At 71.5% G+C, this 230686-nt stretch carries 199 protein-coding genes and 15 pseudogenes (1 of these 214 running past the window's edge); 114 read left to right on the top strand and 100 right to left on the bottom strand.

Annotated elements, in window-relative coordinates:
- Positions 1–33 precede the first annotated feature (33 nt).
- From GWK25_RS22875 to GWK25_RS22910, 8 genes are all read left to right on the top strand, one after another.
- Entirely contained in the window at positions 34–1119 is a 1086-nt protein-coding gene (locus GWK25_RS22875; RefSeq protein WP_215452519.1) for an S-(hydroxymethyl)mycothiol dehydrogenase, read from the top strand.
- Positions 1116–1748 carry an MBL fold metallo-hydrolase gene (locus GWK25_RS22880; RefSeq protein WP_215452521.1) on the top strand — a complete coding sequence of 211 codons (633 nt, stop codon included), beginning with the start codon at positions 1116–1118 and terminating at the stop codon, positions 1746–1748. Before GWK25_RS22875 ends, GWK25_RS22880 begins: the two co-directional genes overlap by 4 nt.
- A gap of 40 nt (positions 1749–1788) precedes the next feature.
- Positions 1789–2922 (top strand): aromatic ring-hydroxylating dioxygenase subunit alpha, encoded by a 1134-nt coding sequence (locus tag GWK25_RS22885; protein WP_215452523.1) that lies wholly within the window; start codon positions 1789–1791, stop codon positions 2920–2922.
- A gap of 101 nt (positions 2923–3023) precedes the next feature.
- Positions 3024–4205, top strand: a complete 1182-nt coding sequence (locus GWK25_RS22890; protein ID WP_215452525.1) for an NAD(P)/FAD-dependent oxidoreductase — start codon at positions 3024–3026, stop codon at positions 4203–4205.
- A gap of 79 nt (positions 4206–4284) precedes the next feature.
- On the top strand, positions 4285–5541 hold the full coding sequence (glyA, locus tag GWK25_RS22895; protein ID WP_215452527.1) for a serine hydroxymethyltransferase: 1257 nt from the start codon (positions 4285–4287) through the stop codon (positions 5539–5541).
- Positions 5542–5609: 68 nt separating this feature from the next.
- The gene (locus GWK25_RS22900) at positions 5610–6992 is read left to right on the top strand and encodes an L-serine ammonia-lyase (protein ID WP_215452530.1); all 1383 of its coding nucleotides are present in this window, start codon (positions 5610–5612) and stop codon (positions 6990–6992) included.
- A gap of 68 nt (positions 6993–7060) precedes the next feature.
- Positions 7061–7918, top strand: coding sequence for a formate dehydrogenase accessory sulfurtransferase FdhD (gene fdhD, locus GWK25_RS22905; protein ID WP_215452532.1), 858 nt, complete (start codon positions 7061–7063; stop codon positions 7916–7918).
- 156 nt (positions 7919–8074) lie between these two features.
- Positions 8075–11188 (top strand): glycoside hydrolase N-terminal domain-containing protein, encoded by a 3114-nt coding sequence (locus GWK25_RS22910; RefSeq protein WP_215452534.1) that lies wholly within the window; start codon positions 8075–8077, stop codon positions 11186–11188.
- A gap of 102 nt (positions 11189–11290) precedes the next feature.
- On the opposite strand, the gene GWK25_RS22915 is transcribed toward GWK25_RS22910, so the two are convergent.
- Entirely contained in the window at positions 11291–11581 is a 291-nt protein-coding gene (locus GWK25_RS22915) for a hypothetical protein (protein WP_215452536.1), read from the bottom strand.
- A gap of 773 nt (positions 11582–12354) precedes the next feature.
- On the opposite strand from GWK25_RS22915, the gene GWK25_RS22920 reads away from it, so the two are divergent.
- The 4 genes and pseudogenes from GWK25_RS22920 to GWK25_RS22940 all read left to right on the top strand — a co-directional run bounded on the left by GWK25_RS22920 (position 12355) and on the right by GWK25_RS22940 (position 17770).
- Positions 12355–13800 carry a glycoside hydrolase family 43 protein gene (locus tag GWK25_RS22920; RefSeq protein WP_215452538.1) on the top strand — a complete coding sequence of 482 codons (1446 nt, stop codon included), beginning with the start codon at positions 12355–12357 and terminating at the stop codon, positions 13798–13800.
- 374 nt (positions 13801–14174) lie between these two features.
- Positions 14175–14637: pseudogene (locus GWK25_RS22925) on the top strand (SDR family NAD(P)-dependent oxidoreductase); the annotation flags it as partial.
- Positions 14638–15222: 585 nt separating this feature from the next.
- Positions 15223–15777 (top strand): GtrA family protein, encoded by a 555-nt coding sequence (locus GWK25_RS22935; protein WP_215452540.1) that lies wholly within the window; start codon positions 15223–15225, stop codon positions 15775–15777.
- Positions 15734–17770: a DUF11 domain-containing protein gene (locus GWK25_RS22940; RefSeq protein WP_215452541.1), complete on the top strand. Its 2037-nt coding sequence runs from the start codon at positions 15734–15736 to the stop codon at positions 17768–17770. The genes GWK25_RS22935 and GWK25_RS22940 overlap by 44 nt, the downstream gene beginning before the upstream one ends.
- Here GWK25_RS22940 and GWK25_RS22945 read toward each other — a convergent pair.
- Positions 17757–18326 (bottom strand): annotated as a pseudogene (locus tag GWK25_RS22945) (protein kinase family protein); the annotation flags it as partial. The gene GWK25_RS22940 and the pseudogene GWK25_RS22945 overlap by 14 nt on opposite strands.
- A 20-nt stretch (positions 18327–18346) precedes the next feature.
- Positions 18347–19030 (bottom strand): hypothetical protein, encoded by a 684-nt coding sequence (locus GWK25_RS22950; protein ID WP_251828994.1) that lies wholly within the window; start codon positions 19028–19030, stop codon positions 18347–18349.
- Positions 19031–19214: 184 nt separating this feature from the next.
- Here GWK25_RS22950 and GWK25_RS22955 point away from each other — a divergent pair, with 184 nt between their 5' ends.
- On the top strand, positions 19215–19778 hold the full coding sequence (locus GWK25_RS22955) for a snapalysin family zinc-dependent metalloprotease (protein ID WP_215452542.1): 564 nt from the start codon (positions 19215–19217) through the stop codon (positions 19776–19778).
- A gap of 216 nt (positions 19779–19994) precedes the next feature.
- Positions 19995–20429, top strand: coding sequence for a cupin domain-containing protein (locus tag GWK25_RS22960; RefSeq protein WP_215452543.1), 435 nt, complete (start codon positions 19995–19997; stop codon positions 20427–20429).
- A gap of 6 nt (positions 20430–20435) precedes the next feature.
- On the opposite strand, the gene GWK25_RS22965 is transcribed toward GWK25_RS22960, so the two are convergent.
- Positions 20436–21230, bottom strand: a complete 795-nt coding sequence (locus GWK25_RS22965; RefSeq protein ID WP_215452544.1) for a methyltransferase domain-containing protein — start codon at positions 21228–21230, stop codon at positions 20436–20438.
- Between the two features lie 228 nt (positions 21231–21458).
- On the opposite strand from GWK25_RS22965, the gene GWK25_RS22970 reads away from it, so the two are divergent.
- Entirely contained in the window at positions 21459–22343 is an 885-nt protein-coding gene (locus GWK25_RS22970) for an LLM class flavin-dependent oxidoreductase (protein WP_215452546.1), read from the top strand.
- Between the two features lie 49 nt (positions 22344–22392).
- A complete protein-coding gene (locus GWK25_RS22975) occupies positions 22393–23364 on the top strand; it encodes an LLM class F420-dependent oxidoreductase (protein WP_215452548.1) in 972 nt (323 codons plus the stop codon).
- A gap of 34 nt (positions 23365–23398) precedes the next feature.
- Here the strand turns inward: GWK25_RS22975 and GWK25_RS22980 are convergent, their stop codons facing one another.
- Positions 23399–24604, bottom strand: coding sequence for a hypothetical protein (locus GWK25_RS22980; protein WP_251828995.1), 1206 nt, complete (start codon positions 24602–24604; stop codon positions 23399–23401).
- Between the two features lie 218 nt (positions 24605–24822).
- On the opposite strand from GWK25_RS22980, the gene GWK25_RS22985 reads away from it, so the two are divergent.
- Positions 24823–25938, top strand: coding sequence for a hypothetical protein (locus GWK25_RS22985; protein WP_215452550.1), 1116 nt, complete (start codon positions 24823–24825; stop codon positions 25936–25938).
- A 33-nt stretch (positions 25939–25971) separates the two neighbouring features.
- Here GWK25_RS22985 and GWK25_RS22990 read toward each other — a convergent pair whose 3' ends face one another.
- Positions 25972–26352 carry a hypothetical protein gene (locus GWK25_RS22990; protein ID WP_215452552.1) on the bottom strand — a complete coding sequence of 127 codons (381 nt, stop codon included), beginning with the start codon at positions 26350–26352 and terminating at the stop codon, positions 25972–25974.
- A gap of 130 nt (positions 26353–26482) precedes the next feature.
- On the opposite strand from GWK25_RS22990, the gene sigJ reads away from it, so the two are divergent.
- On the top strand, positions 26483–27400 hold the full coding sequence (gene sigJ, locus GWK25_RS22995) for an RNA polymerase sigma factor SigJ (RefSeq protein WP_215457524.1): 918 nt from the start codon (positions 26483–26485) through the stop codon (positions 27398–27400).
- A 25-nt stretch (positions 27401–27425) separates the two neighbouring features.
- On the opposite strand, the gene GWK25_RS23000 is transcribed toward sigJ, so the two are convergent.
- A complete protein-coding gene (locus tag GWK25_RS23000; RefSeq protein ID WP_215452555.1) occupies positions 27426–27860 on the bottom strand; it encodes a VOC family protein in 435 nt (144 codons plus the stop codon).
- A gap of 73 nt (positions 27861–27933) precedes the next feature.
- On the opposite strand from GWK25_RS23000, the pseudogene GWK25_RS23005 reads away from it, so the two are divergent.
- Positions 27934–28123, top strand: a pseudogene (locus GWK25_RS23005) (pyridoxamine 5'-phosphate oxidase family protein); the annotation flags it as partial.
- Between the two features lie 63 nt (positions 28124–28186).
- Positions 28187–29026, top strand: a complete 840-nt coding sequence (locus GWK25_RS23010; protein ID WP_215452557.1) for an endonuclease/exonuclease/phosphatase family protein — start codon at positions 28187–28189, stop codon at positions 29024–29026.
- A gap of 33 nt (positions 29027–29059) precedes the next feature.
- Here the strand turns inward: GWK25_RS23010 and GWK25_RS23015 are convergent.
- The 10 genes and pseudogenes from GWK25_RS23015 to GWK25_RS23060 form a co-directional block, all read right to left on the bottom strand.
- Positions 29060–29215: pseudogene (locus tag GWK25_RS23015) on the bottom strand (AraC family transcriptional regulator); the annotation flags it as partial.
- A gap of 1 nt (position 29216) precedes the next feature.
- A complete protein-coding gene (locus tag GWK25_RS23020) occupies positions 29217–29744 on the bottom strand; it encodes an ATP-binding protein (protein ID WP_215452560.1) in 528 nt (175 codons plus the stop codon).
- 168 nt (positions 29745–29912) lie between these two features.
- A complete protein-coding gene (locus GWK25_RS23025) occupies positions 29913–31091 on the bottom strand; it encodes a thiolase family protein (RefSeq protein ID WP_215452562.1) in 1179 nt (392 codons plus the stop codon).
- 29 nt (positions 31092–31120) lie between these two features.
- Positions 31121–32773, bottom strand: a complete 1653-nt coding sequence (locus GWK25_RS23030) for a long-chain fatty acid--CoA ligase (RefSeq protein ID WP_251828996.1) — start codon at positions 32771–32773, stop codon at positions 31121–31123.
- A complete protein-coding gene (gene fabG / locus GWK25_RS23035) occupies positions 32767–33525 on the bottom strand; it encodes a 3-oxoacyl-ACP reductase FabG (protein WP_215452564.1) in 759 nt (252 codons plus the stop codon). Before fabG ends, GWK25_RS23030 begins: the two co-directional genes overlap by 7 nt.
- A 66-nt stretch (positions 33526–33591) precedes the next feature.
- Positions 33592–34455: an SMP-30/gluconolactonase/LRE family protein gene (locus GWK25_RS23040; RefSeq protein ID WP_215452566.1), complete on the bottom strand. Its 864-nt coding sequence runs from the start codon at positions 34453–34455 to the stop codon at positions 33592–33594.
- Complete coding sequence (locus GWK25_RS23045) at positions 34452–35492, bottom strand: ABC transporter permease (protein ID WP_215452567.1); 1041 nt, start codon at positions 35490–35492, stop codon at positions 34452–34454. The genes GWK25_RS23040 and GWK25_RS23045 overlap by 4 nt, the downstream gene beginning before the upstream one ends.
- Positions 35492–36472 (bottom strand): ABC transporter permease, encoded by a 981-nt coding sequence (locus tag GWK25_RS23050; RefSeq protein WP_215452568.1) that lies wholly within the window; start codon positions 36470–36472, stop codon positions 35492–35494. The genes GWK25_RS23045 and GWK25_RS23050 overlap by 1 nt, the downstream gene beginning before the upstream one ends.
- On the bottom strand, positions 36469–38004 hold the full coding sequence (locus GWK25_RS23055) for a sugar ABC transporter ATP-binding protein (RefSeq protein WP_215452569.1): 1536 nt from the start codon (positions 38002–38004) through the stop codon (positions 36469–36471). Before GWK25_RS23055 ends, GWK25_RS23050 begins: the two co-directional genes overlap by 4 nt.
- Entirely contained in the window at positions 38001–39077 is a 1077-nt protein-coding gene (locus tag GWK25_RS23060; RefSeq protein WP_215452570.1) for a sugar ABC transporter substrate-binding protein, read from the bottom strand. Before GWK25_RS23060 ends, GWK25_RS23055 begins: the two co-directional genes overlap by 4 nt.
- Positions 39078–39236: 159 nt before the next feature.
- On the opposite strand from GWK25_RS23060, the gene GWK25_RS23065 reads away from it, so the two are divergent.
- Positions 39237–41048 carry a GAF domain-containing protein gene (locus GWK25_RS23065; RefSeq protein ID WP_215452571.1) on the top strand — a complete coding sequence of 604 codons (1812 nt, stop codon included), beginning with the start codon at positions 39237–39239 and terminating at the stop codon, positions 41046–41048.
- 231 nt (positions 41049–41279) lie between these two features.
- Here GWK25_RS23065 and GWK25_RS23070 read toward each other — a convergent pair.
- Positions 41280–41998, bottom strand: a pseudogene (locus tag GWK25_RS23070) (IS6 family transposase).
- Positions 41999–42067: 69 nt separating this feature from the next.
- On the opposite strand from GWK25_RS23070, the pseudogene GWK25_RS23075 reads away from it, so the two are divergent.
- Positions 42068–42413, top strand: a pseudogene (locus tag GWK25_RS23075) (MFS transporter); the annotation flags it as partial.
- Positions 42414–42776: 363 nt separating this feature from the next.
- Here the strand turns inward: GWK25_RS23075 and GWK25_RS23080 are convergent.
- On the bottom strand, positions 42777–43811 hold the full coding sequence (locus tag GWK25_RS23080; protein WP_251828997.1) for an SMP-30/gluconolactonase/LRE family protein: 1035 nt from the start codon (positions 43809–43811) through the stop codon (positions 42777–42779).
- Between the two features lie 163 nt (positions 43812–43974).
- Positions 43975–45153, bottom strand: a complete 1179-nt coding sequence (locus GWK25_RS23085) for a cytochrome P450 (protein WP_251828998.1) — start codon at positions 45151–45153, stop codon at positions 43975–43977.
- Between the two features lie 789 nt (positions 45154–45942).
- Here GWK25_RS23085 and GWK25_RS23090 point away from each other — a divergent pair.
- From GWK25_RS23090 to GWK25_RS23110, 5 genes and pseudogenes are all read left to right on the top strand, one after another.
- Positions 45943–47425 (top strand): annotated as a pseudogene (locus tag GWK25_RS23090) (aldehyde dehydrogenase family protein).
- Between the two features lie 75 nt (positions 47426–47500).
- The gene (locus GWK25_RS23095; protein WP_215452573.1) at positions 47501–48691 is read left to right on the top strand and encodes a cytochrome P450; all 1191 of its coding nucleotides are present in this window, start codon (positions 47501–47503) and stop codon (positions 48689–48691) included.
- A 2-nt stretch (positions 48692–48693) separates the two neighbouring features.
- Complete coding sequence (locus GWK25_RS23100; RefSeq protein ID WP_308404292.1) at positions 48694–48879, top strand: ferredoxin; 186 nt, start codon at positions 48694–48696, stop codon at positions 48877–48879.
- Positions 48876–49976: an NAD(P)/FAD-dependent oxidoreductase gene (locus GWK25_RS23105; RefSeq protein WP_215452577.1), complete on the top strand. Its 1101-nt coding sequence runs from the start codon at positions 48876–48878 to the stop codon at positions 49974–49976. The genes GWK25_RS23100 and GWK25_RS23105 overlap by 4 nt, the downstream gene beginning before the upstream one ends.
- An 856-nt stretch (positions 49977–50832) precedes the next feature.
- The gene (locus GWK25_RS23110; RefSeq protein ID WP_215452580.1) at positions 50833–52656 is read left to right on the top strand and encodes an alpha-L-fucosidase; all 1824 of its coding nucleotides are present in this window, start codon (positions 50833–50835) and stop codon (positions 52654–52656) included.
- Positions 52657–52762: 106 nt separating this feature from the next.
- On the opposite strand, the gene GWK25_RS44560 is transcribed toward GWK25_RS23110, so the two are convergent.
- A complete protein-coding gene (locus GWK25_RS44560) occupies positions 52763–54028 on the bottom strand; it encodes a helix-turn-helix domain-containing protein (protein WP_215452583.1) in 1266 nt (421 codons plus the stop codon).
- Between the two features lie 57 nt (positions 54029–54085).
- Positions 54086–55039: a LysR family transcriptional regulator gene (locus GWK25_RS23120; RefSeq protein ID WP_251828999.1), complete on the bottom strand. Its 954-nt coding sequence runs from the start codon at positions 55037–55039 to the stop codon at positions 54086–54088.
- Between the two features lie 196 nt (positions 55040–55235).
- Here GWK25_RS23120 and GWK25_RS23125 point away from each other — a divergent pair, with 196 nt between their 5' ends.
- From GWK25_RS23125 to GWK25_RS23165, 9 genes are read left to right on the top strand one after another with little or no spacing between them, the layout of a single operon-like run.
- Entirely contained in the window at positions 55236–56771 is a 1536-nt protein-coding gene (locus tag GWK25_RS23125) for a carotenoid oxygenase family protein (protein ID WP_215452584.1), read from the top strand.
- A gap of 8 nt (positions 56772–56779) precedes the next feature.
- On the top strand, positions 56780–57433 hold the full coding sequence (locus GWK25_RS23130; protein WP_215452585.1) for an MBL fold metallo-hydrolase: 654 nt from the start codon (positions 56780–56782) through the stop codon (positions 57431–57433).
- The gene (locus GWK25_RS23135) at positions 57433–58215 is read left to right on the top strand and encodes an SDR family NAD(P)-dependent oxidoreductase (RefSeq protein ID WP_215452587.1); all 783 of its coding nucleotides are present in this window, start codon (positions 57433–57435) and stop codon (positions 58213–58215) included. The genes GWK25_RS23130 and GWK25_RS23135 overlap by 1 nt, the downstream gene beginning before the upstream one ends.
- Positions 58216–58273: 58 nt before the next feature.
- Entirely contained in the window at positions 58274–58894 is a 621-nt protein-coding gene (locus GWK25_RS23140) for a carboxymuconolactone decarboxylase family protein (protein WP_215452588.1), read from the top strand.
- A complete protein-coding gene (locus tag GWK25_RS23145) occupies positions 58891–59763 on the top strand; it encodes a fumarylacetoacetate hydrolase family protein (protein WP_215452589.1) in 873 nt (290 codons plus the stop codon). Before GWK25_RS23140 ends, GWK25_RS23145 begins: the two co-directional genes overlap by 4 nt.
- Positions 59760–60608, top strand: coding sequence for a fumarylacetoacetate hydrolase family protein (locus GWK25_RS23150; protein ID WP_215452590.1), 849 nt, complete (start codon positions 59760–59762; stop codon positions 60606–60608). Before GWK25_RS23145 ends, GWK25_RS23150 begins: the two co-directional genes overlap by 4 nt.
- 11 nt (positions 60609–60619) lie before the next feature.
- Positions 60620–61405: an SDR family NAD(P)-dependent oxidoreductase gene (locus GWK25_RS23155; RefSeq protein ID WP_215452591.1), complete on the top strand. Its 786-nt coding sequence runs from the start codon at positions 60620–60622 to the stop codon at positions 61403–61405.
- 43 nt (positions 61406–61448) lie between these two features.
- Entirely contained in the window at positions 61449–62909 is a 1461-nt protein-coding gene (locus GWK25_RS23160; RefSeq protein WP_215452595.1) for an aldehyde dehydrogenase family protein, read from the top strand.
- Between the two features lie 56 nt (positions 62910–62965).
- A complete protein-coding gene (locus GWK25_RS23165) occupies positions 62966–63361 on the top strand; it encodes an SRPBCC family protein (protein WP_215452598.1) in 396 nt (131 codons plus the stop codon).
- 72 nt (positions 63362–63433) lie between these two features.
- On the opposite strand, the gene GWK25_RS23170 is transcribed toward GWK25_RS23165, so the two are convergent.
- From GWK25_RS23170 to GWK25_RS23180, 3 genes and pseudogenes are all read right to left on the bottom strand, one after another.
- On the bottom strand, positions 63434–63601 hold the full coding sequence (locus GWK25_RS23170) for a hypothetical protein (protein WP_215452601.1): 168 nt from the start codon (positions 63599–63601) through the stop codon (positions 63434–63436).
- Entirely contained in the window at positions 63598–63759 is a 162-nt protein-coding gene (locus GWK25_RS23175) for a hypothetical protein (RefSeq protein ID WP_215452603.1), read from the bottom strand. The genes GWK25_RS23170 and GWK25_RS23175 overlap by 4 nt, the downstream gene beginning before the upstream one ends.
- A 128-nt stretch (positions 63760–63887) precedes the next feature.
- A pseudogene (locus GWK25_RS23180) lies at positions 63888–64304 on the bottom strand (TetR/AcrR family transcriptional regulator); the annotation flags it as partial.
- On the opposite strand from GWK25_RS23180, the gene GWK25_RS23185 reads away from it, so the two are divergent.
- Positions 64224–64928, top strand: a complete 705-nt coding sequence (locus tag GWK25_RS23185) for an FAD-dependent oxidoreductase (RefSeq protein ID WP_308404491.1) — start codon at positions 64224–64226, stop codon at positions 64926–64928. The pseudogene GWK25_RS23180 and the gene GWK25_RS23185 sit on opposite strands and share 81 nt — an antisense overlap.
- 469 nt (positions 64929–65397) lie before the next feature.
- On the opposite strand, the gene GWK25_RS23190 is transcribed toward GWK25_RS23185, so the two are convergent.
- The 3 genes from GWK25_RS23190 to GWK25_RS23200 form a co-directional block, all read right to left on the bottom strand.
- Positions 65398–66138, bottom strand: coding sequence for an EthD domain-containing protein (locus GWK25_RS23190; protein WP_215452605.1), 741 nt, complete (start codon positions 66136–66138; stop codon positions 65398–65400).
- A 99-nt stretch (positions 66139–66237) separates the two neighbouring features.
- Entirely contained in the window at positions 66238–67527 is a 1290-nt protein-coding gene (locus GWK25_RS23195; RefSeq protein ID WP_215452607.1) for an MFS transporter, read from the bottom strand.
- A 290-nt stretch (positions 67528–67817) separates the two neighbouring features.
- Positions 67818–68759, bottom strand: coding sequence for a LysR family transcriptional regulator (locus tag GWK25_RS23200; protein WP_215452610.1), 942 nt, complete (start codon positions 68757–68759; stop codon positions 67818–67820).
- Between the two features lie 124 nt (positions 68760–68883).
- Between GWK25_RS23200 and GWK25_RS23205 the strand changes: the two genes are divergently transcribed.
- From GWK25_RS23205 to GWK25_RS23215, 3 genes and pseudogenes are all read left to right on the top strand, one after another.
- Positions 68884–69882 (top strand): fumarylacetoacetate hydrolase family protein, encoded by a 999-nt coding sequence (locus GWK25_RS23205; RefSeq protein ID WP_215452612.1) that lies wholly within the window; start codon positions 68884–68886, stop codon positions 69880–69882.
- The gene (locus GWK25_RS23210; RefSeq protein WP_215452614.1) at positions 69879–70850 is read left to right on the top strand and encodes a cyclase family protein; all 972 of its coding nucleotides are present in this window, start codon (positions 69879–69881) and stop codon (positions 70848–70850) included. The genes GWK25_RS23205 and GWK25_RS23210 overlap by 4 nt, the downstream gene beginning before the upstream one ends.
- A 34-nt stretch (positions 70851–70884) precedes the next feature.
- A pseudogene (locus GWK25_RS23215) lies at positions 70885–71721 on the top strand (FAD-dependent monooxygenase); the annotation flags it as partial.
- On the opposite strand, the gene GWK25_RS44800 reads toward GWK25_RS23215, so the two are convergent.
- The 6 genes and pseudogenes from GWK25_RS44800 to GWK25_RS23240 all read right to left on the bottom strand — a co-directional run bounded on the left by GWK25_RS44800 (position 71654) and on the right by GWK25_RS23240 (position 77244).
- Positions 71654–71866 carry a hypothetical protein gene (locus GWK25_RS44800; RefSeq protein ID WP_374200696.1) on the bottom strand — a complete coding sequence of 71 codons (213 nt, stop codon included), beginning with the start codon at positions 71864–71866 and terminating at the stop codon, positions 71654–71656. The pseudogene GWK25_RS23215 and the gene GWK25_RS44800 sit on opposite strands and share 68 nt — an antisense overlap.
- Positions 71867–72034: 168 nt before the next feature.
- A pseudogene (locus tag GWK25_RS43640) lies at positions 72035–72380 on the bottom strand (alpha-L-fucosidase); the annotation flags it as partial.
- Between the two features lie 259 nt (positions 72381–72639).
- Positions 72640–73374, bottom strand: a complete 735-nt coding sequence (locus GWK25_RS23225; RefSeq protein WP_215457529.1) for a FadR/GntR family transcriptional regulator — start codon at positions 73372–73374, stop codon at positions 72640–72642.
- 85 nt (positions 73375–73459) lie between these two features.
- Complete coding sequence (locus GWK25_RS23230; RefSeq protein WP_215452618.1) at positions 73460–74503, bottom strand: ABC transporter permease; 1044 nt, start codon at positions 74501–74503, stop codon at positions 73460–73462.
- Between the two features lie 2 nt (positions 74504–74505).
- Positions 74506–76086, bottom strand: coding sequence for a sugar ABC transporter ATP-binding protein (locus GWK25_RS23235; RefSeq protein WP_215452619.1), 1581 nt, complete (start codon positions 76084–76086; stop codon positions 74506–74508).
- Between the two features lie 108 nt (positions 76087–76194).
- Entirely contained in the window at positions 76195–77244 is a 1050-nt protein-coding gene (locus GWK25_RS23240; protein ID WP_215452620.1) for a sugar ABC transporter substrate-binding protein, read from the bottom strand.
- Positions 77245–78103: 859 nt separating this feature from the next.
- Between GWK25_RS23240 and GWK25_RS23245 the strand changes: the two genes are divergently transcribed.
- The 7 genes and pseudogenes from GWK25_RS23245 to GWK25_RS23275 form a co-directional block, all read left to right on the top strand.
- Entirely contained in the window at positions 78104–78955 is an 852-nt protein-coding gene (locus GWK25_RS23245; protein ID WP_215452621.1) for a fumarylacetoacetate hydrolase family protein, read from the top strand.
- 11 nt (positions 78956–78966) lie between these two features.
- On the top strand, positions 78967–80304 hold the full coding sequence (locus GWK25_RS23250; protein WP_215452622.1) for an L-fuconate dehydratase: 1338 nt from the start codon (positions 78967–78969) through the stop codon (positions 80302–80304).
- Complete coding sequence (locus GWK25_RS23255) at positions 80301–81059, top strand: SDR family NAD(P)-dependent oxidoreductase (RefSeq protein WP_215452623.1); 759 nt, start codon at positions 80301–80303, stop codon at positions 81057–81059. Before GWK25_RS23250 ends, GWK25_RS23255 begins: the two co-directional genes overlap by 4 nt.
- Complete coding sequence (locus GWK25_RS23260) at positions 81056–82102, top strand: aldo/keto reductase (protein WP_215452624.1); 1047 nt, start codon at positions 81056–81058, stop codon at positions 82100–82102. Before GWK25_RS23255 ends, GWK25_RS23260 begins: the two co-directional genes overlap by 4 nt.
- A pseudogene (locus tag GWK25_RS23265) lies at positions 82099–82406 on the top strand (L-rhamnose mutarotase). Before GWK25_RS23260 ends, GWK25_RS23265 begins: the two are co-directional and overlap by 4 nt.
- Positions 82403–83329: an amidohydrolase family protein gene (locus GWK25_RS23270; RefSeq protein WP_308404293.1), complete on the top strand. Its 927-nt coding sequence runs from the start codon at positions 82403–82405 to the stop codon at positions 83327–83329. Before GWK25_RS23265 ends, GWK25_RS23270 begins: the two are co-directional and overlap by 4 nt.
- A 64-nt stretch (positions 83330–83393) precedes the next feature.
- Positions 83394–84306: pseudogene (locus tag GWK25_RS23275) on the top strand (IS256 family transposase); the annotation flags it as partial.
- Here the strand turns inward: GWK25_RS23275 and GWK25_RS23280 are convergent.
- Positions 84306–84818: a cysteine hydrolase family protein gene (locus GWK25_RS23280; RefSeq protein ID WP_215452626.1), complete on the bottom strand. Its 513-nt coding sequence runs from the start codon at positions 84816–84818 to the stop codon at positions 84306–84308. The pseudogene GWK25_RS23275 and the gene GWK25_RS23280 sit on opposite strands and share 1 nt — an antisense overlap.
- Positions 84819–85073: 255 nt before the next feature.
- Between GWK25_RS23280 and GWK25_RS23285 the strand changes: the two genes are divergently transcribed.
- From GWK25_RS23285 to GWK25_RS23300, 4 genes are all read left to right on the top strand, one after another.
- Entirely contained in the window at positions 85074–85448 is a 375-nt protein-coding gene (locus GWK25_RS23285; RefSeq protein WP_215452627.1) for a hypothetical protein, read from the top strand.
- Between the two features lie 192 nt (positions 85449–85640).
- Positions 85641–86051, top strand: coding sequence for a helix-turn-helix transcriptional regulator (locus GWK25_RS23290; protein WP_215452628.1), 411 nt, complete (start codon positions 85641–85643; stop codon positions 86049–86051).
- A gap of 14 nt (positions 86052–86065) precedes the next feature.
- The gene (locus GWK25_RS23295; RefSeq protein WP_045561349.1) at positions 86066–86305 is read left to right on the top strand and encodes a hypothetical protein; all 240 of its coding nucleotides are present in this window, start codon (positions 86066–86068) and stop codon (positions 86303–86305) included.
- The gene (locus GWK25_RS23300) at positions 86305–86688 is read left to right on the top strand and encodes a toxin Doc (protein WP_215452629.1); all 384 of its coding nucleotides are present in this window, start codon (positions 86305–86307) and stop codon (positions 86686–86688) included. Before GWK25_RS23295 ends, GWK25_RS23300 begins: the two co-directional genes overlap by 1 nt.
- A 177-nt stretch (positions 86689–86865) precedes the next feature.
- Here GWK25_RS23300 and GWK25_RS23305 read toward each other — a convergent pair whose 3' ends face one another.
- From GWK25_RS23305 to GWK25_RS23315, 3 genes are all read right to left on the bottom strand, one after another.
- Positions 86866–87999, bottom strand: coding sequence for a cellulose binding domain-containing protein (locus GWK25_RS23305; RefSeq protein WP_215452630.1), 1134 nt, complete (start codon positions 87997–87999; stop codon positions 86866–86868).
- 224 nt (positions 88000–88223) lie between these two features.
- Positions 88224–89561: a ferric reductase-like transmembrane domain-containing protein gene (locus GWK25_RS23310; protein ID WP_374200632.1), complete on the bottom strand. Its 1338-nt coding sequence runs from the start codon at positions 89559–89561 to the stop codon at positions 88224–88226.
- A gap of 153 nt (positions 89562–89714) precedes the next feature.
- Positions 89715–89918, bottom strand: coding sequence for a hypothetical protein (locus GWK25_RS23315; protein WP_215452631.1), 204 nt, complete (start codon positions 89916–89918; stop codon positions 89715–89717).
- A 316-nt stretch (positions 89919–90234) separates the two neighbouring features.
- Here GWK25_RS23315 and GWK25_RS23320 point away from each other — a divergent pair, with 316 nt between their 5' ends.
- The 3 genes from GWK25_RS23320 to GWK25_RS23330 all read left to right on the top strand — a co-directional run bounded on the left by GWK25_RS23320 (position 90235) and on the right by GWK25_RS23330 (position 92928).
- Complete coding sequence (locus tag GWK25_RS23320; RefSeq protein ID WP_215452634.1) at positions 90235–91395, top strand: PP2C family protein-serine/threonine phosphatase; 1161 nt, start codon at positions 90235–90237, stop codon at positions 91393–91395.
- A 98-nt stretch (positions 91396–91493) separates the two neighbouring features.
- The gene (locus GWK25_RS23325) at positions 91494–91664 is read left to right on the top strand and encodes a hydrophobic protein (RefSeq protein WP_215457531.1); all 171 of its coding nucleotides are present in this window, start codon (positions 91494–91496) and stop codon (positions 91662–91664) included.
- Positions 91665–91686: 22 nt separating this feature from the next.
- Positions 91687–92928, top strand: a complete 1242-nt coding sequence (locus GWK25_RS23330) for a phosphatidylserine/phosphatidylglycerophosphate/cardiolipin synthase family protein (protein WP_215452636.1) — start codon at positions 91687–91689, stop codon at positions 92926–92928.
- Between the two features lie 126 nt (positions 92929–93054).
- On the opposite strand, the gene GWK25_RS23335 is transcribed toward GWK25_RS23330, so the two are convergent.
- From GWK25_RS23335 to GWK25_RS23345, 3 genes are read right to left on the bottom strand one after another with little or no spacing between them, the layout of a single operon-like run.
- Positions 93055–95364: an FtsX-like permease family protein gene (locus GWK25_RS23335; protein WP_215452637.1), complete on the bottom strand. Its 2310-nt coding sequence runs from the start codon at positions 95362–95364 to the stop codon at positions 93055–93057.
- Positions 95365–95367: 3 nt separating this feature from the next.
- Positions 95368–96117, bottom strand: a complete 750-nt coding sequence (locus GWK25_RS23340) for an ABC transporter ATP-binding protein (RefSeq protein WP_215452640.1) — start codon at positions 96115–96117, stop codon at positions 95368–95370.
- On the bottom strand, positions 96114–96632 hold the full coding sequence (locus tag GWK25_RS23345; protein ID WP_215452644.1) for a PadR family transcriptional regulator: 519 nt from the start codon (positions 96630–96632) through the stop codon (positions 96114–96116). Before GWK25_RS23345 ends, GWK25_RS23340 begins: the two co-directional genes overlap by 4 nt.
- A gap of 124 nt (positions 96633–96756) precedes the next feature.
- Here GWK25_RS23345 and GWK25_RS23350 point away from each other — a divergent pair, with 124 nt between their 5' ends.
- The 9 genes from GWK25_RS23350 to GWK25_RS23390 all read left to right on the top strand — a co-directional run bounded on the left by GWK25_RS23350 (position 96757) and on the right by GWK25_RS23390 (position 106340).
- Positions 96757–98022: an ABC transporter substrate-binding protein gene (locus GWK25_RS23350; protein WP_215452646.1), complete on the top strand. Its 1266-nt coding sequence runs from the start codon at positions 96757–96759 to the stop codon at positions 98020–98022.
- Positions 98023–98219: 197 nt separating this feature from the next.
- Positions 98220–99866, top strand: coding sequence for a glycoside hydrolase family 13 protein (locus tag GWK25_RS23355; protein WP_374200633.1), 1647 nt, complete (start codon positions 98220–98222; stop codon positions 99864–99866).
- A gap of 103 nt (positions 99867–99969) precedes the next feature.
- Positions 99970–101304 carry an ABC transporter substrate-binding protein gene (locus GWK25_RS23360; protein ID WP_215452647.1) on the top strand — a complete coding sequence of 445 codons (1335 nt, stop codon included), beginning with the start codon at positions 99970–99972 and terminating at the stop codon, positions 101302–101304.
- A gap of 5 nt (positions 101305–101309) precedes the next feature.
- Positions 101310–102665: an ABC transporter permease subunit gene (locus GWK25_RS23365; protein ID WP_215452648.1), complete on the top strand. Its 1356-nt coding sequence runs from the start codon at positions 101310–101312 to the stop codon at positions 102663–102665.
- Positions 102662–103507 carry a carbohydrate ABC transporter permease gene (locus GWK25_RS23370; protein WP_215452649.1) on the top strand — a complete coding sequence of 282 codons (846 nt, stop codon included), beginning with the start codon at positions 102662–102664 and terminating at the stop codon, positions 103505–103507. The genes GWK25_RS23365 and GWK25_RS23370 overlap by 4 nt, the downstream gene beginning before the upstream one ends.
- A gap of 157 nt (positions 103508–103664) precedes the next feature.
- Complete coding sequence (locus tag GWK25_RS23375) at positions 103665–104165, top strand: hypothetical protein (RefSeq protein ID WP_215457533.1); 501 nt, start codon at positions 103665–103667, stop codon at positions 104163–104165.
- The gene (locus GWK25_RS23380; protein WP_215452651.1) at positions 104162–104515 is read left to right on the top strand and encodes a transcriptional regulator; all 354 of its coding nucleotides are present in this window, start codon (positions 104162–104164) and stop codon (positions 104513–104515) included. Before GWK25_RS23375 ends, GWK25_RS23380 begins: the two co-directional genes overlap by 4 nt.
- On the top strand, positions 104512–105465 hold the full coding sequence (locus tag GWK25_RS23385) for an ABC transporter ATP-binding protein (RefSeq protein WP_215452653.1): 954 nt from the start codon (positions 104512–104514) through the stop codon (positions 105463–105465). The genes GWK25_RS23380 and GWK25_RS23385 overlap by 4 nt, the downstream gene beginning before the upstream one ends.
- Positions 105466–105476: 11 nt before the next feature.
- Entirely contained in the window at positions 105477–106340 is an 864-nt protein-coding gene (locus GWK25_RS23390) for an ABC transporter permease (protein WP_215452656.1), read from the top strand.
- A 423-nt stretch (positions 106341–106763) separates the two neighbouring features.
- Here GWK25_RS23390 and GWK25_RS43645 read toward each other — a convergent pair.
- A pseudogene (locus GWK25_RS43645) lies at positions 106764–107034 on the bottom strand (IS5/IS1182 family transposase); the annotation flags it as partial.
- Between the two features lie 135 nt (positions 107035–107169).
- Here GWK25_RS43645 and galU point away from each other — a divergent pair.
- Complete coding sequence (galU, locus tag GWK25_RS23405; protein ID WP_215452662.1) at positions 107170–108138, top strand: UTP--glucose-1-phosphate uridylyltransferase GalU; 969 nt, start codon at positions 107170–107172, stop codon at positions 108136–108138.
- A gap of 68 nt (positions 108139–108206) precedes the next feature.
- Here the strand turns inward: galU and GWK25_RS23410 are convergent, their stop codons facing one another.
- Positions 108207–109259 carry an MFS transporter gene (locus tag GWK25_RS23410; RefSeq protein WP_251829002.1) on the bottom strand — a complete coding sequence of 351 codons (1053 nt, stop codon included), beginning with the start codon at positions 109257–109259 and terminating at the stop codon, positions 108207–108209.
- Here GWK25_RS23410 and GWK25_RS23415 point away from each other — a divergent pair.
- The 4 genes from GWK25_RS23415 to GWK25_RS23430 all read left to right on the top strand — a co-directional run bounded on the left by GWK25_RS23415 (position 109258) and on the right by GWK25_RS23430 (position 113785).
- A complete protein-coding gene (locus GWK25_RS23415; protein ID WP_215452665.1) occupies positions 109258–110040 on the top strand; it encodes a class I SAM-dependent methyltransferase in 783 nt (260 codons plus the stop codon). The genes GWK25_RS23410 and GWK25_RS23415 overlap by 2 nt on opposite strands.
- Positions 110041–110206: 166 nt before the next feature.
- Positions 110207–111397, top strand: a complete 1191-nt coding sequence (locus GWK25_RS23420) for an alginate lyase family protein (protein WP_215452667.1) — start codon at positions 110207–110209, stop codon at positions 111395–111397.
- Positions 111398–111575: 178 nt separating this feature from the next.
- A complete protein-coding gene (locus GWK25_RS23425; protein WP_251830111.1) occupies positions 111576–112751 on the top strand; it encodes a tetratricopeptide repeat protein in 1176 nt (391 codons plus the stop codon).
- Entirely contained in the window at positions 112748–113785 is a 1038-nt protein-coding gene (locus tag GWK25_RS23430; protein WP_215452669.1) for a polyprenyl synthetase family protein, read from the top strand. Before GWK25_RS23425 ends, GWK25_RS23430 begins: the two co-directional genes overlap by 4 nt.
- 354 nt (positions 113786–114139) lie before the next feature.
- Here GWK25_RS23430 and GWK25_RS23435 read toward each other — a convergent pair whose 3' ends face one another.
- The 4 genes from GWK25_RS23435 to GWK25_RS23450 all read right to left on the bottom strand — a co-directional run bounded on the left by GWK25_RS23435 (position 114140) and on the right by GWK25_RS23450 (position 118477).
- A complete protein-coding gene (locus GWK25_RS23435) occupies positions 114140–115705 on the bottom strand; it encodes an FAD-dependent oxidoreductase (RefSeq protein WP_215452671.1) in 1566 nt (521 codons plus the stop codon).
- Positions 115702–116430, bottom strand: coding sequence for a methyltransferase domain-containing protein (locus GWK25_RS23440; protein WP_215452673.1), 729 nt, complete (start codon positions 116428–116430; stop codon positions 115702–115704). Before GWK25_RS23440 ends, GWK25_RS23435 begins: the two co-directional genes overlap by 4 nt.
- The gene (locus GWK25_RS23445; protein WP_215452676.1) at positions 116427–117650 is read right to left on the bottom strand and encodes a lycopene cyclase family protein; all 1224 of its coding nucleotides are present in this window, start codon (positions 117648–117650) and stop codon (positions 116427–116429) included. Before GWK25_RS23445 ends, GWK25_RS23440 begins: the two co-directional genes overlap by 4 nt.
- Before the next feature lie 191 nt (positions 117651–117841).
- Entirely contained in the window at positions 117842–118477 is a 636-nt protein-coding gene (locus GWK25_RS23450; protein WP_215457534.1) for an RNA polymerase sigma factor, read from the bottom strand.
- Between the two features lie 389 nt (positions 118478–118866).
- Between GWK25_RS23450 and GWK25_RS23455 the strand changes: the two genes are divergently transcribed.
- From GWK25_RS23455 to GWK25_RS23490, 8 genes are all read left to right on the top strand, one after another.
- Positions 118867–120174 carry a polyprenyl synthetase family protein gene (locus GWK25_RS23455; RefSeq protein ID WP_215452678.1) on the top strand — a complete coding sequence of 436 codons (1308 nt, stop codon included), beginning with the start codon at positions 118867–118869 and terminating at the stop codon, positions 120172–120174.
- Complete coding sequence (gene crtI / locus GWK25_RS23460) at positions 120171–121715, top strand: phytoene desaturase family protein (protein ID WP_215452679.1); 1545 nt, start codon at positions 120171–120173, stop codon at positions 121713–121715. The genes GWK25_RS23455 and crtI overlap by 4 nt, the downstream gene beginning before the upstream one ends.
- The gene (locus GWK25_RS23465) at positions 121712–122938 is read left to right on the top strand and encodes a phytoene/squalene synthase family protein (RefSeq protein WP_251829003.1); all 1227 of its coding nucleotides are present in this window, start codon (positions 121712–121714) and stop codon (positions 122936–122938) included. The genes crtI and GWK25_RS23465 overlap by 4 nt, the downstream gene beginning before the upstream one ends.
- Positions 122935–123942, top strand: coding sequence for a DUF5914 domain-containing protein (locus GWK25_RS23470; RefSeq protein ID WP_215452680.1), 1008 nt, complete (start codon positions 122935–122937; stop codon positions 123940–123942). The genes GWK25_RS23465 and GWK25_RS23470 overlap by 4 nt, the downstream gene beginning before the upstream one ends.
- Before the next feature lie 214 nt (positions 123943–124156).
- Positions 124157–125230, top strand: coding sequence for a MerR family transcriptional regulator (locus tag GWK25_RS23475; protein ID WP_215452689.1), 1074 nt, complete (start codon positions 124157–124159; stop codon positions 125228–125230).
- A gap of 358 nt (positions 125231–125588) precedes the next feature.
- Positions 125589–127229: a phosphoglucomutase (alpha-D-glucose-1,6-bisphosphate-dependent) gene (gene pgm, locus GWK25_RS23480; protein WP_215452692.1), complete on the top strand. Its 1641-nt coding sequence runs from the start codon at positions 125589–125591 to the stop codon at positions 127227–127229.
- 579 nt (positions 127230–127808) lie between these two features.
- The gene (locus GWK25_RS23485) at positions 127809–128837 is read left to right on the top strand and encodes a serine protease (protein ID WP_215452694.1); all 1029 of its coding nucleotides are present in this window, start codon (positions 127809–127811) and stop codon (positions 128835–128837) included.
- Between the two features lie 56 nt (positions 128838–128893).
- Positions 128894–129124 carry a hypothetical protein gene (locus GWK25_RS23490; RefSeq protein WP_215452695.1) on the top strand — a complete coding sequence of 77 codons (231 nt, stop codon included), beginning with the start codon at positions 128894–128896 and terminating at the stop codon, positions 129122–129124.
- Between the two features lie 68 nt (positions 129125–129192).
- Here GWK25_RS23490 and GWK25_RS23495 read toward each other — a convergent pair whose 3' ends face one another.
- Together GWK25_RS23495 and GWK25_RS23500 are read right to left on the bottom strand one after the other, a co-directional pair.
- Positions 129193–131028, bottom strand: coding sequence for a serine/threonine-protein kinase (locus GWK25_RS23495; protein WP_215452696.1), 1836 nt, complete (start codon positions 131026–131028; stop codon positions 129193–129195).
- A gap of 81 nt (positions 131029–131109) precedes the next feature.
- Complete coding sequence (locus GWK25_RS23500; protein WP_215452697.1) at positions 131110–131679, bottom strand: TetR/AcrR family transcriptional regulator; 570 nt, start codon at positions 131677–131679, stop codon at positions 131110–131112.
- A 155-nt stretch (positions 131680–131834) separates the two neighbouring features.
- Here GWK25_RS23500 and GWK25_RS23505 point away from each other — a divergent pair, with 155 nt between their 5' ends.
- Positions 131835–132536, top strand: coding sequence for an SDR family oxidoreductase (locus tag GWK25_RS23505; protein ID WP_215452698.1), 702 nt, complete (start codon positions 131835–131837; stop codon positions 132534–132536).
- A gap of 16 nt (positions 132537–132552) precedes the next feature.
- Positions 132553–133431 (top strand): alpha/beta fold hydrolase, encoded by an 879-nt coding sequence (locus GWK25_RS23510; RefSeq protein ID WP_215452699.1) that lies wholly within the window; start codon positions 132553–132555, stop codon positions 133429–133431.
- A gap of 87 nt (positions 133432–133518) precedes the next feature.
- On the opposite strand, the gene GWK25_RS23515 is transcribed toward GWK25_RS23510, so the two are convergent.
- Both GWK25_RS23515 and GWK25_RS23520 read right to left on the bottom strand, forming a co-directional pair.
- Positions 133519–134202 carry a CBS domain-containing protein gene (locus GWK25_RS23515; RefSeq protein ID WP_215452701.1) on the bottom strand — a complete coding sequence of 228 codons (684 nt, stop codon included), beginning with the start codon at positions 134200–134202 and terminating at the stop codon, positions 133519–133521.
- Positions 134203–134249: 47 nt separating this feature from the next.
- Positions 134250–134714, bottom strand: coding sequence for a cyclic nucleotide-binding domain-containing protein (locus GWK25_RS23520; protein ID WP_215452704.1), 465 nt, complete (start codon positions 134712–134714; stop codon positions 134250–134252).
- Positions 134715–134909: 195 nt separating this feature from the next.
- Between GWK25_RS23520 and GWK25_RS23525 the strand changes: the two genes are divergently transcribed.
- The 8 genes from GWK25_RS23525 (at position 134910) to GWK25_RS23560 (ending at position 143264) form a co-directional block, all read left to right on the top strand.
- Complete coding sequence (locus GWK25_RS23525) at positions 134910–135215, top strand: hypothetical protein (RefSeq protein ID WP_215457975.1); 306 nt, start codon at positions 134910–134912, stop codon at positions 135213–135215.
- 168 nt (positions 135216–135383) lie between these two features.
- On the top strand, positions 135384–136307 hold the full coding sequence (locus GWK25_RS23530; protein WP_215452705.1) for a carbamate kinase: 924 nt from the start codon (positions 135384–135386) through the stop codon (positions 136305–136307).
- Positions 136308–136461: 154 nt separating this feature from the next.
- Positions 136462–138720, top strand: coding sequence for a formate C-acetyltransferase (gene pflB / locus GWK25_RS23535; RefSeq protein ID WP_215452706.1), 2259 nt, complete (start codon positions 136462–136464; stop codon positions 138718–138720).
- 5 nt (positions 138721–138725) lie between these two features.
- Positions 138726–139460, top strand: a complete 735-nt coding sequence (gene pflA / locus GWK25_RS23540; RefSeq protein WP_215452707.1) for a pyruvate formate-lyase-activating protein — start codon at positions 138726–138728, stop codon at positions 139458–139460.
- A 146-nt stretch (positions 139461–139606) separates the two neighbouring features.
- Complete coding sequence (locus tag GWK25_RS23545) at positions 139607–140236, top strand: DoxX family membrane protein (protein ID WP_215452708.1); 630 nt, start codon at positions 139607–139609, stop codon at positions 140234–140236.
- Between the two features lie 190 nt (positions 140237–140426).
- Positions 140427–141332: a universal stress protein gene (locus tag GWK25_RS23550; protein ID WP_215452710.1), complete on the top strand. Its 906-nt coding sequence runs from the start codon at positions 140427–140429 to the stop codon at positions 141330–141332.
- Between the two features lie 25 nt (positions 141333–141357).
- Positions 141358–142380 carry an alcohol dehydrogenase AdhP gene (gene adhP / locus GWK25_RS23555; RefSeq protein ID WP_215452712.1) on the top strand — a complete coding sequence of 341 codons (1023 nt, stop codon included), beginning with the start codon at positions 141358–141360 and terminating at the stop codon, positions 142378–142380.
- Positions 142381–142385: 5 nt separating this feature from the next.
- A complete protein-coding gene (locus tag GWK25_RS23560) occupies positions 142386–143264 on the top strand; it encodes a universal stress protein (protein WP_215452714.1) in 879 nt (292 codons plus the stop codon).
- Positions 143265–143281: 17 nt separating this feature from the next.
- Here GWK25_RS23560 and ppk2 read toward each other — a convergent pair whose 3' ends face one another.
- Positions 143282–144085: a polyphosphate kinase 2 gene (gene ppk2, locus GWK25_RS23565; protein ID WP_215452715.1), complete on the bottom strand. Its 804-nt coding sequence runs from the start codon at positions 144083–144085 to the stop codon at positions 143282–143284.
- A gap of 49 nt (positions 144086–144134) precedes the next feature.
- Here ppk2 and GWK25_RS23570 point away from each other — a divergent pair, with 49 nt between their 5' ends.
- Positions 144135–146513 carry a phosphoketolase gene (locus GWK25_RS23570; RefSeq protein ID WP_215452716.1) on the top strand — a complete coding sequence of 793 codons (2379 nt, stop codon included), beginning with the start codon at positions 144135–144137 and terminating at the stop codon, positions 146511–146513.
- A gap of 18 nt (positions 146514–146531) precedes the next feature.
- Here GWK25_RS23570 and GWK25_RS23575 read toward each other — a convergent pair whose 3' ends face one another.
- Positions 146532–146924, bottom strand: coding sequence for an STAS domain-containing protein (locus tag GWK25_RS23575; protein WP_215452717.1), 393 nt, complete (start codon positions 146922–146924; stop codon positions 146532–146534).
- A gap of 267 nt (positions 146925–147191) precedes the next feature.
- Between GWK25_RS23575 and GWK25_RS23580 the strand changes: the two genes are divergently transcribed.
- A complete protein-coding gene (locus tag GWK25_RS23580) occupies positions 147192–148022 on the top strand; it encodes a universal stress protein (protein ID WP_215452718.1) in 831 nt (276 codons plus the stop codon).
- 26 nt (positions 148023–148048) lie between these two features.
- Entirely contained in the window at positions 148049–148945 is an 897-nt protein-coding gene (locus tag GWK25_RS23585) for a universal stress protein (RefSeq protein ID WP_215452719.1), read from the top strand.
- A 187-nt stretch (positions 148946–149132) separates the two neighbouring features.
- On the opposite strand, the gene ppdK is transcribed toward GWK25_RS23585, so the two are convergent.
- Complete coding sequence (ppdK, locus tag GWK25_RS23590) at positions 149133–151820, bottom strand: pyruvate, phosphate dikinase (protein WP_215452722.1); 2688 nt, start codon at positions 151818–151820, stop codon at positions 149133–149135.
- A gap of 204 nt (positions 151821–152024) precedes the next feature.
- Here ppdK and GWK25_RS23595 point away from each other — a divergent pair, with 204 nt between their 5' ends.
- The 3 genes from GWK25_RS23595 to GWK25_RS23605 all read left to right on the top strand — a co-directional run bounded on the left by GWK25_RS23595 (position 152025) and on the right by GWK25_RS23605 (position 155414).
- Positions 152025–153743, top strand: coding sequence for a GAF domain-containing protein (locus GWK25_RS23595; RefSeq protein WP_215452724.1), 1719 nt, complete (start codon positions 152025–152027; stop codon positions 153741–153743).
- A gap of 107 nt (positions 153744–153850) precedes the next feature.
- Positions 153851–154567 carry a CBS domain-containing protein gene (locus GWK25_RS23600; protein WP_215452726.1) on the top strand — a complete coding sequence of 239 codons (717 nt, stop codon included), beginning with the start codon at positions 153851–153853 and terminating at the stop codon, positions 154565–154567.
- Positions 154568–154655: 88 nt separating this feature from the next.
- Complete coding sequence (locus GWK25_RS23605) at positions 154656–155414, top strand: HAD family phosphatase (protein ID WP_215452727.1); 759 nt, start codon at positions 154656–154658, stop codon at positions 155412–155414.
- Positions 155415–155536: 122 nt separating this feature from the next.
- Here the strand turns inward: GWK25_RS23605 and GWK25_RS23610 are convergent, their stop codons facing one another.
- Positions 155537–156127 (bottom strand): hypothetical protein, encoded by a 591-nt coding sequence (locus GWK25_RS23610; protein WP_215452728.1) that lies wholly within the window; start codon positions 156125–156127, stop codon positions 155537–155539.
- 309 nt (positions 156128–156436) lie between these two features.
- Here GWK25_RS23610 and GWK25_RS23615 point away from each other — a divergent pair, with 309 nt between their 5' ends.
- Both GWK25_RS23615 and GWK25_RS23620 read left to right on the top strand, forming a co-directional pair.
- A complete protein-coding gene (locus GWK25_RS23615; RefSeq protein WP_215452729.1) occupies positions 156437–157504 on the top strand; it encodes a zinc-dependent alcohol dehydrogenase family protein in 1068 nt (355 codons plus the stop codon).
- 175 nt (positions 157505–157679) lie between these two features.
- Positions 157680–158120, top strand: coding sequence for a pyridoxamine 5'-phosphate oxidase family protein (locus GWK25_RS23620; protein ID WP_215452730.1), 441 nt, complete (start codon positions 157680–157682; stop codon positions 158118–158120).
- 240 nt (positions 158121–158360) lie between these two features.
- On the opposite strand, the gene adhE is transcribed toward GWK25_RS23620, so the two are convergent.
- On the bottom strand, positions 158361–161063 hold the full coding sequence (adhE, locus tag GWK25_RS23625; protein WP_215452733.1) for a bifunctional acetaldehyde-CoA/alcohol dehydrogenase: 2703 nt from the start codon (positions 161061–161063) through the stop codon (positions 158361–158363).
- A 358-nt stretch (positions 161064–161421) separates the two neighbouring features.
- Here adhE and GWK25_RS23630 point away from each other — a divergent pair, with 358 nt between their 5' ends.
- On the top strand, positions 161422–162114 hold the full coding sequence (locus GWK25_RS23630; RefSeq protein WP_215452735.1) for a response regulator transcription factor: 693 nt from the start codon (positions 161422–161424) through the stop codon (positions 162112–162114).
- A gap of 196 nt (positions 162115–162310) precedes the next feature.
- Positions 162311–164038: a GAF domain-containing sensor histidine kinase gene (locus tag GWK25_RS23635; RefSeq protein WP_215452737.1), complete on the top strand. Its 1728-nt coding sequence runs from the start codon at positions 162311–162313 to the stop codon at positions 164036–164038.
- 66 nt (positions 164039–164104) lie between these two features.
- Here the strand turns inward: GWK25_RS23635 and GWK25_RS23640 are convergent, their stop codons facing one another.
- The 4 genes from GWK25_RS23640 to GWK25_RS23655 all read right to left on the bottom strand — a co-directional run bounded on the left by GWK25_RS23640 (position 164105) and on the right by GWK25_RS23655 (position 168355).
- The gene (locus GWK25_RS23640) at positions 164105–165127 is read right to left on the bottom strand and encodes a LacI family DNA-binding transcriptional regulator (RefSeq protein ID WP_215452739.1); all 1023 of its coding nucleotides are present in this window, start codon (positions 165125–165127) and stop codon (positions 164105–164107) included.
- 75 nt (positions 165128–165202) lie between these two features.
- On the bottom strand, positions 165203–166033 hold the full coding sequence (locus GWK25_RS23645; protein WP_184903144.1) for an ATP-binding cassette domain-containing protein: 831 nt from the start codon (positions 166031–166033) through the stop codon (positions 165203–165205).
- Positions 166030–167043: an ABC transporter permease gene (locus tag GWK25_RS23650; RefSeq protein ID WP_184903146.1), complete on the bottom strand. Its 1014-nt coding sequence runs from the start codon at positions 167041–167043 to the stop codon at positions 166030–166032. The genes GWK25_RS23645 and GWK25_RS23650 overlap by 4 nt, the downstream gene beginning before the upstream one ends.
- Positions 167044–167326: 283 nt before the next feature.
- Positions 167327–168355 carry a sugar ABC transporter substrate-binding protein gene (locus GWK25_RS23655; RefSeq protein ID WP_215452744.1) on the bottom strand — a complete coding sequence of 343 codons (1029 nt, stop codon included), beginning with the start codon at positions 168353–168355 and terminating at the stop codon, positions 167327–167329.
- Positions 168356–168605: 250 nt separating this feature from the next.
- Here GWK25_RS23655 and GWK25_RS23660 point away from each other — a divergent pair, with 250 nt between their 5' ends.
- Both GWK25_RS23660 and GWK25_RS23665 read left to right on the top strand, forming a co-directional pair.
- Positions 168606–169568 (top strand): carbohydrate kinase, encoded by a 963-nt coding sequence (locus GWK25_RS23660; protein ID WP_215452745.1) that lies wholly within the window; start codon positions 168606–168608, stop codon positions 169566–169568.
- Positions 169569–169664: 96 nt separating this feature from the next.
- Complete coding sequence (locus GWK25_RS23665) at positions 169665–169967, top strand: putative quinol monooxygenase (RefSeq protein ID WP_215452747.1); 303 nt, start codon at positions 169665–169667, stop codon at positions 169965–169967.
- A 195-nt stretch (positions 169968–170162) separates the two neighbouring features.
- Here GWK25_RS23665 and GWK25_RS23670 read toward each other — a convergent pair whose 3' ends face one another.
- The 4 genes from GWK25_RS23670 to GWK25_RS23685 form a co-directional block, all read right to left on the bottom strand.
- Positions 170163–172121, bottom strand: coding sequence for a PAS domain S-box protein (locus GWK25_RS23670; protein WP_215452749.1), 1959 nt, complete (start codon positions 172119–172121; stop codon positions 170163–170165).
- 509 nt (positions 172122–172630) lie between these two features.
- Positions 172631–173143, bottom strand: coding sequence for a universal stress protein (locus GWK25_RS23675; RefSeq protein ID WP_215452751.1), 513 nt, complete (start codon positions 173141–173143; stop codon positions 172631–172633).
- Positions 173144–173283: 140 nt separating this feature from the next.
- Positions 173284–173544: a DUF1876 domain-containing protein gene (locus GWK25_RS23680; RefSeq protein ID WP_308010742.1), complete on the bottom strand. Its 261-nt coding sequence runs from the start codon at positions 173542–173544 to the stop codon at positions 173284–173286.
- Positions 173545–173701: 157 nt separating this feature from the next.
- Entirely contained in the window at positions 173702–175150 is a 1449-nt protein-coding gene (locus tag GWK25_RS23685) for a phosphoribosyltransferase (protein ID WP_215452756.1), read from the bottom strand.
- A 252-nt stretch (positions 175151–175402) separates the two neighbouring features.
- Between GWK25_RS23685 and GWK25_RS23690 the strand changes: the two genes are divergently transcribed.
- Positions 175403–176413, top strand: a complete 1011-nt coding sequence (locus GWK25_RS23690) for a nitroreductase family protein (RefSeq protein WP_215452758.1) — start codon at positions 175403–175405, stop codon at positions 176411–176413.
- A gap of 191 nt (positions 176414–176604) precedes the next feature.
- On the opposite strand, the gene GWK25_RS23695 is transcribed toward GWK25_RS23690, so the two are convergent.
- Positions 176605–177603: a hypothetical protein gene (locus tag GWK25_RS23695; protein WP_215452760.1), complete on the bottom strand. Its 999-nt coding sequence runs from the start codon at positions 177601–177603 to the stop codon at positions 176605–176607.
- 260 nt (positions 177604–177863) lie between these two features.
- Between GWK25_RS23695 and GWK25_RS23700 the strand changes: the two genes are divergently transcribed.
- Positions 177864–178778 carry a universal stress protein gene (locus tag GWK25_RS23700; RefSeq protein WP_215452762.1) on the top strand — a complete coding sequence of 305 codons (915 nt, stop codon included), beginning with the start codon at positions 177864–177866 and terminating at the stop codon, positions 178776–178778.
- Positions 178779–178921: 143 nt separating this feature from the next.
- On the opposite strand, the gene GWK25_RS23705 is transcribed toward GWK25_RS23700, so the two are convergent.
- A complete protein-coding gene (locus GWK25_RS23705) occupies positions 178922–179377 on the bottom strand; it encodes a pyridoxamine 5'-phosphate oxidase family protein (RefSeq protein WP_215452764.1) in 456 nt (151 codons plus the stop codon).
- A gap of 155 nt (positions 179378–179532) precedes the next feature.
- A complete protein-coding gene (locus tag GWK25_RS23710; RefSeq protein WP_215452766.1) occupies positions 179533–180240 on the bottom strand; it encodes a CBS domain-containing protein in 708 nt (235 codons plus the stop codon).
- Positions 180241–180529: 289 nt separating this feature from the next.
- Here GWK25_RS23710 and gap point away from each other — a divergent pair, with 289 nt between their 5' ends.
- From gap to GWK25_RS23750, 8 genes and pseudogenes are all read left to right on the top strand, one after another.
- Positions 180530–181543, top strand: a complete 1014-nt coding sequence (gene gap / locus GWK25_RS23715; RefSeq protein WP_215452767.1) for a type I glyceraldehyde-3-phosphate dehydrogenase — start codon at positions 180530–180532, stop codon at positions 181541–181543.
- A gap of 182 nt (positions 181544–181725) precedes the next feature.
- On the top strand, positions 181726–184101 hold the full coding sequence (locus tag GWK25_RS23720) for a glycoside hydrolase family 65 protein (RefSeq protein WP_215452768.1): 2376 nt from the start codon (positions 181726–181728) through the stop codon (positions 184099–184101).
- A gap of 279 nt (positions 184102–184380) precedes the next feature.
- On the top strand, positions 184381–185283 hold the full coding sequence (locus GWK25_RS23725; RefSeq protein WP_215452769.1) for a hypothetical protein: 903 nt from the start codon (positions 184381–184383) through the stop codon (positions 185281–185283).
- The gene (locus GWK25_RS23730; protein WP_215452770.1) at positions 185283–187427 is read left to right on the top strand and encodes a bifunctional serine/threonine-protein kinase/ABC transporter substrate-binding protein; all 2145 of its coding nucleotides are present in this window, start codon (positions 185283–185285) and stop codon (positions 187425–187427) included. Before GWK25_RS23725 ends, GWK25_RS23730 begins: the two co-directional genes overlap by 1 nt.
- A 69-nt stretch (positions 187428–187496) precedes the next feature.
- Positions 187497–189740, top strand: coding sequence for a bifunctional serine/threonine-protein kinase/ABC transporter substrate-binding protein (locus GWK25_RS23735; RefSeq protein ID WP_215452771.1), 2244 nt, complete (start codon positions 187497–187499; stop codon positions 189738–189740).
- Positions 189741–190002: 262 nt separating this feature from the next.
- Positions 190003–192695 (top strand): annotated as a pseudogene (locus GWK25_RS23740) (GNAT family N-acetyltransferase).
- 13 nt (positions 192696–192708) lie between these two features.
- Positions 192709–193440, top strand: a complete 732-nt coding sequence (locus GWK25_RS23745) for a CBS domain-containing protein (protein ID WP_215452773.1) — start codon at positions 192709–192711, stop codon at positions 193438–193440.
- A 71-nt stretch (positions 193441–193511) separates the two neighbouring features.
- On the top strand, positions 193512–194027 hold the full coding sequence (locus tag GWK25_RS23750; RefSeq protein WP_215452775.1) for a flavodoxin domain-containing protein: 516 nt from the start codon (positions 193512–193514) through the stop codon (positions 194025–194027).
- A gap of 111 nt (positions 194028–194138) precedes the next feature.
- Here the strand turns inward: GWK25_RS23750 and GWK25_RS23755 are convergent, their stop codons facing one another.
- On the bottom strand, positions 194139–196433 hold the full coding sequence (locus GWK25_RS23755; protein ID WP_215452777.1) for a heavy metal translocating P-type ATPase: 2295 nt from the start codon (positions 196431–196433) through the stop codon (positions 194139–194141).
- A 331-nt stretch (positions 196434–196764) separates the two neighbouring features.
- Between GWK25_RS23755 and GWK25_RS23760 the strand changes: the two genes are divergently transcribed.
- Positions 196765–197355, top strand: a complete 591-nt coding sequence (locus GWK25_RS23760; protein WP_215452778.1) for a hypothetical protein — start codon at positions 196765–196767, stop codon at positions 197353–197355.
- A 54-nt stretch (positions 197356–197409) separates the two neighbouring features.
- On the opposite strand, the gene GWK25_RS23765 is transcribed toward GWK25_RS23760, so the two are convergent.
- Positions 197410–198441, bottom strand: a complete 1032-nt coding sequence (locus tag GWK25_RS23765; RefSeq protein WP_251829004.1) for an NAD(P)-dependent alcohol dehydrogenase — start codon at positions 198439–198441, stop codon at positions 197410–197412.
- A gap of 118 nt (positions 198442–198559) precedes the next feature.
- On the opposite strand from GWK25_RS23765, the gene GWK25_RS23770 reads away from it, so the two are divergent.
- Positions 198560–199225, top strand: coding sequence for a TetR/AcrR family transcriptional regulator (locus tag GWK25_RS23770; RefSeq protein ID WP_215452779.1), 666 nt, complete (start codon positions 198560–198562; stop codon positions 199223–199225).
- A gap of 61 nt (positions 199226–199286) precedes the next feature.
- Here GWK25_RS23770 and hypE read toward each other — a convergent pair whose 3' ends face one another.
- The 11 genes from hypE to GWK25_RS23825 form a co-directional block, all read right to left on the bottom strand.
- Positions 199287–200321, bottom strand: coding sequence for a hydrogenase expression/formation protein HypE (gene hypE / locus GWK25_RS23775; RefSeq protein WP_215452781.1), 1035 nt, complete (start codon positions 200319–200321; stop codon positions 199287–199289).
- Complete coding sequence (gene hypD / locus GWK25_RS23780) at positions 200318–201439, bottom strand: hydrogenase formation protein HypD (RefSeq protein WP_215452782.1); 1122 nt, start codon at positions 201437–201439, stop codon at positions 200318–200320. The genes hypE and hypD overlap by 4 nt, the downstream gene beginning before the upstream one ends.
- 38 nt (positions 201440–201477) lie before the next feature.
- Complete coding sequence (locus GWK25_RS23785) at positions 201478–202104, bottom strand: CBS domain-containing protein (protein ID WP_215452783.1); 627 nt, start codon at positions 202102–202104, stop codon at positions 201478–201480.
- A gap of 11 nt (positions 202105–202115) precedes the next feature.
- Positions 202116–203447, bottom strand: a complete 1332-nt coding sequence (locus GWK25_RS23790) for a Ni/Fe hydrogenase subunit alpha (RefSeq protein ID WP_215452784.1) — start codon at positions 203445–203447, stop codon at positions 202116–202118.
- Positions 203444–204199, bottom strand: a complete 756-nt coding sequence (locus GWK25_RS23795; protein WP_215452785.1) for an oxidoreductase — start codon at positions 204197–204199, stop codon at positions 203444–203446. Before GWK25_RS23795 ends, GWK25_RS23790 begins: the two co-directional genes overlap by 4 nt.
- 1 nt (position 204200) lies before the next feature.
- Positions 204201–205007: an FAD/NAD(P)-binding protein gene (locus tag GWK25_RS23800; protein ID WP_215452786.1), complete on the bottom strand. Its 807-nt coding sequence runs from the start codon at positions 205005–205007 to the stop codon at positions 204201–204203.
- Complete coding sequence (locus tag GWK25_RS23805) at positions 205007–205468, bottom strand: Crp/Fnr family transcriptional regulator (protein WP_215452787.1); 462 nt, start codon at positions 205466–205468, stop codon at positions 205007–205009. Before GWK25_RS23805 ends, GWK25_RS23800 begins: the two co-directional genes overlap by 1 nt.
- Positions 205469–205471: 3 nt before the next feature.
- Complete coding sequence (locus GWK25_RS23810) at positions 205472–206626, bottom strand: 4Fe-4S dicluster domain-containing protein (protein ID WP_215452790.1); 1155 nt, start codon at positions 206624–206626, stop codon at positions 205472–205474.
- A gap of 208 nt (positions 206627–206834) precedes the next feature.
- Positions 206835–207341, bottom strand: a complete 507-nt coding sequence (locus tag GWK25_RS23815; protein ID WP_215452791.1) for a hydrogenase maturation protease — start codon at positions 207339–207341, stop codon at positions 206835–206837.
- A gap of 22 nt (positions 207342–207363) precedes the next feature.
- Entirely contained in the window at positions 207364–208032 is a 669-nt protein-coding gene (locus GWK25_RS23820; protein WP_215452792.1) for a DUF4389 domain-containing protein, read from the bottom strand.
- A 51-nt stretch (positions 208033–208083) separates the two neighbouring features.
- Entirely contained in the window at positions 208084–208308 is a 225-nt protein-coding gene (locus GWK25_RS23825; protein ID WP_215452793.1) for a hypothetical protein, read from the bottom strand.
- 414 nt (positions 208309–208722) lie between these two features.
- On the opposite strand from GWK25_RS23825, the gene GWK25_RS23830 reads away from it, so the two are divergent.
- Positions 208723–209625 (top strand): universal stress protein, encoded by a 903-nt coding sequence (locus GWK25_RS23830; RefSeq protein ID WP_215452794.1) that lies wholly within the window; start codon positions 208723–208725, stop codon positions 209623–209625.
- Positions 209626–209656: 31 nt separating this feature from the next.
- Here the strand turns inward: GWK25_RS23830 and GWK25_RS23835 are convergent, their stop codons facing one another.
- The 4 genes from GWK25_RS23835 to GWK25_RS23850 all read right to left on the bottom strand — a co-directional run bounded on the left by GWK25_RS23835 (position 209657) and on the right by GWK25_RS23850 (position 212908).
- Positions 209657–210061, bottom strand: coding sequence for a DUF302 domain-containing protein (locus tag GWK25_RS23835; RefSeq protein WP_215452796.1), 405 nt, complete (start codon positions 210059–210061; stop codon positions 209657–209659).
- A 385-nt stretch (positions 210062–210446) separates the two neighbouring features.
- Positions 210447–210734 (bottom strand): metal-sensitive transcriptional regulator, encoded by a 288-nt coding sequence (locus GWK25_RS23840; RefSeq protein ID WP_215452798.1) that lies wholly within the window; start codon positions 210732–210734, stop codon positions 210447–210449.
- A gap of 364 nt (positions 210735–211098) precedes the next feature.
- Positions 211099–211761, bottom strand: a complete 663-nt coding sequence (locus tag GWK25_RS23845; protein WP_215452800.1) for a response regulator transcription factor — start codon at positions 211759–211761, stop codon at positions 211099–211101.
- Positions 211736–212908, bottom strand: coding sequence for a histidine kinase (locus GWK25_RS23850; protein ID WP_215452802.1), 1173 nt, complete (start codon positions 212906–212908; stop codon positions 211736–211738). The genes GWK25_RS23845 and GWK25_RS23850 overlap by 26 nt, the downstream gene beginning before the upstream one ends.
- Before the next feature lie 175 nt (positions 212909–213083).
- Here GWK25_RS23850 and GWK25_RS23855 point away from each other — a divergent pair, with 175 nt between their 5' ends.
- On the top strand, positions 213084–215372 hold the full coding sequence (locus GWK25_RS23855) for an MMPL family transporter (RefSeq protein WP_215452804.1): 2289 nt from the start codon (positions 213084–213086) through the stop codon (positions 215370–215372).
- A 1-nt stretch (position 215373) separates the two neighbouring features.
- Here GWK25_RS23855 and GWK25_RS23860 read toward each other — a convergent pair whose 3' ends face one another.
- The 5 genes from GWK25_RS23860 to GWK25_RS23880 all read right to left on the bottom strand — a co-directional run bounded on the left by GWK25_RS23860 (position 215374) and on the right by GWK25_RS23880 (position 219431).
- Entirely contained in the window at positions 215374–215622 is a 249-nt protein-coding gene (locus tag GWK25_RS23860; RefSeq protein ID WP_215452806.1) for a hypothetical protein, read from the bottom strand.
- A 206-nt stretch (positions 215623–215828) separates the two neighbouring features.
- Complete coding sequence (locus GWK25_RS23865; RefSeq protein ID WP_215452808.1) at positions 215829–216803, bottom strand: sulfite exporter TauE/SafE family protein; 975 nt, start codon at positions 216801–216803, stop codon at positions 215829–215831.
- A complete protein-coding gene (locus GWK25_RS23870) occupies positions 216800–217381 on the bottom strand; it encodes a rhodanese-like domain-containing protein (RefSeq protein WP_215452810.1) in 582 nt (193 codons plus the stop codon). Before GWK25_RS23870 ends, GWK25_RS23865 begins: the two co-directional genes overlap by 4 nt.
- A gap of 77 nt (positions 217382–217458) precedes the next feature.
- On the bottom strand, positions 217459–218910 hold the full coding sequence (locus GWK25_RS23875) for a rhodanese-like domain-containing protein (protein ID WP_251829005.1): 1452 nt from the start codon (positions 218908–218910) through the stop codon (positions 217459–217461).
- Between the two features lie 194 nt (positions 218911–219104).
- Entirely contained in the window at positions 219105–219431 is a 327-nt protein-coding gene (locus GWK25_RS23880) for a rhodanese-like domain-containing protein (RefSeq protein ID WP_215452812.1), read from the bottom strand.
- A gap of 308 nt (positions 219432–219739) precedes the next feature.
- On the opposite strand from GWK25_RS23880, the pseudogene GWK25_RS23885 reads away from it, so the two are divergent.
- Positions 219740–219994: pseudogene (locus GWK25_RS23885) on the top strand (BON domain-containing protein); the annotation flags it as partial.
- A 27-nt stretch (positions 219995–220021) separates the two neighbouring features.
- On the opposite strand, the gene GWK25_RS23890 reads toward GWK25_RS23885, so the two are convergent.
- From GWK25_RS23890 to GWK25_RS23905, 4 genes are all read right to left on the bottom strand, one after another.
- A complete protein-coding gene (locus GWK25_RS23890; protein ID WP_215452814.1) occupies positions 220022–220933 on the bottom strand; it encodes a DUF1918 domain-containing protein in 912 nt (303 codons plus the stop codon).
- A 157-nt stretch (positions 220934–221090) separates the two neighbouring features.
- Entirely contained in the window at positions 221091–221384 is a 294-nt protein-coding gene (locus tag GWK25_RS23895) for a DUF1876 domain-containing protein (RefSeq protein ID WP_215452816.1), read from the bottom strand.
- A gap of 11 nt (positions 221385–221395) precedes the next feature.
- Positions 221396–222751 (bottom strand): nicotinate phosphoribosyltransferase, encoded by a 1356-nt coding sequence (locus tag GWK25_RS23900; protein WP_215452818.1) that lies wholly within the window; start codon positions 222749–222751, stop codon positions 221396–221398.
- A 48-nt stretch (positions 222752–222799) separates the two neighbouring features.
- Positions 222800–223408 carry a hypothetical protein gene (locus tag GWK25_RS23905; RefSeq protein WP_215452820.1) on the bottom strand — a complete coding sequence of 203 codons (609 nt, stop codon included), beginning with the start codon at positions 223406–223408 and terminating at the stop codon, positions 222800–222802.
- Between the two features lie 333 nt (positions 223409–223741).
- On the opposite strand from GWK25_RS23905, the gene GWK25_RS23910 reads away from it, so the two are divergent.
- On the top strand, positions 223742–224611 hold the full coding sequence (locus GWK25_RS23910) for a universal stress protein (RefSeq protein WP_215452822.1): 870 nt from the start codon (positions 223742–223744) through the stop codon (positions 224609–224611).
- A 93-nt stretch (positions 224612–224704) separates the two neighbouring features.
- Here the strand turns inward: GWK25_RS23910 and GWK25_RS23915 are convergent, their stop codons facing one another.
- The 7 genes from GWK25_RS23915 to GWK25_RS23945 form a co-directional block, all read right to left on the bottom strand.
- Positions 224705–225055 carry a helix-turn-helix transcriptional regulator gene (locus GWK25_RS23915; protein WP_215457537.1) on the bottom strand — a complete coding sequence of 117 codons (351 nt, stop codon included), beginning with the start codon at positions 225053–225055 and terminating at the stop codon, positions 224705–224707.
- Between the two features lie 172 nt (positions 225056–225227).
- Positions 225228–225629 (bottom strand): pyridoxamine 5'-phosphate oxidase family protein, encoded by a 402-nt coding sequence (locus GWK25_RS23920; RefSeq protein ID WP_215452824.1) that lies wholly within the window; start codon positions 225627–225629, stop codon positions 225228–225230.
- Positions 225626–227389 carry a SulP family inorganic anion transporter gene (locus GWK25_RS23925; protein WP_374200635.1) on the bottom strand — a complete coding sequence of 588 codons (1764 nt, stop codon included), beginning with the start codon at positions 227387–227389 and terminating at the stop codon, positions 225626–225628. Before GWK25_RS23925 ends, GWK25_RS23920 begins: the two co-directional genes overlap by 4 nt.
- A gap of 238 nt (positions 227390–227627) precedes the next feature.
- Positions 227628–228254, bottom strand: a complete 627-nt coding sequence (locus GWK25_RS23930; RefSeq protein WP_251829007.1) for an ATP/GTP-binding protein — start codon at positions 228252–228254, stop codon at positions 227628–227630.
- Entirely contained in the window at positions 228202–228582 is a 381-nt protein-coding gene (locus GWK25_RS23935; RefSeq protein WP_215457538.1) for a DUF742 domain-containing protein, read from the bottom strand. Before GWK25_RS23935 ends, GWK25_RS23930 begins: the two co-directional genes overlap by 53 nt.
- Before the next feature lie 176 nt (positions 228583–228758).
- Positions 228759–229235, bottom strand: a complete 477-nt coding sequence (locus GWK25_RS23940; protein WP_215452831.1) for a roadblock/LC7 domain-containing protein — start codon at positions 229233–229235, stop codon at positions 228759–228761.
- Positions 229216–230686: the 3' portion of a HAMP domain-containing sensor histidine kinase gene (locus GWK25_RS23945; protein ID WP_215452834.1), read on the bottom strand. Its footprint extends 989 nt past the window's final position; 1471 of the gene's 2460 nt are visible here — the last part of the coding sequence; its start codon lies beyond the right edge, outside the window — the gene reads right to left on this strand; it ends in the stop codon at positions 229216–229218. The genes GWK25_RS23940 and GWK25_RS23945 overlap by 20 nt, the downstream gene beginning before the upstream one ends.

Here is a 230686-nt window from a genome sequence, read left to right on the forward strand (position 1 = left end):
CCTTCCCTCCCTCCCCCGACGAGGAGATCGACCGTGACACACGAGGTACGCGCCGTCGTCGCCCGCAAGAAGGGCGCCCCGGTCTCGGTGGAGACCGTGCTGGTGCCGGACCCCGGCCCCGGTGAGGCGCTGGTGCGGGTGCAGGCCTGCGGTGTCTGCCACACCGACCTGCACTACCGGGAGGGCGGAATCAACGACGAGTTCCCGTTCCTGCTCGGCCACGAGGCGGCGGGCGTGGTGGAGTCGGTCGGAGAGGGCGTCACCGACATCGCCCCCGGCGACTTCGTCATCCTCAACTGGCGCGCCGTCTGCGGCGCCTGCCGCGCCTGTCGCAGAGGCAGGCCCTGGTACTGCTTCGCCACGCACAACGCCACCCAGCCGATGACCCTCGCGGACGGCACCCCGCTCTCCCCGGCCCTCGGCATCGGCGCCTTCGCCGAGAAGACCCTGGTCGCCGCCGGGCAGTGCACCAAGGTGGACTCCATGGCCTCCCCGGCCGCCGCCGGACTCCTCGGCTGCGGTGTGATGGCCGGATTCGGCGCCGCGGTCAACACCGGTGGCGTGGGACGCGGTGACTCCATCGCCGTGATCGGCTGCGGCGGAGTGGGCATGGCCGCGATCGCGGGCGCCAAGGTCGCCGGAGCGGGCCGCATCATCGCCGTCGACGTCGACGAGCGGAAGCTGAAGTGGGCCGAGCGGTTCGGCGCCACCGACACCGTCGACTCCTCGAAGACCGACGCCGTGGAGGCGATCCGCGAGCTCACCGGCGGGTTCGGCGCCGATGTCGTCGTGGACGCGGTCGGCCGCCCCGAGACCTTCGAGCAGGCCTTCTACGCCCGCGACCTGGCCGGCACCGCCGTCCTGGTGGGTGTCCCCACGCCCGAGCTGAAGCTCGAACTGCCCCTCCTCGACGTCTTCGGCCGCGGCGGCGCCCTGAAGTCGTCCTGGTACGGAGACTGCCTGCCCTCCCGTGACTTCCCGGCCCTGATCGACCTCTACCTCCAGGGCCGTTTCGACCTCGGCGAGTTCGTCACCGAGACCATCGGCCTGGACGACGTCGAGGCCGCGTTCGCCAAGATGCACCACGGCGACGTCCTGCGTTCGGTGGTGGTCCTGTGAGCGCCCGCGTCGAGCGCCTCGTCACCTCCGGCACGTTCGAACTGGACGGCGGCACCTGGGAGGTCGACAACAACGTCTGGCTGATCGGCGACGACGAGGAGGTGCTCGTCGTCGACGCGGCCCACGACGTGGACGTCATCTCCACCGCCGTCGGCGACCGCCGTCTGGTCGCCATCGTGTGCACCCACGCGCACAACGACCACGTCAACGCCGCCCCGGCCCTGGCCGCCCGGCACGGCGCGCCCATTCTGCTCCACCCCGCCGACACCGTCCTGTGGAAGATGGCCCACGGCGAGGGAGCGCCCGAGTTCCGTGAACTGGCCGCGGGCGAGACCCTGGGCGTCGCCGGCGTCGAGCTGACGGTGCTGCACACCCCCGGCCACTCGCCCGGCGCGGTCTGTCTCCACGCGCCCGCGCTGAACGCCCTGTTCTCCGGCGACACCCTCTTCCAGGGCGGCCCCGGCGCGACCGGACGCTCCTTCTCGGACTTCGGCACCATCATCGCCTCCATCCGGGACCGGCTGCTGGCGCTCCCCGCCGACACCACCGTCCACACCGGTCACGGCGACACCACCACGATCGGGGCCGAGGCGCCCCACCTCGACGAGTGGATCACCCGCGGCCACTGAACCGCCCGCCCCGCTTCCCGAATCTTCCGAAGGTGACTCGATGACCCTCACGAATCTGCCGCCCAGCCTGATCCCCACGCTGTCCGGCGAGTACTACACGGACCCCGGAGTCTTCGCCCAGGAGCAGGAGCGGGTCTTCGAGGCCATGTGGTTCTGTGTGGCCCGTGCCTCCGAACTGGCCAAGCCCGGCGCCTTCCGCACCTACCAGGTCGGCCGCGAGAGCGTGCTCGTCTCCCGCTCCCGGGACGGCTCGGTCAAGGCATTCCTCAACATCTGCCGGCACCGCGGGGCCAAGCTCTGCCTGGAGGAGTCGGGCGAGGTCAAGCGGGCCTTCCAGTGCCCGTACCACGCTTGGACGTACGGCCTGGACGGCAAGCTGATCGCCGCGCCGAACCTGACCTCGATGCCGGACATCGACCGCACCGAGTACGGCCTGGTCGGCGTCCATGTGCGGGAGTGGCTCGGCTATGTGTGGGTGTGCCTGGCCGACGAGCCGCCGTCCTTCGAGGCCGACGTGCTGGGCGCGGTCGTCGAGCGGCTCGGCGACCTGGAGTCGATCGAGCGGTACGACATCGACAACCTGTCGGTGGGGCGCCGGATCACGTACGACGTGAAGGCGAACTGGAAGCTCATCATCGAGAACTTCATGGAGTGCTACCACTGCGCCACGATCCACCCCGAACTGACCGAGGTGCTGCCGGAGTTCGCTGACGGGTATGCCGCCCAGTACTACGTGGGCCACGGCGCGGAGTTCGGTGAGGAGGTGCAGGGGTTCACCGTCGACGGCTCCGAAGGGCTGGACCGCATCCCGGGCGTGGCCGAGGACCAGGACCGCCGCTACTACGCGATCACCGTGCGGCCGCAGGTGTTCATCAACCTCGTGCCCGACCATGTGATCTTCCACCGGATGTACCCGATGGCCGCCGACCGCACGATCGTCGAGTGCGACTGGCTCTACCTGCCGCACGTCGTCGAGAGCGGCAAGGACGTGGAGCGTTCGGTGGAACTCTTCCACCGCGTGAACCAGCAGGACTTCGACGCCTGCGAACGCACCCAGCCGGCGATGAGTTCGAAGGCCTACGCCAACGGCGGTGTGCTGGTGCCCAGCGAGCACCACATCGGCGAGTTCCACACCTGGCTGCAGAACAAGCTCGACGTGGGCCCCGCGCACTGACCCCGCGCCGTCCCCTTGACACCCCGGAAATCCACCGAAACCATGTTGCACATAACGCGCGTCGTTGTGCCATGTGAGACATCCCCTCGTCTGGAGCCCGCATGAGGAGCATCACCGTCGTCGGAGCGTCGCTGGCGGGCCTGAGCACGATCCGCGCGCTGCGCGCAGAGGGCTACGACGGCGAGATCGTCGTCGTGGGGGAGGAGCGCCATGCTCCCTACGACCGTCCGCCGCTGTCCAAGGACTTCCTCAAGGGCGAACTCGACGCCGACGCGCTCGCCCTCGGCGACCCCGACGAGTACGACGACCTGGACGTGCACTGGCTGCTCGGGGAACGGGCGGTGCGCCTCGACCCCGCCACCCGGACCGTCACCCTGACCGGGGGCCGCCAGGTGCGCACCCACGGCGTGGTCGTGGCCACCGGCGCGAGCCCGCGCACCCTCCCCGGCTCCGACGGACTGGCCGGCGTCCACACCCTGCGCACCCTGGACGACGCCCTGGCCCTGCGGTCGGAGCTGCTGAACGGCCTGCCCCGGCTGGTCGTCATCGGCGCCGGTTTCATCGGCGCCGAGGTGGCCTCCACCGCCCACCGGCTGGGATTGCACGTCACGGTCGTCGAGGCGGCCGAGGTACCGCTGGAGCGGCAACTCGGCCGCGAGATGGGCCTGGTCTGCTCCGCCCTGCACACCGACCACGGCGTCGACCTGCTGTGCGGCACCGGCGTGGCCGAACTCCTCGGCGAGGACCGGGTCACCGGTGTCCGGCTGGCCGACGGACGGGTGCTGCCCGCCGACATCGTGGTGGTCGGCGTGGGCGTCCGGCCCAACACCGACTGGCTCGCCGGCTCCGGAGTGCTGGTGGACGACGGCGTGGTGTGCGACACCGGCTGCGCGACCACCGTCCCCGGTGTCGTCGCCGTCGGCGATGTGGCCCGCTGCCCCCACCCGTTCACCGGACGGCACGCCCGCGTCGAGCACTGGAGCAACGCCACCGAGCAGGCGAAGACCGCCGCCCGCACGCTGCTGACCGGCGTGCCCGCGCCCGCCCCGCTCACCGCCCCCTACTTCTGGTCCGACCAGTACCGCACCCGCATCCAGCTCGCCGGGTACGTCGCCCCGGGCGCCGTGCCCGAGGTCGTCGAGGGCGATCTGGACAGCCGTACCTTCACAGCCGTCTACCGCCACCAGGGCGAGCCGGTGGCCGTGCTCTCGCTCAACCAGCCGAAGTTCTTCAACCGGCTCCGCCGCGCCCTCGTCCCCGTCGCCGCGGTCGCCGTGTCCTGAGCGCCCCGCTCGGGAGCGTCCCGTTCGGGAGCGTCCCGCCCTCACCTCCTCCCTCCGGAACCCGCCCAGGAGACCGCTGATGACCCTGTTCAACCAGTCCCTGCACGACCTCGACCCCGAGGTCGCCGCCGCCGTCGACGCCGAGCTGAACCGTCAGCAGTCGACCCTGGAGATGATCGCCTCGGAGAACTTCGCTCCGGTGGCGGTACTGGAGGCACAGGGCTCGGTCCTGACCAACAAGTACGCCGAGGGCTACCCGGGCCGCCGCTACTACGGCGGCTGCGAGCACGTCGACGTGGCCGAGCAGGTCGCCATCGACCGGGTGAAGGAACTGTTCGGCGCCGAGTACGCCAACGTCCAGCCGCACTCGGGCGCCTCGGCCAACCAGGCGGCGCTGTTCGCCCTCGCCCAGCCCGGCGACACGATCCTCGGGCTGGACCTGGCGCACGGCGGCCACCTCACCCACGGCATGCGGATCAACTTCTCGGGCAAGCAGTTCAACGTCGTTCCCTACCACGTCGACGACTCCGGGCTGGTCGACATGGACGAGGTCGAGCAGCTCGCCAAGGCCCACAACCCGAAGGTGATCATCGCGGGCTGGTCGGCGTACCCCCGTCAGCTGGACTTCGCGGAGTTCCGCCGGATCGCCGACGAGGTCGGTGCCCGTCTGTGGGTGGACATGGCGCACTTCGCGGGTCTGGTCGCGGCCGGGCTGCACCCCAACCCGGTGCCCCACGCCGACGTGGTCACCTCGACCACCCACAAGACGCTCGGCGGACCGCGCGGCGGCATCATCCTGGCGAAGAAGGAGTTCGCGAAGAAGCTGAACTCCTCGGTGTTCCCCGGCTTCCAGGGCGGTCCGCTGGAGCATGTCATCGCCGCGAAGGCGGTGTCCTTCAAGGTCGCCGCGTCGGAGGAGTTCAAGGAGCGCCAGCGGCGCACGGTCGAGGGCGCGAAGATCCTCGCCGAGCGGCTGACGGCCCCGGACGCCCGCGAGGCCGGTGTCGACGTGCTCTCCGGCGGCACCGACGTGCACCTGATCCTGGTCGACCTGCGCAACTCCGAGTTGGACGGACAGCAGGCCGAGGACCGCCTCCACGAGGTCGGCATCACCGTCAACCGCAACGCCGTCCCCAACGACCCGCGTCCGCCGATGGTGACCTCCGGCCTGCGCATCGGCACGCCCGCCCTGGCCACCCGCGGCTTCACCGCCGAGGACTTCACCGAGGTCGCCGACGTCATCGCCGAGGCGCTCAAGCCGGCCTACGACGCCGAGGCGCTCAGGACCCGGGTCAAGGCACTCGCCGACAAGCACCCGCTCTACCCCGGCCTGTAAGAGACAACCTCCCGCAGGGGGCGTGCCGGAACCGATCGGCACGCCCCCTCCAACCCACGGAGCGTGGCGTGGCAATCAGCGTCTTCGACCTGTTCTCCATAGGCATCGGCCCGTCCAGCTCGCACACCGTGGGCCCGATGCGCGCCGCCGGGATGTTCGTCAGGCGGCTGAAGCAGGACGGAGCGCTGGCCCAGACCGCCGCCGTGCGGGCGGAGTTGTTCGGTTCCCTCGGTGCCACCGGCCACGGGCACGGCACTCCCAAGGCGGTGCTGCTCGGCCTGGAGGGCAACGAGCCTCACACGGTCGACGTCGCCGGGGCCGACTCGGACGTCGAACGGATCCGCGCCACCGGGCGCCTCCGTCTCCTCGGCGCCGAGATCGGCCCCGCGCACGAGATCGGCTTCGACACCTCGGCCGACCTGGTCCTGCACCGCCGGCGCTCCCTGCCGTACCACGCCAACGGCATGATCCTCTTCGCGTACGACGCCGACGGTGCACCCCTGCTGGAGAAGACGTACTACTCCGTCGGCGGCGGTTTCGTGGTCGACGAGGAAGCGGCCGGCACGGACCGGATCAAAGTCGACGACACCGTGCTGCCCCACCCGTTCGGCACCGGCGACGAACTGCTCCGGCTCACCCGGGAGACCGGCCTGTCCATCTCCGCGCTGATGCTGGAGAACGAGAAGGCATGGCGCACCGAGGAGGAGATCCGCGCGGGCCTGCTGGAGATCTGGCACGTCATGGAGGCATGCATCGCACGCGGCCTGGGCCGCGAGGGTATCCTCCCCGGCGGTCTGAAGGTGCGTCGCCGGGCTGCCGCGGCCGCCCGAGCCCTGCGCAGCGAGGGCGACCCGTCGGCCCGCGCCATGGAGTGGATCACGCTCTACGCGATGGCCGTGAACGAGGAGAACGCCGCCGGCGGCCGGGTCGTCACCGCCCCGACGAACGGCGCGGCCGGCATCATCCCCGCCGTCCTCCACTACTTCCTGGAGTTCGTGCCGGGCGCCGACGACGACGGCATCGTCCGCTTCCTGCTCGCCGCCGGGGCCATCGGCCTCCTCTTCAAGGAGAACGCCTCCATCTCCGGCGCCGAGGTCGGGTGCCAGGGCGAGGTCGGCTCCGCCTGCTCCATGGCAGCCGGCGGACTCGCCGAAGTCCTCGGCGGCAGCCCCGAACAGGTCGAGAACGCCGCCGAGATCGGCATGGAGCACAACCTCGGCCTCACCTGCGACCCCGTCGGCGGCCTCGTCCAGATCCCCTGCATCGAACGCAACGGCATGGCGGCGGTGAAGGCCGTCACCGCCGCCCGTATGGCGATGCGCGGCGACGGCCGTCATCACGTCTCCCTCGACAAGGTCATCAAGACCATGAAGGAGACCGGCGCCGACATGAAGGTCAAGTACAAGGAGACCGCCCGCGGCGGCCTCGCCGTCAACGTCATCGAGTGCTGAGCGCCGTCGAGTGCTGAGCGCGGCGGCGCACCGGCCGCGGCTCCGACGACAGATCTGGGAGTGAGGTCATGGGACGGGTCACCGAACGACGGCGCGTGCTGCGGATCCGGGACGGGGCACCGAGCACCCGACCGGACACCCTGGTCGCCGAGGAGCCGATGGAGATCCGCCTCAACGGCAGACCTCTGGCCATCACCATGCGCACACCCGGCGACGACTTCGCCCTCGCCGCCGGATTCCTGGTGAGCGAGGGCGTCGTGAGCCGGGCCTCGGACGTGGCGAACATCGTGTACTGCGCGGGCGCCCACCAGGACGGCCGGAACACCTACAACGTCGTCGACGTGCGACTCGCCCCCGGCGTGCCGCTGCCGGACATCACGCTGGAACGCAACGTGTACACCACGTCCTCGTGCGGCCTGTGCGGCAAGGCCAGTCTCGACGCCGTACGGACCATCGCGGCCTGGCCCCTCGCCGACACCCCTCCGGTCCGCGTCACCCCCGAGCTGCTGGCCCTCCTGCCCGACCGACTGCGGGCCGAGCAACGGGTGTTCGACCGGACCGGCGGCCTGCATGCGGCCGGGCTGTTCTCGCCCGAGGGCGACCTGCTGGACCTGCGGGAGGACGTCGGCCGGCACAACGCCGTCGACAAGCTGGTCGGCCGCGCCCTCCGGTCCGGTCGACTGCCGCTGTCCGGGAGCATCCTGCTGGTCTCCGGCCGGGCGTCCTTCGAGCTCGCCCAGAAGGCCGTCATGGCGGGCATCCCCGTGTTGGCGTCCGTCTCCGCGCCGTCCTCCCTCGCGGTGGACCTCGCCACGGAGACCGGGCTGACGCTGGTCGGCTTCCTGCGCGGTGGCTCCATGAACGTGTACGCGGGCGAGCACCGCATCGACCTGAGGGCCGGCGTCAGGGCCGTAACCGGCACATGAACGGGTGGAACGGACTCCACCGTGTCGTCATGCTCCTTCGCGCACCCCTAGACATCCGATGTATTTCCGGCAACGATGAGCGAGTCCCGAGATCGAGGTCGATGTGGCGCCGAAGCCTCAGTGAGAGAGCCGATGAATGGGCCGGGAGTCCTCACCGTGATCGATGCATCCCCACCGCGGCGACGAGGCCTTCTCAAGTTCGGCGGTGCCCTCGCCCGCGACGCCCTGGGCTACACCGTCCCCGCCATGAGCTGGGAGGCGCAGGCCCTGCCGATCGGCAACGGCCGGCTCGGCGCCATGCTCTTCGCCGACCCTCAGGAGGAGCGCGTCCAGTTCAACGAACAGAGCCTGTGGGGCGGGGCGAACGACTACGACAACGCCCTCGCCGGCAGACCGGACAGCGACTTCGACACCGGCATGAACGGCTTCGGTTCGTACCGGGACTTCGGCGACCTCGTGATCACCTTCGCCGCCGTGCCCCGGGCCGAGGTCACGGCTCCGGGGGGCCCGTACAGCAGTTCTCCGTCCGAGGGCGTCGACAAGACGTACGACGGCGAGAGGGCCACCAAGTGGTGCGTCGAGGGCCCCGGGGCGAAGGTGCTGTGGCAGGTCGAGCTCCCCGCCCCCGTGGAGGTCGCCTCGTATCGCCTGACGAGTGCTGACGACGTGCCGCAGCGCGACCCGCAGGAGTGGACGCTCTCCGGTTCCGCCGACGGCGCCGCCTGGACCGTGCTGGACAGCCGCACGCTCGCGGCGCCCTTCGAGAACCGCTTCCAGACGAAGCGGTTCACCTGCGCGAACCCGGGGGCCTACCGCTTCTACCGGTTCGACTTCGTGCCCAAGGCCGGTGCCGGCCACTTCCAGATCGGCGGGATCGGTCTGACCGGCGTCGACCTCGGCGCGTCCGGGGCGGTGTACCTGTCGTCGCCGAGCGGTCAGGCCGAGGAGTCCTCCCAGGGGTCCGGCTCCGGCGCCCGGTCCACGGACATCTCACGTTCCGTGGACGGCGACCCGGCCACGGTCTGGCGGGTCGCGGGGACCTCACCCGCGCTGGTCTGGCAGGCCGACCTGCCCCGCGCGGTCGCCGTCACCTCGTACACCCTGACGGCGGCCCCGGACCGCCCCCAGGAGGACCCCCGGCACTGGACGCTGGAGGCGTCGAAGGACGGGAGCACCTGGGTGACCCTCGACACGCGGCGGCCCGGCGGGCCGTTCGCCGACCGGGGCGAGACGCGCACCTGCCGGTTCACCAACACCACGGCCTACCGCGTCTACCGGCTCACCCTGACCCCCGACGCCTCCGCCGGAGCCTGCAGCATCGCCGAGATCGCCCTCGCGGGCGAGGACTTCGACACCCGCACCCGGCAGACGGTCGTCGACTACCGGCGCGCCCTCGACTTCGTCGACGGCGTCCACGTCACCCGCTTCGGCGCACCCGGGCGGCGCGTCGTCCGGGAGGCCTTCGCCGGCCGCGCCGCCGACGTCATGGTCTTCCACTACACGACGGAGGCACCCGAGGGACTCTCCGGAGCGATCTCGCTGACCTCCGGTCAGGAACGGGCCCCGACCACCGTGGACGCCGACGCCCGCCGGATCGCCTTCAAGGGCGTCATGGGCAACGGCCTCAAGCACGCGTGCACGGTCCGGGCCGTGCACACCGACGGAGACTTCAGCGCCGACGGGTCGGTCCTCCGGTTCAGCGGATGCACGACGCTGACCCTGCTCCTGGACGCCCGTACCGACTACCGGCTCGACGCCGCCGCCGGGTGGCGCGGAGCCGATCCGCAGGCTGCCGTCGACCGGGCGCTCGACAAGGCCGCCGCCCGTTCCTACGCCGCACTGCGCAAGCGGCACACCACCGACACCCGCGCCCTCATGCAGCGCGTCTCGGTCCACTGGGGCACCTCCGAGGACGCCGTCCTCGCCCTGCCGACCGACGCCCGGCTCGCACGCTACGCGGCGGGCGGGGAGGACCCGACCCTCGAACAGACGATGTTCGACTACGGCCGCTACCTGCTGATCAGTTCCTCCCGCCCGAAAGGCCTGCCCGCCAACCTCCAGGGCCTGTGGAACGACAGCAATCAGCCGGCCTGGGCCGCCGACTACCACACCAACATCAACATCCAGATGAACTACTGGGGAGCCGAGACGACGAACCTGGCGGAGTGCCACGAGGCGCTCGTCGGATTCATCGAGCAGGTGGCGGTGCCCAGCCGGGTGGCCACCCGCAACGCCTTCGGCGCGGACACCCGTGGGTGGACCGCCCGCACCAGCCAGAGCGTCTTCGGCGGCAACGCCTGGGAGTGGAACACTGTCGCGAGCGCCTGGTACGCCCAACACCTCTATGAACACTGGGCGTTCACCCAGGACCTGACCTACCTCCGCACCCTTGCGTACCCGATGATCAAGGAGATCTGCGCGTTCTGGGAGGACCAGCTCAAGGAGCGCGCGGACGGACTCCTCGTCGCGCCGAACGGCTGGTCCCCGGAGCACGGGCCCCGCGAGGACGGCGTCATGTACGACCAGCAGATCATCTGGGACCTGTTCCAGAACTACCTCGACTGCGAGGCGGTCCTCGACGCGGACCCCGAGTACCGGGCCGAGGTCGCGGACATGCAGGCCCGTCTGGCGCCCAACAAGGTCGGCAGATGGGGGCAGTTGCAGGAGTGGCAGGAGGACATCGACAGCCCCACCGACATCCACCGCCACACCTCGCACCTCTTCGCGGTCTACCCGGGCCGCCAGATCACCCCGAGGACACCCGACTTCGCGGCCGCGGCACTCGTCTCCCTCAAAGCGCGCTGCGGAGAGAAGGACGGGGTGCCGTTCACGGCCGCGACCGTGTCGGGCGACAGCCGCCGCTCATGGACCTGGCCGTGGCGCGCGGCCCTCTTCGCCCGCCTCGGCGACGGGCATCGCGCCGGGATCATGCTGCGCGGCCTGCTGAGCCACAACACACTGCCCAACCTGTTCTGCAACCATCCACCGTTCCAGATGGACGGCAACTTCGGCATCTCGGGGGCCGTCGCGGAGATGCTTCTGCAGAGCCACGACGGGAGCATCCATCTGCTGCCCGCCCTGCCGGAGGCGTGGAAGGCCGAGGGCTCCTTCTTCGGTCTGCGCGCCCGGGGCGGTTACGAGGTCGGCTGCGAGTGGCGCGACGGCAAGATCACGTCGTACGGGATCGTGGCCGACCGGGCGCGGAGCCGGGGCAGGGTCACCGTCCGGGTGAACGGCACCGACGTCAGGGTGCGACCGCGCCGGCCCTGACGGCGACGCGGGCCCCGAACTCGGCGGCGATGCGGACCCCGGACTCGGCGGCGGTGCGGGCTCGGGACTCGGCGGGACTCGGGACCGGACGGCGACGCCCGCTCAGGACTTGGCCGTAGCCTCGGCCGGGGTGTCGGCGTCGCCCGCCTCGCTGCGTGCCATGTGCAGAAAACGCCGGATCGCCTCGACCGACATGTCGAGCGCGTCGGACGCCGACTGCTCGTCCCCGAACACCTGCACCGCCTCGGTGACGGCCACGGCGAGCTCGGCCTCGGCCTTGCGGACCTTGCCCTCCGCCTTGTCCACGGTGTCGACGACCGACAGCTGGCGGCGCTGCTTCTCCTGAAGCCGCTGTTTACGGGAGAGGGTTCTGTCAACGTTCTGCACAGTCATGCCCAAGATCATAAGGGGCCGGGCGCGCACCCACCGAACCGTCAACTCCTGGCGATCGCGGCTGTGTTCGACTCGCTCGGCGGTGTCGGCATGGTCCTCGTGGGCGTGCGACGCCACCCCGGTCACCTCTGAACCGGCGGGGCCACCCGCCGGGGCCGGCCTCCACACCGAAAGGGGAACACTTTCTCTGCCCTTCGTCTTCGGTACGGGGGCGCAGCGGCTCGATGGCGCTGTCACGCATTTCGAACGGATGTTCGTGAGCTCATTCCGCTGCGTGCACATGGCCCAGCTGGGTGAGGTCGAGTCCGGGACGTGAGCTTCCGGTCTGGCCGTGTGGGTGCCGGCGTGCCGCCGAGTGGATTCTCGGGCTTTGTGTGGGCCGCTTCTCAGGCGCCGCCGCAGGCCTTCGTCCGTCGCGTGTTTTCCGTTATTGGGCGAGGAACCGGTGCGTCTCCTAGGGCAGGGCTTCCGAGGCCGGGGGACGGAGATACCGGAGAGACCGACGCTGTTTGCGGTCTCCACCCCTCTTGACGCCTGCCTTTACCAAGCCCTAACTTTTGCCGAACTCACGAACAATGTCCGACATGTCGAACGAATTGTCACCCGCCAGAACTGCCCGGCTCGCCCTCACTTCGGCTCCGCGACGTGAAACAGCCCACCTACTCGCACGACGCACGACCGGCACAGCCTGTGGCTTGCGTGGTCACGCGTCCCGCACCCCGCACCCCGCTTCCACCCCGTCCCGGCACCCGCAACAAAGACAGGACACGCACATGGCAAGGCTGTTCACCCGGCTCGCGGCGATATTCCTCGCCGTGGGCCTCTTCTTCACCTCCCAGTCGCTGGCCGCACCTCAGCGGGCGGAGGCCGCCGACCCGGGCTATCTGATGCTGCACTTCACCGGTGAGGGGTCTGGCGGTCAGCAGATGTACCTCGCTCACAGCGCGGACGGCCTGCGCTGGAACGACCTCAACGGCGGAGCACCGATCCTGCGCTCCACGGTCGGCACGAAGGGGGTGCGCGACCCCGCACTCGTGAGATCCCCAGACGGCAGCAAGTACTGGATCATCGCGACCGACCTGTGCATCAGCTGCGGCCAGTCGTGGTCGGACTCCATCAACAACGGCAGTCGCAACCTGGTGGTGTGGGAGTCGTCGGACCTGGTGTCCTGGTCGGAGCCGTGGCTGCTCAACGTCGCCGGCGCGATCCCCGACGGCCGCAACGCCTGGGCCCCCGAAGCTATCTGGGACCCCCAGAGCAACGACTACGTCCTGTACTGGTCGACGAACGTGCCCCTCAACGGCAGGACCAAGCACCGCGTCTTCTACGCCCGCACCAGCGACTTCCGCACCATCACGACCCCGCAGATCTACATCGACCGCCCCGGCACCCAGGAACTCATCGACACGCAGATCGTCGAGGTGCCCTCAGGCGTCGGCGACTACCGCTATGTTCGCGCCTCCGGCGACGGCCAGATCACCCTTGAGGGCAGCAACTCGATCCTCGGCACCTGGACGGCCCTCGGCAACCTCTTGGGCATCGGCGTGACCGGTACGCAGGGACCCGGCAACACGGTCGAGGGCCCGATGTGGATGAAGTTCCGCGACCGCAACGAGTGGGCGCTCTACCTCGACCAGTACGCCACAGGACGCGGCTACATGCCGGTCACGACGACCAACCCCTCCGCCACCGGCACCTACCAGCTCCCGGCATCGGGCAGCTACAGCATGGGCGTCAACAAGAAGCGGCACGGCTCGATCATGAACCTCACCGCCGCCGAGGAGACCCGGGTCCTCGCCCGGTACGCCAACACCCCCGCCCAGCGGCTCCAGTCGTTCAACTTCCAGGACCGCTACGTACGGCACGCCAACTTCGACGTGCTCATCGACCAGAACGTCACCAGCGACGACGCCAAGTTCCGGCTGCGGCCCGGCCTTGCGGGCACCGGCACCGTCTCCTTCGAGTCCGTGAACAACCCCGGATACTTCCTGCGCCACGCCAACTACGACTTCCAGCTGGTCCGCAACGACGGCACCGCCCAGTTCGCCGCCGACGCCACCTTCCGCAAGGTCGGCGGCCTCGCCGACTCCACCTGGTCCTCCTTCCAGTCCTACAACCACCCCGACCGCTACATCCGCCACTACGCCTACAAACTGAGGCTCGACCCGATCACCACCGCCACCGGACGCGGCGACGCCACCTTCCGCGTCACGAACTGACCCGCACGGAACAGGGAAGCCGGTGCCGGCGCGGGCGGTGCCGGCTTCCCCTGCCACGAGCCTTCCCGATGCACCTCCACTCATTAAGCCGTCCGACACATCGAACCTTGTTCGAACTCATAGGGATGTGAACCCCTTGCGCAGCCTGAGACCTCAGGTCCGCAGGGGGTTCCGGCCGGGCGCTCTCGCCGCCGTGACCGCCGCCTCGTTCCTGGTGGGCGTCGCCGGCCCAGCGGCCCCGCCCAGGCAGCAGAGATCACCGATGGTCTGGCTCTCTGGTACCGGCCGTGCGGACCGGAGCCGCAGCCTGTGAACAAAGCCATCCGCCCAATTGCCTTGCCCTGGAGCGCAGTTCAGCACCCAGCGTCTCCGTCATGACGACACTCCAGCACAAGATCGGATCGGGCTTCGGCGCCCGCAGCACCGCTGACGACGTTCTGAGCGGGATCGACCTGTCCGGCAGCACCGCGATCGTCACTGGTGGCTTCGGGACTCGGTCTGGAGACGACCCGCGCACTGGCGGATGCCGGAGCCCGCGTCATCGTCCCCGCGCGGCGACGGACGGCCGCGCGGAAGGCGGTCAGCGGCATCGACAGTGTGGAGACCGATGACCTCGACCTGTCCGACCTCGAAAGCGTCCAGAGCTTCGCCGACCGTTTCCTGGACACCGGCCGCACGATCGACATGGTGATCAACAACGCTGGGGTCATGGCCTGCCCCGAGACGCGGGTCGGTCCGGGTTGGGAGGCGCAGTTCACCACCAACCACCTCGGTCACTACGCGCTGGTCAACCGTCTCTGGCCAGCGATCGCCCGCGGTGGCGCGCGCGTGGTCTCCGGGCGGCAGCCTAGAGCGCGTCGCAGCCGGCCTCGACGGCGGCGGCCAGGGCCGTGCGGATGGTGGTCAGGCCGGCGGTCTTCGCGTCGCGATGGCACGGCACGGTCCAGCAGGGGTGGCGGCGGGACCAACCCCGACGTTCCGCCACTGGCCTGTGCCAACGCAAGGCGGGACCGGGTTTCTTCACGAGTCGGTACGTGACGGGCTTCGACCCGTCCCTCGTGCGCGACCGGCACATCCCCCTGCGGACCTTCGGCACCCTGTGGTCCGAACTCGCTGCACGCCGGAGCCGCTCTGCTCAAGCATGGCCGGCGCGGCTCCGCCGCCACTCTGCCCGCCGCTGAGCGGGCCGCCCTGCGGGACACCTGCGCCCCGGGTGCGCGCGCCCTGGAGTCATAGCGTTCACCTGCACTGGTTGCAACGGCACTGGCCGGAATCGTTGCGTTGATTGTAAGTCCGTTGCAATGAATTACAGCTTGTGAGCTGCTCTTATTACCTCCCTGTGCATTGCTTCCGTTGCAAAAAATATAAACGCAACGTAGCGTTTCCGTATTGAGAAACGACAGGGCTATCTGGGGGCAGGCCATGGAGACAGCACACAGCCGACGGCAGGCGACCCCTGCCGCCCGCACCGCGTTCGCCCGCTTCGTGCTGTGCGGCGGGGGAGTGGGGCTCGGCTCCAGCTTCGCCGTCGCGGCCCTGGCCTCCTGGGTCCCCTGGGCCCTGGCCAACGCCCTGATCACGGTCGCCTCCACGCTGCTCGCCACCGAACTGCACGCGCGCTTCACCTTCGGGGCGGGCGGGCGTGCGACCTGGCGTCAGCACGCACAGTCGGCCGGTTCCGCGGCGGCCGCGTACGCGGTGACCTGCGGCGCGATGCTCGTCCTGCACCAACTGGCCGCGGCGCCCGGGCCGGCGCTCGAACAGGCCGTCTACCTGTCCGCCTCGGCCCTCACCGGCGTCGCACGCTTCGCGCTGCTGCGCCTGGTCGTCTTCGCCCGTACTCGCCCAGCCGGATGGAATCGCCGCAGCCGGGCGGGTGCAATGCCGCAGCGGGCGTCCGTCCGCGTGTGCGAAGGGCGGAAGGCTGTCGCACATGCTCACACCTCTTGCGCGACCGGCGTGGCGGCGATCTGGTGAACGCCCCCGCCGGTCCTCCCGGGCCCGGGCCGGCACCGTCGCCGCCACCGTCCTGGCACTCCTGCTGTCCTTCCCCGGCACCGCCGCCGCGGCCCCGGGCGACCTGGACCCCAGCTTCAGCGGCGACGGCAGGGTGCTCACCGGCTTCGCCGACGACGATCACGCGGGCGACGTGGCGGTACAGTCCGACGGGAAGATCGTGTCGGTCGGTGCCTCCGCCGACTATTCCGTGACGGAGAGCCACTTCGCCCTGACCAGGCACAACCCCGACGGCACCCTGGACACCGGGTTCGACGGCGACGGCAGGGTCACCACCCCGATCAACAACATGGGCCCGAACTTCCAGTGGAGCGAGGCCAACGCCGTGACGCTGCAGCCCGACGGCAAGATCGTCGTGGCGGGCATGAGCTGGCGGGAGTACGAGGACTGCTGCTGGTTCGTCGTGGCCCGCTACAACCCCGACGGCTCCCTGGACGACACCTTCAGCGACGACGGCAGGGTCTTCGCCGAGATCAGCGGTCCGACCGAGGCCCTCGACGTGGCGATCGACGCCGACGACAGGATCGTGGCGGCCGGCTACAGCGGCGGCTTCATCGCGCTGGCCCGCTTCGACGACCAGGGCACCCCCGACCCATCGTTCGGCGGTGACGGGGTGGTGACCGTCGACCCGAACCCGAACACCCAGGAGGCGGGGGGTGACGCCCGCAGCCTGGCGCTGCAACCTGACGGGAAGATCGTCGTCGGCGGCGAGGTGGGATCGACCAGCTTCGACTTCGTGCTGATGCGCCTCAACGCCGACGGCACCGTGGACAACGGGTTCGGCACCGCCGGTATCGTCCGCACCGACTTCGGCGGCTACGACGGCGTGCGGGCACTGGCGATCCAGCCCGACGGCAGGATCGTCGCCGGCGGCTCCAGCGACGCCCGGGTCGCCCTGGCCCGGTACACCGCAAGCGGCACCCTGGACCCGAGCTTCGACGGTGACGGCAGGGTCCTCACGCCCGGTGCCTTCGCCTCCGACATGCTCCTCCAGCCGGACGGACGGATCGTCAGCGCCGGCGGGACGAACGGTGACTTCGCCGTGCTGCGCCACAACCCCGACGGCGGCCTGGACACCGGCTTCGGCACCGGGGGCGTCGCGACCGCGGACTTCGGCGGCAGCGACAGCGCTCGGGGCCTGGCCCTGCAGTCCGGCGGCGGGATCGTCGCCGCGGGTGGGGGAGGGCCGAACGCCGACTTCGCCCTGGCCCGTTTCGAGGGCGGTGGCAGCGTCCCGCCGCCTCCCACCGGAGTGGACCTGTCGGTGACGAAGACCGGTCCGGCCACGGCCGCCATCGGTGACCGGCCCACCTACACCGTGCGGGTGACCAACAACAGCACCACGACCTCCGCCGCCGACGTGAACCTCTCCGACACGTTCAGCGGGGTCGCCGCCTCGGTCGTCTCGGCGACCACCACCTCCGGCACCTGCACCACGACCGCGACCGGCGCGACCTGTTCCCTGGGCACCCTCGCCCCGGGAGCCGCCGCCACGGTCACCATCGCCGCCGAGCCCCGGGCCACCGGCACCCTCACCGACCGGGTGACGGTCGGGGCGACCCAGACCGATCCGAACACCGGCGACAACACCGCCACCGCGACCACCACGGTCAACAACTCCCGTGGCTGCACCCGCATCGGCACCAGCGGCAACGACACCCTCACCGGCACCTTCGGCAACGACGTGATCTGCGCCCTCGGCGGTGACGACACCGTGAACGCGGGTTCCGGCAACGACACCGTGCACGGCGGTCACGGCAACGACCGCGTCGACGGCGGCAACGGCAACGACACCCTCAACGCCGGGCCCGGCACGGACAACCTGATCGGCAACTTCGGCACCGACAACCTCAACACGGTCGACCAGGTCTCCGGCAACGACACCGCCAACGGCGGCCCCCACACGGACACCTGCACCACGGACGCCGGCGACACCCGCCTCAGCTGCCCCTGACCCGCCCACCCGACCCCGGGCCCCGCGCGTCCCCGTGCGGGGCCCGGCTCAGTGCCTCCAGCGGGTACGGGGTGGTCCGGCTCTCGTGGCGAAAGCGCTGGTGGAAGTCGCCCAGCACCACGGCGACCGGCGCGTGACGACGGAGGATCGCCGCGATCGCCGGGGGCATGCCTGCCGGGAACTCGCCCCGGGCGCAGGCCCGCACGAACTCCTGACGTTCCTCCGGTGCGCACCCGTACAGGGCGACGACCAGCCAGTTCACCAGATGGGTGGCGGTGTAGTACCGGTCGTAGGAGCGGTGCGCGTCGTAGAAGTCCGCCTCGGCCCGGGTGAGTTCGAAGCTCGACGCGAGGGAGAGGCCGTAGTCGGCGAAGTAGAGCCGTCGGCCGTCGGTGAGGATGTTCTGGAAGTGCGCGTCGAAGTGCAGCAGCCCGTGGTCGTTCATGAACGACACGCCCGCTTCCAGCTCCTCCTCCACCATAGCGCAGGCCCCCTCGGCCGCCTCGTCACCGGCTCCGATCCGAACGCCCAGCCAGTCGTGCAGGTTGTGGGCCAACCGGGCGGCACGGGACATGTCTACGTCCGGTCCAGGCCCGCCAGACGCAGGGCCCTGGTCATCGCGGGCCGGTCCAGCTCGCGCCAGTCCGTTTCGTTGACGAGCGACATCAGCAGGTCCGGCGTCAGCCGGTAGTTCTCGGCGTGCTCCAAGAGGGTCTCGGCGTCCTGCGTGGACATGGCGCCGTGGTCCTCGTCGGCGATCGTCCTGAGCACGTCCTTCCGGTCGACGAAGCGGCTCATGCCGCAGTCGAGTCCGTCGTCGCCGAGGCTCGCCGGATAGGGGGCGCGGGCCCAGCCGCCGTTCTCGAACCAGTAGACACAGCCCAGTTGATCACCCGACAGCAGATCCCGCAGCTGGTCGTGGGGGAGCCAGTCGGGCGCGCCGACGAACATGTCGACCGGCGGCTCGTGCCACTTGACCCCGCTCGACTCGTCCTCGCCGTAGAGCACGTACCGGCTCTCACCGCGCGGGGCGAAGCCCCACCACGTACAGCCGCAGTCGTCCAGATGGAGTCCCTGATCGTCCACCCAGGTCCCCGTGCGGTGGATGCCCTCTCCCTCGTCCTCGGTGGTCGCCTCCAGCACGGCGATCAGGGCCCACCGCGCCCACAACACCTCCGCCGACGGCAGATCCTCGCCCAGCCCCGGCCGGTTGATCGCCATGTCCTGTCCTCCGGCCTCGACACCGATCGATCCATCCATGATCGGAGCAAGGCTCTCACGGACCGGGCGACCCCGGTGCACCGCCCGCCCCTCCCGTCCGCCTGACGCGCCACGCGGCAACTCCACCTCCGGGCGGGCGGATCGACGGATTCATCGCCGTCCCCGGCGGGCAGCTCAGTAGTGTCATGAGCACGACTAACCTTCCCCCACAAGGAGGTCGATCATGCACATCCGTACGCTGACCGGCGGCCTGACAGCAGCCCTGTTGGTACCCCTGTCCCTCGTCGGCGGCCAAGCGGTGGCCGCCGCCCCCGACACGGCCGCAGCCCCCGTGGCCGCCCGGGTCCTCACCTACGACGCGGGTGGCTCCGCGGAGTTCAGGAGCGCCGTCGACCGGGGCGCCGCCATCTGGAACGAGAGCGTCGACACCGTCGAGCTGCGGCCGGCCGCGGCCGGTCAACGCGCGAACATCCGGGTCCTCGCGGACAACGGCTGGCCGCGCGCCCTGCCCACCACCCTGGGCAGCGGCACCGTCTACATCGGACGCCAGGCCGTCGACCAGGGCTACGACACGATCCGGATCTCCGCCCACGAACTCGGCCACATCCTGGGCCTGCCCGACCGCAAGCCGGGACCGTGCTCCAGCCTGATGTCCGGCTCCACCGCCGGCACCGCGTGCAAGAACCCGTATCCGAACGCGGCGGAGAAGGCGGAGGTCGAGGGCAACTTCGGCGGACTGCTCGTCGGACGGACCCCGGAGGCGCTCCCGGACGTGATCGTGGACTGACGCGCCCGCTCGCCGCCCGGCCGAGTCCGCTCGGCCGGGCGACCCCGCGTGGCCGACGGGCCGTCGACGAGAACGCGTCGACTTTCGCCAGGACGTGTGCGGATTCACCGAAGGAGGGTCCAACAGCCCCTGAAACAGCCCATGTTCACGGCGACGACCATGTCCTCACCGTCTTCCTCGCCCTCACCGTGCTCACTCGCCTTGCAGGAGGCCCGCATGCGCCGCACGTTCCGTACCGCTGTCGCCGGGGCGGTGGCGGCCACCGCCCTCGTATGGGGCGGCACCGCGCATGCCACGCCGGCGGGACCGGGCGTCAGCGGCCGGGTCCTCAGCCGGACCACCGTGAACGGCACCGACTACGTCCTGCGGGAGGTCACGATCCCGCCCGGCCAGGCCACCGGCTGGCACTACCACGACGGACCGCTGTACGGCGTCGTCAAGCAGGGCACCCTCAGCCACTACGACTCCACCTGCGAGACCGACGGCGTCTACCGCACCGGCGACCGTATCCAGGAACCGGCAGGCCCCGACTACGTCCACATCGGCCGCAACCTGGGCGACACCGCGCTCGTCCTGGTCGTCCTGTACGTCCTGCCCCACGGCTCCCCGTTCTCCGAGGACGCCCCGAACCCGGGCTGCTCCTTCGAGTGACCCCCCTCAGGCGCGGCGGCCGACGGCGACATAGGTGTTGCCGAAGAACCGCAGGCCGCTGAGGTCCTGTCCGATGTCGGCGAACGCGTCGTCCCAGCGGGCGATGTCGTCCGCGGTGACCAGCCCCTCGGAGAGCAGGGCGTCACGGGCCGCCCAGGCGGGACCGCGCATACCGGGCGGGGGAGTCATCACGTTGATGTGGCCCTCGTAGGCGATCACGTCGAGTCCGGCCGAGGCGAGGAGTTCGTCGAGCCTGGTCCCGACCGCGAGATCGTTGCCCCGGCGCCGGTGCAGTTCGCGGTAGCGCTCGTGCATCTCGTCGTACGCGGCGGGCGCGCCCCGCAGCCGGAAACCGGTCGCGTCGACGTCGACGAGGTACACCATGCCGCCGCCGGGCCTGGCCAGCTCGGCGAGATGGTCCACGATCGCCTGCTCCCGGCCGCCGTTGTGGGCCAGCACATGACGGAGCATCACCACGTCGAAGGTGCCCTCGGCCAGGCCGGTGGCGTCGGCGGATCCGGTGCCGGTGTGCACGCGGACGCCCGTGCGCTCGGCGAGCGCGGAGGCGACGGCCAGCGCGTCGGCGTCGCGGTCCACCGCCCACACGCCACCCTCGGGCCCGACGATGTCCGCCAACCGCACGGACAGCGCACCCGGCCCGCATCCGACGTCCGCGATCCGCGCCCCGGGCGCCACCCCGGCGGCCGCCCACAACTCGCGTTCGCGCCGCTCGGCGATGTCGGCCATGAGCCGGTAGCGCGCGATCTCCGAGTCGTCGAGGGTCAGTGAGTAGTCGGCCACTGCGGTTCCTCCCAGGTTCGTCGGTGGCTCATTGTGTGCGGTGGGACGCCTCCGCGGACCCAGTAGGACGCACACGGCGTTTCGCCGGTTGTCGGTGTCGGTGTCGGTCGGTGTGGGTGTGGGTGTGGGTGTGGGTGTGGGTGTGGGTTGGACGTTGCCGTCCACGGTCCGGGCGCGGGGCGGATACGCCGTTGATCCGCTCGCCTGACGCCACGTAGGTTCGCCCGTATGACGAACGTACGGATCGGTGTGATGTACGACCGCGACTGGGCCCCGGAAGGGTTGCCGGAGTTCGCGCGGCGGGCCGAGTCGCTCGGCGTGGACGACCTGTGGGTGGTGGAGGACCTCGGCTGGAACGGCGGCGTCACGGCGGCGGCCGTGGCTCTGGGCGCGACACGGCGTCTGCGGGTGGGAATCGGCATCACTCCGGCCCCGCTGCGCAGCCCGGTGCTGCTGGCGATGGAACTGGCCACGCTGGCCCGGGTGTTCCCCGGCCGGTTGGTGGCCGGCATCGGGCACGGCGTACGGGAATGGATGGCCCAGGTCGGTGTCGCGCCCCGCTCCCCGCTCGCGCTCCTGGAGGAGACGATCACCTCCGTGCGCGCGCTGCTGCGCGGTGAGCGCGTAGCACTGGCGGGGCGTGAAGTGCAGCTGGACGGAGTCGAGTTGGTGCACGCGCCGACCGAGGTCCCGCCGGTCGTCGCGGGCGTGGTGCGGCCCCGTTCCCTCGAACTGTCCGGCCGCGTCGCCGACGGCACGCTGATCGCCGAGGGCCACGGGCCGCGCGACCTGGAGCACACCCGTGAGCTCGTAGCCAAGGGAGGCGCTACAGCCGACCACACACTGACCGTCTTCGCCTTCGCGTGCGTCGGTGACGACCCCGGCGAGGTCGCCCGTACCCTCCACCCCCGCACCGAGGGGCACGGCGCCTGGCTGGGCCGTCCCCAGGAGGAGGTCTTCACCGTCTCCGGCGACGCCGCCGGGGCCTCCGGCGCCGTCCGGGCGCTCGCGGACGCCGGCGCCGACACGGTCGTCCTGCGCTTCGTGGGCGATGACCCGCTGCGGCAGCTGGAGGCCGTGCTCGAAGCGTGGCGGGCGGCTCCCACCACCTGACCTTCCTGTCGGCTGTTTCTGATCCGCTCAGGCGGGGACCCGGCCGATTATGGTGCAAATCGGCTACACGATGATGACCGAGCAGGCGGGCCCCCGCGACCTCGTCGACCACGTGGTGCGGGCGGAGGGCGCGGGGTTCGACTTCTCGGTGACCTCCGACCACTACTTCCCGTGGCTGCGCTCGCAGGGTCACTCACCGTACGCGTGGAGTGTGCTCGGCGCGGCCGCCCAGGCCACGTCACGCATTCCGCTGATGACCTACGTGACCTGCCCCTCGTTCCGCTACCACCCGGCAGTGGTGGCGCAGAAGGCGGCGACGATGCAGTTGCTGTCCGAGGGGCGGTTCCGGCTGGGGCTCGGCTCCGGGGAGAACCTCAACGAACACGTGGTGGGCGGCGGTTGGCCGTCCGTGAACGTCCGGCACGAGATGCTGGAAGAGGCCGTGGAGATCATCCGGGCGCTCTTCGGCGGCGGCCATGTGAACCACCACGGCACGCACTACGACGTCGAGTCCGCCCGCCTCTGGGACCTGCCGGACGACCCGCCGCCCCTTGGCATCGCCGTCTCCGGCGAGCAGTCGTGCTCCCTCGCGGGCAGGCTCGGCGACCTGGTCATCGCCACGGAGCCCGAGGCCGGGCTGCTCCAGGCGTTCGACCGGCACGGCGGCACGGGCAAGCCGCGCGTGGGCCAGCTCCCCGTCTGCTACGACCCCGACCGCGACACGGCCGTGCGGCGCGCGCACGACCAGTTCCGCTGGTTCGGCGGCGGCTGGAAGGTCAACTCGGAACTGCCGCACCCGGATTCCTTCGACGCGGCCACGCAGTACGTCACGCCCGACGACGTCGCCGCGTCCATCCCGTGCGGCGACGATCCCGACGCGTTCGTCGAGGCCGTACGCCCGTACGCCGAGGCCGGGTTCACCGAGATCGCCCTGGTCCAGATCGGCGGCGAGTCCCAGCCCGCGTACCTGGACTGGTCGGAGAAGACCCTGCTGCCCGCCCTGCGCGAAGCCTTCGCCTGACAGACGTCACCGGGGTCCCGCCGGGACCCCGGGGCTACGCCCTGTCCCTGCCCCGCCGCTCCGCGCCCGGTTCCGAGCCGGCGGCCGGGCCGGTGGACGGGCCGCGCTCCGCGGATTCCTCCGCGGATTCCTCTCCCTGACCAGTGGGGGCGGGACCCGCGGAGGTCTTGGGGCCGCCCTTGAAACGCTCCAGCGTGCGCGCCAGTTGTCGGAACGGGGACACCGCCGGCTTCCCGGACGGCGACGGCGCGGCGGGGGCGGCCTCGGCGGACTCACGGTAGGCGGCGAGCGCCTCATGGGCGCGCTCGGTCGCCTCCCGGTACAGGTCCCTGGACGCCGTCATGGCCTCCAGGGCCTCCGCGTACATCGCCACCCGCTTGCGCTCCCGAGCGAGTTCCTCCTCGAGAGTGAGCAGGTGCCAGTCGTCCCGCAGCGCCGTGAGGGCATGGTCGGCGCCCTCGGGCAGCGGGCGCGACAGCGCGGCGAACCGCGTGACCGCCGCGACGAGGTCGACCGGCTCCGAACCGTCCAGGAACACCGTGCGTACGGTGTAGTCCTCGGCGTCGTAGCCGGAGGGGGCCGGAGTGCCGGGCAGCACCACGGCACCGCCGCGCGGCACCTCAGCGTCGAACTCCCGCAGCGCCCAGTTCACGACCCGTACCTGGTGCGGGGCGGCACGGTGTTCGACCACGCGGTGGCGCAGACTCGGCGACAGCCAGCGCGCCAGGGGCAACCGCCCGCGCTCGTCCGTGGTCATCGCCTCGTGGACGACGACGTGGACGCACCACCCTCCGCGCCCCGCGTCCCGGAGCACGCGCCGTACGTCCTTGTCGTCCTCGGGGAGGGCGTTGATCCTGCTCAGCGACAGGCCGGAGACGGCGTCGTGGTCCCAGTCGCCGTACTCCGGCCAGAACCGGGTGACGGGGGAGGGCCACGCCGGATCCCACGGCTCTTCCGCCTCCGCGAGGAGGGTCCATTCCCGGCCGCCGCCCTGGTCGGGCGCGAGGGCGAGCCGGGCACGCACGGTCACGTCGTCGGCGACCCGCCAACGGGCCTCGAAGACCCGCTCCGGGGACTCGCCCCCGGGGTCGGGCACTTCGAGGAAGTCGTCGATGACCTGACTGTCCTTGAGCTGCCGCAGAGTACGACGGAGGACGTCCTCCGCGTCGGGTCCGATGTGGCGGCCGCGAGCCGGCCACACCGTCGGGGGAGTGGGACGAGCTGTGGGGGAGGTCGGCATGAGTCCATCGGGAAGCAGGGGCACGTGCATCCACCAGTATCCCCGCCGCACCCACCCGCAGCTCACGCGGGGGTCCCGCCGCGGCCACAACCCGCCGAAATTCTGCTGTCCCGGGGCGCCAGGGCGGCGCGCTTGCGTACCGCCGCCAACGGAAAACACGTTGGTCCGTCGTCGCCGTACTGCGACGATGCCGTTCTGAATTTCCCAGCGGAGGACGGTTGTTCGTTTTTGAGTGTGTGGGGTGCGGTGCCGCGCTGACCGCCCCACTGTCCCGGGTCACCCTGCCGGTTCACGCCCATCAGAAGTACGGGAACGGAATTCAGTTGCCGGTGCTCATGGAGTCGGGGACCTTCGCCGTGGAGGCGGAGCCCAGCGGTCCACCGTGGCGGTTGTGGGAGGCGGTCGATCCGGAGGAGGCGGCGGCCCGAGGTGTCCACGCCCCGGTCCCTGCCCTGTCCGACGGCCCGCCCGGCGCGGTCGTCATCGCCCCCGGAGACGCCCGCGGCACCCTGCTGATCCCGCAGAAGGCCGGCGGCTACTGCTGTGGTCTCGACGGGGCCGACGGCCCCAACATGGCCTGCGAGGCGTGCGGCCTGCCCGTGGCGAGCCGGATCGACGACTGCTCGCTCTGGCAGGCGGTGTGGCTCTCCCCGAACGCCGTGCGCCGCCGCCGCGTGGGCGACAGCCCGCCGCTGTCCTGGCCGGAGCTGATGGAGACGGCGCAGATCACGCCGCCGTTCGAGCCGATCGCCGCATGGGGTTCGATCTCGGGCACGTACCACTGGTGGTCGTGGAGCCCGCAGTGGGAGGCGGCGGCCGGCCGGGCGCTCGCGCACCTGCTGGCGGCCTCGGAGGGTCGGCCGGTGACCGTCCCGGACGGCCTGACGGCGGAGGTCTTCCGACGCGCCCTCGACGCGTTCCTGCCGGCCGGCCCGATGCGGCCGCCCGCCGACCCGCCGACGCTACGAGCCGTCCTCGCAGGGCCAGAGTGCCCCGACCCCCACCCCGGCGCCGACTTCCTTCTCGTACCGGTCCATCCGCAGACGGGGGAGCTGTGGACACCTCCTGGCGGCCGGTCCCGCCCGGTGCCGCTGCCGTTCGGGGTGTGGCGGTGGCTGGTCTTCCCCGAACCGTGGCCGCCCCTCCTCGTATCGGGCGGAAGGCACGCCGACATCCTCCGCGACGATCCGCCCCTACAGCGGCCCAGCCATTCGTTCCGGATGGACCCGGGCGCCTTTCGGCACACCCTGGCCCGGTTGCCGGCCGCCCGCAGCCCGTGGCTCCGCGAGATCCTGGCCGACCTCGTACGCCACATGCAGGCCGGCATCTTCTAGCCGGTTGGCGGAGGCAGGGGCGCCATCCGCGTCTCAGCGCCGCGCCAGTGCCAGCACGCTCAGGCCGAACATCAGCACTCCCAGGGGCAGATGGACCGCCGGGACATGGGCGATGCCGACCACGACCTGCACCGAGGCGAGGGCGAGGAAGCCGGCCGCGTGCAGGACGGGCCGGGGCGAGCCGCCGCCCGGCTTCCACGCCAGCACCGCCGCGAGCACGTAGAGCATCGACGCCCCGTACATCACCCGCGCACCGACACTGTGCAGCGTGGCGCCGTACGTCGAGGTCAGCAGCAGCCCGGCGGAGACCGCCTGGAGGAAGATCGTCAGGGTCTGCAGCGCGATCGCGGTCCGCAGGAATGAGGAAGTGCGCTGGGTGTTCGCCGTCGCCGTCGTCGTCACCTGGGTGGCCATGTCGCGGTCTCCTTCACGCCCTCGGGCAGTGGATCGATAAGGTCTCACCAGTCCGACGACGTGGGCCGGCGAAAGGTAAGGCGAGTTGGGCGAGGGGGCGGCGGTGGACGGATCGACGGGCGTGCGGGCGATGGACGGGGAGCGGCGTCAACTGCTCAATGTCGCCTACCGGTTGCTCGGCTCGGCGACGGAGGCCGAGGACGCCGTACAGGATGCCTACGCGCGCTGGTACGGGCTGCCGAGCCACAGGCGTCAGGAGATCGAGTCCCCCGGCGCGTGGCTGACGACCGTCACCGGCCGTATCTGCCTGGACCTGCTGCGCTCGGCGCGGGCCCGCCGCGAGGCTTACGTCGGCGTGTGGTTGCCCGAGCCGCTGCCGGACCGCACCGAGTGGGAGCACGCGGCCGGTGGCATCCACGCCGGGGGCCCCGCCGACCCGGTCGGCCCCACGCGTCCCGCTGATCCGGCCGACCAGATCGTGCTGGACGAATCCGTGGGCATGGCCTTCCTCGTCGTCCTGGAGGCCATGACGCCGGCCGAGAGGGTGGCGTTCGTGCTGCACGACGTCTTCCGGTATCCGTTCGCCGAGATCGCCGACGTTCTCGGGCGCAGTCCCGGGGCCTGCAAGCAACTGGCCGCCTCCGCCCGGCGACGGGCGGGCGCCGCACGTCCCCCGGAGCCGACGGCCGACCGCGCGGAGGTCGTCAGACACGTGAAGCAGGCGTGGGAGAGCAAGGACATCGCCGCCCTCGTCGGCCTCCTCGACCCGGCCGCCGTGATGACCGCCGACGGCGGCGGTGCGGTCGGCGCCGTGCCGCACCCCGTCGAGGGCGGCGCGCGGATCGCCCGGTACATGGTCGCCATCGCCGACAGGGCGCCCGGCCTCGAACTCCTGGAGCGGTCGGTCAACGGTGCGCCGGGCCTGGTGGCCCGGCGCGACGGCGTCGTCATGACCGTGGCCGCGTTCGACGTCGCCGACGGCCACGTCACCCGCGTCTGGGCGATCCGCAACCCGGAGAAGCTGCACCCGTGGGCGAGGATGTGCTAGACCCGGTCGACCGGATCGGCCGAACTCAGTCGAGGCAGAACTCGTTGCCCTCGATGTCCTGCATCACCAGGCACGACTCGTTGTACTCGTCGGCGCGCAGCAGGCGCAGACGCACCGCGCCGAGCGCGACCAGCCGTGCGCACTCGGCCTCGAGCGCGGCGACCCGCTCGTCCCCCACGAGCCCCGTGCCCACCCGCACATCGAGGTGCACCCGGTTCTTGACGACCTTTCCCTCGGGAACGCGCTGGAAGTACATCCGGGGCCCGACCCCGGAGGGATCCATGCACACGAACCCCGCGCCCTGACGCTCGGGCGGCAGGGAACGGTCGTACTCGTCCCAGGAGGCGAACCCCTCCGGCGGCGGCGGTACGACGTACCCCAGCACCTCGCACCAGAAACGAGCCACACGCTCGGGCTCCGCACAGTCGAAGGTGATCTGGACCGTCTTGATCGATGACATCGGCGCACCATAGCAAGGGCGTCGGACCCTCTGCCCGGGAAATATCGGCGGGCCTCGGGAAGTTGATCAGAGCATGACTCAAGGACCGGCCCCGCGCCCGCTGTCCGACGAGGCCCTCTCCGGTCTCCTCGGCACACACCAGTTCGCTGGCCACCGTCAAGCGCGACGGCCGGCCCCACCTGACCACCATGGTGTACAGCTGGGATCCCGAGGCCCGCGTCCTGCGGTTCTCCACGACCGCCGACCGGATCAAGGCCGCTCACAGCCTTCTCCCATAACCTCGTGCACGGACAAGCAGGTTGCCGCCGAAACCGCCCAGGGAGGCGATGGTGTTCGGAAAGGGAACGCGGTTGCTCACGGGCGCCGTCGCCGTGACCTGTGTGGTGATGCTGGTCTCCAGCGAGCCCGGCGACGGCCTCTTCGCCCGGTCGCAGCCCGTCGACCCCGTCAAGGACGTCGTACCGAACCGGGTGATGACCTGGAACATGTGCAACCCCTGCAAGGAGAGCAACGTCGACCGGGCGGCGGAGATCGCCAAGTACGCGCCGCAGGTCATCGGGTTGCAGGAGGCGTGCGCGCGTGACGTCGAGCGGATCCGGGAGTACCTGGAGAGCCTGCACGGGCTGGTCTACCACGTCGAGTACGGGACCGTGCTGCGGAACTGGAACCGTTGCGGGGGAGTCCCGTGGAGCCCGGGCGGCTACGGCCAGGCGATCCTCTCGGCGGCACCGATGACGGACCGCGTCAACGTGGAGTACCCCGACGGTGGATCCGAGGACCGGGGCTACATGGCGGTCACCACGAAGATCGACGGCCGGTCCGTCCGGGTCTTCAACACGCACCTCGCCCAACGGCAGCAGCCGGAGGTCCGCGCGCAGCAGATCCGCGTGCTCGCCCCGGTCGTGGCCCGGTACGACCGTGCCGTCGTCGTCGGCGACCTCAACGCGGTGCCGGACGCCCCCGAACTCGCCCCGCTGTGGAAGCTCGCCACGGACACCGATCCCGAGTGCCGTCCCGCACCGGTCGGCGACTGCGAGGTGACCACCGACTGGCAGAGCAAGTTCGACTACGTCTTCCTGCGCGGCATCACTGCGCTCCGGCACGAGGTACGGCTCTCGGACGTCTCGGACCACCACCTGTTGCACACCGACCTGGACGTCGGCTGAAGCCGCCGCCCCGACGCCCTGCCCAGCCCCACGCTAGGGCGTCCTCCACGTGCGGGCGCGCAGGCGGCGCAGCATGCGGGCGTCCTCGAAGCCGACCGAGCGGGCGGCAGCGTCGACCGTCGCCCCGTGGCTGATGAGGTGCTCGGCGCGCTCCAGACGCAGGGTCTGCTGGTAGCGCAGCGGGGTGAGCTCAGACACCCCACGATGGCAGGAGCAACAGCCTTGGCGTAATCCCTGCGATCGGGCCGGAAGGAGCTCCTGCAGCGGGCGAGTCCGGCGGTGCTGTCAGCTCGGCCCACCGCACGCTCCTACTGCGGTGGGCGCGGCTGCCGCACCGCGTGGAAAGGGCGTTGACGATTTCCAGGCCGCGGCCATGTTCCTCAGGGTCCTTGTGGCCCAAGGACAGGTGGGGACGACAGGCCAGGCCCGAGTCGGTGACCTCGATCCGCACGATTCGGCACCGATCAGCGACTGGAACAGACAAGCGGAGATAGGCGGGCGGCAGTGCGTGGCAGAGAGCGTTCGTGGTGAGTTCGGAAATCACCAGGAGCGCGTCATGGACGGTGTCCTCGGGCAGGTCCTCCGCTTCGAGGACCGTGCGCGCGCGGTGGCGCATCGATCGAACGGCCTCGGGCGTGGGCAGCAGCACGAAGACGTGTTCGACGGTGGTGGGAGGGTCAAGCGTCGTGGGCCTTCGCTCTTCGGCCGAAGCATTCATGATGGGCCACTCCTGGCGTGGTGTGCTGGTTTGCGTTGCGCGGGAACGCATGGAACAAGTGCTGACACCGGCCACCGGTGCCTTGTGGGTAGTCACGAAACTGGTGGCCGACGTTGTGTGGCGGTAATCGCAGCCCAGCAGGAGTCACTGGTCTGGGGCGTCGGCCCGTTACAACCGGCGGAACATAGCGGCAAGGGCTTGCCCGCCGCCGATGCACAGTGTGACGACGCCGAGCTCGAGGTCGCGGCGAACCAGATCCTGCGCAATCCGCAAAGTCAAGATCGCACCGGTGGCGCCGACCGGATGACCGAGCGCGATCGCACCGCCGTGGGGGTTGACCCGTCCTGGGTCCAGCTTCGCGTCACGGATGCAGGCGACAGCTTGCGCTGCGAAGGCCTCGTTGACCTCGAATACGTCGATGTCGGAGGGGGCTGTGCCGGTTTTCTCGAATAGCTTGCGCAGCGCCAGTACAGGCGCGTAGCCCATCAGTTCGGGTTCCAGTGCCGCAGTCGCGACGGCTTCCAGTGTGACCAGGGGGCGTATGCCGCGTGTGATCGCCGCAGTTTCGCGGGCGACGACCAGCACGGCGGCACCGTCGTTGATGCCTGAAGAATTACCCGCAGTGACGGTGCCGCCGGTACGGAAGGCCGGCCGGAGTGCTTGCAGGGTCTCGAGAGACGTTCCGGGCCGAGGGTGCTCGTCATGGTTGACGATCTGTGTCCTGCGGCCTGCGATCTCGACCGGAACGATCTCGTCGGCGAAGATGCCGGCCGTAGAGGCCAAGGCGCATCGACGCTGCGACTCCACGGCGAACTCGTCTTGCTCCTGCCGGGACACGTGGTACTTCTCGGCTACGTTCTCGGCGGTGATTCCCATGGGGATGTCGCGAAACGGGTCAGTCAGCATCATGAGCGTGCCGTCGGTGAGTTCACGGTGGCTCAGCCGGTAGCCGCTGCGGGCGCCGAAGTCGTAGAACGGCATACGAGACATCGACTCATCCCCGCCCGCGAGCGCGATCTCGGCGTCGCCGCAGCGCAACTGCATCGCAGCCGACCACACTGCCTGCAACCCCGAGCCGCACAGGCGGTTGACTGTGTACGCCGGCACGTGAACGGGCAGGCCGGCGGCCATGGCGACACGGCGGGCGTTGAAGGTGTCGGCGCCGACCTGGCCGACGCAGCCCATGACGACCTCGTCGACCTCGGCGGGATCGACGCCGCTGCGACGCAGCGCCTCGCGAGCGGCCGCTGCTCCGAGCTCGTGTGCGGGGACTGGGCTCAGGGCACCGCCGAAACTTCCGATGGGCGTGCGTGCGCCATCGAGGATGACGATCCGCTCGTTCTGCATGGCGCCTCCTTTCCGGGGACCGATCCGATTCATGCGATGCGGGTCGAGGCTCGAAGGGCAGTCTTCGACAGCTTGCCCGTGCCGGTTTTTGGCAGGGTGGTCATGAAGACGAACTCATCGGGCAGCCACCACTTCGCCACCATGGGAGAAATGTGCTGCAGGAGGTCCTCAGGGCTGGTGGCGCTGCCCTCGCACAGGGCGACGTAGGCGACAGGTCTCTCCGTCCAGCGCGGGTCCGGCCGGGCGATCACAGCGACTTCGACGACGTCGGGGTGAGAGGCGATCGCGGTCTCGAGCTCGACCGAGGAGATCCACTCGCCTCCGGACTTGATCAGATCCTTCATCCGGTCCACGAGCCGGACGTAGCCGTCGGCATCGATGGTGGCCAGATCGCCGGTGCGCAACCATCCGTCGTCGGTGAAGCTGTCGTCTGCCTCCAGACGGAAGTAGCCATGTGCCACCCAGGGGCCGGCGACCTGCAGCTCGCCGACGGAGTGGCCGTCACGGGGCAGCTTCTCACCGGTCTCGATGTCCAGGAGCCGCATGCTCACCAGCGGCAGCGGCTGGCCCTGAGCGGCGCGCACAGCGATTTGTTCCTTGGCGCTGAGCGACCGGTGCTGGCTGCGAGTGCCGCCGATGGCGCCGACGGGGCTGACCTCGGTCATGCCCCATGAGTGTGTGATGGGCACGCCGACCGCAGTGCGATATGCCTCTGACAGCGAGTCCGGGACTGCGGAGCCGCCACCCAGTAGGAACCGCACGGCGCTCAGGTCGTGAGCCGAGAGCTCAGGAGTCAGGCTGGTCCACACGGTGGGCACTGCCGCGGCGATGCTCACCCGTTCGGTCTCCATGAGCCGGAGCAGATGCCCGGGTTCAGCCGACAGTCCCGGCAGCACGAGCGAGGCCCCGGCCATCATTGCGCCGTAGGGCAGACCCCAGGCGTTGGCGTGGAACATCGGCACGATCGGCATGACGACATCGTTCTCGCTCAGGCCGATGAAGCCGGCCGCGAGGGTGCCCAGGCAGTGCAGGACCGTCGAACGGTGGCTGTAGAGAACGCCCTTGGGCGGTCCGGTCGTACCGGAGGTGTAGCACAGGCCCGAGGCGAGGTGCTCGTCTGCGAGCGTGAAGGCCTCCTCGAACGACCCCGAGAAGGCATCAGCACGGGAGATCAGTTCGTCGTAGTCACAGATGCGCGGATCTGAGGGGATCGCGACGTCGCTGCCGTCCGGGAGCACGACCCAGTGCCGCACCCTTGGCATCCGTTCGACGCTGGGCCAGATCCGTGGCAGGAGCCCCCGGTCGACGAAGATCACGTCGTCCCCGGCATGGTTGACGATGAACTCGATGTGTTCCGCGCTGAGCCGGATGTTGATGGTGTGCAGGACCCGCTTGCTGGCCGGCACCGCGAGATAGAGCTCGAGATGGCGTCGGTTGTTGCTCGCGAAGGTTGCCACCCGGGCGCCGCGGGGCACTTCCAGCTTTTCCAGCGCGGTGGCGAGGCGCCGAGCATGGTCGGTGACGTCGGCGTAGGTGAGTTGCTCGGTGCCTGCGCTGGCGACGAGCTTGTGGGAGTAGAGCAGCTCGGCGCGTTCCAGGATGTGTGCGATGGTCAGTGGGCGCGGCTGCATGAGTCCCGTCATGGCGTCGCTGAGGCCGATGTTGTCGTCTGGGCTCAGCATCGGGGACCACCCGCGACATAAAGGGTCTGACCGGTGGTGAAGGATGCCTCGTCCTTGACGAAGAAGGACGCTGCCGCGGCGATGTCCTCGACCGTGCCCGTGCGGCCGACCGGGATGTCGCCGGCGAACTCGGCGAGCAGTTCGTCGTACGACTTGCCCATGCGTGCGGCGGTGGCCTCGAGCATGTCGGTGGCGATGAAGCCGGGGGCGATCGCGTTGACGGTGATCCCGAAAGGCCCGAGTTCGATGGCGAGGGTCTTGGTGAAGCCCTGCAGACCGGCTTTGGCCGCCGCGTAATTGGCCTGACCGCGGTTGCCGAGGGCCGAGGTGCTCGACATGGAAACGATCCGTCCCCATCGCTCCTGGACCATCCAGCGCTGTACCGCCCGGCTCATCAGGAAGCTTCCACGGAGGTGGACGCTCATCACGCTGTCCCAGTCCGCGGTGGTCATTTTGAACAGGAGGCTGTCGCGGGTGATGCCGGCGTTGTTGATCAGGATCGTGGGTGCACCGAGCCTCTCGGCACACTCCTCGACCGCCGCGTTGACAGCCGCTTCTTCACTGATGTCGGCTCCCAGCCCGATGGCGGAGCCGCCGGCAGCGACGATGGCGTCGACAACCGGTGCGCAGGAGGCGGCATCGAGGTCGACCACGGCTACGCGGTGGCCGTCATGGGCGAGGCGTCGGGCAACAGCTGCCCCGATACCGCGGGCGGCTCCGGTCACGATCGCGACGCGGGACTGGTCAGGCATGGGTGTCTCTTTCGGTCAACGGATACTCCCGGACACGGCACGGATCGACAGGCAGTCGGGGAGTGATCAGGGATATGAGGGCTGCTGGGGGCCGGGGACGTCGACGCGGACGGTCTCGATCCAGCCCTGCCGCTCCTCGGTTTCCGCGGGCTGCCAGCTGTTGGAGGTGAGCAGATAGAGGCTGCGCCCGTCGAGGCCGCCGAGTACGCAGTCAGTCGCGCAACGGCCTGGCACGTCGACGACATCGGTGACCTCGCCGCCGGCCAGGACGCGGATGAAGCGACCGTTCACGATGCACGAGACCCACACACCGCCCTCGGCATCGACGCACAGGCCGTCGGGCGTGGAGCCGGCGGGTAGCGGGGCCCACAGACGCTTCCCGCTCAACTCGCCGTCCTCGCCGATGTCGAAGGCTGTCAGACGTGCCGCCCAGGTCTCGGCCACCACCAGAGTCCTGGTGCCGGGGAGGATCACCACGCCGTTGGGGAAGACCATGTCGGAGTCCGCCACGCGCACCTCCCCCGTTGGCGGGATCGCGAAGACGGGGCCGTTCTCCTGTGGCGCGCCGGCATACAGGTCGTAGCCGAAGCCTCCGAGGTAGGCGGCACCGGACTCGTCGACCACCATGTCGTTGATGGGCGCGTCCGTCATCGCGGACAGATCGGCGTGGACGCTCTGGCTGCCGTCCGGGGCGTGCTTGAGCACGACCCGGCGCAGCATCGAGCTGATCAGCAGTGATCCGTCAGCCAGCCAGCCGAGGCCGGAGGGCTGGTCGTCGATGCGGGTGACGACTTCCGGCAGCTGGTCGCCGTCCGGATCCACGCGGAAGACCTCTCCGGTGTGCATGTCGGAGAACCAGAGCCGGCCGTCATGCCAGCGGCCTCCTTCGGGGAAGCGGAAGCCCGTGTAGAGCCGGGTGGGTGTGCTCACGATGCGACCTTTCTCGAGTCGATCGGCCTGGCGAGGTCCGCTGAGCGGCGTGAGTGCAGCCGGACGGAAAAACGGGTCCAGGCCCGGTGCAGACCCGGCGCTTCGACGGCGACGATGAGGAGCAGCAATGCGGCGTAGAAGAGCTGGGCGAGGTAGCCCTGCAGGCCGGCGGTGGTGACGATCTGAGCGAGCAGGGACACCGTCAGTGCCCCGGCCAGGAGGCCGGCGACACTGCCGCGTCCGCCTGCCAGCGAGACCCCGCCGAGCAGCGCGCCGACAGCGGCCAGGATCAGCGGCTGGGTTCCAGGATCGGGGTTGGCCGCGCCCAGGCTGAAGTTGAGCAGGGCGCCGGATGCCGCGGCCAGCACACCCGAGGTGGCGAACAGGCCGATGAGCAGGCGGTCGGCGCGTACCCCGGAGACCCGGCTGGCCCGGCGGTCCGATCCGATGGCGCGGATCTCTCGTCCCCAGCGTGAGCAGCCGAGGGTCAAGCCGACGACCACGAAGGCAGCGAGCACGAGCAGGCTTCGGGGCGAAAGGACCGCGGCGAACTGCCTGTCGACCCACAGGGTCACCGAGATGTTGTCGTAGGTCTTGCTCAGCCCGCCGGAGATCGCCTTGGTCAGGCCCAGGAGCGCGATGTAGGTCCCCAGGGTGACCGGCATCGAGGGGATGTTGAACCGGGCGACGATGGTGCCTTGGACAGTGCCGATCACTGCGCCGGCCGTGAGGGCGACAGCCATGCCGATGACCCAGTGGGCGCCGCCGTACTGCACCGCGAGCATGCCACCCAGGGCGTACGTACCGACGATCGAGAGGTCGAACTCTCCGGCGAACATCGTGAGCCCCAGGCCCAGCACCAGTGGGGCGAGGCGGGCGAAGAACTGCAGTGCGTTGAAGGTGTCGAAGGCCAGTAGCGGCTCGCCCGAGTAGAGGGGCAGCGCCAGGTAGGCCAGCAAGGCGATGCCCAGCGCGCTGGTCGGCAGCAGGCGCTGAGGTCTGCTCAGGAAGGCCCGGACGAAACGGGTTTGGGACATCATCGGGCTCCTTTGCGGGACCGGAGGTGGACCACGACCACGACGGCGAGCACGATCAGTCCCTTGACCAGGACCTGTGCCCCGGTGCTGTAGCCGCGCAGCAGCAGGACATCGGAGAGGGCGGCGATCAGCACGGCTCCGCACAGCGTGCGAACCGCTGAGCCGCTTCCTCCGGCGATCGGGGTCCCGCCGACGAGGACGGCGGCGATCGCGTCGAACGTCAGGGTGCCTCCGAGGTTGATGTTCGTGGTGGTGTTGAAAGCGCCGCTGAAGGAGGCCGCTACCGCGAACAGGGCGCCGGCCAGAAGCCAGGCGATGGTGATGGTGCGTCCGACGGCAAGGCCGGCCGCAGTGGCCGCGCGCCGGTTCTCACCCGTGAGATAGAGGGTCCTGCCGAAGCCTGACCGGCGGAGCAGGAGTTCGAGCAGGACGGTGAAGACGACGAGTACGTACACACTCAGCGCGATGCCGCCCGGCGTCGCATTGAGGTGGATGTAACCGGCGCCCTGAGGGGCGACCGAGGTTCCTCCGGTGACCCAGGTCGCCACACCGACCAGAGCGAAACCGGCAGCGATACTCAGGACGATGGGGTTCGCCTCGCCGTATCCGACTGCCAGGCCCTGCAGCGCGGTGATGGCCGCGCCGACGGCGAGGGTGGCCAGCAGTGAGGGAACCAGACCCCACGACTGGGTCACGAGGAACACCATGGCGCACACCGAGGCGGTCTCGGAGATCGCAAGGGAGACCGACGTCCCGGCGATCACGATGAGGGTCAGCCCGAGAGCGGCGATGCCGACGAGGCTGGCAGAGGTGAAGACAGCGCGTAGGTTGTCGAAGGTGTAGAAGCGGTCCGTCACCGCGCCGAGTACCAGCAGGGCGACGAGAGCGAGGGCGGCGACAGCATCGCTCCAGGCGATGGCGCGCCGGGTGCCACCGCTGGCTGTGGTCGCTGTGTCCAGGGGTGTCTGCACAGTGTTCACCGGGCGCCTCCCGCCTCGTGCACGGCGGTACCGTGAGTCATCTCGAAGAGCAGCGCGTCCCCGGACGTGACGCTGTCATGCCGGGCGACGACCTCTCCCTTGTGGAACGTGACGACGACGTCGGCGAGTTCGACGAGCTCGTCGAGCTCGGTGGACGCGAACAGGACCGTCATCCCATCGGCCGCGGCCTTGCGGACGAGCCGGTGGATGGCCGCCCGCCCGCCCACGTCCACGCCGCGGGTGGGTTCGTCCAGGAGCAGCACCTTCACGTCCGGGCGTCCCAGCGCCCGTGCGACGAAGACCTTCTGCTGGTTGCCACCGCTGAGGTCACCGACCGCGACCCCCAGGCGGTCCCGCAGTCCGCAGGACGCCGCAAGCTGTTGCTCGCATGTCCGCCACGCCCTGCTACGGACCGCGCCGGCTCGGGTGAAGGCCGGGATCCTCGTGGCCATGAGGTTCGTGCCGACGGGGCGGCGCAGGAACAGGCCTTCGGACTTGCGGTCGTTGGAGGCGAACGCGATGCCGCCGCTCGATGCCGCGATGGGATCGCCGGCGGTCAGATGCCGTCCGCCGACGCTGACGCGCCCGCGCATCGCAGGCTCGAGACCGGCTATGCCGCGCAACACCTCGGAAGCACCTGAGCCCACTTGGCCGGCCAGGGCGTAGACAGCCCCGGCACGAGCGTCGAGGGACAGTCTCCCGAACCGTCCGGGCACAGCGATCGCGTGGAGTTGCAGAGCCACCTCGCCGACGTTCGCCGGCCGCTTGAGGCTGCTCTGCGGTGTCTCGCCGAGGATGTGCCTGATCAGGCTCTGGACGGTGAGTTTCGCTGTGTCGGCCACGGTCACGACGCGGCCGTCGCGCATGACCGTCACCCGGTCGCACAGCTGGAGCACCTCGCCGAGCCTGTGGGAGACGAAGAGCACGGAGCAGCCGGCGGCGGCTACGCGGCGTACGGCGGCATAGACCCGCTCACTTTCGACATCGCTCAGTGTCGCGGTCGGCTCGTCGAGGATGACCACGCGGGCACGCTGGCCCATGGCCCTGGCGATTTCGACCAGTTGGCGCTCGCCGAGCCCCAGCGAGCGCAGCGGCTGGTCGGGGTGGACGTGCGCGAGCCCCATCTCGACGAGCATGTCGCGAGCGCGAGCTCGTTCGTGCCGACGCCGGTAAACCCATCCGGTGCTGCGGTCGCCGAGGAAGAGGTTCTCGGCGACCGTCAGGGCGGGCACGACGCTGAGCTCCTGGTCGACCAGAGCTATGCCGGCCAGCTGAGCGCTGCCCCTGTTGCGCAGCTCGACGACCTCGCCTGCGATGCTGATGGTGCCGGCCTCGGGGCTCTCCTGTCCCGAGAGCATCTTGACGACCGTGCTCTTGCCTGCGCCGTTGTGCCCGCACAAGGCGTGGACCTCACCTGCCCGAAGCGTGAGGTCGGCGCCGTGGACGGCCACCGTGTCGCCGTAGGTCTTGCGCAGGCCGGTGAGGCTCACCAGCGGCGGGCCGGCCGGAGAGTCGTAAGGCTGGGTGCTCATGCGTGGCTGCACTGTGCGGCGTACTGGTCGACGTTGGCGGCGGTGATCCGCTCTTCCTTGACGGTCTGCTTCCGCGGAGGGTTCTGGCCGCTGAGGTACTTCAGGACGTAGTCCGCCGTCTGGTTCGCGATCGTGCCTGGATCCTCGGTCGCCGTGCCGTAGAGGGTGCCCTTCTTGATCGCTTCGATGCCGGCCTTGAAGCAGTTGCTGCTGGTGACGACCAGGCCCTTCTTCCCACCGACCTCGCAGCCCGCCTGCTTGGCCGAGGCGATGATCGGCAGTGCCATGTAGTCCGCCATACCGTAGGCAGCCTGGATCCCGTCGCAGCCGTGCTTCGCCAGCAGCTGGGTCGCGATCTGGCCCGACAGCGTGGGGTCCCAGTTGCCGTCCTGGGTCTCGATCACCTTGTAGCCGGGAGCGGTCGCCATCTCGGCGTTGAAGCCCTTCATACGGTCCTGGGTCACCAGCGAGGAAGCGGTGCCGGTGACGACGACCACGTTGCCGGACTTGCGCCCTTGGGCCTTGAGGCCCTCGATGATGTTCTCGGCAGCGGCCTTGCCGAGTGCGACGTTGTCGCTCAAGACCTGAAGCACGTCACCGTCGACCTTCGGATCGGGGCGGCCGTCGAAGACCAGCACCGGCACACCGGCCTGCTTCGCCTTGGCGATCGGAACCGCCATCGACTTCGTGTCGAGCAGTGCGGTCACGATGAGGTCGGGCTTGTCCGCGATCGCCTGGTTGAAGTTCTGGACCGCTGTCCCCGCGTCCATGGTGGTCAGGTCCTTGAGCTTGACGTCGGCGGCCTTGAGTCTCTTCTCGAAGACGCTGTTGTAGTACGCAGCCCACTGGTTGGTGTTGCCGTAGCCGATGAAGTGGACGGTCTTCCCCGAGGCGCTGCCGCTGTTGCCCGTGCCCGACGATCCTGCGGCTGTTGACGACGAACCGGTGCAACCGGCGGCCAGTGCCGCCACGGCAACCAGAGATCCAGCCAGAGCGATCTTGTTGACCCGCTGGCGGCCGGTCTTTCCGAGGGTGGTCTTCCCGCCTGTGGCCAGGCGTGTTTCAGGCTTCATGGGGTCCTCGCAGGCACCTCGATGTGTCTTCCGTCATGCGTCACATTAGGTACAGTTCCTTCAGTGGGAGAGGTATGAAAAGTCCACTCCTATGCGCCCTGGGGTGCATGTTTCCAACACCAGTCCATGACGGTGGCGTGACGGGAGGATGTGAAGGAGATGACGTCGACAGCGTCGCCACTTCCCGCCGACGAGAGCTCGCAGGCCTATCACCGCCGGCGCAAGCGCGAGCTGTCATCGCTCTATGCGACCGCCAGGTCACTGACTGCGCTGGGTGAGCTCGATGACGTCCTGCGGTCGATCGTGCGTCATGCTCACGGACTCATCGGCACGGACTTCACGTACCTGTCCCTGCTCGGCCCGGACGATGCGCTGTCGGTCCGTGCCTCGGAAGGCACCATCTCCGCCGACTTCCTGGCCGCCGGCATTCCTCCCGGCACCGGACTCGGAGGGCAGGTGATCGAACGGCGCAAGCCGATCTGGGTCAGCAACTACCTCGTCGCCGACGAGCTCAATCACGTCCACGACTTCGACAGGCTCGTCGCACGAGAAGGCCTGGTCGCGCTCCTCGGGGTGCCCTTGCTCGTCCGCGGCCAGGCGGTCGGCGCGCTCTTCGCCGCCGACCGCTCGGAGAGGTCGTTCAGCTCGGAAGAGATCGCACTCTTCAGCGCATTCGCAGATCACGCCGCGATCGCACTCGACAACGCTCGTCTGTACGACCAAAGCCGCACCGCCCTCGAGGAGCTGCAGTCCGCCTACCGTGTCATCGAAGAGCACGTTGCCACGATCGAACGCTCGCAAGCCGTTCACGAGGCGCTCACTGACGTCGTCCTCACCGGCGGTGGACCGAAGGACGTCGCCTCCCACCTAGCCGATCAGATGGGTGGAGCGGTGGTCTTCCTCGGTCGCGACAAAACGCTGTTGGCGAGCGCGGGCGTCGACCAGATGCTCCATGACAGCAATAGTCCGGCGTGGCCCGGGATCATGCATGCCCTCGAGGGCGCGCGTCGCACGGGACGATGCATGACCCAGAAGGACGCGTCCGCCACGCACAGCGTCGCCGTCGTCCAGGCTGGAGACAGTTACCTCGGAGCTCTCGTTTGGAGTCAGCCTGCCAGCCCGAGTTCGGCTGACCTGCGCATGCTCGAGAGAGCCACACACATTGTCGCTCTGATGATTCTGAAGGAGAACGCGGTCGCCGACGCGGCCGAGCGGCTCAGCGGCGAGCTGATGACCGAGTTGCTGGTCAACAGCCCCGCCGTCAGCGCGGCGCAGCGGGCGCGAACACGCGCGCGCGGCATCGATGTCGACGCGCTCAACCTCCTCGTGGTCGCCGACTCCACGACGGTTGCCACTCTTGAGCTGTCACGCCAACTCCACGTGTACGCACGTAAACACGCGGGCCTGGCCGGTGAATACCTCGGTCGAGCCACTATGCTCCTGCACGCTGAAGACGTCGATGAGGCTGTCGCGGACGGACACCGTGCCATACGCCAGCAGCTCGACCGGGACATCAATCTCATAGGCGAACAGGTTCAGGACCGCGACTGGGCCCGAGCATTCACGACGGCGAGCAGGTGCCTCGACCTGGCACTCGCTCTGGGCAAGACCGACCACGGCGCCACAACAAGTGACTATGCCCTCTACTCGCTCCTGTTCGCCCCTGACCGCATCAACGAATTGGACCGCTTCATCTCAGCCACCATAGGTCCCCTCCTCGCATACGATGCACAGCGCTCAACTGACCTCGTCACCACTGCCGCGACCTACTTCGCCAACCGTGGGAGCCTGGCTCAGACCGCACGGGCCCTCCAAGTCCATCCCAACACGCTGCTCAAGCGACTGGACCGCATCGACCTCGTACTCGGCAGCGGTTGGCGGGAGTCGGAGGCGCTTGACTCCCAACTCGCGCTCCGTATGCACCAACTGCGCGGGACGGTAAATCGTTCGGGTCTTACAAGATTTTCGTAGCCGCTGATCGGGCCAACTGGCCTGTGGTGTCGGCCGGTTGGCAGCGCCATCCTGGTGGTGTGTGCGATACGGCTGGAAGACCTGTCACCGCAGCTGGCCGCGGTACGGGTCGATCGTGTGGAGGCCAGCGGTGATCTGCTGCGGATCGCGGCCCGGGGCGCTGTCACGTTGTTGGGTGTGAGATGTCTGATGGTGCGTCGTGGCGCGGTGGAGCCCGGTTCCGGGTTGTGCTCAGGCCGTGGTAGAGGGGCCGGCGACTCCGGTGATGTGCTCCCAGATTGCGAAGCGGACGGGCATCTCGGCTCGGTAGTCGTGTGCGGACAGCCTGTGGCGTCGGGGCCGGAAGTGGGGTGAGATGCCGCTGAACGCGGACAGGAACCGCTGTGCTCCGCCCACGGAGCGGAAGCCTTTCATCGCCCATTCGCGCTGCCTTGTTGGCTGGTGGCTGTTCTCCGCCCGGTTGTTCAGCCCCTTGTGGGAGCGGTGCTCGACGGAGGGCATGACCTCGCGATGGGCCGCCCCGTAGGAGCGGAGCTTGTCGGTGACGATCACCCGCGGCACCATGCGGGTCTTCTCCATCAGCCTGCGCAAGAAGCGCCTTGCCGCGGCCTTGTCCCGGCGGCTCTGCACGAGGATGTCCAGGACGTTGCCGTCCTGGTCGACCGCCCGCCACAGATACTTCTGCTCCCCATTGATCTTGATGAAGACCTCGTCCAAGTGCCACTTCTCACCAGGCCGGGGCCTGCGGCGGCGCAGCGAATCGGCGTACCGCTGCCCGAACTTGCCGCACCAGCGGCGGATCGTCTCGTAGGAGAGGACGATCCCGCGCTCGAGCATCAGCTCCTCGACCCCGCGGAACGACAGCGGAAGCGGTGATACAGCCACACGCAGTGGGAGATGACCTCGACCGGGTACCGGTGCCCCTTGTACGACGGCGACACGGCCCCCACGGAACAACCCCCTCCAACACGATCAACCAGAAGATCATCCCACCCGCTCAGCCAATGTGACAGCGCCCCCCCGTCCAGGACGGCGGGGTCGCGGGCGGCCTGCAGTCCACCTTGCTCCAGGTCGGCGCTCGGCACCTCGGTGCTCGTCTCGCTCATCAGCAGCCGCGTCGGCTCCACGCTCACCGACTCGCTGACCGAGGCGGGCGTGCCCCACGCGGTCGCCGGTCGCCTCCAGGAGGCGAAGGACGCGGTGGCCATGGGCGTCGCCCCGGTCTCCGACACGATGACCGCGCAGCTCAGGGCCGACGTGACGGAGGGCAGCCACACCGCTTTCATGAACGGCGTCCACACCGCTGTTCTCGTCACAGGCATCCTCGCCCTCATCGGCGCCGTCCTTTCGGCGCTCGGCCTTCGCGGCCGCAAGGACGGGCACGACGAGAACGACACGGAGGTGCCGAACCCGGACGCTGTCCCGGACGCGCCGACCACAGTCACCGCGCCCGTCCCGGCGGCGACCGCGAGTGCCGCGGCCGTGGCCCCGTCCTCCGGCGGCACCCCAGTCAGCGGCCACGTCCGTGGCTCCGAGGTGCCGTAGGCAGGACCGGAAGTGTGCACGCGGAAAGTGCCTTCCCCCGTGAGACGACAGAAGCTTTAGACAAGCCCTGTCGTCCCAGGTCAGAAGGCACTTTCGCTTTGCCGTTCATGATCCGGACGCAACCCCGAGTGAAACGCGCAGGCTGGTCGTCCACGCACTGCTGCCGGGGGCCCGGCGGCAGGTTCAGCCGGCCTTGCCGTAGTTCAGCAAACGGGGGTTGATCGTTCCGCGCTGCAGCTTCGAGTCGTGGGGCTCGACGAAGCCGGCGTCGGTGATGTAGAGCCTGTTTCCGCGTACCGCGACGGAGGTGGGCGAGGCGAGGCCGTCCGAGACCGTCAGGACGGTCTTGGTGGTCCCGCCGGGGTGGACGACCGCTACCTGGTTGAGACTGTTCTGCGCGGCGAACGCCACGTTGGAGTCGTCGCGGAGGAAGGCGAAGTCGTCGACACCGGCGAGGCTGCTGGTCACGGTGTGGATTCGGCCGGGGGCGCCGGTGGCGGTGACCGGGATCCGCAGCAGGGTGCCCTGCGCGGTGTTGGAGACCCAGACGGCACCCCTGTGGAAGCGGAGCCCGTTCGCGCCGAGCCAGAAGGACGCGTCGGGCGCGAGGGCGGGGTCGGTCAGCCAGGCGGTCGCCGTTCCGCCGGAGGCCGGGACGGTCCAGACGGTGCTCTTGGTGCTGTCGGCCACGTACACGGTGCGCCCGGCGGGGTCGAGGGCTATGCCGTTGGGGATTCCGTCGGTGGGCAGGGCGGCGATGCGGCGAGGGGTACCGCCCGGGGGCAACTTCCATACGCCTACCCGGGAGGCGTCATCAGAGACCACGTTGTAATAGATGGTGCCGTGGCGGTCGCGCGTGGTGCCGGTGAACGCGTTGCCCTGTTGCCCGACTACGATCGCCGTGCTGTTTCCGGACGGGTCGATCCGCAACAGGGCCGGACGCTGCCCCGCCACAGCACGCCCGCCCAGCGTGGAGACGGTCAGTGAGTTGTCCGGGTTGACAGTGATGCTCTCCAGGGCGTCGCCCGCGGTGAAGTCGAATGTGGCAAGGGTCCTCACGTGGGTGACGACCGGCTTCGGGGATGCCTGCTGTGTCGCCGCGGATGCGTACGGCGCCGAGGCGAGGACGACCGCCGCGGCGATCACCGCCGCGAGTCCTGACCGCTTCTTCAGGAGGGTTGCCGCAGGGGCTGCTGTGGAGATTTCCATGTGGGTCATCACACTTTCTCGAAAGGGCGCAGCGGCCGACGGTCGCGGGGTGGTCAGCCTCGCCGGATCCCGTCTACCGGCCGATCTGGCCGAGAGTGTCTGTACGGCCGCCACGTCCGATCTCGGCGGTAACGATCAGCAGCCTGAGAGGGGATGCGTCCTCGCGGCTCGTTCAGGTGACGATGCGACAGGGCAGCTTGCCCAGCCCGTGCAGGGTGTTGTTCACGATGAACTCGGGCTTGCCGATCTCGAACCGGCGCACCCGTGCCAGCAGTGCTGTGAGGAGGGCGTGTGCCTCCAGCTTGGCCAGGTTCTGGCCGACACAGGCGTGGATGCCGACGCCGAAGGTCAGGTGGTCGGAGGGCTTCCGCGTGATGTCGAAGCGCTCCGGGTCGGCCCACTTGCGCTCGTCGCGGTTGGCGGAGGCGTACATGACGGCGACACGATCGCCCGCGGGGATGGTGACGCCGTCGCACTCCCAGGCCCTGGTGGTCACCCTGCTGAAAACGGTGACCGGAGACGCGATGCGCAGAACCTCGAGATAGGCGGCCGGCACCAGGGACGGGTCGGCCCTCAGCGCGTCCCACTGGTTGGGGTGTTCGGCGAACAGCCGGACGGCGGCCGCCAAGGAGAGGATCGTGGTGTCCATGCCCGTGGCGAGGAACGCCATCATGAGGGTGGTCGCGGCGAACTCGTCGATCTCGCCCGAATCGACCGCCTCCCAGACGCGGGCGCCGAGACCGCCTTCGGCAAGCCGGTCCTTGGCGGCGGTGGTGGTGACGTACTGCAGCAGAGCCTGCTGCTGTCGCATCGCGGCAGGTGTCCGCTCGCCGGAGGGACCCAGACCCTCAAACGTGGAGGCGCCGAACTCAAGGAGCTGGTCGCGGCCTTCCTCGGGAAGACCGATGAGATCGGCGACGAACCTCGGAGTGAATGCCTCTGCGAGGTCGGACACGGCGTCGAACTCCTCACCGTCCGCGAAGCGGTCGACGATTTCTTCCGCCGCAGCGGTCACCGAGGGACCGAGGTCGCGCAGCGCCCGGGGCATCAGCATGCGGGAGAGGATGACGCGCAGGGTGGTGTGGTGAGGCGGGTCGGAGGCCAGCACGCCGCCGGCCATGAGCTCGTTCATCTCGGCCGTGAAGCCCACTCCGGACGCGGAGCTGAACGTCTCGTGATCACGCAACGCGGCGCTGACCTGCTCGTAGCGCGGCAACGCCCACGCGTTGAACCGGCTGAGCCGGACCACCGGTCCCGCATCCCGTAGGCGCGCATACACCGGATAGGGATCGAGAAGTGTGTCCGTGGCGAAAAGGTCGACGTCGCTTGAGGGCAGGGTCGTGGAGGGCATCATTGGCTCCAAGGTCGAGGCCGCCGGGTCGGCCGGTGCGGCTGTCACGGTGCGCATCCGCTGTGAGTGCCGTGCTTTGTCGAGAAGTCCGCGTCATCCTGGGCTCGTGCGGTCAACCGTCCCGTCGTCGCACCGGCCGCTCCCGCTGGCCTGGCGGCGGGAAAGCACCGGCCGATTCGCCCATGACGCTAGCTGTGCCCTCGATGATGACCATCGGCCCGGACCAGGGTCCAACACTGAATCGCGCACGCAATGATCGAAGAATTCGATTCGCCTATGTTTTTGTCGCCTGGCACGGACTCCGCGGCATGACCGTGCCTCCTGCCGGGCGGGGTCGGGCAGGGTGAGAACGCGGGACGCACCAGTGCTGATCAATCGTCATCTTCGATGGCTGTGTGCCGGCATCCGCGTTGGACTTCATGGCCCGCTGAGCAGCATCCTCAGCGAGGGACAGCAACAACAGACAGTCGGCCCGCGAGATCCGAAGACAACACATCCACCTCATTCCGTATGGGCATCGAGTCCTGCTGTTACAGGACGGGCGAGGGCATCGACCGCTCCGGCGGCCCAGGGCCCGGCAGTCTCTCGCCGTCCACGACACAGGCATCGGCGCGGCTCGAGATGTCCTCGCGGATGGCGTCGCCACCAGCACCTGGCCCCGGCCGTGCCGTGCCGACGTGCCGACGGTCTCCCGTGGGCGCGGGAGACCGATCTGTAGACCGACCTGTGGATCGACGAACCCCGCATCGTGCCCGAGCAGCGACCTTCCACGGCAAAGGAGCCGCCCAGATGGTCATCACCCGTGAACTGCTGATCGACGGCAAAGAGAAGGGTGCGCAATCAGGGCGCACCACGCCCGTCATCAACCCCTCCATCGGACAGATGTACGCCACCGTGGCCGCGGCCGGCGTCGAGGACGTCAACAGCGCCGTCGACGCCGCCCAAGCCGCGTTCGAGGACTGGGCGAGGCTGGCCCCGTTCACCCGTCGCGCGATCTTCGCCAACGCCGCCGACCTGTTGGAGCAGCGGCGCGAACACATCGTGGACGTGATGGTCGGTGAGGTGGGCGCGACCCGGTTGTGGGCCTCGTTCAACGTGACACTGGCCGCCGCGATGCTGCGCGAGGCAGCCGCTCTGATCACCGCCCCGCGGGGCGAAGTGCTCACCACCCAGCACGACGGCGCCCTCAGCCTCGCGGTGCGTGAACCCTTGGGTGTGGTCGCCGCGTTCTCCCCGTGGAACGCCCCCGTCCCTTCTCGGGACCCGGGCGGTCGCCGCCGCTCTTGCCGCCGGTAACACGGTCGTGCTGAAGCCGAGCGAAGTGGCTCCTCTGTCCGCCGGACTGCTCATCGGGGAACTGCTGCGTGATGCCGGACTGCCTGACGGGGTCCTCAACGTGATCACGAACGACCCCGCCGACGCTCCGCACATCGCCGAAGCCCTCATCGCCCACACGGCGGTACGCGCGGTGAACTTCACCGGCTCGACGCGTGTCGGCCGGACCATCGGCGAGCAGGCCGCGCGCCACCTCAAGCCCGCGCTCCTGGAACTGGGCGGCAAGAACGCGGTCATCGTCCTGGACGACGCCGACGTCGACTACGCGGTCGACGCCGCCGCCTTCGCGGCGTTGATGCACTCCGGACAGATCTGCATGTCCGCCGACCGGATCCTGGTGCACGAATCGCTCGCCGAGGAGTTCACCGCCAAGTTCACGGCCAAGGTCGCCGCACTGCCGCTCGGCGATCCCAGCGACCCCGCCACGGTGATCGGCCCGCTGGTCAACACGGACCCCGACCAGCGGTGCGGGCTCTTCGCGGCACAGCGGATCGCCGCCCTGGTCGAGGATGCGGTCGCCAAGGGCGCCACCGTACTCGTCGGCGGTGCGGTTCAGGATGCCTCTCACCCGGCGACCGTCCTCACCGCGGTCCCCGCCCACGCCGACTTGCGCGGCGCGGAGACGGTCGGGCCGCTCTGCGTCATCGACACCTTCGCCACCGATGACGAGGCCGTCGCGATGGCCAACGACACGGACCAGGGCCTGACCGCCGGCATCATCACCGAGAACGGCACGCACGGCCTCCGGGTGGCCCGAAGGCTGCGGACCGGCATGGTCCACATCAACGACCAGTCCGTCGCCGACGATCCCCAGGCGCCGTTCGGTGGTGTCCAGTCCTCCGGCTACGGCCGTTTCGGAGGCCGCTGGGGCATCGAGGCCTTCAGCAACACCCGTTGGATCACTCTGGCCACCGAGCACGCCACCTACCCCTTCTGAAGGTTCGGCGACGGGCCGGCCTCGTGGGCCGGCCCGGGGCCGGCGCGCTGACCACACAGCGGACAGGAACCAAGGATGATCTCGACCACCACACCCGTCTTTGACGTGGACATCTTCGATGACGAGGTGCTCAACGATCCGTACCCCGTGTACGAAGACCTGCGCGATCTCGGGGCGGCGGTCTACTTGTCGCGCCACGATTGCTGGGTACTTCCGCGGTATGCGCAGGTGCGCGCGGCGTTGGGCGATCACGGGCGGTTCTCCTCGGTCGACAGTGTCGGTCTCGACCCGGCTCTGAACGAGCGGCGCCGCGGCGGGGTCCTCGCGTCGGACTCGCCGGAACACGAGGTGCTGCGCGGTGTCCTGTCCGAGAGCCTGGCGCCGCGCGCCCTCGCCAGGCTGCGGACGGACATCGGCCGCCGGGCCGCAGAGCTCGTCGCCCCGCTCGTGGAGCGCGAAACCTTCGACGTGGTCCGGGACTTGGCCCGCGTGTTCCCCGTGAGCGTCGTCGCCGACCTGATCGGGATGCCCTTGGCGGCAAGGGAGCAGGTGCTGCGGTTCGCCGACGCCTTCTTCAACACCTTCGGCCCGCTCAACGACCGCACCAGACAATCCCTGCCGGTCGCCGAGACGCTGTTCGACGAACTCACCGCGATGATGAGCCGCGACAACCTCGAACCGGGCGGCTGGGGCGAGGCCGTCCACCGCGCTGCCGACCGAGGAGTGATCGGCAGGTATCAGGTTGTACCGCTGCTGCGGGCCTACCTCGTGGCGAGCATGGACACCACCATCAACGCGATCGGCAGCGGTCTGTGGCTGCTCGCGGAGAGACCCGAGGCCTGGCGGGCACTGCGGAAGGACCGGAGCCTCGTGCCGTTGGTGTTCGAAGAGATCCTGCGCTACGAATCGCCCGTACAGATGTTCTTCCGCAGAGCCACCTGCCCCGTCGCGTACGAGGACGTGGTGATCCCGGAGCAGGCACAGGTATGCCTGTTGTTCGGATCGGCGAACCGGGATCCCCGCAAGTGGACCGACCCCGACCGCTTCCAGGTCGACCGGGCGCCGATGGACCACGTCGGCTTCGGATACGGCGTCCACGGTTGCGCCGGTCAGGGCTTGGCCCGCATCGAGGCGCAAGCGATCTTCTCCGCCCTCCTTGATCGTGTCGACCGCATCGAACTCGCCGGCCCGCCGCGCCGGCACCTGAACAACGTGATCCGCGGGCTGGACAGCCTGCCGGTCACCGTTACCACCGGAAGGGTGTGACCGTGAGCATCGAACTCGTTCCCGGCCGTTGTGAGGGCCACGCTGTGTGCGAGGCCATCGCACCTGAGGTGTTCCGGGTGGACGACGACGGAATGGTGCAACTGGTCCCCGGCGGTGACCACGGCGACGCAACCGCCCTCGCGGCGGTGCGTTCCTGCCCGGTCGCGGCCCTGCGGGCCACGTCATGAAGCGCATCGTCGTCGTGGGTGGCTCGATCGCGGCGGTGACGGCCGCGAGCTGGCTGCGCGTACGGGGCTTCGACGGGACGGTCACGCTCCTGAGCGCGGAGACGGAGCAGCCCTACACCAGGGTCCCCCTGTCCAAGACCGTGCTGTCCGGCGAGGCGACGGACGCCTCCACCGCGCTGCCGCCCCTCGACGACAGCGTCGAGCTGCGGCTCGGAGCCCGGGCCGTCTCGCTGGACACCGGGGCACGCCGGGTGATCCTCGAGAGCGGCGAGCCGGTGCCCTACGACGGTCTGGTGATCGCCACCGGAGGGCGGGCCCGGCGGCTGAGCCCGCCCGGTATGTCGGGGGAGCGGGTGCTGCGCACGCTCGCCGACTGCGCGGCGCTGCGCGAGGACCTGACCCGCGCTCGCAGCGTCCTGGTCGTCGGAGCGGGGCTGCTGGGCATGGAGATCGCATCGACGTGCCGCACCCTGGGCCTGCAGGTCACGGTGGTCGACCGGGATCCGCCGCTGCGCCGGGTGCTCGGGCCGGTGCTCGCCGAGGTGGTCACGAGTGCCGCGCGTGAGCACGGAGTGATGCTCAGGACGGTGCCCGGCGGCGTCCGGCTGGTCGGATCCGACACGCTGGAGGGCGTCGACGCCGGCGGTGACCTTCTGACCGCCGACGTGATCGTGTCGGCGGTCGGGGACGTACCCGCTGTCGACTGGCTCACCGGTTCCGGTCTGACACTCGACCACGGTGTGGTCACCGACTCCCGCGGCCGCGTCGCGGACGGCATCGTCGCGGCCGGGGATGCGGCGGTGGTCCGTGGGGCCAGCCGTCGTCCGCACTGGACCAACGCGGTGGAGCAGGCGCGGGTGGCGGCGGCCGCGCTGCTGGGGGAGGACGTGGCCGGGGCGGCGCTTCCCTCGTACTTCTGGACCAACCAGTTCGGCGTCGAGGTGAAGATCGCCGGGGAACCGGCCGGACTCGGCACACCGGATCTGGTCGATGTGGACGGCAACTCGATGCTTCTGCGCTGGTCGGGGGGCGCGGCGGCGACGGTGGACCACACGATGCCGGTCCGCAAGCTCCGACAGCTCGCCTCCGCCCCGTGACAGGTCGTGCACGTGGTAGCAGAGCCGAGGGATGCAGCAGATCCACCCCTGGCGGGCGGAGACTGGCCCGCGCTGTCCACACCGCTGTGGCGGTCACTCAGTGACCGCCACAGCCCACCTCGGTGCACGCCTGGCAGGCGGAACCCCGACGGCGTGGATTTCGGGGCCCCAGGCGGCTCCGCTGCCGCGCACCAGCCAAGCTGGTGCGGCCTTTCGCGGACGCCGACGCCCCTCTCCGTACTGGCCGCAGGACGTCGACCGACACCAGCGGCAGTACGCGCGGGACGCGGCCGGACCGGGGCTGATCCATTGCGATGGCCTGGGCCGGACGTCTCGTAGTCGCGAGTCGGACGGCGGTGGCGCATCGGCCAGCCGTAGGGCCGCTCGGCATGTCGATGCCAAGCGCGGCGGCGTGCTGGACCCACTGCTCGCGGTAGCCGCCGTCGACGCATGCGGCACCCGCGGGGCCGCGAGTCGCTCCGTCGTCGAAGGCGGTGGTGCCCGCGACGACTTTCCCCGCGTCGGCACCCCTTCCTCCGTCCACACCCGCACAGAACTGGAGGAGCACTACCCGAGGCTGCTGACCCCCGCCTCATCAGGAGTCGCCATACCTCCTATGTATAAGGGTATCCCCTCATCTGTATGTGGGCGTCAAATCATCGAAGATCGCGAGAATGTGACGGTCATCGGATTGAACCGGCCGGAACTCTGGACAAGCGGGGCGGAGATGGCCGTTAATACATCCGATGTCCAACGAGGTTGCTTCGAGCTCGGCGGACATGAGCCGCCGTAGTCCGCTGTCGGTGTTGTGTACAGACGAGCGGCCGGCATCCCCTCGCTTCACCAGGAGCCGCACATGTCTTCCGCACCCCTCAGCCGACGCTCGCTGATCAAGGCCGCCGCGCTCGCCGGCGGTACCATGGCATTCGGTCTGCCGCAGGCCCTGTGGCCCGCCACCGCCGAGGCCTACTCCATTTCCTCGAAGCTGGACTGGTGGTACCAGGCTCGCTTCGGGATGTTCATCCACTTCGGGTCCTACGCCCACAACCGGAAGGGCGAGTGGGCGTTCAGCGTCAACAACTGGAGCAAGTCCGCCTGGCAGACGCAGGTCACCCAGGGGTTCAACCCGGTCAGCTTCGACGCCAACCAGATCGCCGATCTGGCCAAGAACGCCGGCATGAAGTACATCGTGATCACTGCCAAGCATCACGAGGGCTTCGCCATGTGGGACTCCAACGTCCCCAGCTTCACCGACACCACCGGCACCAAGCTGTACAACCTGCGCGACTACATCGGCTTCCAGCGCGACCTGCTGGGCGAGTTGAAGGCCGCGTGCGACGCCCGGGGCCTCAAGTTCTGCCTCTACTACTCGATCCTCGACTGGTGCCACCCCTCGCAGACGCACTACAACGGCTGGTCCACCATGTCGTCGATGACTGCCCGCACCAACTACATCAACGACATGAAGGCCCAGCTGACTGAGCTGATGAACGCCTACAACCCGGCCCTGCTGTGGTTCGACGGCGACTGGTGCGGCAACCCCTCCACGCCCACCCTCGTCGACTGGTGGACCCAGGCCGACGGCCAGAGCCTGTACAACTGGCTGACCCAGACCTGGCCGAACGTCATCGTCAACGAACGCGTCAAGCGGGACCACGGCATGGGCGACTACGCGGTCGCGGAGTTCGGTTTCCCCACCGAGCCGATGGACCGCCCGTGGGAGTACTGCGCCACCATGAACGACGCATGGGGCTACAACGTGGACAAGGAAACCTGGTACAAGTCGCCCCAGTACTTCATCCGGGAGATGGTCACCTGCATCTCCCGGGACGGCAACTACCTGCTGAACATCGGCCCCGACGGTGGCCTCAACGCCGACGGCACCGCGAACGACGGCCACGTCCCACAGCAGCAGGTGAACATCCTGAACGGCCTGGCCTCCTGGATGGCGACCTACTCCGACAGCGTCCACGGCACCAGCGGCAGCCCCTTCGCCACCGAGCCGTCCTGGGGCAGGATCACCAAGAAGAGCGGCAAGCTCTTCGCCCACGTCTTCACCTGGCCCACGAACGGCACCCTGCAGATCCCCGCGGTGCACAACACGATCAACCGCGTCTACCTGATGAACAACCCCTCCGCCTCGCTCAACTACTCGGTCAGCGGCGGCCAGATCAACGTCCAGGTGCCGACCACCGCGCCCAACGCGAACGACTCCGTGGTCTGCGTGGAGGTCACCGGCATGCCGGCCGTCCTCCCGGGCGGCGTCTACACGTTCGTCTGCGCCCAGAGCGGCAAGGCCCTCGACAACTCCAACACCACCGCCGAGGGCAACCAGTGCGTCCAGTGGACGCCCAATGGCGGCCCCCCGCAGCAGTGGACGGTCACCGACCTGGGCCACGGCTATTACAAGTTGGTCTCCGTCCGCAGCGGCAAGGCACTCGACAACAACAACAGCACCTCCGACCAGTCGATTGTGGTGCAGCGGACCGACAACAGCAGCTGGCAGCGGCAGCAGCAGTGGGCCATCACCTCGGTCGGCAACGGCAGGTACCAGCTCGTCAACCGGGCCAGCGGCAAGGCACTGGACAACGCCAACACCACCTTGGACGGCAACCCGGTCATCCAGTGGACCAAGGGCACCGGCCCCACCCAGCAGTGGACCGCGACCAAGGTCGGCTGAGCACCCGGTGAACGGATGACGGAGCCGGTCGGGGCCGCGAGACGGCCGTGACCGGCTCCGTCGGTGCGCGCACGCGGTGGCCCCGGCACCAACAGAGTCACGGCGTCTAAATGCCCACCGAGACGCGCAGTTGGTGCATACGGAGCGCGAGTTGGACGTCAAGCGCCTCAGGCCCCCGCCAACCGTCGCCGAGCACGGAGTCGATGCGGTCCAGCCGCTTGAGCAGCGTGTTGAGATGGACTTGGAGGGCCCGTGCGGTCTGAGCCAGGCTTCCACGGTTCGCGAAGTAGGCCGCAGCAGTGGTGACGAGGTCGGTTGAGCGCTGAGCGTCGTAGGCGAGGAGTGGTCCTAGCGTGGCTGAGATGAAGCGGTCCAGTTCGTTGATCCGGTCAGGAGCGAAGAGGAGCGAGTAGAGGGCATAGTCACTTGTCGTGGCGCCGTGGTCGGTCCTGCCCAGAGCGAGTGTGAGGTCGAGGCACCGGCTCGCCGTCGCCAACGCGCGTGCCCAGTCGTGGCCCTGAACGTGTTCGCCAATGAGATTGACGTCGCGGTCGAGCTGCTTGCGTATGGCACGGTGTCCGTCGGCGACAGCCGCATCGACGTCTTCGGCATGCAGGAGCATGGTGGCTCGGCCGAGGTATTCACCTGCCAGGCCCGCGTGGTTCTGCGCGTACACGTGGAGTTGGCGTGACAGCTCGATGGTGGCAGCCGTGGTGGAGTCGGCGACCACGAGGAGGTTGAGCGCGTCGGCATCGATGCCGCGCGCGCGAGTACGTGCCCGCTGCGCTGCGCTGACATGGGGGCTGTTGACCAGCAGCTCTGTCATCAGCTCACCGCTGAGCCGCTCGGCCGCGTCGGCGACCGCGTTCTCCTTAAGGATCATCAGAGCGGCAATGTGTGTGGCTCTCTCGAGCATGCGCAGGTCAGCCGGGCTCGGGCTGGCAGGCTGACTCCACACGAGGGCCCCGAGGTAGCTGTCTCCGGCCTGGACGACTGCGACACTGTGCGAGGTGGCGGATGCGTCCTGCTGGGTCATGCAGCGTCCCGTGCGATGCGCGCCCTCGAGGGCTTGCCTGATCCCGGGCCACGCCGGATTGCCGCTGTCATGGAGTGTCTGGTCGACGCCCGCACTCGCCAACAGCGTGTTGTCGCGACCTAGGAAGATCACCGCTCCGCCCATCTGATCGGCCAGGTGGCGGGCGACGTCCTTCGGTCCGCCGCCGGTGAGGACGACATCGGTGAGCGCCTCGTGAAGTCCGATCGCAGGGGTCAGGCCAAGGCTGTCGCTCCTGCCATCGTGCGGTGGCTGAGCACAGAGTGCGTGAGTGGGTGGCAGTCGAGGACTGCCGTCGTAGTGCGGACGAGCGGACACCGCTGCCTACGGCACACTGCCGCCGGGGCCCCGTCCGAATGCCCGGACAGCAGCCAGTCACCTCTCGCCGGACACGGCCGAACCCGGCACCTCCTCCAACCCAGGTGCTCCCGGTCCGGGCAGGCGGGTGAGCGCGAGACGCAGGAACGCCTGCGCGGCCGGTGAGGCCGGAGCAGGATCGCGATGAGCGAGGGCCAGCGGCTGGAGCGCCTGCGGGTCGTCGAGGCGCAGGACGCAGTCGGCGTGGTCGCCCGGGATGATCGCGTCGGTCACCGGTCGGGGCACGAGGGTCACCCCGATGCCCTCCAACGCCAGTGAGGCGAGGTCTCCCGCGCTGCGCAACGCGCAGACACTCCGGCGGCGGGCGCGCGCCCGGTCGAACGCGGCGTCCACCTGCATGCGCAGTCCGGTGTCCGGACTGCATTCGAGGAAGCGCTCGTCGGCCAGGTCGCCCAGATCCACGACGCCGGTTCCGCGCAGCCGGTGCCTGCGGCCCACGACGGCCACGAGCGGCGTCAGACGCAGCAGGTGGTACGCGATGCCCTGGGGCAACTGGTGTTCGTGCAGGGCGATCACGGCGACTTCGAGCTCGCCGGTCAGGAGCTGCGTGGTGGCTTCCACGCCGTCCGCGTCGGAGAGGATCACCTCGACCGCGGGGTAGGCCTCCTGATACTCCCTCAGCAGGCCGAGATGGTCGATCTTCCCAGCCGTGAGCGTCAGCGAACCGATGCGCAACCGTCCGCGCACAGGCCCGTCGAGCGAGGCGACCTCGGCCTGCATCTCCTGGACCGCCTGGAGCACCCGTCGCGCGCAGGCGACGAAGGTCTGGCCGGCCTGGGTCACGCGGACGCTGCGGCTCGTCCGCTCGAAAAGCCGGGCACCGACCTCCCGCTCAAGCTGGGTGATCTGGTGGCTGAGCCCGGACTGCCCGATGCGGCAGCGCGCCGCGGCCCGGGTGAAGTTGAGCTCGTCGGCGATGGCCACCGCGTACTCCATCTGCCGCAGATCCATCGCATTCTCCGATCATTTCGTGCGTGTTTCAGTGTTGGACGCCGAAGGCGTCCCGAGGACATGATGGTCGGCACCAGCCCATCGGCTCGGTTTCACCAGGATTCCACTGCGCCCCTCCTCGCAACAGCGCGCTGCCAGCCAAACGGAATCAATCACATTCTTCGCTTGATCTGACCTTGCCACAAGGGAGAGAGCCATGGCCATCGCAACGACGCAGGCCGACGGGACCCCCGGGCAGCAGCCCGTGGGCACCCAGCCGCCTCCGGAAACCATGCAGTTCCCGGACACGCCGAAGTTCCGGGGGTTCTTCGCCCCGTCGCGGATCGAGGCGGACGTCTACGACCTTGAGGTCGAGGGCCGTATACCTCCCGAGCTGAGCGGTGCGTTCTACCGTGCCGCCGCGGACACCCAGTACCCGCCGCGGTTCCCGAACGACGTGTACATCAACGGCGACGGCATGATCCACATGGTGCGGTTCGACAACGGCCACGCGGATCTGAAGACGCGCTATGTCCGCACCCAGCGCTTCGAGCTCGAACGCACCGCCCGCCAGGCCCTGTTCGGCGCCTACCGCAACCCCTACACCGACGATCCGTCGGTCGCCGGCATCGACGACGGCAACGCCAACACCTCGATCATCTGGCACGCGGGCAAGCTTCTCGCACTCAAGGAGGCGGCGCTCCCGTACGAGCTGGATCCGGCCACGTTGGAGACCAAGGGCGTCTACGACTTCTCCGGCCAGATCCCGGGCCGGACCTTCACCGCGCACCCCAAGCACGACCCGCGCACCGGTGAGCTGATCGCCTTCGCGTACAACGCCAGCGGTCTGCCGGACAAGCAGATCCACATCTACGAGATCTCCGCGGACGGCAAGGTCACCCGTTCCCAGACCTTCGAGGTCCCGTACTCGTCGATGGTGCACGACTGGCTGGTCACCCGGGACCACTTCGTCTTCACGATCTCGCCCATGGTCGCCGATCCGGAGCAGATGAAGACCGAGGAACAGTACTTCGTCTGGGACCCGAACCAGGGGACCTACGTCGCGATCATCCCGCGCGACCAGGGGGTGAGCGGCATCAAGTGGTTCCGCAGTGAGCAGCTCATGGAGACCCACACCCTGAACGCCTGGACGGACGGCGACACCCTGGTCGGCGACCACTTCGTCACCAAGTCCGGCTGGTTCTCCCAGTTCCCGAAGACGACCGTCGGCCTGCTGCCCGAACTGCCGCCGATCCTGCACCGCTGGACGTTCGACCTCACCCAGGGCGCCGCCCACTGGGACGACGCCGCCGACACCTACCGCAGCGAGCAACTCCTCGCCTCGCCCGGTGACATGCCCCGGGTCGACCCCCGTGTGCTGATGGAGAAGAACCGCCACTCCTGGGTCGGCGGCATGCACCCCGATCTGCCCATGCCCGAGTTCGGTCCCATGGGCCCGCCGTTCAACTCCCTCATCCACCGCGACGACAGCACCGGTGCGACGGCCATCTGGGCCGCCGGCGAGCACGCCGCGCCCGAGGAGCCGGTGTTCATTCCCAAGTCCGCGGACGCCGACGAGGGCGAGGGCTATCTGCTGGCGCTGGTCGGCCGGCGCGACCAGATGCGGCACGACCTGGTCGTCCTGGACGCCCTCGACATCGCCGCCGGCCCGATCGCCACCGTGAAGATCCCCTTCCGCCTACGGTACGGCTTCCACGGCACCTGGGTGCCCGCTGCCGAACTGGGAAAGTGAGCACATCCATGCGACTCACCAGGTGCGGCCACGCCTGCGTCCGGCTGGAGCAGGACGGCGTCGTCATCGTCATCGACCCCGGCAGTTACTCCGACCCCCGGGCTCTCGACGGGGCCGACGCGGTCCTCGTGACGCACGAGCACGTGGACCACTTCGCCGAGCCCGTACTGCGCGCGGCAGCCGAAGCCGATCCCCGCCTGCGGATCTGGGCCAACCGGTCCGTGGCGGACCAGCTCACCGGGCTCGGCGCCGACAGGGTCACCGTGGTCGGCGACGGGGACGCCTTCGACATCGAAGGCGTGGGCGTCGAGGTGCACGGAGAGCTTCATGCCGTGGTTCATCCGGACCTGCCGCAGGTCACCAACGTCGGCTTCCTCGTGGGGGGCGGTGGCGCCACCGTTTTCCACCCGGGCGACGCTTTCACCGTGCCCGCGCGCCCGGTGGACACGCTGCTGCTGCCCGTACACGGCCCATGGTCCAAGACGGGCGAAGTCGTCGACTACGCCCGTGAGATCAAGCCGCGCAGTGCCGTGTCGATCCACGACGGCGGTCTCAGCGACAGCGGGAACGCGCTGGCGGACCACATGCTGCAGGTGTGCCTGCGGGACATCGGGACCGACTATCAGCGGGTGGCGGCCGAGGCCGGAACGGAGCTCACCTGATGGCTGCGTCGAGACAGAAGCCGCCCGGGGGGTGGCTGGGCCTTGAGGGGCGTGACGCGCTCGTCATCGGGGCCGGAGGACTGGGCACCGCCTGCGTCCGTGCCCTGGCGGAAGCCGGAGCACGGCTGACGGTCGTCGACGCGGACGAGGCCCGCCTCAAGGCCCTGCGCGACGATCCGGCCTGCGCGGCCGCCGTCGTACGGACCCTCACCGCGGACCTGACCTCGTCCGAGGCATGCGAGCGGGCGGTCGCCACGGCAGCCCGCGAGCTCGGTGGCCTGGATGTGCTGGTGCACGCCGTCGGCATGAACGACCGCCGTCCCGTGGTGGACACACCCGACGAGGTGTGGGACCACATCATCACCTTGAACCTGTCGACCGCGTTCTGGACCGGACGCGCCGCGGGCCGACTGATGCGCGCGGCCGGACACGGCAGCATGGTGTTCTTCTCCTCCGTCTCCTCCCTGCTCGCCCACCGCCACCACGGCCCGTACGCCGCCTCGAAGGGCGGCCTGGACCAGCTGGTGAAGGTGATGGCCCGCGAGTGGGCCGCCGAGGGCGTCACCGTCAACGCCGTCGCCCCGGGTTACTCGGAGACCGAGCTGACCCGCGAGTACCTGGCAAAGCCCGGCATGCGCGAGGAGTTGACCGCTCTGGTCCCCGCCGGGCGTCTGGGACAGCCGGAGGACGTGGTCGGAGCCGTCCTGTTCCTCGCCTCCGCCCGCGCTTCGTACATCACCGGCCAGGTGCTCTACATCGACGGCGGCCGCACGCTCGTCTGAGCCCCCGCCCCGTCGCACTCGCCTGGACATTGCCGGAACCGCCTCGAAGGGAGCGCGGATGACGACCGCACGCCTTGCCGGACTGCTGCCCGGCGAGCTGGACGAGCAGCAGAGCGAGGTCTACCGGACCATCACCGCAGGCCCCCGGGCCGCCGGACCACAGGCGTTTCCCCTCGTCGACGAGGAGGGCCGGCTGCGCGGCCCGTTCAACGCCATGCTGCTCAGCCCGCCCGTCGGGCTGGCAGTCCAGGCGGTCGGGGCGGCAGTGCGCTATCAGTCGGTCCTGAGCGACCGTGTGCGCGAGATGGCCGTCCTGGTCGTCGCCGCCCACTGGGGGAGTGCCTTCGAGCAGGCGGCCCACGAGGCCGTCGGCCGGACGCACGGCCTCACCGAAACCGAGCTGGACGCCCTGCGCGCCGGCGGACTGCCGGACCTGCCGGACCCGGCCGAGCGGGCGGCGCTGCTCGCGACGGCAGCGCTGACCCGAACCGGTGCGCTCAGTGACGGCGAGTACTACGACACGGTGGCCGCGTGGGGAGAGCGAGGTCTGTTCGAACTCACTGCCCTGGTGGGCTACTACGCGCTGCTGGCCCTTCAGTTGCGGGTTTTCGCGGGGGAAGGCCCGGCGGAGCAGGCGGAGCACCGCGACACATCACACACCGAAAGTGGGACACCATGAAACTGATCACCTTCGACGACGGTCGCGTCGGCCGGCTGGAGCTGGAGGAGCGGCTCGTCATTCCCCTGGAAGTGGGCTCGACGCGAGAGTACTTCGAGCGCGACGGCCGGGTCGCGGAGAGCGGGGAACGCCTCGCCCTGGACGACGTGACGCTGCGCGCGCCGATCGTGCCGAAGAAGTTCTTCCACACCTCCGGCAACTTCCGTGAGCACGAGGACGAGTCGAAGAACGTCGACTGGTCCCACCCGATGCACAAGGGCATCGTCTTCTTCCAGAACGTCGACGCGATCGTCGGCCCCGACGAGCCGGTGATCTACCCCGAGCACCTGACCAGCGAACTCGACTACGAGCTGGAGGTCGCCGTCGTCATCGGCAAGCCCGGCAAGTTCTTCGGCGTCGACGACGCGCCCGACCACATCGCCGGATACGTGGTCTTCAACGACATCAGCGCGCGCGACATCCAGCGCCGGGAGATGGAGTCCGGCGTCTTCTCCTTCTGCAAGGCCATCGACACGTTCTGCCCGGTGGGTCCGTACATCGTGACCGCCGACGAGATCCCCGATGCGCAGAACCTCGACATGGAGCTGCGGGTCAACGGCGTGGTGCGGCAGAAGTCGAACACCAACCGCATGTCCGTCTCCATCCCGCACTTGGTCGCCTACCACTCCCCGCAGGGCTACAGCGCGGGGGACCTGATCACCACCGGAACCGTGCAGGGCGTCGCCGGCTTCAGCGGCGACCCGGAGATGTACCTCAAGCCCGGTGACGTCGTGGAGGCGGAGGTCGAACGCCTCGGGGTGCTGCGCAATCCCATAGTCGGCTGGGAGCAGGGCCACGGCACGCCCGTACCGCAGAAGGTGGACTGGTGAGACTCGGCGTCATCGAGGGCCGGGCCGTCGTGGTCCGTGGTGAGCGGGCCGCGGATGTCGGCTGGGCCTCGCAAGGGCGGCTGTCGACCGACCCGATGGCCCTGCTGGAGCAGTGGCAGGCCTTCCGCGACTGGGCCGCCGGTCTGGCCGACGAGGCGTACGACATCGAGGTGGACCCGGCTGCTCTTCAGGCCCCGGTGCCCCGGCCCCGGCAGGTCTTCGCCCTCGCCCTCAACTACCCCCCGCACGCCGCCGAGGCCGGATTCACCCCGCCCGAAGAGCCGTTGGTGTTCACCAAGTTCCCGAGCTGCGTCACGGGCCCACGGACCACGGTCGGGCTTCCCGTCGGCAAGGTGGACTGGGAGGTCGAGCTGGTCGCGGTGATCGGTGTGTCCGCCCACCGCGTGCCCGTCCACCGTGCCTGGGAAACGGTCGCCGGGCTCACCGTAGGACAGGACCTGTCCGAGCGTGTCTCCCAACTCCGGGGAAAGCCAGCACAGTTCAGCCTGGGCAAGTCCTTTCCGGGCTTCGGGCCGACCGGTCCGGTCCTCGTCACACCGGACGAGTTCGACGACCCCGACGATCTGGAGATCACCGGCCTGCTCAACGGCGAGATCGTCCAGCACGACCGCACCAAGTCCATGATCTTCTCGGTGCCGGAACTGGTCGCCCGCCTGTCGGCCGTGGTGCCGCTGTTCCCGGGCGACCTGATCTTCACCGGCACCCCGGCCGGGGTCGGCAACCGGATGGACCCGCCCCGCTATCTCGCCGAGGGCGACGAACTCGTCAGCCGTGTCGAGGGCATCGGAGAGATCCGCCAGCGCTTCACGGCCGTACACCCCTGAAGGGACGTCCCATGACAGAGCAGAGCATGCCCCGCCGCTTCGAAGGCCGTACCGTCCTGGTCACCGGTGCCGGCACCGGATACGGTGCCGAGATCGCCGTACGCGCCGCCCAGGAGTGCGCCCGGGTCGCCGTCCACTACCGCAGCTCCGTGGCCGGAGCCGAGAAGACGGTCGCCCGGATCAGGGAAGTCGGCGGCGAGGCGTTCACCGTGCAGGCCGACATCGCCGTCCACGCCGACGTCATCCGCATGGCCGAGGAGGTGTTCGCCCGTTTCGGCGGCCTGGACGTGCTGGTGAACAACGTCGGTGACACGGCGGCCGAGCAGATGTCCTGGCGCGAGCTCACCGAGGAGTCCATCGACCACATCCTCGCGGTGGACGTCAAGGGAACGATGCTGTGCGTCCACGAGTTCGGCTCCCGGATGCTGGAGCAGGGCCACGGCGCGATCGTCAACATCGGCTCCACCGTGATCGTGCGGGGCAGCGCCCGGGCTCCGCAGTACGCGGCCGCGAAGTACGGCCTCCTCGGCATCACCAAGTCCTACGCCCAGGCGTTCGCCCCCGCCGTGCGGGTCAACACCTTCGCCCCCGGTTTCATGGAGACCGAGATGCTCCTCAACCGTGCGGACTGGAAGTCCGGCCGCCGCGAGGAGTTGATCGCCAAGACCCCGATGGGCCGCATCCCGGGCCCCGCCGAACTCGCGGGCACCGCCCTCTTCCTCGCCACCGACGACGCCGCCCACATGACCGGCGCCTACCTCAACGCCGACGGCGGCTTCAACATGATCGGCGCCTGACCCACAGGATGCACGCCGCCCGAGCAACCAAGGAGACGACCTCGTGCCACTTGACCGTGACCTTCTGATCGGCGGCAAGGAGACCCCGGCCGTCTCCGGGCGGACCGCCGCCGACATCAGTCCTTGGACCGGCGAGCCCTGCGCCAGGGTCGCCGCGGCCGGCCCCGAGGACGTGCGCGCCGCGGTGGACGCGGCGGATGCCGCCTTCGCCGGATGGGCTGCGCTCGCACCCTTCGCCCGGCGGAAGATCCTCCTGCGCGCGGCGGACCTCATGGAAGAACGCCGTGAACAAGCCGTCGCTTTGATGGCCGCCGAGACGGGCGGGACCCGTGGATGGGCGCTGTTCAACGTCGCGGTGGCCGCCGGCATGCTGCGCGAGGCCGCCGCCGCGATCACCGCCCCGCGCGGGGACGTGCTCACCACCCAGGAGCCGGGCGGACTCAGCCTCGCCGTCCGCGAACCCCTCGGTGTCGTGGCCGCGTTCGCGCCGTGGAACGCGCCGGTCATCCTCGGCACCCGGGCGGTCGCCGCCCCGCTCGCGGCGGGCAACACCGTCGTGGTCAAGGCGAGCGAGGACGCCCCGATCGCGTGCGGCCTGTTCGTCGCCGACGTGCTGCGCGACGCGGGACTGCCCGACGGCGTCCTCAACGTCATCACCAACGACAGGGCGGACGCCGCGGACATCGGGCGGGAACTGGTCGCGGATCCGCGTGTCCGTGCCGTCAACTTCACCGGCTCCACCGGCGTCGGGCGGATCATCGGTACCCTCGCCGCCCAGCACCTCAAGCCGGCCGTGCTCGAACTCGGCGGCAAGAACTCCGTGATCGTGCTGGAGGACGCCGACCTCGACCACGCCGTGAACGCCGCCGCGTTCGCCGCGTTCATGAACTCCGGCCAGATCTGCATGTGCGCCGACCGCATCCTGGTGCACACCTCACTCGTCGGCGAGTTCACCCGGCGGTTCACCGCGAAGGTCGCCGATCTGCCGAGCGGCGACCCCGGTCTGCCCGGTACCGTCATCGGCCCACTGGTGGACGAAGCCGCCGCACGGCGGGTCGCCGCCCTGGTCACGGACGCGGTCGGTAAGGGCGCGCGCGTCCTGACCGGCGGTGGCACGCCAAAGGGGGCCCTGTATCCGGCGACCGTGCTGACCGACCTGCCCGAGAGCGCGGAACTGCACCACGCCGAGGCCTTCGGACCCGTCGTCGCCATCAGGGCCTTCGCGGACGACGACGAGGCGGTGGCCCTGGCCAACGACACCGAGCACGGCCTCAGTTGCGGCATCCTCACCGAGAACGGCACCCACGGACTGAAGGTGGCACGCCGCATCCGCACCGGCATCGCGCACGTGAACGATCAGTCGGTGGGGGACGAACCGCAGGCACCCTTCGGCGGGTTCGCGGCCTCCGGTTACGGCCGCTTCGGCGGACGCTGGGGCATCGAGTCCTTCTCGAACACCCGCTGGTTCACCCTCTCCACCGAGCACTCCCACTACCCCTTCTGATCCTGCCGCGTACGGCGCCTGCCCGGAGCCGTCATCACCACAACCAGGGAGGACCTATGGCAACGTTCCGCTTCGACACCCGAGTCGCACAGGACCCCGACCGCGTCTGGGCCGTCCTCACCGACGTGAACACGATTCCGCAGTGGTTCCCGGCCATACAGGAGGCACACTTCGACGGCACGCACCGCCACCTGACCACGGCCCAGGGCACGATGAAGGCCCTCGTGGTGACGAAGGACGACGCGCTGCGCCGCTTCCAGTACCGGTTCGTCGAGGGCATGCCCCAGCCCATCGACTTCCACCTGGGCACCATCGACGTGCTGCCCGACGGGGACGGTTCACGTGTGGTCTACAGCCAGGAGATCCTTCCCGAGGCCCTGGCACCCATCGTCGAGGGAGCCGTGGGCGAGGGGATCGCGGGCATCGCCCGGTACTTCGCCCAACACCCCTGACCCGTCAGGTGCGCACGAGGTGAGAGCTGGGGCCACGTGGTAACGCAGCGAGGCACCTCGGTGCGGGCCGGGTCAGGTGAGCGGGTCCGCCTTCATGTACGAAGCGGGTCCTTCGCACGGGTTGGCGGTGAGTCCGCCGAGTACGGCCACCACGAGCAGGCCGATCGCGGGTTGGGCCGCAGAGAGCGTCGGCTCTGATGCCGCGCAGACCGCGCCGGACAGTGCACTTGCGGTGATCACCGGCCTACGGCCGTGGAAGCCCATCCCCGGCGAGTGCGCCCGGCGACGCCCTTGGTGAACGTCTGGCTGACCACGACGGCGAGGAGGCAGAAGCCGCCGACGAGCACGGTCCTGCCGAGCGGAGTGCCGCGCCGCCTCGGCGGTGCCGGAAACCGCATCGCCTCCACGGATCCGTAGTGTCCGGGGTGAGCTACTCACTTCGCTGAAGGCGGCCGGACAAGGACATCGCAGGCTCTCTCCCGCTGCGGACCTCCTGAGGGCCGCTCGGTCACCTCCGGCCGAGTCGTCACTCCCCGCGTGGCGTTGACCCGGGCCCGGGGTCGGGAAGGGGGCGGCGGGCGGCCTTGTGGGCGTCGTCCGGTGGGACGCCCAGCATGCGCAGGACCATCTCGGCCAGGTTCACGGCGGCTTCGTCGCCGTTGAGGTCGGGGCGGGCGAATCGCATCTCCACGAGGGACAGCAGGGTTCCGCCGAGTGCGGTCAGGGCGACCACCGGGTCGACGGGGGTGAAGCGGCCGGACGCCAGGCCGGCCTCAAGGTCTCGCAGCGCCCGACGGGCCAGGCCGTTGTCCGAGTGGATGTGCCCGAGGCCGCGTCGGCGCAGGATCTGCATCAGTTCGGGGTGGGAGTCGGCCATGAGGGCGCTGAGCCGGAAGCCCGCCGCAACGAGTTCCGCCGGATCGTCGATCCCCGTAAGACACTCGCACGCGCCGCGGCGTACGGCATTCGCTTCCTGCGGGCCACCGGCTTCGCCACCCTGACCGGCGACCCCGTGAGCGGCGTTGTGCTCCCCGACGGCACCGAGCTCACCGCGGACCTGGTGGTCACCTGCGCCGGAGAAGCACCTTGCGTCGACTGGCTGGCAGGGACCGGCCTCGCCGACCGCCTCGGCGTGGGCATCGACGATGCCTGCGCCACCACCGTGCCCGGCGTGTTCGCCGCCGGCGACGTCACCTACCTCCGCGGCGACGGCGCACGGCCCGACCGGCGTGCGCCCTTCTGGTCCAACGCCGTCGCCCAGGGCAGGACCGCGGCGGCCTCCGCCCTCGGTCTCCCACCGCCGGGACCAGCGCAGGACGACTACTTCTGGACCGAGGTCGCCGGGCTCACCGTCAAGATCGTCGGCCGCCTGCCGCTCCTCGGTGAACCGACCACGGTGCAGGGCTCCGTGGCCGACGGACGCGCGCTGCTGACCTGGAGCCACGCAGACGGAACGTCGACGGCAGTCGCCTACGGACGGCGCAAACCGGCCGCCGCGCTACGGGCGTTGGCCGCGACGCCATTGCCGCCGTCACCTGACGGCGGCGAGATGAGCGTCGCGACGTAAGGAAGCCATGGGGCGGAGGCGTGGCCGGGGTGCTCTTCCGCGGCGCACCCGGCCGAACGCCCCGGTCCCTGCGGACAAGCCGTGCCTGATCGAGTACCAGGCCTGCCTCGGCGAGTCGAACGCTGCGCTCAGCGGCCCGGCCAGCACGGAAGTTCCACCTCCATCCATCCAGAGAGCCGCGCATCATAAGGCGGCGTGGAACCGCAGTGCGTGCTGTGCCCTGTCGAGTGTTCGCGTCATTCAGTGACCCCGCGTGGCCCACGAGCCCGTTGCCAGGAATCGGAGAAACCGACGCGTCCACCTGCAGGGGGAGCCGCCTCCGTTTCAGTGGCAGAGACTTCGGCGCCCGAATGGCACCGTGGTACCACTCGGGCGCCGATCAGCGGTACGCCTCAGGGGGTGACACAACTGAAGGGGCATGACTGGTGAGGCGGTCGGACGCACCGGGACCCGCGGAGCGCGGGAAGGCTCAGAAGATGGTCACCTCGCTGCTGTAGAGGACGAACGAGCGACAGGGGTCGTAGAAGCCGCCCGTCGCGGCCGACCGCTCGCGCAGTGAACGCTCGTACGCGGGGAAGTGCGCCAGCGCTTCTTCCCGGGAGTCGTAGTACAGAGCGGCGACGCCCGCGAATCGGGGTGCGCCCTCGCCCCCGAAGTGACGCAGTGCCCGCTCGGCCCCTGGCACCTGCCGGTGCTGTACGTATCCGCGCAGCGCCTTGACCTGAGGCTCCTGTTCGGCCAGAACCTCCTCATGGGCGGTCTGCCACCGCTCGGCGACGTCGACCGGGGCCGGTTCTTCGGGCCTGCGGACGAAATGGAGCACCTTGACCAGACCCTCGCGCTCGTCGGGTGCCGGCAGCGGCATGAGCGCCACCGGGCGGGTGAGCAGGGCCAGGGCGCTGGGCAGGTCGTTGAAGTGGGCGCCATCGGGGCCGATGACCTCGCGTGAGTACGGGTCGGACATGGTGGCGGCCAGCGCCTCCATGTTCTCGAAGTGCAGCTCGGTGACGGAGTCCCGGCCGAACTCGGTCAGGTATGCGGGGTCCCCCTCGCTGCCGAAGGACGCGTCGAACACGTGGTTCTGGATGTACCTCCCGATCCCGAGGGGGTTCGCGGCGGCCAGAGATCCGTGCACGTGCTGGAGGTAGTGCAGAAACGCCTGGTGGGTCATGCCCGGCTTGCGGCGGATGGCGGCGATCAGGGTGAGCATGTCTCTCCTGCGGCGAGTGGTGATCGGCTGCGCGGGCGTGCCCGCGCAGCCGATCACGACAGGTGTGTGCTTCTGACGGCGGATCGGCACGGCGGCAGGTCAGCCCGCCATCTGCCGGACAGGTTCCGGAGCGGTGCCGATCCGGCGGCGCCGGGCGGCGAGGCCGAGCGCGCCGGTTGCGACGGCCCCCGCGAGGGCGATCACGCCCATGGCGCCCGCGAGGGTGCCGACGGCGGAGGCGAGTGCGAGTGCCACGAGCGGGCAGATGAACTGGCCGAGGAAGAAGGAACCCGTCCACAGGCCGATGCCGCGACCGCGGTCGGCATAGTGGAGCTTGGACATGGCGAAGGTGAGCAGGCTCGGCAGCATGAGGCCACCGCCCAGCCCGTTGACCACGGCTCCGAGAGTCACTACGACGGGATTGGGGGCGAGCCAGACCACCGCGAAGCCGACGGTACAGATTCCGAAGGCGGTGGGCAGCCAGTCCTGAGGGATGCGGCCGGTCTTGGTGAAGACGATGGCGCCGACCACGATCGCGGCACTGGCCGAGGCGGTGGCCAGCCCGATGATGCCGGACGCGGTCACGCCCATGTCGTCCAGGAGGAACGCCATCTGCACCTGGAGCGTGTAGAAGAGGATGGCGCCGAAGACCGTCAGCGCGCACGTGCCCGCGAGGGGACGCCAGGGGAAGGGCCGCCGAGCCGTCGGGTCCGAGACGGTGTGGGAGGAGGCGTCCGCGTGGTCGTCCGGTCGGGGCTGGGGGAGGAAGGCGGCCATGGCGGGCGCGAGCAGCAGGCTGACGGCGTAGGCCCAGAACGGTACGCGCCAACCGGCGGATCCGGCCAGGCCGCCGAGCACGAAGAAGGCCGTCGCCGAGATCGAGGCGCACATCGTCTGCATCGCGAGATAGCGGTCGCGTTGCCGCCCGCTGTAGTAGTCGCCGATGAGCGTGGTGCAGCAGGTCATGATGGCGGCCTCGGTGACACCGACGAGGGCGCGGCTGGCGACGATGGCGCCGAGGGAGTCCAGCCACAGGGGGGCGGTGCCGAGGATCGCGTACAGCACGGTCGCCACGACGAGCAGGCGTTTGCGGCCCAGCCGGTCGACGACGACTCCGGCGAAGGGGGCCAGCAGCGCCAGTGCCAGGGCCGGGATGGTCAGGGCCATGGGGACGAGCGCCTCGACGCCCGGTACATCCGCGAAGTGGTCCTGCATCTGCGGCAGGACAGGGGCGATGAGCACGGCGCCGAGGATCGGCAGACAGGCGCCGGCCATCAGCAGCGTGAGACGAAGCCGGTGGCCGGGGCCGGACACGATCTGCTCGGACGGGGGGTCCGCGACAGTGTCGGGCGTCGAAGGGGACGGGAGCGGGGGCACGGGTGTGGGCATGCGGGAACTCCACGTGGCAGGTCGGGAAGGGGACGGGGTGGTGCCGCCGTCATGGTCGGACTACCCGGTACCCGTGGCAGGGTCGGAGCAGGGCGGCCGATAGCTGCCGGCGTCGCGGCGAGCCGGCTCTTCGGGCGCCTGTGTGGCCCCGGCAGCGGGTGATGGTGCGGCTCCGGCGCCGGGTTGAGACGACTATGGGCCAACGGGCATGCCCTGCCTAGCCCTCGTCCGATCGATATCGACGATGTGGATCATCCAGGATCTGGATACACGGCACGTGGGGGAGCCCGCTATCTCGGTGGGAGGGCGACGATACGGCCGGGCTCGGAAGCGGCCAGCTCCGCTCCCACGCGGGCCGCGGTCTCGCGCAGCCAGATGTGGGCCGCGTCGTGGGTGTGCACCGGGTGCCACCACAGTGCCTCCTGGAGAGGGACAGCCCCGTAGGGCGGTTCCATGAGGCGTACGGCCGCCACGCCGCGCAGCAGCTCGGCCAGGCGCTGCTGTACCAGGGCGATCCGGCGGGTGCCTGCGACCAGGAAGGGCAGCGACTGGAAGCTGTCGACGGAGATCTCCACGTGCGGATCGACACCGAGCATGCTCAGCTGCCGGGCCGCCGGAGCGTCGTAGGCACGCTGGTAGATGACCCAGGGCAGCCGTGCCAGGTCCTCCATGGTCAGCTGGTCGCCGACCTCGTCGTTCGTCTCGGCCACCAGGAAGGCCCAGCGGTCGGTGAACAGGTCGACGGCGGGGAACCCGCTGATGATGCCGCGCGGCATCAGCAGCCCGTCGGCCGTGCTGAGCAGCGGTGCGGTGTCCTCCGTGACGTCGATGGGCGTCCGCTGGAAGCGCAGCCGCACCCCCGGGGCCTCGGCGTGCACGGTCCGGGCGAGTGCGGCGCCGAACACGGCGAGGGCGTAGTCGGAGCTGAGCAGGGTGAACTCGTGCTCCTCGCGGCCCGGGGCGAAGTCTGCCCTGCTGCTGAAGACCCGTTCCAGCAGGTCGCAGGCGGTCGAGGTGCGGTCCAGCAGAGCGCGGCCGAGGGCGGTCAGCTCGTACTGCTTGCCGACGCGCGAGAGCAGGTCGTCGTCGAAGTGGCGGCGCAGGCGGGCCAGGGCCGCGCTCATCGCCGGCTGACTGAGCCCGACGCGCTGCCCGGCACGGGTGACGTTGCGCTCCTCCAGCATGGCCCGCAAAGACAGGACCAGATTGAGATCGAGACCGGAGAGGGACACGGCGCCTCCAGAGCAAGGCTGCTCGCAGTATCTACGCAGCGGATGATCAGCATCCAAAGAATCTATTTCCCAGATTGTGAGATGAGCGTCAGATTGGTCCCACCGCAATCTGGAGGACATTCCCGTGAAACCCGCAGCCGCTTCCCCGTCCTTCTCCGGCCCCTTGGCCCTTGGCGCCTTCTCCGCCCCCGGCCAGGTGTCGTTTCCCGGCCTGGTGAGCCCTCGGGGGCTCGTGCTGGACCTGCGTACGGCCCTCGGCGCGCCCGCCCTGACGACCCGGAAGATTTTCGAGCAGTGGGAGCAGACGCTCCCTCGCCTGCACGAGCTCGCGGCCGACGAGACGGCGGACTGGCGGCCGGTGGAGGGCCTGCGGGTGCACGCGCCGGTCGAGCCCCGCCAGGTCTTCCAGTCCGGCGCCAACTACCGGCAGCACGTGATCGACCTGGAGGTCGCCCACCGCTCCCCCGACGACCCCCGCACGGTCGAGGAGGCGCGCGCGGAGATCGCCGCGATCATGGACCGGCGGGCGGTCGAGGACCTGCCGTACGTGTTCATCGGCCTGCCGAGCACGATCACCGGCCCCTTCGACGACGTCGTACTCCCGGACTGGGCGCGGCAGCCCGACTGGGAGCTGGAGTTGGCGGCCGTCATCGCCAGGCCCGCCTACCGGGTCTCCGTCGAGGAGGCCCTGGAGTGCGTGGCCGGGTACACCATCGCCAACGACCTCACCGACCGCGCCACCGTCTTCCGCCGGGACATGCCCGCCATCGGTACCGACTGGCTGCGCTGCAAGAACGCCCCGGGCTTCACCCCGCTCGGCCCGTGGATCGTGCCCGCCGAGTCGATCGCCGACCCGGGTGACCTGCGGGTCACGCTGAAGCTCAACGGCCGGACCATGCAGGACGAGTCCACGAAGGACATGCTCTTCGGCATCGCACGGCTGGTGTCGTACATCTCGCAGACGGCTCAACTCCTTCCCGGTGACCTGGTGTTGACCGGCAGCCCGGCCGGCAACGGCATGCACTGGGGACGGCTGCTGCAGGGCGGCGACGTCATGGAGGGCTCCGTCACGGGGCTGGGCGCGCAGCGCACCCGCTGCGTCGCCGAGGGGACCGCGTCGTGACGGCCCCGCTCGACCCCACGGACGCCGAGGGCGCGATCGCCGAGGCCGCCAAGCGGTGTTCCAACTGGGGGCGTTGGGGCGAGGACGACGTGCTCGGCACGCTGAACCTCCTCGACGAGGCCAAGCGCCGCGAGGGTGCGGCACTGGTCCGCCGGGGCGCGAGTTTCTCGCTGTCGCAGCGGTTCGACATGAACGGGCCGCAGAAGGGCTGGCGCCGCCGCACCAACCCCGTCCACACCATGCTGGACACGGGAACGGACGCGGCGCTCGGCAACCAGGGCTTCCCGCACGGCATCGGCGGCGCCGACGACGTGATCACGATGCCCTTGCAGTGCTCCACCCAGTGGGACGGGCTCGGGCACATCTTCGACCACGGCAAGGCGTGGAACGGGCGGGCGGCCGAGAAGGTCGTCACCTCCGACGGCGATCTGGTCACCGGCGTCGAGCACATGGCCCCGTACGTCGCCGGACGCGGAGTCCTCCTCGATGTCGGCCGGGTGATCGGCGACGAACGCGGAGAACTGCCGGACGGTTTCGCGATCACCGAGGAACACCTGACCGCGACGGCCGAGGCGCACGGCGTGGCCGTCGGCCGCGGGGACATCGTCGTCGTCCGGACCGGGCGGCTGGCGCGCGCCCGCCGCGAGGGCTGGGGCGACTACGCGGGCGGAGACTCTCCCGGTCTGTCCTTCACCACCGCCGGCTGGCTGCACACGAGCGAGATCGCCGCGATCGCCACCGACACGTGGGGTTTCGAGGTACGGCCGAACGAATTCGACGGCGCCTTCCAGCCGCTGCACCAGGTCGTCATCCCCCACATGGGCCTGCTGATCGGCGAGATGTGGGACCCCGACGCCCTCGCGGACGACTGCGCCCGCGACGGCGTGTACGCGTTCTGGCTCACCGCCGCGCCCCTGCCCATCACCGGAGCCGTCGGCTCCCCCGTCAACCCCGTCGCCGTCAAGTGACCTGCCCGACGAAGGAGTTGGCCATGGAAGAAGCGTGAACAGAAAGAGAGTCCTGGTCGTCGGGGGCGGCACCTCCGGCAACGTCGTGATGGTGCTGCTGCGGAGGGCGGGCATCGACGTCGACCTCGTCGAGGTCAGGCCGGACTGGAACGTACGCGGCTCCGGCATCACCCTGCAGGGCAACGCCCTGCGCGTGCTGCGCGAGATCGGCGTCTGGGACGAGGTCCGCGAGCACGGCTGCGGCTTCGACTCCCTGGGGCTGACCGCTCCTGACGGCACCTTGCTCCACGTCGGCGAGGTCCTGCGCGCCGGCGGAGACGATCTCCCCGCCACCCTGGGGATGCTGCGACCGGTGCTCCAGCGCATCCTCGTCGACGCCGTCCGGGCCTCCGGCGCGAACGTCCGGCTCGGCACCACCGCCGAGATCGTCACCCAGGACGACACGTCCGTGACCGTCCGCCTCAGCGACGGCACCGAGGGCCGCTACGACCTCGTCGTGGCCGCCGACGGACTCAACTCCACGACCCGCGCCGCCATCGGCATCGACGTCCGACCCGAGCCGACCGGCATGTCGATCTGGCGTGTCCCGGCACCCCGCCCGGACGGAGTGGAGCGCAGCGACCTGGCCCACGGCGGCCCCTGCTACATCGCCGGCTACACCCCCACCAGCAAGGACACGGTCTACGCCTATCTGGTCGAGCCCAGCCGCGACCGCTCCACCATCCCACCCGAGTCCTACGCGAAGGAGATGCGCCGGCTCTCCGAGGACTACGGCGGTGCCTGGGACGAGATCCGCGAGTCGATCACCGACTCGACGCAGGTGAACTACACCTCGTTCGACCGGATGCTGGTCGAGGGGTCATGGCACCGGCCAGCACCCGCGCGTTGCCGCGCAGGCTGAACCCGGCCGCCTTCAGCAGGGCCGCGACGGTGTCGCGGCCCATTTTCCTGCCCTGGGCGGCGAGTTCGTCCACGAGGCGGCGCAACGACTTCGTCGTCCACGTCAGCGGCTTCATCGGATCGCCCTGCGTATGCTCCTCGACCAGCTCCAGCAGGGCCGGCACCAGACCCGGGTCCCGGTCTGCCAGGGCCGGGCGCCCTGCCCCCGGTCGCCGTACTCGCCCGTCCGGCTCCGTGTCGGCGTCGAGTTCGGCCAGGCCGCGGCTGACGCAGCCCTTCGAGACTCCTGCGGCCCGCGCTACCGCGGCGAAGCCGTCGTGGTGCTTGGTTGGTCAGGATGCCGTAACTCATCTTCGCGGCAGCCGCCGCGTCGGCCCACTGCCCGCAGTTGACACTCGGAGGAGCGAAGAGGGTGGAACTCTGGTTGGGTTCGGCCCGTTCCTGGTTGGTGAAAGTGCCCCGGCTGAAGTGGTTGAACATGCCGAACCGCATGTCGACCATCCTGCTCAGGTTGGTCTGGGTGTCCGCGGCGGACTCCTGCGGCAGAAGGCCGGAGAAGCCCGGGACGAGCGGCAGGGCGGTCGCGGCGGTCGCCGCACCCGCCGCGCCGAGCAGCGTACGGCGGGTCATTCTTTGTGAGACATGGTTCAGCCCCTGTGACTGGTTGTGTGCGGAGAGGTCACTTGCTGTGGACTGTCTGTGGGGGCAACGTCTCGGAAGGCATTCGACGTCGGCCGGTGTGTCGTGGCGCCGGTGTCCATCGGGCTGGGAAAGGTGCTCCGATGGAGACCGCGGCACCGAGTCACCGAGGACGTGAGTGGCTTGGGCGGCCGGCTGTTGGAACTGACCGGGGGCCGGTCGTCGATCCTGTTCGCCGCCCTCGCCGGGTTCAGCGGGATTGCCCGAAGGGGCACCGGGGCGGTCCGTCCTCGACGTCTCGTGAGGGGGCGTCGGTCAGACTGGTTGCGAGCCATTGCTCGACGGCCGTGATGTGGACGGTCGCGGCAGAGGCGGCCAGCAGGGCATCGCGTGCCTGCAGCGCGTCGAGGATCTGCTCGTGGTCGTGGTGGGCGTTGTCCAGGGCGTGACGGGTCCGGCTGCCGCGGACGATACGGACCCGTTGGGTGCGGGTGGAGAGGACTTGCAGCAGCATCGACAGCACGGGGTTCCCGACGGCTTCGACGATCCTGAGGTGGAAGGCGGTGTCGTGGGCGACGAACTCCTCCACGGTGGTGACGGTCCGGGACCGGTCGAGGATGTTGCGCAGTTCCTGGAGGTCCTTCGGTTTCAGGAGCGCGGCGGCCAGCCCTGTCGCCTGCGGTTCGAGCAGCCGGCGTACCTGGAGCAGTTGCAGAGCCGTGTGGCCCTGGGAGACGTCCGCGGCGAAGGAGAGGCTTTCCAGCAGGAGGTGGGGCTCCAGACTGGAGACGTACGTGCCGTCGCCCTGACGGGTGACCAGGATCCGCATGGCGGTCAGCGCCCGCACGGCCTCGCGCAGGGAATTCCGGGACAAGCCCAGTTGTCCGGCGAGGATCTCCTCCTTGGGCAGCCGGGAACCGGGCGCGAGTTCACCCTCGACGATCATCGTCTTGATCTTGTCGATCGCGTCGTCCGTCAGTGCCACGAGCATGCCTCTCCGTGCCGGGGATGAGTGGGACGGGCTCTGCCGGGCCCGGTTCGAGGCCGACAGAGCCGTTTGCGGTTTGTGGCTATTCCTGCTTCTCGCCGGAGGCGAAGCGGGAGATGATCAGGGCGACGATGATGATCGCGCCGTTGAGGAACTGGTTCCACAGCGGCGGTACACCCGCCAGAGTCATGACGTTGACGACGAGCTGGAGGGTGAGGACACCGGTGAGCGCGCCGAAGACGGATCCCTTGCCGCCGTTGAGGCTCACCCCGCCGATGACGGTCGCGGCGAAGACCTGGAAGATCCAGCCGCTGCCCTGGGTGGCGGAGATGGAGCCGTAGTGTCCGCTGTAGAGGATGCCGGCGAACGCGGCGAGCACGCTACCGGTGATCAGCACCGCCCAGACGATCCGGTCGACGCGGATACCCGCGGTGCGGGCCGCCTCCGCGTTGCCGCCGATCGCGTACAGCGCGCGGCCGTGCCGCAGCCACGCCAGTGCGCTGCCGCCCGCCGCGAACAGCACCGCGCAGATCCAGATCGCTGCCGGGACGCCCAGCCAGGATGCCTTGCCCAGGTAGGTGAAGGAGGAAGGGAGCTCGACGATGGACTGGCCCTCGGAGAGGGCCACCTGAAGGCCGCGGAGCATGGTCAGGGCGCCGAGGGTGACGATGAAGCCGTTGAGCCGCAGTTTGAGGATGAGGAAGCCGTTGACGGCGCCGATCACCGCGCCGACCAGCAGACAGAGCGGTACCGCCGTCCACTCGGGGAACAGCCCGAGGCCCATGAACCGCCCGCCGCTGGAGGGCAGCACGAGCCACACGGCGATGACGGGGGCCACGCCGATGGTGGACTCCAGGGACAGGTCCATCCGTCCGCAGATCAGGACGAAGGTCAGCGCGAGGACGAGCAGGCTCAGCTCGGTGGACTGCTGCAGCACGCCGATGAGGTTGTCGGCGGTGAGGAAGGCCGGCGAGACGATGAACCCGATCAGCATGAGGACGAGGATGGCCGGGACCAGGGACAGTTCGCGGAAGCGGCCGAGGTCGACCCGGCGCCGTGCGGTGTCCGCGGTGGCCGGCTCCGCTGTGCTCGCTGCGGGCTCGGTGATATCTGTGGTGGCGGACATGGCTACCTTCCGTGCTCGTCGGTGCCGGTTGCGGTGGATGCGGTGGTGTCGACGCCCTCCATGGCGGCGACGAGATGGTCGTCCTTCCAGCCGCGGGCGAACTCGGCGACGACCCGGCCGTGGAACATGACGACGACCCGGTCGCACACTTTGAGGTCGTCGAGTTCGTCGGAGACGATCAGCGCGGCCTTGCCGCTGTCGGCGACCTGCCGGATCCTGCCGAGCAGGAACTCCTTGGATTTGACGTCGACGCCGTTGGTGGGGCGGATGGCCACCAGTAGGTGGGGGTCGGTGGCCAGGGCACGGGCGACGACGACCTTCTGCTGGTTGCCGCCGGAGAGGGCGGAGACCGGGGTGGCGGCTCCCGGGGTCTTGATGTCGAGGTCGTGGATCATGCGGCGGGCGAAGGTTCTGGTCCGGGCGGGCAGGACGGTGCCGAACGGGCCGAGCTGGTCGGTGACGGTCAGGGTGGTGTTCTCCGCCACGCTGCGGTTGTTGACCAGTCCCTGGAGATGGCGGTCCTCGGGGACCAGACCGACGCCGGCGGTCAGCGCGGACGGCACACTGCCGGTGCGCACGGCCTTGCCGCCGACCGAGACGCGGCCGGCCCCGGCGCGGTGCAGACCGGCGATCGCCTCACCCACCTGCACATTGCCGCTGGCCGTGGCCCCGGCGAGCCCGACGACCTCGCCGGAACGGACCGTGAGGGAGATGTCCTCGCAGACGCCGGGCAGGGTCAGTCCCTCGAGCGTCAGCACTTCCGTGGCGTCTTCCCGCGCGACGGCGGGCCGGCCGGCAGTGGCCGTGACCGTGGAGGCGGACTCGCCGGTCATGGCCTCCACCAGGGCCTGGTGGCCGAGTTCGGCCACGAGTGCGGTGAGGATGTGGGCCGCGTCACGGTAGACCGTGACCGTGCTGCAGAGGTCGTACACCTCTTGCAGGTGGTGGGAGATGAACAGGAAGGCGACGCCCTGGTCCTGGAGGTCGCGAAGCTTGTCGAAGAGGCGGCCGATGCCGCGGGCGTCGAGCTTCGCGGTGGGCTCGTCGAGGATGATGAAACGGGCGCCGAAGGACAGCGCCCGGGCGATCTCGACGAACTGCCGCTGCTCGACCGTCAGGTCCTTGGCCCGTGCGGTGGGGTCGACGGCCACCCCGTACTCGCCGAGCAACTCCTCAGCATGCCGACGCAGTCGCTTCCAGCGGATCGGGCGCACCGCGCCGGCGCTCTGCCGGTTCAGGAAGAGGTTCTCGGCGACGGTCAGGTCACCGATGATGGTGGAGCGCTGGTAGACACAGGCGACGCGGGAGCGCCAGGCGTCGATGTCGCCGAAGGCGGGTGCCGGCTCGCCCGAGAAGCGCAAGGAACCGGTGTCGGGCTGCTGGAGACCGGTGAGGATGGACACGAGTGTCGACTTGCCGGCGCCGTTGCGCCCGACCAGGGCGTGCGACTCGCCCGCGGCGATGCTGATACGTGCGTCGCGCAGGGCGACGGTCGCCCCGAACTGTTTGCTGATGCCGGTCGCCTCAGCCACCGGCGCCGGATGCCCGGGGCCGGTCGCTGGGGCGGTCGCGGTGTCCGCCATGGTGGATTCCGTCCTTCGACGTCGGATGCTGGGAGCGGGAGGGCGCGGTGGGGACGGAGGCGGAGGCGGGTGCCGTCCCTCCCCACTGCGGGCGTGAGCTGCCGGTGATCAGCCGACGTTGTTGCCCCAGAGGGACTTGTCGTCCACGTTGTCCTTGGTCACCAGCGGGGCGGGCAGCTGGTCCTCCAGGCCGTTCGGGATCTTGACGATGGTGGAGTCGTGGTCGGTCTTGCCCGGCTTGAAAGTCTTGCCCTCGGCCGCGGCCTGGGCGTAGTAGAGGGCGTACTTGGCGTAGAGGTCGGCGGGCTGGGAGACGGTGGCGTCGATCTGGCCCTTGCGGATGGCGTCGAACTCCTGCGGGATGCCGTCGTTGGAGATGATCGTGATGTGGCCCTTCTCGCCCGCCGGCTTGAGCAGCTTCTTCTGTTCCAGCAGTGCCAGGGTGGGCTGGAGGAAGACACCGCCGGCCTGCATGTAGATGCCGTTCAGGTCCGGGTGCTGGGCCAGCAGCGACTGGAGCTTGGCGGAGGCCACGTCGCCCTTCCAGTCGGTGGGCAGCTCGAAGACCTTGATCTTGGGGAACTTCGTCTTCATGCACTCGGCGAACGCCTCGGAGCGGTCGCGTCCGTTGATGGAGTCCAGGGCGCCCTGCAGCTCGGCGACCTTGCCCTTGCCGCCGAGCTGCTTGCCGAGGAACTCGCACGCCTTGGTGCCGTACGCGCGGTTGTCGGCGCGGACCACCATGTAGACGTCGCCCTTGTCGGGCCGGGTGTCGACGCTGACCACGGGGATCTTCTTCGACGCGAGGGTGTCGAGGGTGGAGGCGATGGCGCCGGTGTCCTGGGGGGCCATGACGACGGCCTTGGCGCCGGTGTTCTGGAACACCTGCACGTTGGCGACGAGCTTGGTGACGTCGTTCTGCGAGTTGCTCAGCGGCAGGGCGTTGACGCCGTCGGACTTGATGTCCTTCTTCAGGTACTGCGCGTAGGAGTTCCAGAAATCGGAGTCGGAACGCGGCAGGTCGATGCCGATGGCGGGCTTGTCGCCGCCCGAGGCGCCCGAGGCGGTGCTCTCGCGGTTGCACGCGGTGGCGAGGGACAGGACCGCGAGGACAGCAGTGACGGCTGCGGCGGTGGAGCGGGTGCGAGCGAGCTTCATGGCCGTGTTCTCTCCTTAGCCAGGGGCGCTGGGCCGCAGGGCGACGGTGGGAGGGGTGGGCGGACCCGCCTGCCGGAAAGCGGCGGGGCATCGGCCGGGCAGGAGTCGGTCCGGGCGTCAGCGTGCGCGGACCGTGCCCGAAGAGGGGCGGAATGAGGGTGGGTGGCTGACCGAGGACGCGGAGGCGGAGCGGCCGCACGGCAGGAACCGAGCTGCGCACCGAGTGATGCGGATCATTCCTCCGATGTCTCTCGGACGCCGAGACGTTACGACGACGTTGCCGAGATTGACAAGAGTCCGCCGCCCACGACCTTGCGGGGGAATCGCCGCTCGGGGCGACGAGGTACGCCCCCGGTTCCGGAACTGTCGGCCATCACCTCATCCGACCTGCGATTTCAAGCGCTCAGAAGTGTCGGGCGATCCACTGCGACAGTTCACGATTCGGCAACGACGTCGCCCGCCACCGATCAGGAACCGGTCGGGACCGCTCCTCCGAGAAGGGGTGCGCTCTTCCGGGCGGTCGGGTGGCGCGCCTGCTGATCCTGCGCCATCACGGGAGACGACCCAGTGGCTCCGGCTCCTGATTCATCGGACGGAAGTCGTGTGCCGTCCTCGTGGCCGTTCGGTGGCCAAGGGAGAGACGTGCTGGCGGATGCTGGGCATCCAAGGCCGAGCAAATACATCGGAGGAATCCATTGTCAGCTGCGGGTTCCGCACCTTAAGGTCACGGTGCCGCCATACATCCGATGACTGTCCTCGTGGTTGCAATCCCGCGGAACGACCGGCTCAGGACACGGGCGGCCCGGTCCCACGGCCGACCACGTCTCAGATGAAGCCCACATGACAAGGAAGCTGCCCAGTGAAACTGCTACGTGTCGGCGCGCCCGGCGAGGAGCGGCCCGCTGTCCGCACCGACGACGGCCGGCTGCTGGAGCTGTCCTACGTGGCCTTGGACATCGACGGCGCCTTCCTCGCCGGGGACGGTGTCGGCCGGGCCCGTGCGGCGGTCGCGTCGGGCGGGCTGCGCGAACTGGACGCGGAGGGTCCGCGGGTCGGCGCACCTGTCGCCCGTCCTGGCAAGATCGTCTGCGTCGGCCTGAACTACCGGGACCACGCTGCCGAGACCGGCGCGCCGATCCTGCCGCGTCCGGTGGTGTTCATGAAGGACCCCGGCACGGTCGTGGGCCCCTACGACGAGGTGCTGATCCCGCGCGGCTCGGTGAAGACCGACTGGGAGGTCGAGCTCGCGGTGGTCATCGGCCGCCGGGCGCGGTACCTCGAAGGCCCCGAGGCGGCAGGTGACGTGATCGCGGGATACGCGATCAGCCACGACGTCTCCGAGCACGAGTTCCAGCTCGAATACTCACCGCAGTGGGACCTCGGCAAGTCCTGCGAGACCTTCAACCCCCTGGGCCCGTGGCTGGTCACCGCCGACGAGATCGGCGACCCCCAGGATCTCGGCCTGCACCTGAGCTTCAACGGCGTGAAGCGGCAGGACGGCCACACCAGCGACATGATCTTCCCGGTCGACCACATCGTGTCCTACCTGAGCCGGTACATGGTTCTCGAACCGGGCGACGTGATCAACACCGGGACACCCGCGGGCGTGGCCCTGGGCCTTCCCAGCACGCCGTTCCTGCGTCCCGGTGACACCGTCGAGCTGTCCGTGGACGGGCTCGGCAGCCAGCGCCAGACCTTCGGCCAAGCGTGAAAGGCACCCCCGTGACTGCAACCACCGCCCGGATCACCGCGGTCGACACCTACGACGTCCGCTTCCCGACCTCACGGGAGCTGGACGGCTCGGACGCGATGAACCCGGACCCCGACTACTCCGCCGCCTATGTCGTGATGCGCACCGACGCCGGTGACGGGCTCGAGGGCCACGGCTTCACCTTCACCATCGGACGCGGCAACGACGTACAGGTCGCGGCGATCGGGGCGCTGCGCCCCCACATCGTCGGCCGGTCCGTGGACGAGTTGTGCGCCGATCCGGGCTCGCTCAGCCGCGACCTGATCGGCGACAGCCAGCTGCGCTGGCTCGGCCCCGAGAAGGGCGTGATGCACATGGCGATCGGAGCCGTCGTCAACGCCGTGTGGGACCTGGCCGCCAAGCGGGAGGCCAAGCCGCTGTGGCAAATGCTCGCGCACGCCGACCCCGAGTGGCTGGTCTCCCAGGTCGACTTCCGGCACATCGCCGACGTCCTCGCCCCTGAGGAGGCCCTCACCCTCCTGCGTGAGGGCCGGACGGGCCTCGCCGAACGCGAGGCGATCCTGCTCGAGCGCGGCTACCCCGGCTACACCACCTCTCCGGGCTGGCTCGGCTACTCGGACGACAAGCTCACCCGGCTCGCCAAGCAGGCCGTCGCCGACGGCTTCACCCAGATCAAGCTCAAGGTCGGCGCCGACCTCGACGACGACATCCGCCGTCTGCGCACCGCACGGGCCGCCGTCGGCGACGGCATCCGCATCGCCATCGACGCCAACCAGCGCTGGAACGTCGACGAGGCGATCGAGTGGACCAACGCGCTCGCCGAGTTCGACCCGTACTGGATCGAGGAGCCCACCAGCCCCGACGACATCCTCGGCCACGCGGCGATCCGCAAGGCTGTCGCCCCGGTGAAGGTCGCCACCGGCGAACACGTGCAGAACCGCATCGTCTTCAAGCAGCTCCTCCAGGCCGGCGCCATCGACGTCCTGCAGATCGACGCGGCCCGGGTCGGCGGCGTCAACGAGAACCTCGCCATCCTGCTGCTCGCCGCGAAGTTCGGGGTGCCCGTCTGCCCGCACGCCGGGGGAGTGGGGCTGTGCGAGCTGGTGCAGCACCTGTCGATGTTCGACTACCTGGCGCTCTCGGGCACCACCGAGAACCGCGTCATCGAGTACGTCGACCACCTCCACCAGCACTTCACCGCACCCGTCGTGATGCGCGACGGCCACTACACCGCACCGCTCACCCCCGGTTTCTCCGCCACCATGCGAGGGGAGTCCATCGCCGAATACCGCTACCCGGACGGCACATTCTGGGTGGCCGACCGCGTTGCACAGGGAGGCGCCGCATGACCGATCTCTCGGGACTCCGAGCCGTAGTCACCGGCGGCGCCTCCGGCATCGGGCTCGCCACAGCCCGCGCACTGGCGGGATGCGGCGCGGCGGTCGCCGTGTTCGACCTCGACCCGGACCAACTCCCCGCACCGCTGCTCGGCCTCACGGCCGACGTCAGAGACGACGCCTCGGTACGCGCCGCCGTGGAACAGGCCGCCGATCGGCTCGGCGGCCTGGACATCCTCGTGAACAACGCCGGCATCGGCGCCATCGGCACCATCGAAGACAACCCCGACGAAGACTGGCACCGGGTCCTGGACGTCAACGTCCTCGGCATGGTGCGCACCTCCCGCGCCGCCCTGCCCCATCTGCGGCGCTCGTCCCACGCGGCCATCGTCAACACCTGCTCGATCGGTGCCACCGCCGGCCTGCCGCAGCGCGCCCTGTACTGCGCCAGCAAGGGCGCCGTGCTCTCCCTGACCCTGGCCATGGCCGCCGACCACGTCCGTGAGGGCATCCGCGTCAACTGCGTCAACCCCGGCACCGCCGACACACCCTGGGTGAGCCGGCTGCTGGACGCCGCCGACGACCCCGAGGCCGAGCGCGCCGCGCTCAACGCCCGCCAGCCCCTGGGACGCCTGGTCACCGCTGACGAGGTGGCAGCCGCCATCGTCTACCTCGCGAGTCCCGCCGCGGCCAGCGTCACGGGCACGGCGCTGGCGGTGGACGGCGGCATGCAGGGACTGCGGCTGCGCCCGGTGGCCCCCTCATGAGGACCACCACACTGGGCGGCGGCGCGGTAGCGGTCTCGGAACTGGCACTGGGCTGCGCCGCCCTCGGCAACCTCTACCAGCCGGTCACCGACGAAGCCGCCCACGCCACGGTGGACGCGGCCTGGGACGCCGGCATCCGTACCTTCGACACCGCACCCCACTACGGCCTCGGCCTGTCCGAACGACGGCTCGGCGCCGCCCTGCGCGACCGCCCCCGTGACACCTACACCCTCTCCTCCAAGGTGGGCCGGCTGCTCGTGCCGGATCCTGACGACGGCGCCGGTGACGACCTCGCCCATGGCTTCGCCGTCCCGGCCACCCACCGCCGCGTCTGGGACTTCACCGCCGACGGAGTGCTGCGCTCGCTGGAGGCGAGCCTGGACCGCCTCGGCCTCGACCGGATCGACGTGGCCCTGCTGCACGACCCCGACGACCACGCCGACCAGGCGTTGCGCGAGGCCTACCCGGCACTGGAGCGCCTGCGCGCCGAAGGCGTGGTCGGGGCGATCGGCATCGGCATGAACCAGTCCGCGCTGCCTGCCCGGTTCCTGCGCGAGACCGACATCGACGTGGTGCTGCTCGCCGGCCGGTACACCCTGCTGGACCAGGACGGGCTCACCGAACTGCTCCCGGAGGCAGCCGCCCGCGGCCGGAGCGTCGTCATCGGCGGCGTGTTCAACTCCGGGCTGCTCACCGCGCCCCGGCCCGGCGCCACCTACGACTACGCCCCCGCTCCGCAGCCCGTGCTCGACCGGGCACTGCGGCTGCAGGCGGTCTGCGAACACCACGGCGTGCCCCTGCGGGCCGCCGCCCTGCGCTTCCCCTTCGGCCATCCCGCCGTCGCGAGCGTCCTGACCGGCGCGCGCTCGCCGCAGGAGGTGCGCGACACGGTCGAGCAGCTGCGACGCCCCCTCCCGCAGGCCCTGTGGGACGAGCTGCGCACCGAGGCACTGCTCGACGTGGACACCCCCGTCCCACCGGCCACGTCGACCGGGCACGCCGAACCGGTGGAGGAAGCCGCGCCGCCGAAGGAGCCGTCATGAGGATCGCCCTGCACACCAAAGTCCGCGCCGACCGAAGGAGTACGAGGCGGCACACCGGGAGGTGCCCGAAGAGCTGACCGCCGCCATCCAGGCCGCCGGGGTGAGCGAGTGGACGATCTGGCGCAGTGGCACCGACTTGTTCCACCTTCTGGAGGTCGAGGACTACGCCGCGATGATCGCCGAACTCGAGAAGCTGCCGGTCAACATCGCCTGGCAGGCGCGGATGGCCGAGCTGCTGGACGCCGTCCACGACTACTCGGCCCAGGGCTCGGACGCCTCGCTGCCGGTGGTGTGGCAGTTGTGAGCCACGAGGAGACCGACCCCGGCATCGTTGACGCGCACCATCACGTGTGGGACCTGTCTGTCCGCGACCAGGACTGGATCAGCGGCCCGGAACTCGCCCCGCTGCGCCGCGACTTCACCCTCGCCCACCTGGAGCCGGAGGCCCGTGCGGCCGGGGTCACCGCCTCCGTGCTGGTGCAGACGATCACCGTGCCGCAGGAGACCCCGGAGTTTCTGGCACTGGCCGCCAACAGCGATCTGGTCGCCGGCGTCGTCGGCTGGACCGACCTGACCGCACCCGATGTCGCCGACCACCTCGCGGGTTTGCGCGCGGGCCTGGGCGGCGAATACCTGGTGGGCATCCGCCACCAGGTGCAGGGAGAACCGGACCCCCGCTGGCTGGTCCGCCCCGACGTGCTGCGCGGTCTGGCCGCGGTCGCCGAAGCGGGGCTCGTCTACGACCTCGTGGTGAAGCCCCGCCAGCTCAAGGCCGCCGCCGAAGCCGCCTCGCGTCTGCCGGACCTCACGTTCGTCCTCGACCACCTCGGCAAACCGCCCATCGCGTACGGCACCCTCGATCCCTGGGCCGAGGACGTCCGACGGTTCGCCGCCCTTCCCAACACCGTCTGCAAGCTCTCCGGCCTGGTCACCGAAGCCGACTGGGGTTCATGGACCATGCAAGATCTCCAGCCGTACGCCGACACCGTCCTGGACGCCTTGCCACGCGCTGTCCTCGGCCGGTCCGGCGCACGCCGCCACGCTGTCGGAGGCACAGCGCACCACACGGAGAATGCGGTGAACGTGCTCTCTGCCGCGCTGCCTGAGTTCCTTGGCAGCTCGGTCAGCGAACTCGTTCTTGGCGTGGTGGGCTGGCTTATGCGCTGCCGCCGTCGCGGGAGCCCCGCTCAGCCGAACCAAGAGCGCACCGACACTCCGTCCGACTGACGATGTCCCCTTGGCCGGGAGTGTCCAATAGACGGCGGATCCGATGATCAAGGAGACGCCTGAAATGAGCGAGACCATCAGCGAGCACGAGACGGTGGAGGAGCCGATCGTCGAGTCGGCCGCGGAGGCGGTGTCGGACGAGCAGTTGATTTCGATGTCGGTCGACCGGGCCCGTTCCGACGGTCTGCAGCTGACCGGCGAGGGAGGGCTACTGCAGCAGTTGACCAAGCGGGTGCTGGAGTCCGCCCTGGAGGGCGAGATCACCGATCACGTCGGCTATGACAAGCACGACGCAGCAGGCCGCAACAGCGGCAACTCCCGGAATGGCACCCGTTCGAAGACCGTGCTGACCGACGTGGGCCCGGTCGAGGTGAAGGTGCCCCGGGCCACCGCCGGCACCTCGAGCCGCAGCTCGTGAAGAAGCGGCAGCGCCGTCTGACCGGCGTGGACGAAATGGTGCTGTCGCTGTCCGCGAAGGGCCTCACACACGGGGAGATATCGGCTCATCTGGCCGAGGTGTACGGCGCGGAGGTGTCCAAGCAGACCATCTCCACGATCACCGACGCGGTGATGGAGGGCATGGCGGAATGGCAGGCCCGACCGCTCGATCGGGTCCATCCGGTCGTCTTCGCGGATGCGATCAACGTGAAGATTCGCGATGGCAAGGTCGCCAACCGGCCCATCTACGTCGCGATGGCCGTCACCGTCGAGGGCACCCGCGACATCCTCGGCATCTGGGCCGGTGACGGGGTCGAGGGCGCCAAGCACTGGCTCCAGGTCTTCACCGAGCTGAAGAATCGCGGCACTGAGGACGTCCTCATGCTCGTCTGCGACGGACTGAAGGGCCTGCCCGACGCCGTCGAGACAGTCTGCCCCGAACTGCCGTCCAGACATGCATCGTTCACCTGATTCGCAACAGCATCCGCTACTGCGCCCGCCAGGACTGGGACAAGGCCGCCAAGGATCTCAAGCCCGTCTAACGCGATTGACGGCTCTTCAGTTGTCCTGGATTCAATTCGGCGACGGACTGGTCGGCGGGGGCGTCGCGGTGCGGGATCGGGTGGGTGGCGGTCGCGTCGACGACGAACGTGACCAGGTAGCCGAAGTCGCTCGCGAGGCGGGCGGTGGTCTCCACGCACTGCTCGGTGCGGATGCCGCAGACGGTGAGTTCCCGGATCCCGCGTTCGGTGAGGAGCTGCTGCAGGTTGGTGGTGCTGAAGGCGTTGTGCGAGGTCTTGTGGAGCAGTGGCTCCTCGCCCTCCCGGCGCTCCAGTCCCGCCTGCAGCCGGACGTGGCCGAGCGCCGGGTCGAAGACGTCGCCGCTCCCGGGTTCGGCGTGCATCACCCACACCACCAGGTCTCCGGCCCGGCGCGCCAGCCGGACCAGCCGGTCCACCTTGTCGGCGACCTTCGGATCGGAGACGGCCTCCCACAGCGGGTCGGCGCGGAAGGACTCCTGGACATCGATGACGATCAGTGCTCGGGTCATGTCCCCAGCCTCGGCCGTACGGACCCGGCCGCGACAGGCCGCATCGGGTCCGCGAGCGGACCGATCCGGTCAGTCGCCCTGTGCGGTCGCCCGGCGAACGCAGGCGATCGCAAGTGATCCGTGGGCGCGGTGATGTGGGACTGCGTCGTTCAGTAGCGGAACTATGCGGGTGCCGTCGGCGGGCAGCTCGTACGTTCCTCATACCGGCGGAGAGGGCGCTGCCCGACCGCGCAGCGATCGACAGGAGATGCCGACATGGCCAATGTGGAGATTTCCCTGAAGGAGATCATGACCTCGATCGAGGGTTCCCTGGGGACCGCGCTCGTCGACTACACCAGCGGTATGGCGCTGGGCACGCTGGGGGGCGGAAAGGATCTCGACCTGACGGTCGCGGCGGCGGGGAACACGGACGTGATCCGCGCCAAGACCCGCACCATGGAACACCTCGGACTGACGGGGGCGATCGAGGACATGCTCATCACCCTCGGCAGTCAGTACCACATCATCCAGCCGCTCAAGGGCCGCAGCGGCAACGGACTCTTCCTCTACCTCGTGCTCGACCGGACCAAGTCGAACCTGGCCATGGCCCGCCACCAGCTCAGGCGCATCGGGGCCGAACTCGACGTGTAGACGAACGCGTTCTCCATGGCCTCGCACGCCCATGAGTTGAAGATTTCTTCAAGTGGACATATCCAGATCGGGTCAATCCCATGGGTGTGCGGGGCCGGATCCACGAGGATGGGACGCAGTACGGCCTGCGGTGGCACACAGGCCGCCGTGCCCACGGAGTCCGTCGAAAGCGGCAGGGAGCGAGCGAATCTCATGCAGGTGCCCCTCTACCAGGCGAAGGCCGAGTTCTTCCGGATGCTCGGGCACCCGGTGCGCATCCGGGTCCTGGAACTGCTCCAAGGCGGCCCGCTGCCCGTGCGCGACCTGCTGAGCGAGATCGAGATCGAGCCGTCCAGCCTCAGTCAGCAGCTGGGGGTCCTGCGCCGCTCCGGCATCGTCGTCTCCATCCGGGAGGGTTCCACCGTCAGCTACGCCCTCGCCGGCGGCGACGTGGCCGAACTGCTCCGCGCGGCCCGCCGGATCCTGACCGAACTGCTCGCGGGACAGAGTGAACTCCTCGCCGAACTCCAGCAGGCGGACCTGCCGTCGGCCCCGCCCCGGACCCGGTCGGCGGAGGCCTCCGAGCCCGTACCACAGACGGTGGCGCAGGCTGGTGCCAAGTAGGTACCATGCCGGGTATGCCATCACTGAACGTGTCCTTCACGGACGAGGAAATGGAAGGTGTGCGGGCGGCCGCGGCGGCCGAGGGCAAGAGCCTGAAGCAGTACATGCACGATCTCGGGGTCCGCGAGATGCACCGCAAGCGCTTCGTCGCCGGCGCCACCGCGTGGGCGGACCGGCTGCGCGGCGAGTTCGACGAGGCCTTCCCCGACGAGGTGCCGCCGTCCCAGCGCGATCAGGGAGTCACCGCCGCCTGATGAGCGAGACCCTGTACGTCGACGTCTCCTGGCTGCTGGACGTCCAGGAGGCCGCCCTCGGCAGCGAGGACGTGTCGGTGACGGACTACTCCGCCCTGGTGGCGGCCGTCGCCCGCCACAAGACCCGGATGCCCACCCTGGAGAAGTCGAACCCCGACGCCGCCTGGCGCGCGGCCGCGCTGCTGCACACCATCGCGCGCCTGGAACCGCTGCCGCACCGCAACAGCCTCGTCGCCGCGTTCGTCGCCGCCCAGTACATGGAGCAGGCGGCCCAGGGCATCGATCCGCCCTACGGCGCCCTGTCGGACCTGATCAGGAAGGTCCGCGAGAGCCGCCTGACCATCTACGAGGTCGCGGACACGCTGCGTTCCTGGAGGATCTGACCCGGACGGCGGACGTGCCGCGGGCCCGCGGGGCGATGCACCGGCAGACGTGCCGCGGGCCCCGGGGCGGATCGCCACCGGAGGCCCGCGGGGAGTCCGGACGAGCCCGGACCGATCAGCAGGTCGAGCTCAGGCCCTGGCAGAGGTACGCCGTGCGGGCGTCCCGCGCCGGTCCTGTCAGGCCCGGGCGCAGGCGGTCCCGTTCAGACTGAAGCCGGCCGGCGCGGCGAAGCTGCCGCCGTAGGTGCCCTGGAACCCGAAGCTCTGGCTGCCGCCTGGGGAGATGCTCGCGTTGTGCGACAGAGCGCTCGCCGTGACCGGGCCCGAGGACGGGGAGAGGGAGGCGTTCCAGGCGCCGGTGACGCTCTGGCCCGAGGGCAGCGTGAAGGCCAGCCGCCAGTTGTCGACGGGAGCGGAACCGGTGTTGGTGACCGTGACGTTCGCGGTGAAGCCGCCCTGCCACACGGTGGTGGCGTACGACACCGCGCAGGCCGTGCCGCCGCCCGGCGTGCCGGGGCCGGTTCCGCCGGTCTCGACGGTCGACGAGAAGGAGTTCACGGTCAGCCCGGTGCCGTTCTGCCAGGGTTCGAACCCGGCCTGGACGCTGGTCAGGTACCAGTTGTTCTGGGCCAGCCCCCGGGACACGGCCTGGCGGACGAAGTCCATGACGTCGAAGCTCCAGCTCGCGATCGCCGACGGGGCGACGAAGGACAGCACGTCGTTGGTGCCGTTGCCGCCCTGCCACACCTGCCAGGAACGCCCGCCCACGGTCGCCGTGCCGACCTGGGAGCCGATGGGCTGGATCGGACCCACCTTGTTGAACCAGATCATGATCTCGGTCCGGTTCACGCCGTCGGTACGGGGCGTCGGGTCCAGCCAGATGTCGTACGAGGCGTTGTAGACGGCGTCGCCGACATAGCCGTACGAGATGCTGCTCGGCGCGCTGGAGATGCCCGAGAGCTGGGCGGGCAGGCGGGTTCCCGGCGAACAGTTGGTGTAGTGGCAGCCGTTGAAGACGGAGGGGTACGACTTCGGGGCCCCGTTGGTGGGGACGGAGCCGTCGGCCCGGGTGACCCGGAAGCCGGTGTCCGTGGTGGTGACGCACTGGGGCTGGCTCGTGCCCCAGCGGTTGTTCTGGACGACGTAGCGCCCCTGGATCACGCTCGATCCGTACTGCTCGCAGACGGTCGTGTCGGCCTGGGCCGAGGGGGTGGCGGCGAAGAGCGCCGCGACGGTCGCGAGCGCCGTGACGAACGCGGCCAGTGCGCTGCGCGCGGTGCGTGGGTGACGGGGATGGGGTGACGGTCGCATGGGGGACCTCTTCTCGGAGGTACGGCCGGGACATGGGGTGGCTCGGGCGCTCCCCGGTTCACCCGTTTGGGAGCGCTCCCATTTCCGTTCTGCTCCGGACTGTAGGAGTGCAGGCATGCCCCTGACAACCCTGCTGCGACGGGTCGTCGCACGAGCGAGGGCCACGGGTGCGGTGTCCCGGCGCCGGCAGGGACCCTTCGACGCCGGGACGTACGGCCGTGACCTCAGGCCAGGCCGAACCGTTCGGCGTGCACCTGCCGTCGGGGGACCGCCAGGTCACGCAGCGCGCCGAGCACGGCCGCGGTCATCGAGGGCGGTCCGCAGACGTACACGTCGCGTTCGGTGATGTCGGGGACCAGGGAGCGCAGACTGCCCGGTGCGAACGGCGGTGTTCCCTCGCCCCTGCGACCGGTCAGCAGGTGCAGTCGCCCGCCGCGGGCCGCGACCAGCGCCCGTACCTCGTCGACCAGCACGGCATCCCTCTCGCTGCGCACCCGGTAGAGCACGACCACGTCACCGGTCGCTTCCTCCTCCAGCAGGGAACGGACCGGGGTGATCCCCACCCCGCCCGCGATCAGCAGGGCACCGGGCCGCGTCCGGTGCAGCGAGGTGAACGCACCGTACGGACCCTCGACGAACGCGCGGCTCCCCACCGGGAGTTCGCGCAGTCCGGCGCTGCCGCTGCCGACCGCCTTGGCGGTCAGCCGCAGCGTCCGGCCGTCCGGTGCCGCCGACAGCGAGAACGGATTGGCCAACCACCAGTGGTTGTGTCCGGGGAACCGCCAGACGCAGAACTGGCCGGCCCGGGCCGGCAGCCGGTCGAGGTGGCGGCCGGTGACGTGCACCGACACCACGTCGTCGGATTCCGGTACGACCGCCGCGACCTGGAACCGGTGGTAGGCGTTGCGCCACACGGGCAGGACGATCCGGCCCGCGACCAGGGCGCCGAACGCGAACAGCCACAGGGTCCACCAGTAGGCCCATGCGAACCCGGACGAGGCGAACGTCGTGGTCTCCAGCAACTGGTGGACGAACGCCAGCCCCAGCGCCAGGTACAGCAGCAGATGCAGGCCGTGCCAGGTCTCGTACCGCAGCCGCCGGCGCACCCCACGGGCGGAGACCGCGGCGACCACGACCACGATCGCCGCGGCCAGCATCCCGAGCAGGGAGGCCGGCACCCCGGCCAGCGCGAAGAAGGTCTTCGCCGTCGACGCGTCGTCGAGCCTCGCGTAGCCCAGCACCACCAGCACGGCGTGGGTGAGGAGAGTCCACAGCAGGGTGAAGCCGACCCACCTGTGCCACACCGTCAGCCGGTCCATGCCGATACGACGGTCGAGCCACGGCAGCCGGGCCACCAGCAGCAGCTGGAACAGCATCAGCACAGCGGCGTGCAGACCGAAGAACTTGGCGACCGTGAGCACCCCGTTCTTGCCCGTGCCCGTGGTGACGAACAGGATCTCGACGATCGCCAGGTTGCCCACGACGAACGTCCACAGCGCCCAACGCGCCGCGGTGACAGGAGATATGGTGCCGTGCCGCACCCGCGTACTCGTCGCCTCCACCGCTTCCCCTCCGGTCCATGTGAGGTGATCGCCCGCTCCCGACGAGATCGCGAGGGCCGGGCGCTCGAAATCCGCCACGCCCCCGTGGGCGGAGCAAGAATAGGGAACGTGGCAAGAAGTAGACCCCGCTGGGCCGAGACTGGTTCCTCCTCGTTACGGCAGCACGTCATTTCGGCTGTCGCGGCGCCCCGCATCCTGCTCCGCGGCCCAGGTCCGCAGCAGGGTCTCGGCCTCTTCCCGTGACAGCGGGCCGCGTCCGAGACGCAGCAGATCCTGCAGATGGCGAGTGGCCGCACCGATCAGCGGGCCCGGGGGCAGGCCCAGCAGCTCCATGATCGCCTTGCCGTCCAGGGCCACCGGGAGCCGGGGAGCCTCCTGTACCTCTCGGACTCCCCCTCGGCGCGCGCCGCTTGCTCGCGCTCCGCCGACTGCCGTCCATGCCACTCGTCGTAGGTGGCCGCCCACCGGGCGGTCCGTCCGGCCGCCCGCCAGCAGTCCATGTCCTGTTCCCGGCCGAGCCCCAGCTCCTGGAACAGGTCGTGACGGTTCGCCACACGGCGGCGGTCACAACGGCAGCGCGCGTGACGCGGGCTGTGACCTCCTTCTCGTCTGCACGTCGGGTGATGGCACGAAAACTCGGGGAAGAAGGTGCGGCAACCGATCGGAGGTTGTCGTGGAAGGTGCAGACCTGGAACTGGGCGAGCTGTTGGCCGCTGCGGAGGCGGCCCCGCCCGGCGATTCCGTCGAAGTGGTGGCGCACGATCTGCAGAAGAGGCTGGGCGCGGAGCGTGTGTCGTTTCTGTTCGTCGACCTCATGGGGCAGCGGCTGGTACGACTCCCCGCACCCGTGGGTGGGTTCGTGGACCGGACCGAGCCGATCGATCTGCACGGCAGCGTCTACGACGACGTACTGCGCAGCCAGCGCCAGCACATGGAACCGGACGGACAGGGCGGACAGCGCGTCATCACGCCGGTCACCAACCGCGGCGACTGCATCGGCCTCCTGGAGGTGACCCTGCAGCACACCGCGGCCACCGTGCTCCGGCAGGTCCGCGACGCGGCCCACGCGTTGGCCTACATCATCGTCACGGACCGCCGCTTCACCGATCTGTACCACCTGGGCAGACGGACCACCCGCACCAGTCTGGCCGCCGAGATCCAGCACCAGTTGCTGCCCTCGTCGCCCTGCTGCGAGGCGGCCCAGTTCACCCTCGCGGCCGGGCTCGTCCCGGCCGACGACATCGGGGGCGACACCTACGACTACACACTCGACCGAGACACCCTGCACCTGTCCATCACCGACGCCATGGGCCACGACACCCAGTCCGCCCTGCTCGCCACGTTGTTGGTCGGCGCGCTACGACAGGCGCGCCGCAGCGGCTGTGACGCCCTCGCCCAGGCCGAGCACGCCCACCAGGCCCTGTTGCGCCACAGCCGGGGCCTGGCCACCGGACAGTTGCTCTGCGTCGAACTCGCGACCGGGCTGTGCGAACTGGTCAACGCGGGACACCCCTGGCCGCTGCGGCTGCGTGACGGAACCGTCGAAGAGGTCACACTCGCCGTCAACCTGCCCTTCGGAGTGTCGGCTCCCTTCCCCTACCGCGTACAGGAACTGCGGCTGCGTCCCGGCGACCGCCTGATCCTGCTCACCGACGGGATGCAGGACCGCGGCGCGGCGGCCGCCGATCTGGTATCGGTCCTGAAGGACACCCACGAGCTGCATCCGAGGGAAGTCGTCCGCGGCCTGACCGCCGCCGTGCTCGACGCCTGTCACGGCCACCTCAAGGACGACGCCACGGTCCTCGTGCTGGACTGGCACGGCAATCCCGAATGAGAGCCACCCCTGCCCCAGTTGTGCCTTCACAAACAAGGAAAGATGGGGGATTGGTGAAGCATTGGCAGGGCAAACGGTGGCGCAGGAGGTTGATGACAATGGTTCCCCTGCTTCTGGTTCTGCTTCTCGCCGTGATCCTCTTCGGTGCGGGTTTCGCCCTCGAAGTGCTGTGGTGGGTGGCGCTCGCCGTCCTGGTGCTGTGGCTGCTGGGCTTCGTGATGCGCTCCACCCACGCCGGTGGTGGCCGTGGCCGCTGGTACCGATGGTGACGCGGGCGAGATGCCGACAACCATGACCAGTACGCCGGACACGACCGGTACAAGACGTGATCCCGAGTCGGGTGCCCGACTCCTCCAAGGTCCCGGCACGCCGTCCGTGGAGGACCGCGTCCTGCGCCTGCGCCGACGGCTGGAACGGCTCATAGGAGTCGCGGCGACCGAGGGCAACGCGCTCACCCCCCTGCGCAACGGGGACGAGATCTTCGCCGCGATGCTGGGCGCGATCCGTCGCGCCCGGCACACGGTGGACATGATGACGTTCGTGTACTGGAGGGGGGACATCGCCCGCGAGTTCGCCCAGGCGCTCGCGGAGCGGGCCCGCGCCGGGGTGCGGGTACGGCTCCTCCTGGACGGGTTCGGCAGCCGGCTGATCGAGACCGAGCAACTGGAGACGATGGAGCGGGCCGGTGTCCAGGTGGCCTGGTTCCGCAAGCCGCTCCTTCTCTCTCCGCTCAAACAGAACCACCGTTGCCACCGCAAGGTCCTCGTCGTCGACGAGGAGACGGCGTTCACCGGCGGGGTGGGCATCGCCCAGGAATGGTGCGGTGACGCGCGCGACGAGAACGAGTGGCGCGACACGCACGTCGAGGTCCGCGGGCCCGCGGTCGACGGCATAGCCGCCGCGTTCGCGCAGAACTGGGCCGAGTGCCACGACGAACTCTTCGACGAACGGGACCGGTTCATCGAGCACCGCCCGCAGGGCGAGGCGATCGTCCAGGTGGTGCGCGGCTCGGCCAGCCTCGGCTGGCAGGACATGCAGACCCTGATGCGCGTCATGCTGGAGTCCGCCGAGGAACGTTTCCGCCTGGCCACCGCCTACTTCTCGCCGGACGTGTACTTCGTGGATCTGCTGTGCGCCACCGCTCGGCGCGGGGTGGAGGTGGAGATCCTCCTGCCGGGTCGGCACACCGACAAGCGGGTCTGCCGGTTGGCCGGTCAGCACTACTACGACGACCTGATCGCCTGCGGAGTGAGGATCCACCAGTACCGGCCGACGATGATGCACGCGAAGGTCGTCACCGTCGACCGCGTCGCCGCGCTGATCGGTTCGACCAACTTCAACCGACGCTCCCTCGACCACGACGAGGAGATCATGCTGGCCGTGCTCGACGAGGAGTTCACCCGTACCCTCGACGCACACTTCGAGGCGGACATCGCATCGAGCGACCCGATCCTGCCCGTCCGGTGGAAGCGGCGCTCCCTCCTCCAGAGGGCCCGGGAGACCGCGGTACAGCCCATCCGCCGCTTTCTTTGACGGGGACGACAGGCGACGGCCGACGGGGACGACGGCCGACGGGGACGACGGGCGACGGGGACGACGGGCGACGGGGACGACGGGCGACGGGGACGACGGGCGACCGGGGTTGTCCGGTGCGCCCCGCTACGCCACCGCGCTCAGTGTGTCCGCGAGGCGTCGGCGGGAGGCGCGGGCCGCGGGCACGGCGGCCAGGGCCAGCGCCCCCAGGAGCGCCGCCGCACCGAAGGCGGACAACGCCAGGAGGGAGGGCCCCTGGGCGATGCCTGCCCCGATGCCGCTCGACCGGCCCTGCGCGTCGATCAGCCATCGCGCGAGGGGGAGCCCCAGGGCCAGGGCGACCGTGAGCGCGGCCAGGGCGGTGCAGCCCGTGGCGGTCACGGTGATCGCGGTGATCTGCCGCGGCGACAGCCCGGCCGCCTTGAGCGCCAACAGGTCCCGTTCGCCCTCGCGCACCATGCCGCCGATGACGGTCAGCAGCTCGACCAGACCGATCAGCGCGAGAACGCCCAGCAGGCCGACGACGACACCCCGCAGCGGCGAGAGACCGTCGGCGGGGTTCGTCACGACGTGCGCCTCCAGCTGCCCTCGGCCCGCCGCACCGGTCAGATCGGCCGCGACCGCCTGCGGATCGGCGGCGGGGCGCAGCCGCAGCTGGTAGAGCGTGGAGCGGAGCGCGGGGTCGTTCTCCCGGAGCGTGTCCAGGGAGGTGGAGATGACGCGGCCGGCGTTGTCGGGTTCGATGCTGCGGCCCACGATGTGCAGGATCTGCGGCCGGCCGCCCACCGTCATGCGCACCCAGTCGCCCACGCGTACGTCCAGCAGGTCCAGCAGCCCCTGCCCGGCCACCGCCTCGTCGGGTCCCCGGGCGGTACGCCCCTCGGCGAGCGTGAAGGGGAAGGGTGCCTCGTCCGTGCCGAGGCCGCGCAGCGCGATCGTCGCCGTCTGGCCCGGCACCAGGGCGGCCACCTCGACACCGGGGTGGACGGCGGTCACGTCCGGATGACGGGCCAGGAGAGCTTGCGTGGCCGCGGCGTTCGCACCGTCGTCGGCACGCACGGTCAGCGCGGCGGGCAGGCCCATCCGCTCCGGGTGGCCGTGGAAGCGGTCGATGGTCGTCCACGCGCTCATCGCCACCACGATCAGTGTCAACGGCAGCGCCAGCCGGCCGACGGTGGCCAGGGTGCGCGGCCGGCGGGTGAACGCCTTGTGCCAGCCGAGCACCAGCGCGGGCGGCAGCCGCAGGGCGAGGGCCCGGCGGGCCGGCGCGGACAGCGGCCCGCCGGCCGGCAGGGCGGCCCGGGGCACGGGCACCGGGGGGACCCGCCCGGCCCGCCAGGCCGCGAGACCCGTGGTCGCGCCGATGAACAACACCACCGCCGCCGGCACCACGACGAGGGTCGCCGTGTGCCCGGGCAGGCCCTGCCACACATCGACCGCGTCCCCGAGCCGGCCCGGCAGCCGGGGCGCCAGGGCCTCGGTGAGCACCGCCGCGGCCACGGCCCCCAGCAGGGCGTAGGCGAGGTGCTGGAGCAGGAAGACACACACCAGCTGGCCCGGGGTGAACCCGATCGCCTTCAGGATCGAGATGTCCCGCAGATGCCCCCGGACCCGGGTGCCGATCGCCCCGTGCACGGCGAGTCCCGCGGCGACCAGCGCGCCCAGCCCGAAGAGCCCCAGCACCTGGCCGAGCAGCCGGTCGTCGCCCTGGGCCTCGGACCGGGCCTGTTGCCAGGAGGAGACCTCGCTGACGGCGCCGGCCCCGAGCAGGGTGACGGCCCGCTGGACGGCGTAGTCGGTGGCGTCCGGGTCGGTCAGCCGCAGCCCGACCACCTGTCCGCCGCCGGACCCGGGGCCGGAACGGGGCAGGACGGCGGGCGCCGCCCAGATCACTCCGGGCCGCTCGCCCTTGCGGTAACCGGGCTCGGCGCTGTCGGCGACCCCGAGGACGGTCAGCGTCCCGCCGCCGCCCGGCAGGGTGAGGACGTCCCCGGGCCCGGCCAGCAGCGCCTGGGCGAGGCCGCTCTCCAGCACCACCCCGTCCGACCTGGCGGGATCGAGCCAGCGGCCGGAGGTGAGCAGCGGGCGGCCGGTGACGGGCCGCTCGCCGGTGCCGCGCAGCTCGACCGAGGCGCGCGTGCCGCGGGAGGCGACCGTCGTGGCGGCCGTGGGGTAGGGGCCCGCGACGGCCTCGACCCCGTCCAGGTCGTCCAGCGCGGTGAGGTCGGTGGCCTCGGCGGAGGCGGCGGTGTGGATCCACACATGGGCGCCCCGGGACTGCGTGAAGACACGCTGCCAGGGGTTGGTCGCGTAGCCGAAGAGGGCCGCCGCCAACAGCAGGGAGGTGACGATGCCGACGGTGGCGAGGACCAGGAACAGCGCCTCGCCGCGATGGGTCCGCAGGTCCGAGTGCGCCCAGCGCAACATGGCTCGCATGGGTCAGTCCTTCAGCTCCAGCACGGCGGGCACCCCGGCGCCGGGCGTCGGCGTGCCGTCCAGCTCGACATCGTCGGCTATGCGGCCGTCGAAGAAGCTGATGACCCGGTCCGCCGCGCTCGCGAGGCGTGCGTCGTGCGTGACCAGGAGGATCGTCTGCCCGCGCCGGTGGAAACGGGACAGCACCCGCGTCACCTCACGGGTCCCCTTGCTGTCCAGGCTGCCCGCGGGCTCGTCGGCCAGCAGCAGCGGGGGATGGTTCACCAGGGCCCGGGCGAGCGCGACGCGCTGCTGCTCGCCGCCGGACAGTTCGCCCGGCATGCTGCGTTCCTTGCCCGTGAGTCCCAGCTCCGCCAGCAGCTCCTCGCGCTCGGCGCGCGCCTTCTTGGCGGAGACCCCGGCCAGCAGCGCCGGCAGTTCCACGTTGTCCGCGACGGACAGGTCGGAGACCAGGTTGAAGAACTGGAACACGATGCCGATCCGGCGCCGGCGCTCGACGGCCCAGCGGGCCTCGCCGTAGTTGTCCGTGAGCTCGCCGCCCAGCCAGATGCTGCCGCTGTCCGGCCGCTGCAACCCGCCCAGCAGATGCAGCAGCGTCGACTTGCCGGCCCCGGAGGGACCGGTGACGGCCACGAACTCGCCCTCGCGCACGCAGAGGTCCACTCCGCGCACGGCATGGGCGGGCGCGCCCTGCCCGTGATGGGTCTTGACGAGGCCCTCGGCCCGCAGCACAGGGATGGGGGCGTCGCTCACCCGGGCTCCTCCAGCTCCTCCTGGCAGCGCTCCAGCCAGTCGAGGTCGGCCTGGAGGTGCAGCATGGCGCCCTCGATCAGCAGCCGGGAGACACGGTTGTCCCGGCCGTTCTCGGCTGTGGAGAGCTTCGACAGATTGCGCATGGTGTTCAGGTAGTGGCGCCGTTGTCTGTTGATCAGGGCGATCTGGTCGGCGAGACCGGTCCGCGGGGCGAGCGCGAGCTTCATGAAGAACTCGTCCCGGACCCGCGGCTCGTCCGCAGCCTCCTCGTACCAGGCGCGCAGCGCCTCCCGCCCGGCGTCGGTGAGGTGGTAGATCTTCTTGTTGGGCCGGCTCGACTGCTCGACCTCCTCGCCCTCGATCAGGCCCGACTTCTCGAGGCGGCCGAGGGTCACATAGATCTGGCCGACGTTCGGCTGAGGGTACGCGGCGCCCAGCAGTTGCTCAAGGTCCTGCTTGAGCTCGTAGCCATGGGCCGGGCCGCGCGCCAGCAGGGCCAGGAGGGGCAGGCGCACTCGAGCTGTCCTCCTCGCAGCCTCGTATTGTGTTCCAGGCCCTAGTATCGCCCATACCTAACAGGTATACATGGCCTCTGACTCCGGGCGAAGGTGCCCGGTGCCGGTGTACAGGGAGGAACCTATGCGGTGGATACGCGCCGCCGGTAGGGGCCTCCTCGTCCTCGCGGTCGTTCTGGCCGGTTACGGCGCCTCCGGCGCCCAGGCAGACGGCGGACTCAGGGGCCGCGGTCCGCTGACCCTCGCCACCGCGGGCGATCTCACCGGCTATCTCGGCCCCCTCCTCCAGGGCTGGAACCGCGCTCACCCCGGGGAGAAGGTCACCCTCGTCGAGCTGCCGGACTCCGCCGACGAGACCCGCGCCCAGATGATCACCGATCTGCGCGCCGGGGAACGCGGCCGCTTCGACGTCCTCAACATCGACGTCACCTGGACCTCGGAGTTCGCGGCCGCCGACTGGATCCGCCCGCTGCCGAGGAACCGCTTCCCGCTCGGCAGCTTCCTCCCGCCGGTCGTGGACACGGCGACGTACGACGGCCGGTTGTACGCCGTCCCGTACGTCACCAACGCGGGTCTGCTCCTGTACCGCTCGGACGTCCTCGCGCAGGAGGGCCTGCCGCCGCCCCGCACCTGGGCCGAGCTGGAACGCTATGCGAAGACCGTCGCCCCCCGGCACGGACTGGACGGCTACGCGGGCCAGTTCCTGCCCTACGAGGGCCTCACCGTCAATGCGGCCGAGGCCGTGTACTCGGCGGGCGGCACCATCCTCGGCGACGAGGGCCAACGCGTCACCGTCGGCTCGGCGGCCCGCGAGGGCATCGGCTTCCTCGCCCGCGGTGTGCGCGAGGGCTGGATCCCCCGGGAAGCGCTGGAGTACAAGGAGGAGGAGTCCCGGCAGGCGTTCCAGGACGGCCGGCTGCTCTTCCTGCGCAACTGGCCCTACGCCTACGTCAGCGCCTCCGCCCGGGGCTCCGCGGTCGCCGGGAAGGTCGGCGCCGTGCCGCTGCCCGGCCCCGACGGGCCCGGGACCAGTGTGCTGGGCGGCTCCAACCTGGCCGTCAGCGCCCACGCCGAGCACCCCGACACCGCCGCGCGTCTGATCGCGTACCTCACCGGCGAGCGTGTCCAGCGGCAGGTCCTCACCCGGGGCGCGCTGCCTCCCGTACGCGCGGAGCTGTACGAGGACCCGGAACTGGTGCGGGAGTTCCCGTACCTGCCGACGCTGCGCGCGAGTGTCCTCGCGGCCGCGCCACGTCCGAAGAGCCCGCGGTACGACCAGGTCAGCATGGTCGTCCAGGCGGTCGTGCACGACGCGATGGCCGGGCACCGGACGTCCGAGGAGACGGTGCGGCGGCTGACCCGCGAACTCGCCGCCATCTCCCGGGGTTAGTCCCGCGCGCACTTCCCGCGACCCTTCTTAGTTACATGTTAGGTAACGCGGGGATCTCATATGACGCCAGAGCGCCCCGATAAGTCCGTATTTGGCCACCCAACTACCCAGTAGTTTCTGTCGACTCGTTGACACCTGTGCGACACGCCTACCTAACATGCATGCATAACCGTCAGGTCGCACAGACAGGTCAACGGGTGAGCTCCAAGCACATCGACACACGTCGCTGGTGGCGCGACGCAGTGATCTACCAGGTGTACGTCCGCAGCTTCCTGGACAGCACGGGCGACGGTGTCGGCGATCTCGCCGGCGTCCGGGCCGGGCTGCCGTACCTGCGGAAGCTGGGCGTCGACGGGATCTGGCTGAGCCCGTTCTACCCGTCGCCGCAGCACGACCACGGCTACGACGTCGCCGACTACCGCGACGTCGACCCGCTCTTCGGCGACCTCGCCGAGTTCGACCTGCTGGTGGCGGACGCCCGGCGGCTGGGCATCAGGATCCTGCTCGACATCGTGCCCAACCACTGCTCCAGCGAGCACCCCTGGTTCCGCGAGGCGCTCGCCGCGCCGCCCGGCAGCCCGGCCCGGGCCCGCTTCCACTTCGCCGACGGGCGGGGACCGGACGGGGCCGAGCCGCCCAACAACTGGCACGCGATGTTCGGCGGACCCGCCTGGTCCCGCGTCACGGAGGCGGACGGCCGCGCCGGCCAGTGGTACCTGCACATGTTCACGCCCGAGCAGCCCGACTGGAACTGGCGCGACGCCGAGGTCGGCGCGTACTTCGACGGCGTCCTGCGCTTCTGGCTCGACCGGGGCGTCGACGGCTTCCGCATCGACGTCGCCGCGGGGCTGTTCAAGCACCCCGAGCTGCCCGACTCGCCGGACCCCGAGGCCGACGCCCGCACCCGTGACTCGGTCAACCCGCTCGCCTGGAACCAGCCCGAGGTCCACGACGTGTGGCGGCACTGGCGCGCGGTGTGCGAGGAGTACACCGCACACGACGGCCGTGAGCGGCTCCTGGTCGGTGAGGTCTCCGTCCCGACGGCTCGCGAACACGCCCGCTACGTCCGCCCCGACGAACTGCACCAGGCCTTCTTCTTCGACCTGCTGAGCGCCTCCTGGGACGCCGACGCCTTCCGCAAGGTCATCACCGAGGCCATGCAGGACATCGCCGGCACCGGCTCGACCGTCACCTGGGTCCTGAACAACCACGACCAGGTCCGCACCGTCACCCGCTACGGCGAACCGGCCACGGAGGGCAGCGGTCTCGGCGCCGCCCGCGCCCGCGCGGCGGCCCTGCTGATGCTGGCGCTGCCCGGCGCGGCGTACATCTACCAGGGGGAGGAGCTGGGACTGCCCGAGGTGGTCGACCTGCCCGACGACGTGCTCACCGACCCGATCTTCCGCCGCACCGGCAGCCGCGCCCGCATCCGCGACGGCTGCCGGGTCCCGCTGCCGTGGTCCGGGCAGGCCTCGCCCTTCGGCTTCACCTCCGGGGTGGAGGGCGCCAAGCCCTGGCTGCCGCAGCCCGAGTACTTCGCCGAGTACGCCACCGACCGGGCCCTGGCCGACACCCGCTCCTTCTGGCACCTGTACCGCGACGGACTGCAACTGCGCGCCGCGCTGCCCCAGTTGGGCGAGGGCACGCTGCGCTGGCTGGACACCCCGCCCGGTGTCCTCGGCTTCGTCCGCGGCGACGGCCTGGTCTGCGCCGTCAACTTCGGTACGGCGCCCGCGCCGGCGCCCGTCTCCGGCACCCCGCTGCTGTCCAGCGGCCCCTGCCCGGCCGGGGTCCTCCCCGGCGCCACGGCCGCCTGGTGGATCGGCGACGACACCGATTCCTGAACCCCCGCACCGCCGCACCCGCCGGCCTCCCCACCGGGTCGATCCGTCCCGGCCGTCCGCTCCATCACCTTCCGCTCCATCACCTTCCGAAAGGACATCGACGATGATGCGACCCCGTACCACCCTGCCCGCGAGCTGTACCGCCCTCGTCCTCACGCTGGCGCTCGGCGCGACCGCCTGCGGGGGCGGCGACCCCGTCGCGGCGGGCGGCGGCGACAAGCCGCTGAGCGGCCGGACCGTCTCCGTGGCCGGCGTCTGGTCCGGCGCCGAGCAGAAGAACTTCCAGAAGGTCCTGGACGCCTTCACCGAGAAGACCGGTGCCAGAACGCAGTTCGTGTCCACCGGCGACAACGTCTCCACCGTCGTCGGCAGCAAGATCGAGGGCGGCAACGCCCCCGACGTGGTGATGGTCCCGCAGGTCGGCGTGCTCCAGCAGTTCGCCGAGGCGGGCTGGCTCAAGCCGCTGTCCGCCACCGTCGCCAAGTCCGTCGACGCCGACTACGCCGACGTGTGGAAGGACTACGGCAGCGTCGACGGCACCCTGTACGGCCTGTACTTCAAGGCGGCCCACAAGTCGACCGTCTGGTACAGCCCCGACGCCCTCGACCAGGCGGGCGTCCGGCCGCCGAAGTCGTACGAGGAGATGCTGAAGGCGGGGCGGACCGTCTCCGACTCGGGCCTCGCCGCGTTCTCCGTCGCCGGACAGGACGGCTGGACGCTCACCGACTGGTTCGAGAACGTCTACCTCTCCCAGGCCGGCCCCGAGAAGTACGACGCCCTCGCCGCGCACGAGCTGAAGTGGACCGACCGGAGCGTGGTCGACGCCCTCACCACCCTCGGCGACCTCTTCGAGGACAAGCAGCTCCTGGCCGGCGGACAGAAGGGCGCCCTCAACACCGACTTCCCCGGCTCCGTCGAGAAGGTCTTCGGCCCCGAGCCGGAGGCCGGCATGGTCTACGAGGGCGACTTCGTCGCCGGGATCGCCAAGGACCAGTTCGGCCGGAAGATCGGCGAGGACGCGAACTTCTTCCCCTTCCCGCCGGTCGGCGGCGGCAAGGCACCGGTGGTCAGCGGCGGTGACGCGGCCGTCGTCCTGAAGGACGGCAAGAACACCGAGGCCGGCATGGCCCTCCTGGAGTACCTGGCGACCCCCGAGGCCGCCGCCGTGTGGGCGGAGGCGGGCGGCTTCCTGTCCCCGAACAAGGGACTCGACCTCTCCTCCTACGGCGACGACATCACCCGGACGACCGCCGAGTCCCTGATCGCGGCCGGGAACTCGGTCCGCTTCGACATGTCCGACCAGGCGCCGGCCGCGTTCGGCGGCACGAAGGGCGCGGGGGAGTGGAAGATCCTCCAGGACTTCCTGCGCGACCCGTCCGACCCGCGGGCGACCGCGGCCCAGCTGGAGAACGCCGCGGCCAAGGCCTACAAGGGCTGACCGGGATGACCGCCACACTCACGAAGGTGGCGCCCGCGCCCGCCGCCGGAACCGCCGCACCCCAGCGGCGCGCCCGGCGGCGGGGCCGGACCGTCGCCCTGCTCTTCGTCCTTCCCGCGCTGGTCCTGCTCGGCGCCCTCGTCCTCTACCCGGTGCTGTTCTCGGTCGGCCGCAGCTTCTTCGACGCCTCCGGCACCCGGTTCGTGGGCGGCGACAACTACACCGAGATGTTCCGCGACCCGGCCACCCTCAAGGCCGTGCGGAACACCACCGTCTGGGTCGTGGTGGCGCCCGCCCTGCTCACCGGGCTGGGGCTGATCCTCGCCGTACTGGTGGAGAAGGTCCGCTGGGCCACGGCGTTCAAGCTGCTGCTCTTCATGCCGATGGCCGTCTCCTTCCTGGCCGCCGGCATCATCTTCCGGCTGGCCTACGACGAGGACCCCGACAAGGGCGTTCTCAACGCGGCGGTCGTCGGCGTCCACGACGTCTTCCGGGGCACCTCCTCGTACCCCACGGCCCGAGCCCGTGACGGCCAGGGACTCACTGAGGGCACCGACGGCTCGTACCGCACGACCGCGACCGTGTCGCCCGGCGACACGGTCGCCCTCGGACTGGTCGGCGTCGCGCCGAAGGACCTCGAAGGCGCCGAACCCGCCCTCGCCGCGGCGGCCCGCGCAGCGGACCCCGGCGAACTGCGCGGCGTCGTCTACCTGGACTTCACCCCCGGCGGGGGCGGGAAGCAGGGCGTGGTGGACCGCCGGGAGAGCGGACTGCCGGCGATGACGGTCGAGGCGGTGCGGGAGGGGAGGAAGGTCACGAGCACGACCACGGCGGCCGACGGCTCCTTCCGCTTCCCCGGCCTGGATGCGGGCGCCTACACCGTCACGCTCCCCGGCTCGAACTTCGCCCCGCCCTACGAGGGCATCTCCTGGCTCGGTCCGACCCTCGTCACCCCGGCCGTCATCGGCGCCTACCTGTGGATCTGGACCGGCTTCGCGATGGTGCTCATCGGCGCGGGCCTGTCGACCCTGCCCCGGGACACGCTGGAGGCGGCACGGATGGACGGCGCCAACGAGTGGCAGGTGTTCCGCCGGATCACCGTGCCGCTGCTGGCCCCTGTGCTGACCGTGGTCTTCGTGACCCTCGTCATCAACGTGATGAAGGTCTTCGACCTCGTCTACATCATCGCGCCGGGACCGGTGCAGGAGGACGCCACCGTGCTCGCCACCCAGATGTGGCTGGTGTCCTTCGGCGGCGGCAACGACCAGGGACTCGGCAGCGCGCTCGGCGTCCTGCTCCTGCTGCTCGTCGTCCCCGCCATGGTCTTCAACGTCCGTCGTTTCAAAGGGAGTCAGCGATGAACGTCACCGCGCTCAGGCGGGCGCTCGGCAACGGTCTCGTCCAGGCCTTCCTCGTGGTCGTCGGCCTGATCTGGCTCACCCCGCTCGCCGGACTGCTGCTGTCCTCCCTGAGATCCACCGAGGACACGGCCAGGGGCGGCTGGTGGACCGCGCTCTCCAGCCCCGGTCAGCTGTCCTTCGACAACTACTCCGCGCTGCTGGGCAACGCCGGCATCACCCAGGCGTTCTGGAACACGGTCCTGATCTCGGTGCCCACGACCGTCCTCGTCGTCGTCATCGCGGCCCTAGCCGGATACGCCTTCGCCTGGCTGGAGTTCCCCGGCCGTGACCCGCTCTTCCTGCTGGTGGTCGCCCTGTTGGTGGTGCCGGTGCAGATCGGCCTGCTGCCGGTGGCCAAACTCTTCGGCCAGCTCGGGCTGTTCGGGACCATCCCGGGGGTCGTCCTCTTCCACGTCTCCTACGGTCTGCCGTTCGCGATCTTCCTGCTGCGGAACTACTTCGCCGAGATGCCTAAGGAGATGCTGGAGGCGGCCCGCATGGACGGCGGCGGCGAGTGGCGCATCTTCACCCGCCTCGTCCTGCCCGTGGGAAGGCCGGCCCTGGCCAGTCTCGCCATCTTCCAGTTCCTGTGGGTGTGGAACGACATGCTGGTGGCGCTCCTGTTCGCCGACAGCTCGGCACAGCCGCTGACCGTGGAACTCCAGTCACAGATACGGCAGTTCGGCAGCAACATCGACGTACTGGCGCCGGGTGCCTTCCTGTCCCTGATCGTGCCGGTCGCCGTGTTCTTCGCCTTCCAGCGGCACTTCGTCCAGGGGGTGATGGCGGGATCCGTGAAGTGACGCCGGTGGCCCGCCGGACACCCACGACACCCCGGACACCCCGATGCGCCGAACGCGCCGAACGTGACGCGCTCCCGACTTGCCCACCGGGAAAGTCGGGAGGTAACTTTCCTTCCAGGAAAGTCGAGTTGGCGCGGGAGGGGCGAGCGACGTGGGCATGCCGGTGGACGCCGAACAGGCGTGGAGGGATCTGCAACGCATCCGGGTGCCGCAGGAGCGGGTGTACGACGAGTTCGAGCACACCGTGTCCGGCGGGCGCCGCATGACCTACGGCACTGCAGCGCTCATGTGGGTGTTTCTCGCCGGCGTGGGCATGGACCTGCCCCAGTGGGGCGTCGTCCTGCTCGTGGCCGCCTACGTCGGCCTGTTGAGCGTGATGGTCGTGCTGAGCAGCCGTAGGAGCCGGATGCAACTGCACCACACTCGCTGCCCCGGGCGCATGTGGGCCGCGTTCGGCGCGGTGGCGGTGCTCGTCGGCGGGACGATCGTGCTGTCGGACCACCTGGCGGAGCCCCTGGGGCCCTTCTACGCCGGTCCCGTCCAGGCAACGGCCGCGGTAGCCGTCTACCTGCTCCTTCTCGGTCCCGCCAACCGCTGGGCGGCCGACTCGGTGCGGCGCGGCGGCGAACCGGCTGCCGACGAGGCGGCGGGCCGATGAGCACCCCCGCCGGCTTCGACGAGCTGATCCACCCCGCCACCCGGCTGTCGGTGGTCGCGCTGCTCGCCGCCACCCAGTGGGCGGACTTCGCGTTCGTCCGCGACAGCCTCTCACTCAGCGACTCCGCGCTCTCCAAGCAGCTGCACACCCTGGAGGAGGCCGGCTATCTGGAGCTCCAGAAGGAGGGCGGCGGCCGCAAGCGGCGCACCCGGGTCCGGCTGACCGACCGGGGCCGCACCGCCTTCGAGGGGCACGTCGCGGCGCTCCGGGCCATCGTCGAGGGCGCGGGTGCCCCGGTGAATTCCGAAGCGCCGGCAGGGCGGCGACACCGCTCGGGGGCCGGCCGATGACGCAGGGGCCTACGGCCGCCCGGCCGGTCGTCCACGCGCGCGACATGACGATGACGTACGGCGCCACGGAGGTCCTCCGCGGCGTCGACCTGGACATCCATCGCGGCGAGGTCTTCGCGCTGCTCGGACCCAACGGCGCGGGGAAGACCACCACCGTCGAGATCCTGGAGGGCTTCAGGCGGCGCTCCGGCGGCGAGGTGAACGTGCTCGGCACGGATCCGGAACGGGGCGACGACGCCTGGCGCGGCCGGATCGGACTGGTCCTGCAGTCCTGGCGAGACCACGGCCGCTGGCGGGTCGCCGAGTTGCTGGGGCACTTCGCCGAGTACTACCCCGACCCGCGCGACCCGGCCGAACTGCTGGCCCTGGTCGGTCTCACCGAACAGGCCGGGCGACAGGTGGACCGGCTGTCCGGCGGCCAGCGCCGGCGGCTGGACGTCGCGCTCGGCATCGTCGGCCGCCCCGAACTCCTCTTCCTGGACGAGCCGACAGCCGGCTTCGACCCGGAGGCCCGGCACGAGTTCCACCTCCTGGTGGAACGGCTGGCCCGCGCCGAGGGCGTCACCGTCCTGCTCACCACCCACGACCTCGTGGAGGCCGAGCGGCTCGCCGACCGGATCGCCATGCTGGTCGGCGGCCGGATCCGAGCCTGCGGCACACCCGCCGAACTGGCCCGGCGCGCCGCCGCCCGGGCCGAGGTCCGCTGGACGGCCGACGACGGGACCTCCCACCGCGAACACACCGCGGACCCCTCGCAGCTGGTCTGGGAACTCCACCGGCACGCGAACGGCCCGATCGCCGACCTGGAGGTCCGCCGCCCGACCCTGGAGGACACCTACCTGCACATGGTGCGCCAGGAGACCGACGGCACGCACGGGGACACGGGCGCGGACGGGGATACGGGCGCGGACGGGGACACGGGCGCGGACGGAGAGGCGAGGGTCGCATGAGGACGACACCCATGACGAACAGCTTGCGCGCCGGGGTCCGGCGCGGCGGCATCGAACTGCGGCACTTCCTGCGCAACGGAAAGGAGTTGTTCGGCCACTTGACGAACGTCGTCGTCGCGCTGCTCGTCGCAGCCTTCCTCGGCGACGACGTGCCCGGCACCCGGATCCCGATGACCCATCTGGTGCTGGCGGGCTTCGCCGCCTACCTGCTGTTCCAGGTGGGACTGATCAACCTCCCGCAGATACTCGTGACCGAGCGGGAGGAGGGTGCCCTGCTGCGGCTGCGCGCCACGCCCGGCGGGATTCCGGCCTACCTCGTCGCCAAGTGCCTGTTGGTCGTCGTCGTGGCCGTCGGCACCCTGGCCCTGCTGCTGGCGGCCGGGGCACTGCTGGTGGACGGGCCGCTGCCGAGGGGGCCGGGCGACTGGCTGACGCTGCTGTGGGTCACCACGCTCGGGCTGCTCGCCGTCGTACCGCTGGGTGCGGCCATCGGCGCCGTACTGCCCAACCCCCGCGAGGCGCTGGCGTTGATCATGCTGCCGACGATGGGACTCCTGCTGACCTCCGGAGTGGTCTTCCCGATCACCATGCTGCCGGTTCCGGTCCAGCAGGTGGCCGCGGTCTTCCCGCTCAAGTGGATGGCCCAGGGCGTGCGTTCGGCGCTGCTCCCCGACACGGCCCGGACCGCCGAGGTGGCCGGGTCCTGGGAACTCCCCTTGGTGGCCCTGGTGTTGACCGCCTGGACGGTGTTCGGGTTCCTTCTCGCGGTGCCCCTGCTGCGCCGCGCGGCCCGCCGCGAATCCGGCTCACGTCTGTCCGCGCGCCGCCGCCGGGCGGAACGAAGCGGTGCGTCGGCCTCTAGGGGTCTGATGTGAAAGTGCTGGTCGCAGCCACTCGTTAATGGCCGCGACCAGAACGGTCGCTTCGAAGCGGACGGCGAGTTTGTCGTAACGAGTGGCGACGGCCCGGTGGCTCTTGAGACGGTTGATCCCGCACGCGACCGCGTGCCGCTGCTTGTAGTCGTCCTTGTCGAACGTCGGCGGCCGCCCACCGCGCGATCCGCGCTTGAGGCGGTTGCGGACACGGTCGGCCGGTACCGGGATGGTGGCCTTGATCCACGACGGACAAGGGCTTTTGCCCTTGCTCGACCGCGAGGTGGATCTTGCTGGTCAGCCCGCCGCGGGATCGTCCGAGCGCGCGGTCGGCCGGCTCGACGAAGACGCCGCCGGGCGGTTCCTCTGGAGGTCCCCCTTTTCGCCGCTCCGGCGGCGTGCTGATGGGCCGGCAGACGATGGAAACCCGGTCTCGGGCTCGACGGCCCGGTGAGCCTTGAAGCCGTCCTGCTGGTGGCTGCGGGTCTTGTGCACATGGCGTGCTTTGTGATCGATGGTGGAGACCATCCGGTTCGGGGGCGGTGCCCCGGGTGATGCGCCAGCGGCCGTCGCGACCGTCGGAGGCCTCGGAGGCCTCGGCGGGCTCGACGTTCTGGCCGGCGACCATGGCCAGGATGCCCACCGCGTTCGCGGCTTTGTCGCCGAGTTGCTGTTCGGGCAGGTGGCCCAGCCGTCGCAGGTCGGTGGCGCACGTGTGGCGCGTTGAGGACCGCCGTGCGAACAGCCGCCGGGCACAGCGTGCGCGCGACGCACAGCCCGCTCACTCGTTGCTCTCCGATTGCTCTCATGCTCGTGCCACAGCATGAGCGGCATGATCGCCCCCCATACTTCGAGCACCCCCACCCCCACCCCCGCTTCCGCCCGCCGCGCGGTCCGCAAGGCCGTCGTGCCGGCCGCCGGGCTCGGGACCCGGTTCCTGCCCGCCACGAAGGCGACACCGAAGGAGATGCTGCCGGTCGTGGACAAGCCGGCCATCCAGTACGTCGTCGAGGAGGCCGCCTCGGCCGGGCTGGACGACGTACTGATGATCACCGGCCGGCACAAGCGGGCCATCGAGGACCACTTCGACCACGCCTTCGAGCTGGAGCAGGCACTCGCGGCCAAGGGTGACACCGTGCGGCTGGACGCCGTACGCGACCCGGCCCGCCTCGCCCACATCCACCACGTCCGCCAGAGCGAGCCGCTCGGCCTCGGCCACGCCGTGCTGTGCGCCCGCCGCCACATCGGCGACCAGCCGTTCGCCGTCCTCCTCGGCGACGACCTGATCGACCCGCGCGAGACCCTGCTCAGCCGGATGCTGGACGTCCGCGAGCGGCACGGCGGCAGCGTGGTCGCCCTGATGGAAGTACCGCCGGAGCAGGTGCATCTCTACGGCTGCGCGGCCGTGGAACCGACCGGGGACGAGGACGTCGTCCGGGTCACCGGCCTGGTGGAGAAGCCGTCGCGGCGGGACGCGCCGAGCACGTACGCGGTGATCGGCCGCTATGTCCTCGACCCTGCCGTGTTCGACACCCTGGAGCGCACCCCGCCCGGCCGGGGCGGCGAGATCCAGCTCACCGACGCCCTCCAGGACCTGGCCGCGGGCGGCACGGTGCGCGGTGTCGTCTTCGACGGGCTGCGCTACGACACCGGTGACAAGGCCGACTATCTGCGCACGGTGGTCGGGCTGGCCTGCGACCGGGACGACCTCGGACCCGAATTCATCAGCTGGCTCAAGGAGTTCGTGGCGGGCCTCGAAGACCGTGGCGAGCATGGCACCCGGCGGCGGTCCGTCGCCTGAGCCGACGACAACGGCACCTCATCGGTCCCCTGTCGGGGCGCCCGACGGTTTCGTCGGGCGCCCCGGATTCATTTACGCGTCAACTCCGGTGCCACGTCGGTCTCCACCGCGGTGTCGTCGGCGCTCGAAGCCGCCACCGCGTCGTGGTCGTCGCCTCCCGCCAGCTTCTTCTCCGGGAGGAGGAAGGCGAGTACGAGGCCGAGGGCGAACAGTGGGACCAAGTAGCGGAACACCGGGGTCAGGGCCTGCTGGTAGGCGAGGACGACGGTGTCCTGGACCCGGTCCGGTAGGGCCTGGACGAGGGCCGGGGTCAGCGAGTCGGTGGAGCCCAGCACCTTGGCGTCGGCGGCCGAGAGCCGGGAGTCGAGCTGGTCGGTGAGGCGGTGGGTGAACACCGCGCCGACCGCGGCCGTGCCCAGGGTGGCGCCGGTCTCACGGAAGAAGTTGTTGGCCGAGGTGGCCGTGCCGACGTCGCTCGCCGGGAAGGCGTTCTGCACGGCCAGGACGAGGTTCTGCATGATCAGGCCGACGCCCGCGCCCAGCAGGAACAGGTACCCGCAGATCACCACGATCGAGGTGCCGGTGTCCAGCGTGGACATCAGCAGCACGGCGACACCGACGACGGCGGTGCCGAGGATCGGGTAGACCTTGTAGCGGCCGGTCCTGCTGATCAGCTGGCCGGACGGGATGACGGTGCCCATGATGCCGACGACCATGGGGATGAGCAGCAGCCCGGACTCGGTCGCGCTCGTGCCGTACACCATCTGCAGACAGGTCGGCATGTAGCCGATGACGGCGAACATCCCGATGCCGATCACGACCATGCCGAGCAGGGTGGCGACGTTGAAGATCCGGCTGCGGAACAGCCGTAGCGGGATGATCGGCTCGGCGGCGCGGCTCCGGGAGAGGAAGAACAGGGCCCAGGCGACGACGGCGCCGGCGGCGAGGCCGAGGACGAGCGGGTCGGTCCAGGCGTAGTCGGTGCCGCCCCAGTCGGCGACGAGCACGGTGCAGGTGACGGCGGCGGCCATGAGGGCGATGCCGAGGAGTCGACGGCGACCTTGCGGATGCCGGAGCCTGGCGAAGAAGAACCGGGTCGCCGGCTTTACGGTGGGATACATGTCCGAGTTCTCCGCGCGGAAGTTCTACGACGAACTGGCCCAGGACTACCACCTGATGTTCCGGGACTGGGACGCGAGCATGGCCTATCAGGCAGAGGTTCTCGGCGAGCTCGTCCGCCAGTCTCTCGGCGCGGGACCGCACACCGTCCTGGACTGCTCGTGCGGCATCGGCACCCAGGCCATCGGGCTGGCCCTGACCGGGCACCGGATCGTCGGCAGCGACCTGAGCCCGGTCGCTGCCGCCCGGGCCGCCGCCGAAGCGGCGGCCCGGGGCAGCCGGCTTCCGGTCGCTGCGGCTGACATGCGCCAACTACCTTTCAGGGAGCGGTCGTTCGACGCCGTCCTCTGCGCGGACAACTCGCTCCCGCACCTGCTGTCCGGGCAAGATCTCCGGGCGGCACTCCTCAGCATGCGACGGGTGCTCCGAGACGACGGACTGCTGGTGATCACTGTCCGGGACTATGACGAAGCGCGGCAGACCAGACCCACGGCGACACCTCCCCAGGTCTCGGAAACGCGCGACGGCCAAGTGATCACCTTCCAGCTGTGGCACTGGCACGCAGACGGCGAGCGCTACGACCTCGAGCACTTCCAGCTCATCCCCGCGGAGAACGCCTGGCATGTCCGAGTCCGCCGGAGCACCTACTGGGCCCTGACGTCCCTACAGCTGACAGGGTTCGTGGCCGAAGCGGGCTTCACCGGCATCACCTGGCACAGTCCGGTCTCCAGCGGCTACTACCAGCCTGTGCTCACCGCACAACCGGTTCCCCTGGCGCAGTAGTCCGGCCACCGGCTTCGCCCCGTATGGCTCTCCGCTCATCCGTGTGAGGCGGGCCCACACGTGTTGACATGTGCACGGTTGCTTTCTATGGTCCGGACCAAACTTCTGTATTCAGAACGGCGTTCTCATCCCTGAATGAAATCTCCTGAGCGGAAGAGGTCACCGGATGCCACGCACGAGAACCGCCCTGCTCGGTGTGCTCGCCCTGCTGGCCGGGCTGTTGAGTGTTCAGTTCACCGGCCCCGCCCCGCGCGCGTCGGCCGCGCCGGCCGCCTTCGCCCATCCCGGTGTGCTGGTGAGCCGGGGTCAGCTCGACCACGCCCGGTCGAAGGTGCAGGCGGGTCAACAGCCGTGGAAGGCCGCGTACGACGCCATGATGGCCAGCTCCTACGCCTCGTTGTCGCGTGCCGCGAAACCGCGGCCCGTCGTCGAGTGCGGTTCGTCGTCCAACCCCAACAACGGCTGCACCGACGAGCGCCAGGACGCCATCGCGGCCTACACGCAGGCGCTCGCCTGGTACTTCACCCGGGACGGCCGGTACGCCAGGAAGTCGATCGAGATCATGGACGCCTGGTCCGCGACGATCAAGGACCACACCAACAGCAACGCCCCGCTGCAGACGGGCTGGGCGGGTTCCACCTGGCCGCGCGCCGCCGAGATCATCAAGTACACCTACGACGGCGGCTGGCCGGGCGCGGGCCGGTTCGCGACCATGCTGCGCGACGTGTACCTCCCAGAGGTGATCAACGGCGCCTCCACCAAGAACGGCAACTGGGAACTGGTCATGACCGAGGCGGCGCTGGGCATCTCCGTGTTCATCGAGGACCGCGCCGCCTACGACAAGGCCGTCCGCACTTACCTCGCCCGCGTGCCGGCGTACGTCTACCTGAACGGTGACGGTGACCTGCCGGAGCCGCCCGCGGGCAGCAGCATCGACACCAGCGCCGAGATCGTCAAGTACTGGCAGGGGCAGAGCACCTTCACCGACGGTCTCGCCCAGGAGACGTGCCGCGACTTCGGGCACACCGGCTGGGGAATCGCCTCCATCGCGAACATCGCCGAGACCAGCCGGATCCAGGGCCAGGACCTCTACCCCAGGATCCAGGACCGGCTGCGCCACGCCCTCGGCTTCCACACCTCCTACGAGAACGGCACCACCGTGCCCTCCTGGCTGTGTGGCGGCTCCGTCGCCAAGGGGCTCGGACGTGTCACCGAGGTCGCCTTCAACGCCCTTCACCACCGCCTCGGCATCGCGATGTCCCACACCCAGAGGTACACCGAGGCGCGCAGGCCGTCGGGCACGGACAACTACTTCAACGCCTGGGCGACGCTCACCCACGCGGGCAACCCCAACTGAGCGCCGTACGAGGGAGGTTGTGAGGTGATCTACGCCTCACGAGCAACCCTACCGGTGCCCACGGCATCTTGATCGGTGACGGGCGCCGCCCCGACTCCTTGGGGCGGCGTCGATTTTCGCACTCTATACACATCATGTATACGCAGAGTGTATAGAGCGCATGCACCGAAAGGGTTCCATGTACGGCAAGGCGTTCGCACCCGAATACCAGGGCGCTCTGACCACACTGTCCGTGAATTCCTCCCTCACCGAGGTACTGGCGGCCGGCACGCGGCAGTTGAGAGAGGCCGAGCGCGCCGGGGAACACGGCGAGGCGGCCCGCTCCGGGCTCGCCGTGGCCGAGGCGCACCGTCGGCTGGGGCAGATCGGGGAGGCCGACCGGGCGTGGAAGGCGAGCTACCGTGCGGCCAGAGCGGTGGGTGACCAGGGAGCGATGGCCTGGGCCCTGTGGAGCGGCGGCACGCTGGCCCGGCAACGCGGCTCGTTCGCCCTGGCCCGGCGGCTGCTCGGTCTGGCGGCCGAGATGGGCAAGCGGGGCGGGGACGTCGTCGTGCGCGGCTACTCCCTCGCCGGACTGGCTGAGACGGGCAGGATCCAGGGCGACTACGAGGCCGTCGCCCAGCTGCACGAACAGCTGCTGGCCGAGGCCCGTCGGCGAGGGGAGGCGCGGCACACGGTGTGGGCGCTGGAGGGCATCGCGCAGATCCACCGCCAACGAGGGTCCTACGACAGTGCCTACGCGATGTTCGAAGAGGCGGCCGCGATAGCCGAGGGCGCCGAGGACCGGCGCGGGCACGCCTGGGCACTGCGCGGGCTCGCCGACATCGTCTCGGCACGGGACGGGGACGTCGAGCGGGCGCTCGCCCTGCTGTCGGAGGCGGAGGCCGTCTGCCGGGAGATGCGGCTCTCCAGCGCGCTGGCCTACAACCACAAGATGCGTGGCAACGTCCTCTACCGCGCGGGGCGTTACACCGAGGCGCGGGACACGTACGAGCTTGCGCTCGCGGAGTTCCGCGAGATGAGCGAGCCGCGCGGGGAAGCGCTGGCCAGGCTGGGGTTGGCCAAGTCCCTCGCCCGGCTCGGCCGGAGCCACGCCGAGACCGCTGCCGAACTGGACGACCTGGCAGGGGAGTTGGACCGGATCGGGCTACGGCACGCGCGACAGATGGTGGCACGGGCGCTGGAGGAACTCGGTCTGCGGGACCAGGCCGAGGTCGGTCCGGGCCGGGATGCCGAGCGCACCGTACGCGGCCAGGGAGGTCGCGAGGGCCTGGGCGGGCAGGGTCTCGGCGACGGGGCGGCCCGTCGGGAGCGGGCAGCCGATCGCGGTGTGCGGGCGGAGGTCGTACGGTGACCCCGGTCTCCTCGGCGGTGCGGGTGCCGACGGATGTCCCGCTCGTGCTGGAACGCTGCCGCGCGCTGGCGCGCCCGGCGCTGGTGGAGGCCGTCGGCCGGCTGCACCCCTGGGTGGGCGAGATGGCCGCGTACTCCTTCGGCTGGTGCGAGGTGGGCGGCGCCCCCGCCACCGCGTCCGAGGGCAAGGGAGTGAGGCAGGCACTGGCCGTGCTCGGGGCCGAGGCGGTGGGTGCCCCGGGGCGGGCCGGGGTGCCCGCGGCGGTCGCGGTGGAGTTGGTGCACACCTTCTCGCTGCTGCACGACGACATCATGGACGGGGACGCGGCCCGCCGCCGTCGCCCCGCCGTGTGGAAGGCCTACGGCACGGGGCCCGCGGTGCTCGCGGGCGACGCCCTGTTCGCACTGGCCGTCGAGACGCTCGCGGCCACCGAGGAGGGTGCCGCCGCGGTACGCGTACTGTCGGTGGCGCTGGGCGACCTGGTGCACGGGCAGGCGGAGGACCTGCTGTTCGCAGCGCGCCCCTGGACGGGGCCCGAGCGGGTGCGGCCCGCGGAGTACCGGGTGATGGCCGAGCACAAGACCGGGGCGCTGCTCGGGAGCGCGGCCGCGCTCGGCGCGCTGCTCGGCGGTGGCCCGCCGCCCGTCGTCTCGGCGCTCGACCGGGTCGGCCGCCGTCTCGGCCTGGCCTTCCAGATCGTCGACGACGTGCTGGGTATCTGGGGCGACCCCGACGTCACCGGCAAACCCGTGCACGGCGACCTCCGGGAACGCAAGAAGACCTTCCCCGTCCTGGCCGCGCTCGACTCCCCGTCCTCCGCGGCGCGGCGGCTGGCCGTGTTGCTGAAGTCGGGGGGCGACCCGCGGGAGGCGGCCGAGCTCGTCGAGGCGGCGGGCGGCCGGGCGGCGGCGCTGGACGAGGCGCGGGCCCACATTGCCGCCGCGGAGGCCGCACTGGCCGACGTTTCGTCGGAGGGCGGGGCCTCGGACGAACTGCGGGCGCTGTCGGCGTACCTGGTACGACGCGACCTCTGAGGAGCGGGTCCCGCTTCCGTCGGCCCCGGCCGGGCAGGTGCGAACGCGTTCGCACCTGCCCGGCCGGGGCACCCCAACTCGGCCGCGCCGACCGCCGCGTCTTCTTCACACGTGACGGTTAACCGTGGGGACAGGGGTACACGGGGCGGCATGACGCCGAGAGAAGACCACCTGATGCCGCTGCCCGCAGTGCGGCAACTGCGCCGGATACGCACCTTCTACGCGACGGCCGCCTTCCTGTGGGCGGTGTCGGCGGCCGCGGAGGGGTGGACGCGTCCCGGGAGCCGGCCCATGTGGGCGTCCGTGCTGCTTCTGGTGGTCTTCACCGGGCTGTTGTCCGTGACCTCCCTCTGGTTAAGGCGTCATCGGACCGCCGAGGCGGGCCAGCCGGCGCAGAGGGCCGCGGCCGCCGTCGGGGACGGTCCACAGGGTCTGGCCCCTGACGCCCCATCGCTCCAGCAGCGCGTTGGCGGCGAGGAATCCGCTGGTGGCCGCCCGCTCCATGAGGGCGACCGGGAGGCCGGTGCGGACCAGATCACCGGCCACCACCAGAGCGGGGTCGCTGGTGCGCACCGTGGGCCGGTCGCCGTACCCGCCGACTGAGAACAGGGGGCAGTCGGCCCGCCACTCGTGCCGTTCGTCCAGCACCGTCGCCGCACGCGTCTCGGGGTACACCCGGTGCAACTGCTCCAGCAGACGCTTCTGTTCGACGTCGTGGGGCGTGCGCTCCGACAGTGCGTAGGCGTGCAGCTCCACGACGGACCCCCCGGTGCGGGCGGCCCAGCGCGCGGCCTCACCCTCCCAGCGTTCGAGCACGCTGACATTGTCGAGCGTGCCGTAGCCGGCGGTGCCCAGGAAGCCGGGACGCTCGGCGGCGACGGGGCGGTCCAGCCACAGACGGGAGACCAGGAAGGGCGGCGCGCTGCGCAGCGCCGCCACCCGCTCGCGCCAGGCGGCGTCCGCCAGGCGCGGGGAAGCTTGGACGAGGGAACGCAGGCCCCCCGTGTCCAGGGCCAGGACGACCGCGTCGTAACGCCGTTCCTCCTCGCCGGTGGCGACGAGGAAACCGCCGTCGGGCGTGGGCTCGACCGCCTCGACCGGGGTCCCGGTGCGCAGGTCGGCGCCGTGGCCGCGCAGATAGGCGGCGAGGGGGTCCCACAAGGCGGTGGGGAAAGGCTCGTCGGGGACGTCGAACAGGAGTCCTTCCGCCGAGCCGAGGAAGTAGATGTGGAACATGAGGACCATCTCGGCCGCGGACAGTTCGCGGGGGTCGGCGAAGAAACTGCGGGAGAACACCTCGAACGCGAGGTGTTGCGCGGCCTCGGGGAAGCGGATCGCGTCGAGGAAGTCGCGTGCGCTGACGTCGTCGAGACGGGTGTGGACCTCGGGGACCCGCACGTCCAGGAGGGGCAGTGCGGCGACCGGGTTCATACGGACCAGGTCCCGCAGCCCGAAGGAGGGGCTCAGGGCGACGAACCCCAGCGCGCTCCACGGCGGGGTGCGCGGGACGCGGCGGAAACTGTCGTACATTCCGTCGGCGTGCCGCAGAGGGTAGTCCGGCAGGCCCCGTAGACGGGTCAGGCCGGGGTCGGTCCGCCGCAGCAGTCCGCGCAGGTTGTAGTACTGGCGGAAGAACGCATGGAAGCCACGGCTCATGGTGACGGTGGTCCCGTCGGACAGCACGGTGGGCCGACCGGCCAGACGTCCGCCGAGGGTCTCCTCCCGTTCGTGGAGGGTGACCCGCACACCGCGTTCCGCGAGCGCCGTCGCGGCCGCCAGCCCGGCGATGCCGCCCCCGACGACAGCGGTCGTCGGAGACCGGTCGCCCATGCAGCGCGGGGCGCCGGGCACCGGGTTCATCCTGCGGATCCGGCGGTCCCTGCCGGGCCTCAGCGGGTCGTTCCCCCGGCGGGCCCTCATCGGCCGTCCTCCGCCGCGGCCGGGCGGCGGGCGACGATCGTGTGCGTGATGCCGGTCTGCCAGCCGGGCAGGGGCAGGGCCCGCACGGCTTCGAAGCCGTGGGAGCGGACCCGGGCGGCGAAGCCGTCGGCGGTGTCGAACTCCACGACGCTGCGCCACAGATGGCGGTAGAGGCCGCCGTCGCCGAGGACGGTCGCCACAGGCAGGACCAGGCCGCGGCACACACCCGTCCACACGGCGCGGTCGACGGCCCGGCCGCTGAGCGTGTACTCGTGCACCGCCAGGCGGCCCCGGGGAGCCAGGACGCCCCGCACGGCCGACAGGACGGCGTCGGGATCGGAGACGTTCCGGAAGAGATAGGCGGCGAACACCGCGTCGAACGGCCCCTCCACGCCGGCCTCCGTCAGCCGTTCGGCGGGCGCGTGCACGAAGCTCACTCCCTCGTGCCACGGCTTGCGGGCGGCGCGTTCCAGCATGCCCGCCGAGGCGTCCACGGCGGTGATCTCGGCCTCGGGGAGGACGGCGGCGAGCGCGGCGGTGGACGCGCCGGTCCCGCAGCCGAGGTCGAGGACGCGCAGACCGGCTCCCCGCGCGGAGAGCCCGAGACGGCGCGCCGAGCGGCGCAACTGGCCGTGATAGCCGGGATTCGCGGACACCAGGGTGTCGTAGCTGCGCGAGGCGTGGTCGAACGCGGCGGCCAGGTCCTCGTCGCGGAGCAGCGTCATGGGATCTCCTCGGTGGGGGGCACGGAAAAGGGCTGCTCGGCGGGGACGCGGGGCAGCCAGGACAGCTCCGCCGCGGAGCGGAGCATCGGCAGCACGGGCGTGCGCAGGCCGAGGGCGAGGTCCTCGTGGAGGCGTGTCTCCCCGTCCAGGAACCGCAGCAGCCGTTCCGCCGGAACCCGCGAGAACAGTCCGGTGAAGAACGCGGCGCCGTCGACACGGCCGCTGTCCAGTGCCCTCAGCAGCACCGCGTCCATCGCGCGCGAACGGGCCGTGTGGGCCGGGGGAGGCACCGGGTTCCGGCCCGCGCGGAGCGCGGCGGCGATCGCTCGGGTCTGCCGCTGGATCGCGGAGAAGGTGTAGCCCGTGGAGGGCCGCGTGGCGCCTCCCGCCGTACCGATGCGGAACACCGAAGGGCCCGCCCGGCGGTTGTACCGCGCGTCGGTCATCGGGATGACTCCGCTCTCCGTCGCGACGACCTCGAAACCGCGCAACCCCAGCACGTCCTCGCTGTAGCGACGCAGCGCGCTGTCGTAGGCGTCGCGGGGCAGGACGGCGCGGGAGAACTCCGTGTACTCCACCAGCGCGCGGCGGCTGTCGGTGGGCAGGACATAGCCGAAGGCGAGCCCGCCGGGTGGCTGGGGTACCCGGAAGTCCATGAACTCCACCGTCTCGGCGTCGAACACCGGTCGAGGGGTGCGGACGAACCAGCCACGGAAGTGCTGCAACAGGGTGGTGCGGGCCGGGGGCAGGCTCCCGAGGGGCCGGGAGTCGAAGACCCAGCGGACGCGGACCGACAAAGGGGTGCCCCGGCCGGAACGGGCGCGGATCTCAGCGCCCCCGGGGATGCCGTCCACCGTCTCGAGGGCCGCTTCCAGCCGGCGGACCTCGTCGCCGCGGGCCAGTTCGCGGGTGACGAGGTCCTCGAAGTCGTCGGAGCGGAGCATCTTGTAGGCCAGGGGCGCGATGTCGTGCTGGAGGATGCGGCCCTCGGGGGTACGCGTCCGCAGCCGCCGCCACACGGCACCGAGGGCCTCGTCGTACGGGCCGGGCCCCTTCTCCCAGAAGCACCAGGTACGGCTCGGGGGACGCAGCGGGCCGGGGGGCGCGTCCAGCAGGATCACCGACAGGCGGGGTTCGCCGGGGGCGCGTCGTGACAGACGGTGGGCGAGGGACAGGCCGGCCGCCCCCGCGCCCACGATGGCCACATCAGCTTCCAGCACGTGCCGCTTCCTCCTCGTGATGGCCCTCCGCAAGCTTTCCGCCTCGGGGGCCGCCACGGCGACAGGCTCGACGGACGGGGAGCGGTTCGCCCAGTCCCCGAACTCCAGATCGAACGCGTCCGAACTCGCATCGATTCCGCATCGATGCCGCATCGATTCCCGTGCAGCACCGCACCGCATCGGCTCCCGTGTCACGCCGAGGGTTCCAGGACGTCCAGGACGCCTTCCTCGCGCAGACGATGACTCAGGCGCCGCAGCCCGCGCCGCGCGTGGCTCTTGACCGTTCCCAGCGGCCAGCCGGTGACCTCGGCGATCTGCGTCTGCGTCAGGTCGTCGTAGAAGGCGAGGGTGAGCACCAGGCGCTGAGGGGCCGGGATCCGGGTGAACTCCCGGTCGATCAGGACCCGGTCGAGCACGGCGTCGGGCAGTGTCTCGGGGTTCACGGGCGCCTCGGTCAGGCGCGCTCCGGCCGCCGCCACGAGTTCGGCCCGCCGCGTCCGCGCCGCCAAGGCGTCGGCGATCTTGCGTCGGGTGATGCCGACGAGCCAGGCACCCAGGGGGCCGCGCTCCGGGGCGTAACCGGCGCGTCCGCGCCAGGCGGCGAGGAACACCGACTGCCGGACGTCCTCCGCCTCCCGGGCGTCGCCGAGGGAACGCCGGGCCAGGGTGAACACGAGGGGACCCCACCGGTGGTACGCGGCGGTCAGGCTGCCCTCGTCCCCGGCGACGAAACCGGCGGCCAGGTCCTCGCCCGCGGGGGAGTCGTCCGCCGGGGGCCGGGGCGGTACGCCGTCGTGGGTGTGCCTGGTGGCCTGTTGCGCGGTCATGGGAGTCATGACAGTCATGGCGTCTGCTCCTTGTGCGGGCTGTGGTCCGTCGGGTCCCACGGGGTGACGGACGGACTGCGGGGCACCCGTCCCGTTCGAACCGGCTCGTGCGCCGGCTGCTGCGACTCCTCCACCCTGCGAGGGCGGACCGTAGGGAGACAACTTGCATCGCCTGTGCAGCGCTTTGGGCGTACCGCATCGCTTCGCAGCGCCTGGCGTCCCTTCGCATCGCTTCGCCGACGCGCCGCACTGGAGCGCGCGCCCGGCGCGTTCGGGCGCTCAGCGCGAACCGGCCGCACCTTTTCACTCCTCCGGCGCATCCGTGCGCGCCTCTGCCACGGAAGGCGTTGAAGCAGACACCGCTGTTGCCGGCGACGGAAGGAACCCCGATGGGCCCAAGCGACGCGAAGGATCACCCCGCGGCAGCGTCACCGCCCGGATCCGGTGAGGAGGACCCCTCACTCATGCCGGCGGACGCGTACGGGCCGCACGCGGTCGAATGCCGGCCGCACGCGGTCGACCGCGGGCCCCACGCCGTCGACCGCGACGTCCCCGGGGCCGTACGACGTGTGCTGGAGGGTCTGCTGGCGGAGCGCACCGAGCGGGCCGCCGCGCTCGACCCGGTCTTCGCGGGGGATCTGGCCGAGCGGGTCGCGCGCTTCGCCTCGGAGGGAGGCAAGCTCATGCGGCCCCGCTTCGTCTGGTGGGCCCTGCGGGCGTGCGGGGGAGGAGCCGCCGAGACGGAGGCCGCCCTGCGGATCGGCGCCGCGCTCGAACTCATCCAGACCTGCGCGTTGGTCCACGACGACGTCATGGACGGCTCCCGGACGCGCCGCGGCCGACTCGCCCTGCACGCCGACATCGCCGCGCAGTACGCCGACGTCATGGAGCCGGTCCCCGGGACGCGTTTCGGAGAGGCCGCGGCCATTCTCGCCGGCGATCTGGCCCTGGCCTGGGCCGACGACATCGTTGCGGCCACCAGGGCGACACCGGCCGCCGAGCGCGCAGTGCGCGAGCTGTGGAGCACCATGCGCACCGAGATGGTGGCCGGTCAGTACCTGGACATCCAGGGCCAGGCGACCTCCTCCAGGTCGCTGGCCCGCGCGATCCGCGCCGCCTGCCTGAAGAGCGCCCTGTACTCGGTGGAGCGCCCCCTGGCCCTCGGGGCGGCGCTGGCGGGCGCGGACGCCGCGAGGACCCGCGCCCTGTGCTCGGCCGGCCGCTGCGTCGGCATCGCCTTCCAGCTCCGGGACGACCTCGGCGACGTCTTCGGCGGCCCCCGGCACGTCGGCAAACCCACCGGGGGAGACATCCGGGCCGGCAAGCCCACCTACCTGGTCGCCGTGGCACAGGCCCGGGCCGAGGCGGCCGACGACCGACACGCCCTCGCTGTGCTGGGGCAGTCCCTCGGCCGGGCCGATCTGCCGGAGCACCGTCTCGCCGAGGTCCGTGACGTCCTGGTCCGCACCGGCGCGCGCGACATCGTCGAGGCGAAGATCGAGCGTCTCGCCGCCCAGGGCCTGCGTCACCTCGAGTCCGCCCCACTGGAGGCCGAGGGCCGACTGCGCCTGCGGGAACTCCTGCACACCACGGCCGGCGCCCCGTCACCTCCGCCTCCCTCCTCCGACGCTCACGGCCCCCTGGACGGTGTGCCCGTCTCGCTGCTGCTGGGCGCCGTCGAAGGGGCCGCCCGATGACCAGGACCGTTCCCGGGCGCACGGACCACGTGGTGGTCGTCGGCGCCGGACTCTCCGGCCTGGCGGCCACCCTCCACCTGCTCGGAGCCGGCCGCCGGGTCACCCTCGTCGAGCGCGACCCGCTGCCCGGCGGCCGCGCCGGACGCCTGGAGCGCGGCGGCTACCGCATCGACACCGGCCCCACCGTGCTGACCATGCCCGAGTTCGCCGACGAGGCCTTCGCCGCGGTCGGCACCACCCTGCGCGACCGCGTCGACCTCATCCCCCTGCACCCGGCCTACCGGGCCCTGTTCGCCGACGGCAGCGGCCTCGACGTCCACACCGACGCCGACGCCATGGAGGCAGAGGTCGAACGCTTCGCGGGCGTCGAGGAGGCCGCGGGCTACCGGCGGCTGCGCGGCTGGCTGGAGCGGCTGTACCGGGCGCAGATGAGACGCTTCATCGACACCAACTTCGACTCCCCCTTCCAACTGCTCACCCCGGACCTCGCGCGGCTCGCCGCGCTCGGCGGCTTCGGACGGCTGGACGCCGGAATCGGCCGCCATCTGCGCGACGAACGCCTGCGCCGGGTCTTCTCCTTCCAGGCGCTCTACGCGGGCGTCCCGCCGGCGCGTGCCCTCGCCGCCTACGCCGTGATCGCCTACATGGACACCGTGGCCGGCGTGTACTTCCCCCGCGGCGGGATGCACGCCCTGCCGCGGGCCATGGCGGACGCCGCCGCCGAAGCGGGCGCGGACCTGCGGTTCGGGCAGGATGTCACCCGGCTGGAACGCTCCGGCGACCGCGTCACCGCCGTGGTCACCGCACAGGAGCGCATCCCGTGCGACGCCGTCGTCCTCACCCCCGACCTGCCCGTCGCCTACGCCCTGCTGGGCCGCCCGCCGCGCCGACCGCTGCGGATCAGGCACGCGCCGTCGGCCGTCGTCCTGCATGCCGGCACCGACCGGACCTGGCCCCGACTCGCGCACCACACCCTGTCCTTCGGCACCGCGTGGCGACGCACCTTCGACGAACTCACCCGCACCGGAAGCCTGATGAGCGACCCGTCCCTGCTGATCACCCGCCCGACCGCCACCGACCCGACGCTCGCCCCGCCCGGCCACCACCTGCACTACATCCTCGCGCCCTGCCCCAACACCGACATCGGACCGGACGCCGCTGCGTGGGGCGACCTCGCTCCCCGCTACCGCGACAGCATCCTGCGGGAGCTGGAACGCCGCGGCGTCGACGGCCTCGCCGACGCCGTCGAGGAGCAGGCGCTCGTCACCCCGGCCGACTGGCACGCCCAGGGCCACGCGGCGGGCACCCCCTTCTCAGCCGCCCACACCTTCGCGCAGACCGGCCCGTTCCGGCCGCGCAACCTCGTTCGTGGCACCGCCAACGCCGTACTCGCCGGCTGCGGCACCACCCCCGGTGTGGGCGTGCCGACCGTCCTGCTGTCCGGCAAGCTCGCCGCCGCCCGCATCACCGGCCGACACACGACCCCCGTCCCCAGGCGTCGGCGCACCGCGTCGGCCGCACCGGAAGGAACCCCCTCATGACCGCCCGCGAACTCGACGCGGCGGGCATCACCGAGCCGGTGCTGCGCGACGCCTACACGCGCTGCCGCCGCCTCAACGCCCGGCACGGCAGGACCTACTTCCTCGCCACCCGGCTGCTGCCCGTGGAACGCCGCCCCGCCGTGCACGCGCTCTACGGGTTCGCCCGCTGGGCCGACGACATCGTCGACTCCCTGGACACCTACGCACCCGCGCACCGCCGCGCGGCGGACCTCGCGCTCCTCCACGAACGGCTGGAACGCGGACTGCGCGACGCCCACGCCCGAACGGACTCCCACGCCCGAACGGACTCCCACGCCCGACCGGACGGTCACAAACGAACGGACGGTCACGCCCGGACCGACGGCCACGGCATCAGTGACGTGACCGGTGACGGCATCGATGCGGGCACCGACGTCGGAATCGACGTCGGAATCGATGTCGGCGGCGGTGACGAGCCGGTCGTCCTCGCGCTCGCCGACACGGCCCGCCGGTACGCCATCGACCACCGGCACTTCAGCGACTTCATGGCCTCCATGCGCAGCGACCTGGAGGTCACCGACTACCCGACCTACGACGACCTGCGCACCTACATGCACGGCTCCGCCGCCGTGATCGGGCTGCAGATGCTGCCGATCCTCGGCACGGTGGTCCCGCGCGAGGAGGCCGCCCCGCACGCGGCCGCCCTCGGGGTGGCCTTCCAACTGACCAACTTCCTGCGGGACGTCGGCGAGGATCTCGACCGCGGCCGCGTCTACCTGCCCGCCGACCTGTTGAGCGCACATGGAGTGGACCGGGAACTGCTGTCGTGGAGCCGCCGCACCGGTCGACGCGACCGGCGGATCACCGAGGCACTGCGGGCCTTCGAGGTCCTCACCCGTGGTGTCTACCGGGAGGCGACCCCGGGCCTCGCCATGCTCGACCCCGTCTCACGCCCCTGCATCCGCACCGCGTTCGTGCTGTACGGGGGGATCCTGGACGCCGTCGCCCGCGACGGCTACGCGGTGCTGCACCGCCGGGCGGTGGTCCCCCGCCGACGGCGCGCAGCGGTGGCCGTCGACGGGCTCGTACGCCTGGCGGCGGCACGGGCGGCACGAGCGGCGCGCGCCGGGGCACGGCGGCCGGGACCGCGGCAGCCGGACACCACGCCAGCCGCACCCGCCGCCGGACATGAGCCGACCGCCGTCACCACCCCGCCCCACCCGCTCCACGAGGAGGTCGCGTGAGCCCTCGACGCCCCGACCGCGGCCGCCGCCGGTATCCCCTGTCCCTGAACCGCGACCCGGTGCCCTGGGAACGCCAGCGGCCGACCTGGCGAGAGGCCCGCCCGGCCGTGATCGCCGAAGCCCTCAAACGCGCTCAGGCCCGCCCGTCGGGCAACTGGTACGTCGTCGGCGCGACCCGGGACGTCCGGGACGACCGCCCGCTCGCCCGGACGATCGCGGGCCGGGAGATCGTCGTCTGGCGGGCCGCGGACGGCCGGCTGGTCGCCGGGCCCGGCGCCTGCCCCCATCTGGGCGCGCCGCTGAAGGACAGCCCGGTGCGCTGCGGCACCCTCCTGTGCCACTGGCACGGACTCGCCCTGTCCGGCGCCCCGTTCGCGGGCTGGGAGCCGCTGCCCGCCTACGACGACGGTGTGCTGGTGTGGGTACGCCTGGACGACGTGGGCGGCGAGCCGCCTCTCGAAGCACCCGTGGTGCCGGTACGGCCGGACCGCGCGGTCTCGCTGTCGGCGGTCTATGTCGGCGTCGGCGTCTGCGAGCCGGAGGACGTGGTCGCCAACCGGCTGGATCCGTGGCACGGCGCCTGGTTCCATCCGTACTCCTTCGTCGACCTGACCGTCGTCGACGCGCCCGTCGGGGAGGAGGACGGGTTCACGGTCGACGTGTCCTTCAGGCTCACCGGGCGACTCGTCGTGCCGGTGCGGGCGGTGTTCACCGCGCCCGAGCCGCGCACGGTCGTCATGCGGATCACCGAGGGCGAGGGCGAGGGCTCGGTGGTGGAGACCCATGCGACACCGCTGGCCCCGGACGACCGGGGCAGGCCCCGGACAGCCGTGGTGGAGGCCGTCGTGGCCGCCTCGGACCGGCCCGGTTTCGCCCTGGCCCGCAAGGCGGCGCCGCTGCTGCGACCGCTCGTACGGGCTGCCGCGGGCCGCCTGTGGCGCGACGACCTCGCTTACGCGGAGCGGCGCCGGCACCTGCGTTCCACGGGCCGCTTTCCCGGGTGAAAACCGGAGCGGGTGGCGACCGGGCGGGTCTGAGTCGGCGGGCGTCGACGGTGGAGCCGCCGCGATCTCGAGCTCGGGGAGCGCATCCGTTCGGCCATGTCCGCCGGAAGACAAGCCGTGCGGGCGTCCGTGGCCCGCACGGCGCGTGGCCGACACGCGGGCCCTGGCCCATGCGCCCCGTGGCCCACGCAGGGTGTGGAAGGAGGCAGGAACCATGACGGAACGTCCCGCGCCCGGCGCCTTCGCCCCTGAGCCCGAGCAGATCGCCGAACTGCCCCGCCACGGGGTGACGACGGGCTTCCTCGCACGCAGGCTGGGGGTGTCACCGACGACGCTGCGCTCCTGGGACCGCCGGTACGGCCTGGGGCCCGCCGTACGGGCCGAGGGCCGCCAGCGCCGCTGGTCGCCCGAGGACGTGGCGATGCTCCAGGAGATGTGCCGGCTGACGGCCGCGGGAGTGCCCCCGGCGGAGGCCGCCCGTGCCGCCATGGAGCGGGCGAGGGGGCCGGTCGCCGAGGCCCCCCGCGCGACCGTCGTGTCCCCGGGCGCGCGGCCCGGTGACGTCGGGGTTCCCGCGCCCGCTGTCCCGGCAGTCCGGGCAGGGCGTGGTCACCCCCCGGCCTCCGCCCTGCCCCTGGGCGACGTGCGCCAGGAATGCCGGGGTCTGGCCCGTGCCGCCGTCCGGCTGGACGCGGCGGCTGTCCAGGAACAACTCCTGGCCGTCGTGCGCGCCTACGGGCTCGTCGTGGCGTGGGAAGAGGTGATGGCGCCCACCCTGCGGGCGGTCGGCCGCAAGTGGGAGTCCTCGGGCGACCGGTACGTGGAGGTCGAGCACCTGCTGTCCTGGCACATCTCCACCACACTGCGGCACATGTACCTCTCGACGCCGGGACCGGCGGGGGAGGCCGCGCCCGTCCTGCTGGCCTGTCTCCCCGACGAGCACCACACACTGCCGTTCGAGGCGCTCGCCGCCGCGCTGGCGGAGCGGAGCGTGCCGGTGCTGATGCTCGGTGGAGCGGTCCCGGCCGAGGCACTGGACGCGGCCGTACGCCGTGTCGCCCCGGCCGCGGTCGCCCTGTGGGCCCAGTCGCGGGCCACCGCCGGCCTGGCGCTGGCCCAGCACATCGCCGCGACCCGCTGGGGGATCCGCGGCGCGCGCAGACAGAGCCCCGTTCTTCTGTGCGGCCCCGGGTGGGGCCGCCGCACTCCGGAGGGACTGCCGCGGCCGTCCGGACTGCGGGACGCGGTGACCGAGCTCGTGCCGCTCTCCGCGTCGACGCGACCGTGACGGGCGCGGCCGGGACACCGGGCGGGAGAGCCCGCCCGGGACCAACGCGTCAGCCGCACATCGACCCCGCTTCAGTTCCCGGTCTCGTCGCGACGGCAACGGGGGCACGCGCGAACGCCTTCTCGTGGGCGGGACCCAGCGCGTCGAACAGCGCGGCGGCGGGCTGCCGTCGGGCCTCTCGCCTCACGTCGACGTCCCGTTGCTCGTCGACCCTTACGGTCGCCCCGCGCGACAGACGCCACAACAGCCGCCCGGTGCGCGTGCGTCACGGCGGGTGGGGCAGGGGAGAATGAGGACCGTACTCGGAGGACCGTCCTCGACGGTCCTCGACGGTCGACCTTCACGGAGGAGCGGGGAAATGCAGGACGCGCGAGCGGGACAGGTCGCCGGGCACGAGGACCTCATCGACGTGGCCCGTCTGGTCACGGCGTACTACGCCTTGCGGCCGGACCCCGCCGAGCCCGGCCAGCGGGTGGCCTTCGGCACCTCGGGACATCGCGGCTCGTCCCTCGCGGCGGCGTTCAACGAGGACCACATCGCGGCCACCAGCCAGGCCATCTGCGAGTACCGTGCCGCCCAGGGCACCGACGGCCCCCTCTTCCTCGGCGCCGACACCCACGCCCTGTCCGAGCCCGCGCGGATCACGGCCCTGGAGGTGTTCGCCGCCAACGACGTGACCGTCCTCATCGACCAGACCGACGGCTACACGCCCACCCCGGCGGTCTCGCTCGCCATCCTCACCCACAACCGCGGCCGTACGTCCGGGCTCGCCGACGGCGTGGTCGTCACGCCCTCGCACAACCCGCCCGCCGACGGCGGCTTCAAGTACAACCCGCCGAGCGGCGGGCCGGCCGGTTCGGAGGCGACCTCCTGGATCCAGGACCGCGCCAACGACATCATCGCGGGCGGCCTGAAGGACGTACGGCGCGTCCCGTACGCCCGCGCCCTCGCGGCCCCCGGCACCGGCCGGTACGACTTCCTCGGCGCCTACGTGGCGGACCTTCCCGAGGTGCTGGACCTGGAGGCGATCCGGTCCGCGGGCGTGCGGATCGGCGCCGACCCGCTGGGTGGCGCCTCGGTCGCCTACTGGGGCCGCATCGCCGAACGGCACGGGCTCGATCTGACGGTGGTCAACCCGCTCACCGACCCCACCTGGCGCTTCATGACGCTGGACTGGGACGGCAAGATCCGCATGGACTGTTCCTCGCCGTACGCCATGGCCTCCCTGATCGAGCGGCGTGACCGGTTCGACATCGCCACCGGCAACGACGCCGACGCCGACCGGCACGGCATCGTCACGCCGGACGGGGGGCTGATGAACCCCAACCACTATCTGGCCGTGGCGATCTCGTACCTCTTCTCGCACCGGCAGCAGTGGCCCGCGGGCGCCGGCGTCGGCAAGACCCTGGTGTCGTCCAGCATGATCGACCGGGTCGCGGCGGACGTCGGCCGCCCGCTGGTCGAAGTCCCGGTCGGCTTCAAGTGGTTCGTCGACGGACTGTCCGACGGCACGCTCGGCTTCGGTGGCGAGGAGTCGGCCGGCGCGTCCTTCCTGCGCCGCGACGGCTCGGTGTGGACCACCGACAAGGACGGCATCATCCTGGCGCTGCTCGCCTCCGAGATCACGGCCGTCACCGGCAAGACCCCCTCGCGGCACTACACCGAGCTGACCGACCGCTTCGGCGCCCCCGCCTACGCGCGCGTCGACGCCCCGGCGTCCCGCGAGGAGAAGGCGCTGCTGGCCAAGCTGTCCCCGCGCCAGGTCACCGCCGACACCCTCGCCGGTGACCCGGTGACATCGGTCCTCACCGAGGCCCCGGGCAACGGAGCCGCCCTCGGCGGCATCAAGGTCTCCACCGCCAACGCCTGGTTCGCGGCCCGCCCCTCGGGCACGGAGGACGTCTACAAGATCTACGGGGAGTCCTTCCTCGGCCCGGACCATCTGAGCCAGGTCCAGGAGGAGGCACGGTCCGTGGTGCTCACGGCCCTGGGCGGCTGATGCCGCCCCTTCACGTTGCGTCAGGCCGGTTGCGGGCACCCGGGCATCCGCGGGATGCCCGGGTCCGCGACAGGCCGGTCCGAAGGCACGGCTCATCGATGCTTCGGGGTACCTGACACTCCGCCAACAGCCCGAACCGGACATCGTCAGGCACTTCCCGAACGTCGAACCGGCCACCCTGAGCGCTGTCGGCTCCGCACGCGCGCGCATCCTCGCCGACGGCACGACCGGCCCCGGCCCGATCTTCACGCGTCCTGCGCGGCGTCCTGATGAAGCCGGAGTGCGAACAGCACGTCGAGGAGTCGCACCTCAGGGTCGAGCCCCTCGCCAAGGTCCGCTGAGCGGTCCGCCGTTCGGGGGTCATGCCCTTCCGGAGAGCAAGCGGAAATCCGGACCGGCCGAATAGGCAGCGTTACCCCGAGTCAAGGAGAGAGCGGCTGATCTGAGGCTGTTTGGCATGTCCTCGACCGGCCTAGGTTCGCTGTGCCCGCACACCGATCGGCCATGTCGGTCATGCCGTCAGAAGTACGCACTCCACTCCCGAGTGCGCCCTCCCACGATCTTCGAAGGAGCTACTTCGTGCGAAGTCTCAGACACGCGATACTCCCGCTGGCCGCGGCAACCGTCCTCGCGCTGATAGGTACGGCAACGACAGCCGAGGCGGCCCCCGCTCCGGCGCAGGCCCGCACCCAGGCCGAGCGGCCCGCCGGTGATCCCGCCGCCGGGAGCGGCGCGACCAGTGCCGGCCGGACCGCACGTCTGTCGAGCGGTGACCCGGTCGACTCGGCCCAGGACATCGCCGCGCTGGAGCGCTACTGGACACCGGAGCGGATGGCGAAGGCCGTCTCGCTCGACAGAACGCCCGCACCCTCCGGCGCCGCCACCACGAAGGCCGACCCCACCGGGAAACCGGGCACGGTCCCGTCCGCCCCCGCCCGCTCGGACCAGGCGGCCCCGCGCATCAACGAATCCGCCGCGGTGGGCAAGGTGTTCTTCACCAACCCCAGCAACGGCGGCACGTACGCGTGTTCGGCGAGCGCCCTCAACAGCGACTCGAAACAGATGGTGGTCACGGCCGGGCACTGCGTCCACGGCGGCAGTGGCGGCACCTGGATGACGAACTGGGTCTATGTGCCGCGCTACCGCTCCGGGGTCCGCCCGTTCGGCACCTTCGCAGCCAAGCAGATGCGCACGTTCAACGCCTGGATCAACAGCAGCGACCTCAGGCGGGACGTGGCCATGGTGACCACCTGGCCCCTCAACGGCAACAAGATCGTCAATGTCACCGGCGGCCACGGAATGAGCTGGAACTTCTCGCGCACGCAGCCCGTCACCATCCTCGGCTACCCGGGGAACTTCGACAGCGGTGAGATCCAGTGGGCCTGCACGGGCACGACACGCGCTGCCAGTGACAACGGCATCGAGCTCCAGTGCAACTTCGGCGGCGGCTCCAGCGGTGGACCATGGCTGCGTGAGTTCAACGACTCCAACGGCCTCGGATCGGTCAACGGCGTGATGAGCACCGTCACCTCGACCGGCTGGAACGAGGCCGCCTACTTCGACGACGCGGTCAAGGCGATGTACGACGCCCAGGGCAGCGTCACCTGAAGCACCTGGAGCACCTGAAGCACCTGAAGCACGTAGGAGAGGAACAGGAGGCAGCCATGCGTCGTAGCGGTACGAGCCGTTGGGTGGCGGCCGTGGCCGTTGTCGCGGCCGCCGTGGTGGCGGTGGCCGCCTGGCGCACCGCGGCCACCGCCTCGGAACCCGAGTCGCAGCCGGACTCCGGCACCACGGCCCACGAAACACGGCAGGAGCCGGAGAACGTCCGGCAGTACTGGACGCCCGAGCGGATGAGGGAAGCCGAGGGCGCGCCCATGCCGAAGCGCGACTGAGGGGCGAGCACACGCCGGAAGCACGGCACCCGGGGGCGTGGAAGACTCCCACGCCCCCGAGTGTCGTGTCAGCCCGCCGCGGGGTAAACCCGGGTCACCTTGCCGTCGGTGTCGGTCTCCAGGTAGCCGGACTGGTTGTACTCGTCGCTCAGGTACACGGCCATGCCGGCCGGGGTGTGGAAGATGTCGTTGGGCTGCCTGACCAGCAGGTAACGATTCTCCGGATCGGGAACGTTGAGCTTCTTCTCCGCCTCCTTCAACAGGGCGGGAACCTTGTCCCAGTTGAAGTCGTCAAGGCTGACAGGCTGTTCGCCGCCGACGAGCGTGCCCTTGATGATGCCCTTCTCCACGCCCCGCCCGGGGCGGTAGGTGTAGGTGTCGTACTTGGTGTCACTGCCCTCGACCATGAGCTGGGCCGACACGTAGTCCGGGTAGACCGAGAAGTCCCCGTACCTGTCGCGGCCGGTCTCCTTCTCGAACGCCTTGATCGCCGTGCGGATGCCGTCCGGGGTCAGCATGCCGCCGGCTGCCACGTCGTCCGACTGCCGGGTGTCCTGGTCGTCCTCGATCGGTGACGCGTCGTCGGACGGCGAGGCGGACGACTTCGCCTTCGACTTCGAGTCCGAGGCCGAGGTCGTTGGCCGGGCATTCGCGTTCGTGTCGCGGGAGTCGTCCAGCGGCAGCAGCCACCACAGCAGGACCAGGACGCCGGCGAGCGACACTCCCGACAGGCTCAGCAGGAGCGCGGGACGGGGCCCCTGCCGCCGTACCTCCTTCACGGGCGCCGTCGTCGGCTGGTACGGCCCCGCGCCCGGCAGCGACTGGACCAGCGGCGCGTGGCCCAGTGGTGGCTGAACGGGCGGCGAGTGGTGGGGCGCTGACTGAACGGGTGGCGTGTGGACGGGTGGTGACTGGACGGGCGGCGGACCGAAGCCCGCGGAGGTGATCCGTGTGGTGCCGGAAGCGCCCGGCCCGACCCCGGTGCCGGGAGTCGGCGGATTCAGCGGGTACGACGTCGGTTCGTCCCAGACGGGCGGGTTGGCGGGCGCGGCGGCCGTCCCCGACTCGACCTCGGCGAGCCGCGCGTCCAGTGCGGCCGCGGACGGCCGCGCCGCCGGATCACGCACGAGCACGCTCATCAGGACGTCGCCCAGCGCGCCGGCGCGCACCGGGGGCGCCACGTCGTCGTTGAGGACTGCCGCGAGCGTGGCCAGGGTGGAGCTCCGGCGCAGCGGGTGGTGTCCCTCCACGGCGGCGTACAGCATCATCGCCAGCGACCACAGGTCGGAGGCGGCCCCGCCCTCGTGCCCCGAGATGCGTTCCGGTGCCATGAAGTCCGGCGTGCCGATGACGGAGCCGGTGGCGGTGAGACCGCTCGTCTCGCGGATCGCGGCGATACCGAAGTCGGTCAGGACGGGGCGTCCGTCGGGGCGCAGCAGGACGTTGGCAGGCTTGACGTCACGGTGCTGGATCCCGGCGTCGTGCGCGGCGGTCAGCGCGCCCAGCACCTGGCGGCCGATCCGCGCGGCCTCGGCCGGCGGCATCGGCCCCTGGGCCAGCCGGTCGGCCAGCGAGCCGCCGCTGACCAGTTCCATCACGATCCACGGGTAGGTGCCGTCGCCGCCGTCGACGATGTGGTGGATGGTCACGACGTTCGGATGGTCGATGCGGGCCAGTGCCCTGGCCTCGCGCAGCACCCGTTCCCGTAGCGTCCGCGCGCCGTCCGGGTCGTACTCGGCGAGATCCCGGTCGGGCGGGCGGACCTCCTTGACCGCCACGAGCCGGTGCAGCACCAGGTCCCGGGCCCGCCAGACCGTCCCCATCCCGCCCCCGCCGAGGCGGGTCTCCAACTCGAAGCGCCCGTCGACGACTCGTCTGACGGGGCCTCTGTCGTCCTCGTTCATGGGCGGGAGCATAGTTGCCGCGACCGACAGCCCTCTCGGCCCCCGTGGTCCACTTTCGCGGGAGACCCGGAGGTGACGCGGTCAGCGCATGCCCGCCGCGTCGAGCAGCGTGGTCACCGTGGGCTCGACGAGGCCCGTGAGGGTGTCCGCGCCGATGCCCGCGCGGGCGCTGGCGCCGTCGAAGACCAGGCTGAGCTGCCGGGCCAGCAGGTCGGCGTCCTTCGCCCCGCCCCGCTCGGCCTCGGCGCGGAAGAAGCCGGTGAGGTTCTGCTTGATCTGCCGGGCGACACGGCTGGCGGGATGATTCCGGTCCTTGAGCTCGATCTGGGCGGCCAGGTAGGGGCAGCCGTGGAACTCGGGCGTTCCCGACTCTGCTTCCACCTGCCGGAAGACGTGCAGGACCCGTTCCCGGGGCGGTCGGTCGTCCTCCGCCGCGGGCAGGAGCGCCGCCACGTAGCGGGCGGTGCGCTGCTCCAGGCTCGCCGCCAACAGGGCGTCCTTGCTCTCGAACAGCTGGTACATGGAGCGCTTCGACACCCCCGCCGCCCGGCACAGGGCCTCGACGCCGATGCCGACGCCCTGCCGGTAGGTGAGGGTGGCCGCCGCGCTGAGCAGCCGCTCCCGGGGACTTGGCTTCGCCTCGGTGGTCATACCACGAGGCTAACGCGATCCACGCCGAATGAAAACTGATCGGTTTCCCCAGGAGGTCGCGCCCCCGTGGCGGGCCCGCCCCCGGCCTTGCGCCTGGAAACCGATCGGTTTACGGTGAGGGAAACCGATCGGTTTCCCATTCTCCGGAGGTAGTCATGACCGCATTGAAGGGCGCACACGTCTTCGTCACCGGTGGCAGCCGTGGCATCGGCAAGGCGCTGGTGGAGGAGCTGTTCGCGCGCGGTGCCGGCAAGGTCTACGCCACGGCCCGCGACCCGCGCACCGTGACGCACCCCGACGCGGTCCCCGTGGCGCTGGAGGTCACCGACCCCGCCTCCGTGGCGGCCGCCGCAGCACGGGCCGAGGACGTCACCGTGCTGATCAACAACGCCGGTGCCTCGGTCGGCGCGTCCTTCCTCGACTCCCCGGTCGACGACGTGCGCCGGGAGTTCGAGACCAACTTCTACGGCCCGCTCCTCCTCACCCGGGCCTTCGCGCCCGTCATCGAACACAACGGCGGGGGCCACCTCCTCAACGTCCACTCCGTGCTCTCCTGGATCGCGCTCGGCGGCTCCTACAGCGCCTCCAAGGCCGCCCTGTGGTCGCAGACCAACTCCCTGCGCCTGGAGCTCCAGCCGCGCGGCATCTCCGTCACCGGACTGCACGTGGGGTACGTGGACACCGACCTGGCGGCCGGCGTCGACGCGCCCAAGTCCGACCCCCGTGACGTCGCGGCACTCGCCCTCGACGGGGTCGAGGCGGGCGCGTACGAGGTGCTCGCCGACGACATCTCGCGGCAGGTCAAGGCGGGCCTGTCCGGTGACCCGGCCGGGCTGTACGCCCAGCTGGCCAAGTAGGAGGGGAGAGGGCGAGATGCCCGTACGGGAGTCAGGTCCCACGATCCACGTCCCCGGGACCACGAGCCACACCATCGCCCCGCGAGCGGAACTCCGCGGCCGCGAGGGGACACTGCGCTATCTCAAGGCGGGCTCCGGCGCCCCCCTGGTCCTGCTGCACACCGTACGCACCCAGGCCGAACACTTCCGGCACCTCGTCCCGTCGATCGCGGACCGGTACACCGTGTACGCCCTGGACCTGCCGGGGATGGGCTACTCCGAGATCGTGCCCGGGGCGTCGTACGACGAGCCGGCGATGCGCGCGGGCGTCGAGCGCCTCCTGACCGAACTCGACCTCCAGGACGTGACGTTGGTCGGAGAGTCCATGGGCGCCGTGCTCGCCCTGACCACCGCGGCCGATCTCCCGGATCGGGTACGGCGCGTAGTCGCGGTCAACACCTACGACTTCCGCGGCGGCATCGCCCGTTCCTCGCTGCTCGCCCGTGTGGTGGTCGGCGGTGTCCTCACGCCGGGAGTGGGCCCGCTGATCGCCGGGGTGGAGCCCAGGGCCGCCCTCGGCAGGATCCTCCGGGGCGGCCTCGGCGACCGGAGCGCGCTGCGGGAGGACTACGTCGACGAACTCCTCCGAGTCGGACGCCGCCCCGGCTACCCGGCCGTCGCCCGGGGCGTGTACCAGGCCCTGCCCAGCCTCATCGCCGCCCGCGCGCGCTACCCCGAGGTCAAGGCCCCCGTCCACCTCGTCTACGGCGAGAAGGACTGGTCCCGGCCCTCGGACCGGGAGGCCGATCGGCGACTGCTGCCGAACGCCGACCTCACCGAGGTGCCGGAGGCCGGCCACTTCATCGCCCTGGAACGGCCCGACGTACTGGCCGACCTGCTGAACGCGGTGGCGTGACCTCGGTACACGAGGTACGGGCGGACGAGCCGCCGTCGATCTCCCGCCGGCCACTCGTCGTCGGCCCGCAAGCGCCCGACGGCGACCTCATCCAGGCGCGGCCGCCTCCTGCGACTGCGCCGACGTTCCGGGAGGCGTCAGGTCGAAATCCACGGACACCACACCCTCCACGGCACGGATCAGCCGGGCGGCCACCGGTACCAGCGAGGTGTCCCGGACCCGGCCGCCCAGTCGTACGACACCGTCCCGCACGTCCAGCCGGACCGCGGAGGCCGGGGAGGGGAAGAGGTAGGCGACGACCTCGCGCCGGACCTCCTCGGCGATCTCCTCGTCGGTGCGCAGGAACACCTTCAGCAGATCCGCGCGGCTCACGATCCCCACCAGTACTCCGCCCGCGTCGATCACCGGAAGCCGCTTGACCCTGGCCCGGGCCATCGTGCGGGCCGCCTGGGCGAGCGTCTCCCCCGACCCGACCGTGAGGGCGGGGGAGGTCATCAGCTCCTCGGCGGTCACCGCACCGGCCTTCGCGAGATCCGTGAGGCGTCGCAGCTGGGTGTACCGGTCGGGATCGCTGTCGCGGAACTCCTCCTTGGGCAACAGGTCCGCCTCGGAGACCACTCCGACGACCCGGCCCCCTGCCTCGACCACGGGCACGGCACTGATCCGCCTGTCCCGCATCAGCCGGACGATCTCCTTGAAGACCGTCCCGCGACCGACTGTCACGACCGTCCGGGTCATGACGTCGCCGACGACGTGCGGTGTGCCGTGCATGATCTCTCCTTCGAGGTCCGTGCCGGGGAGGGCGGGTGGCCGTGGCCTCAGCCGGCGTTGCCCGCGCCGTAGGGGGCGTACAGGTCCAGCAGCCGGGTCCGTGCCGCCTGCAGACGGTGGGCGAGCACCTCTCCGACCCACAGGCCGACGGCCCGGCCCATGGCCGGGTCCTCCTGGCACATGAGACGCACGGCCGTGGCGTCGAACTCGTACGCCCGCACCGGTGTCGTCGCCTCGGCGCCCAGGTGCCAGACATGCGGGGGGAACAGCCAGGACCAGCCGACGAGTTCGTTGTGCCGGAGCGACTCGATGACGGCCGGCCGGCGGCCCGGCACCCGCATGTCGAGTTCGACGCTGCCCGTGCGGAGGATCCAGAACCGGTCGGCACGGCTCCCCTCCTCGAACAGCCGTGTCCCCTGCGGGAACGCCACCTCTCGGGCGACGCGCATCAGCCGCTGCCGGTGCTCGGCGGGCAGCGCCCGCAGCATGCTGGGCGTGGGTGTGGTGATCATGGCGTGCCTCCAGGCGGTCTACCGGAATGCCATGGCCAGCCTGTGCCGCGCCGCCCTCACCCGCCATGGGCCGTCCGGTCCCTCACCCGGGCCGGTCGGCACCGCGGACGAGCCTTACGGCACCCTGTGGCGCCCCGGGCCCCGCTGTTCCATGGAGACATGGGAAGACCTGCCCGAGCGAGGGGGATGAGATCCGTGGGTACCTCACTGACTCCCGACTTCTGGAGGCTGTTCGCCGTCCTCCTGGCGGTGTCCGCGACGCTCACGTTCGTGCTGAGCGCCGTGCTCGACGCGCTGTACGTGCGGCGGCTGCGGCGCCGGCGGGACCGGCAGCCCACCGCCGGCACGGACGGCACCCCGGACGGGCCGTCCACCACCCCGGCGCACCGCACCGCGCACCGCCCGCCCGCGGCACCCGCGCACCACACACCCGATCACCCGCCCGTGACTCCGGCGGACCGCACCCCGCCCCCGCCCCGGCGGACACCGGCGCACCACTGAGGAGCGAGCCCCACCGTCGGCGACACGGCGACACGGCCGCTGCCGTGGGCGGCCGCCCGGGCGGTCCGCAGGACCCGTCTCCGGCCGTCGTGCCGCGGCAGGCGCCGGCCGGAGAACCGGCCGCACATCGTCGGAACCGTACTCGTCGCCCCCTTGGAGGACCGAGAAATGCGTATGGTCGTCGCCCTCGGCGGCAACGCCCTGCTGCACCGGGGCGATCGCCCCGACGCGGCCGTCCAGCAGGCGAACGTGGACCGGGTCGCCACCGCCCTCGCCGCTCTGGCCCGCGAACACGAACTCGTGGTCACCCACGGCAACGGACCCCAGATCGGGCTGCTCGCGAGGGAGAGCGAGTCCGACGCCGCGCTGAGCGCGCCCTACCCGATGCACCTCCTCGGGGCCCAGACCCAGGGCATGATCGGCTCCCTGCTGGCCCGCGCCCTGCACAACGCCATGCCGCGCCGCCGGATCGCCACCCTGGTGACCCACACCCTCGTCCGGCGTGACGACCCGGCCTTCGACCGGCCCGCCAAGCCGGTGGGCCAGGTGTATCCGCGGGACGTCGCCCGCCGCCTCGCCCGCGAGCACGGCTGGCACATGGCGCCGGACACCGGGGGCCTACGGCGCGTCGTGCCGTCCCCTAGCCCCGAACGCGTCCTGGAGACCGACACGGTGCGTGAACTCCTCGCCACCGGCGCGCTGGTGATCTGCGGAGGCGGCGGTGGCGTACCGGTCACCGCCGACCGTGTCACCGGTGCGCTCACCGGCGTCGAGGCGGTCGTGGACAAGGACCTCACCGCCGCCCTGCTCGCCGAGGAACTGAAGGCCGACTTCCTGCTGATCCTCACGGACGTGCCCTACGTCTACGACGGCTACGGCACACCGGAGCAGCGCCCCCTCCTCGACGCCACCCCCGACCAGCTGCGCGGGCGCCGCTTCCCCGAGGGTTCCATGGGCCCGAAGGCCGAGGCCGCCGCCCGGTTCGTCAGCCGCACCGGAGGGCTGGCCGCCATCGGCGCCCTGGACGCGGCCTACCAGATCGTCCACGGCCTCTCGGGCACGCTGATCCGCCCCGGGCTGCCCACGGAGTGAGCGCACGCCCGGCCGCTGGGCCCCGGGCCGCCCGGCACCGGAGAAAGGGCCCAACGGCCCGGTCGCGCGCGCCCCTCGGCACTCCCCGCGCCCGGCGTCGAGCGACCAGCATCCGAGGGACAGGCAGTGCGACCAACCGAGGAGAGGACCGGCGATGACCGCGACCACGACCGTGGGCAGCCGAACGAGCGACGCCTGGCGGGACTTCGCCGGGACGCACTGGCGCGAACAGGTCGACGTACGTGACTTCATCCAGGCCAACTACACCCCGTACGAGGGCGACGCCGACTTCCTGAGCGGCCCGACGGACCGTACCCGCGCCGTCTGGGAGAAGATCGTCGCGCTGTTCCCCGAGGAGCGGAGCCGGGGCGTCCTCGACGTCGACACCGCGACCCCTTCGACGATCACCTCGCACGCGCCCGGGTACATCGACCGCGACCGCGAACTGATCGTCGGCCTGCAGACGGACGCGCCGCTCAAGCGCGCGATCATGCCGAACGGCGGGCTGCGGATGGTGGAGAACGGCCTGCGGGCCTACGGCTACGAACCCGACCCGTTCGTCACCCGGGTCTTCGGCACCTACCGCAAGACCCACAACGACGGCGTCTTCGACGCCTACACCCCCGAGATGCGGGCCGCCCGCAGGGCGGGCGTCATCACCGGGCTCCCGGACTCCTACGGACGGGGCCGGATCATCGGCGACTACCGTCGCGTGGCGCTGTACGGCACGGACCGGCTGACCGAGGCCAAGAAGGCCGAGCGGGCCCTGCTGGACGCCCGGCCCTCCACCGCCGACGTCATCCGGGACCGGGAGGAACTCGCCGAGCAGATCCGGGCGTTGGGCGCGCTGACCCGGATGGCCGCCGGCTACGGCTGCGACGTCTCCCGCCCCGCGGCCACCGCCCACGAGGCCGTCCAGTGGCTCTACCTCGGCTACCTCGCCGCAGTGAAGGAACAGAACGGCGCCGCGATGTCGCTGGGCCGCACCTCGACCTTCCTCGACGTCTACCTCCAGCGGGACCTGACGGACGGGGTGCTCGACGAGACCCGCGCCCAGGAGCTGATCGACGACTTCGTCATCAAGCTGCGGATCGTACGGTTCCTGCGCACCCCCGAGTACGACGCCCTCTTCTCCGGCGACCCCACCTGGGTGACGGAGTCCATCGGCGGCATCGGCGCCGACGGACGCCCGCTGGTCACCCGGACCTCCTTCCGCTTCCTGCAGACGCTGTACAACCTGGGCCCCGCCCCCGAGCCGAACCTCACGGTGCTGTGGTCGCCGCGGCTGCCCGAGGGCTTCAAGCGGTTCTGCGCCCAGGTCTCCATCGACACCAGCGCCGTCCAGTACGAGTCCGACGAGCTGACGCGCCCGCGCACCGGGGACGACACGGCGATCGCCTGCTGTGTCTCCGCCATGGCCGTGGGCCGGCAGATGCAGTTCTTCGGGGCACGGGTGAACCTCGCCAAGGCACTGCTGTACGCGGTCAACGGCGGCCGGGACGAGATGACCTCCGAGCAGGTCGCCCCTGCCGCGCCCCCGCTCACCGGCGAGTACCTGGACCACGAGGAGCTCTCCGCGGCGTACGACCGCGTCCTGGACTGGCTGGCCGCGACGTACGTCGACGCGCTCAACGTCATCCACTACATGCACGACAAGTACGCCTACGAAAGCATCGAGATGGCGCTGCACGACCACCCGGTGCACCGCTTCATGGCCTGCGGCATCGCAGGGCTGTCGGTCGCCGTGGACAGCCTGTCGGCCGTCAAGTACGCGCGGGTGAAGGTCTTCCGGGACGCCACCGGCCTCGCCGTCGACTTCCGCACCGAGGGGGACTTCCCGACCTTCGGCAACAACGACGACCGCGCCGACGACATCGCCGTCCACCTGGTCGAGTCGTTCATGGCGAAGGTGCGCGCGCACCCCACCTACCGGGACGCCGAACACACCCTGTCGGTCCTCACCATCACCTCCAACGTCGTCTACGGCAAGCACACCGGCAACACCCCCGACGGCCGCCGCGCCGGACAGCCCTTCGCGCCCGGCGCCAACCCCATGAACGGCCGCGACCGGCACGGGGTCGCCGCCTCGGCCCTGTCGGTGGCCAAACTGCCCTACGAGCAGGCCCGCGACGGCATCTCGCTGACGACGACCATCACCCCGGAGGGACTCGGCCACCGTCCCGACGAACGCGCGGGCCATCTCGTCGGCATCCTCGACGCCTACACGGCCGCGGGCGGCTTCCACATGAACGTCAACGTCCTGGACCGTGCCACCCTCCAGGACGCGATGGAGCACCCGGAGATGTACCCCGACCTGACGGTCCGCGTCTCCGGATACGCCGTCAACTTCGTGCGGCTGACCCGCGAGCAGCAGCTCGACGTGATCAGCCGCACCTTCCACGGATCGATGTGAGCCGGATGCCCTCGCTCCTGGGCCGGATCCACTCCTGGGACCTGTCCACCGGCGTGGACGGGCCCGGGACCCGCTTCGTCCTCTTCGTCGCCGGCTGTCCGCTGCGCTGTCTGTACTGCGCCAACCCCGACACCTGGCACATGCGCGACGGGAAGGAGACCACGGTCGACGAGGTGATGGCGGAGATCGAGAAGTACCACGCGTTCCTCACCACGGCCGGCGGCGGCGTCACCCTCACGGGCGGCGAACCCCTTCTCCAGTCCGGGTTCACCAGTGAGATCCTGCGCCGCTGCAAGGAGTTGGGGCTCCACACCGCCCTCGACACCTCGGGCTTCCTCGGCGCCCGCGCCGCCGACGCACTCCTGGCCGTCACGGACCTGGTCCTGCTGGACATCAAGTCCTTCGACGTCACCACCTACCGGCGGCTCACGGGCGGCGAACTCGGCCCCACCCTGAACTTCGCCACCCGCCTCGACCGGCTCGGCGTCCCGATGTGGATCAGGTACGTCCTGGTGCCCGGCTGGACGGACGAACCGGAGTCCGTCGAGGGCCTCGCCCGCTTCGTGGCCGGCCTCGGCGCGGTCGACCGCGTGGACGTCCTGCCGTTCCACAAGCTCGGCGCCGCCAAGTACGAGGCCCTCGGGCTGCCGTTCCTGCTCCGCGACACCCCCTGCCCGGACGCCGACCTGACCGAACGGGTCCGCGAACGGTTCAGGACGCACGGCGTGCGCGCCTACTGACCCCGGCTCCGGTCCCCAACAGGCCTTGTGCGCAGGGACGTTCAGCCCTCCCGCCGCAGACCTTCGGCATCCGGCGCGGCGAGCCTGACGCGAGGAGAGTGAAGGCATCACACCGCGTCCCCACCTTTCCCGAAGGGAAGCCCATCATGGCCGTGCACGAGCACCCTCACCGGAGGCCGGGCCTCCACCTGCCCTCCTTCCGCGCGCTCCGGACCGCCTCGCCGGCCGAGCCCGCCCTCGCGGAGGCGACCGGCACGCACGCGGTGGCGGCCTACGCCCTCGCCTCCCTGCGCCTGCTCACCGGATTCGTCTTCCTGTGGGCGTTCCTCGACAAGACCTTCGGCCTCGGCTACGCCACCCAGTCCGGCAAGGGCTGGATCGACGGCGGTTCGCCCACCAAGGGCTTCCTCGGCTCCGTGGCCGTCGGGCCGATGGAGTCCACCTTCCACGCCTGGGCGGGGGACGCCTGGGCCGACTGGCTGTTCATGCTCGGTCTGCTCGGCATCGGAGTCGCCCTCACCGCCGGTGTGGCGCTGCGGCTCGCGGCCGTCGCCGGCACGGTCACGATGGCGCTGATGTGGATCGCCGAATGGCCGCCCGCGCGGCACCTGTCGGACGGTTCGCCGAGCATGTCGACCAACCCGTTCGCCGAGTACCACCTCGTCTACGCCGTCGTCATGGTGGTGCTCGCCGCCACGGCCGCCGGCAACACCCTGGGCCTCGGCAGGTTCTGGGCCGGACTCCCACTGGTGCGCCGCAGCCCCTGGCTGCGTTGACCGCGGGAAGGGCTGCGGTCCCGACTGTGGGCCCGCAGCCCCACCACGGCACCGCGCAGGGCCGGTCGGCCCTCCCGAGGGACCTGCGGCCCCTGCCGGGAACCGCCCCGGCGGACGAAGCTCGAATCGGGACCCCGCAGCCCTCGCGCGACCCCTCCGATCATTACCCCCTACTCCAAAGGTGGAGATCATGAACCGCACCGTCACCGTCGGCCTCGACGGCTCCCGTGAGAGCCGCTCGGCGGCCGAGTGGGCGGCCCGTGAGGCCCAGCTGCTCGGCGTCCCGCTGAAGCTGGTCCACGTCTGGGAGCCCGTCCCGGCACCCATGGCGCAGGCGCCGCTGCTCGGCGCGGAGACACAGCAGCACTGGACCGAGCGCGTCCCCCGCGAGGCGGCCGAGGGCATCCGTCTGCGTCACCCCGGGCTGGAGGTCGTCACCGAGCACGCCTCCGGTCGCCCCTCCGAGGTGCTGGTCGACGAGGCGAAGGACGCCGCACTGCTGGTCCTGGGCTCCCGCGGACTGAGCGGCATCGGCGGCTTCATGGTCGGCTCGGTCGGGCTGGCGGTGGTGGCACACACCGAACGGCCGACGGTCCTGGTCCGTGCCACCGAACTGGCCTCGGACGAGCACGAGATGGACCCGGCCGGCATCCCGTCCGCGGCGACACCGTTCAAGCCCGTCGTCCTCGGCCTCGACATCGAGAGCCCCGACGAGGAACTGATCGAGTTCGCGTTCGCGGCGGCCGCCCGCCGGAACACCTCCCTGCGCGTCGTGCACGGCTGGAACCCGCCGCCCTACTACGCGTACGGCCTCTCCGTCGACCTCGAACTCCACGGTGCCCTCGCCCGCAGCGAGACCATCGCCCTGACCGAGGTCCTGCGCCCGTGGCGCGAGAAGCACCCGGACGTCGAGGTCACCGAGGAGTCGCACTACGGCACCCCCGGCAACCACCTCGTCGACGCGTCCCGCGAGGCATCCCTGGTCGTCGTGGGCCGCCGGATCCGCCGCAACCCCTTCGGCGCCCACATCGGTCCCGTCACCCACGCGGTCCTGCACCACTGCGCCGCCCCCGTCGCCGTCGTCCCGCACGACTGACGCCACCAACCGAGGAGTTGAACCCATGAAGGCAGCGGTCGTCCGAGCGTTCGGCGAGCCCCTGGTCATCGAGGACCGCCCCGACCCCGAGCCCGGCCCCGGCCAGGTCCGCATCCGTGTCGAGGCGTCCGGGCTGTGCCACACCGACATCCACGCCGCCCACGGCGACTGGCCCGTCAAGCCGAACCCGCCGTTCGTCCCCGGTCACGAGGGCGTCGGTCTGGTCGAGAAGATCGGCGACGGCGTCACCCACCTCCGTCTCGGCCAGCGTGTCGCCGTGCCCTGGCTCGGCAGGGCCTGCGGACGGTGCGAGCACTGTCTGTCGGGCTGGGAGACGCTGTGCGAGCAGCAGATCAACACCGGCTACGGCTGCGACGGCGGGTACGCCGAGAAGATGCTGGCCTGGGCCGACTTCGCCCAGCCCGTGCCGGACGGCGTCACCGCCGTCGACGCGGCACCGCTCACCTGCGCCGGCGTGACCACGTACAAGGCGCTCAAGGTCGCCGACGTACGACCCTCTCAGCTGGTCGCGATCTCCGGGGTCGGCGGCCTCGGCCACCTCGCCGTGCAGTACGCCAAGATCGCCGGAGCGACCGTCGCCGCGATCGACGTCACCGACGAGAAGCTGGAACTGGCCGCCGAGCTCGGTGCCGACATCGTCGTCGACGCCCGCAAGGAGGACGTCGGCGAGGTGCTCAAGCGGCACGGCGGCGCCCACGCGGCCATCGCCCTCGCCGTGAACGACGCCGCCTTCGCGGCCGTCAACACGGGTCTCAGGCGCGGCGGCAAGCTCGTCATGGTAGCCCTCCCCGCCCACGGCACCGTCCAGGTCCCGATCTTCGACACCGTCCTGAACGGCACGAGTGTGATCGGCTCGATCGTGGGCACCCGGCAGGACCTCGCCGAGGTCTTCCAGCTGCACGCGGCCGGCCGGACCAGGGTCATCTGCGAGACCCGCCCCCTGGACTCCGTCAACGACTCCATCGACGAGGTGCTGCGCGGCCAGGTCAAGGCCCGGATCGTGTTCGACATGGGTGTGGGACGGTGAGCGGGATGACGAGTGACCTGCCGGTCGTCGTCGGCGTGGACGGCTCCGAGCCCAGCCTGCGGGCCGTGGACTGGGCGGCCGACGAGGCCGCGCTGCGTGGCGCGCCACTGCGGCTGGTGTACGCCTCGCTGTGGGAGCGCTACGAGGGCGCTCACGTGTCCGAGGACGTGGGCGAGCCGCCCGAGGGCGTGCGCGCCGAGGTGATCGTGGAGAGCGCCGCCCAGCAGGCCGGCCTCCGCCGTCCGGAGGTGAAGGTCACCACCGAGGTGCTGCCCGAGGAGCCCGAGTACACGCTGCTCCGGGAGAGCCGCACCGCCTCCCTGCTGGTGACCGGCAGCCGGGGCCGCAGCAGCCTGACCGAGGCGCTCATGGGTTCGGTGAGCCTGACGGTGGCCGCGCACGCGCACTGCCCGATGGTCGTCGTACGCGGCAGCCACGACAACCGGGCCCTGCCCGCCACGCACGGCCGGATCGTCGTCGGTGTCGGAGAGCGGCAGACGTCCTCGGCGGCGCTGCGGTTCGCCTTCGACGAGGCGCGGCGGCGCGGGGCCGAGGTCGAGGCGGTGCGGGCCTGGCGGTGCCCCGTGCACGAGACCACCGACCACCCGTTGCTGACGGGGGAGCCGGCCCGGCTGCACGAGGAGCGGGCCGTCGAGGAGCTGGAGGCCGCCCTCGAGAAGGCCCCCGACGACGTCCGGCTGCGCCGCCGTACCGCCGAGGGCCACGCCCGGACCGTGCTGTCGGACGCCTCCCTCGACGCCGACCTGCTCGTCATCGGGGCCAGGCGCCGGCAGCGGCACTTCGGACTCCAGCTGGGCCGGGCGACGCACGGAGTGCTGCACCACTCCGCCTGCCCGGTCGTCATCGTGCCCGAGCCGGAGTGAGCAGGGTGACCGGCTGTTCAGAGACCCGCCGCGTGATCGGGGACATAGGTCCGCAGATCACGCGGCGGACGCTCGTAGCCGGTCGACGGCGGGCGCTCCGGCAGTTCGAGCACCGGGGGCGGCACCTCGCGGTACGGCACGGACGCCAGCAGGTGAGCGATCATGTTCAGCCGGGCCCGGCGCTTGTCGTCGCTCTCGACGACGTACCACGGTGCCTCGGTGATGTCGGTGTGCACCATCATCTCGTCCTTCGCGCGCGAGTACGCCTCCCAGTGGGTGAGCGACTCCAGGTCCATCGGCGACAGCTTCCAGCGCCGCAGCGGGTCCTCCAGACGCCGTCGGAAGCGCTCCTGCTGCTCGGTGTCGCTCACCGAGAACCAGTACTTGCGCAGCATGATCCCGTCCTCGATCAACATGTGCTCGAAAATGGGGCATTGGCGGAGAAAAAGCTGATACTCCTCCTTTGTGCAGAAGCCCATGACGTGCTCCACACCGGCCCGGTTGTACCAGGACCGGTCGAACAGCACGATCTCCCCGGCGGCCGGCAACTGCGCGACGTACCGCTGGAAGTACCACTGGGTGCGCTCGCGTTCCGTCGGCTTGGGGAGCGCGGCGATCCGGGCGACACGGGGATTGAGGTGCTCGGCGACCCGCTTGATCGTGCCGCCCTTGCCCGCCGCGTCCCGCCCCTCGAAGACCACCACCAGCCGGGCCCCCTCGGTCCGCACCCACTCCTGCAGCTTCACCAACTCCGTCTGCAGGCGCAGCAGTTCCTGCTCGTACGCCGCACGCGACACCTTCGTCGCCTTCTTGCCGGCCATGCCGTCCTCCACCGCCCGACGACCCCGTCGATGAGTTCCGGAGTCACCCATGACCCAGGTCGAACACCAGAACGTCACCGTACTTTCCGACGACGAACTGCGCACCCTGGACGCCCACTGGCGGGCCGCCAACTACCTCGCGGCCGGACAGATCTACCTGATGGCGAACCCGCTGCTGACCGAACCGCTGCTCCCGGAGCACATCAAACCGCGGCTGCTCGGACACTGGGGCACCTCGCCGGGCCTCAACCTCGTGTACACCCACCTCAACCGGGTGATCAAGGCGCGCGACCTCGACGCCCTGTGCGTCTGGGGCCCCGGCCACGGCGGGCCGTCCGTCCTGGCCGGCTCCTGGCTCGACGGCAGTTACAGCGAGACCTACCCGGACGTCACCCGCGACGCGCCCGGCATGGAACGGCTCTTCCGTCAGTTCTCCTTCCCGGGCGGGGTGCCGAGCCATGTGGCGCCCGAGGTCCCGGGTTCGATCCACGAGGGCGGTGAGCTCGGCTACTCCCTCGCCCACGCCTACGGCGCCGCCTTCGACAACCCCGACCTGCTGGTGGCGTGTGTCATCGGCGACGGCGAGGCGGAGACCGGCCCGCTGGCCGCCTCCTGGCACTCCAACAAGTTCCTCGATCCGGTCCTCGACGGCGCCGTCCTGCCCATCCTCCACCTCAACGGCTACAAGATCGCCAACCCCACGGTGCTCTCCCGTCTCCCGCAGGCCGAACTCGACGCCCTCCTGCGCGGCTACGGCCACACCCCCCTGCACGTCACCGGCGACGACCCGGCCACCGTCCACCGCGCCCTGGCGCACGCCTTCGACGAGGCGCTGGACAGCATCGCCCTGATGCGGCGCACCGCCCGCGAGGGCGGCGTCGCCGAACGCGTGCGCTGGCCCATGATCGTGCTGCGCACCCCCAAGGGCTGGACCGGCCCCGCCGAGGTCGACGGGCAACCCGTCGAGGGCACCTGGCGTGCCCACCAGGTCCCGCTCGCCGGCGTCCGGGAGAACCCCGAGCACCTGCGCCAACTGGAGGCCTGGCTGCGCTCGTACCGGCCGCACGAACTGTTCGGCCCCGACGGCCGCCCGGTCGACGACGTGCTCGCCTGCGTCCCCTCCGGCACCCGGCGGCTGGGCGCCACCCCGCACGCCAACGGCGGACTCCTCGTCCGCGACCTGCCCGTCCGCTCCCTGGACGACTTCGCCGTACCGGTCGAGAAGCCGGGCACGACGCTCCACGAGCCGACCCGGGTCCTCGGCGACCTCCTGGCACAGGTCATGAAGGACACCCGACTTCGCCGGGACTTCCGGCTCGTCGGACCGGACGAGACCGCCTCCAACCGCCTGCAGGCCGTCTTCGACGCCAGCGGCAAGGCCTGGCAGGCCGAGCACCTGCCCGTCGACGAACACCTCGACCGGCACGGCCGGGTCCTGGAGATCCTCTCCGAACACCTCTGCCAGGGCTGGCTGGAGGGCTACCTCCTCACCGGCCGGCACGGACTGTTCTCCTGCTACGAGGCGTTCGTGCACATCGTCGACTCCATGGTCAACCAGCACATCAAGTGGCTGAGGACAGCACGGGAGTTGCCCTGGCGGGCCCCCATCGCCTCCCTCAACTACCTGCTCACCTCGCACGTCTGGCGGCAGGACCACAACGGCTTCTCCCACCAGGACCCCGGCTTCGTCGACCATGTCCTCAACAAGAGCCCCGAGGTCGTCCGCGTCTATCTGCCGCCGGACGCCAACACGCTGCTGTCGGTCGCGGACCACGCCCTGCGCAGCCGTGACTACGTCAACGTGATCGTGGCCGGCAAACAGCCCTGCTTCGACTGGCTGTCGATGGACGAGGCCCGCGCCCACTGCGCGCGCGGCGCCGGTATCTGGGACTGGGCGGGCAGCGAGAACGGCGGCGAACCGGACGTCGTGCTCGCCTGCGCCGGAGACGTGCCCACCCAGGAGGTCCTGGCCGCCGCGCAGCTGCTGCGCCGCCATCTGCCCCAGCTCGCCGTGCGGGTGGTCAACGTCGTGGACATGACCCGGCTGCTGCCCCGCGAGGAGCACCCGCACGGCATGACCGACTTCGAGTACGACGGCCTGTTCACCACGGACAAGCCGGTGATCTTCGCCTACCACGGCTATCCGTGGCTCATCCACCGTCTCGCCTACCGCCGCGCGGGCCACGGCAACACACACGTCCGCGGCTACAAGGAGTCCGGGACGACGACCACCCCGTTCGACATGGTCGTCCGCAACGACCTGGACCGCTACCGCCTCGTGATGGACGTCATCGACCGTGTCCCCGGCCTCGCCGTCCGCGCCGCCGCCGTTCGCCAGCAGATGGCGGACGCGAGGACCCGTCACCACGCCTGGATCCGCGAGCACGGGACCGATCTGCCGGAGATCGCCGACTGGCACTGGGCCTGACGCCGCCGGGCCACGGTCTCACCCGTGTGAGGCCGTGGCCCGTTGCACCGGCACCCCGTCGCCGAGCGCCTCGGGCAGGTCCGGGTGCACCTCGAAGGCGTCGCTCAGCCCCGTGCACCGCAGCAGCCGCCGGAAGGCGCCCGCGCGCGTGACCAGCCGCAGCCGGCCGTGCCGGGCCCGGACCCGGCTCTTCGCCCGGCACAGGACACCGAGACCGGAGCAGTCGACGAAGGACACGGAACGCAGATCCAGCACCAGGTCGGGACGGGACACGGCCGTCAGGGCGTCCAGGGCCGCCGAGAGGGCCGGTACCGCCAGCAGGTCGAGCTCGCCGTGCAGCGTCACGACCGTGCTGCCGTCGGCCGCCCGCGTCGTGCGGTACGGGGAGGACCTCGTGTGGTTGCCGTCCATGGAGAAAGACAAGCCAACCCGTGCGATCCGCGGTAGGGCCGTTCGGTCCCTACCGCGGGTCCCGCACGGCCCGGCCGGCCCGCCGCGCGGCGCACCGCACGCCACGACCCCCACGCCACGGCCCGAACGTCCCTGCGGACAGGGGCCGTTCGGCACGCCGCCGGGTTCTCCCGGCTCCTGCCGCCGCAGGCGGACCGAGGCCAGCATCGTGGGTGGGGGCCACCGTCCGGTGCTCCCCGGTCACAGCCTGTCGAGAGAGGCCGAGCCATGACCCACCACCATGTCGTCGTAGGAGTGGACGGCACCCTGTCCTCCACCAGGGCCCTGGACTGGGCAGCCGGGGAAGCGGTCCGGCGCGAAGCCGAGCTGCGGCTGGTGTGCGCCGCTCAGGACCGCGCCGAGACGGTACCGATCCTGGCCGCCGCCGTCGCACGCGTCCGCGCGCGGCACCCCGGCCTTGCGGTGCGGACCGTCGCGGCCGAGGGCGGCGCCGTACGGGCGCTGGCGCGGGAGGGCGCCGACGCGGCGCTCACCGTCGTGGGCTCCCGGGGCATGGGGCGCGTCGCCGGCCTGCTCCTCGGGTCGGTCGGCCTGCGGCTGGCCCGACGTGCGCGCGGGCCCCTGCTCGTCGTACGCGGGGACCACCTGTGCGACAGCGGGCGTGAGGTGGTGCTCGGCCTGGAGGACGACAGGGACGAGCGGGCCGCCGTCTACGCCTTCGAGGAGGCCCGGCGACGCGGAGCCCGGCTGCGTGTCCTGCACTCCTGGCCCCACCGCCGCGTCACGCCCGTACTGCCGCCGCTCGTGGGCACACAGGGCGCACCACGGGACCCGGCCGCCTCGTCTGAACGAGTGGAGGAGGCCGTCCCGCGCTTCGCCCTCGCCGCGCTGCGGGAGCGGTACGCCGATGTCGTGGTGGAATCCGTCACGGTGCGGACGAGTGCGCCGGAGGCGTTGCTGGCGTCGACCCGCGAGGCCGGTCTGGTGGTCGTCGGCTCGCACCACCGGACGTCCGCCGTCGCCCCGCCCCACCCGCAGGTCGCCCCCGTCCTGCTGCGCCACGCGCACTGTCCGGTGGTCGTCGTACCCGCCGCATGACCGTGGAGACGCAAGGAGACCGGCCCATGTCACCGTCCCGTTTCGTCGCCGTCGGACTGGACGGCTCGTCGGAGAGTTGTGCGGCCGCCGACTGGGCCGCACGTGAGGCCCGGATGTCCTCCCTGCCCCTGCGGGTCGTGCACGCCGACGACCTTCCCCCGCACAGTTACGTGCCCTTCGCCGGCGAACGCGTCGCTCCGCCCGGCGCCGACCGCTCCGCCGCGCTGCTGCGCGAGTCGGTCACCCGACTGGCCCACCGCCACCCCGGCCTGCCGGTCGAGGCCCGGCGGATCCCCGGGCACCCCGCGTCGGCCCTGGTCGCGGTGGCCGAGGACAGCGAGGTGCTGGTGCTCGGGTCACGAGGGCTGGGCAGGGCCGCCGGGTTCCTGCTCGGCTCGGTCGCGGCGGCCGTGGTGGCGCGGGCCGGACGGCCGGTCGTCCTCGTCCGCGCCGAGGCGGCGGCCGAGTACCGGACCGACGCCCCGGGTATCGGTACGACCGCCTACCGGGACGTCGTGCTGGGGCTGGACCTCGACGACCCCGACGACACGGTCGTCGCGTTCGCCTTCGAAGCGGCGGCACGGCGTGCGACGGGTTTGCGCGTCGTCCACGGACACGGCACGTCGCCGCACGGCGACAGAGGCGGGACAGGTGCCGAGCAGGGGCCGTCCACGGCCGAGGACGAGGACGGGCCGTCCGCCGTACTCGCTCCCTGGCGCGAGAAGTTTCCGGGCGTGCGGGTGACCGAGGAGGCCGTGGTCGGCCGCGCCGGCGCGCATCTGGTGGACGCCTCCGCCGACGCCTCCCTGGTGGTCGTGGGCCGCCGCATCCGCCGAACCCCGCTGTCCCCGCACATCGGTCCCGTGACCTACGCGGTCCTGCGGCGCTCAATGGCTCCGGTGGCCGTCGTCCCGCACCCCTGACGCGGCGCCCGCCGGACCGCCCCGCCCCCGGACAGGAGGGGCGGGGCGGCGCTTTGGCTGGTGCGGGTGTCGTCACGGGTACGGGCGGAGCGACACCGCGGGGGATCGGCGCCGCTCCTGTCTCTCACTGTCCCGCGGACCGCGGTGCCGCACATGTGCCGTTGGTCCCGTATCGGGGGGACGGATGTCAGCGGCTGTCGCTGACATCCGTCCCGGAGAGGGCGGCCCGGCCGGCCTCCAGGCGGGCCACGGGGACGCGGAACGGCGAGCAGGAGACGTAGTCGAGCCCCGCCGCGTGGAAGAAGTGCACGGACTCCGGGTCGCCGCCGTGCTCCCCGCACACCCCGATCGTCAGGTCGGGACAGGCGGCGCGGCCCTCGTCGACCGCGATCCGCACCAGCCGGCCCACACCGTCACGGTCGATCGTCTCGAACGGAGAGGTCGTGAAGACGCCCTTGTCGAGGTAGGCGGAGAAGAAGGCCGCCTCGACGTCGTCACGGGAGAATCCCCACACGGTCTGGGTGAGGTCGTTGGTGCCGAAGGAGAAGAACTGCGCCTCCTCGGCGATCCGGCCCGCGGTGAGCGCGGCCCTGGGCAGTTCGATCATGGTGCCGACGGGACAGCGCACGGCCACACCGGTCTCCTCCTCGACCCGGGCCAGCACCTGCTCCACCTCCGCGCGGGCGAGCCGGAGCTCCTCCACCGCGCCGACCAGCGGGACCATGATCTCCGCGTGCGGGGTGCCACCGGCCCGGACGCGTTCCACGACCGCTTCGGCGATGGCCCGGACCTGCATGGCGACCAGACCGGGCACCACCAGCTCAAGGCGCACGCCCCGCAGCCCGAGCATCGGGTTCTCCTCGTGCATGCGGTTCACCGCCTCCAGCAGCTCGGTGTCGTGCGCGGCGGGCAGCTCACCCCGGGCCTCGGCGGTGGCGACACGGACGGCGAGCTCGGTGCGGTCGGGCAGGAACTCGTGCAGCGGCGGGTCCAGCAGACGGATGGTGACCGGCAGGCCGTCCATCGCCTCCAGGATGCCGACGAAGTCCCGTCGTTGCAGGGGCAGCAACTCCCCGAGCGCCCGCTCGCGCTCGGCGTCGGAGCGGGCCAGGATCATCGCCTCGACCAGCGCGCGCCGCTCGCCGAGGAACATGTGCTCGGTGCGGCACAACCCGATGCCCTGCGCTCCGAACCGCCTGGCGCGGGCCGCGTCCTCGGGCGTGTCGGCGTTGGCGCGCACCTCCAGCCGCCGCACGGAGTCGGCGTGTCGCAGGGCCCGGGCACCGGCCGCGACGATCGCGTCCGCCTGCTCGCCGGTCTCCAGGTGGCGCATGAACGCCGAGGCCACCAGCGGAACGCCACCCAGGTACACGGCACCGGTCGATCCGTCGACCGAGACGACCGTGCCCTCCTCGACGACGGTGCCGTCAGGTGTGGTGAAGCGGCGGGCGTCGGTGTTCACGGTGAGGTCCTCGGCGCCGCACACACAGACCTTGCCCAGGCCGCGGGCCACGACGGCGGCGTGGCTGGTCCTGCCGCCGCGGCTGGTGAGCACCGCCTCGGCGGCCAGCATGCCGGGCAGGTCGTCGGGGGTGGTCTCCTGGCGTACGAGGACGACCTTCTCGCCGGCTGCGGCCCGGCGCGCGGCCTCGGCCGAGTCGAAGACCGCCGCGCCCACCGCGGCACCGGGCGAGGCGGGCAGCCCGTGGGCGAGGGCATCACCGGTCGCGGTGGTGTCGAAGCGCGGGAACATCAGCCGCGCCAGGCCGTCCCCGCTCACCCGGGCGAGCGCCTCGTCCGCAGTGATGAGCCCCTCCTCGACCAGCTCGGCGGCGATGGCGAACGCGGCCTCGGCGGTGCGCTTGCCGACCCGGGTCTGCAGCATCCACAACCGACCGCGCTCGATGGTGAACTCGATGTCGCACAGGTCGCGGTAGTGCCGCTCCAGGGTGCCCATGTGGTCGCGCAGCCGCCGGTACGCATCCGGGTCCAGCCGTTCCAGGGCCGTCAGCGGGACGGTGTTGCGGATACCGGCGACGACGTCCTCGCCCTGGGCGTTGGACAGATAGTCCCCGTAGAGCCCGGGGCGCCCGGTGGCCGGGTCCCGGGTGAAGGCCACGCCGCTGCCGGAGTCGTTCCCGAGGTTGCCGAAGACCATGCGCTGCACGGTGACCGCGGTGCCCAGATCGTCCGGGATGTGCTCACGCCTGCGGTACAGGCGGGCGCGCTCGCCGTTCCAGGAACGGAAGACCGCGAGGACGGCGAGGCGCAGCTGCTCAGCCGGCGACTGGGGGAAGTCCTCCCCGGTCTCGTCGCGGATCAGGGACTTGTAGGTCTCCACGAGCCAGGCGAGGTCGCCCGCGTCGAGCTGCACGTCGTCCCGGACCTCCCGAGCCTCCTTGAGCAGGGTGAGGGCGCCTTCGAAGAGGGCCGCGTCGACCCCCAGCACCGTGCTGCCGAACATCTGGACGAGTCGACGGTAGGAGTCCCAGGCGAACCGCTCGTTCCCCGACGACTTGGCGAGTCCCTGGACGGATTCGTCGTTCAGACCGATGTCCAGGACCGTCTCCATCATGCCGGGCATGGAGAACCGCGCCCCCGAGCGGACCGACAGCAGCAACGGGTCGTCCCGCTGCCCCAGGGACCGTCCGGCCGCCCGCTCCACGGCCGTCAGATGCCGGGAGATCTCCTCCGTCATCCCCTCCGGTTCGTCACCGGTGGCCAGGAAGGCCCGACAGGCCTCCGTGGTGACGATGAAACCGGGCGGGACCGGCAGACCCAGCCGGGTCATCTCGGCCAGGTTCGCTCCCTTGCCGCCGAGCAGGTCGGCCATGTCCCGGCCGCCCTCAGCGAAGTCGTACACGTAACGGCCCATGACGCCGGTCTCCTCGGGTTGGCTGCGGACTCGCTTCAACTCCAGCGTCGAACGGACGGCGCTTGGCCCGGCAGGTGCTGTCCGTCCCCCGCGGCGGGCCGATGGGCCCTGGTCCGCTGTTCGTCCCCGGCCGCGCGGACTACCGTGGCTCGTGACCGGGAACGGTCGGTGCCCCCTCGCTGGAACCGAGGACGGAGGAGCACGGTGGCACGCTCCGACGAAGCGCGTGTGAGGTTGCCGCAGCTGAGGTTGGATGAGCTGTTGGGGGAGTTGCAGGCGCGGCTGGATGCGGCGCGGGGGACGCGGGATCGGGTGCACAGTCTGTTGGAGGCGGTGCTGTCGGTCGGGCGTGAGCTGGAGTTGGAGCAGGCGTTGCGGGGCATCGTGGAGGCGGCTGCGGTGCTGGTGGACGCGGAGTATGCGGCGTTGGGTGTGATCGGGCCGGACGGGAAGCGGTTGTCGGCGTTTCACACGGTGGGGGTGAGTGAGGAGCGGATCGCGTTGATCGGTCCGTATCCGGAGGGGCACGGGATTCTGGGGGAGTTGATCAGTCGTCCGGAGCCGTTGCGTCTGGCGAACCTGTCGGAGCATCCGGCGTCGTACGGTTTTCCGCCGAATCATCCTCCGATGCATTCGTTTCTGGGTGTGCCGATCCGGGTGCGTGAGCAGGTGTTCGGGAATCTGTATCTGACGGAGAAGCGGGGTGGGGCGCGGTTCGACGAGGAGGACGAGTCGGTGCTGTCGACGTTGGCGGTGGCGGCGGGTGTGGCGATCGACAACGCGCGGTTGTACGAGGAGTCGCGGTTGCGGGAGCGGTGGCTGCGCGCCAACGCCGAGATCACCCACGACCTCATGTCGGGAGCGGAGCAGGCCCTGGTGCTCCGCCTGATCGCCGAACGCGCCCGGGACATCACCGGCGCGGCCCTGGCCGTCGTCGCGGTGCCGATGGCGGGCACCGACTCGCTCACGGTGGATCTGGCCATCGGCGAGGCGGCGCAGACGCTGAGCGGGCTGGTCCTGCCCGTCGAGGGCACTCTGATCGGCGAGGCCTTCGCCGGCGCGACCGCGGTCACCAGCGAGGACGTCACCAACGACGAGCGGGTGTGGGCCGGACCGCCCCGCTTCTCCGGTCTCGGTCCGGCCGTGGCCGTTCCCGTCGGCACCCGCGACGAGGGCATCCGTGGCGTCGTCCTGCTGGTCCGGGAGGCGGGACAGTCGCCCTTCACCGCGAAGGAGACCGAGCCGCTGCGCGTCTTCGCCGCTCAGGCGGCCATCGCCATGGAACTGGCCGAACGCCGACGGGACGCCGAGGAGGTCGCGGTCCTCAAGGACCGTGACCGGATCGCCCGGGACCTGCACGACCTCGCCATCCAGCGTCTCTTCGCCACCGGCATGACCCTGCAGAGCGCGGGCCGCCTCATCGAGCACCCGGAGGCCTCCGAACGGGTGCTGCGGGCCGTCGACGACCTCGACGAGACCATCAAGATCATCAGATCGACCATCTTCGGGCTGCGCACACGGGACGGCGCGGCCGACGTCGGCCTGCGGACCCGCGTGGTGCGGGTCGCCGCGGAGTCGGCGCCGATCCTGGGATTCGCCCCGAGCATCCGGATGGAGGGGCTGATCGACACCGACGTACCGAAGGAGACCGCCGACCACCTGGTCGCCGTGCTGTCCGAGGCGTTGACCAACATCGCCCGCCACGCCCGCGCGCACCACGCCGAGATCGTGGTGACGACCGACGGGCGGGAGCTGGTGCTGACGGTCCGGGACGACGGGGTCGGCATCCCGCCGGAGGGCCGCCGCGGCGGCCTGCGCAACATGGCCGAACGGGCCGGGCAACTCGGCGGCCGGACGGAGTGGCACTGCCCCGAGGGAGGCGGCACCACGCTGGTGTGGCGGGTGCCGTCGGCGCGGTCGTAGGGGACCTCCGGCACGGCGAAGGGGCCCCTCGGCCCCGTGCCAGGACAGGCCCGGAGTCCGACGCTGAGGGTGTAGCGCTGCGTCACCCGAGCGCCCTGGAGGTCGTCATGACCGGCACTCCCCATCTCGTGAGCGATGTGCTGACCCGCACCGTGGGGGCCGTGCGTCATCGGGCGGCCTTCAAGGACGTCGTGCGGGCCATGCGGCAGTGGCACGTCAGCGCGGTTCCCGTCGTGGACGACGAAGGGCTTGTCGTGGGCGTCGTCTCCGAGGCCGACCTGCTGCACAAGGAAGCACTGAGGGACGGTGACCCGGACCTGCCCGGGGCCGGGCACACCTCCGCGGCCGGGCCCCCGTATCCGCCGCTCCGGCGTCTGTCGGACCTCTCCAAGGCAGCCGCGGTGGAGGCCGGGGAGCTCATGACCGTGCCGGCCGTGACCGTGCACGCCGACACGACCCTGGCCCAAGCCGCCCGGCTGATGACCCGGCACCGGGTCAAGCGGCTTCCCGTGGTCGACGCCCACGGTCGGCTGTGCGGCGTCGTCAGCCGCTCCGACCTGCTGAAGGTGTTCCTGCGCGACGACGTCGACATCGCCGAGGAGATCCGGCGCGAAGTCCTGCCGAGGCTCACCCCGGACACCGACGAACCGGTTCGGGTGGACGTACGCAAAGGCGTCGTGATCCTCAGGGGCCGGGTCCGGCACGCCGCCCTCGTCCCACTGGCCTCTCGTCTCGCACGCGCCGTCGAGGGAGTCGTGGACGTCGACTGCGGGCTCACCGGCCCGGGCACCCGCCCCGACCTCGACCGGCGCGTCGGCTCGTGAAGCGGGGCCGGGACCGTGCGGCAGTGCGGCACGTCGTGAAGCGGCGCCCAGGACACGGAAATGAGCGCCCGACCGTGAAGGAGACCGCATGGCCGGCACAGCCCGAGAACCGCTCGCTCCGGCGCTGGGACAGGTCCGGGCGGTCGTGTTCGACACCGACGGAGTGATCACCGACTCGGCACGGGTGCACGCCGCGGCCTGGAAGACCGCGTTCGACGCCTTCCTCCGTGCGCACCCGCCCGGAGACCCGCGGCAGGGGCGCCCCTTCGACATCCGCGACGACTATCTGCGTTTCGTGGACGGCAGGTCCCGGCTCGACGGGGCAGCGGCCTTCCTCGCGTCGCGTGGCATCGAGCCGTCCGAGCGGACGGTGCGTGACGTGGCGGCGGACAAGGAACGGCTGTTCACCCGGCGGTTGAGCGAACAGGGCGTCGACGCGTACCCGGGCACGGTACGGCTGGTCCGGGCCCTGCGGGCGGCACGCGTCCCCGTGGCGGCGGTCTCGGCCTCCCGGCACGCCCGTGAGCTGCTGACCGGGGCGGGGGTGGCGGAGCTCTTCGACGCCCTGGTCGACGGGGGAGAGGCGGCCCGGCTGGGTCTGGCCGGCAAGCCGTGCCCCGACCTCTTCCTGGAGGCGGCTCGCCGACTGGGCGTCCCCCCGGACCGTGCGGCCGTCGTCGAGGACGCCCTGGCGGGAGTCGAGGCGGGACGGCGTGGCGGCTTCCGCCTGGTCGTCGGAGTGGACCGTGCCCAGGGCCCCGACACCGGCGAGCGCCTGCTGCGGCACGGTGCCGACCTCGTCGTCGGCGACCTGGGTGAACTCCTCGACGGCGGACCTCGGCAGTGAGGACCGGCCGGGACCCGCGCCGCACGAGACGCGCCGCAGAGGTTCCGGGCTCGGCTTCCGCCCTGCCCGTCCCCGGACTCGCGGACCACGGCATCGGCTTCAAGACGGTCGAAGAGGGCCGGTCAGCCCGTCTTCTGGCTCCACAGCGGGCCGATCCGGGCCCACTCCGTCCCCCACAGCGCGATCCGCCGCCGGTCGAGCCACCAGCGTCCGGCGCCGCCGACGCCGAACACCAGACCACTCAGGGCGAGCCCGGCGGCGACGCCCAGGACGCCCGCCTCCACGGCCGCCTCGGTGGGTGTGGGCGGCTCCGTGCGCAGCCCGCCCCGACCGTCCGTCCAGACCTCCACCTCGGTCCCGGCCCGCTGTCCGGTCTCCACCACGGTCGAAGCCGTACGGGTGACGCCTTCGGGGGTGGTCCAGCGCACCTTCGCCGAGGCTCTGTCGTACGTGCCGCCCACACCCGAGGCCGTCCGCGGGACGTCGGAGACGAGTACGGCCGAGACGGGACGACGGTCGGCACGCTGTGCGGTGAAGACCCCCTCGGCGGCACGGGCCGTCATGACTCCGGTGATCGTGCCGCCGACGACCACGGCGATCCACACGGCCAGCACGATCCACGCCTCCGTCGCGTCGTCGCGTCGGCGCAGCGGGTTACGCCGCCACCGCCACAGTGCCCTGCTCGTCTTCCCCGGGTACCTGCCGCCGTTCATGGATCCCAGCCTCCTCGTCGCCGTCTCTTCAGGAAGGTGACAGCCGGGGAACGGCCGGAACATGGGCCGAGCAGGCGCCGACACCGGGCCGATCGGGACCAAGTCCATTGCCCGGAAGGGACCTTCAGCCCTGGCCCGGTCGGGGCACGGCGACCGGGAGGGCCGACCGGCCCGTGCGAGGTCCGGCCGGGAGGGCCAAGCTGGATCTGCGGGGCAATCCCGGCACCGCACCTGTGTCCGGGCGCGGCGGTCCATGGGTGAACGACCGGTCCGCGGACCCGGGGGAGACAGAGAGAGGCAGGGATCGTCATGAAGGGCTTGGTCTTCCACGGCCCCGGACAGTCGTCGTGGCAGGAAGTGCCCGACCCGGGGATCAAGGACCCCACCGACGCGATCGTCAGGGTCGACACCGTCACGATCTGCGGGACGGACCTGCACATCCTCAAGGGTGACGTGCCCGAGGTCCGACCCGGCACGGTCCTGGGGCACGAGGCCGTCGGGGAGATCGTCGAGGTCGGCAGCGACGTACGGACCGTGCGGCCCGGCGACCGGGTGCTCGTCTCCTGCATCACCGCCTGCGGCCGGTGCCGCTACTGCCGGGAGGGAGCGTACGGCCAGTGCCTGGGCGGGGGCGGCTGGATCCTCGGCCACCTGATCGACGGAACCCAGGCCGAGTACGTCCGCGTCCCGTACGCCGACCTGTCCGTCCACGCGCTGCCCAGCACCCTGGCCGCCGAGGACGCCGTGCTGCTGGCGGACATCTTCCCCACCTCCTACGAGGTGGGCGTGGTCAACGGGCGCGTCCGCCCCGGCGACACCGTCGCCGTCGTGGGCGTCGGCCCCATCGGTCTCGCGGCGATCGCCACCGCGCGGCTGTTCTCGCCCGAGCGGATCGTCGCCGTGGACCTGGCCCCCGCGCGCCTGGAGGCCGCGAGGCGCCTCGGGGCGGACGCCGTGGCCGACCCCAGGGAGGCTCCGGACCAACTGGTCGCCGACCTCACCGACGGGCTCGGCGCGGACGTCGTGATCGAGGCCGTCGGCGTACCGGAGAGCTTCGAGCTCTGCACCCGTATGGTGCGTCCCGGCGGACACGTGGCCAACGTCGGCGTGCACGGCAAACCGGCCACGCTGCACCTGGAAGACCTGTGGATCAAGAACGTGACGATCACCACGGGCTTGGTGGACACCCACTCCACCCCCACCCTGCTGCGGATGGCCGCCGCGGGCCGGCTGCCCACCTCGTCCCTGGTCACGCACACCTTCCCGCTGGAGGGCATGGAGGAGGCGTACGACGTCTTCTCCCGCGCGGCCGACACCGGGGCGCTCAAGGTCGTGCTCGGCGGGCCCCGGCACGACGTCGTCGCGGTTCCGGCCTGATCGGCCTGCGGAACGTCTCCGGCGGAACCGGGCCGGGTGGACCTCCGTAGGAGGGGGCCGCTCTCCGGCCCGGCAGGGACCGATGGCCCTCATCCCGGGCACGCACCGGACGGACGATGGAGCGCACACCCGAAGTCCGGGTGGGTGGGGTGCGAAGCAGGAGACGGATGGGCCGATGTACGCCAACGACGGATTCCGCGAACTGGACAGGCAGGAGTGCCTGGGGCTGCTGGCGAAGGCGCGCCTCGGCCGTATCGTGCACACCCGCCAGGCGCTGCCGGCCGTGCTGCCGGTCAACTTCTGTCTGGACGCGGAGGGCTCGGTGCTGCTGCGTACGTCGGCCGCGTCGGAACTAGCCCGCGCCGTGGACGGAGTCGTCGTCGCCTTCGAGGTCGACGAGGTCGACGCGGTCGCCCGGTCGGGTTGGAGCGTCGTCGTCACCGGGAGGGCAGCGATCGTGACCGATCCGGCCGAGCGCGCGAGACTGGCCCACACCGGCCCGCGCTCGTGGGTCGCCGCGCCACGGGACGTCTTCGTCCGGATCCAGGCGGAACTGGTCACCGGCCGCGAACTCGTCGGCGGCCGGACGATGTACGGGGTGGATCTGACGAACTGACGCCCAGGGCCCGAGCCCCGTGCCGCCTCCGGAATCCCGGTGGGCGGTACGGGGCTTTCTCGGGGCGACCGCGCGGACACGGCGGGCGGCCTCGCGACCCGCGCTCACGCGACGAGGTCCCCCAGCCTGCTGCCGTCGCACCCGTCGCACCCGTCGCACCCGTCGCACCCGTCGCACCCGTCGCACCCGTCGCACCCGTCGAAGGGGCGAACCGTGAGGGCGCCGGGCGGTGCGGCGCCCTCACACGGCTGCTGTCGGGCTCTCTGCCGTGTTCGCGCCGCCGTGCCCGGCCCCTTCGTACGCCGCCCGCATCAGGGCCTCCATGTCGGCGAGTATCGGCATGCGCGGGTTGGCGGGGGCGCACTGGTCCTCGTAGGCGTTCAGGGCCTGCTGGGGCAGCGCGTCGAGGAAGGTCCGCTCGTCGACGCCGAGCGCCCGGAACGACGGCTCGATGCCCACGGCCTCCCGCAGCCGCTCCACGGCGGCGGCCAGGCTCTCGACGCCCTCCGCCGGATTGGTGGCGGGCAGGCCGAGCGCGCGGGCGATGTCCTGGAAACGTTCGGGTGCGCGGTAGTGCTCGTACTTCGGCCAGCCGGTCAGCTTCGTCGGGACGGTGCCGTTGTAGCGGATGACATGGGGCAGCAGGACCGCGTTGGTGCGGCCGTGGGTGATGTGGAAGGTGGCGCCGAGGGTGTGCGACATGGCGTGGACGATGCCGAGGAAGGCGTTGCCGAAGGCCAGGCCCGCGATGGTGCCCGCGTTGTGCATCTTCTCCCTGGCCCGAGGACTGGTGGCGCGAGCGTTGACGGCCGCCTCGATGTGGTCGAAGACAAGCCGGATCGCGTGCAGGGCGAGCCCGTCGGTGAAATCGTTGGCGTACACGGACACATACGCCTCGATGGCGTGGGTGAGGGTGTCGAACCCGCTGTCGGCCGCCAGGGCCGGGGGCAGTTCGATGGTGAGCAGCGGGTCGACGATGGCCACGCTCGGGGTGAGCGCGTAGTCGGCCAGAGGGTACTTCTTACCGGTCGCCGGGTCGGAGATCACGGCGAAGGGGGTGACCTCCGCGCCCGTCCCGGACGTGGTGGGCACGCACACCAGACGGGCGAGCGCCCCGGGCACCGGGAAGCGGAAGGCACGCTTGCGGATGTCGGAGAACTTCTGCCGCATGTCAGCGAAGTCCATCTCCCGGCCGGCGGCCTGCTGCTCGTACAGCAGCCACATCACCTTCGCCGCGTCCATCGGCGAACCGCCGCCCAGCGCGATGATCGTGTCCGGGCGGAAGTCGCGCATCAGACGGGCGCCGCGCCGCACCGAGTCGATGCTCGGCTCCGGTTCCACGTTGTCGATGACCTGCACGGTCACCGGCTCCTGGCGTCGTTGCAGGACGCGGTTGACGCGGTCGACGAAGCCCAGCCGGGTCATGGTGGCGTCGGTGACGACCGTGACCCGGTGGACGTCCGGCATCGACTGCAGATACCGGATGGCCTGCGGCTCGAAGTAGATCTTCGGTGGGACCTTGAACCACTGCAGGTTGTTGCGTCGGGCGGAGACCCGCTTGATGTTCAGCAGGTGCGCGGCGGAGACGTTGTCGGACACCGAGGTGCTGCCCCACGAACCGCAGCCCAGCGTCAGCGACGGCAGCAGGCTGTTGTAGATGCCGCCGATGGCGCCTTGTGAGGAGGGGGAGTTGACGATGATCCGCACGGTCTTCATCCGCCTGCCGTACGCCTCGGTGACCGCCCGGTCCTCGGCGTGGATCACGGCACTGTGCCCTTGGCCGTGGAAGGCGACCATGTCGGCCGCCAGCTCGAAGCCGTGCTCCTGGGAGCCGGCGCGCAGCACCGTGAGCACCGGGCAGAGCTTCTCCCGGGTCAACGGCTCCGCGGGACCGACCCGTTCGGCCTCGACGAGGATGAGCGAGGTGCCGGCGGGCACGGTGAAGCCGGCCTGCTCGGCGATCCACTCCGGGCTCCGCCCGACGGCCCCGGAGTTGACCCTCGGCTCGCAGCCGTCGCCCACGCCCCTGCCGCCCGGGAAGAGGAAGGACTCCAGCTTCTCCTTCTCCTCGGCGGTCGCCAGGTGGGCACGCAGGGTGCGGAACTCGCTGAGTGCCGCGTCATAGATCTCGTCGTCCAGGATGACGGCCTGCTCGGAGGCGCAGATCATTCCGTTGTCGAAGGACTTCGACAGCACCAGGTCGTTGACCGCCCGCCGCAGCTCGGCGCTCCTGTGCACATACGCCGGGACGTTGCCCGCCCCGACGCCCAGAGCCGGCTTGCCGGCCGAGTAGGCGGCCTTGACCATGGTGTTGCCGCCGGTGGCGAGGATCAGCGAGACGCCCGGGTGCCGCATCAGCAGGCCGGTCGCCTCGACGGACGGCGTCTCGATCCACTGGACGCAGTGCTCGGGAGCCCCCGCCGCGACGGCCGCGTCGCGTACGACGCGAGCCGCCCGCGCGCTGCATCGCTGGGCGGAGGGATGGAAGGCGAAGACGATCGGGTTGCGGGTCTTCAGGGCCATCAACGCCTTGAAGACCGTGGTCGACGTCGGGTTGGTGACCGGCGTGATCGCGCACACCACCCCCACCGGTTCGGCGATCTCCACCATGTCCTCGATGTCGTCGCGCGCGACGACGCCGACCGTCTTCATCGGACCCATGCTGTGTGTGACGTGTTCGCACGCGAACATGTTCTTGGCCGCCTTGTCCTCGAACACACCGCGGCCCGTCTCCTCCACCGCGAGGCGGGCCAGAGCCGTGTGCTGGTCCAGGGCGGCCACCGACGCCTTCTTGACGATGTGGTCGACCTGTTCCTGGGTGAGGCCGTCGTAGTCGGCGAGTGCCTTGAGACCGTCCGTGACCAGACGGTCCACGGCCACGGCGGTCCTGGACGGCGCCTCGCTGGTCGTGGTGGCCTCGGGGCCACGGTCGTGACGGGTCATGAGGAATGCCTCCGGGGTCAAGCGCCGCCGCTGTGGGAGCGGTGACGTACGGGGTGAAGGGCGGCGCGCCACGCACGCCGAACCGGCCCGCGCCGGCGGCGCCGCACGGGCCTGCCGCCCTGGGACCGATGTCGCTCAGCCGCTCACTCTCGTCCGCCGCGGCCGGGTACCGGAGGTGCCGATGGTCCCTCGTCGGGACTGAACGGCCCGACGGGGTCCGACGAGCCGGTGATCCGCTCTGAAACAGGGCCGACAGGCCCTGGCCGTCCGGCCCCGGTACGACGAGGATCATCGGGTCGAGGCCCATACTGTCCGTGGCGGACAGGGCGGCGTGAGTGCGGAACCGAGGAGTGAAGCGATGCCGGTCAGCGAGCAGCCGGGTTCGGAGGACCAGATCCGGGTCTTCCTGCTGGACGACCACGAGGTCGTACGCCGTGGAGTGCGCGACCTGCTGAACGACGAGCCGGACATCTCGGTGATCGGCGAGGCCGGAACCGTGGAGCAGGCCCTGGTGCGGGTGCCCGCCCTGCGGCCGCAGGTGGCGGTGCTCGACGTCCGCCTGCCCGACGGCGACGGGATCACCGTGTGCCGGGAACTGCGCTCGCGCATGCCGGAACTCGTCTGCCTGATGCTGACCTCCTTCGACGACGAGGAGGCCCTCCTGGACTCGATCATGGCGGGGGCCTCCGGGTACGTCCTGAAGCAGATCCGGGGCTCGGACCTGGTGTCGGCGGTCCGCACGGTGGCCGCGGGCCAGTCCCTGCTCGACCCCAGTGCCACCGCGCGGCTGATGGCGCGCCTGCGGCAGGGGCCGAAGGAGGAGCAGGAGCCCGAGGCGCTGCCGGGCCTGACCGAGCGGGAGCGGGAGATTCTGGCCCTGATCGGCGAGGGGCTGACCAACCGTCAGATCGGTCAGCGGCTCTTCCTCGCCGAGAAGACGGTCAAGAACCACATCTCCCGTCTGCTCGCCAAGCTCGGAGTGGAGCGGCGCGTGCAGGCCGCCGTCATCGCCACCCAGGCCCAGGACCGGCTGCGGCAGGGAGGGCAGTAGACCGCGGACGCCGGGCGCAGCCGCAGGCCGGACGCGGTGCGTCCCCCCGGTCGGGGCAGGCGCGGTGGACCGCGTACACGCCGGACCGGTGCGCGACCGGATCCGCTACCGTCCCCCTGGCGGGCCGTTACCGTGGCCCACGAGACGGCGGAGCGGGCGGCTGCCGGCAGGCTGCGGCGAATGTGGAGGAGCACCGGTGGCGGGCGTGGAGAGGGCCGACGAAGCGCGTGTGAGGTTGCCGCAGCTGAGGTTGGATGAGCTGTTGGGGGAGTTGCAGGCGCGGCTGGATGCGGCGCGGGGGACGCGGGATCGGGTGCACAGTCTGTTGGAGGCGGTGCTGTCGGTCGGGCGTGAGCTGGAGTTGGAGCAGGCGTTGCGGGGCATCGTGGAGGCGGCTGCGGTGCTGGTGGACGCGGAGTATGCGGCGTTGGGTGTGATCGGGCCGGACGGGAAGCGGTTGTCGGCGTTTCACACGGTGGGGGTGAGTGAGGAGCGGATCGCGTTGATCGGTCCGTATCCGGAGGGGCACGGGATTCTGGGGGAGTTGATCAGTCGTCCGGAGCCGTTGCGTCTGGCGAACCTGTCGGAGCATCCGGCGTCGTACGGTTTTCCGCCGAATCATCCTCCGATGCATTCGTTTCTGGGTGTGCCGATCCGGGTGCGTGAGCAGGTGTTCGGGAATCTGTATCTGACGGAGAAGCGGGGTGGGGCGCGGTTCGACGAGGAGGACGAGTCGGTGCTGTCGACGTTGGCGGTGGCGGCGGGTGTGGCGATCGACAATGCGCGGTTGTACGAGGAGTCGCGGTTGCGGGAGCGGTGGCTGCGCGCCAACGCCGAGATCACCCACAGCCTGATGTCCGGCGGCGAGCCCGGCGAGGTCCTCCGGGTGATCGCCGAACGCGCCCGCGAGATCATGGCCGCGGCTCTCGCGGTCGTCGCGGTGCCGATGGAGGGCACCGACTCGCTCACCGTCGATCTCGCCATCGGTGAGGGAGCGGTGGCCCACCGCGGGCTGGTGCTGCCGCTGGAGGGCAACCTGATCGGCCGGGCCTTCTCCGAAGCCGCCCCCGTCACCAGCATGGACGTCTCCCGCGACGAATCCGGCGTGACCGGCGTGCCGAGCCTCACCGGTCTCGGCCCGGCCGTGGCCGTTCCCATCGGATCGGGGGAGGGAACGCGCGGCATCCTGCTGCTGGCGCGCGCGGAGGGCCGGACGGTGTTCACCGAGCCGGAGATCGAACGCCTGCAGGGCTTCGCCGCGCAGGCCGCGGTCGCCATGGAGCTGGCCGAACGCCGACGGGACGCCGAACAGATCGCGGTGCTGGAGGACCGAGACCGGATCGCCCGGGACCTGCACGACCTCGCCATCCAGCGGTTGTTCGCCACCGGCATGACCTTGCAGAGCGCGGGCCGCTTCATCGAGCACGCGGAGGCCTCCGAGCGGGTGCTGCGGGCCGTCGACGACCTCGACGAGACCATCAAGATCATCAGGTCCACCATCTTCGGCCTCCGGTCGCGCGAGAGCGCCACCGGTGTCGGCCTGCGGGCCCGCGTGGTGCGGGTGGTCGGCGAGGCGGCACCCGTCCTGGGCTTCGCCCCCAGCCTGCGGCTGGAGGGACTCCTGGACACCGATGTGCCTAAGGAGGCCGCCGACCACCTGGTCGCCGTGCTCTCCGAGGCCCTGACCAACGTCGCCCGGCACGCCCGAGCGTCCCGGGCCGACGTGGTGGTGGAGGCCGAAGGGGGAGAGGTGCGCCTCACGGTCGCCGACGACGGGGTGGGCATTCCCGCCGAGGGCCGCCGCAGCGGACTGCGCAACATGGCCGAACGCGCCCGCCAGTCGGGCGGCGAGCTGGAGACCACCAGCCCGCCCGGCGGCGGCACGACCCTCGTGTGGCGGGTGCCGTCGAAGCACGGCCAATAGCGGAGGACCTTCGGCGAGGAGCTCCCGGCTGGGTGGGCGCCGGCTGTTCCCGGCGAACCCTTGCCCCTATGCGGTGGGCGCCGGCTGCTCGCCCGAACCGCGGACGATCAGCCGGGTGGGGACGGTGAGCGTGCGGGCGCGGGAACGGTCGCCGTCGAGTCGGGCCAGAGCGGTGGTCGCGGCGGTCCGGCCGAGCTCCTCGGGGTTCTGAGCGACGACGGTCAGCGCGGGTTCCAGCGCCTCGGCGAGGGCCACGTCGTCGAAGGCGACCACCGCCACCTCCTTGCGCTTGCCGCGGGCGAGTTCGGCCACTATGCCCAGCGCCATGATGTTGTTCCCGGCGAACAGGGCGGTCGGCGGGTCGGGCAGTTCGAGGAGCCGGGCGGTCGCGGCCTCGGCACCCCGCTGGTCGTGCGCGTCGGCGACCAGCGCGGGGTCGTAGGGGATGCCCGCCTCCCCCAAGGCCGCGCGGTAGCCGGCGAGCCGCTCGCGGCGGGTGTACAGCTTTGCCGGCAGGTCGCCGACGAACCCGATGCGTCGGTGCCCGTGGGCGATGAGGTGGGTGACGCCGTCCTGGGCCCCCGCCCGGTTGGAGCTGACGATGCTGTCCGTGGTGAGTCCGACCCCGGGGCGGTCGAGGAAGACGACGGGCAGCCCCGCCGTACGCTGCGCCCGCAGGTGGGAGTGGTCGGCGCCGACCGACGGCACGACGATGAGGATGCTGACGCGCCGGGCCAGGAACTTGGCGGTCAGAGAGCGTTCACGGTCGGGGTCGTCGGCGGACGACCCCATGAGCAGCGTCAGCCCGCGTTCGCGGACGCTGTCCTCGATGCCCCGGGCGACGGCCCCGAAGAACGGGTTGCCGAGGTCGGGGACGACCAGTCCGACGGTGGTGTCCGGGCCGCCGACGCGCATGTTGCGTGCCATGAGGTTCGGCTGGAAGCCCAACTGGGCCACCGCGGCGAGGACTTGCTCCCGGGTCTGCGCCGATACGGGTCCGTCCTCGTTGAGGACGCGGGAGACCGTCTTGGCGCTGACGCCGACTTCTCGGGCGACGTCGGCCAGGGTGGGGCGGCGGTTCGCTGCCATGGAGGAAACCGTCTCCTGTGGGCTCTCGGTCCCGGCCGCGGCCTTCGGCCGGAACTGCGAGAGCGTGTCGTGCTGTCAGGTGGCCTGTACTCCGGCGGCCTTCGCGGCCTCCGAATCCGCTACGACAGTAGCGCCGGCCGCGTCCACGGTGAGCGCGCCGGTCATGATGGCGACGACCTCCGCCATCGAGTAGTCCGACGGCTTGATCACGGCCGCGCGCCTGCCGAGGCGGTGGACGTGGATCCGGTCGGCGATCTCGAAGACGTGCGGCATGTTGTGGCTGATCAGGACGACCGGCATGCCCTTGTCACGGACCCGGCGGATGAGGTCGAGGACCTGACCGGACTCCTTGACGCCGAGGGCGGCGGTGGGCTCGTCCATGACGACGACGCTGCGGGCCCAGGCGACGGCACGGGCCACCGCGACGGCCTGTCGCTGTCCGCCGGAGAGGGTCTCGACGGCCTGCGTGAGGGAGCGCAGGCCGATCTTCAGGTCGGCCATGTGCTCCGCGGCCTCCTGTCGCATGCGCTTCTTGTCCAGCATGCGGAAGGCACTGCCCAGCACACCGGGGCGGCGCAGCTCGCGGCCGAGGAACATGTTCGAGGCGATGTCCATGGACGCGGCCACGGCGAGGTCCTGGTACACCGTCTCGATGCCGTGGGCGCGGGCGCTCTGCGGACCGGAGAAGGTGATGGGCTCCCCGTTGAGGCGGATCTCGCCCGCGTCCGGGGTCACCGCGCCGGTGAGGGCCTTGATCATGCTGGTCTTGCCGGCGCCGTTGTCACCGATGACGGCCAGCACCTCGCCCGGCATGAGGTCGAAGTCGGCGCCGTCGATGGCGGTGACATGGCCGTACCGCTTGACCAGACCGCGGGCCTGCAGAACGGGGGTCGGGGTGGCGGTCATCGGGCCTTCTTCCGGGAGATCTGGTCGACGGTCACCGCGAGGATCACCAGCACACCGGTGATCAGGGTCTGGTAGATCGAGGCGACACCCATCAGCTGCAGGCCGTTGCGGAAGACACCGACGATCAGGACACCGATGAAGGTGCCCAGGACCGATCCGCGTCCACCGAAGAGGCTGGTGCCGCCGAGGACCACGGCGGTGATGCTGTCCAGGTTGTCGGTCTGACCGGCCTGCGGGTCGCCCACGCCGGTACGGGAGATGAGCAGCAGGGCGGCGATGCCGTAGAGCACGCCCGCCACGGTGTACACGCCGATGGTCAGGCGGGAGGTGCGGATACCGTTCAGCCGGGCCGCCTCCGGGCTGTTGCCCAGCGCGTAGACGTGCCGGCCCCAGCCGGTGCTGCTGAGCGCGTAGGCGAGGAGGAGGAACAGGGCGATGGTGACCAGCGAGCCGTAGGTCACGTCGGTGTAGCCGAGCGGGAAGGTCTCTCCGAGCGCCGTCAGCGGACCGGGGAGGTTGGTGACCGTCTGCTCCTCGGAGTAGATGTGGGTCAGGGCGAACGCCACATTGAGCATGCCGAGGGTGACGATGAACGGCGGCAGCGGGATCTTCTGCACCAACACCCCGTTGAGCAGGCCGAATCCGCCGCAGACGACCAGGCCCAGACCGATGGCGGCCAGCGGCGGGAGTGTGCCCTCGGCCGCCATCCTGGCGATCACGATGCTGCCGAACGCCATCACGGCACCGCACGACAGGTCGATGCCCGCCGTGAGGATGATCAGGGTCTGGCCGATGGCGAGGGTGCCGACGACCATGACCTGCTGAATGATCAGGGAGAAGTTGCCGCCGGTGAGGAACTGGTCGGTCGAGAGGGAGAAGAAGGCACAGGCCAGGAGCAGGGCGGCCAGGGGCCCGGTGGTCGGAGCCGTGAGCAGCCTGCGGGCCGTCGTCGGAGCTTTCAGCTCCGCGTACGGCGAGGAGGTGCTCGGGGGCGTGGACGTGGCTGTCATGCGAAGTCCTTGTCGGAAGACAGATCCTTGTCGCCAGGACAAGGGGGGCGGCCGCCCCCGCCGGTCGGGGAGGTGGCGGGCCGGCCGCCCCGCACAGGGAGGTGGCGGTCTCGTACGAGCCTGGGGCCTCTCGTTCGGGTCACGCCGGCTTCGGGCCGCGGCGGCTGAAGACCGCCGGTGAGCGGGGCTCGCGGAGCCTGAAGGTCGCCGGTGAGCGGGGCTCGGTGCGTGCCGAGCCCCGCGGCCCGGGGCGTGATCCGGACGACAGGTCCTCGGGGGCGGCTCAGCCCCAGCAGTTCTCCAGGCCGTAGGCGGTGTCCTTCGACGCGACGCCGTCCTGTGCCTTGTCGGAGATCAGCGTGACGCCGGTGTCGGTGTAACCGGACGCCTTCTTGCCGTCCTTCGCGTAGGTCACCACGGCCTTGACGCCCTCGGCGGCCATCTTCAGCGGGTACTGCTGCGAGGTCGCGGCGATCTTTCCGTCCTTGACGGCCTGGGTGCCGGTGCAGCCGCCGTCGACGGAGACGATCAGGACGTCCTTCTCCCGGCCCTTGGCCTTCAGCGCGGTGTAGGCGCCGAGGGCGGCCGGCTCGTTGATGGTGTAGACGACGTTGATGTCCGGCTCCTTCTGGAGGCAGTTCTCCATCGCCGTCTGGCCCTTGGCCTGGTCGCCGCCGGTGTCCTGGGCACAGGCGACGTCCTTGTCGGTGGCGCCGAAGCCCTTCAGGAAGCCCTCGTGGCGCTGCACGCCGACGGAGACGCCGGGCGCGAGGTCGAGGGCGGCTATCTTCGCCTCCTTGCCCTTCATCGCGGCCTTGGCGTACTCGCCGATCAGCTCGCCCGCCTTGACGTTGTCGGTGGCGAAGAGGGCGTCGACCGCGCTCTCCGGCTCGGTCGGGGTGTCCAGGGCGATGACCAGGACGCCCTTGGCCTTCGCCTTCTCGATCGCGGGGACGATCGCCTTGGAGTCGCTGGGGGTGATCAGGATGCCCTTGACCCCGGCGGCCACCATGTTCTCGATGGCGGTGACCTGACCGGCGTTGTCCCCGTCGAACTTGCCGGCGGCGGTCATCAGCTCGACGCCCTCGGCCTTCGCGGTCTTCTCCGCGCCTTCCTTCATCTTCACGAAGAACGGGTTGGTGTCGGTCTTGGTGATCAGGCCGACCTTGACGTCGCCCGAGCCGGAGCCGGAGGCGTCCGAGCCGGAGTCTGCGCCGGAACCGGGCCCGCAGGCGGTGAGGGCGAGTGCCGCGACACCGGTCAGGGCGGCGGCTCTGAGGACGGCGGAGGAGAGGCGAGCGGTGCGAGACATGAACACTCCTGTGAGATTTCGAGCGGCACGGGGCCGGGAGTTCGGAGCATGCCGCCCCGATGTGTCATCGCTGACTTATGTCATCGTTGACACTGCATGGCGAGGATGATGGACTCCGTCTCGCGGCAACGTCAATGCCTTGCACCCGTCACAAATCGGCAACGTCCACGACCGCGGTCCCCGCGCCCCGTTCCGTGGCCGTGTCACCGAGCGCCCGCTGTCCCGGTCCTCCCGGAGAGAAGAGCAGCCCATGAGCCCGCGCCAGATCACCGTCCTGGGGGAGTGCGTAGCGGACGCCTTCGCCGAAACCCCGGCCGCCCCTAACGAACTCGCGCTGCGCGTCCTGCCCGGTGGCGGGCCCGCGAACACGGCGGTGGCACTGGCTCGTCTGGGCACCCCGGCACGCTTCCTGGCCCGCCTCTCCGACGACCTGTTCGGCCGTCTCTTCCGGAGCCATCTGGAAGCGTCCGGCGTGGACCTGTCGTACGCCGTGGCCGCCGCCGAGCCCAGCACGCTGGCCGTGGCGGAGCTGGACGCACGGGGGCAGGCCGCGTTCTCCTTCCACGCCCAGAACACGGCCGACTGGCAATGGACTCCGGGAGAACTGGAACGGGTGGACCTGTCGGAAGCCGCCTGCGTGCACACCGGCTCACTGGCACTGGTCCGCGCGCCGGGCGCGACCGCGGTGGAGGAGTTCCTGGACCGGGCTGCACCCCGGACCACCATCAGCATCGACCCGAACGTCCGCCCGCTGCTGGTCCACCCCGATGTCTACCGGGAGAGGCTCGCGCGCTGGTGCCGCCTCGCCGACATCCTGCGGCTGAGCGAGGACGACCTGGAACTGCTGCTGCCGGGCACCTCGCCGGAGCAGGCCTGCGACATCTGGCACGCCGCGGGAGTACGCCTGGTCGTGATCACGCTCGGCGCCGACGGTGCCCTCGCCTCCCTCGACGGCGAACGGGTACGGGTGCCCGGGGTGACGACCCGGGTCGTCGACACGGTGGGCGCCGGGGACTCCTTCACCGCCGGACTGCTGCACCACCTCGCGGAACGCGACCTCCTCGGCGGCCGGCTGACCGGTCTCGATGTCGACGACGTGGCCGAGGCCGGCCGTTTCGCCGCCCGGGTCGCCGCCCTCACCTGCTCGGTCGCCGGCCCCAATCCGCCCTGGCGGGAGCAGGTGGCACAACCGGTGACCCCCGCCGACGCGTGACGGCCCGTATGCCGCCCGGCTCCTGAACCAGCGCCCCCGCACCCCCGGCCCAGCCACCCCGCACCCCCGCCCAGCCACGGACAAGGACACGCCACCATGACGAAGACCCTGCTCGCCGAGTTCACCGCCCGAGAGGGAGCGGAGGACGAAGTCACCCGCCTGATCCGGGACTACGCCCTCAAGGTGCGCGCCGAAGAAGGCAACCTCGCCTTCGACGTCTACACCAAGGAGGCCGCGCCGCGTGCCTACTGGATCTTCGAGGTCTACCGGGACGACGACGCCTTCAAGGCGCACCTGAACGCTCCCTACGGCGCCCCGTTCAACGCCGCCCTCACCCCGCTGATCGAGGAGGACGCCTCGGTGCTGACGTTCCTCGATCCCCTGTCCACGGGAGGGTGACCCGCTGTCCCCGTGATCGTCGCGCGTGGGGCCGACAGGCCCTGCCCCGAAGGCCGTTCGGCATCCGCGGAGCGGGCCCAACTGCAGGCGCAGTTAAGGGAGTTCGTCGGCTGCGACGGAGGACGGGGCCGGGTGGAGGTTCGGGGAGAGCCGGAGGGCGGGGGAGTTCTCCGGGTCGGCCGGGTCCCGTCGGTGTCACAACTTGAGCGTGAACCAGGTGGTCTTCCCGTCGTCCGTCGGGCGCACTCCCCAGCTCTCGGAGAGGGCGCGGACCAGATGCAGACCACGTCCCGACTCCTCGTCCTCCGCCGCGAGGCGCGGCTGGGGGAGTTGCGGGCTGTTGTCGCTGACCTCGACCGTCAGATCCGTGGCCGTACGGCACACCCGCAGCCCGACGGGGCCCGCGGCGTGCTGGACGGCGTTCGTCAGGGTCTCGGAGAGCAGCAGCAGCGCGTGGTCGGCCGGATCGGTGCAGTCCCAGGAGGTGAGAGCCTTGGTGAGGAACGCCCGGCCCTCGGGCACCGAGGAGGGGACGGCCGGCAGATCGGTGGTGACGGACGCGAGCGGGGCGGCCGGCAGCTGGGCGAGGAGCAGCGTGACGTCGTCGTTGTGGCTCTCGGCGTCGGGCAGCAGCCGGGCGAGCACGTGGTCGGCGGCCGCCTCCAGACACGAGTCCTGGACGAAGAACCCGTCGAGGGAGGAGACGAGTTCCCCGATGTGGTCGTCGATGTCGCTGCCGGGGGTCTCGACCAGGCCGTCCGTGTAGAGGACGAGCGTGGCCCCCGGCGGGATCTCCTCGCAGGACTGCTGGTAGAGGATGCCCCCGACGCCGAGGGGCGCGTTGACGGGTGTGGTGAGCCGGCGGACGTGGTCGCCGGGGGAGGCGATCAGCGTCGGCAGATGGCCGGCCGAACAGACGGTGACGGTGCCCGTGTCCGGTGCGATGACCAGGTAGCAGCAGGTCACGAGCTGGTCGGGGACGTCGAGGTCGGCGACGCAGGTGTCGAGGGCCTGCATCAACTGACGCGGTTGCATACCGGTCTTGGCCAGCGCGTGCGCGGCGGACCGCAGCTGACCCATCACGGCGGCGGCCTCCAGGCCGCGCCCCATGACGTCACCGATCAGCACCCCGACCCGGCCCGCGCCCAGCGGGACGAGGTCGAACCAGTCGCCGCCGACGCCGGCGCCCTGGGTGGCGGGCCGGTAGCGGCTCGCGGTGGCCAGCCCGGTGATGGCGGGCGGCGTCCCCATCAGGCTGCGCTGCAGGGTGAGCGCGATGTGCCGTTGCTGCTCGTACAGAGCGGTGAGTTCGGCCTCGGCGCGTTTGCGGTCGCTGATGTCCCGCACGATGGCGCAGGCCCCGACGACCGTGCCGTCGGTGTCCCTGGTCGGCCACAGCGTGACGTCGACGTCCAGCAGGGCGCCCGCCCGGGTCAGGCGCAGCGTCTCGAAGTGCTCCACCTTCTCGCCCTGCCGCAGCCGCTCCATGAGCGCGCTGATCTCGTGTCTGCGGTCCATCGGGGCGAGGAAGGACATGTGGCGGCCGATCGCCTGCTCGGCCGTGTAGCCGTACAGCCGTTGGGCGGCCGCGTTCCAGTAGGTGATGTGGCCGTCCAGGGTCTTGGCGAGGATCGCGTCCTGGGACGATTCGACGAGCGCGGCCAGCTCGTTGATGCGCCGCTCGGCGGCCTTGCGGTCGCTGACGTCGCGTACGGCGGCGGACACCAGCAGTCCGTCCGCGGTCTCCAGAGGGCTGAGGCTGATCTCGACCGGGAACTCCGTGCCGTCCCTCCGCAACCCGTGCAGCTCCAGCCCGGCGCCCATCGGGCGCACCTGCCGGTTGGCGGCGTAGCCGTCGCGGTGCCGGGTGTGGTGGTCGCGGAAGCGGTGCGGGATGAGCAACTCGACCGGCCTGCCCAGCAGTTCCTCGCGCCGGTAGCCGAACAGGGCCTCCGTCTGGGCGTTGACCAGCCGGATGGTCCCGGTGTCGTCGACGATGACCATGGCGTCCGGCGCGGCCTCCAGCAGCCCCCGGAAGCGCTCCTCGACCACACTCGGTCCCCCGCCGCCGTCCGGTCGCGCACCGCAGCGACAGTCCTCCGGATCGGTGGTCCCGACGCGACGCGCCGGGACCACCGGGACGAAGTCGTTCATGTCCGTCCCACCCCGCCTTCCCTGACGATCCGGTCATCCCACTGCATCCGTGCCGGACGTGCCGCTGTTTGTCATCAACTGTGTTTCTAACGAGTGAATTTGCATGATTGGCGCCTCAAATGCCCGTCCTGCAACGTCCGCTGTCCGAGAGAGCCAGGACACGTCGGAACTCCGGGACCGACAGGCTCCCTTCGGGACCGATCGGCTCACGCGGGTGGCTGCCCCGCGGAGAGACGCTTCCGCGGCCCGCCGCCCTCCATGGTCCGGCCCGCCCGGTGACGGCACGGTTCGTGGGCCGGGGAACGCCGCCGAGGCCGTCCGGGCGCTACAGGGCGTACGAGAACGCTGGTCGGGGCCGTTGCGCGGGGCGGGGCCGGCGGTGCCACGTTGTCCTGCCGTGCGGCTCGAAAAGCCCCCGCGCGACCGCCGCACGGGCACAGGGCGCCGAGGCACACACCGCGCCGACCGACGGCCCGGTGCACGGACGGGCAGTCCCCGCCGACCGTCGCCTACGCGGTCCCACGTCCGGCGAAGGGCGGCCTGCCGGAGGGGTCCGGCGGTGAGGCGTGCCGTCCGGGGACGGGCACCGTGACGACGGGGACCGTGGCGTGCCGCAGACAGTCACGGGCGACCGCGCCGACAGCGGGGTGCCCGTACTCGTGGTGGTCGCCGCGCCCCAGGGCGAGCAGGTGCGCGCCGCGGGCGTGCTTCAGCAGGACCCGCGCGGGCGGCCCCTCCACCACGACGGCGCGCACGGCGCCGTCGAAGCGCGGGCCGAGGGCCTGGCGCACCGCTCCCGCGAGCAACCGCGCGGCCCGAAGACGTTGTTCGGCGGATCCCGGGTGGGCCGACGCCGGAGCGTAGGGGGCGAGCGCGGGGCCGACCCTTTCCCAGGCGTGGACGGCGACGACGTCCGCGCGCTGGGCCTGGGCCTGCTGCACGGCCCAGCGCAACGCGGCCACGGACGCGTCGGATCCGTCGACGCCGACGACGATACGGTTCCCGGCGGTCGGGTTCGGCATGGTGGCCTCCCTGGACGGTCTCTGGTCCCACCGTGCCCCTCACCGACGCCGCGGGCCGTGGGCCGGGGGACCCGTCCGCGTGCCCAACGGTCCCTCGCCGCCGGGCCGCCCGGCGGCCCCTGCGAGCCCACGGTTCGCTCTCATGCCTGGACAGGGCCGGTGAGTTGCACGATGTCGTCGGACGCGACGTCGTGGAGGCGGATGGCCAGGTCCTCCAGGGCACGGCTCGCGGCGAGTTCGTCGCCGATCTCCGGGATGGGGCGGTCGATCGGGTTGCGCCGGGCCACCCCCCTGCCGGTGAGGTGCGAGGTGTCCCGCGTACCCAGGACGGCACGCGCGTGCGTCTCGTCCCCCTCTTCGCTGATGTAGATCTGGACGGTCCACCGCTTGGCTTCCATCATGATCACTTCCGTCCCGCTCCTCGTCTTCCACTTCTCAGCGTGCGCCGGTCCCGAGGGCCGGTCCAGCGCCCGCAGGCCTCCCGGCCATCGCGGCGCGTTCAGGACTCCAGCTTCGGGCGGCGGCGGTCGGCCCGGCGGCGCGCGTGTCCAGCCGTGCTCAGGCCGGGCGGCGGTGTCCGGTGTCCGGCCTGGCGAGGTGGAGGGAGAACCAGTCGCGGGCCAGCTCGGCCGCGGTGGCCAGGGTGCCCGGCTCCTCGAACAGATGGGTGGCACCGGGCACGACAGCGAGCCGGTGCTCACAGCGGAGCCGGTCGGCGGCGAGACGGTTGAGGCTGAGCACCCTGGTGTCCAGACTCCCCACGACGAAGAGGGTCGGGGCCCGCACCCGGCCCAGAGCCGCCGGGGCCGCCAGATCGGGGCGCCCGCCCCGGGAGACGATCGCGCGGATGTCCGCCCCCGGCGCTGCGGCGGCCTCCAGGGCGGCCGCGGCTCCGGTGCTGGCACCGAAAAAGGCAACCGGCAGCCCGGTTCCCTCACGCAGCCAGGTGGCGGCGGCGTGCAGCCGGTCGGCCAGCAGCGCGACGTCGAAGACATTGCGGCGGTCGCCCTCTTCCTCCGCCGTGAGCAGATCGAGCAGCAGGGTGCCCAGGCCCGCCCGGTCGAGGACGTCGGCGACGTACCGATTGCGCGGACTGTGCCTGCCGCTGCCGCTGCCGTGCGCGAAGACGACCACCACCGGGGCCGCGTCGGGCAGCACCAGCCGCGCGGGCAGCCGTACGTGTCCGGCGGGCACCCGCACCTCGCGGACCGCGGACCCTTCCGACCGCCGGGCCGGGCGGGCCGGGGACGGGCGCCGGGACAGGCCCGTGGACCTCTCCCCGGCCCCGGCCCGGCGGTCCGGGACATCCGTCCGCCGGCCCGGACGCGACGGTTCGAACATGACAGCGTTGGGGGCGGAAGGCGGCGACTGGGCCGGGGTGGCACGGGTGAGGAGATCGATCACCTCGGAGTCGCGCGTCTGCGTGAAGTCGCGGTACCACGCGCCCACCGAGCCCAGGTTTTCCACCGTCTCCAGGCAGACGACGTGATCGGCCACCGCGCTCAGCCGGGCGACGGCCTCCACCGATCCCACCGGGACGGCGGGGACGACCTTCGCCGCGCCCTGCCCCCGCACCACCCGGCAGGCCGCCTCCGCCGTGGCACCGGTGGCCAGCCCGTCGTCCACGACCAGCGCGGTGCAACCCGCCAACGGCACACGGGCACGCCCGGAGCGGTAACGGGCCACGCGCCGCTCCAGCTCCGCCCGCTCGGCGCGCTCGACGTCCGCCAGCTCCTCGTCCCGCAGCCCGCAGCTGTCGATCACGTCCTGGTTGAGGACACGGACCCCGTGCTCACCGATGGCGCCGAAGGCCAGCTCCGGCTGCCACGGCACCCCCAGCTTGCGCACCACCAGCACGTCCAGCGGTGCCTCCAGTGCTCCGGCCACCTCGCAGGCGACCGGCACGCCGCCCCGAGGAAGTCCCAGGACCACGACGTCCTCGCCGCGCAGGTGCCCGAGACGTCGGGCCAGTCGGCGTCCGGCGTCCGTACGGTCGTCGAAGGGCATACGCCACCTCCTCGTGCGCCCACCGCGACGAAGCGGGGGAGCCGGTGTCGGAAGACAAGGCGCCTCCTGCCGTCACCTCCATTGCACCGCGTCGTGGCGCGAGCGCGCGAGGGGCCTTCGGCCCAGGTGAGGGCCGGACGGTCCCTCGCGGTTCCGGCGGCACCGCCGCAGACTTTTCATGGGCCGCGGATTTTGCACGCGCCGCAGACTTTTCGTGGAGCGGAAACCGGATTGCCTCGCCGGGAGGTTGCGATGACCACGCGAGAGCTGGACACGAAGACGGTGGCCGATCTCGTGGCCGACGCCACGGCCGCCCCGTCCATGCACAACGCGCAGCCCTGGCGCTTCCGCTTCGTGACCGACGAGCGCGTTCTGCTGCTGCGCGCCGACCTCGACCGGGCCATGCGCCGCACCGACCCCACCCACCGGGCACTGCACATCGGCTGCGGGGCGGCGCTGTTCAACCTCCGCGTCGCCGCGGCGCACGCGGGCCTGTCCCCGCTGGTCCGGCTGCTGCCCGACCCGGGCGACCCCCGGTTGCTGGCCGCCGTCCAGCTGGCCGCCGCGCACCCGGAGGACCACAAGGTGCCGACAGTGGACGAGCAGGATCTGGCCCGGCTGTACCCTGCCATCCACCAACGGCACACCAGCCGCTACCCCTTCGACGACCGGGACGTCCCCGACGACGTGCGGGCGCGGCTGCGGGTGGCCGCCGCCCGGGAGGACGCCGAACTCACGTTCCCCGGTGCCTGGCACCTCGACACCGTCCTGGAGCTGGTCCGGGACGCCGAGAGCCGCGACATCCTGGACCCCGGGGGCCGCGAGGACCTGGAGCGCTGGACCCGGCTCGGCCCCGAGGCCGACATCGCCACCGACGGCGTACCCGAGTACGCGTTCGGCCCGCGCCGTCGGGACGGCCGGGCACCGCTGCGGGACTTCGCCGGGCGACGGCCGGTGGCCGACCGCGGCAGCACCACCTTCGAGAGCAGCCCCCACCTGGCCCTGCTGTACACCCGCGGTGACGGGCTCCTCGACTGGCTGCGCGCCGGGCAGGCGCTGGAACACGTCCTGCTGGAGGCCACGACAGCCGGACTGGCCGGCGCGCTGACCTCCCACCCGCTGGAGAACGACGACCTGCGCACCCTCGTCCGCGACCCGGTCTCCGGGCGGGGGTACGTCCAGATGGTGCTGCGTCTCGGCTACGGGCCGCACGGCCCGGCCACACCCCGCCGCCCCGTCCGTGACGTCCTCGACATCACCTGAGGGTGCCGGCCCGCCTCGCCCGACCGGCTGCCGGGCCGGGGCACCTCGTCGCCATGACCGGGGACGGGGTGAACGACGCGGCCGCCCCGCGGGCCGCCCACATCTGCGTGCCAAGGGCATCACCGGTACGGACATGGCCAAGGAAGCCGCCCGACCCGTGCGGCCGGCCCGACGGGAGGAGCGGCCCCGGCTCACCGGGACAGGGGCAGCACGCTCTCGTCCAGTACCTGCCCCGCCGACCGCCGCGGTGAGGCGGGGCCTTCCGGCCCGTAGCCCAGGCGGATCACCATCTGCGCATGGGCGCGGCGGCCCTCCTCCTGCGGCGGGGCGAGCCGCTCGCGCAGGTCCGGCCATTCCAGGGCCTGGTGCAGCAGGGAGGCCCGCAGCCCGCGGGCGGTGGCCACCAGCAGGACGCGTTCGAGGGCCTGTCCGGCCCGCAGCCAGTCGGCCCTGCGGTCGTGCGCGGTGGACAGCACGTTGATCGACGGCCGCGTCTCGAAGGGCCGGCTGGCCAGCGCGGAGGGGTGCCGGTGGGCGCCGAAGTCCCGCAGCGGAACCCGCTCGCGGAAGTCCTGCGGACCCACCGTCGCCGGTGGCATGCCCAGCAACGCCGTGTTGGGCTCGTGCACCCAACGACGGCTCTCCGCGGCCCTGTCGGCGTCGGCGGTGTTGCGGTGTTCGGCGTCACGGGTGAGCCGCAGCAGACGGTCCGTGGCGCGTGGCCCGGGGTGCCTGAGCAGGGCCCCCTCGCTGTGGGCGGCCTCGGCCAGTTCCGCGGCCACCGCGGTGGGCACGGGCACGTCGGAGAAGGGGAACCGGCTGCTGTGCCGGCGCCACAGCGCCTCGAACAACCCGGGAAACGGCGTGGTCCGCACCGGGCCGCCGAACCGTACGGTGGCGAGCAGGTCCGGCTCGTCGGGCCGGGGCAGCAGCCGGGTCACCGGCTCCCGGCCGAAGTGGGCCACCGCCACCCTGAGGTTGAGGACGGCACAGCCGACGGAGAGGTGCAGGGCGCGGCCCGTGGGGTCGATGTGGCGCAGACCGCGATCCGCCACGGCGCGGATCTCCAGCGTCACCGTGTCCGGATCGAGCCGGAACCGCCAGGGCTGGGTGTTGTGGATGGAGGGCGCGGCCACGGCCGCCGAGATCAGTGTCTCCAGCGTCCGGGCGTCGAGGGTCTCGGACCACATCAAAAACTCCTCCCCGCCCCGCGTACACGGAGCCGGTGGGCCTTGGAGGCGGACCCTGGCCAGTGTGGTGGCCCCACCCCGGGCGCGGCATGGGCCGTACGGTCCCGCCCCCTGCCGGTCGGCCCGGGTCCGCCGCCCCCGCACGGCAGTTGGGGCCGAAGGGCCCGGCGAAAGGACTGTGCGGCCCCCTGCGCGCGCGGTGGTCCTCCACGAGGCTTTCGCACAGGAGCAGCCAGGCCCGAGCACAGGAGGCGCGCACCATGCAGCGACACGTGACCGTCGGGGTCGACGAATCGACCGAGAGCCTCGCCGCGGCCCACTGGGCGGCCAGGGAGGCCCTGCGCCGGGGTGCCGAGGTGAGGCTCGTGCACACCTGGGCGTGGCACCCCCGTCCCTCCGCCTCCGTGCCGGCCGACGTCAGTGAGCGCCGCTGGGCCGAACAGACGCTGGACCGGGCGGTCGTCAGCGTGCGGTCCGCACACCCCGGACTGCGGCTCGTCGACCGGCTCGTGGCGGACTCCCCGGTGGACACGTTGTTGGAGGAGGCCGAGAAGGCTGAACTGCTGGTGCTCGGCTCCCGTGGACTGGGCGCGGTCACGGGGTTCGTCGTCGGCTCGGTCTCACAGCGCCTGGTCGCCAGGTCGCCTCGTCCCGTGGTGCTCGTCCGGGCCCGGCAGACCCTCGCCGACGAACACCTCCCCGCCCCGGACGGCATCTCGCCCGAGGAGATACCGGAGACCCCCTACCGGGACGTGCTCCTCGGGCTGGACACCTCGCGTCCCTGCGACGAACTCGTCGAGTTCGCCTTCGCCGCCGCCGCGCGGCGTGACGCCCGGCTCCGTGTGCTCCACGCCTACCGGGTCCCGGCGGCCCACACGGTGGACGACACCTCCGCGCCGACACCGGCACCCGAGCTGCTCGCGGCGCGGGAGCGTGCCGTCGTGGCGACGCTGCGCCCCTGGTGCGACAAGTTCCCCGGGGTCCCCGTCGTGGAGAGCGTCGTGCGGGAACGGGCCGCCAACGCGCTCGTGCAGGCCGCGACCGGGGCCGGTCTGGTCGTCGTGGGACGCCGGATCCGGGACACCAGTCTCGGGATCGGTCCGCAGGTCGGTCCGGTCACCCACGCGGTGCTGCACCACGCCGGCTGCCCCGTGGCCGTCGTCCCGCACCCCTGAGCCGATCCGGTGAGCCGAGCCGGTCTTGCGCCGACCTGATGCCTGAGGACGACCACGTCCCGGTCCCGACCGGGGTCCGGTTCCCACCGGTCTCCCGGTCGTTCTCAGGCGTCGGTCTCAGGCGTCGGTCTCAGGCGTCGGCCTCAGGCGTCGGCCTCGACGGCCGTGAGGCGGATGCCGGTCACCAGATCCGGGCGGATACGGACCGCGTGGTCCATGGTTCCGCTCACCCAGGGCCGCAGCATCGCCTGGTAGCGGGCAAGCTCCTCGGGATCGGTGACCGGGCGCGCGTAGCCGGTGACGACCACGCTCCAGCCGAGGTGCGTCTCCGGATCGATGGCGTCGGCCTCGTACGCCACCACGACTCCCAGGTCGTCGGCCTCCTGCGCCCGCGCGGTCAGGGCTGTGCCCTCATGGGTGCGGATGACGATGTCGCCGTCGTCCAGCACATGGTTGACGGGACGGACGGTCGGCAGCGCGTGCCGGGTGAAGACGACCCGTCCGAAGGACACACTGCCGAGCAGCTGCAGTGCCTCGTGGCTGTCGAGGTCGACTGACCGCCGGGGCTTGGCGGCTCCGTTGGGTTCGCTGATCGGCATAGTGGTCTTCCGCGCAGGTGGGTGTGCGTGCTGACGGCATTCGGCACGGGCGGCCTCCATGGAACGGTGACCGCCCGTGGCGCGGTAGGGCCGTTCGGCCCTCGCCCCCGGGCGAACCGGCCCCGGACTCCCGGCGAGGAGGCCGACAGGATCGCTCAGCTCGCCAGCTGGGACCGGCGCGACGTGCCCGGGTCCGAGCCCGCCGACGTGTCGGCGTCGTCGATGCGGTGCTCCAGGTCGGCGGAGACGTCGACGACTCCGTCCACACCGCTGCACAGCCGCACCACGACCGGGACGAGGGACCTGCGCTCGACGGTGCCGCGGAGCGTGACGCGTCCGTCGACCACGCGTACGAGGACCGCGTCGGGCGCGATGCCCAGGGTGCGCAGGAGAACGTCTCCGTTGATCTCCTCGCGGATGGCGCGGTCGCCCCGCAGGAACACGCGGAGCAGGTCCGCCCTGCTGATCATCCCGACCAGCCGGCCCGCCTCGTCGACGACCGGCAGCCGCTTGACCCGGTGGCGCTCCATGACCTGGGCGGCCTCCACCACCGTCCACTCCGGTCGGGCGGTCACGGCCGGAGTGCTCATCAGTCCCGCGGCCGTCGCCGCCTCAGCCTTCGCGCGGCTTGCGGGCTTCGGGTGCAGCACCGGCAGCAGACCGGCCGGATCCAGTTGTGCGGCCTCCTTGCGCAACAGGTCCGCCTCGGAGACGACACCCACGGGACGGTCGTCGTCGTCCACCACCGGTACGGCCGTGATGTCGTACTCGGCGAGCAGTTTGGCGATCTCCTTGAACCCGGTGTCGGGGTGCACCCGGACGACCGACGTGGTCATGAGGTCGCTCACCAACCGGTGCCGCATGGCACTCGCCTCCTGAAAACGCTCGTGTCTCTCCCGTTGCCTCCCACCCACTCTCCACCTGCGCCGGGCAGGGCTCCATGGGCCGGTCGGCCCCGGCGGGGGACCTGCGGCCCCTGCTCCCCGGGGGCCCGCCACCACGACGCTGCCATCGGGGACCCCGGCCACGAGGCCGGGGAGACGGCCTCCCCGGCGAGGGGGCCGGGGAGACCGTCGTCCCCGCCCGTCCCGTCCCCCGCCCGTCCTCGACCGACCCGCCTGCAGTCCCCGACCCCATGAGGAGCACACCGCCATGACCGTTCGCGTCGGCATCAACGGCTTCGGCCGTATCGGTCGCACCTACCTGCGCGCCGCCCTCGCCCGCGCCGAGGCCGGCACCCAGGACGTCGAGGTGGTCGCGATCAACGACATCACCTCGCCGGCCACGCTCGCGCACCTGCTGGAGTACGACTCGACGTTCGGACGCATCGGACGCGAGGTGAGCCACGACGACAGCTCGATCACCGTCGACGGCCGGCGCATCACGGTCACCGCCGAACGCGACCCGGCCGCCCTGCGCTGGGCCGACCACGGTGCCGACATCGTCGTGGAGTCCACCGGCCGCTTCCGCGACCGTGAGTCCGCCGCCCTGCACCTGAAGGCGGGCGCGCACACCGTGCTGCTGTCCGCCCCCGGCAAGGGCGTGGACGCCACCATCGTCATGGGCGTCAACGACGGCACCTACGACCGCCACCGCGACCGGATCGTCTCGGCCGCCTCCTGCACGACCAACTGCGTGGCCCCGATGGTGAAGGTCCTCGACGACGCCTTCGGCATCGAACGCGGCGTCATGACCACCATCCACGGCTACACCAACGACCAGGCCCTCCTGGACAGCCCGCACAAGGATCTGCGCCGCGCCCGCTCGGCGACACTGAGCATCATCCCGACCAGCACGGGCGCCGCCCGCGCCGTCGGACTGGTGGTACCGGAGCTGGCCGGAGCCCTGGACGGGATCGCGGTCCGGGTGCCCGTGGAGGACGGCTCCCTGACCGACCTGGCCGTCGTGCTGGAGCGCGAGGCCACGGCGGAGGAGGTCAACGCCGCGTTCGCGACGGCCGCCGACGGGCCGCTGCACGGCGTCCTGCGCGTGTCGACGGCTCCCATCGTCTCCCGCGACGTCATCGGGGACCCGTCGTCCTGCGTCTTCGACCCGGCCCTCACCCAGGTCAACGGCACCCTCGCCAAGGTCTTCGGCTGGTACGACAACGAGTGGGGTTACACCAACCGCCTCCTCGACCTGACCGCACTGGTCGCCGACGACTGACGGACGACGACCCAGGACACACGGGAAGAAGCACGAGGAAGCACGATCCCCCGTCCGCCGCCGTACCCGCGTCGAACCGGGGTCGGCGGGCCTAGGCTCGACACAGCGATGGGACGCCCACGGGCTCCGCGCGGCCCCGCCGCGAAGCGGGCCGCGCGGAGCCCGACGTGCCGGAGGACCGGATGCGTGACCGGATCTGGGAGTACCAGGGCTACGACCCGGGGCAGGAGGGCCTGCGCGAGGCGCTGTGCACCCTCGGCAACGGCTACTTCGCCACCCGCGGCGCACTGCCCGAGTGCGGCGCCGACTCCGTGCACTACCCGGGCACCTACGCGGCCGGCTGCTACGACCGGCTCACCTCCGAGGTGGCGGGCCACCGCGTCGAGAACGAGGACATGGTCAACCTGCCCAACTGGCTGCCGCTGCGTTTCCGCCTCACCGGCGGGGACTGGCTGACCCCGGACCGCCACCGGCTGCTCGACCACAGCCTGGGCCTGGACCTGTGGACCGGCCTCCTGGAGCGCCGCTCCACGTACGAGGACGGCACCGGACGCCGGCTGCGGGTGCGACAGCTGCGGCTGGTGCACATGGGGGACCCCCATCTCGCCGCGCTGCGCACGGAGTTCACCGCCGAGGACTTCTCGGGGGAACTGGAGGTGGAGGCCGCCCTGGACGGCCGGGTGCGCAACGCCGGAGTGGCGCGCTACCGGGACCTGGAGACCAGGCACCTCGTGCACGTCCACTCCGACTCGGCGGACGCCGACACGGTCTGGCTGCGCTGCCGCACCAGCGCCTCCGACATCCGTATCGGCATGGCGGCACGGACCGTCAGCGCGAGCGGCGAGCCGTCCGAGGCCCGGCACGCGGGGCGGCGGGCCGTCCAGTGGTTCCGCCTGACGCTGGTGCCCGGCCGCACCGTCACCGTGGACAAGACCGTCTCGCTGTTCACCTCCCGCGACCCCGCGATCGACGACCCGCTCCAGGCGGCCGTCGACCGGGTCGGCCACGCCCCCGGCTTCGACGAGCTGCTGGAGTCCCACCTCACCGCGTGGGACCTGCTGTGGCGGCGTGCCGATCTGGAGGTGCCCGGGAAGGCGGGCCGCGTCCTCCGGCTGCACCTGTTCCACGTCCTGCAGACGCTCTCCCCGCACACCGCCGACCTCGACGTGGGCGTCCCCGCGCGCGGACTGCACGGCGAGGCCTACCGCGGACACGTCTTCTGGGACGAACTGTTCGTCCTGCCCTATCTGAACCTGCACTTCCCCGAGGTCTCCCGGGCACTGCTGACCTATCGTCACCGCCGCCTGGCACGGGCCCTGACCGCCGCCAGGGACATCGGGCGGACCGGGGCCATGTACCCCTGGCAGAGCGCGAGCGACGGCCGTGAGGAGACCCAGCGGCTGCACCTCAACCCGCGTTCGGGGCGCTGGCTTCCCGACGACTCACACCTCCAGCACCACGTGGGATCGGCCGTCGCCTACAACGTGTGGCGGTACTACGAGGCCAGCGGCGACACCGAGTTCCTGCACACCAAGGGCGCCGAGATGCTGCTCCAGATCGCCCGCTTCTGGGCGAACGCGGCCACCTGGGACGAGGGCCTCGGCCGCTACCGCGTCCGCGGTGTCGTCGGGCCCGACGAGTACCACGAGGCCTATCCCGGGGCCGACCGGCCGGGACTCGACGACAACACGTACACCAATGTCACCGCCGCCTGGGTCCTCGCCCGCGCCTGCGAGCTGCTGGAGACGCTCCCGTGGCCGCGCCGCCTGGAGCTCGCCGACCGCACCGGCTTCGACGGCGGCGAACTCGAACTGTGGGAGGACGTCTCCCGCTCCCTGCACGTACCGTTCCACGCCGGTGTGATCAGCCAGTTCGAGGGGTACGACGAGCTGGCCGAACTCGACTGGGCGGCGTACACGGCGAAGTACGGCGACATCCGCCGGCTGGACCGGATCCTGGAGGCCGAGGGCGACACCGTCAACCGGTACAAGGCGTCCAAGCAGGCCGACGCGCTGATGCTCGGCCATCTCTTCTCACCCGCCGAACTGCGCGCGCTCTTCGACCGGCTCGGGTACCGGCTGGACGACGAGACCTGGCGGCGCACCGTGGACTACTACCTGGCCCGTACGTCCCACGGCTCCACGCTCAGCGCGCTCGTGCACGGCTGGGTACTCGCCAGGGCCCGCCGCACGGAGGCCTGGACCTTCGTCCAGGAAGCGCTCGCCGGCGACATCGCCGACCTGCAGGGCGGCACCACCGGCGAGGGCATCCACCTCGGCGCCATGGCGGGCACCCTCGACCTCGTGCAGCGCGGTCTGACCGGACTGGAGACGCGCGGCGACACGCTGAGGCTCGCCCCCGTGCCGATGCCGGAGCTGTCCGAGTACGGGTTCTCCATCCGCTACCGCGGCCACTGGGGCGTTCACCTGAGGCTGCGTTCCGGACAGCTGCACATCACCGTGCCCGACTCCGACCGTGATCCGATCGCGGTCGCGCTCGGCGACCGCACCTTCTCCGTCGCGCCGGGGGAGTCCCGCACGCTCGCCCTGCCGGACTGAGGTCGACTGGCAGAACCGCCTCGGAACATCCGGATCATCCGGGCCGCGGGCATCCGGACAGTCCCGCGTGGCGCCACGGATGCCCAAGCGATCACCGTCTGCCTCTGATGCACGCGGGTTCTCTCAACTATGTTGAGAGAAAAGGGCGTTGGTGGAAACCGCCGGTACCGGCGTGGCGTCGGTACCGGCGTGGCGTCGGTACGGGTGGTGGCGGCCGGTGGTGCGCACGGCGGCGCAGCACGGATTCGCTGAGGCGAGGACACCACGAGGGGAGGGATCGTGACGTATGTGAGAAAGCGGCTGGTCCGCGCGAGCGTGCTGATGTGCGCTCTGCTGCTGGCCGGCTGCACGGACGGAGCCAGCGCGCCGGGCGGCGGGACCAAGGCGGAATCCAGCCCGGACGCCACCGGGAGCGGGAAGGCCACGGACGAGAGCACAGGCGCGGTCCCCGACGCCGACACCCTCCCCGCGGCTTCGCCGACCGAACGGGCGGACCCGGCGAAGCAGCCGCGCACCGCGGCCGAGGCGAGGGCGCTGGTCCGGAAGGTGATCGTCGATCCGGAGTATCTGGGGGCGGGGGCGGTACCGGCGACGCCGTACGAGAGCGACCCGAACACCTGGGCCGTGCTGGGCGAGGACTGCGCCTGGCGGCGGCAGGGGCTGCCGAAGGACGTACTGGCCACACTCACCCGCCACTTCGAGGTACCCGGGAAGGGCGCCGAGGAGTCGGCCTGGCTGTCGACCACCGTCACGGTGCACCGGACGGCGCTGGACGCGGCCTGGGAACAGGCCGGGATGCTGGAGGAGGCCGTCACCTGCCGTGAGCAGACGCTCCGGCCGGGCGAGCGGCTGACCGGTCTGTCCTCCATCGCCGTCGCCTGGGGGGAGAACGCCAACACGACCAGCGACGACTCGCTGACGGAGACGGGCACCTGCGTCAGCGACACGCGGGGCGGCCCCTACGACTACGACTGGACGCAGTCCGTCTTCGGGTCGGTCGTGGTCTCCACGTCCGTGTGCGGGGTGCTGGAGGGTGCGATAGACGGGGTGGATGTGGCGGTGAGGATGCTGCTGCGGGTGCAGGACGCGATCGGAACCCCCACCGGGTCCGGTCCGCCCTCACCTGACCCGGCCACCCCTTCCGGCAGTCCCGGCGTCGAGGACAAGAAGGGCGGCGAGTGATGGAGCGGCTGCTTCCCACCGACCCCTCCCGCCTCGGCGGCAACCGCCTGCTGGGCCGTCTGGGAGCCGGCGGCATGGGCGTGGTGTACCTGGCCCGCACCGGGACCGGTGACCTGGCCGCAGTGAAGGTGATCCAGCCCGAGTACGCCGACCAGGCCGATTTCCGGGCCCGCTTCCGCCGCGAGGCGTCCTCCGCCGGGCAGGTCGACAGCCCCTGGGTGGTACGGGTGGTGGGCGCCGACACGGAGGCGGCCGCGCCCTGGCTGGCCACCGCGTTCGTGCCCGGCCCCTCCCTGGAGGAGGCGGTCGCGGCCTGTGGTCCCCTGCCGGACCGTGCGGTACGGGTGCTGGGCAAGGTGCTGGCGAGCGCCCTGGCCGCCGTGCACGAGGCAGGCCTGGTGCACCGGGACGTCAAGCCGGGCAACGTCCTGCTCGCCCTCGACGGCCCCCGCCTGATCGACTTCGGCATCGCCCGCCCGACGGCGGCCGACGAGACCGAGCTGACCTCGGACGGCATGGTGGTCGGCACCCCCGGCTTCCTCTCTCCCGAACAGGCGCGGGCACGGCGGGTGGGCGCGGCGAGTGATGTCTTCTCGCTGGGCTGCGTGCTCGCGTACGCGGCCACCGGACGCCCGCCCTTCGGCACCGGCACTGTCGACGGATTGCTGTACCGCACCGTCCACGACCAGCCCGAGCTGGACGGCGTCGCGGACGCCGACCTGCGGGCGCTGCTCGTCCGCTGTCTGGCGAAGGAGCCGGAACAGCGGCCCACGGCGCCGGAGGTGGAAGCGGAACTGGTGGAGGACGCCCCTGTCGGCACCATCGACTGGCTGCCCGACCCGGTGGTGCGGATGATCGCCGACCGGTCGGCGCAGATGCTCGCTCTGCCGGGCATCGAGCCCACCGAGGTCTCGGGGGAGCCGCCGAGCCGCAGCCGTCGCAGGGTCCTCGCCCTCGGCGGCGGCGCGGCGCTGCTCCTGGCGGGCGGGGGCGCCGCGCTGTGGGCGGCGCTGCGCGACGACGAGGGCACCTCGGGGGCCAACACCGCCGGCAGCCCCTGGGCCATCGGCCTCCACGCGGATCTGACGGGCCCGCTGCGGGAGACCGGGCGGGCGCAGGAGCGGGGTGCGCGGCTGGCGGTGGAGCGGTTCAACGCCCGCGAGGGCAGACCGTTCACGCTCGCGCTGAGGACCGAGGACGACCGGGGGGAGCCGGCCCGCGCGCTCCGGGCGGCCCGGCGGCTGACCGGCTCCGCCGACGTCCTCGCGGTGCTCGGCCCCACCGGCTACTCCTCGACACAGGCCGCGCTGGAGGTCTACGACGGCGCCGGGATGCCACTGGTGACGGTGTCGGAACTGTCCACCAGCGCCGCGGAATCGGCCATCGCCGGCGACGCCCCGCGCTCGTACTTCCAGGCCGCGACGCTGTCCGCGTACGGCGCCCTCGCCACGATCACCGCTCTCGGCGCGGACGGTGTGGGAAAGCTGGGTCTGCTGGGCGACAGGGCGGGCAGGCTGGCCGGGATGGAGTCCATGCTCGTCGTCGGCTTCCAGGCACAGGGCCGACTCGATTTGTATCTGCGTGTGGTGCCCGCCCTGGCGAGCGTCGGCGACCTGGCACCCGTCACCGTCGACATGCTCGGCCGCGGGGTCGACGGCTTCTACTACCTGGGCACCCCCGATCGCGCCGCCGCTGTCGCCCGCACCCTCGCGGAGCGGAACTTCACCGGGCCCTGCTACCTCGACGCCGCCTCCGCCACCGACGCCTTCCTCTCCGGGGCCGGCCGGGCGGCCGAGGGCTGGCAGGTGCTGACGTCGTACATCGGACCCGACGCCGCGCCCGTCAACGCCTTCGCCACCGCCTACCGCAAGCGCTACGGCGGTGCGCCGGGCCCGTGGGCGGCCGAGGCGTACGACGTGACGCGCCTGCTCGCCGACCGGCTCACCGCTCTCGCCCCGAAGGGAGGGAAGCGGCCCACCCACGAACGGGTCACCCGGTCCCTCACCACGGCCCGGTTCACCGGCGTGGCCGCGACCTACGCCTTCGACGACCGGAAGCGGATGAAGCGGCAGGTGCTCCACCGGTACCGCGTCCAGAACGGGCGGTTCGCCTACGTGGGCGCCATGGACGTCACCGGAACCTGATCCGATGCGCTGGAAGCGGAGACGCCGGGCGGCGCCCAGGAGGTTCGTGGGACCGGAGGACCCGAACTGATGCGGGCGCTGCGTGCGCACGACCCCGGCGAACTGGGCGGGCACCGGCTGCTGGCCCGGCTCGGCGCGGGCGGCATGGGTGTGGTCTACCTGGCCCGAACCGCCGACGGGACCCTGGCCGCCGTGAAAGTCATCCGCGCCGAGTACGCCGCCGAGCCGGCCTTCCGGGAACGGTTCCGGCGCGAGGCACGGCTGGCCAGGACGTTCACCTGCCGCTGGCTGGTGAACGTCACCGACGCCGACGCCGAGGCCCGCGAGCCCTGGCTCGCCACCGCGTTCGTGCCGGGGCCCTCCCTCGCCGAGGCCGTGGACGGCCACGGCCCGCTGCCGCCGGCCGTCGTCACCGCGCTCGGTGCCCGGCTCGCGGAGGCACTGGCCGAGGTGCACGCCGCCGGTCTGGTGCACCGGGACGTCAAGCCGGGCAATGTCCTGCTCGCCCTCGACGGCCCCCGCCTGATCGACTTCGGCATCGCCCGGTCGCCGGGCGGCACGGCGCTGACCGAACCCGACGCGATCGTCGGCACCCCCGGCTACCTGGCCCCCGAGCAGGCCCGGAGCGGTGGCGCGGCGGCCCCGGCGAGCGACCTGTTCGCGCTGGGCTGTGTGCTGGCGTACGCGCTCACCGGACAGCGGCCCTTCGGCCTCGGCGATCCGGCCGCCGTCCTGTACCGCACCGTGCACGAGGAACCCGACGTGCCCGGTCTGGACCGGCTGCCGCTTCCCCTGCGCACGGCGATCACCGGCTGCCTGGCCAAGGACCCCGCGTCCCGGCCCACGGCGGCCGGACTCGCGCGCTCCCTGCGGGACGCCCGCCCGGCGACGGCGACCGGGCCCGGTCAACAGGACGCTCCCCGTCAACAGGCAGCCCCCGCAGATGAGTTCACTCCCGCCCCTGACCCCACTGCCGACTGGCTCCCCTCCGCCGTGCTCCGCATGGTCGCCGACCGCTCCACCCGCGCCCTGGACCCGCCGCCCCGGCAGAGCGGACCCGCGGCCCCGCTGGAGCCCACCCTGGTGGAAGCGGGCCGAGCGCCCTCCCGGCGCCGGATCCTCACGATCGGCGGATCGGTCGGCGCGGTGCTCGCCGCGTCCGGCACCGCGCTCCTGCTGACGAACCGTCAGGACACCGCACAAGGCGGCCCGGCGCAGGACCTGCCCGTCCATGTCATCGGCTTCCAGGCAGCCCTGACGGGTGAGCACAAGGAGGCCGGGCTGGCGCAGGAGCGCGGCGCCCGGCTGGCCGTGGCCGCGTACAACGCCCGTGCGGACACCCGCTTCCGGCTCGCCCTGACCTCGTACGACGACCGGGGCGAGGCCGGGCGGGCGAAGGAAGGGGTCCGCACACTGCTCGCCCAGCGGTCGCTGTGCGCGGTGATCGGCCCCACCACCGTGGCCGCCGCCCGCGTCGCGGTCCCCCTGTACGGCAAGGCGTACACGCCGGTCCTGCTCGTCTCGGCCGACTCCAGCGCCGTGGGGCCCTCCTCGACCGAGACCCGCACCCGCTGTACGACCGTGGTTCCGTCCAGCTTCCGGAACCTGCCCGTGCTCGCCTACCTGACCCGGGTGCGCGGGGTCGAGCGGACCGCCGTGGTCCATGACCAGGCCGCGCCCGGGATGGCCGAGACCGCCCGCAACCTGCGCGAGTCCCCGCCCAGCGACGGCAGCGCCACGGTTCACCCGGTGGCGTCCGGTACGGAGGACTTCGGCCCGGCCGTCGCCGCCGCGCTGGCCACTCACCGCGAGGCCGTCGTCTACGCCGGCACCTCGCCGACCCGCGCCGCGGCCTGCGCCCGCGCCCTCGCCTCGGCGGGATTCACCGGCCCCCGCGTGAGCTACGAATCCGTCATGCGCCCGGCCTTCACGAAGACCGCGGGCGAGGCGGCCGAGGGCTGGGTGTTCGAGGCGCCCTACAGCGAACCGCAGTCGTCGGACACCAAGGCCGCCAAAGCGTTCACCGCCGCGCACCGCGCCCGCTACGGCGTGCCTCCCGCCCGCTGGGCCGCGGAAGCCCACGACGCGGTGGGGCTGATCACCGCGGCCCTGGAGGCCCATGGCGCCGGTGTCGGCATCACCCCCGGACAGGTCGCCGAACGCATCTTCAAACTCAGCTACGAGGGTGTGGCCAAACCCATCCGTTTCACCCAGGACCTCACCCACAGCCTCGAGCCCGAGAACACGAGCTTCCTGTACCAGGTGGAGGACGGGAGGTTCCGCCTCCTGGGCCGCTACGACCAGGTGGGGTGACCCGCGCCGACCTCGCTCGTCCGGGGCAGGCACGATGCCGCGCGAGCACATCGCCGTCAGCCGGCTCCGGAGCGGCGTCCTCGGTCGGCGATGCCGCCGTACCCGTCCGGACCGGGCGGCCGGCGCGTGGTCGCGGTGCCGGGGGCCGCCCGAGTCGCCCGGTTAGGGCCGACCGGCCCCCGTCCCGTCCCCGGACAGCCCATGGGATCACCTTCCGATCCGCTGGATGCTCGAAGTGTCACCGGCCCGGAGGAGACCTGCCATGACGGACGACCTGCTCAGCCGCCCCCCTGTCCACGCCCTGCTCGCGGACGGAACGACCGTGCGCATCCGGGCCGTGGAGCGAGGCGATCACGATCAGCTGCAAGGACTCTACGAGGAGATGTCTCGGAGAATCTGCGGCTGCGGTTCTTCGCGGCGAGCCGGCGCTCGGCCAAGCTGGCGGCGGACCGGGCCTGTGCCCCACCGCGTCAGGGATACCGGGCGCTCCTGGCGGAGCGCGACGGCCAGGTGATCGGCCTCGCCGAGTACGCAACCGGCGAGGACGCCGGCACCGCCGAGATCTCCATCGCGGTGGCCGACGGACTGCACCACCGGGGCGTCGGCACCCTGCTGATCGAACACCTCGTCTCGGCCGCCCGCGCGGAGGGGATCACCACCTTCACCGCCGACGCGCTCAGCGAGAACAGCGAGGTGCTCCGGCTCTTCTCCGACCTCGGACTGAGCATGACCCGCAGCTACGACGGCCCCGAGGTGCGCTGCACCATCACCCTGACCGAGGACGACACCTACCTCACGGCCGTCGAGGCCCGCGGCCGGGCCGCCGACATCGCCAGCCTGGAACCGCTGCTGCGACCCCGCACCGTCGCCGTGATCGGCGCGGGCCGCAAGCCGGGATCCGTCGGACGCGCCGTCCTGCACCACCTGCGCACCGGCGGATTCACCGGACGGCTGTTCGCGGTGAACCCCGCCGCCGCGTCGCTCCTCGGCGTGCCCTGCCACCCGTCCGTCGCCGCACTGCCCCAGACCCCCGACCTCGCGGTCGTCGCCGTACCCGCCGCCGCGGTCCCCGCCACGGCCGAGGAATGCGGCAAGGCCGGCGTGCGGGCCCTGCTGGTGGTCACGGCGGGCCTGGACCGTGACCAGGCGCGCGCCCTGCGGGAGGCCTGCCGCGCACACGGCATGCGCCTCGTCGGCCCCAACTGCCTGGGCATCTCCCACACCGACCCCGCCGTCCGTCTCGACGCGACCTTCGCCGCCGGCCATCCGAGCCCCGGCGCCGCCGGTGTCGCCGTGCAGTCCGGCGGGGTGGGCATCGCCCTGCTCGACGGGCTCTCCCGGCTCGGCATCGGCGTGTCGTCCTTCGCCTCGCTCGGCGACAAGTACGACGTCAGCGGCAACGACATGCTCCAGTGGTGGGAGAGCGACGGCCGCACCGACCTCGCCCTGCTCCACCTGGAGTCCTTCGGCAACCCCAGGGCGTTCTCGCGCACCGCGCGCCGGGTGACCCGGCGCATGCCCGTGCTCACCGTCGACGCGGGCCGCACCGAGGCCGGGCGGCGGGCCGCCGCCTCGCACACGGCCGCCGCCGCCACCCCGACCATGACCCGCCGGGCCCTGTTCACCCAGGCCGGTGTCACCGCCACCGGCTCGGTCGGCGAACTCCTCGAAACCGCCGCCCTCCTGCACTCCCAGCCCCTGCCGAAGGGATTCCGCGTCGCCATCCTCACCAACGCCGGAGGCGCGGGCGTCCTGGCCGCCGACGCCTGTGTGGAGGCCGGCCTGCTCCTCCCGACGTTCACCCCCGAACTCGTCGACGACCTGCTCACCCTCCTGCCCGGCGGCGCGTCCGTCGGCAACCCCGTGGACGCCACGGCCGCCGTCACGGAGGAACAGCTGGGGGACGCCGTGGAACGGGTGCTGCGGCACGGCGGGATCGACGCCGTGCTGCTGGCCCTCGTCCCCACGGCCGTCGCCGCGGCGACCGGCGACGACCTCGTCAGGGCCCTCACCGACGCCCCCGGCCCCAGGCCGAAACCGGTCGTCGCGGTCCGACTCGAACAGGACCTGCCGGTCAGGCTGCTGCCCGCCACCCGCGGCGGTACCGTCCCGTCCTACGCCGAACCCCAGGCCGCGGCACGGGCCCTGACCCACGCCGCCCGCCGCGCCGCCTGGCTGGCCCGCCCCGCCGGAACCGTGCCGCGCCTGGACGGCATCGACAGGAACCGCGCCCACGACCTCGTCGACACGTTCCTGTCCGTCCACCCGGACGGCGGCTGGCTCGACCCGCGGACCTGCGCCGACCTGCTGTCCTGCTACGGCATACCGCAGATCCCCTGGGCCTGGGCCGAGACCGAGGACGCCGCCGTCCTCGCCGCCGACCGGCTGCGCGGTCCCGACGGCCGCGTGGTCATGAAGGCCCACTGGCCGGGTCTCGTGCACAAGAGCGAACAGCGCGCGGTCCACCTCGACCTCCAGGGCGACTCGCAGGTCCGCGCCGCCTTCCGCGACTTCGAGACCCGCTTCGGGGACCTGCTGGCCGGCGTGGTCGTCCAGCCGCTCGCCCCACGCGGTACCGAACTCTTCGCGGGCGTCGTCCAGGACGAGGTCTTCGGCCCGCTCGTGCTGTTCGGACTCGGCGGCACCGCCACCGAGGTGCTCGGCGACCACGCCGCCCGGCTCGCCCCGCTCACCGACCACGACGTCCACGACCTGATCACCGCACCGCGGTGCGCCCCGCTGCTGTTCGGCGCGCGCGGCAGCGGACCGGTCGACCTCGAACGCCTGGAGCGGCTGCTGCTGGGGCTGTCCCGGATGGCGGCCGACCTGCCGCAGCTCGCCGAGGCCGACTTCAACCCCGTTCTCGCGACATCGGCCGGAGTCTCCGTGCTCGACGCGCGCGTGCGCCTGCTGCCCCGCAGGCCCCAGGACCCCTATCTGCGGCGCCTTCGCTGAGGAGGGAAGAGCCATGAAGCATGACAAGGTCGGCTCCGTGATGACGACCGACGTCGTCCGTGCCGAGTACGACACCCCGTTCAAGGAGGTCGCCCGCCTGCTCGCCGACCACCGGATCAGCGGACTTCCGGTGATCGACGACGACGAGAAGGTCATCGGGGTCATCTCCGAGACCGATCTGATGGCCAGGCAGGCCGAGGCTCCCGACCCGTACGAGCCGCGCAGGCGCCACCCCTTCGGCGCGCTGACCCGCAGGGCACGACGGCAGGCCGCCAAGGCCGAGGCCCGTACGGCGGGCCGGCTGATGACCGAGCCGCCGATCACCGTGCACGCGGAGGACACCGTCGTCGAGGCGGCCCGGACCATGGCCCGGCACCGTGTGGAGCGGCTGCCCGTCGTGGACGAGGAGGAGCGCCTCGTCGGCATCGTCACCCGGCGCGACCTGCTCCAGGTCTTCCTGCGGCCCGACGAGGAGATCCGCTCCACCGTGACCCGGGAGGTGGTGGTGCGCACCCTGTGGCTGGCCCCGCACAGCGTCGAGGTGACCGTGGACCAGGGCGTCGTCACCCTCTCGGGCCAGATGGAACGCAAGAGCGAGACGGAGATCGCCGTCTCGCTGACCCGCCAGATCGACGGGGTGGTCGGCGTCGTCGACAAACTCACCTGGCGGCTGGACGACGCACACATCGAACCCGCCGAACAGGCACTGTACGGCGTCGCGGACCACTGGCCGCGCAGGCTGTGAACCGCAAGGCCATGACGCGCGGTCCGCGAGGGCGGGCCGCCGCGCAGGGCCGTGAGAGGGAGGTCGACGTCATGAACGCCAAAGTCCTGGTCGCCTACGGGACGACCAACGGATCCACCGCCCGGATCGCCGAGACCATCGCCGAGACCCTGAACAAGGAGGGGCTGACGGCCGAGGCCCGGCCCGCCGAATCCGTCGTCACCCTGCTGCCGTACGACGCCGTCGTGGTCGGCGGCGGGGTCTACGCCGGCCGCTGGCAGAAGAACGCCCGCCGCTTCCTGCGCCGGCACCGCCGCGAACTGCCCGCCCGCCCGCTGTGGCTGTTCAGCAGCGGGCCCCTCGACGCCTCCGCCTCCGAGCGGGACATCCCGCCCGTGCCCGGCGTCCGAAGGGCCGTGATCCGGTTCGACGCCAGGGAGCACATCACCTTCGGCGGCTGCCTGGAGAAGGGCGCGAAGGGCTTCATCGCCCACCGGATCGTGGAGTCCGGCAAGGGGGGCGACTTCCGGGACTTTCCCGCGATCGAGGCGTGGGCGGGCCGGATCGCCAAGGAACTGCTGGGGGCGCCGCAGGGGGAGAGGCTCTGACCTGGAAGGGGCAGCGGACGGTACGGCGGGCGGCGGGCCGCCCGCCGTACCGTGTGTCCCGCCTTTTCCGCGCCGCTCCGGCCCTCTTCCGCGCTGCTCCGGCCAGGTCCCTCAAGGCGCCAGCGAGAAGTAGTTCTCCTCCTCCTGGTCGAAGTGCAACCGCAGGACGCCGTACAGCCCGTACAGGCAGGCCCGCAGGTCGTCGAGGTTCTCCGGGCGGAGCCCGCCGTCCGCGTCGGTGAGGGTGAGGTGCGTGGCGATGCGGTCGGCGAGACGGTCGATCTCGGCGTGGGCCCTGCTCATCGTGGCCGTCGCCTCCGGGCCTCCCAGCGAGTCGGCGAGCGCGGGATAGAGCTGGTGCTCCTCGGCGTGCTCGTGCGGCAGCAGCCGCTCGGTCAGCAGCCGGTGCACCTGCTCTACGGATTCCCGCGCCTGGCCCTGCGGGGCCTGCGACAGCCGTTCCGCCGCCGCCCGGACAGCCTCGACCACCTCCCGGAGGTCGTCGTGCTCGGCCGCGAACCGGTGCACCAACCCCTCCGCGGTGGGCGTGAGCACCTGGGCGTCCTCGCGGGCCGGGAGCAGCGCGCGCAGCGCGTTCAGGATGACGGCGACGTCGATGCCCTCCTGGAGGAGGGCGCCGGCGGCCGGAGGCAGCAGCCCGAAGGCCGCCGCCACCATCGCGGCCAGCGACATGACCATGCCGCCCAGCGCGCTCTGCACGGCGATGCGGCGGGCGCGTACGGCGATGCCCATGGCGTCGGCGAGCCGGTCCACCCGATCCGTGGTGAGCACGATGTCGGCCGCCTCGGAGGACGCGCTGGAGCCGCGCGCCCCCATGGCGACCCCGACGTCGGCGGCGGCCAGCGCCGGAGCGTCGTTGACGCCGTCGCCGACCATCACGGTGACGGCGTGGGCGCGTTCGGCACGGACCGCGGCGACCTTGTCGGCGGGGGACTGTCCGGTCCGCACGTCGTCGAGTCCGAGGACGGTGGCGACCTCGTGGGCGGGTTCCGAGCGGTCACCGGTGAGCATCGTCAGGCGCCCGATGCCGGCCGCCCGCAGCCGCCGCAGCGTCCTCGGAGCGTCTCGGCGCAGGGGATCACGCAGCAGGACGGCACCGGCCACCTCACCGTCCACCGTCACCCAGACCACGGTCGCCCCGTCGAGCACGGACCGGTTGTCGACCGCGCGGACCCACGCGGCGGTCTCCTGCCCGACGGGCATCCGGCCCACGAAGAGGGCACGACCGTCCACGGAGCCGGTGGCGCCGAGCCCCGGCTTCTCGTGGACGTCCGCGGGCATGGACAGTTCCAGTCCGCGCCGGTGTGCCTCGTCCACGAGGGCCTGGGCGAGGACGTGCGGGGAGAACCGGTCGAGGGAGGCGGCGCGGCGCAGCACCTCCGCCGGTTCGCCGCCCGGGGCCGCGGCGACGTCCACGACACTGGGGCGCCCCGCTGTGAGCGTGCCCGTCTTGTCCAGAACCAGGGTGCGGGCCCGGCCGAGGCTCTCCAGGGCGCCGCCGTCACGGACGACCACTCCCCGGCGGGCCGCCCGCGAGAGTCCCGAGACGATCGCCACCGGGGCGGCGAGCAGCAACGGACAGGGCGTGGCGACCACCAGCACCGCTACCGCGGACGTCGCCGACCCCCCGATCAGCCAGGCCAGACCCGCCACGACCAGGCTCAGCGGCACGAACCAGGCGGCGTACCGGTCGGCCAGCCGCACCACGGGGGCGGTCTCGGCACCGGCCTGCCGGGCGAGCCGGACGATCTCGGCGTAGGCGCTGTCCGCCTCGGTGGCGGTGGCCCGCAGTTCGAAGGCGGTACCCGCGTTGACGGCCCCGCTGCGCACCAGTTCTCCCCGGCCGTGCTCGACGGGCAGGGACTCACCGGTGAGCACCGACTCGTCCAGGACGGCCGAGCGGTCGACGACCCGCCCGTTCACGGGGACGACCTCGCCGGGTCCGACCACCAGCAGATCGTCCACCGCGACCTCGGCCAGTGCGACCGTGCGCACCTCGGCCCCGGTGCGGCGGCGCGCCGATCGCGGGGCGTGCCGCACCAGCGCGCTCAGATCGCGGGAGGCCCGCCGCCGCGCCGCCGCCTCCAGGGCCCGGCCGGTCGCGAGCATCACCGCGATCAGGGCCCCGGCCAGGTACTCGCGCACGGCGAGCGTGCCGCCCAGGGCGAGGACGGCGATCACGTCGACGCCCGCGTGTCCCTGGTGCAGGGCGCGCAGGATCCAGATCACCGAGGGCGCCACCGCCGCCACGGTCCCGGCCGCCCAGCACAGATCCGCCACCTCGGGCGCGTCCGCCAGCCAGGCGATCCCTCCGACGACGAGCGCCGCCGTGGTCACCGCCAACAGCAGCGCGTCCGTTCCGTACCGTGCCAGTCGCCCACGCATCAGCCGGCCTCCTCGCCCCGTCCGGCGCGGCTCCGCTCGCTGGACGGGCCTTCGGTCGGCGCAGGGCTCCGATCCCAGCGTCCCGCACAAACGGCGGTCCGGCCCGGGGCCGCACAGCCCAGGCCGGGGGACGGACGGCCCCTGCCGCCGGGCCCCCGGGGCCGGTCTGGCCACGGTCGGGTCCGGTGCGGCCCGGAAGGCCCCGGAGGGGGACCCGGTCGGCCCCTGCCCGTCGGGGCGGCGCACTGGGAGATTTCCCTCAAGGACCAAGGACACTGCCGTGTCCGGCGGGTCCTCACGGCCCACGAGAAGTGCGAGGGGGTGTCGAACGATGGCTCGCAGTCGTCACCGCACGACGCGGAGACTGTGGCTGTGGCGCTGGCGGGCGAACCCGCTCCGGCGTCGAAGCGACATCGTGGAGGGCTGGCTGCTGCTGGCGGTCGGCGTGCTCGCCGTCGCCCTGGGCGCCTTCGTCGGCGCGGCGACCGCGCACGGCGTGGAGCGGAACCTGAACGAGCGGAGGGCCGAGCGGCACCCTGTCTCCGCGGTCCTCACCGAGGACGCTCCCACCACCGTCTCCGCGACCGCCGGTACCGGCGGCCAGGTGTGGGCCGAGGTGCGCTGGACGGCGGCCGACGGCTCACCCCGGACGGGGTCGGCCCGGGTCGAGCCCGGCACGGGCGGCGGTGCCACGGTCCGGGTGTGGCTGGACCGCCACGGCAACGTCGTCCCCGCGCCTCTCGACCGGGACGGCGCGGAGGCCCAGGGCGTCGCCCTGGGCACGGCCACCGCCGTGGGCACCGCCGTGACCGTCTCCTGCCTCGGCTGGGTCGTCCACGGGCGCGCCGAACGGCGGCGGATGGCGCAGTGGGACAGGGAGTGGGCGCGGGTCGGCCCGCAGTGGGGGCAGCGGACGGGCTGACGCGGAGTGTGCCTGGAGGGGGCCGACGGCGCGTCCGCCGTAGCGGGGCGGGCGTCATGCGGAAGGCAGGGCGAGCGCCAGTTTGCCGGTGGCCCGGCCGTCGAGGAGCTGGCGGAGGGCCGCGGCGGTGTCGGAGAGCGGGTGGACGCGGTCCACGACGGGGCTGAGCGTTCCCCCGTCGATGAGCGCGGTCAGGTCGCGCAGCCCGTCGGCGTGCTCGGACGCGATGAAGGTGCCCAACTGTTGGCGGGTGAACGGGGACAGCATCTGCGCACGGAGCTGCCGGTCGGTGCCGCCGAGCCAGGGACCGCTCGTCTCGCCGCCGGTGATGACCAGCCTGCCGCGGGGGGTGAGGGCGCGCCGCAGATCCGCCAGACGGCGGTTGCCCGCGATGTCGATGATGACGTCGTAACGGCGCCCGTCGGCGAGGAAGTCCGCGCGCGTGTAGTCGATCACATGGTCGGCGCCCAACGACCGTACGGCGTCGAGCTTGGGGGTGCTCGCGACCGCCGTGACCCGGGCTCCGAGGTGGTGGACGAGCTGGACGGCGAAGGTGCCCACGCCCCCGGCCGCTCCCGTGATCAGTACCTGCTGGCCCCGCTGGACGCTGCCCTTGTCGCGTACCGCCTGGAGTGCGGTGAGCCCGCTGACGGGCACCGTCGCCGCCTCCTCGAAGGTGAGACCCGTCGGCTTGGGAGCGATCCTGTCGGGGCGGGCCGCGGCGTACTCGGCGAATGCGGCGGGTGCCGTGCCGTAGACCTCGTCACCGGGTGCGAAACCGGTCACGGCGGGACCGACGGCCTCGACGACACCGGCGATGTTGCGGCCGGGATTGAAGAGCCTCGGCCCGCGCAGCCCGCTCACGGGCCGGACCGCGTACGGCAGTCCGGCCATCATGTGCCAGGTGCCCCGGTCGACGCTGGAGGCGCGGACCCGTACCAGCACCTCGCCCGGCCCGATGTCGGGCCGGGCCCGCCGCCCCATGCGGAGCACGGCTTCCGGCCGGGTGCCGTACCGCTCCTGCACGACCGCCGCCATGGTCGCGCCGTCCGTCGCGGTCGGTCTGCTCGTCTTCCAGGTCGCCATCGCCCTGTTCCCTCTCCGTGAACTTACACCGTAAGTATTGACTTACGCCGTAAGTAAACACTTACAGCGTAAGCTCGTCAATGCCGAAGAGAGACCACGACAGGAAGCGACGCTCACCGTGCCCCGACGCACCACCCCACAAGCCGACCGTGAGCCGCTCACCCGGCAGCGCGTCCTGCGTGCCGCCGTCGAACTCGCCGACGCCGGCGGGGTCGAGACGCTCAGCATGCGCAAGCTCGGCGAGGCCGTCGGGGTCGAGGCGATGTCCCTCTACAACCACGTGGCCAACAAGGACGACCTGCTCGACGGCATGGTCGACCTGGTCTTCGGCGAGGTGGAGCTGCCCCGGCCCGGCGACGACTGGCGACAGGCGATGCGGCAGCGGGCGATCTCCATGCGCCTCGCGCTGTCCAGGCACCGCTGGGCCATCGGGCTGATGGAGTCCCGGTCCACTCCGGGACCGGCCACTCTGCGTCACCACGACGCCCTTCTCGGCTGCCTCCGCCAGGGCGGGTTGACCCTCACCCTGACCGCCCACGCCATCTCGGTCCTGGACAGCTACATCTACGGGTTCGCCCTGCAGGAGAAGAGCCTGCCCTTCGGCTCCCCCGAGGAGACCGCCGAGCTGGCGGAATCCATCATGGGTGGCTTCGATGACGGTGAGTACCCCTACCTGACCGAGATCGCGACTGCTCATGTCATGCGCCCCGGATACTCCTACGGTGACGAGTTCCTCTACGGACTGGACCTCATCCTCGACGGCCTCCACCGCGCCACGGGCTGACGAACCGCGGACGTGCGCGGCGGGCCGCTCCGCCTCGGACCCGGGAACGTCGCTCGAACTCTCAGCAGATACGCGGCAGTTGCTCGCCCAGCGGCATGTCCATGATCCGCCGCGCGCCCACCCGCGTCCGCAGGGTCACCCGCCCGGCCGGTCCCCGCGCCGCCACCTCACCGATCCGCACCGCCCGCGCGCCCTCCGGCAGGGACCGCATCGCGGCCAGGGCCTCCTCGGCCACCGGCGCCGAGACGAAGGCCACCAGACAGCCCTCGTTGGCGACGGTCAGCGGATCCAGGCCGAGCAGGTCGCAGGCGGACGCGACGGCCTCGGGCACCGGGACCGCGCTCTCGTCGATCTCGACGGCGACCCGGGAGTCCCGGGCGATCTCGTTGAGCGCGGCGGCCAGGCCGCCCCGGGTCGGGTCGCGCAGGGCATGCACGTCCGGGGCCACGTGCGCGAGCGCCTCCACGAGGCGGTGCAGCGGGCGGCTGTCCGAGACGATGTCGCTCTCGAAGCCGAGCCGCTCCCGGGTGCTGAGGACGGTCGTGCCGTGCAGTCCGATCGGCCCGGACAGCAGCACCGCGTCCCCGGGGCGGGCGAGGGCCGCTGACGGGTGCAACGCACCGTGCCGCTGCCCGACGCCGGTGGTGTTGACGAAGAGCCGATCGGCGGCCCCGCGTCCGACGACCTTGGTGTCGCCGGTGACCACGGGGACCCCGGCGGACCGAGCGGCCTTCCCCAAGGAAGCGACGACCGCGTGGAGTTCCGCCAGCGGCAGCCCCTCCTCGATGATCAGGGAGACGGACAGGGCGATCGGCCAGGCGCCCCGCATGGCGAGGTCGTTGATCGTGCCGTGCACGGCGAGGGAACCGATGTCCCCGCCGGGGAAGAACAACGGGCTCACCACGAAGCTGTCGGTGCTGATCACCAGCTCCCGGTAGCCGGGCAGCAGCGCCGCGTCCTCCAGAGGGCCCGGGGTGCCGTCGAGGGACGGCAGGACGAGCCGGTCGAGCAGCTCGGCGGTGAGCCGGCCGCCGGCGCCGTGGCCCAGCAGCACGACCTCGTCCTCATGCCTCGGGCTGGGGCACTCGATGGTCATCCCGTGCTCCTTGTCGTCGGTGGGGAGGTAGTCCTCGCGCGTCCGGCGCCGTGGAAGGCGGCACAGGTGCCCTCGGACGAGACCATGGGGGCGCCGAGGGGACGGCGGGGCGTAAAACGGGTGCCGTAGGCGGGGCAGTCGGTGGGCAGCCTCGCTCCGGTGAGCACGGCGCCCGCGATGCACTCCGGGTCCTCCACGGACCGCGGTCCGTCCACGGCGAAGCGGCGGGCCGCGTCGAAACCCCGGTAGGCGTCGGTGAGTTCGAGTCCGCTGGCGGGAAGTGTGCCGATGCCGCGCCAGGCCCGGTCGGTGACCCGGAAGACGGCCCGCACCGCGTCCTGGGCCCGGGTGTTGCCCGAGCGCCGCACCGCCCGCGCGTACTGGTTCTCCACCTCGTGCCGCCCGGCCTCCAGTTGCCGCACCGCCATCAGGATGCCCTCCAGCAGGTCCAGCGGTTCGAAGCCGGTGACCACGATCGGCACCCCGTACGTCCCGGCGATCGGTTCGTAGTCGCGCCAGCCCATCACCGCGCACACATGCCCGGCCGCGAGGAACGCCTCCACCTCGCAGTCGGGATCCTCCAGCAGCGCGGTGATCGCCGGCGGCACGAGGACGTGACTGACGAGCACGGAGAAGTTCGTGAGGCCCAGCCGGGCCGCGTGCAGCACGGCGGTGGCGTTGGCGGGCGCCGTCGTCTCGAACCCGACCGCGAGGAAGACGACCTCCCGGTCGGGGTGTTCGGCGGCCAGGCGTACGGCGTCCATGGGGGCGTACACCACACGTACGTCGGCGCCCCGGGCCCGCAGCGACAGCAGGTCCGTGTCCGTGCCGGGCACGCGCAGCATGTCACCGAAGCTGGTGAGGATCACCTCGGGGCGGGCCGCGACGGCCATGGCCCGGTCCAGGATCTCCAGCGGGGTCACACAGACCGGGCAGCCGGGACCGTGGATCATCCGCATCCCGGCGGGCAGCAGTTCGTCGATGCCCTGGCGCACCAGTGTGTGGGTCTGGCCCCCGCACACCTCCATGATCCGCCACGGCCGCGTGGCGGTGCCCGCCAGCTCGTCCAGCAGTTGCCGGGCGAGCACGGGGTCGCGGTATTCGTCCAGGTACTTCATGGAGACCTCGGGCGAGTCGTCGGGCCCGGCCCGGGCTCTCAGCGGTGAGAGAGGTCGAGACGGATGTCGACGACACCCTCGACCGCCCGCACCGCACGCGCCAGGACGGGCACGAGTCCGCGGTCGGGCAGCGATCCGCCCAGCGTCACCACGCCCTCCGTGACGGTGACCGTGATCGCCTCCGTGGACGGGAGCGAGGTGAGGACGCTGTCGCGTATCTCCTCGGCCATCTCCTCGTCGGGGCGGAGGAACACCTTGAGCAGGTCCCCGCGGCTGACCACGCCCTGGAGCATGCCGACCCGGTCGACGACCGGGAGCCGCTTGACCTTGCGGCGCGCCATGATGCGGGCCGCCTCGGCCAGGGTGGCGTCGGCGTGGACGGAGACGGCCGGGGCGTTCATCAGCTCACCGGCGGTCACCGCACCCGCCTTGAGGCGGTCCGCGAACTCGCCCCGCGTGTCGTCGGTGTCCCGGAACTCCTCCTTGTGCAGCAGGTCGGCCTCCGAGACCACGCCGACGACCCGGCCCTCGCCCTCCAGTACGGGCAGGGCGCTCACCTTCCACTGGTCGAACAGCTGGACGATCTCCTTGAAGGGCGCTTCACGTCCCACGGCGACGACGGTATGCGTCATCACATCGCTCACGGTGTACGGCGAGTCAGGCATCGGGGCCTCCTTCAGGTGCGGACGACGGTCAGGTCGAGGAAGTGGGTGGAGCACGAGATGCACGGGTCGTGGTTGCGGATCGCCCGCTCGCACAGGACCGTCAGCTCCGCGTCGCCCGGGTCGCCGTCGGTGATCGCGGCCTGGGCGAGGCGCAGCAGGTCGTCCTCGATGGCGCCCTGGTTCTGCGCGGTGGGCGGCACGAGCCGGGCGTCGGTGAGGATGCCGTCCGCGTCGAGCGCGTAGCGGTGGTAGAGCAGTCCGCGCGGGGCCTCGGTGGCTCCGTGGCCGATCCCGGCGGTCGGCGGCACCTCGGTGTACGGGCGTGGCGGCGGTTCGTACGCGTCGATGATCCGCAGCGCCTCGTCGACGGCGTACACGACCTCCACGGCCCGCACCAGGATCGACCGGAAGGGGTTGCGGCACACCACGCCCTCGCGCGGATCGCCGAGCCCCGCCGCACGGGCGGCCTCCCTCGCCACGGGCGACAGCAGGCGCCCGCCCACCGCGTACCTGGCGAGGGCACCGGTGAGATGGCGTCGCCCGTCCAGCCGGGCGTGCAGAGCCGTGGAGTGCGGCACCTGGGTCTCGGTGACGTGGTCGGTGAAGTCCCGCACGGGGAAGGACCGGAGCGTACCGTCGGAGCGCAGCACGGCCGGGGTGCCGCCCTCGATGGCGTACGTGTCGTCAGACGCCAGCGCGAACAGGTCGGCATCGACCCGGGCCTCGGGAAACTCGAATCCGGCCACCCAGCGCACGGTCTCCAGCGCGTCGTCGAGAGCTCGGCGCAACTCCTCCGCCAGCGGCCGCAGTTCGGCACGGGTCGGAGTGCGGTGGAAGCCCCCGAGCCGCACGTTGACGGGATGGACGGCCCGTCCGCCCAGCAGCGCCATCACGGAGTTGCCCGCCTTCTTCAGCCTCAGCCCCCGCTCGACCTCCGCCCGGTGCGTGCGCGCCAGCTCGATCGCACTCGCCCGGCCCAGGAAGTCCGGCGCGTGCAGCAGGTAGACGTGCAGGGTGTGGCTCTCGATCCACTCGCCGCAGTACAGCAGCCTGCGCAGGTCACGGATCCCCGGGCCGACGGTGACACCGCAGGCGTCCTCGACGGCCGCGCACGCGCTCATCTGGTACGCCACCGGACAGATTCCGCACACCCGGGCGGTGATGTCGGGCGGCTCGGTGTACGCCCGGCCACGCAGGAACGCCTCGAAGAAGCGGGGCGGCTCGTAGATGTCGAGCCGGGCCTCGCGCACCGTACCGTCGTGGACGCTCAGCCGCAGCGCGCCCTCACCCTCCACCCGGGCGAGCGAACCGACATGCAGGACTCGGGAGCCGCGATGGGTCACTTCGTCAACTCCTCTTCGAAGGCAAGGGCGTTGAAGGTGTGCAGCAGGCGGTCGGTGGCGTCCTCGTCGAGGCCGTCCCGGCGCAGCACGGGAATCAGCGCGGGCAGGTTCACCGTGCCCGCGGGCCCGAAGCAGCCGTAGCAGCCCCGCCCGTACGCCGGACACAGGGCCCCGCAGCCGGCCTGGGTGACCGGCCCGAGGCAGGGTGTGCCGTGGGCGACGATCACGCAGACCGTGCCGCGCCGCTTGCACTCGAAGCACACACTGTGGTCGGGCACGTCCGGCCGGCGACCGGCGAGGAACGCGGTGATCACCTCGATGAGCTGCCGCTTGTCGATCGGGCAGCCGCGCAGTTCGAAGTCGACGTCCACATGGGCCGACACCGGCGTGGACGTGGCCAGGGTGGAGACGTACTCCGGATGCGCGTAGACGACCCGCCGGTACTCGTCGACGTCCGCGTAGTTGCGCAGCGCCTGGATGCCCCCGGCGGTGGCGCAGGCCCCGATGGTGACCAGGCGACGCGAGGCGGCCCGGATCTCCCGGACCCGCTCCGCGTCCTCCGCCGTGGTGACCGAACCCTCGACGAGAGCCAGGTCGTACGGTCCGTCCCCCACCGCGCTGGAAGCCTCCAGGAAGTGGGCGACGTCCACCTGCCCCGCCAGCGCGAGGAGTTCGTCCTCGCAGTCCAGCAGGGTCAGCTGGCAGCCGTCGCAGGAGGCGAGTTTGAACACGGCGAGCCTCGGCACGGTCATCTCACAACTCCCTCACGGACAGCAGGGGTTCGGCCCGGTCCCAGCCGACGACCGGACCGTCCCGGCACACCAGCAGTGGACCCAACTGGCATTGCCCGCACGTCGCGGTCGCGCAGCGCATGTTCCGTTCCAGGGACACTCTGATCCGTTCCGCGGGCACCCCGCGGTGAGCGAGGTCCCGGGCGGTGGCGCGGATCATCGGCTCGGGACCACAGACGAAGGCCCAGGTGTCGTCGGGCTCGAACGGCGCCCTGCCCAGGAGCTGGGTGACCACGCCGACATCTCCCTGCCAGCCGGGGTCGGGCCGGTCGACGGTCACCCCGGTGAACGCCGTCGGCCAGCCGTCGATCTCCTCCCGGCCGATCAGGTCGCCCGGCGTACGGGCCCCGACGAGGACGCTGAGCCGGCCGTACGCCCCGGGCTCGGCGAGCACGCTCAGGACCAGGGGGCGCAGCGGAGCCAGGCCGATGCCGCCCGCCACCACCAGGACGTCCCGGCCGCGCGCCCGCCCGACCTCCCAGCCGGTGCCGTACGGCCCGCGCAGGCCCAGCACGTCACCCGTCCGGGCCGCGCACAGCCCGTCCGAGACGGCGCCCACACCCCGGACGGTGTGCGAGAGGCCGCCTGTGGCCTGCACGGAGCTGGCCGACAGCGGGATCTCGCCCCGGCCGAAACAGTGCACCATCGCGAACTGTCCCGGCGCGAAGTCCGCCAGCGTCTCGCCGACGGGTCGAAGCCGCAGCGTGACCGTCTCCGGGGTCTCCCGCCGCCGGTCGACCACGAGATACGGGACGGGCACGGCGGTCATCACGCGCCCCCGCCGGGCGAGCGGCCGTACAGGTCCACCAGACGCGCGCGGGCCGCGTTGAGCCGTTGCGACACGACCCGGCCCACCCAGTGACCGACGGCCCGGCCGAACTCGGCGTCCTCCTCGCACATCCGGCGCACGGCGACGGCGTCGAACTCGTGCGCCGCCACCCGGGTGACGGTCTCGGCGCCCAGCTGCCAGACGTACGGCTCGTACAGCCAGGACCAGCCCACCAGGTCGCCGGTGCCCAGGGTCTCGATCACCGGCGCGCGACGACCGGGTACGTGCAGATCGAGGGCGACGCGGCCGCTGCGCACGACCCAGAAGCGGTCGGCGCGTGCGCCCTCCTCGAACAGCCGCAGGCCCGGCGGCAGATCGACCTCTCGGGCGACGCGCAGCAGCCGGTCGCGATGCTCGGGCGGCAGCGCGTGGGCCAGGCGCAGCATGGGGGAGACGCTCATCGCTCATGCCTCCGGGGTGGTATCGCGACGGTCGGCGGCGAGTTCCGCGTCCAGCGCGGCGACCTCCTCCGTGATGTCGATGCCGGTCGGGCACCAGACGATGCACCGCCCGCAGCCCACGCATCCGGAGGTGCCGAACTGGTCGTGCCAGGTGCCGAGCTTGTGGGTGAGCCACTGCCGGTAGCGGGAGCGCCCCGAGGAGCGCACCGGGCCCTCGTGCAGAGCGGAGAAGTCCAGGTCGAAGCAGGAGTCCCAGCGCTGCCAGCGCTCGGTGTGGTCACCGGTCAGGTCGGTGACCTCCTCGGTGGTGACACAGAAGCAGGTAGGGCAGACCATCGTGCAGTTGCCGCAGCTCAGGCAGCGGGCGGCGACGTCGTCCCAGCGCTCGGCCTCCAGGCTCGCGCCCAGCAGAGTCCGCAGGTCGACCGGAGGCAGGGAGCGGCCCATGCGCTCACGCGCCGCCTCCACCGAGGCGCGGGCGGTGTCCCGCGTGCCCGCGTCGGCCGCGCGGTGCGGCACCCGGTCCAGCAGCCGGGCACCCTCGTCGCTGCCGACCCGGACGAGGAAGCGGTGTCCGTCCTCGTCCACGACCTCGGTGAGCGCGAGGTCGTACCCGGGATCGGCGGCGGGGCCGCCGCCCGTCGACACACAGAAGCAGGTGGCGCCCGGCTCGGTGCACTCGGCCGCGATCAGCAGCGCCCGTCCGCGACGCTCGCCGTAGCCGCCGTCCGCGTGCCGCCCCCCGGTCAGGACCCGGTCCTGGATCGCGATGGCCCGCAGGTCACAGGGCCGGACCCCGAGGAAGGCGTACGCCGGTGCCGAGGGCGGGTGCGGAGTGAACACCGGCCGGCCGTCGGCCGTCCGGTCGGCACTCCACAGTTTCTCCCGCGGCGGGCGGAGGAAGTTCTTCCAGGACTGCGGGCCCGCACTGTGCGCGAACGCGGCGCCGTCCTCGCGGGGGACGAGCCGGTACCGGCCGGCCTCCAGCTCGACCCCCCAGCCATAGGGCAGCTCGGCGGCCGAGTCCAGCTCCGCGAGCACGATCGCGCCGTCACGGACCGTCGGTCCGACGACGGTCCGGCCGTCGGCCACCAGGGCCGCGACCAGGGCGTCGAGGCCGTCGCGGTCCAGTACCGCCGGGGCCGCCGTGCGGGTCATCGCGTTCCTCCTCCGTTGAGACGGTTGCCTGCCCCTGATGTCCAGCGTCCGGCCGGTCCGGCGTCCACGGCAGGGGTCGTACGGCCCCTGGACCGGGCCTGTCGGGCCTGGTTCCGGCTGGCTGGGACGCCGTGGCGTACGGTCCACGGCGCCTCACGGCTCCTTGGCGGAGCCGGGAGCCGGCACGCCGTCGTGTCGGGTCGTACGGTCATGGCAGCCTCCCCACCGGGGCGGCGCGATACCGCGCGATCTCGTCCCGGACCGAGTCGACGAGGGGATCCACCGTGGCCGTGACGGCGGGGGAGAGGCCGGTGCCGAGGGAATCGTCGGCTCCCTCCACCGCGTAGACGACCAGACGCTCCGGCAGCCGCCCCAGGGCGCGGGCCAGCTCGACGGCCTCACCGAGGCCCAGTCCGTGCGAGCTGGTCGCTGTGGACCGTGCCAGGTGCTCGCCGTCGAGTTCCAGGCGGTGGACGCGCCCGGGGCTCCCCGGATGCGCGTGGGCCGCGTCGACCACCACGGCGAGTCCCGCGTCCTCCCAGAGACCGATCAGCCTGGCCGGATCACCGTCGCAGGTGGCGAGCACGGTGTCCGCCGACAGGGGCGGGCCGCCCGCCCGCTTCTGCAGCCCGGCGATCACCGCCCAGCCCACGCCGTCGTCGCGGCGGAACTCGTTCCCGACGCCGATGACGGCGATCCGAGTGTCCCTCGTCATGGTCCCCACCGTCCGTCTGGGCTCATGGGCGCGTCCCCGGCTCGCTGCCGCCCTGGTCGAGACGGAACGGCGGGTAGACGTCCGTGAGCAGCGACGTGTAGGCGGCGACCCGCAGCACCCACCGGTCCAGGCCGATCACCAGATCGAAGATGCCGCGCGGATAGACACCGGTGAACAGCAGGGCGACCCCGGCGAAGAACGTCAGGAGCGCGATGAGCCCTCCCGAGGTCCAGGTGACGTGGATGCCACCCCCGATGATGCCCAGCACCAGGTAGTGGGGGATGGCCAACAGCCACCACTTCACCAGGACCAGCCCCCGTGACAACTGCTCGGGATACGTCACGTCCAGGTGTGCCGGGTAGTCCGGCACCTCCGCGAGGGTGAACGGCGGGTAGCGGTCGGTGCCGAGGGCGCCGTACGTGTAGAAGGCCACCCGCCAGCTCCAGCGCAGCACTCCGGTGCTGAAGTCGAACAGGGGGCGTGGATAGCGGCCGGTGAAGAGGATCGCGAAGAATGCCACGATGCCCACCACGACGAACGCGACCCACAGGAGGGCCAGGACGACGTAGTGGGGCAGCGCGAGCAGCCACTTCACGAGCCACAGCCAGCGGGACAGCTGCGGATCACAGGTCGCGGTCAGCCGGACCGGCTGGAGGGGAGGCACACTCGGCGGGACTGTTTCCGATGCCATGGTTCTCGGGTCCTTTCCCAGCTGTTCTCGGTCCCCCCGGCACTGCGCTGATCACTGCCGGTAGTGGCGATGGTCGTCGTGTTCGCCGATGTAGTGGCGCTCCTCAAGGACGACCTCGCGTTCACCGGGCCGCCGGACCACGCCGGGGGTGCCCAGGAAGGCGATGAGCCCGAGGAAGCCGAATGCCATGAGGACCAAGCCGACGACGAGCGAGTTGTAGCCGAAGACCAGGCAGGCACCGAGCACCGCCGCGCCGATCAGAATGAGCGGGATCATGATCTCCTCCTGCTGCGGACCCGGGCCGTCCCCGGGGCAGAGAGGAACCCTGGGGCGGACGGGCCGCGCGGTCGCCCGACGGTCCGTCCCGGGTCGGCTCCTCGCTTCCAGCCTCGGACGGTCGGGGCCCCGTTCCCAGGGGCTGAACGGGTACCGGCGCCGGGCCACTCGTCACTCGCCACCGGCGATCGGCCGGCCGACGCCGGGGATCGGTCGGTGAATCCGACGGCCGGCCCGTCGCGCCCTGCCCGGAAGCAGGCGGCGCTTGGGCCGGTCGGCCCCGTACGCAGACCTGGGGGCCCATGCCCGCGGAACCCGGCGCGGCACGACGCTGAGGGTGACGAGTCGACCGCGAGCCGACCGGGACGAGTGGACCGAATGGACGAGTGGATGGAAAAGGGGGAGGGACTCATCATGCTGCCGCCTGTGGTCGCCGGTGTGGACGGATCGGCGCAGAGCCTGGCCGCCGCTGTGTGGGCGGCGCGCGAGGCCGCCCTTCGGGGGCGCGCCCTTCGTCTAGTACACGCCTGGAACTGGGAACCCCGCTCCTCGGAGGGCGAGGGCGAGCACGCCGTTCAGCGGTACCTGGGGCGACGGGTCCTGCGCCAGGCGGAGGCCCGGGTCCGTGCGGGGTGCCCCACGGTGCGACTGACCGACGAGCAGGCCGAGGGCCCGGCCACCCCGGCCTTGCTGAAGGCCGCGGACCAGGCCGAACTGCTCGTGCTGGGCTCGCGCGGACTGAGCGGATTCACGGGGTTCCTGGTCGGTTCCGTCGCCCTGGGCGTGGTCGCGAAGGCCACCCGCCCCGTCGTCCTCGTACGGGCCGAGGAAGAGGCCGCCGACGAGCGTTCGCCCGAGGCGGACGGCGGCGCGTCGGCCCTCACCGGCCGCCAGGACGTGGTGTTGGGCCTTGACCTCAACGATCCGTGCGACGAGGTGATCGAGTTCGCGTTCGAGGCGGCTCGACTGCGCCACGCCCGTCTGCGGGTCGTGCACGTCTGGCAGTCCCCGTCCGCGATCTCTCTGGGCCCCGGGGAGGTGGGCCTGGTGGACGAGGTGCTTCAGGGGCAGGAGTGGCAGGGGTTCATGTCCGCGGTGTTGCAGACGTGGCGGGACAAGTACCCCGAGACGACTGTGCTGGAGACCGTGGCCGAGGGCAGGGCCGCGACCACGCTGGTGCGTGCCGCCTCGGCGGCGAGCCTCCTCGTCGTGGGCCACCGCCTGACGGACCGGCCGACGTTCCCGCGCATCGGACCGGTCACCCACGCCGCCGTCCATCGGGTGACCTGCCCGGTGGCCGTCGTCCCCCACGGGTGAGCCACGGGCGGTGCCCGCGGGTGGCGCGGTGTCAGCTCCCGATGTCGCCCTTCACGAGCGAGGCCAGGGCGGCGTCGAGGCGGCGGGTGGCTTCCTCGGCGACGGGGCGGAGGCCGTCGAGTTCGGTCAGGGCGACCATGGTGCTCGGATCGAGGACCTGTACGGCGGTGTGGTCGCCGTTGCGGCGGACCACGACGTTGCAGGGCAGCAGCAGGCCGATGGAGCGGTCGGTGTCCAGGGCTCGGTGGGCGAGGGAGGGGTTGCAGGCGCCCAGGATGACGTAGTCCTCCATGTCGTGGTCCAGCTTCGCCTTCAGGGTGGCCGTGACGTCGATCTCGGTGAGGACGCCGAAGCCCTGCTCGGCGAGGGCGTCGCGCACCAGGCCGACGGCGGTGGTGAAGGCGACGTCGAGGTTCACGGTGCGGTCGTAGCGCATGGCGATGTCTGCCCTTCGGTCGTCTCGCCCGGTCGGAAATACCCCCTGGGGTACCCAGGATACTCCTGGGCGTACAGCTGCCGAGAACGATGCGCGCCCGTGGTCGCACGTGCGCGCGGAGCGATGCGTGACGGTGGGGGAAGGGGGCAGCGGACCTGGGTGAGCCGTGTCGCCGGGCGGGTGCCGGACTCGTTCCCGGCGTGCGGCGTGCACGCGCCGCCGCCGACCGGTCAGGGGTGGGCGCCTTGCACCGTTTCCGGTGTCCGGACGTGGCAACCGGCCTGCCGTGAGCGTCCTGTGGGCCGGGGGCGCTCGTCCGGGGCGCGGCTGCGTCCCGTACGGTCGGCGGCTCCCCGCCGCGCGGGCCGGCCGGTGGCGAGGGTGCTCAGGCCAGGGACAGGAAGAGCTTCTCGAGGCGGGCGCGTGTCTGCTCGGTGGCCTCGCCGTCTCGGCGGCCCGACTCGATGTCGGACACGCACTGCTGGAGTCCCGTCGCGATGATCGCGAAACCGGCCCGGTCCAGTGCGCGGGAGGCGGCCGCGAGTTGGGTGACGACGTCCTCGCAGTCCCGACCCTCCTCGATCATCCGGATCACGCCGGAGATCTGGCCCTGCGCTCGGCGCAGCCGGTTCAGGACGGTCCGCAGGTCCGCACCCTCGAGCTCCAAGTTCACGATCACTCCTCGCGTAATACCCCTGGGGGTACTCTACGTCCCGATTCGGGTGGGTGTCGACCATCGGTCGTTCGCACGCCCACGGTTACCCTGCGGGGCGTCCGGCCGCCCGGTTCAACCGGTGCCGACGCGGTTTTGTTCCAGGCGGCCGGGCGGCAGCGGGGACCAGCGCATGTGCTCGAAGCCGGCCGGCAGTTGACGCGTGTCCGGCCGAGCTTGATGCCCTCGCAGCCGTGCACGGCCTCGGCGAGCTGTGCGGGGGAGGTGGCGGAGTCGGCGGACAGACGGCTGGCGTAACGATTCCCGAGCCAAGGGTGCACTGATGTCCTGGCGGCGACTCGTGGGACATGCCCCGGCACCCGGCTCAGGTTCCGGGGAGGATACGGCGCGTTTCGTAGGCCCACATCGCGATCTCGACCCGGTTGCGGGCACCGAGTTTGGCCATCAGGCTGGCCAGATGTGTCTTCACCGTGCTGAGGCTGATGTGCAGCGCATCGGCGATCTCGGTGTTGGTCAGCCCGCGAGCGACGGCCAGGAGCACCTGCTCCTCGCGGGCGGTGACGGGGGAGACCGGCTGGGCCGCGGGCCGGCCGGCGGGCAGGTCCGCGAACGCCTGGAGCAGACGCACGGTGACGCTGGGTGCGATGAGAGCCTCACCGTCGGACGCCGACCGTACGGCCTGGGCAAGAAGGTCCGGTCCCGTGTCCTTGAGGAGGAATCCGCGGGCGCCGGCACGCAGTGCGCCGTAGACGTACTCGTCGAGGTCGAACGTGGTGATGACGACCACGACCATCGGGTCGGCGACGCCCGGGCCGGCGATCAGCCGAGTGGCCTCGAGTCCGTCGAGCAGGGGCATGCGGATGTCGAACAGGCAGACGTCGGGGCGCAGTTCGCGGGCCAGGCGTACCGCGTCGCGTCCGTCGGCGGCTTCGCCGACCACCTCGATGCCGGGCTGGGCGTTCAGCATGATCCGCAACCCGGTGCGGATGATCGTCTGGTCGTCAGCGACGAGGACGCGAATGGACACCGCTCTCGCTCCTCACTCTCGGCAGTTCGGCCTCGACGTGCCAGCCCCGTTCGGTACCCGGTCCGGCTCGTAGTGTGCCGCCGAGCAGGGTCGCGCGCTCGCGCAGTCCGGCAAGCCCGTATCCGTCGCGGCCCCGGCCGGTGCGTCGACCGTCGTCGCGCACGCTCACCCGTACCGTGTGCGGTTCCGCGGCGACCCGAACGACGAGCTCGGTCGCGTCGACCGCGTGGCGCAGCGCGTTGGTCACCGACTCCTGCACGATCCGGTAGACGGCCGCGTCCACGGCCGGGGGCAGCGCGTCCAGTTCGCCGTCGAGCCCCAGGTCGACCCTGAGGCGACCACCCGGGGTGCGCACCAGGCGCTCCAGATCCGCGACTCCGGCAGGCGGCGCCAGCTCGGCGCCGACCCCGCGGTCGCGCAGCGCGGCGACCATGGCCCGCATTTCCTCCAGCGTGCGCGCCCCTTCCTCCTCGACCCCCTCCAGCGCCTCGACGGCGGCGGAGGGGTCGGCGCCCGCGAGCACCCGACCCGCCTGGGCGATGATCACCATGGCCGACACGTGGTGGGCCACCGTGTCGTGCAGTTCCCGGGCGAGCTGCTCGCGCTCGCGGGAGCGCACCTGCTCCAACTGCCGCTCGCGAGCGGTCACCCAGAACCGCACGGCGGCCCCGACCACGCCGGGCAGCAGCAGGAAGACGTAACCCACGACCTTTTCGACGACCGGGCTCTCGTACATGACGACACACAGCGCGCCGACCGCGAGGATCACCGCGCCGCCCAGCACGACCTCGCGTCCCGATCCCCACCGGAGCAGCGCGTACACCAGCACGAGCACGACGGCGCCCGTGTCCAGGCCGACGGGCTCGCGCTGTGCGGCGACGAGCGAGGCCACCTGGAGCAGCAGCACCGAGCCGAAAGCCAGCGTGACCATCGCCAGCGGGCGGGCCCGGCGCCACAGGGGCAGCAGGCACAGCCAAACGGCGAACACCACCGCCACCGGCCGCCACACGACGTTCTCGCGCAGGGTGGCCTCCAGCACCACACCGCCCAGGCTCGCGGCGAGCAGCGCCCAGTCCCGCCACACCCGGGCGGGCGCGTCGGGCGGCCGGGGCTCGGTCCACAGGGTTCGCAGGTCGTCTCGCAGCACGGTTCTCAGCCTAGGGACCGTGCCGCGCCGCGCATCGGCCGAAAGGACGGGGCCTCACTCCGACTTGGGGCCGACGGATCCGCGGCCCACGAGCCGATGCCGCACAGCGCCGTGGCGACGAACCTCGGCATCGGCGGCTGTACAAGGACGGCCGACAAGGTGGTTGGAGGACCCGATGCTCTCGAAAGCCCTGTTGCGCCTGGGCGCAAGCGCCGCCCGCCATCCATGGCGGGTGATCGCGGCATGGCTCATCGCCGCCACGCTTGCCGTCCTCGCCGCGATCGCCATCGGCGGGCGGCCCGCCGACTCGATGACCGCTCCGGGACTGGACTCCCAACGGGCCGCACACCTGATCGAGCGGGCCGGTACCGGCGAGGAGGGGATGACCGCACAAGTGGTTGTCACCCCCCTCGACGACGGGGCGACGTTCTTCGACGACGACGGCGCGCGCACCGCTCTCACGCGGCTGCGGGCAGAGGTGGGGCGGCTGCCGCACGTACTCGGCACGAGCGACCCGGCGGGGGCGCTCGACGCGGGCGGCGACACCGCCGTGCGCGGCGGCCTTGTCTCGGCCGACGGGCGGATCGCGGTCGTCCGGGTGCAGTACCCCGACCAGAGCCGGCTGTCGGCCGAAGACCTCGACGCCCTCGTCGATCTCGGCGACCGGATGCGCACCGAGCTGCCGCTGCGCATCGAGATGGGTGGGAACCTCTTCTACGCCTTCTCCGAGCCCGACGGCGGCGCGAGCGAGCTGATCGGCCTCCTCGCCGCGGCCGCGATCCTGTTCCTGGCGTTCGGTTCGTTCGTCGCCGCCGCGCTGCCGATCGGCATGGCGGTCTTCGGGCTGACCGTCGGGGTTGCCACGATGACGGTGCTGGCGGGGGTGACGGACGTCCCCACCTTCGCACCGGTCCTGGGCAGCATGGTCGGGCTCGGAGTGGGCATCGACTACGCGCTGTTCGTGCTCGCCAGGCACCGGGATCACCTGGCACGCGGGCTCGATCCGCACGAGGCGGCGGGACGAGCGGTGGCCACCGCGGGGCGACCGGTGGTCTTCGCCGGCGGCATCGTCGTCGTATCGATCCTCGGCCTGGCGGCCGCCAACGTGCCGTTCATGACGGTGGGCGGGCTCGCCGTCTCGATCGTCGTTCTGACCATGGTGCTCGCGTCGGTGACGCTGCTGCCGGCCTTCCTCGGCGCCGCCGGCCCACGTCTCGCCCGGACCGGCCGGATCGGCCGGGCTCTGCGGACCGGGAAGCTGGGCCGACTCGCGCGGCGGCGGGACACGGTGGCGGGTGCCGCTCCCGCCGCCGGGTGGCGGCGCTGGATCGGGCACGTCAGCCGGCACCCGGTGCCGTACGCCGTCGGCGCGGTGGGGCTGCTGCTGACCGCGACGCTGCCCGTGCTCGGCCTGCGCGTGGGCCTGCCCGACGACGGCTCACTGCCCCACAGCCGTACCGAGCGCCGCGCCTACGACCTCGTCGCCGAGGGGTTCGGCCCGGGCACCAACGGCCCCCTCGTCATCGCCGCGGACCCCGCCGGTGATCCGGGAGCGTTGGACCGACTCGTCGGGGCGGTCGCGGCGGACCCGGGCATCGCATCCGTCGCGCCCACGCAGACCGATCGGGCCACCGGCATCGCGACCCTCGTGGTGTTCCCGACCACCAGCCCCCAGGACAAGGCCACGGCCGACACCATCACCCGGCTGCGCACCGACGTGCTGCCCACGGCGATCGGGCACGGCCCGGCCAGGGCGCATGTCGGCGGAGCCGCCGCGAGCCTGTCCGACGTGGGGCAACGCACCAGCGAACGCCTGCCGTTGTTCGTCGCCGCCGTGCTGGCGCTCTCGTTCCTGCTGCTGATGCTGGTCTTCCGCTCGGTCGTCGTACCGCTCAAGGCGGTACTGCTGAACCTGCTGAGCATCGGCGCCGCCTACGGCGTCATGGTCGCGGTCTTCCAGTGGGGTTGGGGAGGCGCGCTCATCGGGCTGGAGGCGACGGTTCCGATCGTGTCGTTCATTCCGATGTTCCTCTTCGCCATCCTGTTCGGCCTGTCGATGGACTACGAGGTGTTCCTCCTCTCGCGGGTGCGCGAGGAGTACCTGCGCACCGGCGACAACGGCACGGCGATCGTCGAGGGCGTCTCGGGCACCGCCCGGATCATCACCTCGGCCGCCCTCATCATGGTGGCGGTCTTCCTGTCCTTCGCCGTCGCCGAGGACCCCTCCACCAAGATGTTCGGGCTCGGCCTGGCCACCGCGATCTTCATCGACGCCACGGTCGTGCGCATGGTGCTGGTACCGGCGACCATGACGCTCCTCGGCAGGACCAACTGGTGGCTGCCGAAGTGGCTGGACCGGCTGCTGCCCCGCGGCCCGGTCGGCACCGACGGCACTGACGACATCGACGACATCGACGCGGAATCCATCGTTGAGGCCCCGGGTCCACGGCTGATCGAGCGTTGACTCAGCCCTGTTCGGCGAGGTCGGCGTGCTGGAGGAGCAGCCGGGCCAACTCGCGTGCCTCGTCGGCGGTCAGGGCCGCCCATACGCCCGGCTCGCCGCCCCGGTCCCGGCCCACGTCCAGCGTGACCCGGCCGATGGGCCGGTCCGCGGGGGCGAGCCGCAGGCACCGCACGGACATCCGCCGTCCGCAGGTGGTCACGAGGGAGCCGCCTCCGCTCTGGAGCGGCCGTTCGTGTTCGGTGATCGCCATTGTCGTCACGCTCCTCTGTCGCGTCGTCCGAGGGATCCGTGGAGAACGGGCCACGGCGTGCACACCGGCACGGGTATGCAGTTGCAGCGTCGAACGGGACGGTTCTGTTCCGGGTGCACGCACGGTGGTGGGGCTCGTCCGTCCCGCGACGCTCCGCGCGTCGAGGGGCGATCCGTGACCCGGCAACGGCCGGGTGTGGCACGCCGCTACGCGTCGCCCCGTGACGCTGTCGAACCGACGCGGTCGACGGAGGCCTCGCGCGGGAGCCGCGCGACCGTTCGCTCACCGTCGGCCGGGGACCGCCCGTCGGCGCCGTGGACCGGTCGGGGTACGGTGCCGCGCAACAGGTGCCGCACTCCGAGCGCTACGGCAGCGGCCGCCGCCGCTGCCACGGCCGTCCAGGTCCAGGGGCTGGAGAACAGCGTCTGGCGCGGGCCGGGGGTGATCTGCAGGCCGAGGACGAGGGCGCCCATGACGGCGACGAAACAGCCGAAGGACTTGCGCAGCGTCTCCTGCGGGATGCGTCCGGCGAGCCGTCCGCCGAGGAGACCGCCGACGACGGCGACCGAGGTGACCAGCGCCGCGAATCCCCAGTCGACGTGCACGACGGCGAGGTACCCGGCAAGGCCTGCGAAGGACTTCATGGCGATGACGAGCAGTGAGGTGCCGACGGCGACACCCATCGGCAGCCCGCCGAGCAGGGCGAGGGCGGGGACGACGAGAAAGCCGCCGCCGGCGCCGACCAGTCCGGTGACCAGGCCGACGGCGACGCCGTCCACGATGACGTGGGGGACGGGGAAGTCGCGGTGCTCCTTCTCCGGTTGCCGTCGGCGTCCCCGGATCATGGCGGCGGCGGTGGCGAGCATCATGAGGGCGAACGCGACGAGCAGGACGGTGTCGGGCACGAACGCTGCCAGGCGCCCGCCCGCGTAGGCGCCGGTCATGCCGGCCACGCCGAACAGCAGTCCGGTGCGCCAGCGGACACGTCCCGCGCGGGCGTGGGAGACCACCCCGGCGGCGCTGGTGACGCCGACGACCAACAGCGAGGTGGCGATCGCCTCCTTGGTCCCCATCCCCGCCAGATAGACGAGGACGGGCACGGTCAGGATGGAGCCGCCGCCGCCCAGGATGCCGAGGGCGACGCCGATGAGCAGGGACGCGGCGACGACAAGGACGATCACGACGTGCCCCGCAGGGCGGCGACGACGGCGTCGATGTCGGTGCGCGGACCGCGGTTGTAGGGCAGCTTCGCCAGCAGCATGCCCAGCGCACAGGTGTTGGTGAGGGCGGCGACCGTCAGTCCGGCGCCGACGGCCGTGCCGATGAGGTGCAGTCCGGGCAGGAACACGCCTGCGACACCGGTGAGGAGTACGAGCAGCCCCGCGACGAGACGTACCTGGCGTTCCAGGTCCCAGCGGTCCGGCCCACGGGTGAGGGGGCCACCGGCGGCCTCCCAGGCGGTGACACCGCCGTCGAGTACGCGCAGGTTGGGCAGTCCGGCCTCGGCGAGCGCCTCTTCGGCTCGGGCGGCGCGGGCTCCGGAGCGGCAGATGAGGACGACGTCCTCGTCGAGGTGCCGGAGGAGCTCGGCGCGGTGTTCGCGCAGGGTGTCCAGGGGGACGTTGTAGGAGCCGGGAATGTGGGCGGTGCGGAACTCGCCGGGGGTGCGGACGTCCAACAGTCGTGGGCTGTCGCTGTTCCCGGTCAGGTCGCGCAGTGCGGCGGGGTCGAGTCGCGGCGTGTCGGCGTGCGTGGTCATGGGGATCCTCGGTGTGTCGTGCGGGGGCGGACCGGGCGGCGTCCGACGGAGGTGGTCGCCGCCCGGGGCGTGCTGGATCAGGCGTCGACCGATCGCGGTTCTCCCACGGCGGGGGTGTCTGCCGCCGGAGCGAGGCCGCGCGCGGCGGTGGCGGCCGGAGCGGGCAGGGCGAGCCAGGCGCCGTAGCCCCCGAGCAGGTCGGAGACGTCGGTGCGGCCCCGGTGGCGCAGCCAACTGGCGGCGACGGAGGAGCGGTGGCCGCCCGCGCAGTGGACGACCAGGGGCCGGTCGGCCGGGATCTCGTCGACACGGCGGGTGAGTTCGGCCAGGGGGATGTGCGACGAGCCCTCGACGAAGCCCTCCTCGCGTTCGGCCGTGTTGCGCACGTCGAGCACCAGCGGCGGCTCCCGGCCGTCCAGCAGCCGCCGCAGTTCGTCGGCGGTCAGCCGGCTCGCCCGCTCCATCTCGTCGGCCAGAGCGGGAAAGGCCCCCTCGGGCTCGCGCAGATAGCCGCCGACCCTGTCGAAGCCGATCCGGGCGAGCCGGGTGACGACCTCCTCCTCGCGGTCCTGCGGCGCGACCACGACGATCTCCTGCTCCGGCCCGAGGACCATGCCGGCCTGTTCGGCGAAGCGGCCGTCGGCGGGCACGTTGACCGAGCCGCGCAGGTGTCCGGGCGCGAAGTCCTGCGGCGAGCGGGCGTCGATCACGATCGCGCCGGCCGCTCGCCGCCGCATGAACTCCTCGACCGAGAGCGGACGTGGCACGGCGGTCGCGTCGAACAGACCGTGTTCCTTGCGGTTGAGGACGGCGTCGTGGACGAAGTAGGCCGGCGCGGCGGGCTGCCCGGCCGTCACCAGCTCGACAAAACGTTCCTTGCTCATCGGACGGCAGGCGTAGTTGGAGACCCGCTGCTCGCCGATCGTGGACTGCCGCCGCGTGGAGAGGTTCTTGCCGCAGGCCGAGCCGGCGCCGTGGGCGGGAAAGACCCGGACGGCGTCCGGCAGCGCCATCAGCTTGTGCTGGACGGTGTCGTAGAGCATGTGACCGAGTTCGTCGGCGGTCACGCCGATCGATGCCAGCAGATCGGGTCGGCCGACGTCGCCGATGAACAGCGCGTCGCCGGTGAGCACCCCGTAGGGCACGGTGTCGGCGGTGTGCTCGTACACCAGGACGCTGATGGATTCCGGTGTGTGGCCGGGGGTTTCGAGGATCCGCAGGTGGACGTCGCCGAGGCCGATCCGCTCGCCGTCCGCGAGTTTGCGGATGGGGTACTCGGCCTCGGCCCGCTGCCCGTAGCCGATCCAGGCGCCGGTGCGGTCGGCGAGTTCCAGGTGGCCGGCGAGGAAGTCGGCGTGGAAGTGGGTGTTGATGACGGCCTCGATGGTGAAACCGTGCAGCTCGGCATCGGCGAGGTACTCGGAGATGTCGCGGCGGGGGTCGACGATGACGGCCCTGCCGGTGGTCTCGTCGGCGATCATGTACGAGGCCTGGGAGAGGCAGTCGAGGTAGTACTGGGCGAAGAACATGGTGCGGTGACCTCCGTGTTCGGGAGCTGGGAAAAATACCCCAGGGGGTATATCGGAGCGACGGGTCCACCCTCGTGAGATCAGAGACGCGTCAGGGGTGGACCGGGCGGATCAGAGGCGGCCGGTGAGCGTGCCGCGCCAGTGCATGGGTGGGCGCACGAAGTCGGTCTCGTGCGACGGGTGTCGGACGGGGGTCAGGCGGCGTCCTCGCGCGCGCCGACCGTGACGGGCCGGCGGGTGCGTGCCCAGGTGCCGGTGCTGCCGGCCGCGGCGCGGGCGTCCACACCGGGGGGCGTCATCCAGTTGCTGGCTTTCCTGCTGCGGTGGCCGCTGGCGCAGTTCACGAACATTGGCCGTCCGGAGGGCAGTTCACCGCGCCGGCCGGGCGCCGTTCGCAGCGGCGTCAGCCGTGCGCCGGGCGCGTGCGCGGCCGCGTACTCGTCCATCTCTCGTGCATCGATCACGAGCGCACCGTCGGCCCAGGCCGCCGCGAACGCTTCCTGCGTCACTTCGTGAGCCACTGCGTTGCCTCCTCAATTACCCCCGGGGGTATCTCTCCAGCGAGAGTACGACCGCTCCCGGAGGCTCGTCAAATACCCCCAGGGGTAATTGCCCGCGAGGCAACGCACCTCCGGCAGCTCTCAGGCCACGGCGCGAACGAGCCCGGATTGACCAGGGCCTGAAGCGTGGGAGCACGGGTGCGGCGGCAGCACCGGTGCTCCCACGGACGGACATCCGTGGCGCACGTCGTCGGCCGCGCCGGACCGGATCCCGATGGGCACCATGAGGCGACACCCGCCCGGAGCCCACGCCTTCCCGGCCGTGGCCGAAGGTCTTCCTGCGGTCGGACGAGGACATCGAGGAGGAAGTGCGCCGCACGGTGGTGGCCTACCTCTTCCCCGCACTCCGCCACACGATCCATGCGTCCGTGCACGACGGGGTCCTCACCCTGCGCGGTGGTGTCCGGGATCCCGCGCCGGGCTGGGTCGCCGAGCGGCTGGTCCGCGCCGTGGAGGGCGTGGTGGACGTGCACGCCCGGCTCGGCGACGGGGACGCCGCCCCCGGCCCGGGGGACGAGGGCTGACCGGCGGCCGCAGGCCGGGGCGCCACCTCACTCCTCCGCCGGCGTGATCCGTCGACCGGTCAGGCTCTCGGCCCGGATGGACACCCACATGTCGCGAGCGCCGCCCGACCACGGCGTCGTGTGCGCCCGCTCGGTGAGGCGGCGTACGGCTCCGTCTTCCGTGACGACACTCGCGGTGCCGACGGCGAGCACGCTCCAGCCCTGGCTCAGCGGCTCGTCCACGTGATCGACCTCGAAGGCGACCTCCGTTCCGACGGCCGCCGCGAGCAGCGACTCGGGGGCGGTCCGGAAGGCGATGGTGTCGCCGACGACCTCGTAGTTGACCGGGACGACCGCCGGGCGGCCGTCGGGGGCCGTCACCGCGACGCGTCCCACGCCGTGCGTGGACAGCAGCCCGCGGCATTCGTCCACGTCGAGGTCGCTCAGCCGCGGATGCGGCAGTGCCTGCCCCTGGCCCGGCGGCAGATCGACGCCCCCTCCGCGCAGAGCGGTGGCGGTGGTGCCCAGCGCGTCGGCCAGGTTGATGAGGACCGCCCTGGTCGGGTCGGCGGGATACTCCTCCAGATACGCCAGGTAGCCGGGCGACATCCGTGCGCGGCGGGCCGTCTCCTCGCGGCTGAGTCCCCGCCGCTGTCGTTCCGCGCGCACGCGTCGGCCGATGTCACCGGGACCGACGGCGTCCGACGACGGTGCCCGTTCGGCGTCGGCGGGTCCGTCGTGCGCCGCGCGGGGGGCCGTCGAGGGCGATGCGGACTCGAGATGGTTGACGTGGGCGTCGGGGCCGGGGAACACGAGCGTCACCTCGTTCGTGTCCGACCAGCGCACGTCGTAGGGCGGTGTTCCGTCCTCGTGGTGGAGTCCGACGATCTCCCCGTCCCGCCGGGTGGCGCCGGACGTCGTGCTTTCGATGACGAGCTGGTCGCCGAGATGAGCTTGCATGTCGCCCCACTTCCCAGAGTCTTCTGTGCTGTGCCACGGACCGGGGCCCGTGGCGGCGAGGTCGGGCCGACGGAGGCCACCCGTCGGCCCTCGGGCCCGCAGGACGGGGCTCCTTCGGGCCTCGTGCCCCGTCGTGGCATCAGGGGCCGTCCGGTCTTCACAGGGGCCACCCGATGGCCTGGGCCCGCGTGCTGCTGGGCCGTGCCGCTCCCACGCCCTCGATGTCACGCTCGGCGGCCCTGATCAGCTGCCGGGCGAGGTTGTTCATCGCGCGGCCCGCCGCCAGTTCGTCACCGATCTCCGGCACATCGGCGTCCGCGGGATGCCGGTGCGCCGAGCCGCGGCCGACGATCTGCGTGGCGCCTGTGTCCAGCACCACACGGGCCTCGGTCGTGCCTTCGTCGTCCTCGGAGAGATGGAGGCGAACCCTCCATTCCGACGTGTGCGCCATGGCCTTCCTCCTCATCCCGGCACGGGCCGACGGGCCGCGACCATGTTCTCGACGCGGTGCCGGACCTGTGCGGTGAGTCCGGTCAGCCGCTCCGAGGGCGCGGCGCGGGGTGCCACCGGTGCTCTGATCCGCCGGGCCGACGACGGCAGTTCCGCCAAGTCGTCCGCGCATCTCGCCCGGCACTCGTCGAGCGTGGACGGCCCTCGCGTGCGCCGTCCGTTCCGCATCACCGTCTCCAGCAACGCCACGGCATCGCCCGGTGGCTCCTCGTCGGCGAGGCCGAGCACATCGGCGCAGCCGCGGCGGCGGAACACCTGTTTGGCACCCGGGGCCGTCACCTTGGCCGACGACAGCTTCATCACCGGGCGGCCGTCGTACTCCACCATTTTGTACGCCGAGTCCAGATACGGCGCGTCCGCCGCCACCCCCACGCGGGTGCCGACGGCGTAGGTGTCGATCGGTGCTCCGGAGCGCACCAGGTCGTCGACGGCGTACTCGTCGAGACCGCCGCTGACGACGATCCGCACCCCCGGCAGGCCCGCGTGGTCGAGGACGGACCGGGCCCGCACCGCGAGCTCCCCGAGGTCGCCGCTGTCCAGCCGTACGGCGGAGCCGGGTCCGCGGGCCGCGAGGTCCGGGTCGCACAGGACGCGCGCCGCCGCACGGACGCCCTCCTCGGTGTCGTAGGTGTCCACCAGCAGAGTCACCGGGCCCGGGTGGGCGCGGGCGAACGCGCGGAAGGCGTCCTCCTCCGAGGCGAACGCCTCCACGTAGGAGTGGGCCATCGTCCCGACGGCGGGGATGCCGAGCGCTGTGGCCGCCGCCACATTGCTGGTCCCGGCGAATCCCGCCAGCGCTCCGAGCCGGGCGGCCTGGAACCCCGCCTGCGGACCGTGCGTGCGGCGCAGGGAGAAATCCACCAGCGGCCGGCCGGCCGCCGCGAGCGCGCACCGTGCGGCCTTCGAGGCGACGACCGTCTGATGGGTGAGTTGATTCAGCAGGTACGTCTCCACCAGCTGTGCCTCGGGCAGGGGTGCCGTCACCTCCAGCAGGGGCTCACCGGCGAGCACGACCCGCCCCTCCGGCACCGCCCGTACCCGCCCGGTGAACTCCAGGCCGAGCAGGGGTTCCAGATCCCGGCGTGGCCGGTGCAGCGCGGCGGCGAAGGCGTCGACGTCCTCGGGGCCGACATGGAATCCGCTCAGGTGGTCCAGCGCCGATTCCAGTCCGGCCGTGACCAGGAAGCCGCGCTCCGGGGGCAGGTCACGGACGAAGAGACTGAACGTCGCCGGGGCGGTCATCCCCTCCCGCAGGTAGGACATGGCCATCGTCACCTCGTACAGGTCGGTGGTCGTCGCGTCCGACATTCCGGCCGCCTCCTCCCGCTCGCGCGGCCCGCGTCCGATCCGAGTGCGTCATCCGCGGAAGCGGGCCGACCACAGCGGCTCCACCCGGTCCCAGTCGGCGGCCCACCGCGCGTACCTCGCGCGGTCCAGCAGCAGACGGGTGCCCGACCGGACCGCGTAGCAGCCGAAGGCCACTCCGAACGCCGCCATGCCGCCGGCCAGCCAGCCGGAACTCTTCGCGTTGAGCGTGTTCATGGGCGGCGAGGTGAGGTTCCCGTCGCGGTCCAGCCACACGCGCACGGACGCGCCCCTGTCGGTCCCCGCCTTCACCAGGGCGTTCCCGGTACGTACGCCGCCGCTCTCCTCGTCGGCCCAGCTGACCCGCGCCAGCTGCTTCGACGCGTCGTTGTCACGGTCGAGATCCTCCGTCAGCCGGGCGGTGATCTCGTGCCGTTCCGCGGCCTGGGCCCGGACGGTCTCCATCGACGACTCGTACACCGTCGTCCCCGCGCCGTAGGCGGCCACCGGCAGCCCGAACAGGAGCACGACCAGCAGAAGGCGCCGGAGCCAGGACTCGAACCGGTCGGACGGACGCCTCAGCGGGTTCGCGCCCCCGGGCAGGTGCTCGCCGCGCGGGGAGGACGGATCCGGCGTGTACGGCGTTCCTGGTGCGCTCATGGGTCGGCCTCCAGCTGCTCGCTGGTCGCTCCCCCCGGGTGCTGGTCCCACCTTCGGACATGGGCGGGCTCCGGCCATAGGGCCGAATGTCCCTGCCGCCGAGCATGTGGGCCCGCAAAGGCCCGACCGCGCGGCCCGACGCGGGGAATCCGAGCCCTCGCTCACTTCCCGTCCTCGGTCCACATGCGAGGTCGGGGGGATTGCGGTACTCCTCGAAGGAGGGAAACGCAGCACCCCCGGCCGGTCGACGAGATCCGGGCCGCAGGAGCCGGCGGACTCCTTCGCCGCCGGCCGCCGACGTATCCAGCTTCGCAAGAGACGGAGGCCGCCGCCATGGAACCAGTCGTCACCGTGGGCCTGGACGGTTCACCCGCGAGCCTGGCCGCCGCCCGTTGGGCCGCCGACGAGGCCGAGCAACGCAGGCTCCCCCTTAGGCTGCTGCACGCGTGGCCGTTGCTGGTACCGGAACCGACCCACGTCCCTTCCGAGGTCGACCAGAACTACTGGGCGAAGCGCCTGGTCCACACCGCGCAGGCGGAGCTGAGCGGACGTCATCCGGGCCTGTCCGTCGTCGGCAGTCTCGTCGCCGACGACGCCCAGGAGGCTCTGATCCGCGCCGCCGCGGAGTCCGAGATGCTGGTGCTGGGGTCCCGGGGACTGGCATCCGCCGAGAGCTACTTCATGGGCGACGTCAGCATGCCGGTCGTGGCGCGGGCCGCTCGGCCGGTGGTCCTGGTCCGCGCGGAGCCGACCGAGGAGCGGCCACGCACCCCCTCGGCCGACAAGGTCGTCGTGGCGATGGACCCGCACGGATCCTGCGACGAACTGCTCGACTTCGCGTTCCACAGCGCGGCGGCCCGGGGGGTTTCCCTGCTCGCCGTCCGCGGGCGCAGCGTGCCGTTCCACGCGCGGATGCCCTGGGGAGTGGACCACGGCGTCAGCGAGGAACTGACCCGGGAGGCACATGAGGAGCTGAGCAGGGCTCTGCGGCCCTGGCGCGAGAAGTACCCGCAGGTGGAGGCGGAGGAGACCATCCGTCTCACAAGCCCCGCCAAGGCCGTCGTGCACGCCGCGGAAGGTGCCGCGCTGCTGGTCGTCGGACGGCGTGTGCACCACCACGGTGCCACGCACCATCTGGATCACGTGGCTCACGCGGCCATCCATCACGGACGCTGCCCCGTCGCCGTCGTCCCTCATGAATGAACGGCGTCACACAGGGAGGCGAGCTTCGAGCAGGTCCGCGCGACGACCGTGGACGGATCCGAACTCCCGAGTTCAGCCCGGCGGGCCGACGGCTCAGGACGGTGCCTGGGGGTGAGGCGAGGCGGCCCGCAGGTCGGCGAGGAGTTCGGCCTGGCCGGCCAGCACGCCGGACAGGATCGTGCGGGCCACCCGAAGTAGTTCCGCGATGTCTGGGCTGGTCAGCGAGTAGTACACCGTCGAGCCCTCCTTGCGTGTCACCACCAGGTTTGCTCGACGCAGCACGGCGAGTTGCTGTGACAGGTGCGCCGGCTCGATTCCCACCTCGGGCAGCATCTCCGCCACGGCGTGCTCGCGGTCGCTCAGCAGCTCCAGTACCCGGATGCGCGCCGGGTGACCGAGGGTCTTGAAGAACTCGGCCTTGAGTTGGTACAGCGGGGTCGTCACGGTGAAGTCCCCTCCCCGGTGGCGCGGTACGACCCGGTCGGCCGCTCCGTGGCGCAGTACTTCCACCCACTTGTCACACACATGTGGTCCATCCTCGCCTGTGGGGACGCCGACACCGAATTCGCGCGGCGGAAGGGAACCGCCGACGACCGCATCGCGGGCCGGGAACCCATCACACCTCCGCGCGCATCAGGCGGAAGCCGGTCACGGTCTTCGGGACCAGGCGCAACAGGGTGTCGTGCGGGCCGTGGGCCCAGCCGGAGAGCGTGCGCCGATGATGGGCGGCCTCGTCGGGGTCGGTGACCACCTCGATCGGTCCGGCGACGGTGACGAGCCAGCCGGTGCCTCCCACGGCACGGATCTCGTCCACGTGGTAGGTCGCCGTGACCTCGAGGGCGGGCGCGGGTGTGCGCACGACCAGCCGACCGTGCTCCCAGGTGTGCCGAGCGGGCCGGACGACGAGCCGGTCCCGGTGCGGGTACACCAGGCGCCCCAGCGAACTGCCCTCGAGCAGCCACAGTGCCTCGGCGCCGGACACCTCGACCATGCGCAGAGCCGCGGGCGGAGTGCTCATACGACGGGTTCCCCTGTCTCCTCGGTGAGGGGCCGGGCGGCCCGGCCACCAGGCGGCAGCACCTCCGCGGCCTCCCGGGCGCCACGCGGCGGCAGCACACCCGCGCACTCCAGGTGGGCTCGGGCGCTGCGGATCGCCTCGGGGGTGGTGACGTACTCGCCACCCTGTCGGCACAGCAGTTCCAACGCGCCGACGGAGTCCAGGACCTGCCGCTGACCGGCACGGATCCCGGAGGCCATGACCACGATGCCCCGGCGATTGAGCTTTTCCACCACATCCTTGAGGACGAGGGCGCCGGTGGCGTCGACGGTCGTCACGCGGGACATGCGCAGGATGACCACGCGCACGTCGGCCACCTCGGCCAGTTCGAGGAGGAAGCGGTGCGCTGCCGCGAAGAACAAGGGCCCGTCGATGCGGTAGGCCACGATGTGCTCGGCCAGCAGGGCGTGCTCCTGGGCGCTGTGGTCTCCGCGGTCGAGCGGAACCTGGTCCAGGCGAGCCTGGCGTGCCACCGCACGCAGGGCGAGTGCGCCCGCGACGAGCAGGCCGACGATGACGGCCTGGACGAGGTCCAGCGCGAGGGTCGCGACGGCGGTCAGAACGAGGATCAGGGCGTCGGAGCGGGTGGCCCTGGCCATGGCCCGCAGCGAGCCGACCTCGACCATGCGGACCGCGGTGGCCAGCAGCACGCCGGCGAGGGCGGCGAGGGGGATCTTCGAGACCAGGGGCGCGGCCGCGAAGACGATGGCGGCCAGGACGGCGGCGTGGAACAGGGAGGCGAGCCGGGAACTCGCGCCGGTCCGTACATTGACCGCGGTCCTCGCGATCGCGCCGGTCGCGGGCACACCCCCGAAGAGGGGCGCGGCGATGTTCGCCACGCCCTGGCCGAACAGTTCGCGGTCCGGATCGTGCTTCTGGCCCACCGTCATGCCGTCGGCGACCGACGCCGACAACAGGGACTCCAGGGCCGCAAGCGCCGCCACCGCCACCGCCGGGGCGAGCAGCGAGGTCAGCGAGCCCAGGTCGAGGAAGGTCAGTGAGGGGGCGGGCAGCCCGGCCGGCAGATCGCCGATCGGTTTCGCCGAGTCGAGACCGGCCGTCTGCGCGACGACGGTGGCCGCGATCACGGCGAGGATGGGGAAGGGGACGGTGGGCCGCAGACGTGCGCCGACCAGCACGAGAGCGGCGACCGACAGGGCGAACGCGACGGCGGTCCAGTTCGGGTTCCTGGCGAACTCCTCCAGCGCGCGCCAGGTCACCAGCAGGACGCGGTCGCCCTCGGGCTTGGGCACCCCGAGCGCACCGGGGACCTGTTGCAGTCCGATCACCGCGGCGATACCGAGAGTGAAGCCCTCCACCACGGGCGCGGGTACGTACTGCATGTACTTGCCGGTCCTGAGCAGCGCGAGGCCGACGAGCAGCACGCCCGCCATCAGACCGACCGTGAGCACGCCGGAGGGCCCGTGCTCCGCGACGATCGGCACCAGCACCACGGTCATCGCGCCGGTCGGCCCGGACACCTGCAGATTCGAACCGCCGAAGACCGCGGCGAGCGCCCCCGCCACCACCGCGGTCGCCAGCCCCGCCGCCGCACCGAGCCCCGAGAAGACGCCGAATCCGAGCGCGAGCGGCAGCGCCACGACCGCGACCGTGAGTCCGGCCAGTAGATCCCTTCGCGGATTCCGGCGTATCTCCGCCAGATCTCCGCGGCGGGGCAACAGTGCGGCACCTCGGGCCACGACCCGGCCGAGCGACTTCACGACGTGCCGCCCCCGGTCCTCTGGTACAGCGGAACGGACACCACGGGCCTCATCTCTTCTGCGGACACACTCAGCGCGCATCTTATCAATTGCTAAATTTGGCAATTGCTAAAGAGGTGCGAACACCGACGGAGAGTCCGGACCCGCCTTCAGCTTGCAGGCGGTGGCCCGCCCGGATGACCGACCTCACGTGACCGGGTCCGCCGAGCGCGGACCCGGTTCCTCATGGGGCGAACCGTCACCTCGCCGCAGCCGACTCGGCGCGGGACAGGGCGACGTCGAGTACGACGAGGAGGGCGTCTCGGACGGAGCCGGTCCTGCGCGCGTCGAAGACCGTCAGGGGGACGTGTTCCGCGATGTCCAGAGCCCACCGCACTTCGTCGAGGCCGTGCTCGATCTCTCCGTCGAAGGCGTTGACGGCGACGGCGAAGGGGATTCCCCTGTGCTCGAAGTAGTCGACGGCGGCGTAGCAGTCGTCGAGGCGGCGGGTGTCGACGATGACCAGGGCGCCGAGAGCGCCGTCGACGATGTCGTCCCACATGAAGCCGAAGCGGTCCTGGCCCGGTGTGCCGAACAGGTACAGCTTCAGGGTCGGGTCGATGGTGATGCAGCCGAAGTCCATGGCGACGGTGGTGGTGGTCTTGTCGGGTGTGTGGGTGAGGTCGTCGACCCCCGCGGCGACCTCGGTGATGGCGGCCTCCGTGGTGAGAGGCCGTATCTCGGAGATCGACCCCACCGTGGTGGTCTTGCCGACCCCGAAGCCACCGGCGATGACCAGCTTGACCGGCAACGGCGGCGCGGGCCGCGGCTGTTCAGCCGCTGTCGCGGAGTGTGCCCCGTGAGTCGGGAACGGCACGGAGACCATTGATGACCCTTCGCAGTACGGAGATGTCCTGGGCGATCCTGGCGTGCGGCACGTGGACCGCCAGGTGGCCCGCGGCGCAGAGATCCTCGGCGAGCACCCGGACCACGTTGAGGTGCAGCCGCAGGCGGGCGGCCAGTTCCGCGACCGACTGCGGCTGTCGGCACGCGGCGACGATGTCGTGGCGTTCGAAGGCGAGCGAGCCGAGCACGGAGAGTCCGGCGGACGTCGACACGATCTGGGTCTCGATCGGGAGGGGCGCCGCTGTGTCCGCCCCCGAGACCCGGCCGGCGGTCAGCAGGAACGGCCGGACCGCGGGGGCGCGGCCCACCGGTTCCGGCCCGTCGACGGGGTCCTGCCCGTCGACGCGTTCCGGCGGGCCGCTCCGGGCGTCCTCCGCTGTCTCGTGCGGTTCTCGCCCACCTGTCCTGTGCGTCTCTCGCCCACCTGTCCCGTGCGTCTCTCGCCCACCGACGGCCATGGCGACCTCCTGCCTCGCGGAGCGGTTCAGCCGGCTGCCGCGGAGCCGACGTTGTTCTTCAGCTCCATCACCAGTTGGGGGGTGAGCGCGGCACCGGCGCGGTTGGCGAAGAGGGTCATCTCGTAGGCGATGTTGCCGAGTTTCGCCTCCTTGGAGGCGACGACGCCGAGCACGGCGCCGTTGCCGATGGCGGAGACGAGGACGTGGCCGCCTTCCAGGTCGATGATGACCTTGTTGAGGCCGCCCAGCGCGTAGTTGCCGGAGACTCCCGCGGCCAGGCTGGTGATGCCGGACACGATCGCGGCGAGCCGTTCGGAGTCGGCCCTGTCGCGCAGTTGGGAGACAGCGATCAGCAGCCCGTCGGAGGACACGGCGATGGCGTCGACCACGCCGGCGGTCTCCGTGGCGAAACGGTCGAGCAGCCAGGTGAAGTCGGCCGCCGCGGTGCGCAGATCCGTGGTCTTCGGCGGTTCTGAGGTGCTGTCATCTGTCGACGTGGTCACTGCCCGTCTCCTTCTGGCCTTCTGTGTTTTCCGGTGTCGCGGTGGTGCCGGGTGTGTACGGGGGTGCGGCGCTGTCCCTTTCGGCTCGGCGTACGGCGTCCTCGAACTCGTCCAGCTCGGCGCGGACGGCGTCGGCGTCGGCGGGCGGGCGGGCTGCCGCACTGCTCCGCTCGGTGGGGAGGGTGGCCGCGGCGAGGGTCGCGCCGCGGACACGGCGCCGTAGCGGGCGGGTCGTCGCGGCCGGGGGTGCGTCGCCTGTGGTGTCGGCCGCTTCCGCGCGTGAGCGGGGAGGAATGCGTCGGGGCAGGTCACCCTGCGAGGACCTGACGATCGGCCGCCGTTCGGGAGCGGTGCCGGCGAAGGGTACGGCTGCGACCGCTGTCCGCTCGTTCCGCGGTTCGGCCGCCGCCGTCGACATCGCCATGGCCTCCGTCGTGCCGACGGGAGCCGGCGCGACGTCCAGCGGGCTCGTCGTCGGCAGGACAGCGGGCGGGATCCAGACGGTGCTGGTGACACCGCCGCCCGGTGTCCGGCTCAGGGTCACCCGGAGCCCCAGGCGGCGGGCGAGGCTGCCCACGACGAAGAGACCGAGCACCTTGGTCGGAACCAGATCGAGGCGTTCACGGCGGACGAGGCGGGCGTTCTCCTCGGCGAGGCGTTCCGCACTCATCCCGAGGCCGTGGTCGATGACCTCGATCAGCGCCCCGCCGTCCTGGGTGACGTCGGTGCCGGGTCGGACCACCACCTCGACGGGGGTGTCGGACGGGGAGAAGGCGACCGCGTTCTCCATCAGCTCGGCGAGCAGCAGCGTCAGGTCGGCGATGATGTCGGGCCCCACCGTGACGTCCGTCTCCGAGCGCAGGGACACCCGCCGGTACCCCTCGATGCGGCCGAGGCCGGAGCGTATCGCGTCGGCCAGGGTGGTCGGCCGTGCCTCGACGTCCGTCTCCCGGATCCCGGCGAGCAGCATCAGGCTGTCGGCGTTGCGCTGGAGGCGTACGGCGATGTGGTCGATGCGGTAGAGCCGGTCGAGGAGGTCGGGGTCGGTCTCCTCGCGTTCGACGGCATCGATCAGCAGCAGTTGCCGTGTGGTCAGATTGCTGACCCTGCGCCCGACGTTGCCGAACATCTCGGCGATGTTGCGGCGGCTGAGCACCTGCCGCTCCAGCAGCGCGGCGGCGGTGACCTGCACCTGGTTGAACGCCTCCGCCAGCTGGCCTATCTCGTCGCGCACCGGGACCTGTATCGCCCGAGGGCTGAACGGGGTGCTCTCGGCCAGTTCGTCGTCCGCGACCCGGGCGAGCTCCTCGTCGGCGGCCTCCACCACCTCCTGGGCCGCTCCGGTCAGGGCGGTGAGGGGACGGATGACCGAGCGTCGTACCAGGACGCAGAACGCCAGCCACGCGGCGAAGCCGAGCAGTGCCGCACCGAGCATGAGCCACGCCTTGTAC

It is taken from the genome of Streptomyces sp. ATCC 21386, assembly GCF_018728545.1.
Lineage (GTDB): Bacteria > Actinomycetota > Actinomycetes > Streptomycetales > Streptomycetaceae > Streptomyces.

Bases quoted from the DNA above. Each gene is read 5' to 3' on its own strand.
- GWK25_RS23135 (WP_215452587.1), top strand. From the start codon at position 57,433: ATGGCTGCGTCGAGACAGAAGCCGCCCGGGGGGTGGCTGGGCCTTGAG.
- GWK25_RS23140 (WP_215452588.1), top strand. From the start codon at position 58,274: ATGACGACCGCACGCCTTGCCGGACTGCTGCCCGGCGAGCTGGACGAG.
- galU (WP_215452662.1), top strand. From the start codon at position 107,170: ATGATCGCCCCCCATACTTCGAGCACCCCCACCCCCACCCCCGCTTCC.
- GWK25_RS23440 (WP_215452673.1), bottom strand. From the start codon at position 116,430: ATGACGCTGCTCCGCGACGAGGACCTGGCCGCCGCGTTCGACCACGCC.
- fdhD (WP_215452532.1), top strand. From the start codon at position 7,061: ATGGGACGGGTCACCGAACGACGGCGCGTGCTGCGGATCCGGGACGGG.
- GWK25_RS23020 (WP_215452560.1), bottom strand. From the start codon at position 29,744: ATGAATGCTTCGGCCGAAGAGCGAAGGCCCACGACGCTTGACCCTCCC.
- GWK25_RS23615 (WP_215452729.1), top strand. From the start codon at position 156,437: ATGAAGGGCTTGGTCTTCCACGGCCCCGGACAGTCGTCGTGGCAGGAA.
- GWK25_RS23755 (WP_215452777.1), bottom strand. From the start codon at position 196,433: ATGCGTGGGCGACTGGCACGGTACGGAACGGACGCGCTGCTGTTGGCG.
- GWK25_RS23300 (WP_215452629.1), top strand. From the start codon at position 86,305: ATGAGCGAGACCCTGTACGTCGACGTCTCCTGGCTGCTGGACGTCCAG.
- GWK25_RS23390 (WP_215452656.1), top strand. From the start codon at position 105,477: ATGACGAACAGCTTGCGCGCCGGGGTCCGGCGCGGCGGCATCGAACTG.
- GWK25_RS23835 (WP_215452796.1), bottom strand. From the start codon at position 210,061: ATGCGCTACGACCGCACCGTGAACCTCGACGTCGCCTTCACCACCGCC.
- GWK25_RS44800 (WP_374200696.1), bottom strand. From the start codon at position 71,866: ATGAAGCCGCTGACGTGGACGACGAAGTCGTTGCGCCGCCTCGTGGAC.
- GWK25_RS23420 (WP_215452667.1), top strand. From the start codon at position 110,207: ATGCCACGCACGAGAACCGCCCTGCTCGGTGTGCTCGCCCTGCTGGCC.
- GWK25_RS23165 (WP_215452598.1), top strand. From the start codon at position 62,966: ATGGCAACGTTCCGCTTCGACACCCGAGTCGCACAGGACCCCGACCGC.
- GWK25_RS23415 (WP_215452665.1), top strand. From the start codon at position 109,258: ATGTCCGAGTTCTCCGCGCGGAAGTTCTACGACGAACTGGCCCAGGAC.
- GWK25_RS23910 (WP_215452822.1), top strand. From the start codon at position 223,742: ATGGAACCAGTCGTCACCGTGGGCCTGGACGGTTCACCCGCGAGCCTG.
- GWK25_RS23750 (WP_215452775.1), top strand. From the start codon at position 193,512: ATGAACGCCAAAGTCCTGGTCGCCTACGGGACGACCAACGGATCCACC.
- GWK25_RS23120 (WP_251828999.1), bottom strand. From the start codon at position 55,039: ATGGATCTGCGGCAGATGGAGTACGCGGTGGCCATCGCCGACGAGCTC.
- GWK25_RS23025 (WP_215452562.1), bottom strand. From the start codon at position 31,091: ATGCAGAACGAGCGGATCGTCATCCTCGATGGCGCACGCACGCCCATC.
- pflA (WP_215452707.1), top strand. From the start codon at position 138,726: ATGCCCTCGCTCCTGGGCCGGATCCACTCCTGGGACCTGTCCACCGGC.
- GWK25_RS23285 (WP_215452627.1), top strand. From the start codon at position 85,074: ATGGCCAATGTGGAGATTTCCCTGAAGGAGATCATGACCTCGATCGAG.
- sigJ (WP_215457524.1), top strand. From the start codon at position 26,483: ATGGACGGGGAGCGGCGTCAACTGCTCAATGTCGCCTACCGGTTGCTC.
- GWK25_RS23680 (WP_308010742.1), bottom strand. From the start codon at position 173,544: ATGATGGAAGCCAAGCGGTGGACCGTCCAGATCTACATCAGCGAAGAG.
- GWK25_RS23860 (WP_215452806.1), bottom strand. From the start codon at position 215,622: ATGGCGATCACCGAACACGAACGGCCGCTCCAGAGCGGAGGCGGCTCC.
- GWK25_RS23365 (WP_215452648.1), top strand. From the start codon at position 101,310: ATGACCGCCACACTCACGAAGGTGGCGCCCGCGCCCGCCGCCGGAACC.
- GWK25_RS23795 (WP_215452785.1), bottom strand. From the start codon at position 204,199: ATGACCGTGCCGAGGCTCGCCGTGTTCAAACTCGCCTCCTGCGACGGC.
- GWK25_RS23655 (WP_215452744.1), bottom strand. From the start codon at position 168,355: ATGTCTCGCACCGCTCGCCTCTCCTCCGCCGTCCTCAGAGCCGCCGCC.
- GWK25_RS23690 (WP_215452758.1), top strand. From the start codon at position 175,403: ATGACCACGCGAGAGCTGGACACGAAGACGGTGGCCGATCTCGTGGCC.
- GWK25_RS23905 (WP_215452820.1), bottom strand. From the start codon at position 223,408: ATGAGCGCACCAGGAACGCCGTACACGCCGGATCCGTCCTCCCCGCGC.
- GWK25_RS23695 (WP_215452760.1), bottom strand. From the start codon at position 177,603: ATGTGGTCCGAGACCCTCGACGCCCGGACGCTGGAGACACTGATCTCG.
- GWK25_RS23710 (WP_215452766.1), bottom strand. From the start codon at position 180,240: ATGCGGCACCGGTTGGTGAGCGACCTCATGACCACGTCGGTCGTCCGG.
- GWK25_RS23855 (WP_215452804.1), top strand. From the start codon at position 213,084: ATGCTCTCGAAAGCCCTGTTGCGCCTGGGCGCAAGCGCCGCCCGCCAT.
- GWK25_RS23030 (WP_251828996.1), bottom strand. From the start codon at position 32,773: ATGCTGAGCCCAGACGACAACATCGGCCTCAGCGACGCCATGACGGGA.
- GWK25_RS23730 (WP_215452770.1), top strand. From the start codon at position 185,283: ATGGAGCGGCTGCTTCCCACCGACCCCTCCCGCCTCGGCGGCAACCGC.
- GWK25_RS23810 (WP_215452790.1), bottom strand. From the start codon at position 206,626: ATGACCCGCACGGCGGCCCCGGCGGTACTGGACCGCGACGGCCTCGAC.
- GWK25_RS23000 (WP_215452555.1), bottom strand. From the start codon at position 27,860: ATGTCATCGATCAAGACGGTCCAGATCACCTTCGACTGTGCGGAGCCC.
- GWK25_RS23195 (WP_215452607.1), bottom strand. From the start codon at position 67,527: ATGCCCACACCCGTGCCCCCGCTCCCGTCCCCTTCGACGCCCGACACT.
- GWK25_RS23375 (WP_215457533.1), top strand. From the start codon at position 103,665: ATGCCGGTGGACGCCGAACAGGCGTGGAGGGATCTGCAACGCATCCGG.
- GWK25_RS23825 (WP_215452793.1), bottom strand. From the start codon at position 208,308: ATGATCCCGCTCATTCTGATCGGCGCGGCGGTGCTCGGTGCCTGCCTG.
- GWK25_RS23665 (WP_215452747.1), top strand. From the start codon at position 169,665: ATGACGAAGACCCTGCTCGCCGAGTTCACCGCCCGAGAGGGAGCGGAG.
- GWK25_RS23705 (WP_215452764.1), bottom strand. From the start codon at position 179,377: ATGCCGATCAGCGAACCCAACGGAGCCGCCAAGCCCCGGCGGTCAGTC.
- GWK25_RS23230 (WP_215452618.1), bottom strand. From the start codon at position 74,503: ATGTCCGCCACCACAGATATCACCGAGCCCGCAGCGAGCACAGCGGAG.
- GWK25_RS23585 (WP_215452719.1), top strand. From the start codon at position 148,049: ATGTCACCGTCCCGTTTCGTCGCCGTCGGACTGGACGGCTCGTCGGAG.
- GWK25_RS23670 (WP_215452749.1), bottom strand. From the start codon at position 172,121: ATGAACGACTTCGTCCCGGTGGTCCCGGCGCGTCGCGTCGGGACCACC.
- GWK25_RS23675 (WP_215452751.1), bottom strand. From the start codon at position 173,143: ATGCCGAACCCGACCGCCGGGAACCGTATCGTCGTCGGCGTCGACGGA.
- GWK25_RS22980 (WP_251828995.1), bottom strand. From the start codon at position 24,604: ATGCCGACCTCCCCCACAGCTCGTCCCACTCCCCCGACGGTGTGGCCG.
- GWK25_RS23895 (WP_215452816.1), bottom strand. From the start codon at position 221,384: ATGGCGCACACGTCGGAATGGAGGGTTCGCCTCCATCTCTCCGAGGAC.
- GWK25_RS23685 (WP_215452756.1), bottom strand. From the start codon at position 175,150: ATGCCCTTCGACGACCGTACGGACGCCGGACGCCGACTGGCCCGACGT.
- GWK25_RS23805 (WP_215452787.1), bottom strand. From the start codon at position 205,468: ATGAGCGTCTCCCCCATGCTGCGCCTGGCCCACGCGCTGCCGCCCGAG.
- ppdK (WP_215452722.1), bottom strand. From the start codon at position 151,820: ATGGGCCGTTACGTGTACGACTTCGCTGAGGGCGGCCGGGACATGGCC.
- GWK25_RS23545 (WP_215452708.1), top strand. From the start codon at position 139,607: ATGGCCGTGCACGAGCACCCTCACCGGAGGCCGGGCCTCCACCTGCCC.
- GWK25_RS23095 (WP_215452573.1), top strand. From the start codon at position 47,501: ATGATCTCGACCACCACACCCGTCTTTGACGTGGACATCTTCGATGAC.
- GWK25_RS23475 (WP_215452689.1), top strand. From the start codon at position 124,157: ATGACGGAACGTCCCGCGCCCGGCGCCTTCGCCCCTGAGCCCGAGCAG.
- GWK25_RS23105 (WP_215452577.1), top strand. From the start codon at position 48,876: ATGAAGCGCATCGTCGTCGTGGGTGGCTCGATCGCGGCGGTGACGGCC.
- GWK25_RS23700 (WP_215452762.1), top strand. From the start codon at position 177,864: ATGCAGCGACACGTGACCGTCGGGGTCGACGAATCGACCGAGAGCCTC.
- GWK25_RS23515 (WP_215452701.1), bottom strand. From the start codon at position 134,202: ATGCACGGCACACCGCACGTCGTCGGCGACGTCATGACCCGGACGGTC.
- GWK25_RS23575 (WP_215452717.1), bottom strand. From the start codon at position 146,924: ATGGACGGCAACCACACGAGGTCCTCCCCGTACCGCACGACGCGGGCG.
- GWK25_RS23560 (WP_215452714.1), top strand. From the start codon at position 142,386: ATGACGAGTGACCTGCCGGTCGTCGTCGGCGTGGACGGCTCCGAGCCC.
- adhP (WP_215452712.1), top strand. From the start codon at position 141,358: ATGAAGGCAGCGGTCGTCCGAGCGTTCGGCGAGCCCCTGGTCATCGAG.
- GWK25_RS23800 (WP_215452786.1), bottom strand. From the start codon at position 205,007: ATGACCGCCGTGCCCGTCCCGTATCTCGTGGTCGACCGGCGGCGGGAG.
- GWK25_RS23290 (WP_215452628.1), top strand. From the start codon at position 85,641: ATGCAGGTGCCCCTCTACCAGGCGAAGGCCGAGTTCTTCCGGATGCTC.
- GWK25_RS23890 (WP_215452814.1), bottom strand. From the start codon at position 220,933: ATGCAAGCTCATCTCGGCGACCAGCTCGTCATCGAAAGCACGACGTCC.
- GWK25_RS23660 (WP_215452745.1), top strand. From the start codon at position 168,606: ATGAGCCCGCGCCAGATCACCGTCCTGGGGGAGTGCGTAGCGGACGCC.
- GWK25_RS22990 (WP_215452552.1), bottom strand. From the start codon at position 26,352: ATGGCCACCCAGGTGACGACGACGGCGACGGCGAACACCCAGCGCACT.
- GWK25_RS23760 (WP_215452778.1), top strand. From the start codon at position 196,765: ATGGCTCGCAGTCGTCACCGCACGACGCGGAGACTGTGGCTGTGGCGC.
- GWK25_RS23125 (WP_215452584.1), top strand. From the start codon at position 55,236: ATGGCCATCGCAACGACGCAGGCCGACGGGACCCCCGGGCAGCAGCCC.
- ppk2 (WP_215452715.1), bottom strand. From the start codon at position 144,085: ATGGCCGGCAAGAAGGCGACGAAGGTGTCGCGTGCGGCGTACGAGCAG.
- hypD (WP_215452782.1), bottom strand. From the start codon at position 201,439: ATGAAGTACCTGGACGAATACCGCGACCCCGTGCTCGCCCGGCAACTG.
- GWK25_RS23920 (WP_215452824.1), bottom strand. From the start codon at position 225,629: ATGAGCACTCCGCCCGCGGCTCTGCGCATGGTCGAGGTGTCCGGCGCC.
- GWK25_RS23085 (WP_251828998.1), bottom strand. From the start codon at position 45,153: ATGCCCTCCACGACCCTGCCCTCAAGCGACGTCGACCTTTTCGCCACG.
- GWK25_RS23510 (WP_215452699.1), top strand. From the start codon at position 132,553: ATGCCCGTACGGGAGTCAGGTCCCACGATCCACGTCCCCGGGACCACG.
- GWK25_RS23500 (WP_215452697.1), bottom strand. From the start codon at position 131,679: ATGACCACCGAGGCGAAGCCAAGTCCCCGGGAGCGGCTGCTCAGCGCG.
- GWK25_RS22915 (WP_215452536.1), bottom strand. From the start codon at position 11,581: ATGACTGTGCAGAACGTTGACAGAACCCTCTCCCGTAAACAGCGGCTT.
- GWK25_RS23465 (WP_251829003.1), top strand. From the start codon at position 121,712: ATGACCGCCCGCGAACTCGACGCGGCGGGCATCACCGAGCCGGTGCTG.
- GWK25_RS23145 (WP_215452589.1), top strand. From the start codon at position 58,891: ATGAAACTGATCACCTTCGACGACGGTCGCGTCGGCCGGCTGGAGCTG.
- GWK25_RS23175 (WP_215452603.1), bottom strand. From the start codon at position 63,759: ATGCGGTTTCCGGCACCGCCGAGGCGGCGCGGCACTCCGCTCGGCAGG.
- GWK25_RS23410 (WP_251829002.1), bottom strand. From the start codon at position 109,259: ATGTATCCCACCGTAAAGCCGGCGACCCGGTTCTTCTTCGCCAGGCTC.
- GWK25_RS22920 (WP_215452538.1), top strand. From the start codon at position 12,355: ATGGCAAGGCTGTTCACCCGGCTCGCGGCGATATTCCTCGCCGTGGGC.
- GWK25_RS23530 (WP_215452705.1), top strand. From the start codon at position 135,384: ATGCGTATGGTCGTCGCCCTCGGCGGCAACGCCCTGCTGCACCGGGGC.
- gap (WP_215452767.1), top strand. From the start codon at position 180,530: ATGACCGTTCGCGTCGGCATCAACGGCTTCGGCCGTATCGGTCGCACC.
- GWK25_RS23060 (WP_215452570.1), bottom strand. From the start codon at position 39,077: ATGAAGCCTGAAACACGCCTGGCCACAGGCGGGAAGACCACCCTCGGA.
- GWK25_RS23735 (WP_215452771.1), top strand. From the start codon at position 187,497: ATGCGGGCGCTGCGTGCGCACGACCCCGGCGAACTGGGCGGGCACCGG.
- GWK25_RS23620 (WP_215452730.1), top strand. From the start codon at position 157,680: ATGTACGCCAACGACGGATTCCGCGAACTGGACAGGCAGGAGTGCCTG.
- GWK25_RS23650 (WP_184903146.1), bottom strand. From the start codon at position 167,043: ATGACAGCCACGTCCACGCCCCCGAGCACCTCCTCGCCGTACGCGGAG.
- GWK25_RS23080 (WP_251828997.1), bottom strand. From the start codon at position 43,811: ATGACCCACATGGAAATCTCCACAGCAGCCCCTGCGGCAACCCTCCTG.
- GWK25_RS23260 (WP_215452624.1), top strand. From the start codon at position 81,056: ATGAGGACCACCACACTGGGCGGCGGCGCGGTAGCGGTCTCGGAACTG.
- GWK25_RS23325 (WP_215457531.1), top strand. From the start codon at position 91,494: ATGGTTCCCCTGCTTCTGGTTCTGCTTCTCGCCGTGATCCTCTTCGGT.
- GWK25_RS23580 (WP_215452718.1), top strand. From the start codon at position 147,192: ATGACCCACCACCATGTCGTCGTAGGAGTGGACGGCACCCTGTCCTCC.
- pflB (WP_215452706.1), top strand. From the start codon at position 136,462: ATGACCGCGACCACGACCGTGGGCAGCCGAACGAGCGACGCCTGGCGG.
- GWK25_RS23240 (WP_215452620.1), bottom strand. From the start codon at position 77,244: ATGAAGCTCGCTCGCACCCGCTCCACCGCCGCAGCCGTCACTGCTGTC.
- hypE (WP_215452781.1), bottom strand. From the start codon at position 200,321: ATGACCATCGAGTGCCCCAGCCCGAGGCATGAGGACGAGGTCGTGCTG.
- GWK25_RS23045 (WP_215452567.1), bottom strand. From the start codon at position 35,492: ATGTCCCAAACCCGTTTCGTCCGGGCCTTCCTGAGCAGACCTCAGCGC.
- GWK25_RS23495 (WP_215452696.1), bottom strand. From the start codon at position 131,028: ATGAACGAGGACGACAGAGGCCCCGTCAGACGAGTCGTCGACGGGCGC.
- GWK25_RS23745 (WP_215452773.1), top strand. From the start codon at position 192,709: ATGAAGCATGACAAGGTCGGCTCCGTGATGACGACCGACGTCGTCCGT.
- GWK25_RS23455 (WP_215452678.1), top strand. From the start codon at position 118,867: ATGGGCCCAAGCGACGCGAAGGATCACCCCGCGGCAGCGTCACCGCCC.
- GWK25_RS23335 (WP_215452637.1), bottom strand. From the start codon at position 95,364: ATGCGAGCCATGTTGCGCTGGGCGCACTCGGACCTGCGGACCCATCGC.
- GWK25_RS23765 (WP_251829004.1), bottom strand. From the start codon at position 198,441: ATGGCGACCTGGAAGACGAGCAGACCGACCGCGACGGACGGCGCGACC.
- GWK25_RS23360 (WP_215452647.1), top strand. From the start codon at position 99,970: ATGATGCGACCCCGTACCACCCTGCCCGCGAGCTGTACCGCCCTCGTC.
- GWK25_RS22950 (WP_251828994.1), bottom strand. From the start codon at position 19,030: ATGGATGGATCGATCGGTGTCGAGGCCGGAGGACAGGACATGGCGATC.
- GWK25_RS23640 (WP_215452739.1), bottom strand. From the start codon at position 165,127: ATGGCAGCGAACCGCCGCCCCACCCTGGCCGACGTCGCCCGAGAAGTC.
- glyA (WP_215452527.1), top strand. From the start codon at position 4,285: ATGACCCTGTTCAACCAGTCCCTGCACGACCTCGACCCCGAGGTCGCC.
- GWK25_RS23010 (WP_215452557.1), top strand. From the start codon at position 28,187: ATGGTGTTCGGAAAGGGAACGCGGTTGCTCACGGGCGCCGTCGCCGTG.
- GWK25_RS23350 (WP_215452646.1), top strand. From the start codon at position 96,757: ATGCGGTGGATACGCGCCGCCGGTAGGGGCCTCCTCGTCCTCGCGGTC.
- GWK25_RS23600 (WP_215452726.1), top strand. From the start codon at position 153,851: ATGACCGGCACTCCCCATCTCGTGAGCGATGTGCTGACCCGCACCGTG.
- GWK25_RS22885 (WP_215452523.1), top strand. From the start codon at position 1,789: ATGACCCTCACGAATCTGCCGCCCAGCCTGATCCCCACGCTGTCCGGC.
- GWK25_RS23255 (WP_215452623.1), top strand. From the start codon at position 80,301: ATGACCGATCTCTCGGGACTCCGAGCCGTAGTCACCGGCGGCGCCTCC.
- GWK25_RS23295 (WP_045561349.1), top strand. From the start codon at position 86,066: ATGCCATCACTGAACGTGTCCTTCACGGACGAGGAAATGGAAGGTGTG.
- GWK25_RS23380 (WP_215452651.1), top strand. From the start codon at position 104,162: ATGAGCACCCCCGCCGGCTTCGACGAGCTGATCCACCCCGCCACCCGG.
- GWK25_RS23305 (WP_215452630.1), bottom strand. From the start codon at position 87,999: ATGCGACCGTCACCCCATCCCCGTCACCCACGCACCGCGCGCAGCGCA.
- GWK25_RS22970 (WP_215452546.1), top strand. From the start codon at position 21,459: ATGACGAACGTACGGATCGGTGTGATGTACGACCGCGACTGGGCCCCG.
- GWK25_RS23385 (WP_215452653.1), top strand. From the start codon at position 104,512: ATGACGCAGGGGCCTACGGCCGCCCGGCCGGTCGTCCACGCGCGCGAC.
- adhE (WP_215452733.1), bottom strand. From the start codon at position 161,063: ATGACCCGTCACGACCGTGGCCCCGAGGCCACCACGACCAGCGAGGCG.
- GWK25_RS23190 (WP_215452605.1), bottom strand. From the start codon at position 66,138: ATGCTCACCCTGATCGCCGCCATCCGCCGCAAGCCGGGCATGACCCAC.
- pgm (WP_215452692.1), top strand. From the start codon at position 125,589: ATGCAGGACGCGCGAGCGGGACAGGTCGCCGGGCACGAGGACCTCATC.
- GWK25_RS23235 (WP_215452619.1), bottom strand. From the start codon at position 76,086: ATGGCGGACACCGCGACCGCCCCAGCGACCGGCCCCGGGCATCCGGCG.
- GWK25_RS23630 (WP_215452735.1), top strand. From the start codon at position 161,422: ATGCCGGTCAGCGAGCAGCCGGGTTCGGAGGACCAGATCCGGGTCTTC.
- GWK25_RS23330 (WP_215452636.1), top strand. From the start codon at position 91,687: ATGACCAGTACGCCGGACACGACCGGTACAAGACGTGATCCCGAGTCG.
- GWK25_RS23570 (WP_215452716.1), top strand. From the start codon at position 144,135: ATGACCCAGGTCGAACACCAGAACGTCACCGTACTTTCCGACGACGAA.
- GWK25_RS23450 (WP_215457534.1), bottom strand. From the start codon at position 118,477: ATGACCGCGCAACAGGCCACCAGGCACACCCACGACGGCGTACCGCCC.
- GWK25_RS22975 (WP_215452548.1), top strand. From the start codon at position 22,393: ATGGTGCAAATCGGCTACACGATGATGACCGAGCAGGCGGGCCCCCGC.
- GWK25_RS23605 (WP_215452727.1), top strand. From the start codon at position 154,656: ATGGCCGGCACAGCCCGAGAACCGCTCGCTCCGGCGCTGGGACAGGTC.
- GWK25_RS23505 (WP_215452698.1), top strand. From the start codon at position 131,835: ATGACCGCATTGAAGGGCGCACACGTCTTCGTCACCGGTGGCAGCCGT.
- GWK25_RS23900 (WP_215452818.1), bottom strand. From the start codon at position 222,751: ATGTCGGACGCGACGACCACCGACCTGTACGAGGTGACGATGGCCATG.
- GWK25_RS23645 (WP_184903144.1), bottom strand. From the start codon at position 166,033: ATGACCGCCACCCCGACCCCCGTTCTGCAGGCCCGCGGTCTGGTCAAG.
- GWK25_RS23110 (WP_215452580.1), top strand. From the start codon at position 50,833: ATGTCTTCCGCACCCCTCAGCCGACGCTCGCTGATCAAGGCCGCCGCG.
- GWK25_RS22960 (WP_215452543.1), top strand. From the start codon at position 19,995: ATGCGCCGCACGTTCCGTACCGCTGTCGCCGGGGCGGTGGCGGCCACC.
- GWK25_RS22940 (WP_215452541.1), top strand. From the start codon at position 15,734: ATGCTCACACCTCTTGCGCGACCGGCGTGGCGGCGATCTGGTGAACGC.
- GWK25_RS23280 (WP_215452626.1), bottom strand. From the start codon at position 84,818: ATGACCCGAGCACTGATCGTCATCGATGTCCAGGAGTCCTTCCGCGCC.
- fabG (WP_215452564.1), bottom strand. From the start codon at position 33,525: ATGCCTGACCAGTCCCGCGTCGCGATCGTGACCGGAGCCGCCCGCGGT.
- GWK25_RS23930 (WP_251829007.1), bottom strand. From the start codon at position 228,254: ATGGTCTCCGTGCCGTTCCCGACTCACGGGGCACACTCCGCGACAGCG.
- GWK25_RS23155 (WP_215452591.1), top strand. From the start codon at position 60,620: ATGACAGAGCAGAGCATGCCCCGCCGCTTCGAAGGCCGTACCGTCCTG.
- GWK25_RS23425 (WP_251830111.1), top strand. From the start codon at position 111,576: ATGTACGGCAAGGCGTTCGCACCCGAATACCAGGGCGCTCTGACCACA.
- GWK25_RS23820 (WP_215452792.1), bottom strand. From the start codon at position 208,032: ATGGCATCGGAAACAGTCCCGCCGAGTGTGCCTCCCCTCCAGCCGGTC.
- GWK25_RS23370 (WP_215452649.1), top strand. From the start codon at position 102,662: ATGAACGTCACCGCGCTCAGGCGGGCGCTCGGCAACGGTCTCGTCCAG.
- GWK25_RS23870 (WP_215452810.1), bottom strand. From the start codon at position 217,381: ATGACCACGCACGCCGACACGCCGCGACTCGACCCCGCCGCACTGCGC.
- GWK25_RS23550 (WP_215452710.1), top strand. From the start codon at position 140,427: ATGAACCGCACCGTCACCGTCGGCCTCGACGGCTCCCGTGAGAGCCGC.
- GWK25_RS22955 (WP_215452542.1), top strand. From the start codon at position 19,215: ATGCACATCCGTACGCTGACCGGCGGCCTGACAGCAGCCCTGTTGGTA.
- crtI (WP_215452679.1), top strand. From the start codon at position 120,171: ATGACCAGGACCGTTCCCGGGCGCACGGACCACGTGGTGGTCGTCGGC.
- GWK25_RS23785 (WP_215452783.1), bottom strand. From the start codon at position 202,104: ATGCCTGACTCGCCGTACACCGTGAGCGATGTGATGACGCATACCGTC.
- GWK25_RS23875 (WP_251829005.1), bottom strand. From the start codon at position 218,910: ATGTTCTTCGCCCAGTACTACCTCGACTGCCTCTCCCAGGCCTCGTAC.
- GWK25_RS23610 (WP_215452728.1), bottom strand. From the start codon at position 156,127: ATGAACGGCGGCAGGTACCCGGGGAAGACGAGCAGGGCACTGTGGCGG.
- GWK25_RS23815 (WP_215452791.1), bottom strand. From the start codon at position 207,341: ATGACGAGGGACACTCGGATCGCCGTCATCGGCGTCGGGAACGAGTTC.
- GWK25_RS23720 (WP_215452768.1), top strand. From the start codon at position 181,726: ATGCGTGACCGGATCTGGGAGTACCAGGGCTACGACCCGGGGCAGGAG.
- GWK25_RS23830 (WP_215452794.1), top strand. From the start codon at position 208,723: ATGCTGCCGCCTGTGGTCGCCGGTGTGGACGGATCGGCGCAGAGCCTG.
- GWK25_RS22935 (WP_215452540.1), top strand. From the start codon at position 15,223: ATGGAGACAGCACACAGCCGACGGCAGGCGACCCCTGCCGCCCGCACC.
- GWK25_RS23065 (WP_215452571.1), top strand. From the start codon at position 39,237: ATGACGTCGACAGCGTCGCCACTTCCCGCCGACGAGAGCTCGCAGGCC.
- GWK25_RS23520 (WP_215452704.1), bottom strand. From the start codon at position 134,714: ATGATCACCACACCCACGCCCAGCATGCTGCGGGCGCTGCCCGCCGAG.
- GWK25_RS23490 (WP_215452695.1), top strand. From the start codon at position 128,894: ATGCGTCGTAGCGGTACGAGCCGTTGGGTGGCGGCCGTGGCCGTTGTC.
- GWK25_RS22890 (WP_215452525.1), top strand. From the start codon at position 3,024: ATGAGGAGCATCACCGTCGTCGGAGCGTCGCTGGCGGGCCTGAGCACG.
- GWK25_RS23435 (WP_215452671.1), bottom strand. From the start codon at position 115,705: ATGAGGGCCCGCCGGGGGAACGACCCGCTGAGGCCCGGCAGGGACCGC.
- GWK25_RS23055 (WP_215452569.1), bottom strand. From the start codon at position 38,004: ATGAGCACCCAGCCTTACGACTCTCCGGCCGGCCCGCCGCTGGTGAGC.
- GWK25_RS23130 (WP_215452585.1), top strand. From the start codon at position 56,780: ATGCGACTCACCAGGTGCGGCCACGCCTGCGTCCGGCTGGAGCAGGAC.